The organism is Roseixanthobacter finlandensis (genome assembly GCF_043195105.2).
In the GTDB taxonomy this organism is placed as follows: Bacteria; Pseudomonadota; Alphaproteobacteria; order Rhizobiales; family Xanthobacteraceae; genus NCEH01.
On sequence record NZ_CM195536.1, the window covers coordinates 57672 to 285872 of the forward strand.

Annotated in this window: 205 protein-coding genes, 3 pseudogenes and 1 riboswitch (2 of these 209 running past the window's edge); of the genes and pseudogenes, 86 read left to right on the forward strand and 122 right to left on the reverse strand. The window is 66.8% G+C overall.

Going from position 1 to position 228201, the window contains the following annotated elements:
• The 3 genes in view from V5G24_RS00390 to V5G24_RS00400 are tightly spaced (at most 15 nt apart) and all read left to right on the forward strand, a layout consistent with a single transcriptional unit that may run on beyond the window.
• Positions 1-50, forward strand: partial view of a chorismate mutase gene (locus tag V5G24_RS00390; protein WP_394078474.1) — the final stretch only. 802 nt of this gene lie to the left of the window's left edge; 50 of the gene's 852 nt are visible here — the last part of the coding sequence; its start codon lies off the left edge, out of view; its stop codon occupies positions 48-50.
• Between the two features lie 15 nt (positions 51-65).
• A complete protein-coding gene (locus V5G24_RS00395) occupies positions 66-1196 on the forward strand; it encodes a pyridoxal phosphate-dependent aminotransferase (RefSeq protein ID WP_394078476.1) in 1131 nt (376 codons plus the stop codon).
• Positions 1193-2128: a prephenate/arogenate dehydrogenase family protein gene (locus V5G24_RS00400; RefSeq protein WP_394078478.1), complete on the forward strand. Its 936-nt coding sequence runs from the start codon at positions 1193-1195 to the stop codon at positions 2126-2128. Before V5G24_RS00395 ends, V5G24_RS00400 begins: the two co-directional genes overlap by 4 nt.
• On the opposite strand, the gene V5G24_RS00405 is transcribed toward V5G24_RS00400, so the two are convergent.
• The gene (locus V5G24_RS00405; protein WP_394078480.1) at positions 2122-3186 is read right to left on the reverse strand and encodes a DUF2125 domain-containing protein; all 1065 of its coding nucleotides are present in this window, start codon (positions 3184-3186) and stop codon (positions 2122-2124) included. The genes V5G24_RS00400 and V5G24_RS00405 overlap by 7 nt on opposite strands.
• Positions 3187-3339: 153 nt before the next feature.
• Here V5G24_RS00405 and V5G24_RS00410 point away from each other — a divergent pair, with 153 nt between their 5' ends.
• Positions 3340-3894, forward strand: coding sequence for a gamma-glutamylcyclotransferase (locus V5G24_RS00410; protein ID WP_394078482.1), 555 nt, complete (start codon positions 3340-3342; stop codon positions 3892-3894).
• A gap of 71 nt (positions 3895-3965) precedes the next feature.
• Here V5G24_RS00410 and V5G24_RS00415 read toward each other — a convergent pair whose 3' ends face one another.
• From V5G24_RS00415 to ftsE, 5 genes are all read right to left on the reverse strand, one after another.
• Positions 3966-4421, reverse strand: a complete 456-nt coding sequence (locus V5G24_RS00415; RefSeq protein WP_509292275.1) for a hypothetical protein — start codon at positions 4419-4421, stop codon at positions 3966-3968.
• Positions 4422-4441: 20 nt separating this feature from the next.
• The gene (locus V5G24_RS00420) at positions 4442-5230 is read right to left on the reverse strand and encodes a lysophospholipid acyltransferase family protein (protein ID WP_394078486.1); all 789 of its coding nucleotides are present in this window, start codon (positions 5228-5230) and stop codon (positions 4442-4444) included.
• A gap of 40 nt (positions 5231-5270) precedes the next feature.
• Positions 5271-5906: a YdcF family protein gene (locus tag V5G24_RS00425; protein WP_394078488.1), complete on the reverse strand. Its 636-nt coding sequence runs from the start codon at positions 5904-5906 to the stop codon at positions 5271-5273.
• A gap of 156 nt (positions 5907-6062) precedes the next feature.
• Complete coding sequence (locus tag V5G24_RS00430; RefSeq protein WP_509292276.1) at positions 6063-7025, reverse strand: cell division protein FtsX; 963 nt, start codon at positions 7023-7025, stop codon at positions 6063-6065.
• The gene (ftsE, locus tag V5G24_RS00435; RefSeq protein ID WP_348844549.1) at positions 7018-7677 is read right to left on the reverse strand and encodes a cell division ATP-binding protein FtsE; all 660 of its coding nucleotides are present in this window, start codon (positions 7675-7677) and stop codon (positions 7018-7020) included. Before ftsE ends, V5G24_RS00430 begins: the two co-directional genes overlap by 8 nt.
• Positions 7678-7829: 152 nt before the next feature.
• Here ftsE and hpt point away from each other — a divergent pair, with 152 nt between their 5' ends.
• Positions 7830-8366 carry a hypoxanthine phosphoribosyltransferase gene (gene hpt / locus V5G24_RS00440; RefSeq protein ID WP_394078492.1) on the forward strand — a complete coding sequence of 179 codons (537 nt, stop codon included), beginning with the start codon at positions 7830-7832 and terminating at the stop codon, positions 8364-8366.
• 219 nt (positions 8367-8585) lie between these two features.
• Here hpt and V5G24_RS00445 read toward each other — a convergent pair whose 3' ends face one another.
• From V5G24_RS00445 to V5G24_RS00505, 13 genes are all read right to left on the reverse strand, one after another.
• Positions 8586-11267 (reverse strand): TIGR02302 family protein, encoded by a 2682-nt coding sequence (locus tag V5G24_RS00445; protein ID WP_394078494.1) that lies wholly within the window; start codon positions 11265-11267, stop codon positions 8586-8588.
• A 115-nt stretch (positions 11268-11382) separates the two neighbouring features.
• Positions 11383-11601, reverse strand: coding sequence for a hypothetical protein (locus V5G24_RS00450; RefSeq protein ID WP_394078496.1), 219 nt, complete (start codon positions 11599-11601; stop codon positions 11383-11385).
• Between the two features lie 3 nt (positions 11602-11604).
• Positions 11605-11970, reverse strand: a complete 366-nt coding sequence (locus V5G24_RS00455; protein ID WP_394078498.1) for a PRC-barrel domain-containing protein — start codon at positions 11968-11970, stop codon at positions 11605-11607.
• A 178-nt stretch (positions 11971-12148) separates the two neighbouring features.
• Positions 12149-12526, reverse strand: coding sequence for a PRC-barrel domain-containing protein (locus V5G24_RS00460; protein ID WP_394078500.1), 378 nt, complete (start codon positions 12524-12526; stop codon positions 12149-12151).
• A 60-nt stretch (positions 12527-12586) separates the two neighbouring features.
• Positions 12587-13765 carry a DUF1513 domain-containing protein gene (locus V5G24_RS00465; RefSeq protein WP_394078502.1) on the reverse strand — a complete coding sequence of 393 codons (1179 nt, stop codon included), beginning with the start codon at positions 13763-13765 and terminating at the stop codon, positions 12587-12589.
• 3 nt (positions 13766-13768) lie between these two features.
• Entirely contained in the window at positions 13769-14872 is a 1104-nt protein-coding gene (locus tag V5G24_RS00470; protein ID WP_394078504.1) for an imelysin family protein, read from the reverse strand.
• A gap of 54 nt (positions 14873-14926) precedes the next feature.
• Positions 14927-16150, reverse strand: coding sequence for a di-heme oxidoredictase family protein (locus V5G24_RS00475; protein WP_394078506.1), 1224 nt, complete (start codon positions 16148-16150; stop codon positions 14927-14929).
• Positions 16150-17589: a multicopper oxidase family protein gene (locus tag V5G24_RS00480; protein ID WP_394078508.1), complete on the reverse strand. Its 1440-nt coding sequence runs from the start codon at positions 17587-17589 to the stop codon at positions 16150-16152. Before V5G24_RS00480 ends, V5G24_RS00475 begins: the two co-directional genes overlap by 1 nt.
• 5 nt (positions 17590-17594) lie before the next feature.
• Positions 17595-18878: an imelysin family protein gene (locus tag V5G24_RS00485; RefSeq protein ID WP_394080289.1), complete on the reverse strand. Its 1284-nt coding sequence runs from the start codon at positions 18876-18878 to the stop codon at positions 17595-17597.
• Positions 18879-19033: 155 nt separating this feature from the next.
• Entirely contained in the window at positions 19034-19399 is a 366-nt protein-coding gene (locus tag V5G24_RS00490) for a helix-turn-helix domain-containing protein (protein ID WP_394043958.1), read from the reverse strand.
• 67 nt (positions 19400-19466) lie between these two features.
• Positions 19467-20108, reverse strand: a complete 642-nt coding sequence (locus V5G24_RS00495) for a Smr/MutS family protein (RefSeq protein WP_394078510.1) — start codon at positions 20106-20108, stop codon at positions 19467-19469.
• Positions 20105-21466: a murein transglycosylase A gene (mltA, locus tag V5G24_RS00500; RefSeq protein ID WP_394078512.1), complete on the reverse strand. Its 1362-nt coding sequence runs from the start codon at positions 21464-21466 to the stop codon at positions 20105-20107. Before mltA ends, V5G24_RS00495 begins: the two co-directional genes overlap by 4 nt.
• Before the next feature lie 9 nt (positions 21467-21475).
• Positions 21476-22189, reverse strand: a complete 714-nt coding sequence (locus tag V5G24_RS00505; RefSeq protein WP_394078514.1) for a Tim44/TimA family putative adaptor protein — start codon at positions 22187-22189, stop codon at positions 21476-21478.
• A 460-nt stretch (positions 22190-22649) separates the two neighbouring features.
• On the opposite strand from V5G24_RS00505, the gene V5G24_RS00510 reads away from it, so the two are divergent.
• The 5 genes from V5G24_RS00510 to V5G24_RS00530 all read left to right on the forward strand — a co-directional run bounded on the left by V5G24_RS00510 (position 22650) and on the right by V5G24_RS00530 (position 27322).
• Positions 22650-23618 carry a Bug family tripartite tricarboxylate transporter substrate binding protein gene (locus V5G24_RS00510; protein WP_394078516.1) on the forward strand — a complete coding sequence of 323 codons (969 nt, stop codon included), beginning with the start codon at positions 22650-22652 and terminating at the stop codon, positions 23616-23618.
• Positions 23619-23894: 276 nt separating this feature from the next.
• Entirely contained in the window at positions 23895-24359 is a 465-nt protein-coding gene (locus V5G24_RS00515) for a tripartite tricarboxylate transporter TctB family protein (protein ID WP_394078518.1), read from the forward strand.
• Entirely contained in the window at positions 24359-25855 is a 1497-nt protein-coding gene (locus tag V5G24_RS00520; RefSeq protein ID WP_394078520.1) for a tripartite tricarboxylate transporter permease, read from the forward strand. The genes V5G24_RS00515 and V5G24_RS00520 overlap by 1 nt, the downstream gene beginning before the upstream one ends.
• Before the next feature lie 119 nt (positions 25856-25974).
• Entirely contained in the window at positions 25975-26925 is a 951-nt protein-coding gene (glk, locus tag V5G24_RS00525; RefSeq protein WP_394078522.1) for a glucokinase, read from the forward strand.
• A 190-nt stretch (positions 26926-27115) separates the two neighbouring features.
• Positions 27116-27322, forward strand: coding sequence for a hypothetical protein (locus V5G24_RS00530; protein WP_394078524.1), 207 nt, complete (start codon positions 27116-27118; stop codon positions 27320-27322).
• A 365-nt stretch (positions 27323-27687) separates the two neighbouring features.
• Here V5G24_RS00530 and V5G24_RS00535 read toward each other — a convergent pair.
• A pseudogene (locus tag V5G24_RS00535) lies at positions 27688-28715 on the reverse strand (IS110 family RNA-guided transposase).
• Between the two features lie 180 nt (positions 28716-28895).
• A complete protein-coding gene (mdoH, locus tag V5G24_RS00540) occupies positions 28896-30686 on the reverse strand; it encodes a glucans biosynthesis glucosyltransferase MdoH (protein WP_394078526.1) in 1791 nt (596 codons plus the stop codon).
• Between the two features lie 120 nt (positions 30687-30806).
• On the opposite strand from mdoH, the gene V5G24_RS00545 reads away from it, so the two are divergent.
• From V5G24_RS00545 to V5G24_RS00560, 4 genes are read left to right on the forward strand one after another with little or no spacing between them, the layout of a single operon-like run.
• Complete coding sequence (locus tag V5G24_RS00545) at positions 30807-31820, forward strand: zinc-dependent alcohol dehydrogenase (RefSeq protein ID WP_394078528.1); 1014 nt, start codon at positions 30807-30809, stop codon at positions 31818-31820.
• Positions 31821-31838: 18 nt separating this feature from the next.
• Positions 31839-32243 (forward strand): 6-pyruvoyl trahydropterin synthase family protein, encoded by a 405-nt coding sequence (locus V5G24_RS00550; RefSeq protein ID WP_394078530.1) that lies wholly within the window; start codon positions 31839-31841, stop codon positions 32241-32243.
• Positions 32240-33301, forward strand: coding sequence for a glycosyltransferase family 4 protein (locus V5G24_RS00555; protein WP_394078532.1), 1062 nt, complete (start codon positions 32240-32242; stop codon positions 33299-33301). Before V5G24_RS00550 ends, V5G24_RS00555 begins: the two co-directional genes overlap by 4 nt.
• Positions 33298-34197: an SAM-dependent methyltransferase gene (locus tag V5G24_RS00560; protein ID WP_394078534.1), complete on the forward strand. Its 900-nt coding sequence runs from the start codon at positions 33298-33300 to the stop codon at positions 34195-34197. The genes V5G24_RS00555 and V5G24_RS00560 overlap by 4 nt, the downstream gene beginning before the upstream one ends.
• On the opposite strand, the gene V5G24_RS00565 is transcribed toward V5G24_RS00560, so the two are convergent.
• Positions 34184-34735, reverse strand: a complete 552-nt coding sequence (locus tag V5G24_RS00565; protein WP_394078536.1) for a cytochrome b — start codon at positions 34733-34735, stop codon at positions 34184-34186. The genes V5G24_RS00560 and V5G24_RS00565 overlap by 14 nt on opposite strands.
• Positions 34695-35501 carry a RibD family protein gene (locus V5G24_RS00570; RefSeq protein WP_394078538.1) on the reverse strand — a complete coding sequence of 269 codons (807 nt, stop codon included), beginning with the start codon at positions 35499-35501 and terminating at the stop codon, positions 34695-34697. The genes V5G24_RS00565 and V5G24_RS00570 overlap by 41 nt, the downstream gene beginning before the upstream one ends.
• A 227-nt stretch (positions 35502-35728) precedes the next feature.
• Between V5G24_RS00570 and ribA the strand changes: the two genes are divergently transcribed.
• A complete protein-coding gene (ribA, locus tag V5G24_RS00575) occupies positions 35729-36838 on the forward strand; it encodes a GTP cyclohydrolase II RibA (RefSeq protein WP_394078540.1) in 1110 nt (369 codons plus the stop codon).
• Positions 36839-37011: 173 nt separating this feature from the next.
• Positions 37012-37761 carry an SDR family oxidoreductase gene (locus V5G24_RS00580; RefSeq protein WP_394078542.1) on the forward strand — a complete coding sequence of 250 codons (750 nt, stop codon included), beginning with the start codon at positions 37012-37014 and terminating at the stop codon, positions 37759-37761.
• Positions 37762-37838: 77 nt separating this feature from the next.
• Here V5G24_RS00580 and V5G24_RS00585 read toward each other — a convergent pair whose 3' ends face one another.
• Both V5G24_RS00585 and V5G24_RS00590 read right to left on the reverse strand, forming a co-directional pair.
• Positions 37839-37961, reverse strand: a complete 123-nt coding sequence (locus V5G24_RS00585; protein WP_394078544.1) for a hypothetical protein — start codon at positions 37959-37961, stop codon at positions 37839-37841.
• A gap of 112 nt (positions 37962-38073) precedes the next feature.
• Positions 38074-38595, reverse strand: coding sequence for a MarR family winged helix-turn-helix transcriptional regulator (locus tag V5G24_RS00590; protein WP_394078546.1), 522 nt, complete (start codon positions 38593-38595; stop codon positions 38074-38076).
• A gap of 127 nt (positions 38596-38722) precedes the next feature.
• On the opposite strand from V5G24_RS00590, the gene V5G24_RS00595 reads away from it, so the two are divergent.
• The 6 genes from V5G24_RS00595 to V5G24_RS00620 all read left to right on the forward strand — a co-directional run bounded on the left by V5G24_RS00595 (position 38723) and on the right by V5G24_RS00620 (position 46154).
• Positions 38723-40132 (forward strand): MATE family efflux transporter, encoded by a 1410-nt coding sequence (locus V5G24_RS00595; protein ID WP_394078548.1) that lies wholly within the window; start codon positions 38723-38725, stop codon positions 40130-40132.
• A gap of 63 nt (positions 40133-40195) precedes the next feature.
• Positions 40196-41116, forward strand: a complete 921-nt coding sequence (gene panE / locus V5G24_RS00600) for a 2-dehydropantoate 2-reductase (protein WP_394080291.1) — start codon at positions 40196-40198, stop codon at positions 41114-41116.
• 70 nt (positions 41117-41186) lie between these two features.
• A riboswitch (cobalamin riboswitch) is annotated at positions 41187-41395 on the forward strand.
• Between the two features lie 107 nt (positions 41396-41502).
• The gene (locus V5G24_RS00605; RefSeq protein ID WP_394078550.1) at positions 41503-43506 is read left to right on the forward strand and encodes a TonB-dependent receptor plug domain-containing protein; all 2004 of its coding nucleotides are present in this window, start codon (positions 41503-41505) and stop codon (positions 43504-43506) included.
• A gap of 10 nt (positions 43507-43516) precedes the next feature.
• On the forward strand, positions 43517-44362 hold the full coding sequence (locus V5G24_RS00610; protein WP_394078552.1) for an ABC transporter substrate-binding protein: 846 nt from the start codon (positions 43517-43519) through the stop codon (positions 44360-44362).
• A complete protein-coding gene (locus V5G24_RS00615; protein ID WP_394078554.1) occupies positions 44359-45366 on the forward strand; it encodes a FecCD family ABC transporter permease in 1008 nt (335 codons plus the stop codon). Before V5G24_RS00610 ends, V5G24_RS00615 begins: the two co-directional genes overlap by 4 nt.
• Positions 45363-46154 carry an ABC transporter ATP-binding protein gene (locus V5G24_RS00620; protein WP_394078556.1) on the forward strand — a complete coding sequence of 264 codons (792 nt, stop codon included), beginning with the start codon at positions 45363-45365 and terminating at the stop codon, positions 46152-46154. The genes V5G24_RS00615 and V5G24_RS00620 overlap by 4 nt, the downstream gene beginning before the upstream one ends.
• A 74-nt stretch (positions 46155-46228) precedes the next feature.
• Here V5G24_RS00620 and V5G24_RS00625 read toward each other — a convergent pair whose 3' ends face one another.
• Together V5G24_RS00625 and V5G24_RS00630 are read right to left on the reverse strand one after the other, a co-directional pair.
• Positions 46229-46828: a biliverdin-producing heme oxygenase gene (locus V5G24_RS00625; protein ID WP_394078558.1), complete on the reverse strand. Its 600-nt coding sequence runs from the start codon at positions 46826-46828 to the stop codon at positions 46229-46231.
• Between the two features lie 73 nt (positions 46829-46901).
• The gene (locus tag V5G24_RS00630; RefSeq protein ID WP_394078560.1) at positions 46902-49163 is read right to left on the reverse strand and encodes a TonB-dependent hemoglobin/transferrin/lactoferrin family receptor; all 2262 of its coding nucleotides are present in this window, start codon (positions 49161-49163) and stop codon (positions 46902-46904) included.
• Positions 49164-49447: 284 nt separating this feature from the next.
• Between V5G24_RS00630 and V5G24_RS00635 the strand changes: the two genes are divergently transcribed.
• From V5G24_RS00635 to V5G24_RS00670, 8 genes are all read left to right on the forward strand, one after another.
• Positions 49448-50374, forward strand: coding sequence for a heme/hemin ABC transporter substrate-binding protein (locus V5G24_RS00635; RefSeq protein WP_394078562.1), 927 nt, complete (start codon positions 49448-49450; stop codon positions 50372-50374).
• Complete coding sequence (locus V5G24_RS00640) at positions 50371-51453, forward strand: FecCD family ABC transporter permease (protein WP_394078564.1); 1083 nt, start codon at positions 50371-50373, stop codon at positions 51451-51453. Before V5G24_RS00635 ends, V5G24_RS00640 begins: the two co-directional genes overlap by 4 nt.
• A gap of 3 nt (positions 51454-51456) precedes the next feature.
• Positions 51457-52233 (forward strand): heme ABC transporter ATP-binding protein, encoded by a 777-nt coding sequence (locus tag V5G24_RS00645; protein WP_394078566.1) that lies wholly within the window; start codon positions 51457-51459, stop codon positions 52231-52233.
• A gap of 201 nt (positions 52234-52434) precedes the next feature.
• Positions 52435-53649 carry a TDT family transporter gene (locus V5G24_RS00650; RefSeq protein WP_394078568.1) on the forward strand — a complete coding sequence of 405 codons (1215 nt, stop codon included), beginning with the start codon at positions 52435-52437 and terminating at the stop codon, positions 53647-53649.
• A 326-nt stretch (positions 53650-53975) separates the two neighbouring features.
• Complete coding sequence (locus V5G24_RS00655; protein WP_394078570.1) at positions 53976-55925, forward strand: sigma-54-dependent Fis family transcriptional regulator; 1950 nt, start codon at positions 53976-53978, stop codon at positions 55923-55925.
• 204 nt (positions 55926-56129) lie between these two features.
• The gene (locus V5G24_RS00660) at positions 56130-58283 is read left to right on the forward strand and encodes a hydantoinase/oxoprolinase family protein (RefSeq protein ID WP_394078572.1); all 2154 of its coding nucleotides are present in this window, start codon (positions 56130-56132) and stop codon (positions 58281-58283) included.
• 38 nt (positions 58284-58321) lie between these two features.
• Positions 58322-60652, forward strand: a complete 2331-nt coding sequence (locus tag V5G24_RS00665) for a hydantoinase B/oxoprolinase family protein (RefSeq protein ID WP_394078574.1) — start codon at positions 58322-58324, stop codon at positions 60650-60652.
• 66 nt (positions 60653-60718) lie between these two features.
• The gene (locus tag V5G24_RS00670; RefSeq protein WP_394078576.1) at positions 60719-61225 is read left to right on the forward strand and encodes an acetone carboxylase subunit gamma; all 507 of its coding nucleotides are present in this window, start codon (positions 60719-60721) and stop codon (positions 61223-61225) included.
• A 63-nt stretch (positions 61226-61288) separates the two neighbouring features.
• Here V5G24_RS00670 and V5G24_RS00675 read toward each other — a convergent pair whose 3' ends face one another.
• The 3 genes from V5G24_RS00675 to V5G24_RS00685 all read right to left on the reverse strand — a co-directional run bounded on the left by V5G24_RS00675 (position 61289) and on the right by V5G24_RS00685 (position 65212).
• The gene (locus V5G24_RS00675) at positions 61289-61849 is read right to left on the reverse strand and encodes a GNAT family N-acetyltransferase (protein ID WP_394078578.1); all 561 of its coding nucleotides are present in this window, start codon (positions 61847-61849) and stop codon (positions 61289-61291) included.
• A 24-nt stretch (positions 61850-61873) separates the two neighbouring features.
• The gene (locus V5G24_RS00680) at positions 61874-64231 is read right to left on the reverse strand and encodes an Orn/Lys/Arg family decarboxylase (RefSeq protein WP_394078580.1); all 2358 of its coding nucleotides are present in this window, start codon (positions 64229-64231) and stop codon (positions 61874-61876) included.
• An 84-nt stretch (positions 64232-64315) separates the two neighbouring features.
• Complete coding sequence (locus V5G24_RS00685; RefSeq protein WP_394078582.1) at positions 64316-65212, reverse strand: LysR family transcriptional regulator; 897 nt, start codon at positions 65210-65212, stop codon at positions 64316-64318.
• 87 nt (positions 65213-65299) lie between these two features.
• On the opposite strand from V5G24_RS00685, the gene V5G24_RS00690 reads away from it, so the two are divergent.
• Positions 65300-66313 carry an NAD-dependent epimerase/dehydratase family protein gene (locus V5G24_RS00690; RefSeq protein WP_394078584.1) on the forward strand — a complete coding sequence of 338 codons (1014 nt, stop codon included), beginning with the start codon at positions 65300-65302 and terminating at the stop codon, positions 66311-66313.
• A gap of 36 nt (positions 66314-66349) precedes the next feature.
• Here the strand turns inward: V5G24_RS00690 and V5G24_RS00695 are convergent, their stop codons facing one another.
• Entirely contained in the window at positions 66350-67417 is a 1068-nt protein-coding gene (locus V5G24_RS00695; protein WP_394078586.1) for a hypothetical protein, read from the reverse strand.
• A gap of 293 nt (positions 67418-67710) precedes the next feature.
• On the opposite strand from V5G24_RS00695, the gene htpG reads away from it, so the two are divergent.
• The 4 genes from htpG to V5G24_RS00715 all read left to right on the forward strand — a co-directional run bounded on the left by htpG (position 67711) and on the right by V5G24_RS00715 (position 75255).
• Positions 67711-69627, forward strand: coding sequence for a molecular chaperone HtpG (htpG, locus tag V5G24_RS00700; RefSeq protein WP_394078588.1), 1917 nt, complete (start codon positions 67711-67713; stop codon positions 69625-69627).
• 399 nt (positions 69628-70026) lie between these two features.
• Entirely contained in the window at positions 70027-71523 is a 1497-nt protein-coding gene (locus V5G24_RS00705; RefSeq protein ID WP_394078590.1) for a sensor histidine kinase, read from the forward strand.
• Positions 71520-71900, forward strand: a complete 381-nt coding sequence (locus V5G24_RS00710; RefSeq protein WP_394078592.1) for a response regulator — start codon at positions 71520-71522, stop codon at positions 71898-71900. The genes V5G24_RS00705 and V5G24_RS00710 overlap by 4 nt, the downstream gene beginning before the upstream one ends.
• A gap of 1 nt (position 71901) precedes the next feature.
• On the forward strand, positions 71902-75255 hold the full coding sequence (locus V5G24_RS00715; RefSeq protein WP_394078594.1) for an EAL domain-containing protein: 3354 nt from the start codon (positions 71902-71904) through the stop codon (positions 75253-75255).
• 353 nt (positions 75256-75608) lie between these two features.
• Here V5G24_RS00715 and V5G24_RS00720 read toward each other — a convergent pair whose 3' ends face one another.
• The 6 genes from V5G24_RS00720 to V5G24_RS00745 form a co-directional block, all read right to left on the reverse strand.
• Positions 75609-76373 (reverse strand): aldolase/citrate lyase family protein, encoded by a 765-nt coding sequence (locus V5G24_RS00720; RefSeq protein WP_394078596.1) that lies wholly within the window; start codon positions 76371-76373, stop codon positions 75609-75611.
• Between the two features lie 15 nt (positions 76374-76388).
• Entirely contained in the window at positions 76389-78128 is a 1740-nt protein-coding gene (gene araD, locus V5G24_RS00725; RefSeq protein WP_394078598.1) for an L-arabinonate dehydratase, read from the reverse strand.
• 136 nt (positions 78129-78264) lie between these two features.
• A complete protein-coding gene (locus V5G24_RS00730; RefSeq protein ID WP_394078600.1) occupies positions 78265-79947 on the reverse strand; it encodes a thiamine pyrophosphate-binding protein in 1683 nt (560 codons plus the stop codon).
• 45 nt (positions 79948-79992) lie between these two features.
• Positions 79993-80763: an SDR family NAD(P)-dependent oxidoreductase gene (locus tag V5G24_RS00735; RefSeq protein WP_394078602.1), complete on the reverse strand. Its 771-nt coding sequence runs from the start codon at positions 80761-80763 to the stop codon at positions 79993-79995.
• Positions 80764-80780: 17 nt separating this feature from the next.
• The gene (locus tag V5G24_RS00740; RefSeq protein ID WP_394078603.1) at positions 80781-81557 is read right to left on the reverse strand and encodes an enoyl-CoA hydratase/isomerase family protein; all 777 of its coding nucleotides are present in this window, start codon (positions 81555-81557) and stop codon (positions 80781-80783) included.
• Between the two features lie 13 nt (positions 81558-81570).
• Complete coding sequence (locus V5G24_RS00745; RefSeq protein ID WP_394078604.1) at positions 81571-81987, reverse strand: MaoC family dehydratase; 417 nt, start codon at positions 81985-81987, stop codon at positions 81571-81573.
• Between the two features lie 102 nt (positions 81988-82089).
• Between V5G24_RS00745 and V5G24_RS00750 the strand changes: the two genes are divergently transcribed.
• From V5G24_RS00750 to V5G24_RS00780, 7 genes are all read left to right on the forward strand, one after another.
• Entirely contained in the window at positions 82090-82839 is a 750-nt protein-coding gene (locus V5G24_RS00750; protein ID WP_394078605.1) for a FadR/GntR family transcriptional regulator, read from the forward strand.
• A gap of 290 nt (positions 82840-83129) precedes the next feature.
• Positions 83130-84209, forward strand: a complete 1080-nt coding sequence (locus V5G24_RS00755; protein WP_394078606.1) for an ABC transporter substrate-binding protein — start codon at positions 83130-83132, stop codon at positions 84207-84209.
• Complete coding sequence (locus V5G24_RS00760; protein WP_394078607.1) at positions 84209-85930, forward strand: ABC transporter permease; 1722 nt, start codon at positions 84209-84211, stop codon at positions 85928-85930. The genes V5G24_RS00755 and V5G24_RS00760 overlap by 1 nt, the downstream gene beginning before the upstream one ends.
• A gap of 14 nt (positions 85931-85944) precedes the next feature.
• Positions 85945-87105 carry an ABC transporter ATP-binding protein gene (locus V5G24_RS00765; protein ID WP_394078609.1) on the forward strand — a complete coding sequence of 387 codons (1161 nt, stop codon included), beginning with the start codon at positions 85945-85947 and terminating at the stop codon, positions 87103-87105.
• Positions 87106-87135: 30 nt separating this feature from the next.
• A complete protein-coding gene (locus V5G24_RS00770) occupies positions 87136-88776 on the forward strand; it encodes an FAD-binding protein (protein WP_394078611.1) in 1641 nt (546 codons plus the stop codon).
• A 12-nt stretch (positions 88777-88788) separates the two neighbouring features.
• Positions 88789-89940, forward strand: a complete 1152-nt coding sequence (locus tag V5G24_RS00775; RefSeq protein WP_394078613.1) for a CaiB/BaiF CoA transferase family protein — start codon at positions 88789-88791, stop codon at positions 89938-89940.
• Positions 89941-89951: 11 nt separating this feature from the next.
• Positions 89952-91097, forward strand: coding sequence for an acyl-CoA dehydrogenase family protein (locus tag V5G24_RS00780; protein ID WP_394078615.1), 1146 nt, complete (start codon positions 89952-89954; stop codon positions 91095-91097).
• A 158-nt stretch (positions 91098-91255) separates the two neighbouring features.
• Here V5G24_RS00780 and V5G24_RS00785 read toward each other — a convergent pair whose 3' ends face one another.
• From V5G24_RS00785 to V5G24_RS00795, 3 genes are all read right to left on the reverse strand, one after another.
• Positions 91256-92653, reverse strand: a complete 1398-nt coding sequence (locus V5G24_RS00785) for an MFS transporter (RefSeq protein WP_394078617.1) — start codon at positions 92651-92653, stop codon at positions 91256-91258.
• Between the two features lie 111 nt (positions 92654-92764).
• Positions 92765-94291 carry an aldehyde dehydrogenase gene (locus tag V5G24_RS00790; RefSeq protein WP_394078619.1) on the reverse strand — a complete coding sequence of 509 codons (1527 nt, stop codon included), beginning with the start codon at positions 94289-94291 and terminating at the stop codon, positions 92765-92767.
• Positions 94292-94303: 12 nt separating this feature from the next.
• Positions 94304-94936 carry a GntR family transcriptional regulator gene (locus V5G24_RS00795; RefSeq protein WP_394078621.1) on the reverse strand — a complete coding sequence of 211 codons (633 nt, stop codon included), beginning with the start codon at positions 94934-94936 and terminating at the stop codon, positions 94304-94306.
• Positions 94937-95067: 131 nt separating this feature from the next.
• Between V5G24_RS00795 and V5G24_RS00800 the strand changes: the two genes are divergently transcribed.
• Positions 95068-95874 (forward strand): alpha/beta fold hydrolase, encoded by an 807-nt coding sequence (locus tag V5G24_RS00800; protein ID WP_394078623.1) that lies wholly within the window; start codon positions 95068-95070, stop codon positions 95872-95874.
• 166 nt (positions 95875-96040) lie between these two features.
• Here V5G24_RS00800 and V5G24_RS00805 read toward each other — a convergent pair whose 3' ends face one another.
• From V5G24_RS00805 to V5G24_RS00840, 8 genes are all read right to left on the reverse strand, one after another.
• On the reverse strand, positions 96041-96838 hold the full coding sequence (locus V5G24_RS00805) for an alpha/beta fold hydrolase (protein ID WP_394078625.1): 798 nt from the start codon (positions 96836-96838) through the stop codon (positions 96041-96043).
• Positions 96831-98351 carry an AMP-binding protein gene (locus V5G24_RS00810; protein ID WP_394078627.1) on the reverse strand — a complete coding sequence of 507 codons (1521 nt, stop codon included), beginning with the start codon at positions 98349-98351 and terminating at the stop codon, positions 96831-96833. Before V5G24_RS00810 ends, V5G24_RS00805 begins: the two co-directional genes overlap by 8 nt.
• Positions 98351-99535, reverse strand: a complete 1185-nt coding sequence (locus V5G24_RS00815) for an acyl-CoA dehydrogenase family protein (protein WP_394078629.1) — start codon at positions 99533-99535, stop codon at positions 98351-98353. The genes V5G24_RS00810 and V5G24_RS00815 overlap by 1 nt, the downstream gene beginning before the upstream one ends.
• Positions 99532-100815, reverse strand: coding sequence for a TRAP transporter large permease (locus V5G24_RS00820; RefSeq protein WP_394078631.1), 1284 nt, complete (start codon positions 100813-100815; stop codon positions 99532-99534). Before V5G24_RS00820 ends, V5G24_RS00815 begins: the two co-directional genes overlap by 4 nt.
• A 1-nt stretch (position 100816) precedes the next feature.
• Positions 100817-101362: a TRAP transporter small permease gene (locus tag V5G24_RS00825; RefSeq protein WP_394078633.1), complete on the reverse strand. Its 546-nt coding sequence runs from the start codon at positions 101360-101362 to the stop codon at positions 100817-100819.
• Between the two features lie 7 nt (positions 101363-101369).
• Positions 101370-102368 carry a TRAP transporter substrate-binding protein gene (locus V5G24_RS00830; protein ID WP_394078635.1) on the reverse strand — a complete coding sequence of 333 codons (999 nt, stop codon included), beginning with the start codon at positions 102366-102368 and terminating at the stop codon, positions 101370-101372.
• A 34-nt stretch (positions 102369-102402) separates the two neighbouring features.
• A complete protein-coding gene (locus V5G24_RS00835) occupies positions 102403-102891 on the reverse strand; it encodes a MaoC/PaaZ C-terminal domain-containing protein (protein ID WP_394078637.1) in 489 nt (162 codons plus the stop codon).
• Positions 102892-103033: 142 nt separating this feature from the next.
• Positions 103034-103786 carry an IclR family transcriptional regulator gene (locus V5G24_RS00840; protein ID WP_394078639.1) on the reverse strand — a complete coding sequence of 251 codons (753 nt, stop codon included), beginning with the start codon at positions 103784-103786 and terminating at the stop codon, positions 103034-103036.
• A 387-nt stretch (positions 103787-104173) separates the two neighbouring features.
• Between V5G24_RS00840 and lldD the strand changes: the two genes are divergently transcribed.
• Positions 104174-105310 carry an FMN-dependent L-lactate dehydrogenase LldD gene (gene lldD, locus V5G24_RS00845; RefSeq protein ID WP_394078641.1) on the forward strand — a complete coding sequence of 379 codons (1137 nt, stop codon included), beginning with the start codon at positions 104174-104176 and terminating at the stop codon, positions 105308-105310.
• A gap of 116 nt (positions 105311-105426) precedes the next feature.
• Here the strand turns inward: lldD and V5G24_RS00850 are convergent, their stop codons facing one another.
• The 8 genes from V5G24_RS00850 to V5G24_RS00885 all read right to left on the reverse strand — a co-directional run bounded on the left by V5G24_RS00850 (position 105427) and on the right by V5G24_RS00885 (position 113250).
• Positions 105427-106158, reverse strand: coding sequence for an amino acid ABC transporter ATP-binding protein (locus V5G24_RS00850; protein ID WP_394080293.1), 732 nt, complete (start codon positions 106156-106158; stop codon positions 105427-105429).
• Between the two features lie 26 nt (positions 106159-106184).
• Positions 106185-106877 (reverse strand): amino acid ABC transporter permease, encoded by a 693-nt coding sequence (locus V5G24_RS00855; RefSeq protein WP_394080295.1) that lies wholly within the window; start codon positions 106875-106877, stop codon positions 106185-106187.
• 2 nt (positions 106878-106879) lie between these two features.
• Positions 106880-107611, reverse strand: coding sequence for an amino acid ABC transporter permease (locus V5G24_RS00860; protein ID WP_394080297.1), 732 nt, complete (start codon positions 107609-107611; stop codon positions 106880-106882).
• 104 nt (positions 107612-107715) lie between these two features.
• Complete coding sequence (locus V5G24_RS00865; RefSeq protein WP_394078643.1) at positions 107716-108624, reverse strand: amino acid ABC transporter substrate-binding protein; 909 nt, start codon at positions 108622-108624, stop codon at positions 107716-107718.
• Between the two features lie 449 nt (positions 108625-109073).
• Complete coding sequence (locus V5G24_RS00870) at positions 109074-110570, reverse strand: chlorohydrolase family protein (protein ID WP_394078645.1); 1497 nt, start codon at positions 110568-110570, stop codon at positions 109074-109076.
• Positions 110571-110573: 3 nt separating this feature from the next.
• Positions 110574-111575 (reverse strand): ABC transporter substrate-binding protein, encoded by a 1002-nt coding sequence (locus tag V5G24_RS00875; protein ID WP_394078647.1) that lies wholly within the window; start codon positions 111573-111575, stop codon positions 110574-110576.
• Between the two features lie 18 nt (positions 111576-111593).
• Positions 111594-112466, reverse strand: a complete 873-nt coding sequence (locus V5G24_RS00880; RefSeq protein WP_394078649.1) for an ABC transporter permease — start codon at positions 112464-112466, stop codon at positions 111594-111596.
• A 16-nt stretch (positions 112467-112482) separates the two neighbouring features.
• Entirely contained in the window at positions 112483-113250 is a 768-nt protein-coding gene (locus V5G24_RS00885) for an ABC transporter ATP-binding protein (protein ID WP_394078651.1), read from the reverse strand.
• Positions 113251-113394: 144 nt separating this feature from the next.
• Here V5G24_RS00885 and V5G24_RS00890 point away from each other — a divergent pair, with 144 nt between their 5' ends.
• A complete protein-coding gene (locus V5G24_RS00890) occupies positions 113395-113889 on the forward strand; it encodes a MarR family winged helix-turn-helix transcriptional regulator (RefSeq protein WP_394078653.1) in 495 nt (164 codons plus the stop codon).
• Positions 113890-114072: 183 nt separating this feature from the next.
• Here the strand turns inward: V5G24_RS00890 and V5G24_RS00895 are convergent, their stop codons facing one another.
• The 8 genes from V5G24_RS00895 to cyoA all read right to left on the reverse strand — a co-directional run bounded on the left by V5G24_RS00895 (position 114073) and on the right by cyoA (position 122398).
• Positions 114073-115203 carry a polysaccharide deacetylase family protein gene (locus V5G24_RS00895; protein WP_394078654.1) on the reverse strand — a complete coding sequence of 377 codons (1131 nt, stop codon included), beginning with the start codon at positions 115201-115203 and terminating at the stop codon, positions 114073-114075.
• A 313-nt stretch (positions 115204-115516) separates the two neighbouring features.
• Positions 115517-116050, reverse strand: coding sequence for a response regulator transcription factor (locus V5G24_RS00900; protein WP_394080299.1), 534 nt, complete (start codon positions 116048-116050; stop codon positions 115517-115519).
• Positions 116040-117329 carry an ATP-binding protein gene (locus V5G24_RS00905; protein ID WP_394078655.1) on the reverse strand — a complete coding sequence of 430 codons (1290 nt, stop codon included), beginning with the start codon at positions 117327-117329 and terminating at the stop codon, positions 116040-116042. Before V5G24_RS00905 ends, V5G24_RS00900 begins: the two co-directional genes overlap by 11 nt.
• Before the next feature lie 33 nt (positions 117330-117362).
• On the reverse strand, positions 117363-118049 hold the full coding sequence (locus tag V5G24_RS00910) for an SURF1 family protein (RefSeq protein WP_394078657.1): 687 nt from the start codon (positions 118047-118049) through the stop codon (positions 117363-117365).
• 83 nt (positions 118050-118132) lie between these two features.
• Positions 118133-118531: a cytochrome o ubiquinol oxidase subunit IV gene (cyoD, locus tag V5G24_RS00915; RefSeq protein WP_394078659.1), complete on the reverse strand. Its 399-nt coding sequence runs from the start codon at positions 118529-118531 to the stop codon at positions 118133-118135.
• Positions 118528-119157 carry a cytochrome o ubiquinol oxidase subunit III gene (cyoC, locus tag V5G24_RS00920; protein WP_394078661.1) on the reverse strand — a complete coding sequence of 210 codons (630 nt, stop codon included), beginning with the start codon at positions 119155-119157 and terminating at the stop codon, positions 118528-118530. The genes cyoD and cyoC overlap by 4 nt, the downstream gene beginning before the upstream one ends.
• Entirely contained in the window at positions 119154-121163 is a 2010-nt protein-coding gene (cyoB, locus tag V5G24_RS00925; protein ID WP_394080301.1) for a cytochrome o ubiquinol oxidase subunit I, read from the reverse strand. Before cyoB ends, cyoC begins: the two co-directional genes overlap by 4 nt.
• A gap of 41 nt (positions 121164-121204) precedes the next feature.
• Positions 121205-122398 (reverse strand): ubiquinol oxidase subunit II, encoded by a 1194-nt coding sequence (cyoA, locus tag V5G24_RS00930; protein WP_394078663.1) that lies wholly within the window; start codon positions 122396-122398, stop codon positions 121205-121207.
• Positions 122399-122584: 186 nt separating this feature from the next.
• Here cyoA and V5G24_RS00935 point away from each other — a divergent pair, with 186 nt between their 5' ends.
• The gene (locus V5G24_RS00935; protein ID WP_394078665.1) at positions 122585-123901 is read left to right on the forward strand and encodes an MFS transporter; all 1317 of its coding nucleotides are present in this window, start codon (positions 122585-122587) and stop codon (positions 123899-123901) included.
• Between the two features lie 48 nt (positions 123902-123949).
• Here V5G24_RS00935 and V5G24_RS00940 read toward each other — a convergent pair whose 3' ends face one another.
• The 3 genes from V5G24_RS00940 to V5G24_RS00950 form a co-directional block, all read right to left on the reverse strand.
• Positions 123950-124963: a serine hydrolase gene (locus V5G24_RS00940; RefSeq protein WP_394078667.1), complete on the reverse strand. Its 1014-nt coding sequence runs from the start codon at positions 124961-124963 to the stop codon at positions 123950-123952.
• Between the two features lie 106 nt (positions 124964-125069).
• Positions 125070-126137, reverse strand: coding sequence for a phenylacetaldoxime dehydratase family protein (locus V5G24_RS00945; RefSeq protein WP_394078669.1), 1068 nt, complete (start codon positions 126135-126137; stop codon positions 125070-125072).
• A gap of 94 nt (positions 126138-126231) precedes the next feature.
• Positions 126232-127440: an ABC transporter substrate-binding protein gene (locus V5G24_RS00950; RefSeq protein WP_394078671.1), complete on the reverse strand. Its 1209-nt coding sequence runs from the start codon at positions 127438-127440 to the stop codon at positions 126232-126234.
• Between the two features lie 456 nt (positions 127441-127896).
• Here V5G24_RS00950 and V5G24_RS00955 point away from each other — a divergent pair, with 456 nt between their 5' ends.
• From V5G24_RS00955 to V5G24_RS00985, 7 genes are all read left to right on the forward strand, one after another.
• Positions 127897-129114, forward strand: coding sequence for an ABC transporter substrate-binding protein (locus V5G24_RS00955; protein ID WP_394078673.1), 1218 nt, complete (start codon positions 127897-127899; stop codon positions 129112-129114).
• A 77-nt stretch (positions 129115-129191) separates the two neighbouring features.
• Positions 129192-130043, forward strand: coding sequence for a branched-chain amino acid ABC transporter permease (locus V5G24_RS00960; protein ID WP_394078675.1), 852 nt, complete (start codon positions 129192-129194; stop codon positions 130041-130043).
• 3 nt (positions 130044-130046) lie between these two features.
• On the forward strand, positions 130047-131069 hold the full coding sequence (locus V5G24_RS00965; RefSeq protein WP_394078677.1) for a branched-chain amino acid ABC transporter permease: 1023 nt from the start codon (positions 130047-130049) through the stop codon (positions 131067-131069).
• 1 nt (position 131070) lies between these two features.
• Positions 131071-131847: an ABC transporter ATP-binding protein gene (locus tag V5G24_RS00970; RefSeq protein ID WP_394078679.1), complete on the forward strand. Its 777-nt coding sequence runs from the start codon at positions 131071-131073 to the stop codon at positions 131845-131847.
• A complete protein-coding gene (locus V5G24_RS00975) occupies positions 131840-132544 on the forward strand; it encodes an ABC transporter ATP-binding protein (protein WP_394078681.1) in 705 nt (234 codons plus the stop codon). Before V5G24_RS00970 ends, V5G24_RS00975 begins: the two co-directional genes overlap by 8 nt.
• A gap of 153 nt (positions 132545-132697) precedes the next feature.
• Complete coding sequence (locus V5G24_RS00980) at positions 132698-133624, forward strand: nitrilase-related carbon-nitrogen hydrolase (RefSeq protein ID WP_394078683.1); 927 nt, start codon at positions 132698-132700, stop codon at positions 133622-133624.
• 121 nt (positions 133625-133745) lie between these two features.
• Entirely contained in the window at positions 133746-134528 is a 783-nt protein-coding gene (locus tag V5G24_RS00985; RefSeq protein WP_394078685.1) for a TrmB family transcriptional regulator, read from the forward strand.
• Positions 134529-134558: 30 nt separating this feature from the next.
• Here the strand turns inward: V5G24_RS00985 and V5G24_RS00990 are convergent, their stop codons facing one another.
• On the reverse strand, positions 134559-135044 hold the full coding sequence (locus V5G24_RS00990) for a VOC family protein (protein WP_394078687.1): 486 nt from the start codon (positions 135042-135044) through the stop codon (positions 134559-134561).
• A gap of 40 nt (positions 135045-135084) precedes the next feature.
• A complete protein-coding gene (locus V5G24_RS00995) occupies positions 135085-135522 on the reverse strand; it encodes a VOC family protein (protein ID WP_394078689.1) in 438 nt (145 codons plus the stop codon).
• Positions 135523-135742: 220 nt separating this feature from the next.
• Here V5G24_RS00995 and V5G24_RS01000 point away from each other — a divergent pair, with 220 nt between their 5' ends.
• On the forward strand, positions 135743-135997 hold the full coding sequence (locus tag V5G24_RS01000; RefSeq protein ID WP_394070078.1) for a hypothetical protein: 255 nt from the start codon (positions 135743-135745) through the stop codon (positions 135995-135997).
• Positions 135998-136083: 86 nt separating this feature from the next.
• Here V5G24_RS01000 and V5G24_RS01005 read toward each other — a convergent pair whose 3' ends face one another.
• From V5G24_RS01005 to V5G24_RS01045, 9 genes are all read right to left on the reverse strand, one after another.
• Positions 136084-136935, reverse strand: a complete 852-nt coding sequence (locus V5G24_RS01005; protein ID WP_509292314.1) for an NAD(P)-binding domain-containing protein — start codon at positions 136933-136935, stop codon at positions 136084-136086.
• Between the two features lie 46 nt (positions 136936-136981).
• Entirely contained in the window at positions 136982-137377 is a 396-nt protein-coding gene (locus V5G24_RS01010; RefSeq protein ID WP_394070074.1) for a carboxymuconolactone decarboxylase family protein, read from the reverse strand.
• A 38-nt stretch (positions 137378-137415) separates the two neighbouring features.
• Positions 137416-138162: an SDR family oxidoreductase gene (locus V5G24_RS01015; RefSeq protein ID WP_394078693.1), complete on the reverse strand. Its 747-nt coding sequence runs from the start codon at positions 138160-138162 to the stop codon at positions 137416-137418.
• 54 nt (positions 138163-138216) lie between these two features.
• Complete coding sequence (locus V5G24_RS01020) at positions 138217-138921, reverse strand: ABC transporter ATP-binding protein (protein ID WP_394078695.1); 705 nt, start codon at positions 138919-138921, stop codon at positions 138217-138219.
• Position 138922: 1 nt separating this feature from the next.
• Entirely contained in the window at positions 138923-139666 is a 744-nt protein-coding gene (locus V5G24_RS01025) for an ABC transporter ATP-binding protein (RefSeq protein WP_394078697.1), read from the reverse strand.
• On the reverse strand, positions 139663-140598 hold the full coding sequence (locus V5G24_RS01030) for a branched-chain amino acid ABC transporter permease (RefSeq protein WP_394078699.1): 936 nt from the start codon (positions 140596-140598) through the stop codon (positions 139663-139665). The genes V5G24_RS01025 and V5G24_RS01030 overlap by 4 nt, the downstream gene beginning before the upstream one ends.
• Positions 140598-141503 carry a branched-chain amino acid ABC transporter permease gene (locus V5G24_RS01035; RefSeq protein ID WP_394078701.1) on the reverse strand — a complete coding sequence of 302 codons (906 nt, stop codon included), beginning with the start codon at positions 141501-141503 and terminating at the stop codon, positions 140598-140600. The genes V5G24_RS01030 and V5G24_RS01035 overlap by 1 nt, the downstream gene beginning before the upstream one ends.
• A 22-nt stretch (positions 141504-141525) precedes the next feature.
• On the reverse strand, positions 141526-142827 hold the full coding sequence (locus V5G24_RS01040; RefSeq protein WP_394078703.1) for an ABC transporter substrate-binding protein: 1302 nt from the start codon (positions 142825-142827) through the stop codon (positions 141526-141528).
• A 264-nt stretch (positions 142828-143091) separates the two neighbouring features.
• The gene (locus V5G24_RS01045) at positions 143092-144219 is read right to left on the reverse strand and encodes a zinc-dependent alcohol dehydrogenase family protein (protein ID WP_394078705.1); all 1128 of its coding nucleotides are present in this window, start codon (positions 144217-144219) and stop codon (positions 143092-143094) included.
• Between the two features lie 214 nt (positions 144220-144433).
• Here V5G24_RS01045 and V5G24_RS01050 point away from each other — a divergent pair.
• Positions 144434-145111: pseudogene (locus V5G24_RS01050) on the forward strand (GntR family transcriptional regulator); the annotation flags it as partial.
• Between the two features lie 495 nt (positions 145112-145606).
• On the opposite strand, the gene V5G24_RS01055 reads toward V5G24_RS01050, so the two are convergent.
• The 3 genes from V5G24_RS01055 to fumC form a co-directional block, all read right to left on the reverse strand.
• Entirely contained in the window at positions 145607-146896 is a 1290-nt protein-coding gene (locus V5G24_RS01055) for a threonine/serine exporter family protein (protein WP_394078707.1), read from the reverse strand.
• Positions 146897-146902: 6 nt separating this feature from the next.
• A complete protein-coding gene (locus tag V5G24_RS01060) occupies positions 146903-148543 on the reverse strand; it encodes an NAD-dependent malic enzyme (RefSeq protein WP_394078709.1) in 1641 nt (546 codons plus the stop codon).
• Between the two features lie 158 nt (positions 148544-148701).
• Positions 148702-150105 (reverse strand): class II fumarate hydratase, encoded by a 1404-nt coding sequence (gene fumC / locus V5G24_RS01065; RefSeq protein WP_394080303.1) that lies wholly within the window; start codon positions 150103-150105, stop codon positions 148702-148704.
• Between the two features lie 575 nt (positions 150106-150680).
• On the opposite strand from fumC, the gene V5G24_RS01070 reads away from it, so the two are divergent.
• Complete coding sequence (locus tag V5G24_RS01070; RefSeq protein WP_394078711.1) at positions 150681-154067, forward strand: DNA translocase FtsK; 3387 nt, start codon at positions 150681-150683, stop codon at positions 154065-154067.
• A gap of 253 nt (positions 154068-154320) precedes the next feature.
• Here the strand turns inward: V5G24_RS01070 and V5G24_RS01075 are convergent, their stop codons facing one another.
• Positions 154321-155127, reverse strand: coding sequence for a transglutaminase-like domain-containing protein (locus tag V5G24_RS01075; protein ID WP_394078713.1), 807 nt, complete (start codon positions 155125-155127; stop codon positions 154321-154323).
• A 403-nt stretch (positions 155128-155530) separates the two neighbouring features.
• Between V5G24_RS01075 and V5G24_RS01080 the strand changes: the two genes are divergently transcribed.
• Together V5G24_RS01080 and V5G24_RS01085 are read left to right on the forward strand one after the other, a co-directional pair.
• A complete protein-coding gene (locus V5G24_RS01080; RefSeq protein WP_394078715.1) occupies positions 155531-156325 on the forward strand; it encodes an N-formylglutamate amidohydrolase in 795 nt (264 codons plus the stop codon).
• 143 nt (positions 156326-156468) lie between these two features.
• Positions 156469-156720: a GlsB/YeaQ/YmgE family stress response membrane protein gene (locus V5G24_RS01085; protein WP_394078717.1), complete on the forward strand. Its 252-nt coding sequence runs from the start codon at positions 156469-156471 to the stop codon at positions 156718-156720.
• 3 nt (positions 156721-156723) lie between these two features.
• On the opposite strand, the gene V5G24_RS01090 is transcribed toward V5G24_RS01085, so the two are convergent.
• Positions 156724-157500 (reverse strand): hypothetical protein, encoded by a 777-nt coding sequence (locus tag V5G24_RS01090; protein ID WP_394078719.1) that lies wholly within the window; start codon positions 157498-157500, stop codon positions 156724-156726.
• Between the two features lie 182 nt (positions 157501-157682).
• On the opposite strand from V5G24_RS01090, the gene V5G24_RS01095 reads away from it, so the two are divergent.
• On the forward strand, positions 157683-158369 hold the full coding sequence (locus tag V5G24_RS01095) for a polyamine aminopropyltransferase (protein ID WP_394078721.1): 687 nt from the start codon (positions 157683-157685) through the stop codon (positions 158367-158369).
• A gap of 435 nt (positions 158370-158804) precedes the next feature.
• Here the strand turns inward: V5G24_RS01095 and V5G24_RS01100 are convergent, their stop codons facing one another.
• On the reverse strand, positions 158805-160634 hold the full coding sequence (locus V5G24_RS01100; protein ID WP_394078725.1) for an SLC13 family permease: 1830 nt from the start codon (positions 160632-160634) through the stop codon (positions 158805-158807).
• A 433-nt stretch (positions 160635-161067) separates the two neighbouring features.
• On the opposite strand from V5G24_RS01100, the gene V5G24_RS01105 reads away from it, so the two are divergent.
• The 4 genes from V5G24_RS01105 to V5G24_RS01120 all read left to right on the forward strand — a co-directional run bounded on the left by V5G24_RS01105 (position 161068) and on the right by V5G24_RS01120 (position 166888).
• Positions 161068-161955: a transglutaminase family protein gene (locus V5G24_RS01105; RefSeq protein WP_394078727.1), complete on the forward strand. Its 888-nt coding sequence runs from the start codon at positions 161068-161070 to the stop codon at positions 161953-161955.
• 607 nt (positions 161956-162562) lie between these two features.
• Complete coding sequence (locus V5G24_RS01110) at positions 162563-163525, forward strand: ABC transporter substrate-binding protein (RefSeq protein ID WP_394078729.1); 963 nt, start codon at positions 162563-162565, stop codon at positions 163523-163525.
• Positions 163526-163661: 136 nt separating this feature from the next.
• Positions 163662-165134, forward strand: a complete 1473-nt coding sequence (locus V5G24_RS01115) for an aldehyde dehydrogenase family protein (protein WP_394078731.1) — start codon at positions 163662-163664, stop codon at positions 165132-165134.
• Positions 165135-165163: 29 nt separating this feature from the next.
• Entirely contained in the window at positions 165164-166888 is a 1725-nt protein-coding gene (locus tag V5G24_RS01120) for a thiamine pyrophosphate-binding protein (protein ID WP_394078733.1), read from the forward strand.
• A 238-nt stretch (positions 166889-167126) separates the two neighbouring features.
• Here the strand turns inward: V5G24_RS01120 and V5G24_RS01125 are convergent, their stop codons facing one another.
• The 5 genes from V5G24_RS01125 to V5G24_RS01145 all read right to left on the reverse strand — a co-directional run bounded on the left by V5G24_RS01125 (position 167127) and on the right by V5G24_RS01145 (position 172203).
• Positions 167127-168479 carry a TRAP transporter large permease gene (locus V5G24_RS01125; RefSeq protein ID WP_394078735.1) on the reverse strand — a complete coding sequence of 451 codons (1353 nt, stop codon included), beginning with the start codon at positions 168477-168479 and terminating at the stop codon, positions 167127-167129.
• Entirely contained in the window at positions 168476-169045 is a 570-nt protein-coding gene (locus tag V5G24_RS01130) for a TRAP transporter small permease (protein WP_394080305.1), read from the reverse strand. The genes V5G24_RS01125 and V5G24_RS01130 overlap by 4 nt, the downstream gene beginning before the upstream one ends.
• 5 nt (positions 169046-169050) lie before the next feature.
• Positions 169051-170070, reverse strand: coding sequence for a TRAP transporter substrate-binding protein DctP (gene dctP, locus V5G24_RS01135; RefSeq protein WP_394078737.1), 1020 nt, complete (start codon positions 170068-170070; stop codon positions 169051-169053).
• Positions 170071-170183: 113 nt separating this feature from the next.
• Positions 170184-171401, reverse strand: coding sequence for a CaiB/BaiF CoA transferase family protein (locus V5G24_RS01140; RefSeq protein WP_394078739.1), 1218 nt, complete (start codon positions 171399-171401; stop codon positions 170184-170186).
• A 67-nt stretch (positions 171402-171468) separates the two neighbouring features.
• Positions 171469-172203 carry a GntR family transcriptional regulator gene (locus V5G24_RS01145; protein WP_394078741.1) on the reverse strand — a complete coding sequence of 245 codons (735 nt, stop codon included), beginning with the start codon at positions 172201-172203 and terminating at the stop codon, positions 171469-171471.
• A 245-nt stretch (positions 172204-172448) separates the two neighbouring features.
• Between V5G24_RS01145 and V5G24_RS01150 the strand changes: the two genes are divergently transcribed.
• Positions 172449-173231 carry an enoyl-CoA hydratase/isomerase family protein gene (locus tag V5G24_RS01150; protein ID WP_394078743.1) on the forward strand — a complete coding sequence of 261 codons (783 nt, stop codon included), beginning with the start codon at positions 172449-172451 and terminating at the stop codon, positions 173229-173231.
• Positions 173232-173303: 72 nt separating this feature from the next.
• Here V5G24_RS01150 and efeO (V5G24_RS01155) read toward each other — a convergent pair whose 3' ends face one another.
• From efeO (V5G24_RS01155) to efeU, 4 genes are read right to left on the reverse strand one after another with little or no spacing between them, the layout of a single operon-like run.
• Positions 173304-174131 carry an iron uptake system protein EfeO gene (efeO, locus tag V5G24_RS01155; RefSeq protein ID WP_394078745.1) on the reverse strand — a complete coding sequence of 276 codons (828 nt, stop codon included), beginning with the start codon at positions 174129-174131 and terminating at the stop codon, positions 173304-173306.
• 41 nt (positions 174132-174172) lie between these two features.
• On the reverse strand, positions 174173-175477 hold the full coding sequence (gene efeB / locus V5G24_RS01160; RefSeq protein ID WP_394078747.1) for an iron uptake transporter deferrochelatase/peroxidase subunit: 1305 nt from the start codon (positions 175475-175477) through the stop codon (positions 174173-174175).
• Entirely contained in the window at positions 175474-176706 is a 1233-nt protein-coding gene (gene efeO / locus V5G24_RS01165) for an iron uptake system protein EfeO (RefSeq protein WP_394078749.1), read from the reverse strand. Before efeO (V5G24_RS01165) ends, efeB begins: the two co-directional genes overlap by 4 nt.
• An 8-nt stretch (positions 176707-176714) precedes the next feature.
• Positions 176715-177560 carry an iron uptake transporter permease EfeU gene (efeU, locus tag V5G24_RS01170; protein WP_394078751.1) on the reverse strand — a complete coding sequence of 282 codons (846 nt, stop codon included), beginning with the start codon at positions 177558-177560 and terminating at the stop codon, positions 176715-176717.
• 609 nt (positions 177561-178169) lie between these two features.
• Here efeU and V5G24_RS01175 point away from each other — a divergent pair.
• Positions 178170-179570 (forward strand): carbohydrate porin, encoded by a 1401-nt coding sequence (locus tag V5G24_RS01175; RefSeq protein WP_394078753.1) that lies wholly within the window; start codon positions 178170-178172, stop codon positions 179568-179570.
• 137 nt (positions 179571-179707) lie between these two features.
• Here the strand turns inward: V5G24_RS01175 and V5G24_RS01180 are convergent, their stop codons facing one another.
• The 9 genes from V5G24_RS01180 to V5G24_RS01220 form a co-directional block, all read right to left on the reverse strand.
• A complete protein-coding gene (locus V5G24_RS01180; RefSeq protein WP_394078755.1) occupies positions 179708-180781 on the reverse strand; it encodes a GGDEF domain-containing protein in 1074 nt (357 codons plus the stop codon).
• Between the two features lie 206 nt (positions 180782-180987).
• Positions 180988-182256, reverse strand: coding sequence for a phosphoglycerate dehydrogenase (gene serA / locus V5G24_RS01185; protein ID WP_394078757.1), 1269 nt, complete (start codon positions 182254-182256; stop codon positions 180988-180990).
• Between the two features lie 226 nt (positions 182257-182482).
• Complete coding sequence (locus V5G24_RS01190; protein WP_394078759.1) at positions 182483-184105, reverse strand: ABC-F family ATP-binding cassette domain-containing protein; 1623 nt, start codon at positions 184103-184105, stop codon at positions 182483-182485.
• A 174-nt stretch (positions 184106-184279) separates the two neighbouring features.
• Positions 184280-184411 (reverse strand): cytochrome bd-I oxidase subunit CydX, encoded by a 132-nt coding sequence (gene cydX, locus V5G24_RS01195; protein ID WP_394078761.1) that lies wholly within the window; start codon positions 184409-184411, stop codon positions 184280-184282.
• A gap of 12 nt (positions 184412-184423) precedes the next feature.
• Positions 184424-185578: a cytochrome d ubiquinol oxidase subunit II gene (gene cydB / locus V5G24_RS01200; RefSeq protein ID WP_394078763.1), complete on the reverse strand. Its 1155-nt coding sequence runs from the start codon at positions 185576-185578 to the stop codon at positions 184424-184426.
• A 6-nt stretch (positions 185579-185584) separates the two neighbouring features.
• Positions 185585-187159: a cytochrome ubiquinol oxidase subunit I gene (locus V5G24_RS01205; RefSeq protein WP_394078765.1), complete on the reverse strand. Its 1575-nt coding sequence runs from the start codon at positions 187157-187159 to the stop codon at positions 185585-185587.
• Between the two features lie 79 nt (positions 187160-187238).
• Positions 187239-188972, reverse strand: coding sequence for a thiol reductant ABC exporter subunit CydC (gene cydC, locus V5G24_RS01210; protein ID WP_394078767.1), 1734 nt, complete (start codon positions 188970-188972; stop codon positions 187239-187241).
• A complete protein-coding gene (gene cydD / locus V5G24_RS01215; protein WP_394080307.1) occupies positions 188969-190888 on the reverse strand; it encodes a thiol reductant ABC exporter subunit CydD in 1920 nt (639 codons plus the stop codon). The genes cydC and cydD overlap by 4 nt, the downstream gene beginning before the upstream one ends.
• A 71-nt stretch (positions 190889-190959) precedes the next feature.
• Positions 190960-191541, reverse strand: coding sequence for a GbsR/MarR family transcriptional regulator (locus V5G24_RS01220; RefSeq protein ID WP_394078769.1), 582 nt, complete (start codon positions 191539-191541; stop codon positions 190960-190962).
• On the opposite strand from V5G24_RS01220, the gene V5G24_RS01225 reads away from it, so the two are divergent.
• The gene (locus V5G24_RS01225; RefSeq protein WP_394078771.1) at positions 191525-191791 is read left to right on the forward strand and encodes a hypothetical protein; all 267 of its coding nucleotides are present in this window, start codon (positions 191525-191527) and stop codon (positions 191789-191791) included. The genes V5G24_RS01220 and V5G24_RS01225 overlap by 17 nt on opposite strands.
• Here the strand turns inward: V5G24_RS01225 and V5G24_RS01230 are convergent.
• Positions 191773-192108: an ArsR/SmtB family transcription factor gene (locus V5G24_RS01230; protein WP_394078773.1), complete on the reverse strand. Its 336-nt coding sequence runs from the start codon at positions 192106-192108 to the stop codon at positions 191773-191775. The genes V5G24_RS01225 and V5G24_RS01230 overlap by 19 nt on opposite strands.
• Positions 192109-192158: 50 nt before the next feature.
• On the opposite strand from V5G24_RS01230, the gene V5G24_RS01235 reads away from it, so the two are divergent.
• Complete coding sequence (locus V5G24_RS01235) at positions 192159-192377, forward strand: YgaP family membrane protein (RefSeq protein ID WP_394078775.1); 219 nt, start codon at positions 192159-192161, stop codon at positions 192375-192377.
• Between the two features lie 157 nt (positions 192378-192534).
• Positions 192535-192893, forward strand: a pseudogene (locus V5G24_RS01240) (IS481 family transposase); the annotation flags it as partial.
• On the opposite strand, the gene V5G24_RS01245 reads toward V5G24_RS01240, so the two are convergent.
• Positions 192873-193382 (reverse strand): DinB family protein, encoded by a 510-nt coding sequence (locus V5G24_RS01245; protein WP_394078777.1) that lies wholly within the window; start codon positions 193380-193382, stop codon positions 192873-192875. The pseudogene V5G24_RS01240 and the gene V5G24_RS01245 sit on opposite strands and share 21 nt — an antisense overlap.
• 110 nt (positions 193383-193492) lie before the next feature.
• A complete protein-coding gene (locus tag V5G24_RS01250) occupies positions 193493-195883 on the reverse strand; it encodes a carbohydrate-binding family V/XII (protein ID WP_394078779.1) in 2391 nt (796 codons plus the stop codon).
• Positions 195884-196073: 190 nt separating this feature from the next.
• On the opposite strand from V5G24_RS01250, the gene V5G24_RS01255 reads away from it, so the two are divergent.
• From V5G24_RS01255 to V5G24_RS01270, 4 genes are all read left to right on the forward strand, one after another.
• A complete protein-coding gene (locus tag V5G24_RS01255) occupies positions 196074-196763 on the forward strand; it encodes an MIP family channel protein (RefSeq protein WP_394078781.1) in 690 nt (229 codons plus the stop codon).
• 209 nt (positions 196764-196972) lie between these two features.
• The gene (gene purM / locus V5G24_RS01260; RefSeq protein WP_394078783.1) at positions 196973-198070 is read left to right on the forward strand and encodes a phosphoribosylformylglycinamidine cyclo-ligase; all 1098 of its coding nucleotides are present in this window, start codon (positions 196973-196975) and stop codon (positions 198068-198070) included.
• Entirely contained in the window at positions 198070-198720 is a 651-nt protein-coding gene (gene purN, locus V5G24_RS01265; protein ID WP_394078786.1) for a phosphoribosylglycinamide formyltransferase, read from the forward strand. Before purM ends, purN begins: the two co-directional genes overlap by 1 nt.
• Before the next feature lie 79 nt (positions 198721-198799).
• The gene (locus V5G24_RS01270) at positions 198800-199459 is read left to right on the forward strand and encodes a YoaK family protein (RefSeq protein ID WP_394078788.1); all 660 of its coding nucleotides are present in this window, start codon (positions 198800-198802) and stop codon (positions 199457-199459) included.
• A 122-nt stretch (positions 199460-199581) separates the two neighbouring features.
• Here the strand turns inward: V5G24_RS01270 and V5G24_RS01275 are convergent, their stop codons facing one another.
• From V5G24_RS01275 to V5G24_RS01305, 7 genes are all read right to left on the reverse strand, one after another.
• Positions 199582-200301: an abortive infection family protein gene (locus V5G24_RS01275; RefSeq protein WP_394078790.1), complete on the reverse strand. Its 720-nt coding sequence runs from the start codon at positions 200299-200301 to the stop codon at positions 199582-199584.
• A 448-nt stretch (positions 200302-200749) separates the two neighbouring features.
• Positions 200750-202885 carry a molybdopterin-containing oxidoreductase family protein gene (locus V5G24_RS01280; RefSeq protein ID WP_394078792.1) on the reverse strand — a complete coding sequence of 712 codons (2136 nt, stop codon included), beginning with the start codon at positions 202883-202885 and terminating at the stop codon, positions 200750-200752.
• Positions 202886-203069: 184 nt separating this feature from the next.
• Positions 203070-203810, reverse strand: a complete 741-nt coding sequence (locus V5G24_RS01285) for a TerC family protein (protein ID WP_394078794.1) — start codon at positions 203808-203810, stop codon at positions 203070-203072.
• Positions 203811-203952: 142 nt separating this feature from the next.
• Positions 203953-204654: a TerC family protein gene (locus V5G24_RS01290; RefSeq protein WP_394078796.1), complete on the reverse strand. Its 702-nt coding sequence runs from the start codon at positions 204652-204654 to the stop codon at positions 203953-203955.
• A 175-nt stretch (positions 204655-204829) separates the two neighbouring features.
• Complete coding sequence (gene ndk / locus V5G24_RS01295) at positions 204830-205252, reverse strand: nucleoside-diphosphate kinase (protein WP_394078798.1); 423 nt, start codon at positions 205250-205252, stop codon at positions 204830-204832.
• Between the two features lie 207 nt (positions 205253-205459).
• Positions 205460-205723, reverse strand: a complete 264-nt coding sequence (locus tag V5G24_RS01300; RefSeq protein WP_394078800.1) for a hypothetical protein — start codon at positions 205721-205723, stop codon at positions 205460-205462.
• A gap of 176 nt (positions 205724-205899) precedes the next feature.
• Positions 205900-206610, reverse strand: a complete 711-nt coding sequence (locus tag V5G24_RS01305) for a TetR/AcrR family transcriptional regulator (RefSeq protein ID WP_394078802.1) — start codon at positions 206608-206610, stop codon at positions 205900-205902.
• A gap of 172 nt (positions 206611-206782) precedes the next feature.
• Here V5G24_RS01305 and V5G24_RS01310 point away from each other — a divergent pair, with 172 nt between their 5' ends.
• Complete coding sequence (locus V5G24_RS01310; protein WP_394078804.1) at positions 206783-207766, forward strand: aldo/keto reductase; 984 nt, start codon at positions 206783-206785, stop codon at positions 207764-207766.
• A 33-nt stretch (positions 207767-207799) separates the two neighbouring features.
• Here V5G24_RS01310 and V5G24_RS01315 read toward each other — a convergent pair whose 3' ends face one another.
• From V5G24_RS01315 to V5G24_RS01345, 7 genes are all read right to left on the reverse strand, one after another.
• Entirely contained in the window at positions 207800-208273 is a 474-nt protein-coding gene (locus V5G24_RS01315; RefSeq protein WP_394078806.1) for a MaoC family dehydratase, read from the reverse strand.
• Entirely contained in the window at positions 208270-208734 is a 465-nt protein-coding gene (locus tag V5G24_RS01320; protein WP_394078808.1) for a MaoC family dehydratase, read from the reverse strand. The genes V5G24_RS01315 and V5G24_RS01320 overlap by 4 nt, the downstream gene beginning before the upstream one ends.
• A gap of 104 nt (positions 208735-208838) precedes the next feature.
• On the reverse strand, positions 208839-209939 hold the full coding sequence (gene ychF, locus V5G24_RS01325) for a redox-regulated ATPase YchF (RefSeq protein WP_394078810.1): 1101 nt from the start codon (positions 209937-209939) through the stop codon (positions 208839-208841).
• 3 nt (positions 209940-209942) lie between these two features.
• Positions 209943-210398 (reverse strand): PIN domain-containing protein, encoded by a 456-nt coding sequence (locus tag V5G24_RS01330; protein WP_394078812.1) that lies wholly within the window; start codon positions 210396-210398, stop codon positions 209943-209945.
• Positions 210310-210612, reverse strand: a complete 303-nt coding sequence (locus V5G24_RS01335) for a hypothetical protein (RefSeq protein ID WP_394078814.1) — start codon at positions 210610-210612, stop codon at positions 210310-210312. Before V5G24_RS01335 ends, V5G24_RS01330 begins: the two co-directional genes overlap by 89 nt.
• A gap of 46 nt (positions 210613-210658) precedes the next feature.
• Positions 210659-211270, reverse strand: coding sequence for an aminoacyl-tRNA hydrolase (gene pth / locus V5G24_RS01340; protein WP_394078816.1), 612 nt, complete (start codon positions 211268-211270; stop codon positions 210659-210661).
• A 26-nt stretch (positions 211271-211296) separates the two neighbouring features.
• Positions 211297-211932: a 50S ribosomal protein L25/general stress protein Ctc gene (locus tag V5G24_RS01345; protein ID WP_394078818.1), complete on the reverse strand. Its 636-nt coding sequence runs from the start codon at positions 211930-211932 to the stop codon at positions 211297-211299.
• A 166-nt stretch (positions 211933-212098) separates the two neighbouring features.
• Between V5G24_RS01345 and V5G24_RS01350 the strand changes: the two genes are divergently transcribed.
• A complete protein-coding gene (locus V5G24_RS01350; protein ID WP_394078820.1) occupies positions 212099-213136 on the forward strand; it encodes a c-type cytochrome in 1038 nt (345 codons plus the stop codon).
• Between the two features lies 1 nt (position 213137).
• On the opposite strand, the gene V5G24_RS01355 is transcribed toward V5G24_RS01350, so the two are convergent.
• Positions 213138-213266, reverse strand: a complete 129-nt coding sequence (locus V5G24_RS01355; protein ID WP_394078822.1) for a hypothetical protein — start codon at positions 213264-213266, stop codon at positions 213138-213140.
• 90 nt (positions 213267-213356) lie between these two features.
• The gene (locus V5G24_RS01360) at positions 213357-215531 is read right to left on the reverse strand and encodes a primosomal protein N' (RefSeq protein WP_394078824.1); all 2175 of its coding nucleotides are present in this window, start codon (positions 215529-215531) and stop codon (positions 213357-213359) included.
• Between the two features lie 161 nt (positions 215532-215692).
• Here V5G24_RS01360 and obgE point away from each other — a divergent pair, with 161 nt between their 5' ends.
• From obgE to proB, 3 genes are all read left to right on the forward strand, one after another.
• Positions 215693-216727, forward strand: coding sequence for a GTPase ObgE (obgE, locus tag V5G24_RS01365; protein ID WP_394078826.1), 1035 nt, complete (start codon positions 215693-215695; stop codon positions 216725-216727).
• Between the two features lie 40 nt (positions 216728-216767).
• Positions 216768-216953: a hypothetical protein gene (locus V5G24_RS01370; protein WP_394078828.1), complete on the forward strand. Its 186-nt coding sequence runs from the start codon at positions 216768-216770 to the stop codon at positions 216951-216953.
• 140 nt (positions 216954-217093) lie between these two features.
• Positions 217094-218224, forward strand: coding sequence for a glutamate 5-kinase (gene proB / locus V5G24_RS01375; protein WP_394078830.1), 1131 nt, complete (start codon positions 217094-217096; stop codon positions 218222-218224).
• A 298-nt stretch (positions 218225-218522) separates the two neighbouring features.
• Here the strand turns inward: proB and V5G24_RS01380 are convergent, their stop codons facing one another.
• Positions 218523-219365, reverse strand: coding sequence for an FG-GAP-like repeat-containing protein (locus V5G24_RS01380; RefSeq protein WP_509292277.1), 843 nt, complete (start codon positions 219363-219365; stop codon positions 218523-218525).
• Between the two features lie 313 nt (positions 219366-219678).
• On the opposite strand from V5G24_RS01380, the gene V5G24_RS01385 reads away from it, so the two are divergent.
• The 9 genes from V5G24_RS01385 to V5G24_RS01425 all read left to right on the forward strand — a co-directional run.
• A complete protein-coding gene (locus V5G24_RS01385) occupies positions 219679-220911 on the forward strand; it encodes a glutamate-5-semialdehyde dehydrogenase (protein WP_394080309.1) in 1233 nt (410 codons plus the stop codon).
• A gap of 5 nt (positions 220912-220916) precedes the next feature.
• Positions 220917-221609 carry a nicotinate-nucleotide adenylyltransferase gene (locus V5G24_RS01390; RefSeq protein ID WP_394078834.1) on the forward strand — a complete coding sequence of 231 codons (693 nt, stop codon included), beginning with the start codon at positions 220917-220919 and terminating at the stop codon, positions 221607-221609.
• A gap of 115 nt (positions 221610-221724) precedes the next feature.
• The gene (gene rsfS / locus V5G24_RS01395; RefSeq protein ID WP_394070208.1) at positions 221725-222102 is read left to right on the forward strand and encodes a ribosome silencing factor; all 378 of its coding nucleotides are present in this window, start codon (positions 221725-221727) and stop codon (positions 222100-222102) included.
• Between the two features lie 36 nt (positions 222103-222138).
• Positions 222139-222621, forward strand: coding sequence for a 23S rRNA (pseudouridine(1915)-N(3))-methyltransferase RlmH (gene rlmH, locus V5G24_RS01400; protein ID WP_394078836.1), 483 nt, complete (start codon positions 222139-222141; stop codon positions 222619-222621).
• 206 nt (positions 222622-222827) lie between these two features.
• Entirely contained in the window at positions 222828-224165 is a 1338-nt protein-coding gene (locus V5G24_RS01405; protein WP_394078838.1) for a murein hydrolase activator EnvC family protein, read from the forward strand.
• Entirely contained in the window at positions 224162-225511 is a 1350-nt protein-coding gene (locus V5G24_RS01410; RefSeq protein WP_394078840.1) for a S41 family peptidase, read from the forward strand. Before V5G24_RS01405 ends, V5G24_RS01410 begins: the two co-directional genes overlap by 4 nt.
• Positions 225512-225949: 438 nt before the next feature.
• Positions 225950-226480, forward strand: coding sequence for a F0F1 ATP synthase subunit delta (locus V5G24_RS01415; protein WP_394080311.1), 531 nt, complete (start codon positions 225950-225952; stop codon positions 226478-226480).
• Positions 226480-228009 (forward strand): F0F1 ATP synthase subunit alpha, encoded by a 1530-nt coding sequence (gene atpA / locus V5G24_RS01420; RefSeq protein ID WP_394078842.1) that lies wholly within the window; start codon positions 226480-226482, stop codon positions 228007-228009. The genes V5G24_RS01415 and atpA overlap by 1 nt, the downstream gene beginning before the upstream one ends.
• Before the next feature lie 30 nt (positions 228010-228039).
• Positions 228040-228201: the beginning of a F0F1 ATP synthase subunit gamma gene (locus tag V5G24_RS01425; protein ID WP_394078844.1), read on the forward strand. It continues 708 nt past the right edge of the window; the window shows 162 of its 870 coding nt (coding positions 1-162); it begins with the start codon at positions 228040-228042; the stop codon falls past the right edge of the window.

Here is a 228201-nt window from a genome sequence, read left to right on the forward strand (position 1 = left end):
GCCACGCCGCCCCCTATCGTCTTGGCGCGGACGGCACCCGCCGTTCGTGACCTGTGGAGTCGAGTATGTCCACCCCCGCGCAAAGCCCCCGTCTTCCCGTCCGCCCCGAGCCGCGCCCCGGCGTGCTCGACATCCGCGCCTATGTGCCGGGCAAGAGCCATGCGCACGGCGTCGAGAAGGTGTTCAAGCTCTCGTCCAACGAGACGCCCGTGGGTCCGAGCCCGCAGGCGCTGAAGGCATTCGCGGAAGCCGGCGCGCATCTGCAGGATTATCCCGACGGCACCGCCGGCGTGCTGCGCCGCGCGATCGGCCGCACCTTCGGCATCGATCCCGACCGCATCATCTGCGGCGCCGGCTCGGACGAATTGCTGAGCATGATCGCCAACACCTATATCGGGCCGGGCGACGAGGCGATCTATAGCCAGTATGGCTTCCTGGTCTATCCCATCGCCACGCTGGCGGCGGGCGGCCGGCCGGTTGTGGCGCCGGAACGCGACCATACCGCGAGCGTGGACGCCATTCTCGCGGCCGTGACGCCGCGCACCCGCGTGGTGTTCCTGGCCAATCCCAACAATCCCACCGGCACCTATCTGCCGTTCGAGGAAGTGCGCCGCCTGCATGCCGGCCTGCCGGGCAATGTGCTGCTGGTGCTGGACGCCGCCTATGCGGAATACGTCCGCCGCAATGATTACGAGACCGGGCTCGAACTCGCGCTGACCGCCGAGAACGTCATCATGACCCGCACCTTCTCCAAGATCCACGGGCTTGCGGCCCTGCGGGTCGGCTGGGCGGTGGGGCCGGCGGCGGTGCTCGATGCCATGAACCGCGTGCGCGGCCCGTTCAACATGAATACGCCGGCGCTTCTGGCGGGCGCCGCTGCCGTCGCCGACACCGCCCATGTGGATCTGGCGGTGGCGCATAATGACCGCTGGCTGCCCTGGCTCACCAGCGAGATCGAGAAGCTTGGCCTGAAGGTGACGCCGTCGGTCGCCAATTTCGTGCTGATCCATTTCGACGAGACGCAGGGCCGCACCGCCCACGACGCGGACGCATTCTTGAGCGCGCGCGGGCTGATCCTGCGCTCGGTCGCATCCTACGGCCTGCCGAATGCGCTGCGCATGACGGTCGGCACCGAGGAAGCCAACCGCCTGGTGGTGGAAGCGCTGGCCGCCTTCGTTTCGGGGACGGAGCGTTGAACGCGCCCCTCGTCGGCCGTCTCGCCGTCATCGGCGCGGGCCTGATCGGATCTTCCGTCGCCCGTGCCGCGCGCGAGAAGGGGCTGGCGGGAGAGGTCGTGGTGTTCGACGCCGACGCCGGCGTGCGCGAGCGGGTGCGCGCGCTCGGGTTTGCAGATGCGGTGCCGCAGAGCGTGGCCGAGGCGGTGCGCGGCGCCGATATCGTGATCGCCGCTGTGCCGGTGGGCGCCTCGGGCGCGGTGGCCGAACAGGTCGGGCCGCATCTCAAGCCCGGCGCCATCCTCTCCGACGTCGGTTCGGTGAAGGGGGCGGTGGTGGAGGCCATGGCGCCGTTCGTGCCGGCGCATGCCCATCTCGTCCCCGCCCATCCGGTGGCGGGCACGGAATTTTCCGGCCCCGAGGCGGGGTTCGCCAGCCTGTTCGAGAACCGCTGGTGCATCGTCACCCCGCCCGAGGGCGCCGATCCGGCGGCGGTGGAGACGCTCGCGGCGCTCTGGCGCGGCTTCGGCTCCAACGTGGAGCAGATGTCGGCGCAGCATCACGACCTGGTGCTGGCCATCACCAGCCATGTGCCGCATTTGATCGCCTATAACATCGTCGGCACGGCCGAGCATCTGGAGCAGACGCTGACCTCCGAAGTGATCAAATTCTCGGCCGGCGGGTTTCGCGACTTCACCCGCATCGCGGCGTCCGACCCGACCATGTGGCGCGACGTGTTCCTCTACAATCGCGAGGCGGTGCTGGAGATGCTCGCCCGCTTCAACGAGGATCTCATGTCGCTGCAGCGGGCGATCCGCTATGGCGACGGAGAGGCGCTGTTCCAGCACTTCACCCGCACCCGCGCGATCCGCAAATCGATCATCGAGCAGGGGCAGGAAACCGCCGCCCCGGATTTCGGCCGACGTGGCGGCGAGGGCGGCGCCGCTCAATAGAGCGGCGGAATGATCCCGACCGGGAATTTGCCGAGCTGGAGCACGCCTTCCTTCAGCAGCAGCGAGAAGGTGGCGCCCCGGCGCCCGGCGACGTCGCCGGGCTTTCCCGCTAGCGCCAGCGCGCCGACGATGGGCGCCATTTCCGGGGGAATGACACCGGTGCGCGACAGGTTCCGCGCCACCTCCTCGATGCCGGAAAAGCCCACGTTCACCGCGCCATTGAGGCGGCCGGCGGCATCGAGGGCGAGCGCGCCGGATGCGCTCACGGCGGCCTTCGGGGTGGTGATGGCGAGGGTATCGAGCTTCAGGATGCCGCCCGCGGCGGCCCACGCGCGCAGGCGATCGGTCACGGCCATGGGGCGGAAATCCTCGGCCGCGGTGACCGTGCCCTGCAGCTTCAGGTTCAGCGGGCCGGTGGCGCCGGCGGCGGCCAGCATGGCGCTTTCCCCGCCCTCGATGGAGGCGGCATAGTCGACGCCATCGGGCACGGCGGTGGTGGCCGGGTTGCGGCGGGCGTGGATTTCCAAATGTGTGGCGGAGAGCACCGGCAGCGCGTCGGCGCCGGCCGTGGGCACCCATTTCACATCCGGCTGGTCCACCACCAGGGCGAAGCGCTGGGGCCGGCCGCTTGTGTCGCCGATGCCGCTCATCTGGAGCAGGGTCCAGTTCGCCTCATAGATGCGGCCGGTCTTGGGGTCTTCCACCCGCGCGGGGGAGGCGAATTCTGCGACGATATGGTTCGGCGCCCACACCTGAGCCACCGCATGGGCCTTGGCGGCGCTGATGCGCAGCGGGTCTCCGCCCTTCGTCTCCAGCGTCGGCGACTGGCACAGCAGCTCGAAGCGGAAGGGGAAGCCGCCGAGGCTGCGCTCGCCGCAGTTCCAGATCCGGCCGAGGGTCTTCTCGCGCACGATCCAGGCGTCGATCTCCCGTTCCGCGCGGCTGGCGGCATAGAACCACAGGCCGCACCAGCCGATGGCGAGAATCACCACGAGAGCGAACGGGACGGCGACGATCCAGCTCTTGCGGCGACGCGGCGCGGGCGAAATATCGGTCATGGGCGTTCCTATGAGCAGTCCGGACGAAAATGCCTGCGCGAAGGGCCGGAAATACGGCCTGCCGGGACCCGCGGCGCGGGGGGCCCTTGCAGACGGTGAAAGACGCTGTTAGGCGACGATGAACGTTCCGTGTCAATGCCGGCCGGCGCCGCGATGATCTCCCCTACACAAACGCCCCACGACCATTGGGTGTTCGCCTATGGCTCGCTGATGTGGAATCCCGGCTTCGCATTCGCGGAGAAGGCGGAAGCGCGGCTGCTCGGTGCGCACCGGGCGCTCTGCGTCTATTCCTTCCATCATCGCGGCACGCCGGAACAGCCGGGCCTGGTGCTAGGGCTGGATCTCGGCGGATCCTGCCGGGGCATCGCCTATCGCATCGCCCCTGAGGACTGGGCGCAGACCCATGCCTATCTCACAGCGCGCGAGCAGATTTCAGGCGTTTATCGCGAGCGCGTGCGGCGGGTGCAGATCCTGGAGGGCGCGCGGCGGGATGTGGCGGCAATCGCCTATCTGGTAGATCGCGGGCATGCGCAATATGCGCGGCGGCTGGATCTGGAAGACCAGCTTCACCTGGTGCGGCGCGCGCATGGAAAATCCGGTCCGAACCGCGATTACGTGCTCTTCACCGTCCATGCGCTGGAGGCGATGGGCATCGCCGATTCGGGCTTGGCCTGGATCGCTCGCGGGCTGAATGCGGGCCGGGACTGAACGGCGCTCTGCGCCGTTCACGCGCCATGGGCGCTCCGCGCCGTTCACCCTCCAAAGGCGCTCCGCGCCGTTCAGGCCGCCTGGCGGCTCTGATTCGCGAATACGGGCGCCATCGAGGCGGGCGGGGGCAAGGCAAGGCATTCCTGTGCGGCCTGATGGGGCCGCAGGAAGCGCGCCAGGGTTTCCGGCACCTCTTCGCCGAAGACGTGCACGTGCACTTCCTCCGCCTTCATGCGCCGGGCGGCCCGCCGCGCCGGCTCTCCGGCCGGGCCCGCCCACATGGCGATGGGACCCGCCGGCGTGCGCCGTGCGACGATGGCGAGCGCGTCCGGATAGTCCGGCACCGCATCGGCGTCGTAGATGGAGAAGATGTGGCGTTGCCCGTCCGCGTCGCGCCAGAATCGATAGCGCGGGCCCAAAGGACCACCGGTCAGCCCGGAGAGCCGGCCGGCATCGAACAAGGGGATAAGGAGCGAATCAGTCGCGTTCATGAGAACGAAACTAGAACGGCGCGAATCCGCGATCAAGAGTTTTCCACAGGGCCGAATTATGGGGATAAATCGTCCCCGGCGGCGGCCGCGCTGCGGTCGATTGTCGGTGCGTTCGGGCCAAGCTCCTGCAATCCCTCTTCAAGCAGGCGGTCGGACGCGGTTTCGATGGTGTCCTGCATGCGCCTCAGGAACACCCCGCGCGGCAATCCGATGGGGATAACTGGCATGATCTCCACCCGCACCGTGCCCGGGCGGCGGATCAACTGGTTGCGCGGCCAGAACAGGCCGGAATTGAGCGCGATCGGCAGGCAGGGCGCCTTCAGGGTGGTGTAGAGGTGTGCGACGCCGAACTTATAGGCCGGCGGCGCGCCGGGCGGGCGGCGCGTGCCTTCGGGGAAAATCAGGATCTGGCGGCCCTCGGCGATCTTTTCCATCGCCGCGTCGGTCATGCCCCGCAGCGCCGAGGATCCCGCGCTGCGATCGATCGGGACCATCTCGGCCTTGGCGAGGAACCAGCCGAACAGCGGCATCGACATCAGTTCGCGTTTCAGGATGAACACCGGATCGGCGAACAAGGGCAGCAGCGCGATGGTCTCCCACGCCGACTGGTGCTTGGCGACCACCAGAAGCGGGCCTTCGGGAATATTCTCCCGGCCCGTGATCTCCACCTTCATGCCGACGACGACGCGCAGCTCCAGCATGACGAGGCGTACCCACAGCATGATGAACCGGTCCCACAGCGTGCGCCGGGGGAGAATGGCCATCAGCGGCAGCAGCAGGAGCATGACGAGAATTGTCGTGCTGTAGAACAGCACTTGGAACATAATCGACCGCAGAACAATCACGCTTCGTCCCCTGGCCCCGTCGTGCGTGCCTTTCGGCGGATCAGCGATTGGCCGAAACCTGCGCGGGCGCGGGCGGCGGTGAATCGAGTGGCGCAACCGCCTGGGCCGGGCGGATCTTGGCCTGCGCCATCATGTACTTCAAATATTCCTTCACGAGGAGCTTCACCATCTGCGGATCGCTCCACCATCCCCGTTCGCTCATGCGGTCGCTCACGACGGGATAGGCCACCAGCTCCACATCGGGCAGGGCACGGCCGAGTTCGAACAAAGCGCGCGGCATGTGCCAGGTGGAGGTGACCACCATAAGCGAGCGGAACCGCTTCGCGCGTGCCCATTCCGCCGCCTCGATGGCATTGCCCCAGGTGTTCAGGGCCTTGTGGCCGAGATCGACGCAGCAATCGAGCAGCGCTTCGCTCACCGGCAGGGCGCGGCGCAGCTCGCCGGGAGAGGTGCTGCGGTTGACGCCCGTGATCAGCAGCCGCTTGCCATGCCCCTCGGCCAGCAATTGCACGCCATCCGACACGCGCGACTGGCCGCCGGTCAGCACCACGATGGCGTCCACCGGCTTCAGCGCCACGGGCTCGCGGCCGGCGATGCGGGCGGTGAACAGAAAGAAGCCGCCCGCCAGCGCCAAGGTTGCGCTGCCGATCAGGAGCCCGACCGCGAGCGCCGCCATGCGCCGCCGCGACCGCCGCCGTCGCGCGTGCGAAACCGGGGCCTTCTCGGTGCTGGATCCCTTCTCGGTGCTGGATCCTGGCGCTGCTTCAGAAGCCATCATGGGTGCAGCATGTCGATGGAATAAGGCAGGGGCGAGGAGAAATTTTAAGCCGCCTCACTGGATCGTCCTCAACGTCCGGTAAACGGTCATGCGCGAGGTCAGCGCCGTGACGCCGGCCACCAGCAGCACCAGCACCGCGATGCCGGCGAAACCCAGCAGGCCGGGATACAGCCAGGTCAGGATTGAGGGGTTTTCCGGATCGCCGCCGAAGCCGAGGCGCGGCAGGCTGGCGATGGCCAGGAATATGGCGCAGGCGGACAGCCCGCCGAGCAGCCCGCCCTGCGCGCCGATCTTCAGGAAATGGCGCTGGAACTGGGCGGCGATGAAGCCGTCGCGGGCGCCGACGAAATGCAGCACCTCCACGATCGTGCGGTTGGTCGCGACCGCCGCCCGGGTGGCGAACACCACCGACAGCACGGTGGCGATGGCCACCAGCACCAAAAGTCCGATGCCGGTTGCCATCACGCCTTCTGCCATGGAGCCGAGCCGCCGCGACCAGGAGCGGTGATCATCAAGGCTCGCGGTGGGGATCTTGTCCGTGAGCGTGCGGCGCAGGCGCGCAAGGTCCGGGGTCTGGCTCGGATCGAGCCGCAGCACGATGATGCGCGGCACCGGCAGATCGGAAAAATCGAGCCCGGTCCCGAGCCAGGGCTCCAGCAGCCGCCCGGTCTCGTCCTGGCTCAGCACATGGACTTCGGCGATGCCGGGGGTGGCCTGGGCGATGTCGGTGGCGGCTTTCACCTGGGCATCCACCGCCGCCGGATCGCCGGCGCGGATCTGGATCGTCACTTCGCGCGCCACGTCGGAGCGCCACATGTCGGCGGTCGCCCGCACCGCCAGGACGGTGCCGAGGGTGAGGCTGGCGAGGAAGGTCATGATCGCCACCACGGCCACCAGCGCCCGGCCCGCGACGGTGGCGCGCGGCACGATGGAGCCCTGGGCCTTGCGGCTCGCCTTCTTGCGCGGCGGCGCGGGCGGGGCTTTCGTCTCCGGTCCGGCGGTTGGGAGGCTATTCATAGACATAGAGCCGCCCGTCCGCGATCACGAGGCGCCGCGCGTCGAACTGGTCCATGAGCGCGATGTCGTGGGTGGCCAGCAGCACCGAGGTGCCGGATTTGTTCAATTCCACGAACAGGCGCAGCAGCCTGCGCGCCAAAGTGGGGTCGACGTTGCCGGTCGGTTCGTCTGCCAGCAGGAATTCCGGTCGGCCGATCAGCGCGCGGGCGATGGCGGCGCGCTGCTTCTCGCCGCCCGAGAGCACGGGGGGCAGCACGTTCATACGGTCGCCGAGGCCGACCCAGTGCATCAATTCCGTCACTTCGGCGCGGTAGCTGGTTTCCTCCTTGCCGAGCACGCGCAGCGGCAGGGCGACATTCTCATAGGTGGTGAGATGGTCCAGCAGGCGGAAATCCTGGAACACGATGCCGATGCGCCGGCGCAGCACCGCCACTTCGTCGGGATCGAGCGAGGAGACGTCGCGGCCGAACAGGGTGATGAGCCCCCGCGTCGGCTTGAGCGAGAGGAACAGCAGGCGCATCAAAGTGGTCTTGCCGGCGCCCGACGGCCCGGTGAGGAACTGGAACGAATTGGGCTCGATGCCGAAGGTCACGTCCTTCAGCACCTCGGGACCCATGCCGTATCTCAGGCCGACATTCTCGAAGCGGACCAAAGCCCCCACCTTAAGCGAATCGGACGTCTTGCGCCCGCCAACCATAGACCGTGCCGGAGCGCGAGGCGAAAGGCCCTCGCATCCGGCGCTTGCAGGCCGAGTCTGGACGCTTGGCCGCGCCCGGTCCATGCTCGCACGAAATGAGAGGAACCATGTCGCTCCCTACGGTTAAAGTTCTGTTCGATGAGAACCGCATCGCCGCCCGCAATCGCGAACTGGCGTCCGAAATCGCTGCCCTGGAGCCGGAAAAGCTCCTGGTGGTCGCGGTGCTGAAGGGTTCGTTCATGTTCGCGGCGGACCTGATGCGGGCGTTGCATGGCTCCGGCCTGACGCCGGAAATGGAATTCGTGCACCTGTCCTCCTACCGCGAGGCGACCGTCTCCTCCGGCCAGGTGCAGATTTTGCGCGACGTGGAAAGCGACGTGCGCGACCGTGACGTGCTGCTGGTGGACGATATTCTCGAATCCGGCCGCACGCTCGCGTTCGCCAAGGATCTGCTGGCCGCGCGCGGCGCCCGGCGGGTGCTGGTGTGCGTGCTGCTGGAAAAGCCCGGCAAAAGGGCGGTGCAGATCGAGGCGGACCTCGTCGGCTTCGAGTGCCCGGATCTGTTCGTGGTCGGCTACGGCATGGATGTCGCCCACGCGTTCCGCCAATTGCCGTTCATCGGCCATATCGAGGGGCTGGAATGATGGCGTCCGCCTCGTCCGACCCTCGCGAGGCGGTCCAGAAGCGCGATCCCGCGCGCGCGGGGCACTGCCAAGCCTGGAGCCGGATCGCGCGCACGGATTAAGCTGCGTGAAGTCTTCGCCCGCATGCTGGAAGGCGGCTATCGGGCCCGGCGCGGCGGGGGCCACGGCAGGCGCGGCTTCAGCCCGCGACGTCCGGCCGGGGCCGAACGGGAGGGCGGGTCAGAAATTCTCCAGCAGGCGCTCGATATAATCGAGTTCGAGCTGGGGCCGGTTGGTCTGCTCCAGGCGGCGGCGCAATTCCTCCAGCACCTGGCGGGCGCGCTGGACGTCCACCTCCTCGGGCACCTTGACGGTATAATCGTCGCCATAATCCTGGCTGCGCAGGGGGCGGCCCATGGGGTCGGTGCGCTGGGCACCTTGGCCCGACGGACCGCCGGGACCCTGGCCGTTGGGATTGGACTGCTGGCCTTCCGCCATCGCCTGGGCGCCCTGGCGCAGGGCCTGGAGCGCGCGGCCCTGGGAATCCAGCGCGCCCTGGGCATTGCCCTCACCGAGCGCGCGCTCGGCATCGCGCATGGCCTGTTCGGCGCGGCCGAAGGCGCGGCCCGCGCGGCCGGTGGCACTCTCGCCGCCCTGGCCCTCTCCGCCTTGGCCCTCGCCCGCCTGACCCTGGCCCTGGCCCTGACCTTCGGCCTGATCCTGGCCTTGTCCCTGACCTTGGCCGCGCTGCTGCTGTTCCATGCGGCGCATTTCGTCGAGCATCTCACCGAGGCGGCGGCGCAGGCCCTCCTGGCCTTCCTGGAGCGGACCGAAGGCGCCATTCTCGCCCTCCTGCCCCTGTTCGCCGTCCTGTCCCTGCTGACCCTGTCCCTGCTGCTGGCGCTGCTTGTAGGTGCGGTCGCGCAGGCGCTGCTGCTCCTGGATCATATTGCCCAGCTCGCTCTGCCCCTGCTGCCCCTGTTGGCCGGCCTGGCGATTGCCCGGCTTGAGATTGTCCATCATGGCCTGGAGCTCATCGAGAAGCTGCTTGGCGGCATCCTTGGCGCCGCTGCGGGCGAGATTCTCGATGCGGTCCAGCATGCGCTGGAGGTCCTGCGGGCGGATGACGCGGCTGTTCTGGTCGAGCGGGCGGGCGTCGGCATTGCCGTTGCGCTGCGCCTCCTCGGCGAGCTGGCGCATCATCTTTTCCATGGCGGCGCGCAGATCCTGCGTGAGGCGCTTGATTTCCTCATCGCTGGCGCCGCGCTCCAGGGCATCGCGCAGGGCCTGCTGGGCGGCGCGCAATTCCTTCTGGGCGGCGCTCAGATCGCCGTCCTCGATGGCAAGCGCCATGTCCCACAGATAATCCACCACGCCGCGCAAATCGTCGTCGTTGCGGGCATTGTGCAGGCGCCAATAGGCGCTGCGCAGGCCGAGATACTGCCCCGGCGGGATGCCGAACTGGTCCGGCGCGAGCGCCAGGGCGGACAGCACATCCTGCACCTGCCGGCTCGCACCGGCATCCAGCGCGAGCAGCTGGCGTTCCTCGATCAGGGCGCGGGCGAGCGGCTTGGTGAAGGTGCGGGCGGGCAGGCGGAAGGTCTTGGTCTCGCTCTCGCCCGTATTGCCGGCCTCGTCCTCCACCTTCAGCGTCAGGTGCACCAAGGCGCCGGCCCAGGGATGGGCGACCAGGTCCTTCTGGGTCTGGGCCGCGCCGGTCTTGCTGCCGGCGCCGGGCAAGGCGAGGTCGAAATCGGGCGCCTCCACCAGCGGCTTTGCGGCCACCGGGGCGGGCGCGCCGGGACGCGGGAAGAAAGGCGGGGGCGGCGGTGCGGCCTGGAACACGGCGCGCGCGGACTTCGCGCCGTAATCATCCTCGACCCGATAGGCGAGCACGAGCTGGTTGCGCTGGCCGCCTTGGGGCTCCTTGGCGAAGGCGATGGTCGGCTTGGTGTCCGGCACCGCCGAGAACTTCCACGTTACGCTGCGCCGGTCCGGCCCGGCCAGCGAGATCGTGCCGGCCTGGCTGATCTCGAACCGCCGTTCTAGCGCCGGTGTGGCGGCCGGGGAGGGAGTCTCCGGCGGGTTCTGGGAGGCATCCTCCTGCGGTTTCAGTTCGGCGATCCCGCCTTCGATCTTGAGCGCCGAGGCGTCGAGCCCCACGGCGCGCACCACCAGCACGCTGCCGGCGGGCACCGACAGGGCGGTGGCCTGCAGGGTGGTGGGATCATCCGAACGCAGGCCCGGCAGCACCACCGGCGGACGGCCGGTATAGGCCGGCGGGTCCACCCAGGCATCCAGGCGATAAGGCGTGCGGATGACGGCGCCGGACCAGTCGAACGCGCTCTCGATACGGCTCCAGCGCTCGCCGCCGGCCAGGAAGAAGGTGGCGAACAGCGCCAGCACGGCGAGGGCACGGAAGGCGCGGGGATCGCGCGCGGCAAGCCCCGGCGCGGGCAGGCCAGCCTTTAGATTGCGCGCCGCCGCCAGCGTCTTCGCCACGTGGGCGCGCCACAGCGCGGCGCTGACGGGATCGTCGGCGCGGGTCGCGAGAGCATCGGAAATCGCGGTCGCCGGACGATGGGCGAGATGGCTCTCGCGGTCGAGGCGCGAAAGCGCCTCCTCCCGGCGAGGCCAGCGCATGTGGATGAGGGGAAAGAGGCTGCCCAGCAAGGCAAGGGAGAACAGCGCCACGCCGATCATGCGCGCGAGCGGCGGCATCCACAGCCACAGCCCGGTCCAGGATACGGCGAGGAACGCCGCGAGCACCACCAGGGCAGTCGCGATCACGGGCCATGCCCGCTCCCACGCCAGCACCCTGCGGGCGCGCAGCACCGCGCGATCAAGAAACGCCGTCGCGTTGCCGTCCGCCTCGGCTCGCGCGGGTCCGCGCGGCTTCTTCACTTCCGGTGTCCCGCTCACGCGACCTCCGAACACCAGCCCCAAAGGAAAGAGCTTAGCACGGCTGTCGGTCCTGGCCAGCGTGTGCGCTGCGGTGGGCGCTCACGTCTCGTTCAGAGGGTGCGTCGCGGTCGGGTCAGAGTCCCCAGCGCTCTGGTGGCGCCTGGCGCAACGCCGCGCGCTCGGCGGCGGCGATGTGGCGCACCGCCTGCGCCCGGCTGAGGAACGGGCCTTCTAGCGGCGCGCCTTCGGCGGAGACCACCCACCAGCCGGCATGCGCTTGCGGCGCCTGGCGAAAGCGGGGATGGGAAAAGGCGAGGCTGCCGGCCGGCGGCTGCACAGGGCGGGGGTGCATGGCTCACATCCCCCAATAATAAGGCGCGCGATAATAATCGTGCACGCGGGTTTCATAGTCGCGGTCCCAGGTCGGCTGGTCCTCGACGCCATAGGTCGGGGCGCCTTCCATCTGCGCGCGCGTGAGGCTCACCACATAGCCGCCCTGCGCGGGATCGTAATCCAGCGTCGACCACGGCAGCGGATGGTATTTCTCGCCGATCCCCAGGAAGCCACCGAACGACATCACCGCATAGGCCACCTGGCCCGAGCGCTTGTCGAGCATCAGATCGTGAATCGCGCCGAGATGTTCGCCGGCCGGATTGTAGACGGCGGTGCCAGAGACCTTGTCGCCGGCAATCAGGGACGTGGTTTCATCGCGAATGTCCATGATAGACCTCCTTGAAGGCATTTCTCCTTTATGAAACGTCCCGCGCCCCTCAATGTTCCGCTGCGGTGCCTGTGATGGATTGGGGCCGCACCTAAGAAAAACCCGGCGCGGGGCGCCGGGCTCTTCTCTTCAACGCGAATGGCCGGGCACTCTGCGGGGAGTGCTCAGCTGGGCGCGCTCAGGCGACCCAATAGCCTTGCAGGCCGTAATGGCCGTGCAACCGCTGTTCGGCGGCGCGGCGATTATCGAAATCCTGTTCGTCGGGCCAGGCCGGGGCGTCCTTCAATTGGTCGATGGTCACGCCGGTCACGTAACCGCCTTGCCGGGTGTCGTATTTCAGCGCGGCCCAGGGCAGGGCGTGATGATCACCGCCCAGGCCCAGCACGGCGCCGAAGGTGAGCACCGCATAGGCCACCCGGCCCGAGCGCTTGTCGAGCATTACATCGCTGATGAAGCCGATGTGCTCGCCTTCGGTATTGTAGACGTCGGTGCCGCTCACCTTGCTGGTGGAGATCAGCGACGTGGTTTCTTCAACGGGCACCTGGCGGGTATCCATGGGGTTCTCCTTTGCGGATATCTTCCCCAAGGAACACCGCAGCCGGCGGCGCGGTTCCGCTCATGCGATGCGCGACACGTGGTTGTCGAAGCGCGGGCCGCCGGTATGGCGGGCGAGGATGCGCGGTTCGCGATCCTCCACCGCGATCAAAATCACCTCGCCATAGCCGCTGGTGGCAAGGAAGCGCCCGGCCTCGGCGGTGGGCGCAAGGCCGCAGCCGTCCGGGAACGGCACGAAGCCGAGATAGCGCCCGGTGCGCTCCCAGAATGCCACCCGCCCGCCACGCGGGCTCGCCGCCGCCGCGATCCGCCCCGAGGCGTCGAGCGCCACCGAGCCGATATAGCCACGCAGGCCTATCCAGGCTTCGTCCGGGGCCTCATAGGCGGTGAGGCCGCGCGTTTCGTCGATGGCGAATAGCAGGGGTTTGCTGGACGGCACGAGCGAGATTTCCTGCGCCGCGATCACGGCCCCCGCCCCATCCCGCGCCAGATGGCGCAGGGAGAGCGTGGCGAGATCGCCGCCGGGCGCGAACACGGCGCGCGCACTGCCGTCGGGGCCGAGGATGGCGAGATTGGCGCCGGTCTCCTCGCAGCCCACGGCGGCGGGCGTGCCGGGTTCGACGCCGCCATTGGCAATGATCAGGCTGTCGCCCATGTGCAGCATGTCGTGCGGACCGGGGCCGCGCGTCGGCCATTCGGCGATGATCTCGAAGCGCCCCGCGAGGCTGCGCAGGGCCAGCGTGCCCTTATCGCTCGCGGGGTCGATCTCCACGGTGAGGAAGCCCGTGCCATCGGGCGTGAAGCGGCCGTGGCCGGAGAATACGCGCTCCCCGCCGGGGGCGAAGCGCGCCACTTCCTTGCCGGCGGCGCGGTCGAGCACCAGAGCCACCTTGCCCGGTCGGCGGCCCACGGCCACCGCGAGCGGTCCATGGGCGGCGGGCTCGATGGCATGCAGGCGGGTGGGGCTGAGGGCGAGCGGATCGGCCTCGAAGCCGCTGTCGAGGGCGAGCGGCGCGAAGCCGCCTTCCACTTGCCCGGTGGCGAGCCACCCCTCGGCGAGCGATCCTTGGGCGAGCGATCCTTGGGCGAGCGATCCTTGGGCGAGCGATGCGGCGAGTGTGCGCTCCTGCGCCGGGGAAAGCGCCTGCGCATGGGAGATTTCATGCGCGCGGGCGAGATCCAGGCGGGAGGCGGCGGCGAGGGCGCCGGCGCCCAGCAGCAGAGTACGGCGGGAGATCATGGCTCAATCCCCGTCCAGCGCATTGAAACCGAGCGGCACGCCGAGCTTCGCCGCAAGCGGGTCCACCACCGCCTTTTGCGCCGCCTTCACCTCGGTGACCGCGTTTTCCAACAGCTTGCGGCGCTTCGGATCGGCGGCGGCGGCGCCGAGGTCGGCGGGCAGGCCATCCACCGCCTTCTGCGCGGCGGCGAAGCGGGCGAGCACCTGGCCTTTCGCCGGCTCCGGAAGGTCGGCGGCGAGCTGGGTGCCGAGCGCATTGGCGCTCGTCACCATCTGCTGGAGAACGGCCGCCTCGCGGCCCGCGCGGCGGCCTTCGCCCGACTGGGGCTTGGCCTCCTCCAGCGATTTGCCGAGCACGGCGATGAGCCCCTGGTCCACCACCCGCTGATAGGCGCCGGCGAGATCGGTGAGGATCAGGCTCGGCACCTGGGCGGGATCGGGCAGGAACACCTTGTCGCCGGTGCCGCTCTTCACTTCCGCAAGCAGGCCGGCGGTTTCGGTGCCCCAACCGGTTCGGATCTCCTTGGCGATGGTTGCGAGATTGAGCGCGATGGCCGCGCCGAGCTGGCAGCGCCGGGCGGCCTGCGGCCCGCTGACCAGATCCTGCGCCGCATTGGGCTCGAACAGCACGCGCTCCAGCGCCGGCAGGCCCTGCACGGCAGCGCTGAGACGGGGGAAACGGTCCGCCTGGAGGCGGGCGTCGTCGGGGTCGGCCAGCAGTTCGGGGATCGAGCGGGAGACCGCGTTGCGCTTGTCCGGGAACAGGTTGAAGCGGTCCGCCCGCAGCGCCAGGATCACCGGGCCGAAGGTGACGAAGCTCACCTGCGCCCAGGCATCGCCGGCCGCGCGGAAATCGCGCGTGAGCGTCGCAACGCCCTCGGCGGTGGGTTTGGCGCAGAAGGCGCGCCAATCCTCGTCCTGCCGGGCGGTTAAGGCGGCGAGCGCGTCATAGCGCGGCAGCAGCCAGGTTTCGATCACCGGCACCGCATTGGGCGCCGCGCGGGCGGGAAGGCTGGCGGCGAGCGCGACGCCAAGCACGACCATGCCGGACACGAGCGCGCCGGATACAAGCGCGCGAAGATGGGACGGCTGGGACATTCGGGGCATGGCGCACCTCCGGGAAGCATCGTGCGAGGGGGTCTTGTCCCGGATCAGCGGGGCTTAGAGACCGGAAACATAGCGGATCAGGGCATCGCGGTCGCGGGCGGGCAGCTTGCCATAGCGCGCGAGAGCGCTTGCGGCCTCCCCGCCATGCCAGGCGAGCGCGGCCTTCACGTCTTCCGCGCGCCCGTCGTGCAGCAGGCCAGTGCCACGCGCCAGCGCCTGGGAAATCCCGGCCAGCGGCGCGGTACGCCAGTCCCGGCCGGCGACGGCGGGCGTGTCGAGCCCGTCGTCGAGGCCGGGGCCAAGGTCGTGCAGCAGCACGTCGGTGAACAGGGCCGCCGTGCCGCCGCCTTCCAGCGGCAGGCGCGGGCGGTGGCAGGCGGCGCAGCCGGTGGCGGCGAACAGGCGGGCGCCGGCGGCATCGGCGCGCGCGTCGGGCACGGGAAGATCCGCCACATAGGCCACGAGCGCGCTGAACAAGGCGGGCGAAATCTCGCTCTCGCCCTCCTGCGTCGTGCCGTGGGGTGCATTGCGACAGAGCGTCTGGGCAAGCGTGCAATCGCCCCACGGCTCCGGCAGCAGCGGCGTGGAGAGGCCAAGATCCAGGTGGAACGCCTCGGCGATCTGGCCGGACAGCGTGGGCTGGGCTGCCTTCCAGCCGAACCGGCCGAGGGTTTCGCGGCCATCGGCGCCGACCAGGCGATGGGCGCGGCCGCGCACGCCGTCGCCGTCGCGATCCTGCGGGTCCTCCAGCGCCAGGATGGCGGCCTGCGGCACCCGTTCCAGCAACCCGCGTCCGCGCAGGTCCGGCGCGAGGCGCAGGCGCGGCACCGTGTCGGGCGCGAGCGGACCGTAGGCGAGTGCGCTCAGCACCGGCGTGCGCGTGGTGCGGCCCGTGCTGTCGCGGCTTTCGCGGATTCGCACGATCGCCTCGGCATCGAGCCCCTGGATGGCCTCAGTCTGGAGCCGGGCGCCATAGACGGGATCGGGCGCGCCGCCCGGCCGGGCGAGCGCCACCACCAGCCCATGGCCGAGCGGCGTGCCCTCGGCGTCGAGACGCGCCGTGCCGCGCCCGTCCTTGGGATGGCAGGCACTGCAGGATCTCGCATCGAACAGCGGGCCAAGCCCGTCGTTTCCGCGCGTGGAGGAGGGCGCCGGCACCCAGGGCCGGTCGAACACGGCTTTTCCCACCGCGATGTCGAGCCCGTCGGCAAGGCTCGCCCCGGCGCCGAGCAGGCAGAGCGCGGCCGCGACCAGGAGCCGAGCCGGCACCCGGCCCATCAGGCGATGCTCACATAGCCCATCATCCCCGTCTCCATATGGTCGAGGATGTGGCAATGGAGCACCCAGTTTCCCGGCGCCGCGACGAAGGCGATTTCGGCGCTTTCGCGCGCCGCCAGCAGCACGGTGTCGGCATAATGGCGCGGCCGCTTGGACTTGCTGGCCGAGATCACGTCGAACACATGGCCGTGCAAGTGCACCGGATGCAGATGCTGGGTGGGATTGGTGAGGGTGATCACATAGGAGCGGCCGGCCACCAGTCGCGCGAGCGGCGCCGGCATGGGCTTGGTGCCGCCGGTGGGCCAGGAATTCTGGCTGATGGCCCAGAAGGTGCGCGGGCCGGTGCAATATTGATCCACCAGCGCCTTGGCAAGCGGATCGTCCGGCGGCAGGCCGTCGAGCACGTTGGCGGCATCGTCGGTGGCCTGCTGGAGGCTGAGCGAGAGCCGCTCCGCCTTGCGCAGGTCCGCCTTCGGCACGTTCGGCGGCGGCAGGGCGATGGGCTTGAACGGGCGCTTGCGGAAAGTCGAGGCGGTCGCCGCGATGCGCGCCAGCAGGAAAGGTTCGCCGCCGGTGCGGTAATCATAGATCGAGACGTTCTGCCCTTCGGCGGGCATGCGCACGTGCAGGTCCAGGCGCTGGGAGGAGCCGAGGTCGCAGGTATCGAAATCCGCGGGCGGCACGGCATGGCCGTCATAGGCGATGATATAGCCCTCGGCCTCGGCGGTGCCGACCTGCACGGTGCGGGTGGAATCCAGGTTGAGGATGCGCAGGCGCAGGTCCGCATGGGCGGGCGCCGACAGCCGCGCCGGGCCGACCCCGTTGACGCCGCGCACCGTGCCGAAGGTGCCGGCCTTCGAGGCGCCATCCTCGGTGAGGAAGGGCAGGAAGCTTCCGTCCGGCGCCAGCCGCCAATCCTTGATGACGAGCACATGCTCGGCCTGGAAGGGGAGCTTCTCCTCTTCCTCCACGATCAGCACTCCGGCGAGGCCGCGCCCCACCTGTCCGGTCTCGTCGCAATGGGGATGGAAGAAATAGGTGCCGGCGTCCGGCAGCGGCACTTCATAGGTGAATTGCCCGCCGTTCGCGGGGATCAGCTCCTGCGTCAGGCCGGGCACGCCGTCCTGCGGGTTCGGCAGGCGGATGCCGTGCCAATGGACGGTGGTGCCGACCGGCAGGCGATTGTCCACGGCGACCTTCAGCCGCGTGCCGCGCCGGGCGCGCACGATGGGGAAGATCGTGTCGTTGAAGAGATAGAGATCCTGCGCCTGCGTGCCCGGCCCGAGCAGGGTGCGCGGGCTGACGCGCGGCGTCAAAGCGAGCGGCTGGATCGGCGCGCGCGGATCGGTGGCCGCGGCGGCCTGCCCAAGGCGCTGCGGCAGGAACCCGGTGAGGGCGCCCGCCGCAAGGCCGGTTAAAAGGGTGCGCCGCGTGACCATTTCGCTCAGTTGGTTTTCACCTTGGACGGCGCGTCGAGGCTCTGGGAGCCTTCCACCTTGATCTTCACGCCGAGGGCGGCGACCGCCTGTTCCAGTGCGCGGGTCTGGGCCACCAGGGCGTCGATGCCGGCCTGGACGCGGGCATTGCCCTCGGTATTCCCCTCGCCGATCATCTGGTCATAGGATTCCTTGCCGCTGTCGGCGGTGTCCTTGATCGCGCGCAGGGCGGCGAGCGCGGCGTCCATGCGGCTCTTCACCGCCTCGGCGACCTTCGGGTCCTTGGCGGCCACGAGGTCGGCCACCGAGGGGCCCTGAACCACGTTGCCGTCGAGGCGGGTGTAGCGGCCGGTATAGATCGCGGCCATCCCCACCTCGTCGTAATAATGGGAATTGTGGGTGTTGTCGGAGAAGCAGTCATGCTCCTCCTCGGGATCGTGCAGGATCAGGCCGAGCTTCATGCGCTCGCCCGCCAGCTCGCCATAGGAGAGCGAGCCGAGGCCGGTGAGGATGACACCGAGGCCGGCCTTGTCGGACTTCTTCAGCACGAAGGCGCGCGCCTTGCCCTTGGCGCCCCAGTCCGCAACCATCTCCTGCAGATCGGTGACCAGCAGGTCGGTCGCAGCCTTGAGATACGCCGCGCGGCGGTCGCAATTGCCGTTGGTGCAGGCCTTCAGGTCATAGTCGGTGGCCGGGCGATTGCCGGCGCCGGCCTTGGTGCCGTTGAGGTCCTGGCCCCACAGCAGGAATTCGATGGCGTGATAGCCGGTGGTGACATTGGCTTCCACGCCCGCCGCCTCGGCCAGCGAGGCGATGAGCTTGGGATTGATGGTCGAGGTATCGACCATCTTCTTGCCAACCCGGATCTTAGTATTTGCGATGATGTTCGCCTTATAGAGCGGGTTTTCGTCCGACGTGTCGCCATAGGAGGGCGCCACATAGTCGATCAGGCCCTCATCGAGGGGCCAGGCGTTCACCTTGCCTTCCCAGGCATCCACCACCGCATTCCCGAAGCGGAAGCCCTCGGTCTGCTGGTAGGGCACGCGGGCGGCCTTCCAGGCGTCGCGCGCGGTGGCCAGCGTCGTGTCGGTTGGGGCGGCGAGGAAGGCGTTCACCGCGCCTTGCAGCGTCTTCGCCGCGCTCAGGCTGTCGCCATACATGGCCTCGGCCAGATTGGCGTAAGTGACGAGAACGTCTTTGACCTTGGGCGCCGGCGCGGGATCCGCTTTTGCGACAGTAATTGCGGACAGAGCCGCGCATCCTAAGGCAAAGATGAAAGTCTTGGCGCGTATCACAGCAAATGCTCCCGCGTCGCCAGGCAGAAATCGCCGGGCCACCCCGCATCAGACATAACCGAGGGGGAGATATCCCGCAAGTTGAGCGTAGAAAATTGGAATGACTACAGTCTGGATGCTTGAAGGCTGAGCCCCGGACGCGAGGGAAGGCGTCAGGCGCGGCGGCGCAGGATTTTCAGGCGCCCCAACAGCTCGGCCACGGCCTCCGGCGGTAGGACGGCGATTTCCTTGGCCAGCAGATTGGCGAGTTCGGTCGCCTCCGGCGTCAGTCCGGCGGTGTCCACGGTGACGCGGGGATGGGAGACCTCGGCCAGCCGCTGGAGGTCCTCCGCCTCGTCCCAGATCACGTTGAAATAGGCGATCACCCGCTGCACCAGCGGCCAAGTGGGGCGTCCGCGCTTGCCGTTCTCGAGCGCCGAGAGATAGGTCGGCGTCACGCCCACGGCATGGGCCATTTCGCTGAGTGTCACGCCCTTGCGGGCGCGCAATTCGCGCACCCGGCGCCCGAACGGGGTTATGGGCGCACGCTCCCAGCTCGCAGGCCTTTGGCCCGCCCGCTTGCTGCCCGGGTGCTTCCCTGCGCATTCATGGCAGCGGCTCGCGCGCGCCGCGCCGCCGGCGGATGCGGATATAGAGCGCGCCGTCGCCGCCATGGCGCCGCGCCGCGCTCTCGAAGCCCACCACATAGGGCCGCATGGTCGCATCGGACAGCCATTGCGGCACCGCCCGGCGCAGCACGCCGCGCTCCGGGGTGCCGGTCATGAACACGGTTTCCGGATCGCCCTTGCCGGTGATCACCAGCACCAGGGAATGGCCCGCAGCCTGCGCCTGCACCACGAACAGCAGCAATTGCCGGTGCGCCGCCGCCTGGGTGAGGCCGTGCAGGTCGAGCCGCGCATCCACTTCGCCGCCCCGCGTCAGGCGGCGCCGCACCTTGGGATCCAGCACCGAGAGCGGCGGCGGGGCCGGTGCCTCCAGCGCGCGGCGCGCGGCGGCGCTGCCGGTGGGCTTGAGGATGCGCATCTTCGTGGCGGGTGTTTTCGTGGCGGGCGTTTCGAGAACTGGCGCCGCCGGTTCGCTCGCGGGGGGCTCCGGCGCGGCGATCGGGGCGGGCGGCGGGGCGAGGGGACGCGGGGCGGCGCGCAGCGGGGCGACCGAGCGCACCACATGCTGCCACAGCTCCCGCTCTTCCGCGTTCAGCAGCCGCCTGCGGCCACGCCGACTCATGGCGTTTTCGCCCGCACTGGCTGGAGGCGCGGCACCAGCAGGGTGAAGGCGCCGGGATGGCGGATGCGCCCGGCCACCGCCGCCGCCTGCTCCCCGGCGCCGAAGAACAGATCCGCCCGCGCCGGCCCGACGATGGCGGAGCCGGTATCCTGCGCAATCATCAGCCGGCGGAAGGGATCAGCGCTGGTCGCGCGCGCCAGCGGCAGGGCGGCGTCGATGAAAATGGGCGTGCCATAGGCATGCAGCGCGCGGTCGATGGCGATGGAGCGGCCAGCCGTCAGCGGCACGCCCTGGGCGCCGAGCGCCCCCGCGTCGGCGGCGAGCGGCACCGCCCGGAAGAAGACGAACGACCGGTTTTCCCGCATCAAATCGGCACCGGCCTGCGGGTTCTGCTCGATGAAGCTGCGGATGGCGGCCATGGACATGGCCTCGCGCGGCACCAGCCCGCGCTGGATCAGCAGGCGCCCCACGGGCGTGTAGGGATAGCCGTTATGGCCATCGTAATTGAGCCGCAGCGCTGTGCCGTCCGGCAGGCGGATGCGCGCCGAGCCTTGGATCTGCATGAAGAACAGGTCCACGGGATGGGCGATATACGCAATTTCCAGCCCGCGCCCTGCCAGCGCGCCGTCCTCGATCTGCGCGCGGTCGTAATAGGGCACGAACACATCGCCGGCGCGGCGCACCGCGCCGCCTTTGTTGCTGCCCTGCGGCCCGGTGGGGATGAGGTCGGTCGGTCGGCCGTAGATCGGAACCTTGAAATCGCCCGTGGGGGTGAGCGCGCCGTCCAGCTCGGGTTCGTAATAGCCGGTGAGAAAGCCGGGCGGGCTCTTTTCCGGCACGATCCTATAGGGGCGGAAATTGGCTTCGAAGAACAGCCGCGCCACACCCGCCGAGACGGTTTCGGGCGCGAGCGTGCGCACCAGGCGGCGGGCATTGTCGCAGGTGATGCGCAGCCCTGGCACCAGCGCGGCATTGTCCGGCGGGCCGACCTCCGCCGGGCGGGCGCGCAGCGCGCCGCAGCTGGCGAGGAAGGTGGAGAAAGCCGCGCTTTGGTCGTCCTGCGCCCAGCCGGGCAGGGTGGCATAAGCCGCGCTCTCCAGCCGCGCGCCGGCGATTTCGGGACGGGCAACGGGCGCGACCAGTCCGGCGAGGTTGTTCGCCGTCGCCGGCGTGGCGCCGAGCCATGCCGCCAGGATGAGACCTGAGAGCGCATCGCGCTTTCGGGAGAGAAAAGCGCCTGCCGCGGCATTTTGCTGTGGATTGCGGCGCGCCCTCGATCCCGGCGCGCCCGGCGCCTCTCCGCTCGGGAGAGCGGAGGCGCGGTGCGGCGGAGCGGACGATGGGCGCGCGGGCGCCATGGGTGGGCCTTACTGCGCCGCTTCGGTGGCGACCAGCTTCCAATTGGGGTCGCGGGTGCCGAGGTCGCGCGCGAAGGTCCACACATCGGTCACGTCGGACACGCTGTCCGGGCTGCCGTCCGCCACCGAGCCATCCTTGGCGCGGGTCACCGAAATCAGCTTGGAGACGAAGCGCACCGTGACCTGGGCCGTGCGGCCGCGCACATTGGCGTCCAGCAAATCGGCGGTCTCGATGGAGACGAAGCGCGATTCCATGGTCTCGCCCCGGCTTTCGCGGTCGGCGATGGCGGCGATGAAGCCGTCATAAACGTCCTTGGCCAGCAGGTCCTTCAGCTGGCGGCGGTCGCCGTTCGCGAACGCGAGCACGATCAATTCATAGGCGCCCTTGGCGCCGGAGAGGAATTGCTTCGCGTCGAAATCCGGCTCGATGGCGACGATCTGGTCGAGCGCCTGGGCCACCGGCGAACCCTCGCTCGTCACGCCCTGCCAGCGGAAGCCGGGCGGGGCGTCGTCGTTCACCGGCGCGCGGGCGGGCAGGTCGCCGTTGCGCTCCGGCAAGGTCACCACATTGTCGGCTGGCGCCGGTGGCGGGCGCGTGGCATCGCGCGAATAGGGGTCATAGGGCGGCCGCTCCTTGCCGGTGCGCTGGCCGAGCACCGAGCGCAGGCGAAAGAAGATGAAGACCGCGAGGGCCAGGAAGATGATCGTGTAAATGTCGAGCACTGCGCTTCGCCATGCCTCCGGCCGCGCGGACAAGCCGCCACCGCCTCTGTTGCCGCCGCTTGAGACCCCTTGCCATCCCTAAGGACGCCAAGCGACCCCACCCCTGGGACACGACCGATCCTCGGTTCAGATGGATATCCTAACCGGCCGCATTCCGAAACCCGCCTCATCGACCCATGCCCACCCCGCGCGGGCGATCAGCCGACCTCTTCTATATGTACGTGGTCCGGGCGCCGCCGCCACCCCCCGGAACGGCGCGGACCGCGAATAACCTTAGGGCAGGGACCGCAGGAACGCCACATGCGCCACCGCGCCGCATGCTCCGTTGACCGCTGCCGATGGGTCACATAAGCTGTTTCAAACGATTAAAAGAATTTGCCGCCACCACCCAAAGGCCACGCCAATCAAGGCCGGGGGAGGCGGCAAAGGGGCCGCAAGGGCCTCACAACGGGAGGAACGCATGAAACGATTGCTCGTCGCCGGGCTCAGCCTCGCCATGTCCGCATTGCTGCCGCTGGGTGCCGCGAAGGCGGCCTATCCCGACCGGCCCATCACGCTGATCGTGCCCTGGGGCGCCGGCGGCGGCACGGATGCGGTGGCGCGGATCATCGGATCGCTGATCGAACGCGACCTCGGCCAGCCGGTGGCGGTGGTGAATCGCACCGGCGGCCAGGGCGTGGTGGGCCATCAGGCGATCGCTGACGCGGCGCCGGACGGCTACACCATCGGCCTGCTGACGGTGGAAATCGCCATGATGCACTGGGCCGGCCTCACCAAGCTCGACCCCTCCTCCTATACCCCGATCGCCCTCGTGAACGAGGATGCCGCCGGCCTACAGGTGCGCGCCGACGCACCCTACAAGACCGCGCAGGAGGTCATCGACGACGTCAAGAAGAACCCCGGCAAGTTCAAGGCCTCCGGCACCGGGCAGGGCGGCATCTGGCATCTCGCGCTGGCCGGCATGCTCTCCTCGCTGAAAGTGGACCCGGCGAGCGTGCCGTGGGTGCCGAGCGCGGGCGCCGCCCCCGGATTGCAGGACCTGATGGCCGGCGGCGTGCAGATCGTCACCTGTTCGCTGCCCGAGGCGCGCTCGCTGATCGACGCCGGGCGGGTCAAGAGCCTCGCCATCATGGGCAAGGAGCGCTCCAAGCTGATGCCCAACATCCCGACCCTGAAGGAAGCCACCGGCAGCGACTGGGCCATCGGCGCCTGGCGCGGCATCGCCGGGCCGAAGGGCCTGCCCAAGGAGGTTTCCGACAAGCTCATCGCATCGGTGAAGAAGGCTTACGAAAGCAAGGAATACCAGGAATTCCTGACCAATCGCGGCTTTGGTGGAAAATGGGCGGAAGGGCCGGCGTTCGGCACCTTCATGGCGCAGAGCGACACCGCCCTGGGCGCGGTGATGAAAGAGGTCGGGCTCGCGAAATAGCGTCCTGTTCCTGAGCGGCGAGGTCCTTTCTCTCCTCCCCCTCACCCCGGCTCTCCCCGGCGGAGAGAGAGGGGGCGGTTCCCGCGCGTAGGGGTGGGGATGCGCGATTCACCTCTCCCCGGCGGGGAGAGGTCGGCCGCGCAGCGGACGGGTGAGGGGCGCCGGCTCGCCGGGAAGCGCGAACGCCGCCCTCCGGAGACCGGGCCGGAGTGCCGGGAGCCCCCGCGAGCGGGAATCATCCCAACGATTGTTTCATGCGCACCCAAGGACTGCACCATGCGCGTCAATGATTTGATCCTCGCCATCGCCGTGATGATCGGGGCTGCGGCTCTTGCCGCCGCTGCCTCCACCCTGCCGCCCATACCGGGCCAGAAGTTCGGCGCCGATGTCTTTCCCATGGCCATATCCGGCGGCCTGTTCCTGTGCGGCCTCGTGCTGGCGGCGCAGAGCCTGCGGGCCGGGGCGGGGCCCGCGCTCATGCTCGGCTGGGCGCGGGAGGTGCCCGCTTTGCTGCGTGCCGGCGGCGCGCTGGCGGCGGTGGTGCTCTACATGGTGCTGGCGCCGCTGACCGGCTTCATCATCGCCGCCACCCTGATGCTGCTGGCCCTGTTCCTGATGCTGAAGGTGCCGCCGCTGGCGGCTGTGCCGGCGGCGCTGATCGCGACGTTGTGCGTCTATTATTCCTTCGCCCACGGCCTGCGCGTTCCGCTGCCGCGCGGCCTCATCGAGAGCATGCTGTGATGGGCGCCATCGAAGCCGGCATCGGCCTCGTGCTGCATTGGCACGTCATCCTTACCATCTTCATCGCGGCGGCCTTCGGGCTGGTGGTGGGGGCCATTCCCGGCCTCACCGCCACCATGGCCATTGCGCTGCTGGTGCCCATCACCTTTTTCATGGATCCGATCTCGGCGGTGGGCGCCATGATCTCCTGCTCCGCCATGGCGATCTTCGCCGGCGATATTCCAAGCACGCTGATGCGCATGCCCGGAACGCCGGCCTCCGCCGCCTATACCGACGAATGCTATGCCATGACCCGCAAGGGACAGGCGGAGGTGGCGCTGGGCGCGAACGTGCTGTTCTCCGCCCTTGGCGGCCTGTTCGGCACGGCGGTGCTGATCGTCTCCGCGCCGCTGCTGGCGGAGGTGGCGCTGGGCTTTTCCTCGTTTGAATATTTCTGGCTGGCGCTGCTCGGGCTCACCTGCGCCATCTTCATCGGCTCCGGCTCGCCGGTGAAGGGGCTGATCTCGCTGTTCATCGGCCTGTTCGTGGCGTGCATCGGGCTGGACAATCCCGCTGGCATTCCGCGCTTCACGCTCGGCAATACCGACCTCCTGAGCGGGGTGGATTTCATCCCCGCCATGATCGGCCTGTTCGCGGTGTCCGAGGTGATCCGCGCCATGGCCTCCGGCGCCAAGGACTGGGAGGTGAAGCAGACCTCGCTCGGCAATCCGCTGCGCGGGTGGGGCTCGCTGATCGTCAAATACTGGCCGCAGCAGATACGCGGCAACATCACCGGCACGGCCATCGGCATCCTGCCCGGCGCGGGGGCGGACATCGCGGCCTGGGTCTCCTATGCCATGAGCCGGAAATTCTCCAAGACCCCGGAGAAATTCGGCACCGGGCACGTGGAAGGCATCATCGAGAGCACCTCGTCCAACAATGCCGCGCTCGCCGGGGCCTGGGTGCCGGCGCTGGTGTTCGGCATTCCCGGCGACAGCATCACCGCCATCGTCATCGGCGTGCTGTACCTGAAAGGGCTCAATCCCGGCCCGACGCTGTTCCTGAACAATCCCGAATCCATCTATGCGGTATTCTTCATCTTCATCATCGCCAATCTCGCCATGATCCCGCTCGGGCTCGCGGCGTTGAAGGCGGGCACGGCGCTGCTCAAGGTGCCGCGCCGCATCCTGATGCCGGTGATCCTGCTGTTCTGCGTGGTCGGCGCGTTCGCGGTGAACAATTCGATCTATGGCGTCATCCTCATGCTGGTGTTCGGCGTGCTCGGCTTCTTCATGGAGGAGCACGACGTTCCGATCGCGCCTTGCGTGCTCGGCATCGTGCTCGGCAAGATGCTGGAGGACAGCTTCGTCACCTCCATGATCAAAGCGGATGGCGACCTGCTGGGCTTCTTCTACCGGCCGATCTCGGCGGGTCTGGGCATCGTCACCCTCGCGGTGCTGTTGCTGCCGCTCTGGGGCGTGCTGCGCCGACGGTTTGGGGCGACGCGCGCCGCCTGAGGGGCATCTTGCGGCCAAGAGGGCGGCTATGCGGCCGCCCTTTCCGGTCTTTTGCCTTGATTACACCGGAAAGGCCGCTCAATCCTGAGCGCGCGAACCTTTCCTGCCATGGATGCCTGATGCCCGCGACGCTCCTTCTTGCCGATATCGGCGGCACCTCCACGCGCATCGCGCGCGCCGACCGGGACGGCACCTTGTTCGACCTGCGGGTGGAGGCGAACGATTCCTATGCCAGCCTGGAAGACCTGTTCGGCGTCTATCTGTCCAATATCGGCGGCCCGCGCCCGTGCGCCGGCGTGTTCGCGGTGGCCGGTCCCGTGGACGGCGACGAGGTGAAGATGACCAACCGGGCCTGGCACTTCTCCCGCCCGGAGCTTGCCCGTACCCTCGGGCTCGACGCGCTGACCGTGTTGAACGATTTCGCCGCGTTGGCCCATGGTGTGGTCGGCCTCGGCCCGCAGAACCTCGTGACCGTGGGCACCGGCAAGGCGGTGGAGGGCGCGCCGATGCTGGTCTGCGGTCCCGGAACCGGGCTCGGCACCGCGCTCGTGCTGCCACGCGCCGAAGGCTATGAAGTGCTGCCGGGGGAAGGCGGCCACGTGCGCTTCGGCGCCGTCACCTCCGAGGAAGCGCGGGTGCTGGCCCATCTGGTGCAGGATCTCGGCCCGGTGAGCGTCGAGCACGTGCTCTCCGGAGCCGGGCTGGTGCGGCTGCATCGCATCCTCAGCGGGGAGGTCGCGACTTCCCATTCGATCATCACCGCCGCGCTCTCCGGCCAGCGTAACGAGCGCGAAACCTGCCACGTGTTCCTGCGCCTGCTCGGCCGGGTGGTGGGCGATTTCGCCTTGCTCACCCTGGCGCGGGGCGGCGTGTTCATTTCCGGCGGGGTCGGGGCGGCGATGGCGCAATTGTTCGCCGAATCCCCGTTCCGCGCGGCCTTCGAGGATCATCCGCCCTACCAGGCCCGGCTCGCCGCGATCCCGGTGCGGGTGGTGGTGCATCCCACCCCCGGCCTGGTCGGCGCGGCGGAGGTGGGCCGGCGCCTGCTGGCCGCCCTCGAACCGGCCTGAGGGCAGCCGGCGCGTCCTCTCATTTCATGATAGAGAACGCGGTATCCGTTCGGCTTGCGGTGCAAGCTGAACGGCGCGCGCGGCTTAAGCGCGGCCCGCCATCTGCCGCCAGCGCAGGAATTCATGCACGGTGGGCGACTGCTCGCGCCGCCGGCAGATCATATACACATGCGCCACCAGCGCCGGGGCCATGGGCAAGAACACCACGTTGTCGCTGGTGAAGGAAGCGTCATCGAGGGACCACCAATTTGATTCCGCTCAAATGGTGCCAGCTCAGGACTCATTGATTAAAGCAGAATATGAGTGTCACGGCGATGCGGATGTCAGAGATGGAAAACATGGCTTCCGCAGTGTTGATGTGGGTGCCGCGGGAAGCATACTCTTTGCTGAGAAGTAGACCCGCTTGCGCAACATACGGAGTGCCGACCTAGGTGTAGAATGCGGCGTCTACGCGTATTTATAATGCCGCCTGCCGGCGCAAAAATCATACGATCTCCCATTCCGCACCATTCCGGCCGCCCGCAATGCCGGCCGATGATCTGCTTCTGTATTCGGTCCAGTTTCGTCAACCCCGATGATGGCACGTCGCGGGTTCTTTGCTTCCGTCCGTGGTCGAGGATCGCCACATGATGGTGTTCGATGGAATGACCGGTTCAAGCTCTTCGGCGTGCTCGGCCGCGTCAGCGGCTGCGACGACAGGTCATGCGAACTCAATCATCCCACGCCCCGCGACGGGCGTTCAGGGAACCACAGCCGGGTCGATCACGCCGCGGCCGCAGTCCATCGGACTTCCGTGCCGCTCCGCCACATGCTGTGAAGAACGACCGCCATCTTGTGAGCCAGAGCGACCTTCGCCCGGTTGCTTCCCTGTCGCTGAGCGATACGCACCGCCCAGGCCTTCATCGGTGACCAGCGTGTGCTCGGTCGCAGGATGACGTTGGCGGCCTCGAACAGCGCAGTTCGCGTCTCCCCGTCGCCCACTTTGGTGATCCGTCCGGTCCGATCGATCTCGCCCGATTGATACCGCCGAGGTGTGAGCCCGAGATAGGCTCCCACGGACCGGGAGCGAGCGAAACGCTCTGGCGCATCGACGGTTGCCCTGAATGTCAGGGCGGAAACCGGCCCGATCCCGGGCATGGTCATCAACAGTCGGCAGACCGGATCATTTCTGACAGCCTGGACGACCGGACGGCGAAGGCGCTGGTACTCCTGCATCAATGCGTCCCGGGCTGCCAATAGGGGAGCCATCACCTCAGCCAGGATGGCGTTGTTTCCAACCAGATCTCGGACACGGGAGGCCAATCCGGCACGCGACACGATTCCGACCTTCAAGCCGAAGAGACGGAGCAATCCGCGAAGTGTCTGCTCTGATGCGGCGATGGAGCGGATCAGATGCTTGCGTGCCGCCACCAGCGTTCGGGCATGCTGGCTGCCGATGCTCTTCACGTGCACGACCTTGTACCAGCCAGCCCTGACCACCTGGGCAATGCCGCGCGCGTCGTTCCGATCGGTCTTGACAGGCATTGCCGACAACGCCGCCTTCACCTGCCGCTGCCGCGCCTCAAGACTGATGGCGGGAAAACCAAGCTCGGCCAAGCCCGCAGTCAGCCATTCCGACATCGGCCCAGCCTCAAGCCCAATCTTCGCAATCCGGCGCCCCAGGGCTGAAGACACTGCGAGATGGCGGACGCCTCCGACGCCACGCTCGCCTCCTTCAGGATTTGACCTTCCCGGTCGATGACACTGACGGCTACGGAGTTCAGAGAGACATCAAGGCCGCCGTACACCAGGGGGACCTCCCGGCGCTGGGTTCAGGCCCCGATTGTCCTCTTCGCCGCGGAAAGCCGCAAATGGGTCAAGAGATCAGCACCGAATACCCCATCTCTTCCGTAAACCGTAAGGGGCGCATCGTCTCCTTCAGTGACGGACTCTATAAAAATCTGGAGGAGGATCAGGGTCTCAGGGCGACCTCATGCCGCCGCGCGGCGCCGCACGGCGGCAGGCGGGACAAGGGCGCAGAAGATCTCGGGCGGCGCGGCTTCCTCCGGCGTTGCGCACAACCGCCGGGCCGCGAGCCAGGCGCCGAAACGCGGATCGGCGGTGAATACCGCGAATGGAATCGCCAGCCAGCATCCGGCGATCAGCGGCGCGGTCCAGAGCAGCAGCACCGGCGCCGTCAGCGCCATGGCGAGCGCCACCACAAGGCCGAACGCAGTCGGCAGCCACAGCGCCCGCGCGGCAACCCGCCAGGACAGGGCATGGGCATCGCGCGCCTGCCCGTTCCACACCCCATGCACATGGCCGAAGGCGAGCAGCGCCAGGAAGCGGGTGGTGGACAGCGCCATGATGGGCCCGAGCAGGAAGGCGAAGACGAGTTCCGCCAGCGCCGAAAGCGTAAAGCGCCGCGCCCCGCCGTAGCGCGCCGCGCCCCCGGTCGTGAGGGCCACGTCCAGCAGCCCGGCAAGCTTCGGCGAGAGGGAGAGGAACAGCAGGCCGAGATAGAGACCCGCGGTTCCGGCCCCGACCTCCGGAGAGGCATCCATCGCCGCGAACGGCAGTAGCAACAGCGCCAGCGGCACCGCCGGCATGGCGGCGAACATCAGGATCGCCCACAAGAGCTGAAACCGGCTCATGGGCAGCAGGCCGGGCAAGGAGAGCAGGCGGGTATATTGCAGATTGCCGAGGCACCAGCGCAGGTCGCGGGCCATGAAATCCAGCAGCGTGGGGGGATTTTCCTCGAAGCTCTCCCCCTCCACCGGCACCACCCGCACCTCATAGCCGGCGCGGCGCATGAGCACCGCCTCCACCTGGTCGTGGGAGAGGATCGGGCCGCCCAGCGGCGGTTCTCCCGGCAGGAGCGGCAGGTCGCAATGGAGCGTGAAGGGCTGCACCCGGATCAGCGCATTATGCCCCCAGAACGGCCCGCAATCGCCCGCCCACCACGTGGCGCCGAGCGTGTAGCAGCGCATGCCGTGGCGCATGCCGAACTGGAACAGGCGGGCGAACCCGCTGGCGCTGGGCAGGCCCACCACCAGGCTCTGAAGGATGCCGAAGCGCGGGTTCGCCTCCATGATCTTCACCAGATCCAGCACCGCCGGCGCGCCCATCAGGCTGTCCGCGTCGAGCGGCAGCATGAAATCATAGGCGCCGCCCCAGGTGAGGCAGAAGTCCCGCACATTGCCGGCCTTGAACCCGGTGTTCACCGGACGGCGGCGATAGAGGATGCGCCCGCCCGCCTCGGCCTGCCAGCCGGCCACCGCCTCTTCCTCCGCCCGCGCCACGTCCGCGCGATTGGTATCGCTGAGCAGGAAATAATCGAACTGCCCGCCGAAGCCGGTGGCGTCGAGCCCGGCCTTTACCGCACGCAAACGTGACAGCGCCCGTTCGGGATCTTCGTTGCGGAGCGTCATAAGAATGGCGGTGCGCGTCGAGACCGGGGCATCGCGCATGCGGCCCAGGAACGGCGCCGCCTGCATCACACCGTCACGGCGCGCGTGCAGAAGAAAAAGACCGACCGACGCATTCCAGAAACCAATCGCATTCCAGGGCGTTGCGACCAGCACGCAGGCCAGCAGCACCAGATCGACCGCCCGCCCGCCGTTCTGCGCCGCGAGCCGCGCCGCGAACAGGGCGACCAGCGCGAGGGTGGCGAGATTGAGGGCCAGCATCGCCAGGCGGCGGCGGCGCATCGCCCGCAGACAGGCGGCGGTTGCGGGCAGGAGATCGGCGAGCAAGGCGGAAGGCTCAGGCCGGACGTTCATGAAGGCTCCGGTGGGTGGGATGGATCAATGCGGGAGGTCGGCGGAATAGCGATGATGGAACAACGTGCTGCGCGCCAAAGCCAGGAACAAGCGCGCGAGCGGATCGGAGATGCCAGGGACGTGAAACCTCTCGACCACACCGAATGTGCGGCCCCGGACCCGGTCCAGGCCGAGGCGCTCTGGTATGTCGCCCCGCGCTGCGCCCGCCTCAAGAGCGAAACGCTGCGCCCGCGCGAACGTGACGAGCTTCTGATCGCAACCTCCTGGAGCGCGGTGAGCCGGGGCACCGAACGCCTGATCTATGACGGCCTTACCGATCCGGTGCATCGCGGCTGCATGCGCGCGCCCATGCAGTGCGGCGAGTTCCCTTTCCCGGTCAAATACGGCTATTGCGCGGTCGGCCGCGTCGCCGCCGGCCCGGCCCCATTGCTCGGCCGCGACGTGTTCGCGCTGCATCCCCACCAGAACCGCTTCCTGATCGCCGCCGACCAGGCGATGCTGGTGCCGCGCGATGTGCCAGCCCGCCGCGCCACCCTCGCCGCCAATATGGAAACCGCGCTGAACGCGCTGTGGGACAGCGGCGCGGGCGCCGGCGACCGCATCGTGGTGGTGGGCGCGGGGCTGGTGGGATTGCTGATCGTCTATCTCGCCGCCCAACTGCCGGGCGCGGACGTGACCGCCCTCGACCCGTGCGCCCAGCGCCGGGCGATCGTCGAATCGTTCGGGGCGCGGTTTGCCGCCTCCCCCGGTCCGATCGCCGAGGCGGACGTGGTGTTCCATGCCAGCGCCACCTCCGAAGGGCTCGCCGCCGCCATCGGCTGCTGCGGCCATTCCGCCACCCTGGTGGAAGTGAGCTGGTATGGCGACAAGCCGGTGACGGTGGAGCTGGGCGGCCCGTTCCATGCGAAAAGGCTGCGCCTGCTGTCCTCGCAGGTCGGCGCCGTGCCGCCGGAGCGCCAGCCGCGCTGGACCTTGAAGCGCCGGCTCGCCAAGGCGCTGGACCTGCTGGCCGATCCCCGGCTCGACGCCCTGATCACCGACGAGGTGGCCTTCGCCGACCTGCCCCAATCGCTCGACCGCATCCTCGGCGCCCGCCCCGATGCGGTGGCGACCGTGGTGCGCTATACCGCCTGAACGGCAAGGATCTCTCCCATGTATGCAGTGGAAGTGCGCGACCACATCATGATCGCCCATAGCTTCAAGGGCGATCTGTTCGGCCCGGCCCAGGCGCTGCACGGCGCCACCTTCGTGGTGGATGTCACCTTTTTCGCGCGCGAATTGACCACCGAAGGCGTGGTGGTGGACATCGGCCGCGCCCTCGACGCGCTCAAGGCGGTGCTCGGCCCTCTGACCTATCGCAATCTCGACGATCTGCCAGAATTCGCCGGGCGCAACACCACGACCGAGGTGCTGTGCCGCCACATCTTCGACCGCATGACGGACGCCGCGCGCACCGGCGCCCTGGGCGCGGGCGGCGACGCGCTCGCCAAGCTGCGGGTGACGCTGCATGAATCCCATGTGGCGCGGGCCTGGTACGAGGGCGATATCGCCGCATGAGGGCGGCCGCCTTCGCGATCCCCGGCGACCTCAACCTGCCGACCGGCGGCTATGCCTATGACCGCGAAGTGCTGAAGCGCTTTCCACGGGACGGCCTGTCGCTGACCCATCTCGCCTTGCCGGCCGGCTTTCCCGCCCCGACCGGCGCGCAGGTGGGCGAAGCCTTGGACACCCTCGCCACCACGGCGCCGCAGACCCTGCTGCTGGTGGACGGCCTCGCCCTCGGCGCCCTGCCGGCGGAGGGGCTCGCGGCGCTGAACCGGCGCATCGTCGCGCTCATCCACCATCCGCTCGCGCTGGAAGAGGCACTATCGGCTGGGGACCAGGCCCGCCTGGCGGTCAGCGAACGCGCGGCGCTGGCCCGGTGCGCCCATGTCATTGCCACCAGCCCGGCGACCGGCCGCACCCTGTGCCGCGATTTCGGCGTCGATCCCGCGCGCCTCACCATCGCGATGCCGGGCTCCGCGCAGGTCGCGCGGGCCCCGGCGGACGGGAGCCCGGCGCGCCTGCTGGCCGTGGGCTCGCTCATCCCGCGCAAGGGATATGACGTGCTGCTTGAGGCGCTTGGCCGGCTGAAGGGCTTCGCCTGGAGCCTCACCATCATCGGCAGCCTCGACCTCAATCCCGCGACGGTGGCGCAGATGCGCGCCCTCATCGCCGCTTATGGCCTGGAGGAGCGCATCGCTCTCGCGGGCGCGCGGCCGGCGCAGGAGCTGGCGCAGGCGTTCGCCGGCTGCGACCTGTTCGTCCACCCCTCCCTGTTCGAGGGCTATGGCATGGTGCTGGCGGAAGCGATGCGCCATGGCCTGCCCATGATCTGCACCACCGGCGGCGCGGCGAACGAGACCGTGCCGGACCGTGCCGCGCTGAAGGTGCCGCCGGGCGATGTGGAGGCGCTCGCCGGCGCCTTGCGCATCTGCCTGCTTTCCGAAAAGGAGCGCCGGCGCCTCGCCGATGCCGCCTTCGCCGCCGGGCGGATGCTGCCCGATTGGGACGATACCGCGCAGCTTATCGCCGGCGCACTCGCGCGTGCCGCAGCGCTGGAGACCTTGCCATGACAGGATTTTCCGCCCAATGGCTCGCTTTGCGCGAGCCTGCGGACGTGGCCGCGCGCCATGCCGCCCTTGTCGCCGACCTCGCGCAGCGCATCGCCGTGCACGCCGGCGGGGCGGACCGCGAACAGCGTATCGTCGATCTCGGCGCCGGCACCGGCTCAAATCTGCGCGCCACCGCGCCTTTGCTCGGCCCGCGCCAGAGCTGGCGGCTGCTGGATCATGACCCCGCCTTGCTGGAGGAGGCCCGCGCCGCGCTGGCGGCCTGGGGCGGCGAACAGGGCATGGCGGCCCATGACGCGGGCGCCCGGCTGGTTCTGAAAGGGCCGGAGCGGCGCATCGCCATCGCCTTCGCCCAGGCCGACCTCGCCGCCGATCCCGCCGCCGGCCTCGATTCCATCGGGCAGGACGCGCCGCACCTCGTGACCGCCTCGGCCTTCTTCGACCTCGTCTCCGCCGACTGGATCGCCCGGTTCGCGGCGCAGGTCGCGCAGCGCGGCGCGCTGTTCTACACGGTGCTGACCTGCGACGGCCGCGACACCTGGCAGCCCGGCCATGCGGCCGATGACGAGATCGCCCGCGCCTTCCAGGCCCATCAGGCCCGCGACAAGGGCTTCGGCCCGGCCGCCGGGCCGCACGCCAGCGCCTTGCTGGCTCAAGCCTTCCAGGCACAAGGGTATGGTACGCGGGAGGAGGGCAGCCCCTGGCGCCTCGGCCCGGATCATGGCCCCCTGATCGCCGCTTTGGCGGAGGGCACGGCCGGCGCGGCGGCGCAGACCGGGCTGCTGGCGGAAGAGACCATCTCCGCCTGGCTGACCGCCCGCCGGCACGCGACGTGCGAGATCGGCCACGCCGATCTGCTCGCCTGGCCGCACCCTGCGCCGCCGCTCAGCCCCGGCTGAGCTGCGGCAGCATGCGCGACAGCACCCCGTCGCGCCGGATGATGCCGTGGTAGAGGCCGGCGAGAATGTGCAGCGCCACCAGGGCCGCCGTGAGATAGCCGAGATATTGGTGTGCGCCGTTCAACAGGTCGGACAGGGCTTCATTCTTCGGCGCGATGGCCGGCAGCGTGAACAGGCCGAACACGCTCACCGCCGAGCCATAGGCGGACGAGCCCGCCCAGCCGAGCAACGGCATCACGAAGATCAGCACATACAGCAGGTGATGCACGCCGTTGGAGGCCGCCCATTGCCAATCCGGCAGGCCGAGCGGGCGGGGCGGCTTGCCCTTCACCACCCGCACCGCCACCCGCAACACAGCAAGGCACAGGATGGTGAAGCCGATGGAGCGGTGCAGGTCGAACAGCTGGTTCTGCGCCGGCCCGTCCGGCAGGCGCAGCATGATGAAGCCGAACGGAATCACCAGCAGCACCGCCGCCGCCGTGATCCAGTGAATCCACCTAGCCGGCGGAGAATAAGGAATGACCTGCGGCTCGCTCATGGTCGCGCGTCCCGTCCTCATGGGGGGGGCGGCCATCCCCCGTGCCGGTGTCCGAAACGTGAACGCCCCCGGCCGCGGGCAGGCGCAGATCGCACGCAAACAGCACATCGCCGTCGGGAAAAACCTCGACCCGGCTCGCCGGCCGTAGCGCATCCTTTAGCGCGGCGATGGGCGCAAGCTCAAGACCGGCGCGGCCGGAGCCGAGAATGACCGGAGATACCAGCACATGGAAGCCGTCCATGCAGCCGGCATCGAGAAATGACGACAATGTGCGCGTCCCGCCCTCCACCAGGATGCGGAACAGGCCCTGCGCCCGCAACGCTTCAAGGATGGCCTGTGGCGTCATGCGCCCCGCGCCGTCGGCGGCCACCGTCACCGCCTCGACGCCGGGGGGAAGCGCGCCCATGACATCCGGACGCCGCAGCACCAGCCGGCGGGCCCCGTCCGCGCCAAGGCAGCGGGCGGCGGGATCGAGCCGGCCGGACGGATCGATGATGACACGGGCGGGGTTTTTGCCCGGAACGCGGCGCACGTTCAGCAGCGGGTCATCGGCGACGATCGTGCCCACCCCCACCAGCACCGCATCGGCGCTCGCGCGCAGCCGGTGCAGATGGTCCAGCGCATACCCGCCGCTGATGTATTTGGATTCGCCTGAAACCGTGGCGATACGCCCGTCCAGCGATTGGCCGAGCTGGCCGATCACGAGGGAGCGATCCGCGCATTGCGCACTCGCGCTCAAGCTCAGGAATGGGTCATAGTTCTGCATCGCCCTCGACTTAGCATAAACGGGCGCCGCCGGATGCAGGGGCCGGCGTATCGCGCGATAATGATTGCGCCAGGTCGGGGGGCTGGGAACGCAACGGCAATGGCACCGTTTGGTGACGACGGCCGCGCACGCACCCGCCGGATGCGGCGAGGTGCACGGGGCCAGAAGGTAGCACGGGGCTTGCAGAAACGCGGCCGTGGCACATGTTAGTGGGTGAAGAGGCTGTAATGTCCCCAAGTGTGAATATTCTCGGTCGCGCGGATCCACGTATCACCGCTGTGGAGCGCGCGATTTCCGAACTGCGGTCCGGCCGGCCGGTCCTGTTGTCGCAGGGCGAGGATCGCGCGCTTGTGATCGGCGCCGAAGCGTTCGACGCGTCCTTGGCGAACGCCTTCGCCGAACAGGTCCAGGGCATCGGGCGACTCGTGCTGCCGGGTCCGCGCCTGGTCCGCCTCGGCTGCCCGCGCGACGAGGACGGCTCGATCGCCCTGCCCCAGATGGATCCGGAACGGGTGGGCATGCTCACCCTCAAGGTGGATGCGCGGGTCGACGCCCCGGTCGCCCCCGCGACCGCGCTCGATGTTGCCGCGCTCGACCTGCTCGGCCTTGCGCTGGTGCTGCCCGCCGCGGTGCTCGCGCCCAGCGACGGCGCCGGGCTCGAACAGGTGCTGCGGGTGGATGGCGCCGATATCGCCGCCTTCCGCGCCGACCAGGCCGCGCGCCTCACCATCGTCGGCCGCGCGCCGGTGCCGCTGGAAGGCGCGCCGGAAACCGAATTCGTGGTGTTTCGCGGCGGCGAGGGCCTGCGCGACCAGGTGGCGATCATCGTCGGCAAGCCGGATCTCTCCCAGGCGGTGCCGGTGCGGCTGCATTCGGCCTGCCTCACGGGCGATCTGTTCGGCAGCCTGAAATGCGATTGCGGCGACCAATTGCGCGATACGGTCCAGCGCATGGCGCGCGGCGCTGGCGGGGTGTTGCTCTATCTCGACCAGGAAGGGCGCGGCAACGGCATCGCCAACAAGATGCGCGCCTACAAGCTTCAGTCCGAAGGCTATGATACCTATGACGCCGATGCCGTGCTCGGCTTCGGGCTCGATCAGCGGCGCTTCGACTTTGCCGCCGAAATGCTGCGGCAGCTCGGGGTGACAGCAGTGCAGCTCATCACCAATAATCCGCAGAAGATTGCCGCCCTGAAGGCCGCTGGGCTGGACGTGGTGGCGGAACAGCGGGTGCTCGGGCGACCGACGCTGGAGAATGTGCGCTACCTCGCCTCCAAGCGCGACCGCGCCGGCCATTATATTGATTTCGAAGTGCTCGCCGCCCGCGCGCCGGACTGAGCGCGGGCGCGGGGCACCCTGCGTCAGGTCAAATCAAAACGATTGAAATCTCTCCCCGCTTGGGCTTTCCATGGCGGGCCACTCTTTGCGCGGCATAAGGTCCGCGCCGCCGTGCCATGGGTCTGACCTGGGGCGGCGGGAAGAGAATCGAGAACACTCGGGAGAGAGACTTCATGACCGCCACCAAGATCGCCCTCGTCACCGGCGCCGGCTCCGGCGTCGGCCGCGCCGTCGCGCAAGCCCTTGCTGGCGCCGGCTATAGCGTGGCCCTCGCCGGCCGCCGGCGCGAGGCGCTGGAGGCCACCGCCTCTTCGCTCGGCGACGCGCCCGCTCTGGTGGTGCCGACGGACGTGACCGATCCGGCTTCCGTCGCCGCCTTGTTCGCGGCGGTGAAGGAAGCCTACGGCCGGCTCGACCTGCTGTTCAACAATGCCGGCACCGGGGCGCCCGGCGTTCCCATGGAAGATCTCACCTACGAGCAATGGCGCATGGTGGTGGACACCAACCTCACCGGCCCGTTCCTGTGCACCCAGCAGGCGATCCGCATCATGAAGGCGCAGACCCCCATGGGCGGGCGCATCATCAACAACGGCTCGATCTCGGCCCACACGCCCCGGCCCAATTCGGCGCCCTACACCTCCACCAAGCACGCGATCGCCGGCCTCACGAAATCCACCTCCCTGGATTGCCGCGCCTATGACATCGCCTGCGGCCAGATCGACATCGGCAATGCCGATACGGAAATGGCCCAGCGCATCAAGAACGGCATCATCCAGGCGGACGGCTCTATGAAGCCGGAGCCGATGATCGACGCCAAACACGTGGCCGACGCGGTGCTCTACATGGCAAGCCTGCCCCTGAGCGCGAACGTGCAGACCATCACCGTGATGGCCACCAAGATGCCGTTCGTCGGGCGCGGCTGAGCCCAGACGCCTTCCGCCACGCTGGAACGTCCCCTTCTCCACGGGCGGGGAGGGGACGTGCCGCAGGCCGGCTCTTCCTATTCGCGGAAATCCGTATCGGCCGCGACGCGGGCAAGCTTGGTGCGGATGTTGCGATGGGCGTCGGGCCCGAGCGCGAGCCGCAGCGGCGGCTTTTCCGCATCCACCGCCTGGAGGATCACGGCGACGCTCCGGCTGGGAGCGTCCTCCTTAGAAGAACGCGCACGCCGCCGCATCAAATCACGTTGCCATGTCCGACGCGCCGACAAAACGCGAAAGCTGCCGGCGCGAATGTCAGACCGGCGCCTCGGTGCGGGAGAACGCCTCGGCGAATTCCGGTGAGGCGATGCGCTCCAGCGATGCGCGCAATGCCGCCGCCTCGGCGTGTCCGAACACCGCCTCGAATCGCGCCTGCGCCTGCGCCCACAGCGCCATGGAGGCATCGAGCTTTGCCTTGCCGAGCGGCGTCAGCACCACCCGGCGGCTGCGCTTGTCCTGTTCATCCGGCACGAGCGCCACGAGGCCGTCGCGCTCCAGCGGCTTGAGATTATGCCCGAGAGCCGAGCGGTCGAGCACCAGGGCGGCGGACAGCTCGCCCATGGTCGGCGTTCCGGCCCGCGCGATATGGATCAGCAGCGAGCGCTGGGTGCCCTTCAGGCCGCACGGCGCCAGGACCGAATCATACAGCTGCGACACGCGCCGCGTGGCCTTGCGTAAAGCCGTGCCGTTGCACCGCCCGGCGTTGGGATAAGCACCGGCGGGAGCGGCATCCGGCTCGCATCCTACCCCGGCCGACGAGTTCTTGCGCCCTGCCATGTCCCTGCTCCTCACGGGGCCGTCAATTGACGAATACTCGCATATGCCACTATTTTCAAATTTATGGGTATATGCCCGTAAATCAGGGCGACGCGCGGTCTCCGCCACCGGCGCATCGGAAAGCGACATGCTCGACACCTTGTCCAAGCCGACCCGCGCCGCGTCCCCCACGCCGGCCCCGATCACCGGGGCGGCGGCCCTGTCGTCCCGCACCCGCGCCTTGCTGGAAGCCCCGGTGGCCCCGCTGCTCGCGCGCCTTGCCTGGCCGAACATCCTGGTGATGCTCGCCCAATCGAGCACCGGCCTGATCGAAATGGCCTTCATCGCCCGTCTCGGCATCGATGCCCTCACCGGCATGGCGCTGGTGCTGCCGGTGCTGATCTTGATGCAGAACATGTCCCAGGGCGCCATGGGCGGCGGCATCTCCTCCGCCATCGCCCGCGCCCTCGGCGGCCAGCGGCGGGCCGAGGCGGACAGCCTCGTGCTGCATGCGCTGGTCATCAATATCGGCTTCGGCCTCACCTTCTCCGCTCTGGTCCTGCTGTTCGGCCGGCACCTGTTCGCCTTGCTCGGCGGCAGCGGTGCGTCGCTGGACGCCGCGATCACCTATTCGCGCATCCTGTTCGCGGGCATGGTGCTGCTTTGGGTGTTCAATGCGCTGGCGAGCATCATCCGCGGCACCGGCAACATGCTGGTGCCCGGCATCGTGATCTGCGCCGGCGCGGTGCTGCTGGCGCCGCTGTCCTGTGCGCTGATCCTGGGATTCGGCCCGATTCCCTCCTACGGCATCGCCGGCGGGGCGATCGCCATGCTGCTTTATTACGCGGTGGGCACCGCGATCCTGGCCTGGTACGTGGCGAGCGGGCGCAATGTGGCGCGCTTCGCCTGGACCCGCCTGCACCTGCCCTATGCCTGGAACATCCTGAAGGTGGGCGCGGTCGCGGCGGTGAATACCATCCAGATCAATGTGACCATCGCGGCCACCATGGGCCTGGTCGCCGCCCATGCGGGGCCGGGCGCGGTGGCCGGCTTCGCCACCGGCACCCGGCTCGAATATCTGCTGCCGCCGCTCGCTTTCGGGCTCGGCGCGCCGCTGGTGGCGCTGGTGGGCACCAATATCGGCGCCGGACAGAACCGGCGCGCGCTGCGGATCGCACTGATCGGCGGCGCCTTTGCCTTTGTGCTCACGGAAACGGTGGGCATTGCCGCCGCGATCTGGCCCGCCGCATGGCTGGGCCTGTTCGACGCGACGCCCGAGATGCTGGCGGTGGGCACCCTCTATCTGCGCACGGTCGGGCCGTTCTTCGGCTTCTTCGGGCTCGGCATGACGCTTTATTTCGCCTCCCAGGGCGCCGGCCGCCTCGGCTGGCCCCTCGTCGCCGGCCTGCTGCGCATGGCCATTGCCGTGGGCGGCGGCGCGCTCGCGCTTTCGGTCACGGGCTCGCTGCATTGGCTGTTCGCGGTCTATGCCTGCGGACTGTTGTCCTATGGGGCTGTGGTGGGCGTTTCGGTCGCCTCGGGTTCCTGGTTTCGCTAAAGGCGTTATCTTGACGGTTTCACCCTGATCGCGCCCCTTATGGGCGGTTCATCGGAGCACATGATGCGCATTCTCGTGGTTGGGGCCGGCGCGACCGGCGGCTATTTCGGCGGACGCCTTGCCCAGGCGGGGCGCGACGTGACCTTCCTCGTGCGTGCCAAGCGCGCCGAGCGCCTGCGCGCACGCGGCCTCCAGATCGTCAGCCCCACCGGCGATGCGACGCTTCACCCCTCCATCGTCACCGCGGATCAGATCGCGGGGCCCTATGATCTCGTGCTGCTGTCGGTGAAGGCGTTCGCCCTGGACGCAGCGCTCGCCGACGTCGCCCCGGCGATCGGCCCCGACACCATGATCCTGCCGGTGCTCAACGGCATGCGGCACATGGATCTGCTGGCCGCCCGCTTCGGGGCCGGGCGGCTGCTTGGCGGCGTCTGCAAAATCATGGGCCGCATCGACGAAGAGGGGCGCATCGTGCAGATGAGCCCGCTGCATCAACTGACCTATGGCGAAACCGACGGCACGCGCTCGGCGCGCATCCTCGCCCTCGACGGGGTGATGCAAGGCGTCGGATTCGACGCCCGCCTCTCGGACGCCATCCTGCTCGACATGTGGGAGAAATGGGTGTTCCTCGCGAGCCTCGGCGCCATCACCTGCCTGATGCGCGGCAGCATTGGCGAAGTGGCAGCGGCGGGCGGCAAGGCTATCGCGCTCGCCATCGTGGCCGAGTGCGCCGCGATCGCCCACGCGGCGGGATACGCCCCGCGCCCGGCGTTTCTCACCGAGACCCGGGCGCAGCTGACGGCGGATGGCTCGCCCATGACCTCGTCCTTGTATCGCGATCTCAACCAGGGCCATGCGGTGGAGGCCGACCAGATCATCGGCGATCTCATCGCCCGTGCCCGCGCCAGCGCAACGCCGACGCCGCTGCTGGAGGCAGTCGGTGTCGCGCTGAAACTGTACGAGAACCGGCGCGCGCAGGCCTGAGGAGGACCACCCGAAGGATGGATCACGCCGCTTGGCACCCCGTCCGGCTTGACGGTCCGATCGCCCTGCGTCTACCGTTACGACGACGGTTCCCCTTGGGGATCAAAAGGGAACGCGGTGAGTCGGCACCTGGCAGCGGGGGTTGGCGAAGCCGCGGCTGCCCCCGCAACTGTAAGCGGCGAGTCCATCGTCATCAGCCACTGGGCCCTGGGCCTGGGAAGGCGACGAGTTGGGCACTGACCCGCGAGCCAGGAGACCTGCCGTCAGCCGTGGTCACGCGCGTGCACATTGGGCGGGGTGTCCTGATGGTGGTTGTTCCCTGCGGCATCCTCGCCGCATGGAGGCCTCGTTCGCGGTGACGGACCACTCGTCCCGCTGAGGCCCAAATGCCGTCCGCCGTAATTTTTCCCGTTCGCCGCGCCGCGCGCGCCGCCCGCCGCCCCATGCTCGCCGCCCTGATTCTCTCCTCCGCCTCCTGCGCCGCCTACGCCCAGTCGGCGCCCCCCGCCGATGGCGCATCGCAATCCATCGACCTGCCCGAGGTGGTGGTGAGCGCGACAGGCATGCCGACGCCGGCGGACCAGGTGGCCTCCTCCGTCAGCGTCGTCACCGCCGAGGATATCGAGCGCCAGCAATTGCGCACCGTTCCCCAAGTGCTTCAGTCCCTTCCGGGGCTCAATGTGGTGCAGACCGGCGGGCCGGGCGGGCAGACCTCGGTGTTCATCCGCGGCACCAATTCCAACCATGTGAAGGTGCTGGTGGATGGCATCGACGCGGGCAATCCCTCGACCCCCAACGGCGCCTTCGATTTCGGCCAATTGCTCGCCACCGATCTTGCCCGCATCGAGGTGCTGCGCGGCCCCCAGAGCGGCCTCTACGGCTCGGACGCGATCGGCGGCGTGATCTCGATCACCACCAAGAAAGGCGAGGGCCCGGCGAAGGTGTTCGGCTTCGTGGAAGGCGGCGCGCTCGGCACCTTCAACCAGGCGGCGGGGCTGAGCGGCTCGACGGAGAAGGTGGGCTATTCCTTCAACGTCACCCATTTTTCCTCGACTGAAATCCCGGTGACTCCGCCCGGCATCGTGCCGCCGGGCTATCCGATCAATGCGAACGCCTACGACAACTGGACCTATTCGACCCGCCTCGATTTCCAGATGAGCGATGCGTTCGCGGTCAATTTCGTCGCCCGCTACATCGACAGCCGGCTCGCCTATACGCCGGATGTCTATCCGCCCCCGCTCTACGAGGGCCTTCCCGCCGCCGAGCGCTCCACCAGCCTCGCCAGCATGTTCTTCACCAAGGGCGAGGGCGTGTGGACCGCGCTCGACGGCGCGCTTAACACCACGTTCGGCGTCAGCGCCATGACCTCGTCCAACCCCACCACCGGGCCGAACACCTCGGTGAACGGCCAGTATGACGGCGACCGGCAGACCTATTATCTGCGCTCGAACCTCGCCTTCGCGCCGGGGCAGAACCTGCTGGTGGGCGTGGAGCGGCGCAACGAAGCGATGACCTCGTCCACCCAATATACCGACCTTTCCGCGAGCACCGGTGACACCGGCGCCTATGCGGAACTCCAGGGCAAGCTGGGGGATCGCTTCTTCGGCGCCGCCAACATCCGCTTCGACAGCGACGACACGTTCGGCGATCATTCCACCTATCGCCTTGCGCCCGGCTTCCTCATTCCCGAGACGGGAACCACGCTGAAAGGCAGCTACGGCACCGGCTTCAAGGCGCCCTCGCTGTACCAGCTCTATGCCCCCAATTACGGCAATGCGGAGCTGAAGCCGGAGGAGAGCACGGGCTATGACATCGGCTTCGAGCAGGAGGTGTTCGGCGGGCGGGTGACGTTCGGCGCCACCTATTTCCACAACGACATCACCAATCTCATCAGCTACGACCCGGTGACCTACCAGAACGTCAACATCTCCAGCGCCACGACCCAGGGCGCGGAAACCTTCGTCGCCTTCGCGGTGACTGACCGGCTGAAGCTGCGGGTGGACTACACCTATACCGAGGCCGTGGGCTACATGCCGCCCGACACCTCGTTCGGCGCCGCCTGCGCGCCGCTGACCGACACCTCCTGCACCCCGTTGCGGCGGCCGAACAACAAGGTCAGCGTCACCGCGGACTGGAACCCCACGGACGAGCTCAATCTCTCCGCCACGCTGATCTATGCTTCCGCCTGGTGGGATATCGTGCGCCTCACCAGCGATTATATCGACCAGCCGGGCTACACCGTGGTGAACGTGGCGGCGAATTACGCCCTGACAAAGCAGGCCACCCTGTTCGGGCGCATCGACAATCTGTTCGACCAGACCTACCAGAACCCGAACGGCTTCCTTGCCCCCGGTTTCGGGGCCTATGGCGGCCTCAAATTCACCTATTGAGGCGGACGGAATGAAACGCGCTGCGGGCCTGCTCGCTTTTCTGCTGCTCTGCGCGCCCGCCTTCGCGGGGGAGCAGAAGCCCGCGCGGATCGCGTCGCTCAATCTGTGCGCCGATGAACTGGTGCTGCGCCTCGCCGATCCGGACAAGGTCGCCTCGGTGACCTATCTGGCGCGCGACCCGCGCAGCTCCAATGTCGCCGATCTCGCAAAACGGGTCCCGGTGAACCGGGGCCTCGCCGAGGAAATCGTGCCGCTCGCGCCCGATCTCGTCATCGTCGGCGCCTTCACCACCCGCACCACCACCGCCATGCTGAAGCATCTCGGCGTCCCGATCCTGGAACTGGGCGTGCCGGCCAGCCTGGAAGAGGCCTATGCCCAGATCCGAACCGTCGCGGACCACATCGGCGAACCGGCGCGGGGGGAAGCGATGATCGCCGCCATGCAAAAGGATTTCGCCAGCCTGCCGCCGGTGCCCGCGCATCGCGCCTCCGCGATCGTGCTGCGGCCGAACGGCTTCACCGCCGGGCGCGGCTCCATCGTCGACGAAATCCTCGGGCGCGCCGGCTACGAGAATCTCGCCGCGCGGCTCTCCACCGACCGCCTCGGCCAGCTCAATCTGGAGGAGATCGTCGAGGCTCAGCCGGACCTGCTGGTGATCAACGGCGGCGCGGATGCCCCGCCCTCGCTGGCCGACGACCTCCTGCACCATCCCGCCCTCGCGCCGTTCGCGGCGCAGGGGCGCACGCTGTCCCTGCCCATCCGACTTTGGACCTGCGCGGGTCCCGAACTCGCGCAAGCGGCGCAGCGCCTCGCGGCCAATCGCCTGGCGGGCACGCGCATCGGCATGGCGCGATGACGGCGCGCGCGCATCCCGGCCACGCCGCGCTTGTGGCCGCCCTCGCCGTCCTGGTCCTGGCGCTGTTCGCGGCCTCGGCGGCGATCGGCTATTCGACCCTCGATATCTCCGCCGCCCTCGCCGACCTGATCGCCGGACGTGCAAGCCTGCCGGCGCTCGTGCTGTCGGAACTGCGGCTGCCGCGCGCCATCCTCGGCGCCACGGTGGGCTTCAGCCTCGGCATCACCGGCGCCGCGCTCCAGGGGCTCATGCGCAATCCCTTGGCCGACCCCGGCGTGGTCGGCGTATCGGGCGCGGCGGCGCTCGGCGCGGTGGTGGCGTTTTATTTCGGCCTGTCGGCCAGCTTCGCCCTCGCGCTTCCGCTCGGCGGCCTCATCGGCGCGGGCATCGCCACCGCCTTCCTGCTGATGCTGGCGCGCCGGGGGGTGGCCACGGCGACCCTGATCCTCGCCGGCGTCGCGCTCAACAGCCTGACCGGGGCCCTCACCGCGCTCGCCCTCAATCTCGCGCCCAGCCCCTATGCGGCGCTGGAAGTGGTGTTCTGGCTCATGGGCTCCTTGTCCGACCGCAGCCTTGTGCATGTGGCGCTGGCACTGCCCTTCATGATGGTGGGATGGGGCCTCGTGCTCGCCACCGGCCCCGCTTTGGATGCGCTGACACTGGGCGAGGACACGGCGACCAGCCTCGGCTTCTCCCTGTCGCGCACGCGGCTGCTGGTGGTGGGGGGCGCCGCGGCGGCGGTGGGCGCGAGCGTCGCGGTGGCTGGCGCGATCGGCTTCGTCGGGCTGGTGGTGCCCCATCTGATGCGGCCGCTGGCGGGGAACCGGCCGGGCCGCCTGCTTCTGCTGAGCGGGCTTGCCGGCGCGGCGCTGACCCTTGGCGCCGACATCGCCGTGCGGCTTATCCCGACCCGGCCTGAGCTGAAGCTCGGCGTGGTCACGGCCATCATCGGCGCGCCCTTCTTTCTGGCCATGCTGCGGCGCCTGAAAGTGGAGGGCGAATGATCCTCGACGTGCTCCAGGTCAGCGTCGCGCGCGGCAAGGCCCGCGTGGTGCGCGATTTCTCCCTGAAGGCGCAGCCGGGCGAGCTGCTGGGACTCATCGGCCCCAACGGCGCTGGGAAAACCTCGCTGCTGCGCGCGCTGTGCGGGCTCGAACCGCTCGCGTGCGGCCGCGTGACCTATGGCGGCCGCACCCTGGCCGAGATCGGCCGACGCGCCGGCGGCCGCACCCTCGCTTATCTCGCGCAAGGGGGGCGGATCCACTGGCCGGTGCGGGTCGACCAGGTGGTGGCGCTCGGCCGCCTGCCGCATGGCGCGGCGCAGGTGGATGCCGCCGTGCTCCGCGCCATGGCGGCGGCGGACGTGATGCATCTGCGGGACCGGACGGCGGGCGCTCTCTCCGGCGGCGAGCGCGCCCGCGTGCTGCTTGCGCGCGCGCTGGCGGTGGAAGCGCCGGTGTTGCTGGCCGACGAGCCGGTCGCCGCGCTCGACCCCTATCACCAACTCCAGGCGATGGAGCTGCTGCGCGGCCTTGCCCGGGCCGGCACCAATGTGGTCGTGGTGCTGCACGACCTGACCCTCGCCGCGCGCTTCTGCGACCGCCTGGCGCTGATGACCGACGGCACGCTCTTGGCGGCCGGGCCGCCCGCCGAGGTGCTCACGCCTGAACGGGTGGCAAAGGCCTATAACGTCACGGTGGAAACCGGCGTGCGCGACGGCGAGCTGTTCGTCCTGCCCTGGCGGCGCTGCGCTGCCACACCGCCCGTTCCGCAAGAGGCCCCGCGCAGCTGACCGGCACCGCCCCGCGTGCGAACCCCACCCGCGCGCGGGTCGTGCTCCCGGACGGCGCCCGCGCCTGGACCCGATCAGGTAAGCTCTTCGCCCACCAGATCCAGCACATGAGAGAATGCGCTTATGGTGGCCGCTTCCGCGCGGCGGTCCTCCTCGGGAGTCAGCGCGATGGCGTCGAGCGCTTCGGTGAAGCGGCGCCAGTTGAGGCCCCGCCCCTCCGGGTGGGCGGCAAGATGGCGGGCGCCGAAGCGCTCGGAGAGATCAAGCTTGATCGCCGCCTTCAGCAGGAACGCCGCCCCCATGTTGGAGCCCTCCACCACATAGAGCCAGCCGAGCGCTTCCGGCAGCGGCAGGGCTGCCGCCGGCTCGGCGACGTCCGGGCGGGCGATCTCTGGGCGAGCGAGCCCGAGATCCAGAAGGTCGCTCTCCACCCGCGACAGCCGCTCGCGGCTGGCGAGGTCCGGCAGCAGCGCCTGGAATGCCGGCGCCGCATAGAGCGGCGCGACCCGGCGATGCAGGCGATATTGGAACCGCAGAAAGCGGGCGTAATTCTGCCGGCTGGCGAAGGGCGCCGCCTGCATCACGCTGTCGTCCACGCGCTGGTGGAAGGCGCTGGAAGTCGCGCGAAACCGCAAGATCCGGCTGGGCGCCAGCACATCCCCATCGACGCTCATCGTCCGCACTCCGTGACCTTGCGCTGGTTCAAGACCCACGCGGCCGCCCGCCCGCGCGATCGGGAAAAGGCGTTCATTTCACGATCCTCGCAGGTGTGTTCGCCGCGACGGCGCCCCCGCCGAAGCGGATCGTGAGCCCGCCCTTCACCGTGAGCCCGGCGCTCGGCAGGAAGCTTTCGAACTGGGTGTATTGCTCGTTCAGCAGATTCTCGACCGAGAGCTGCATCAGCACGTTTTCCGAGGGCTGATAGCCGAGATAGGCGCTGACCAGATTGAAGCTCGGGGACGGGTCGTAGACCGAATTGGTCGGCAAATCCTCGGCCGTCTTGGCGGCGACAGCGGTCCAGCGCAGGGCGAGGCTGAGCTTGCGCTCCATGAACCGCAGGCCGACGGTGGAGGTGATCTGGTCCGGCGGCACCGAAGCCAGCGGCTGCCCGGAGGTGGGGCCGGCGGTCGCCTTGCCGCTGCTGGTCTGGCCCGACAGGCCCGCGAACCAGCCGCCCGCATCATAATTGCCCTCGAACTCGAAGCCTTCCAGCTGCGCCTCGGCGACATTCTGGTATTGCGCGAGCGAATAGGGATTTTGAAGCGCCGCCGGGCATCGCACAAAGGAGGGCAGCGTGACCAGGCAGGAAGTCGGGCCATAGGTCACGAGGTCGATATAGTTCTCGACATCGTTACGATAGATATTCGCCTTGATGCGAACCTTGTCACCCTTGGTGAACAAGTCGTCATACTTGATATTGACGCCAAGTTCCTTGTTCTTTCCGATTTCCGCCTGGAGGTTCGGATTCGGCACGAAGCTGAACGGCGCGGCGCCGCCGGGGAATACGGCGGGATGCGGCCCGGCGACCAGCGCTTCGGTCACGCTCGGGGCGCGGTAACCCTCGGCATAGGTACCATAGAAGGTGAACCAGGGCAGCGGCGTGAGGCCGATGGTCAGCTTTGGCGAGAGATGATCGCCGCTGTTAGTGGTGCCGTCGCCGCTCAGCTCGTAGCTGTCATAGCGTAGGCCGGCGATCGCCTGGAACCAAGTGGAATAGTTCGCCTGCCATTGCACGAACCCGCCGCCGACGCCGCGCTCGCCCGACGGGTTGTAGCCGTCGCCGAAGCCGTAATTGTCGATGTTGCTGACGTCGTCGTGGAAGTAATCGCCGCCGATGGTGACGGCATTGCGCACCACGCCCCAGTCGAAGCGGGACGTATTGTTCACGTCGAAGCCCACGGTATCGATGGTGAAGCTGCGCGGGTTCCCCACGGCGCCGGTGATGAGATTGGAACTACCGGCGACCTTGGTCTGGTCGAGGGCGACCTGGTTCCAATAGACGCTGCTGCGCCAGTCGAACAGATTGTCGTCGGGGTTCGAATATTTCCAGCTCCCCGTCACGGTCCGGTTCGTCACGTCGGTGGCATATTGCGTCGAGGTGGGCGTAACGACACCGTCGCTGGTGGTGTAGCTGCTGTCGTAATTGAGGGCGGTCACCTTCACTTCATGGAAATCGGCGGGGCGCACCGTGACCTTCGCGATCCCGGTCCAGGTGTCGTAGCCGGAATTCTGCACCACATCGCCATTGCCGTCCTTGTAGTCGGACTGGCTGCGATAGGTGCCGCCGGCGAAGACATCGACGTTCTGCCCGATGTGCGTGGCCGCGAACAAAGAGCCGAAGCCCATGGGGCCGTTGGAGCCGAATTCGGAATTGGCCTCCACGCCCCAAGTGTTGCCGGGAAGGATGATGTCGTTGGCATCCTTGGTGCGCAGCGTCACCACGCCGCCGATGGCGCCCGAGCCGAAGATGTTCGAGACCGGCCCGCGCACCACGTCCACGCCGGCGACAAGACCCGGCTCCAAGAAGAAGCTGCCGGCCTGATTGGCATGGCCGAGCTGGGTGAAATCCTGCCGCGCGCCATCCACGATCACGGCGACACGGCCGAAATCCTGCAAGCCGCGGATATTGATGGAAGTGCCGGAGGAATTGGCGTTCTGGAGCGCCGTCGTGCCGGGCATGCCGGTGAACAGCTCCGACATCCGGCTGGCCATGAGCGGCTCAAGCTGGTCTTCGCGCAGCACGCTGACGCCGGCGAGCGTGTCGATGGCCAGTTGCTCGGTCTTGGTCGCGACCACCGTGATGGTGTCGAGCGCGAGGGCATCGTCCGGACCGGGCTGCACGATCTGCACGGGAATGCCCTGCGGGGCGACCTGGGGAACGGCTTGCGCCAGGGCACCGCTCGACCAGCCAAGGCCGGCGCAGGTGGACATCGCCGCGACCGCGACGCTGGACAACCAGGCGCGGCGCAAAACGGCGCGCTTCCGCTCTCCCGCAAGGGTGCGAGTCATTTCGTGGCTCCTGAAAAATGGCTGCTGGCTACCACCCAAGAGGGCTTTGCGGGCTCCGGTGCGCAATCGGGCGCTTTCCTCCCGCCTAAGGACTCGCTTCCATATGGTCAAGTGGATTAGCTCTAATATTGCAATGTATATAAACATGTAGCATGAGATTATCGGAATCTTGATGCGCTTCAGTCGCTCCATTTTTGAATAATTCAAAATCGAATTCAGCTGAACGCATCTTCATCGAAGGCCTGATTGCGATGGATCGAATCAATTCACACGCCGAAAATCGAATGCGAGAAGCGAGAACTATATTTATACTAGCTATAATTCTAAGTCTCGCACCATTCGGACGAGGGGCTGCCGGTGCCGAAGCGCGATCGCCGGGGGAGGCGCAGGCGCGTCGCATCGTCTCCATCGGCGGGGCCGTCACCGAGATCCTGTTCGCCCTCGAGCTCGGCGACCGGGTGATCGCCGTCGACCAGACCAGCACATATCCCGCCGCCGCCCGCGCCCGGCCAAACGTCGGCTATGCACGCACCCTCACCCCGGAAGGTGTGCTCTCCGTCGGTCCGGACCTGATCCTCGCCATCGAAGGGTCGGGCCCGCCCGAGGCGCTCGCGGTGCTGAAGAGCGCCGCGGTGCCGGTGGTGATGATCCCGGACGGGCATGATGCGGCGGGTGTGATCCGCAAGGTGGAGGCGGTCGCTGAGGCGGTGGGAGCGGGCGAGGCCGGCGCCCGGCTCGCCGCTGCCCTCAAGGCTGATTTCGCGCAGGTCGCGGACGGCGTGGCGCGCCTGCCCGGCCGGCCGCGCGCCGCCTTCGTGCTCTCCGCCTCCGGCGGGACCGCCGTGGTGGGCGGGGCGGAGACCAGCGCGGACGCCATGTTGCGGCTGGCCGGCGCGCAGAACGCTCTGTCCGCCATCAGAGGCTATAAACCCGCCGTCGACGAGGCCGCCTTTGCGGCCGATCCGCAGGCCGTGGTGGTGATGAGCGGCGCCGGCCAGGTGCTCACGGCGTCCATGATCTTCGCGCTTCCGGCCTTCGCCGGCACCACGGCGGCGCGGGAGAACCGCTTCATCGCCCTGCCGGGCTCCTATCTGCTGGGCTTCGGCCCGCGCACGCCGCAGGCGGTGCGCGATCTGGCCCTCGCATTGCGGCCCGGTGCAACGCTCGCCCCCCTCCCGCCGCGCCCCTGGGCGGACGAGGCGATGCCATGAGCGCGCAAATGCGCCACGCGCGGGCGTCCGGTTCCGGTCTGTGGCCTACGGGCGCGGGCCTTGCCGGCTTCGCGGCCCTGGCCCTTCTCGCCTTTTTCGCCGCGCTCGCGCTCGGGCCGGTGACCTTGCCCCTCGGGCGGGTCGCCCAGGTGCTGCTTGAGGGCATCGGCGGCCATCGCGAACAGGTTGGAACGGGCCTGCGCGACACCGTGATCGTGCTGGATGTGCGCCTGCCGCGCGCGGTCCTGGGCGCGCTGGTGGGGGCCGGAACGGCTGCGGCGGGCGCCATCATGCAGGGCGTGTTCCGCAATCCCCTGGCCGATCCCGGCCTGATCGGCGTCTCTCCGGGCGCGGCCTTGTCCGCCGTGGCCTGGATCGTGCTCGGCGGTTCGGTGGCCGGCCTGCTTTCCCCGGAAGCGCGCATGCTCGGCCTGCCTTTGGCCGCTTTCGCCGGCGGGCTCGTCACCACGCTGCTGATTGCGCGCCTCGCCATGCGGGAGGGCTACACCTCCATGGCGACGCTGCTGTTCGCCGGGCTCGCGCTCGGCGCGCTGGCGAGCGCCGGCACCGGCGTCCTGGTGTTCATGGCGAGCGAGCAGCAATCGCGCGAATTCCTGTTCTGGACTCTCGGCAGCCTCGGCGGCGCGACCTGGATGAAGGTGGGGCTGACGGCCCCGTTCGTGATCCTGCTGCTCGGCGCCGGGCCGTTTCTCGCGCGCGGGCTCGATGCGCTGGCCTTGGGTGAGGCGGAGGCTTTTCACCTCGGCCTGCGGGTGGAACGCCTCAAACGCATCGCCCTCCTTCTGGTGGCGGCGGGCGTCGGGGCTTCGGTGGCGTCCGCCGGTGTGGTCGGCTTCGTTGGCTTGGTGGTGCCGCATCTGGTGCGCCTGTCCATCGGGCCGGGCCATCGCGCCTTGCTGCCGGCCTGCGCGCTACTCGGCGCCGCCGTCCTGCTCGGCGCCGACATCCTGGCGCGGCTGATCGCGGCGCCGGCGGAACTCCCGCTCGGTGTGGTGACGGCATTGGTCGGCGCGCCGTTCTTTCTGTGGCTGCTGCGCCGCCGTGCGGCGATCGGGTGAAGCATGTACCAAGCGCACGATCTGGGCCTGACCCTCCAGGGCAAGACCTTGCTCCACGGCATCCATCTCGCGGTCAAACCCGGCGCGGTGACGGTGGTGGTCGGCCCCAACGGAGCGGGCAAATCCAGCCTGCTGAAACTGCTCGCCGGCGAGCGGCGCCCGACGTCCGGCTGCGTGACCCTGGACGGCACCGACATCGGCACCCTCGCTCCCGCCGTTCTCGCGCGTCGGCGCGCGGTGCTGCCGCAGGCCGCCGAGGTGGCGTTTGCCTTCAGCGTCGCCGAAGTGGTGGGCATCGGGCTCGGCGCTTCCGGCACGGCGCGGGCGGCGGCGGCGATCGAAGACCTGCTGGCGCGGGTGGACCTGCCGGGCTTCGGCCATCGGCGCTATGAGTCTCTCTCCGGTGGCGAGCGCCAGCGGGTCCATCTCGCGCGGGTGCTCGGCCAGCTGGCCGTGGGAAGCACCGGCGCGCCGCGCTATCTGCTGCTGGACGAACCCACCTCCAGCCTGGACCTGTCGCATCAATTGCTGGTGCTGCGGCTCGCCCGCGCCCATGCGGCCGAAGGCGGCGGCGTGCTCGCGGTGCTGCACGACCTCAACCTCGCCGCCATGGTCGCCGACCATCTCGTCCTGCTCGCGGCGGGGCGCCTCCTGGCGGAGGGGCCACCGGCGCAGGTGCTCACCGATGCCGTGCTGGCGCGGGGGTTTGGCGTGAACGTGCGGGTCAACACGGTGCCCGCCGGCCCGTTCATCCTGCCGCAAAGCGTTGATGGCGCGTGATGCGCGGCACCGGCGGCCGATCCCGCCCGATCCCGGATCCGGCCGCGATGGTGGCGCGAGAGGCGGCGACGGTGCGCAACCCAGCCCTCCCGCCCGGTGCGGCGCGATGACAGTCATTCTCCCGTTACGGGCACCGGGGTACGCATGGTATGAATATCAAGGCTTTGCGACGGCCTCCCGGCCGGGGCGAACGTCCAATCCATGCAGCACGAGATCCAGCCGGAGTCGGATTTGGCCCATTCCCTTTCCCCCGCCGCCGTGGCCGGCAGCGACCCGAAGAAGATGCCCGGCACGCTCCGCGAGGTGGTGCGCCAGTTCACGCCCAATTGGTTCACCGCGACCATGGGCACAGGCATCCTGGCGCTCGCGGTCAATCAGTTTCCGCTTTCCTTTCCCGGCCAGCATGAAATCGCAACACTGATCTGGCTGGCGAACATCGTGCTCTTCGCCACCTTCACCGCGCTCTATACGGCGCGCTGGATCCTGTACCCGGCGGAAGCCCGGCGCATCTTTGGTCATTCGGTGATGTCGATGTTCTTCGGCGCCATCCCGATGGGGCTCGCCACCATCATCAACGGCTTCCTGGCCTTCGGGGTGCCGATGTGGGGGCCGGTCGCGATCGATATCGCGCTGGCGCTGTGGTGGATCGACGCCGCCATGGCGATCGCCTGCGGCGTGCTGATCCCGTTCCTGATGTTCACCTGGCAGAACCACAGCATCGAGAAGATGACCGCGGTCTGGCTGCTGCCGATCGTCGCCGCGGAAGTCGCCGCCGCCACCGCCGCCCTGATCGTGCCCCAGCTTACAGATCCCGAGGCGGCCTGGCGGCTGCTGATCCTCGCTTATGCGCTATGGGCCTATTCGGTGCCGCTGGCGATGAGCATCCTCGTCATCCTGGTGCTGCGCCTGGTGCTTCACAAACTGCCGCCGAAGGACATGGCGGCCTCCGGCTGGCTGTCGCTGGGTCCCATCGGCACCGGCGCGCTTGGGCTCCTGCTGCTGGGCGCGGCCGCGCCGCAGGTGTTCGCGGCCGCCGGCATGGCCGGCATGGGCGATGTCGCGGCGGGCATCGGCCTCGTCGGTGGCGCCATCCTGTGGGGGTATGGTGCCTGGTGGTTCCTGCTCGCCGTTTTGACGACCATGCGCTATCTCGCCCAGGGATTGCCGTTCAACATCGGCTGGTGGGGCTTCACCTTCCCGCTCGGCGTTTATGCGGTCGCAACCCTGGCGCTCGCCCGGCAGACGCATCTGAGCTTCCTGCTGGTGATCGGCGGCGCGTTGGTGATCTGCCTCGTGATCCTGTGGGCGATCATCGCCTATCGCACGCTGCGTGGCGCCATCGACCGCAGCCTGTTCTTCGCGCCGTGCCTGCTGTCCGGGGCCATCCCCGCCGATTTCGAGGCCGACGTGGTCTGACGGGCCGGCGCGCCGCTCGCTTTTGATAGACCCCCACGCCGGCCCGACAAAGCCTCCGTTCTGCCCGCCTACGCGGCGCGGGCGCGCGCGCCGCTTGCAGAGGTGCGCGATAACGCCTTAACTGCACGCCACGTGCGGGCCACAGAAGCCCGCCGAGAGGAAACGCAGGCGGAGTTAAGGCGCGCGCGGGCATCGCCCGCCGTTGCGGTCGGCACCTCCTTGCAGCGAACCCCTTCGTGGCGAGGAATACCGCGCACCGCTCAAGCCCTCCGCACCACCGGACGCAACGCATCGCGCGCCGTCCGGGCGACGCCGGGGAGGACGATATGGAACAGGGCGAGATTCGCGCAGCCTGGGAGACCTTCCAGGTCGAAGGCCGCAAGCCGCGCGGCGTTCCGGCGGCCGTGGCGGCATCGTGGGAGCGCTCCCAGGTGGCCGGCGTCGGGGCGGGGCGCACCGAGGCGCCGCTGGCCGGCGAACCCGAGATCTTCCGCCGTCGCAGCAGCAGCGCCGGCCTTCTCGCCGCCGCCCGCCCCGCGCTCCAGCGCTCCGGCGTGTTCCTCGCCGAAGCCGCTTCCATGATGATCCTGGCCGACCCGAGCGGCTTCATCGTCGAGACCGCCGGGGATCCGCGCGTGGTCGACACCGGCCGCCGCAACCATCTGCAGACCGGCGGCAGCTGGGAAGAAGGCACCATCGGCACCAATGCCATCGGCACCGCCCTCGCCGACGGGCGCGCAATCCAGATCTGCGGGGCGGAGCATTATTGCGAGGACGTGCAGCGCTGGACCTGCGCGGCGGTGCCGGTCCGCCATCCCATCGACGGCGCGCTGCTGGGGGTGGTGGACATCTCCGGCCCGGCCGCATCCTTCCATCCCCAGAGCCTCGCGCTCGCCGTCGCCATCGGCCAGGAGATCGAGGCCTCGCTCGGCAAGACCGCCAAGATGGAGCACGAAATCCTGCTCCGTCATTTCGTCTCCAAGCGGTCCATCTGGCTCACCGAGCAGATGCTGGTGGTGGACCGTCACGGCTTTCTCGTGCACGCGGCGCAAAAGACCCTCGACGCCATCGGCCCGGAGAGCCTTGCCGCGGACATGCGCCGGATGATCGGGGGCGCCGGCCTGGAGGCGTGGGAGGAGAATTGCCGGCGGCGCTTCCCCAATGCCAGCCTGGAACTGGTGAAGCACGACGATGCGGTGGTCGGCTGCCTGCTCGTGATGCATGGCGGGCGCCGCCGCGCCCTCCCCGCGCCTTCCCTAGCCCCATCGGGCGCCGCCGAGGCGGTGGTGGGCTTCGACCAGATCATCGGCGAGGGCCCGGCGATCCGCGCGGTGCGCGAGCGCGCCCGCAAGCTGGCGGCGAACGCCCTGCCCATCCTCATCGAGGGCGAGACCGGGGTCGGCAAGGAATTGTTCGCCCGCGCCATCAAGGGCGCAAGCCCGGTGGCGCACGGCCCGTTCATGCCGGTGAATTGCGGCGGGATGGCCCGCGACCTCATCGCCAGCGAATTGTTCGGCTATGCGAAGGGCGCCTTCACCGGCGCCGACGAGCACGGCCGCGCCGGCAAGATCGAGAAGGCCGACGGGGGCACATTGTGCCTGGACGAGATCGGCGAAATGCCGCTCGACCTGCAATCCTACCTGCTGCGGGTGCTGGAGGACGGCGTCGTCTATCGCGTGGGCGAGCACGAGGGACGCCGCGTTTCTATCCGCATCCTCGCCATGACCAATCGCGACCTGCTGGCGGAAGTGGAGGCGGGGCGGTTCCGCCGCGACCTGTATTATCGCATCGCCGCCGCGCGCCTGCGCATCCCGCCGCTGCGCGAGCGCGCCGAGGACATCGCCCCGCTGGCGGAGAAATTCGCGGCCGCCGCCGCCCGCCGCCTCGACCGCCCGGCGCCCGCCTTCTCCCAGGCCGCGCTTCAGGTGATGCGGGCCTATGGCTGGCCCGGCAACATCCGCGAATTGCGCAATGTGGTGGATACCATGGTGGCGCTCGCGGAATCGGACCACCTGGAGGAAGACGACCTGCCGCTGGAATTGCGCACACCTGCCCCCGCAGGCACGACGCCCGTCATGGCCGAGGACGGCCCGCGCCTGCTTGCGCCCGCGATCCCCGCCGCCGACCTCAAGGCCGCCGAGCGCGCGGCGATCCTCGCCCAGGTGCAGGCGTGCGGCGGCAATCTCACGGAGGCGGCGCGCCGGCTCGGCATCGCCCGCTCCACCCTTTATGTGCGCCTCGCGGAATATGGCGACGGCCGTGCGCCGAAGGGCTGAGGTGGGCGAAGTGTTCGATGCCCGTGCGGCGCGGGCGGACGACAGTCCGGCTTTCGGACGCTCGCAGACGCAACACATCGTCTGAGCGACCGCGGTAAGACCCTGGCAGATTTCAATCTGCCCCCTGCAAGTAAAACTGGCACGTCTCCTGCGACCTGTTCGATGCCCGGCTCACCAGAAGCCGGCTCGGACAGGAGGACACGCGTGAACATCCAGGCACGGCACGTCAGAAGCGTCCAGGTGCTCGGCATTGATGCCGGCGGCACCATGACCGACACTTTCTTCGTCGATTCCGATGGCGATTTCGTCGTCGGCAAGGCGCAGAGCACCCCGCAGAACGAGGCGCTCGGCCTCATCGCCTCGAGCGAGGACGGCCTCGGCAGCTGGGGCCTCTCGCTGGCCGAGGGCCTCCAGGGCCTCCAGACCGGCGTCTATTCCGGCACCGCCATGCTGAACCGCGTGGTGCAGCGCAAGGGGCTGAAATGCGGCCTCATCGTCAATGCGGGGATGGAGGACTTCCACCGCATGGGCCGAGCGATCCAATGCTATCTCGGCTATGCCTATGAGGATCGCATCCACCTCAACACCCATCGCTACGATCCCCCGCTGGTGCCGCGCAACCTGACGCGCGGCGTCGCCGAGCGCATCGACATGTTCGGCAAGGTGGTGATCCCGCTGCGCGAGGAAACCGCCCGCGCCGCCGCCCGCGACCTGATCGCGGCGGACGTGGAAGGCATCGTCATCAGCCTGCTGCATTCCTACAAGAACCCGGCGCACGAGCGGCGCGTCCGCGATATCGTCACCGAGGAAATCGCCAAGAGCGGAAAGAACATCCCGGTATTCGCCTCGGCCGATTATTATCCGGTGCGCAAGGAAACCCATCGCACCAACACCACCATCCTGGAAGGCTATGCGGCCGAGCCCTCGCGCCAGACGCTGAAGAAGATCTCCGACGCCTTCAAGGATCACGGCACCAAGTTCGACTTCCGCGTCATGGCGACCCATGGCGGGACCATCTCCTGGAAGGCCAAGGAACTGGCGCGGACCATCGTCTCCGGCCCCATCGGCGGGGTGATCGGAGCGAAATATCTCGGCGAAGTGCTGGGCTACAACAATATCGCATGTTCCGACATCGGCGGCACCTCGTTCGACGTGGCGTTGATCACCCAGGGCGAATTGACCATCAAGAACGACCCGGACATGGCGCGCCTCGTGCTGTCGCTGCCGCTGGTGGCCATGGATAGCGTGGGCGCGGGCGCCGGCTCCTTCATCCGCCTCGATCCCTACACCAAGGCCATCAAGCTGGGGCCGGATTCGGCCGGCTACAGGGTCGGCGTGTGCTGGAAGGAGAGCGGCATCGAGACCGTCACCATCTCCGACTGCCACATGGTGCTGGGCTATCTGAACCCCGACAATTTCCTCGGCGGCGCAGTGAAGCTGGACCGCCAGCGTTCGGTGGACGCCATCAAGGCGCAGGTCGCCGATCCGCTCGGCCTCTCGGTGGAGGATGCGGCGGCGGGCGTGATCGAACTGCTCGATTCCGACCTGCGCGATTACTTGCGCTCCATGATTTCCGCCAAGGGCTACAGCCCGGCGAGCTTCGTCTGCTTCTCCTATGGCGGCGCCGGACCGGTGCACACCTATGGCTATACGGAAGGGCTCGGCTTCGAGGATGTGATCGTGCCCGCCTGGGCCGCCGGCTTCTCCGCCTTCGGCTGCGCGGCGGCGGACTTCGAATATCGCTACGACAAGTCGCTCGACATCAACCTTGCGCCCGATGCTCCGGACGCCTTGTGCGAGGCCGCGTCCAAGACGCTCCAGGGGGCGTGGGACGAACTCACCCACAATGTGCTGGAGGAGTTCAAGCTCAATGGCTACGACGCCGACCAGGTGGCGCTCCAGCCCGGCTACCGCATGCAGTATCGCGGTCAGCTCAATGATCTGGAGATTGAATCGCCCCTGCCTGCCGCCAGCAGCGCCGAAGATTGGGCCCAGCTGGTCGCGGCCTTCAACGCCACTTACGGGCGCGTCTACGCCGCCTCCGCCCGCTCGCCGGAACTCGGCTATTCGGTCACCGGCGCCATCATGCGCGGGTCGGTTCCGATCCAGAAGCCGAAGATCCCCAAGGAGCCGCTGGAGGGCGAAACCGCGCCCGCCGACGCGTTCCTCGGCACCCGCAAATTCTATCGCAAGAAGCGCTGGGTGGATGCGCAGCTGTATCGCATGGAGAGCCTGCGCCCCGGCAATCGCATCGCCGGCCCCGCCATCATCGAATCCGACGCGACCACCTTCGTGGTGCCGGACGGCTTCGAAACCTTCCTCGACGGCCACCGCCTCTTCCACCTCAAGGAAGTCTGAGCCCGGCCTCGCCCTCTCAATTACAAGGAAACGCCAAGATGAACATCAATGTTCGGCCCCAGGGCGCGCAAGGCGCCACACGCGGCATCGTGCGCGGCGGGGAGACCCTGAAGGAACATCGCGACCGCCTGATGGAAGCGACCAAGCGCACCAAGCATTACGCAGGCCTTGAGAAGATGGAGCTGCGCGACAGCCAGCCCATCCATTACAACAAATTGTTCTCCCGCCTGCGCGCCGGCGTGGTGGATGCGCGCGAGACCGCCAAGAAAATCGCCGCCTCGCCCATCGTCGAGCAGGAGGGTGAACTGTGCTTCACCCTCTATAATGCGGCGGGCGACAGCATTCTCACCTCAACCGGCATCATCATCCATGTGGGAACCATGGGTGCGGCGATTAAATACATGATCGAGAACGACTGGGAGAGCAATCCCGGCATCAAGGACAAGGATATCTTCTGCAACAACGACTGCCTGATCGGGAACGTCCATCCCTGCGACATCCACACCATCGTGCCGATCTTCTGGGAGGGCGAGCTGATCGGCTGGGTCGGCGGCGTCACGCACGTCATCGATACCGGTTCGGTGGGGCCGGGCTCCATGTCCACCGGACAGGTGCAGCGCTTCGGCGACGGCTATCAGATCACCTGCCGCAAGGTGGGCGCAGACGACACGCTGTTCCGCGACTGGCTGCACGAAAGCCAGCGCATGGTGCGCACCACCCGCTATTGGATGCTGGACGAGCGCACCCGCATCGCCGGCTGCCACATGATCCGCAAGCTGGTGGAAGAGGTGGTCGCGGAAGAGGGCATCGAGGCCTATTGGAAGTTCGCCTATGAGGCAGTCGAGCATGGCCGGCAGGGCCTGCAAAACCGCATCAAGGCCATGACCATTCCCGGCACCTACCGGCAGGTGGGCTTCGTGGACGTTCCTTATGCCCATGAGGACGTGCGGGTGCCGTCCGACTTCGCCAAGATCGACACCATCATGCATTCGCCCTCGGAAATCACCATCCGCGGCGACGGCACGTGGCGGCTCGATTTCGAAGGCTCCAGCCGCTGGGGCTGGCACACCTACAATGCCCATCAGGTGAGCTTCACCTCGGGCATCTGGGTGATGATGACCCAGACCCTGATCCCCTCCGAAATGATCAATGACGGGGCGGCCTACGGCACCGAATTCCGCCTGCCCAAGGGCACCTGGATGAACCCGGACGACCGCCGCGTCGCATTCTCCTATTCCTGGCACTTCCTGGTCTCGACCTGGACGGCGCTCTGGCGCGGCCTGTCGCGCTCCTATTTCGGGCGCGGCTATCTGGAGGAGGTGAATGCCGGCAACGCCAACACTTCCAACTGGCTGCAGGGCGGCGGCTTCAACCAATATGACGAGATCCATGCGGTGAACTCGTTCGAATGCGCCGCCAACGGCACCGGCGCCACCGCCGTGCATGACGGCCTTTCCCATGCCGCCGCCATCTGGAACCCGGAAGGCGACATGGGCGACATGGAGATCTGGGAACTGGCCGAGCCGCTGGTCTATCTCGGCCGCCAGATCAAGGCCTCCTCCGGCGGCGCCGGCAAGTATCGCGGCGGCTGCGGCTTCGAAAGCCTGCGCATGGTCTGGAACGCCAAGGACTGGACCATGTTCTTCATGGGCAACGGCCACATGTCCTCGGACTGGGGGTTGATGGGCGGCTATCCCGCCGCCTCCGGCTATCGCTTCGCCGCCCATGACACCGGGTTGAAGGAGCTGATCGCCTCCGGCGCGCCGCTGCCGTTCGGCGGCGATACCGATCCGCAGAACCCGGTGTGGGACGCGATGATGCCCGACGCCAAGATCAAGCGCGACAAGCAGGCCATCACCACCGAGGAGATGTTCAAGGATTACGACCTCTATCTCAATTACATGCGCGGCGGCCCCGGCTTCGGCGATCCGATCGACCGGGATCCGCAGAGCGTGGTGGACGACATCAACGGCGGCTATCTGGTGGAGCGCTTCGCCCTTCAGGTCTATGGCGTCGTGGCGGAAAAGGGCGCGGACGGCACCTATGCCGTGGATGCTCCCGCCACCGCCGCGCGGCGCAAGGAGATCCGCGCCGAGCGGCTCGCCAAGTCTGTTCCCACCCGCGACTGGATGAAGGGCGAGCGCGAGAAGATTCTCGCCAAGGACGCGGGCGACCACGTCAAGCAGATGTTCGCCTCGTCCTTCAAGCTCGGGCCTAAGTTCTTCAAGGACTTCCAGACGTTCTGGGATCTTCCGGCGGAGTGGACGCTGTTGGAGGAAGAGATCGGCATCCCCCATTACGGCTCGCATTACCACATGGACGTGTCCGAGCTGCCCGACGTGAAGACCGTGCAATTCGTCGAACAATAAGCGCGCCGGGCACCGGCCGCGCGCCGGTGCCCTTCGTCTCAATCAGCAAAATTCAGGAGGACACCCATGGCCTACACACGCGCCAAGATCGCCGACCTCGTCGATGGCAAGATCGACCACGACACGCTGCACCAGATGCTCGCCACACCGAAGGACCCGGAGCGCTTCTCCATCTATATGGAGATCCTTCAGCAACGCATGCCCTGGGATGACAAGATCATCCTGCCGCTCGGCCCGAAATTGTTCATGGTCCAGCTCAAGGATACCAAGCAATGGAAGATCCGCTGCGAATGCGGCCATGATTTCTGCGACTGGCGCGAAAACTGGAAGCTGTTCGCCCGCGTGCATGTCCGCGACACGGCGGAAAAGATGGAGGAGATCTATCCGCGCCTGATGACGCCGACCTCCTCCTGGCAGGTGCTGCGGGAATTTTATTGCCCGGAATGCGGCACCTTGCACGACGTCGAAGCGCCCACCCCCTGGTATCCGGTGATCCGCGATTTCGAGCCGGACATCGACACCTTCTACAAGGACTGGCTCGGCCTGCCGGTGCCCGAGCGCGTCGACGCCTGATGGCCCTGCCCGGAGAGCGCCCGCGCTCTCCGGGTTTGGCTTTGGGGCCGGCGGCCGTGTTTCTCAGCGGGTGGAGAGCGGCAAAGGCGGCGGCGGGGCGGTGGCGCCGGCGCCAAGAGAGCGCTGCACCATCACGCTGTCAGACCACCGGCCGTAGCGATAGGCCACCCCCGGCAGCAGGCCCACGCGCACGAAGCCGAACCGCTCGTGCAGGGTGAGCGAGGCGATATTGTCGGCATCGATATAGCCGATCATCTGCCGGAAGCCGGCGGCCGCGCAGGCATCGATCAGCCCGCGCATGAGCACGCGGCCGATGCCCTGGCCGACATGCTCGTGGTGCACATAGATTGAGTGCTTGACGCTGTAGCGATAGGCCGGACGTTTGCGGAACAGCACCACATAGGCATAGCCCACCACCACGCCGCCCCGCAGCGCGACAATGTGGGGGAAGCGGCGGCTCTTCAGATTCTTGCGCCGCTCGCGCAGATCGTCCGGCTGCGGCATCTCGCCGTCGTCCACCCCTTCCTCGACGCCGCGGCGGATGTGGCGGCGATAGATCGCCAGCATGGCATCCACATCCGAATCCCGCGACGGGCGGACGACGACAGCTTGCTCCTGCTCCATGGGCGACCCTGAAACTCCTTCGGCCTATTCGGCGACCACATATGTGTAGAGCCGCACGCGGCCCGCTGCATCCAATTCGCGATAGACGCCCTGGATCTCCACGTCAAAGCCCGGGAAGGTGTTGAAGCAGGCTTCGAACATCTTGAGATAATCGATCATCGGTTGCGCCCGCTCGGTCAATCGCTCGCCCGGCACGATGGTGGCGATGCCCGGCGGGTAGACCACGAACGGCGTCGTCGCGATGCGGCCGGAAATGGCGTCGATGGGCAGGAAATCCACATCGTTGCGCACCAAAGCGCGCGCCGCATCGTGGGGCGACATCGCGATCTGCGGCAGGTGCGCGGCGGAAAACTGCATCGCCTGGAGCGCGCTGACATTGGCGCCGCGGAAGAAGCGGTGCATCTCCCCGCACAGGTCACGCAGCCGCACCCCGGCATAGCGGGCGGGGCGGCGGCGGAAGAATTCCGGGATTGCTTCTTCCAACAGCGCATTCTCGTCATGCAGCTTCTTGAAGGCGACGAGGCCGCTGATCAGCGTCCCCGCCTTGCTGGCCTCCACCCCTGGCGTCAGCAGGAAGAGCAGCGAATTCAGGTCGTTCTTCTCGGCGACGATGCGGTTCTCGCGCAGATATTGCGCCACCACCGGCGCCGGGATGCCGTGCTCGGCATAGGCGCCGGTGACGCGGTCGAAGCCGGGAGTGAGGAGGGTCAGCTTGTTGGGGTCGGTCATGGCGAAGCCCGCCGCCATGCCGGCGAACCCGTGCCAGGCGGCGCCAGGGGTTAGATGCCAGAAGGCCGGGTTGGTGGCGAGCTGGTCGGTGGCGACGCTCTCCCACGGCACGTCATGCACCGCGCCGGGGCTCGACACGTCCGGGATCGCCACCCGATCGGGGACGAACGGCTCGAAGAACCAGCGCCGCTCGGGGCGCTGCTCCTTCTCCTCGAACTCGCGCCGCACCGCGCGGATCTTCTTGCGCAGCTCGATGCCGAGGCGGATCGTGTCGTCCCACAGCACTTCGCCCGAGCGGCCCTTCATCATCTGCGCACCCACGTCGAGGGAGGCGAACAAGGGATAAAACGGCGAGGTGGAGGCGTGCTGCATGAAGCTCTCGTTGAAGCGGCGATGCTCCACGCGCCGCTTCTGGCCGGTGATGTGCCGGTCCTTCATGTGGATCTGGGAGGCCTGCGAGAAGCTCGCGAGCTGCTTGTGGGTGGATTGGGTGGCGATGATGCCCGGCGCATCGGGGCCGAGGTCCGCGAGGCCCATGGCGAAGCGTCCGGCATAGAGCGGGTGGAACTTCATGAAGCCCGCCCATGCCTCGTCGAACAAAATGTAGTCGCACAGATGGCCGATCGTTTTCAGGATCATCTCGGCATTGTGGATCGTGCCGTCATAGGTGCACTGCTCCACCACGGCGACGCGGAACGGGCGCGGCTTCTTCCACGCCTCCGGATCCTTCACCAGCGGATGGGTGCGGATGCGCTCGCGCAGGGCCGCTTCGTCCAGCGCCGCGAAATCCATCGGGCCGATGAGACCCCAGGCATTGCGCACGGTGGGCACATAGACCGGGATGCCGCCGGCGATCAACAGCGCGCCATGGTGGGCGGCCTTGTGGTTGTTGCGGTCGAACAGCACGAGATCGCCGTCGGTGACCAAAGCGGTCAGCGCCACCTTGTTGGAGGTGGAGGTCCCGTTCAGCACGAAATAGGTCTTCTCCGCGCCGAAGATCTTCGCCGCTTCCTTCTGCGCCTGGAGCGCGGGACCCTCGTGGGTCAAGAGGTCGCCGAGGTCGAGCACGGAATTGTCGAGGTCGTCGCGGAACACAGCCTCGCCCAGATGCTCCATGAACACGCGGCCGATGGGGCTTCTGGAATAGAACACCCCGCCATTATGCCCGGGGCAGGTCCAGAGCTGGTTGCCCTCTTCCGCATAATCCACCAGGGCGCCGAAGAACGGGGTCTTCAGCGTCTCGGCATATTGCTTCAGCCGGCTGATGAGATTCTTGGCGATGAAAGCGGGGGTCTCCTCGGAGAGGAAGACATAGCCGTCGATGAAGTCCAGCACCTCCACCGGCACATCCTCGAAGCGCTTGCGGCGGATCAGCAGGATGATCGGGAAATCGAGGCCGCGCCGGCGCATGAGGTTGATGAGAGAGGCGGTCTTGCCCTCCAGGCCCTTCTTGCCCCAATCCACCAGCATGCAGCCGATGGCGGCATCGGTCTGCACGGCGATTTCCGCGTCTTCCAGATTGCGCGCCTTCACCACCTCGAAGCCGGAGCTTTCGATCTCTTTGACGATCTGGTTGTAACGGGCGCCTTCCAGGTCTTCCGCGTCAAAGACCGGTGTCGCGAACAGGAAGTTGAAGCGCTTGAAATAGTCCATCTGGGCACCCGCTTTGATCCGAACCGGAGGTGTCGACGCGTTTCATGACAATGCCGTGACGGCGCGGCTCACAACCGCGCCGCCTCACGCCAGAGCGCAATAGGCCCGGAGGCGGGACACCAAATGGTCGAACGTGGCGCGCACCCGGCGCACCTGCCGCAGGTCCTCATGCATGACGACGAAGGTCTCCAGCCGCAGATCGAACAGATCGGGCAAAAGGCGCGTCAGCACCGGCGCGCGCGCCGCCAACGCCACCTGGCAGACGCCGATGCCGGCCCCGGCGCGGATCGCCTCCAACTGCGCGAAATGGCTGTCGGTGCGATAGGCCAGCGCGTCGGGCACCACGCCGTCGCCCAGCGTGGCGAGGGCGCGCAGGAAATCCACGTCGCGATCCGGGCCGACGAGGGCGAAGCGGGCGAGATCGGCGAGGTCACGCGGCACGCCGGCGCGCGCGAGACAGACCGGCGCGGCGAACAGGCCGAGCTTCACCGCGCCCACGGGCTTCACCACCAGCGCGCTCTGCACCGGCCGCACCATGCGCACGGCGATGTCCGCCTCCTGGTGCAGCAGATCTTCGGTCCGGTTGCTGAGATGGCTCTCGAACCGCAGGCGCGGATGGCGCTCCAGCAGTTCGGCCAGGATGGCGGGCAGCACATGGGCGCCCACCATCTCACTCGCCGTGATGCGCACCGTGCCGGCGAGCGCGCCCACGTCCGCCGAGGCGGTGCGGGCGAAGGCGGCGGCGGCGGTCGCCATGGCCCGTGCGTGCGGTCCAAGCGCCCGCGCCGCCGCGGTCGGCATAAGGCCGGAGGGCGAACGCGTGAACAGCGCCTGCCCGAGCCCACGTTCCAGCGCCTCCAGTCGCCGCCGGACGGTTGCCTGCGCCACGGCCAGCTCCCGTGCCGCGGCAGACAGGCTGCCATGCTCCAGCACCGCGAGAAAGGCGCGCTGATTCTCCCAGTCGGCGGCGGTCAGGCTCATACATTTCATACTAGCTGCTGCGCCAGCTTTGGCAATTCCATATGAGGGCGAAACCCCGTTCTATCCTCGCAAGACCGGGAGACGGATATGACGGACACATTGGAAAAGACGGCGCTGGTGCTGGGCGCGACAGGCGGCATCGGCGGCGAGGTGACGGCGGAACTGCTGCGCCGGGGGTGGCAGGTGAATGCCCTGGCGCGCGATCCGCAATCCGCCGCCGCGCGCTGGCGCCGGCCGGAGCGTGGGATCCATTGGCTCAAGGGCGATGCCATGGATGCCAACGCGGTGGTGGCGGCGGCGAAAGGGGCAAGGCTGATCGTCCATGCCGTCAACCCGCCCGGCTATCGCAACTGGGATAAGCTGGTGCTGCCCATGCTTGAGAACACCATCGCGGCGGCGCGGGTCAGCGGCGCCCGCATCCTGCTGCCGGGCACGGTCTATAATTTCGGCCCGGATGCCTTCGCGGGTCCGGACGAAGACGCCCCGCAGAATCCGACCACCCGCAAGGGCGCGATCCGCGTTGCCATGGAACGCCGGCTGCGCGCGGTCTCAGCCGAAGGGGTGCGGGCGCTGATCGTGCGGGCGGGCGATTTCTTTGGTCCCCATGCCGGCAACAATTGGTTCTCGCAGGGCCTGGTGCGGCCCGGCCGGCCGGTGCGCGCCATCAGCACGCCCGGACTGCCCGGCATCGGCCACCAATGGGCCTATCTGCCGGACGTGGCGCGGACCATGGTGCAACTTGCGGAACGCGCCGACGCGCTCGATGCCTTCGCGGTGTTTCACATGGACGGCCATTGGGATGCCGACGGAACCGAGATGAGCGCGGCCATCCGTGCCGCATCGGGCCGGCCGGATCTCAAGGCCCGGCCCTTTCCCTGGTGGCTGGTCACGCTCGCCGCGCCGTTCGTGACCACATTCCGGGAGATGGGGGAGATGCGTTATCTCTGGCGGGTGCCGCTGCGCATGAACAATGCACGCCTCGTGGCATTCCTCGGCGCCGAGCCCCACACGCCGCTCTTCAGCGCCGTGCGCGAGACCCTCGCGGGCCTCGGCTGCCTGCCCGATCAAGCGGGCGCCCCTCAAGGCCAGCCGGCGCCGTGAGGATACGGACACTCGGCGAGGCCGCCCGTGCGGCGCTCAGGGCATGGGCGGGCGGAGCGCGGGGGTTTGGATGTTGTCGCGCACCGCCTTCAATTGCTGGGTGAGGGACTTGATCGTCTCGGCATCGCCCGCGGCGGCGGCGATATCCTGGGCCAGCCCTTCGGCCAGTTGCCGATATTTCAGATCGGAGGCGAGCCGCATGCCCTCGATCAGCGTATCGATGGCGGCCTGCTGCCCCTCCTTCACCTGAAAGAAGCGCTCCAACACGGCGGCGCTGGCGAGCGTGGGGGCGAACTTGGCGTATTTGTCGTTCCTGCGCCCGTCGAGGCTCACCACCACATAAGGCTGCTCGCCCCGATAGGCCTGATCGTCGAGGTCGACGAGGCCTTTGCCCTCCTTGTATGCGAAAAGATGCGCGGGGAATTCCGATCTGGAGATCACGCGAAAATCCGCGATCGCCATTGTCGCGCCCGGCAGCTCGAAATCGAGCCGCTCGGTCTGCGTGAACACCGGCCCGTCCATCAGGGCGTGGCCGATGTCGCCGGCCAGCTTCGTGATCTGCCCGCTGCCGAGGAGCCAGCCCGCATAGGGCATCAGCATCGGAATCCCCGCGAGGGCGGTGAAGGCGCCGGACAAGGATTTGACGAAGCCCTGCGGAAACCGCGCGGCCGCAAGCTCGATGGTCAGCGTGATGGAATCCGCGAGCACCGCGGGCGAATAGGCAACCAGCGGCGTGCCGTTGGTGAAGGCGCTGGGTGCGTTCAAATGCGAGTTGGGCGGCACCGATTCCTGAATGAAATTGAGCGCGCGCGCCGCGGCGTTGAACACGTCGAAGTCCCGCACACCTGACACCACGGCGATATCGCCGTTATGGCCAAGGAAATTCGGGTCGGGATGCTGCCCGGTATAGACGTGGCGGATCAGCACGGTCAGCGGGAGGCCCTTGCCGATGGGCATATAGGGGGTCGTGGCGCCGAGGGCCCTGATCTGCCCGCCAAGGGCCGGCGGCCGCTGACTTTGCATGATTTCCGCGATCCTGGACGGGTTGTTGCGCAATTCCTCTTCAGAAATGATGTGTTTCCCGATGATCCGATGGACGGCCATGGTCCCTTCCCCCCTGCGGCGCTCCCAATCGCGCATCGAAGACTGAGACGCATTTGTAGGTTGAATAATATATGTAAGCATCTCAGAGATGCAATTTTATACAGCTCTCGCTCTCTCATGGCGACGAAAACCAGCAATAACAAAGAAGATGGCTAAGGATGAAAGCGCAGAGGATGCACCTTTAAGGAGAACAGCCCGGTGCGCCCGGCTGGCGCCTCCTGTCCGGGCCGCCCCTTGAAATCGGCGGGGGCATCCGCCATCTGGTCGTCGCCTTCAACCGGAGAGCTGCCGCCATGACCCCCGAGAGCGCTGCCACCGAGAGCGCCGCCCCAAGCGCCCCCGCCCCCGAGACCCACGCCTTCGAGGCCGATGTGGCCAAGCTGCTGCACCTGATGGTGCACGCGGTCTATTCGGACAAGGACGTATTCCTGCGTGAGCTGATCTCCAATGCCGCCGATGCCTGCGAGAAGCTGCGCTACGAGGCCATCGGCGAACCCGCCCTTCTCGGCGACGATCCGAAGCTGCGCATTACCCTGCGTCCCGATGCGGAAGCGCGCCGCCTCGTCATTGAGGACAATGGCATCGGCATGAGCGCCATCGACATGGCGGAAGCGCTCGGCACCATCGCGCGCTCGGGCACCAAGGCGTTCATGGACCGCATCGCCGCCAATGCGGGCGGGGAGGGCACGCAGCTCATCGGCCAGTTCGGCGTCGGCTTCTATTCCGCCTTCATGGTGGCGGAGAAAGTGGACGTGATCTCGCGTCGCGCCGGCAGCGAACAGGCTTCGCTCTGGTCCTCCGACGGCAAGGGCACCTACACCATCGCCCCGGTCAATCTGGCGGAAGCCCCCGCGCGCGGCACCCGCGTGGTGTTGCATCTGATGGAAGATGCAGTGGCCTATTGCGAGCGCTACAATCTGGAGCGCATCGTTAAGGCCCAGTCCGGCCATGTTCCGGTGCCGATCGTACTCATCGGCACGGGCGAGGAGGAGCCTTCCGAGATCGCCGACGGCGCCGCGCTCTGGACCAAGCCCAGATCCGAGGTCAGCGAAGAGGAATATGCCGATTTCTATCGCAGCGTCGCCGGCCAGTTCGACGATCCGGCGCTGACACTGCACTATCGAGCGGAAGGGCGGCACGAATATGCGGTGCTCGCCTTCGTGCCCGGCGCCAAGCCGTTCGACTTGTTCGATCCCGACCGCCACGGGCGCATGAAGCTCTATGTGAAGCGGGTGTTCATCACCGACGAGGCGGAATTGCTGCCGCGCTATCTGCGCTTCGTGCGCGGGCTGGTGGATTCCGCCGACCTGCCGCTGAACATGTCGCGCGAGATGATCCAGGAAAGCCCGATCCTCGCCGCCATCAAAAAAGGCGTCTCCAATCGCATCCTCGGCGAATTGGAAAAGCTCGCGGCCAACGATGCCGACGCCTATGACGCCATCTGGGAAAATTTCGGGCCGGTGCTGAAGGAAGGGCTCTATGAGGATTACGAGCGCCGCACCGCGCTTTTGAACCTCGCCCGCTTCAAGACCACGGCCTCCGGAGGCGCCTGGCGCGCGCTGAAGGATTATGTCGCGGCGCTGAAGGAGAACCAGACCGCGATCTATTATTCCACCGGCAGCGACCTGGAGCGCATCGCCGCCTCCCCGCAGCTCGAAGGGTTCCGCGCCCGCGGCATCGAAGTGCTGCTGCTGCCGGACCAGGTGGATAGCTTCTGGGTGACGGCGGGCCTGGATTACGAGGGCAAGCCCTTCAAGTCAGTCACCCAAGGCTCGGCGGACCTGAAGCTGATCCCGCTGCTGGAGGGCGCCGACCAGCCCGCCGCCGAGGCCAGCGAAGCGGTCTCGGCCTTCATCGCCTATCTCAAGACGGCGCTGGACGAGGCGGTCTCCGACGTGCGCGCGTCCGACCGGCTCACGGAAAGCCCGGTGTGCCTGGTTGCCGCCGACACCGGGATGGACCGGCAATTGGAGAAGCTGCTGGCCAGTGCGGGGCGCGCCGGCGCCGGGGCCAAGCCGGTGCTGGAGATAAATCCGCGCCACGATCTGGTCCTCAAGCTGGCGGACCTGGGCGAGGACGAAGCCGCCTTCCGCGAGGACGCCGCGCGGTTGCTGCTCGACGAGGCGCAGATCGCCGATGGCGAACGCCCGAGCGATCCTCGCGCCTTTTCCGCCCGGCTCGGCCGGCTGATCGCCCGCGCGCTACGCTGAGCCTCAGGCCGATCGGGCAGAACCGGCCCGATCGACGCGCGCTCCAGGGCCCGGCGCCTGCCGGGCCGATGTGCTGCCCCTTGACCGCGCTCGAAAGGCCCTCCCGCTACAATAGTCGCCCGCAATCGCAGCTGCTCGGTCCCGCTGATCAAACCGCACGGCGGAACATTCCCGTGCCGCACCACATTGATTTCGCAATGGCGAACAAATTGGCGGCGCGCCCCAATAATAGGAAAGTGATTTCCGCCTGTGGCACCTATCGCAAGTTGTGCGGCATAATTATAATGATAACTGATACGCGCTGACGAAACGTGCCGGCATGGTCAGTGAAAAGGCCCCGTTAGTTAGCTGCATGCAAACTTCGGATCGTATACGCGCCTCAGCGGAGAACCTCGCACGATGGACAGCGACCGCGGCTACGATGCCTTGATCCTCGAAGAGGCACCCGACGCGGTGATCGCCATCGACGCCGAGCATCGCGTCCTGGTGTGGAATCGCGGCGCCGAGCGGCTCTATGGCTATGCCCCGCGCGAGGCGATCGGCGGTCGGCTGCGTGAACTGGTTCTGCCCAGCGATGCGCCGAACGGGGCCGCCGACCCCCTCAACGACCTGCCGGCCAGCGGCCCCAGCACCTATGAAGCGCTGCGCCGGCGCAAGGACGGGGTGCTGATGTATGTGGACGTCACCGCCAAGCGTATCACCCATACCAATGGCGGCGGTGCCCCGCTGATCGTGCTGGGCGAGAAGGACGTGACGCAATTGCGGGTGCAGCGCGATGCCAAGCTGCTGGAAACCCGTTTCCGCGACCTGTTCGAACTGATGCCGGACGCGATCGTCGTACTCAACGCGACCGGCCGCATCGTGCTGATCAACAGCCAGGCCGAGGCGCTGTTCGGCTATGCAGCGGGCAGCCTGATCGGCGAGCCGGTGGAACGCCTGCTGCCGGAGCGCCTGCGCGGGGCCCATCTGCATCACCGGGCGGGCTATGTGGCCCAGCCGCGCGTCCGCGCCATGGGCGTGGGGCTTGAGCTGCACGGACGGCGCGCCGACGGCTCGGAATTTCCGGTCGATATCAGCCTGAGTCCACTCCAGACGCCGGAAGGCACGCTGGTGCTCAGCGCCATCCGCGACGCCACCGAGCGCAAGCGCTTCGAAGCGGCGCTGCGGGAGAAGAACGAGCAGCTCGCCAGCGCCATGCAAGCCAAGGATCGTTTTCTGGCCACCATGAGCCATGAATTGCGCACGCCGCTGAATGCCGTCATCGGCTTCACGGGCACTTTGCTGATGCGCCTGCCCGGTCCCCTCAACGACGATCAGGAGCGCCAGCTGAAGACCATTCAGAGCAGCGGGCGCCACCTGCTGTCGCTGATCAACGACCTGCTGGACCTTGCCCGCATCGAGGCCGACAAGTTCGAACTCAGCATGGAGCCGGTGGTGTGCCAGGAGGTGCTGCGCGGCGTGTTCGGCGCGCTGCTGCACCAGGTCGAGCAGAAGGGGCTTCGCTTCAGCCTCGACATGCCCGAGGCGAACCTGATCGCCCGCACCGACCGCCGCGCCCTGACGCAGATCCTCACCAATCTGTGCGCCAATGCGGTGAAATTCTGCGACTATGGCAGCATCCATGTCGGACTCGGCCCGGCGCTGGACGGCGCGGCGGGCGAGGTGCAATTCACCGTGGCCGACACCGGCGTCGGCATCCGCGCCGAGCATATGCCGACCGTATTCGACGCCTTCGCGCGCTTCGAATCCGAAACCGGGCCGCGCGAGGGCAGCGGACTCGGCCTGCACATCAGCCGCCGGCTGGCGGAACACCTGGGAGGACGCATCGCGCTGGAAAGCGAATATGGCAAGGGCTCGACCTTTACATTGACCTTGCCGGCGGGGTCCGTTTCATGACCAGGATCCTCGTCATCGAAGACCATCCCACTAGCCGCGAGCTCATGACCTACATTCTCAAATGCACGGGCTATGAGGTGATCGAAACCGGCGACGGCCGCGCGGGGTTTGAGCTGGTGCGCACGCACCGGCCGGACCTCGTCATCAGTGACGTGCAACTGCCCGGCATGAACGGCTTTGAGATCGTCGCCGCGATCAAGCGGGATCCCGCCCTCGCCGGGATCCCGGTCGTGGCGGTGACGGCCTCGGCCATGTCGGGCGATCGCGAAAACATCATCGCCGCGGGGTTCGACGACTATCTGTCCAAGCCCATCGACCCGGAAATCTTCGTCCATCAGATCGCCCGTCACCTGCCGCCCCAGCGATCGAGCCGATGACATGGCGACCATCCTCATCGTCGATGATCACGCCATCAACCGCGAATTCCTGGTGACGCTGCTGAAGTATGGCGATCACCGGCTGATCGAGGCCTCCGACGGCACGACCGCATTGGCCATCGCGCAGGCGGAATTTCCCGATCTCGTCATCTCCGACATCCTGATGCCGTCGGGCGACGGTTACGAGCTTGTGCGCGCCTTGCGGCAGGCGGGCGGGCTCGCCGATATACCGGTCATCTTCTACACCGCCCATTACAATGAGCGCGAGGCGCTCACCCTCGCCCAGGCGTGCGGCGTTCAATATGTGCTGACCAAGCCGGCCGACCCCGCGCTCATCCTGGAAGTGGTCAACGACGTGCTGACGCGCAAGCGCACGATCGTTTCTTCCGAACCGCACGAACAACCGGGCTTCGACCGCAAGCACCTGCGCCTGGTCTCCAACAAGCTGGTGCAGGCCACGGAAGAGCTGGAATGGACCACCAGCCGCCTGATGGCCCTGATCGAAATGAGCCTCCAAATCGCGGCCGAGCGGGAGCCCCTGCAGATCGCGCGGGTGTTCTGCCGCTGGACCCGCGACCTCGTCGCCGCGCGCCATGCGGTGGTCGGGCTGTGGGAACCGGACCAGCCGGGGGCCGGCTATGCGGCGGCGAGCGGACTACCGGAGGATCTGATCGGCGAGGTGGAAAGCCAGCTCCTGCGGAACGGGCCGCAGCCCATCCCGATCGGCGTCAACGGCGTGGCGCGCCATCTCGGCGACCCCACGGACGCGGTCAACCTCGGCCTGCCGGTGGCCTTCCCCCGGGTGCGCTCGCTGCTGTTCGTGCCCGTGCGCTCGGCCACCCGCGCATTCGGCTGGGTCTGCGCGTCGAACAAGATCGGGCGGAACGGGTTCTCGCCGGACGACGAGCGCCTGCTCTCCATTTTCGCCTCCTATGTCGGGCGCATTTTTGAGAATCATTGCCTGTTCAGCGAGCTGGCCGAACGCTCCAGCCAGCTCGAGGGGGAAGTCGCGGAGCGCGCGGCGGCGCAATGGCGGCTGGAGACCCAATATGCCCTCGCCGGCGTGCTGGCGGAGACCTCCACCATCGATCAGGCGGCCCCGGAGATCCTGCGCACCATCTGCGCCCTCGCCGGCTTCCAACTCGGCGAGCTCTGGGAGGTGGACGCCGATGCGGCCCACCTGCGCCATGTCGCCACCTGGCACGCCGACGGCGCCGTCGCCGCCGATTTTCTCGCCCAAACCCGCGCCTTCGACTTTCCCAAGGGCTCGGGCCTGCTGGGCCGGGCCTGGGAGAGCGGCGCCCCGGTCTGGCTCGACGAGACCAATCTCGACATGGTGTGCCGCCGTGCGAGCGATGTGCGCGCCCTCGGCCTGGATTCGGCGCTGGCGTTTCCCGTCATCACCGGCGGCAAGGTGATCGGCGTGCTCGGCTTTTTCGGCACGGATCCGCACGCATCCGACCCGGCGCTCAGTGCCCTGTTCACGGCCATGGGCAGCCAGGTGGGCCAGTTCATCGACCGGCGCGGGCAGGAGTTGCGGCTCGTGCGGCTCTCCCGCATCCGGGCGGTGCTCAGCGGCATCAATTCCCTGATCGTGCGTGTGGGCGATCGCGCCGCTTTGCTGGAGGGCGCGTGCCAGATCGCGGTGGAGGAAGGCGAGTTCGCCAAGGCCGAAGTGGTCCTGCTGGACGGCGGAGCGCCGGACGGCGGGCCGCGGGTACGCCGCGTCGCCGCCTGCGCCGAGGGCGAGCGGCCGGCGCACCCCGGCACGAGCGATGCACCAGGCCTCGCGCCGATCGATACCGCCCAGCTGGTCGCCGAGGCGATCGCCACCTCCGCGCCCGCCATCGACAATGATGCGCTGGGGGGCAAGGCCTCCTGCGTCGCCCTCCCTTTGGCGGAAGGCCCGCGGCTGATTGCGGTGCTGGTGCTCCGGGCGCGGGTCTGCGGCTTCTTCACCGCCGAGGAAATGCTCCTGCTCAAGCAATTGGTGGCGGACATCTCCTTCGCGCTGACCCATCTTTCGACCCAGAATCGGCTGATGCAGCTGAACCAATATGACGGCCTCACGGGGCTGCCCAACCGCGCCCTGTTCCTCGAACGCCTGCACCAAGCGATGCACAATGCCCAGGAGGAAGGAGAACAGCTACTGGTCGTGGTGGGCAACCTGCGCAATTTCGTCTCGATCAACACCACGCTGGGCCGCGCCGCTGGCGACGATGTGCTGCGCCAGGTGGCGCACCGGCTGAAGGCGGCCTCGCGCTTTCCGGATCGGGTGGCGCGCATCTCCGGCAATCTGTTCGCAAGCTTCCTGCCGAACAAGACGAGCGCGAGCGAGCCGACCTTGCGCATGGACCATTCGCTGGACGAAGCCTTCTCCAAGCCGTTCCAGGTGGGCACGCACGAGGTCACCCTGACCATCCAGACCGGCGTCGCCATCTATCCCGACGATGCGGACGACGCCGACACTTTGCTGGTCAATGCGGAGACCGCCTTGCGCCGCGCGCGCAATTCGGGCGCCCGCATCTCCTTCTTCGAGCCGCGCATGCACGAGGAGATGGCCCGGCGCATGCAGGTGGAAATGCGCCTCGCCCAGGCCATTTCAGGCGACGAGTTCCAGCTCCATTATCAACCGAAGCTGGAAATCTCCACCGGCAACATCATCGGCCTGGAAGCCCTGCTGCGCTGGAAGGACAGCGAAAACACCATGGTTCAACCGAGCCAGTTCGTGCCTCTGCTGGAAGAAAGCGGCATGATCGTGGATGTCGGCCTGTGGGTGATCCGCCGCGCCATGGAGGATCAATCCTCGTGGCTCGCGGCGGGGCTGCCCTATCTTCCGGTGGCGGTGAATGTGTCGTCGGTGCAGATGCGCGAGCCGAACTTCGTCGAGGAGGTGCTCGCCATCCTCGACAAGATGGCGCCCCCGCCCGCATCCGGCTGGCCCGCGCCCTGGCTCGAAATCGAGCTGACGGAAAGCGCGGCCATGGAGGACATCGAGCGCACGGTGGCGCAGCTTCAGCAATTGCGGGCGCGCGAGGTTCAGGTGGCCATCGACGATTTCGGCACCGGCCATTCCTCTCTGGGATATCTGGCGCAGCTCCCGGTCTCCGCGCTCAAGATTGATCGCTCCTTCATCTCCGGCATGACGCCCCGGCGCGACACGATGATGATCGTGGACGCCATCATCTCGCTCGCCCATTCGCTCGGGCTGAAGGTGATCGCCGAAGGGGTGGAGACCCGCCAGCAGATGGACCTGCTGAGCAAATTGCGCTGCGACGAGATCCAGGGGTATCTGCTCAGCCCGCCGCTGGATGCGAGGAGCCTTGCGAGCTTCCTCACCGACTATCGGCGCTAAAGCCGGATCCGCCCCAGGTTGACTGAACCTGATCGATTGCCGCTCCAGCTGTTTGATCCCGGCCCTTGATGGGGTGGATCGAGCTTGAATCTCTCGGGCTCGATCCTCCACTGTTTGCAGATGAATTCGTAGGGGGGAGCTCCTTCAGGGCCTTGCGGCCGGTTGATCCTCTACGGACAGGCAGCTGAGCGTGGGGCCGCATTCGCGCGGCCTGCGGCGCGTATTGCCGTCGCGGCGTCAATATTGGTGCCTGCCGGCGCTGCGGTGCGCCGGCGCACATTCTGGTCAGGGCGCCCCTGAAGCCTTCTCGAGGCCCCGCTTCAAGGGGACGGCGCGCCCGCAGCGCGGCGCCGTCAGGCCTTGAACGACTTCGCCAGCGCTTCCGATCCACGGGCGAGAATGCCTGCGTCGGAGCCGACGGCGGTGAACACGCACCCGGCCTTGATGTAGCGCCGCGCCAGATTCAGATCGCTGGTGAGAATGCCGGCCCGGTTTCCCGCGGCGCCGATCCGCCCGACGAGGTCCTCGATCATGGTGACCACGGCCTCGTTGTTCTGGTCGCCCAGATAGCCGGTGGCGGCGGAGAGATCACCGGGCCCGACGAACAGCCCGTCCACACCCGGCACGGCAGCGATGGCTTCGAGATTGCGCATGCCCTCTTCCGATTCGATCTGCACCAGCACGCAGATTTCCTCATGGGCGTGCTTGTAATAATCCTTCACTCTTCCGAAACGCGAGGCGCGCGAGGCGGCCGCGAAGCCGCGCACGCCGTGGGGCGGATAGCGCGTATAGGCCACCGCCGCCGCCGCTTGCTCGGCGGTATCGATCATCGGAATGAGGAAGGTCTGAACGCCGGCGTCGAGATAGCGCTTGATCAGCGTTTGGTCGCTCACCGGCGGGCGCACGATGGGGTGGGCGGAATTCTCCATGCAGGCCTGGAGCTGGGAGAACACCATGGGGAGCTCGTTCGGCGAATGCTCGGTGTCGAGCAAAAGCCAGTCGAACCCCGATCCGGCGATGATCTCGACCGTGATGTGGCTCGCAAGGCTGCTCCAGAGGCCGATCTGTTGCTGGCCGGCATAGATGCCGCGCTTGAACGTATTGATGGGCAGTTCCACGGTTTTATCCTCGGGTCAGAAGATGTCGGGCTCGCCGGCGGGACTGCCGAACGAGGTTTCCAGGAAATCGAAGTCGCAGCCCACATGGGCCTGGCCGATGTGGCGGGAGAACATCCAGCCATAGCCGCGCTCGAAACGCGGTGGCGGGGGCACGAAGCCGGCCCGGCGGCGCGCCAGTTCCTCCAGGGGCACCAGCATGTCGATGGACCGCGCCGCGACGTCGACGCGGACCTCATCGCCCGTGCGCAGCAAGGCGAGCGGGCCGCCGACAAAGCTCTCGGGCGAGACGTGCAGGATGCAGGCGCCGTAGCTGGTGCCGCTCATGCGCGCATCCGAGATGCGGATCATGTCGCGCACCCCTTGCCGCACGAGCTTCTTCGGGATCGGCAGCATGCCCCATTCCGGCATTCCGGGGCCGCCCTGCGGGCCGGCATTGCGCAGCACCAGCACATGGTCCGCCGTGACGTCGAGCGCCTCGTCGTCGAGCGCCGCCTTCATGGCGGGGTAATCGTCGAACACCAGGGCGGGGCCGGTATGCTTCAGCAGATGCGGCGCGCAGGCGCTCGGCTTGATGACGCAGCCTTCCGGCGCCAGATTGCCCCGAAGCACGGCCAGCGCGCCTTCGCGATAGATGGGATTGTCCAGGGTGCGGATGACGCCGTCGTCATAGACCTCGGCGTCCGCGATGTTCTCGCCAACGCTCGCCCCGGTCACGGTGAGCGCATCGAGATGCAGCAGGTCGCCGAGCCGCTTCATGAGCGCGCGCAGGCCCCCGGCTAGATAGAAATCCTCCATCAGATAGGTGCTGCCGCTCGGCCGCACATTGGCGATGACGGCGACGCGGCGGCTGGCGCGGTCGAAATCCTCAAGCCCGATGTCGCAGCCGGCCCGGCGCGCCTGGGCGATGAGGTGGATGATGGCGTTGGTGGAACATCCCATGGCCATGGCCACGGTGATGGCATTCTCGAACGCCGCCCGCGTCTGGATGCGCGGGGGCGTCAGATCCTCCCACACCATGTCGACGATGCGCCGCCCGGTCTTCGTGCTCATGCGCATGTGGTTGGCGTCCGCCGCCGGGATCGAGGAGGCGCCGGGCAAGGTCATGCCGATGGCTTCCGCGATGGCGGTCATGGTGCTGGCGGTGCCCATGGTCATGCAATGGCCATAGCTGCGGGCGATGCCGCCCTCGATCTCTTGCCATTGCGCCGCGTCGATATTCCCTGCGCGCCGCTCGTCCCAGAACTTCCAGGCGTCCGAGCCGGAGCCGAGCACCTTGCCCTTCCAATTGCCCGGCAGCATCGGGCCGGCGGGGAGATAGATGGCGGGAACGCCTGCGCTGGTGGCGCCCATCAGCAGGGCGGGCGTGCTCTTGTCGCAGCCGCCGAGCAGCACCACCCCGTCCACCGGATGCGAGCGGATCACCTCCTCCGTCTCCATCGCCAGCATGTTGCGATAGAGCATGGAGGAGGGCTTGAGGAAGGTTTCCGAGACCGAATGGACCGGCAGTTCCAGCGGAAAGCCGCCGGCCTGCAACACCCCGCGCTTCACATCCTCCACCCGGTGCTTGAAATGGGCGTGGCAGGGATTGAAGTCGGACCAGGTATTGAGAAGGGCGATCACCGGCTTTCCGACCCAGTCCTGCGGGTCGTATCCCATCTGCATCGCGCGGGAGCGATGGCCGAAGCCGCGCAGATCATCGGGCGCCAGCCAGCGGGCGCTGCGGAGGGTTTCAGGGGACTTGCGGTGCGGCGTCATGGGGCCAGCCTTGTGTGGAAGGGTGGTGGCGCGATTTGCCGGCGCGCGAGGGGCGCACCGGGAACGGAGCGCCGGGTCGGATATGCCTCCGCCCGGCGGGCCTAATGGCCGCGTGGTGTGTATCCCGCGGCGCCGCTCATCCCCGGTTGAGGGCTTTCTCGCGCAGCGCCGAAATCGTCGTGCCGGGAGAGATCGCCTCGGTGTCGAGCTTCACGTGGATGACCGCGGCGTTGCGCGAAGCAAAGGCGGCCTCCATGACCGGGATCGCATCCCGGTCGTCTGCGATGGTGAAGCCATCGGCGCCGAACGCGCGGGCATAAGCGGCGAAATCGGGATTTCTCAGGTCTGTGCCGAACACCCGGCCGGGGAATTCGCGCTCCTGGTGCATGCGAATGGTGCCGTAGGTGCCGTTGTCGATCACGAACACCTTCGGCGCGAGGCCGTATTGCATGGCGGTCGCCAGTTCCTGCCCGGTCATCAGGAAATCGCCGTCGCCCGCGAAGCACAAAGCGGTGCGGCCGGGATTGAGCTTCGCCGCCGCGATCGCGGCCGGAAAGCCATAGCCCATGGTTCCGGAAATCGGGGCGAGCTGGGTGCCGAAGGCGGGGTGCCGGTAGAAGCGATGCAGCCAGATGGAGAAATTCCCGGCGCCGCTGCACATCACCGTGTCGGCGGGAAGATTCTGCCGCAGCCAGTGCATGATCGTGCTCATCTGCACGGGCCCGGGCACTTGAGGCAGCGGCTCGGACCAGGCGAGATAATCCGCATGCACCGCCTCCCGCCAGGCTCGCCGGCGGGTGTCGGCCGGCGGCTCCAGATCGTCCAGCGCCGCCGCGAAGGCCATTGGGGTGGCGTTGATCGCAAGGGTGGGCTGGAACACGCGGCCCAGTTCCTCGACGCCGGCATGGACATGCACGAAGGGGACGCCAGGGTTGGGAATGGGGATCAGGCTATAGCCCTGGGTCGGCATTTCGGAGAGGCGGGCGCCGAAGGCGAGGAGCAGATCGGCATCCTTGACGCGCTGCACGAGCGTGGGATTGGCGCCCGGCCCAAGGTCCCCGGCATAGGCCGCATGATGGTTTGGAAACAGCATCTGCCGGCGGAAGCTGGCGGCGACGGGAATATCGAAGCGTTCGGCGAAACGCACCAGCGCGGCCACCGCCTCCTCGTTCCAGCGCGAGCCGCCGACGATCGCGAACGGCCGCTCCGCCGCCGCGATGAGCGCGCCAAGCTGTGCCATGTCGCTTCGCCCCGGAGCAATCTCCAGGGGCACGAAGGCGGGAACGTCCTCGACCATCACCTGGTCGTCGAGCATGTCGTCGGGCAGCGTCAGCACCACCGGACCCGGACGCCCCTGCGTTGCCACCCGCACCGCGCGGGCGACGAATTCCGGGATGCGGGCGGCATCGTCGATTTCAATCACCAGCTTGGCCATGGTGCCGAACACGGCGCGCGGGTCGATCTCCTGGAACGCCTCGCGATGGCGGAAGCCGCGCGAGATCTGTCCCGAGATCAGGATCATCGGCGTCGAATCCTGCTGCGCCACATGGACGCCCGCACTGGCATTGGTCATGCCCGGGCCGCGCGTGACGAAGCACAGGCCGGGCAGGCCCGTGAGCTTGCCCGCCGCCTCGGCCATGAAGGCGGCCCCGCTTTCCTGGCGGCAGACCACGAAATCGATGCCAGAATCCGCCAGCGCGTCGAGCACGGGCAGATAGCTTTCCCCCGGCACGCCAAAGGCGAGGCGCAGCCCGTGACCTTCGAGCGCATCGACGAGAATTTGAGATGCCGCACGCGCGCGGCTGGAAGGCTTGTGCATGATATGCCTCTGCACTCCGAATGGGCCCGCCCTGGACGGGTGGTGTTAATAAAGATGCCGGCCAGAATCCGTTTGCATGAGTTCTCCCGTCATGGTGGTCGCGTCTGCGACGAGAAAGACGACCTGACGCGCCACATCGGAAGGCCACACGCCCCGCTTCAGGGGAAAACCTGTCTCGGCTTCGTGCAACTTGCTCTGGTACTGGTCTTCGGACATGAGCTTTTTGGTCCAATTGCCAAACAGCCCGCCCGGGCAGATGGCATTGACGCGCACCTGCGGCGCCAGCACGCGGGCCAGGGAGAGCGTCAAGGTGTTCAACGCGCCCTTGGACGCGGCATAGGCGATCGAGCTTCCGTTTCCGGTGATGCCCGCCACGGAGGAGATGTTGACGATCGCGGCATTGCCCGTGGCCCGCAGGTGCGGGGCGGCCGCGCGCGCCATCTGGAACGGACCGATGAGATTCACGTCATAGAGGCGGTGGAACTCCGCGGCGTCGAGATCCTCCAACGCGCCGAGCGCGATGGGGCGTGTGACGGCGGCATTGTTGATGAGAATATCGAGGCGCCCCCAGCGCGCGTGCACGGCATCCGCGAGCAGGCGGCAATCGGCGTCGCGCGCGACATCCGCCTCGAAAGCAAAGGCTTCGACCCCATGCGCGGCGCAGGCCGCGACCACCGCATCGGCCCCCGCGCGATTGCTGGCATAGTTCACGGCCACATTGCAGCCGCGCGCCGCAAGCGCCTTGGCGGTCTCGCCGCCGACCCCATCCGGTGAGCTTGCGCCGGTTACGATGGCTGTCTTGCCCTGAAGGTTCATCTCTCACCTGCCACGTGTCACCTGCCGATAAATCGAGCGGGGCGCTTCTCGAAAAAGGCGGTGATCCCTTCGAGATAATCCTGGGTGCCCTCAAGCGGGCGTCGCAATGCGTCGTTCAGCTCGTTGGCCTGCGCGAACGGCAGGTCAGCGCCGAAATTCATCATCTGCTTGATGCCCGCGAGTCCGAGCGGGCTCGATTTCTTGATCGCGTCGGCGATCTCATGCGCCTTGGCGAGCAGCCGGTCGGGCGGAACCACATGCTCGACGATGCCGAGGCAGAGGGCTTCATCCGCCTTCACCCGCCGGGCGGTGAAGAAAATTTCCTTGGCGCGGCCCCGGCCGATGAGACGCGGCAGCACCACCGCCGCGCCGGCGCCGGGATAGGCGCCGAGGGTCATTTCGGGAAAGGAGAACACGGCATCCTCCGCCGCGATGCGCAGATCGCAGTAAAGCGCCAGCTCGAAGCCGCCGCCGAGGCAATAGCCGTGGACCGCGGCGATCACCGGCTGCGGCATCCGCCAGATGGCCTCGTTCACTTCCCAGCCGCGCGTGCGCTGCTCCCATTTCTCGTCGGCATCGAGGGTGCGCCGCTCCTTGAGGTCCGCCCCGGCGCAGAAGGCGCGCGGACCGGCGCCGGCGATGATGACGACCCGCACCTCCGGCCGCTGCGCGAGCTCGCCGATCGCCGCGCGCAGCTCGCGCGACAATTCGCTCGAAAGCGCATTCATAGCTTCCGGCCGGTTGAGTGTGAGGGTGACGACGCCGTCGGTCTCGTCCTGAAGCAGAATGCTCATGCCGCGCTCCCGATCATCCGACATAGGTGCGAATATTGGTGGCGACCGCGACAATCTCGCCACGCTGATTCGTGCAGGTCACGTCGGCGAAGACGCGCTTTTTCTCCATGTCGTAGCGCGCGATCTTGTATTCGGTGCGGATGGTATCGCCGAAGAACACGGGATTGATGAAGCGCACCCGGTCATAGCCGAGAGAAACGGTGCGCCCCAGATAGAGGTTGGCGGAACTCGCCGACATGAAGCCGAGCAGCAGGGTGCCGTGGGCGACGCGCCGGCCGTATTTGCCGCCGCTCATATATTCCTCGTCGATATGGTTCGGCGAGAAGTCGCCGGAGATGCCGGCATAGAGATAAACATCCGATTCCGAGACGGTCTTGGTGAAAACGGACGACGTGCCAAGCGGCACCTCCTTGAACGCGGTATCCTCCATGGTCCACCTTTGTGCTGGGAGGCCCGGTGGGCCCCGCTGCTCTGTCTTGCCACATTGGTATGACAAGTGGACTTTTCCCGCAAGCTGTTCCATGATGGATCCATGACCGAAAGCGCACAGACCGCCATCCCCATGTCGACCGAAACCTTGACCCTCCTCGCGCCGAAGCCGGTGAAGCTCAGCGACCAGATCTATGACCGGATCTTCGAACTGATCGTCAGTGGGGAATTCCCCGAGAAGAGCAAGCTGCCGACCGAGGTGGAATTGTCCGACCGGCTGAACGTGTCGCGGACCATCGTGCGCGAGGCCTTGGCGCGGCTGCGCGACGACGGGATCGTGGTCTCCCGGCAAGGGGCGGGCACCTTCGTCCAGCGCCAGCCGAGCAAGGCGATCCTGGGGTTCGCCCCGGTGGGCAGCATCGCCGACGTGCAGCGGTGCTTCGAGTTTCGCGTCGCGCTTGAGGGCGAGGCGGCCCATGTCGCCGCCACTCGCCGCGATGCCGACAGGATCGTCGAAATTGCGCGGGCGCTGGAGGTGCTTGAGGAAATCGTGAAGACCGGCAGCCTTGGGGCTGCGGCGGATTACGACTTTCATCTCGCAGTGGCGCGGGCCACCGGCAACCAATTCTTTGCCTCCGCGATGGAATTGCTGCGGCCGCACATTGATTTCGGCATGAATCTGGCGCGCAGCCTGTCGCTTCAGAAGCCGAAATCGCGCGTTCGCCAAGTCCAGGACGAGCATAAGCTGGTCTATGAGGCGATCGTGAAGGGGGATGCCCCTGGCGCGCGGGACGCCATGCGCGCCCATATCGAGAACGCCCGTCGGCGCATGTTCGAGGGCATTTCCGCTTAAGGTATCGCCCATCCCACGCCTGGGGAAACGACTTAATTTATTGAATTAACTGTATTTCTGAAGTCCATCCGGTTCGCCTCGCTCAAAGGTGGTCTTGGACCTGTTCGGCAAGCGTCAATGCGCCGAATGGCCCCAAGTCTTTGTCCTGTCAGGATTTCGCATGCCGAGCCGGGATGCATTTTCCCGGAAATTGCGCCCGGAGCGTCGAAAAGGTGTTGAAGTTGTCTAATCATTAGACAACTATGTCCGAAGAGATGCGCACAAGCGCACAACATCGGGGAGGAGAGAAGATGAAGCTCACAGCCGGGTTTCGTCGCAATGGCCTGACGCGTCGCCAGTTGCTCGTTACGGGCGCAGGCGGCGTTCTATGGTCCGCGATGCCGCATCTGGTGTCTCGTGCGCATGCCGAGGCCAGCCAGCCCCCAAGCGTGGAGGCGGCCAAGGCCGAGGGGCCGGTGGTGGTCTGGCACGCGGACCAGGAAGCCGACGTCGTCGAATTCCTGCGGATCTTCAAGGAAAAGACCGGCGTCGATGCAGTGCAGCAGCGCCTGCTGCCGGGCGCCGCTCTGCCCAAGCTGGAAGCGGAATTCCGCGCCGGTCAGACCACCGGAGATGTCTATATCACCTCCGATTCCGGCATCATGGAGAATTTGCGGCTCCAGAATCGCCTGTTGCGCTATATCCCTAAGGATATCGACGCCTATGCGCCCGAATATCGCAGCGCGGAGCCCGGCTATTGGACGACCTATTACGTCAATGTCGGGCCGATGATGTATGATCCGCGCTATGTGAAAAAGGAAATCGCGCCGAAGACATGGACGGACCTGCTCGATCCGCAATGGAAGGGGCAGATCGGCTTCCAGAATTCCGCCGCGGGAACCTCCTATGGCTTCTGGTTCGCCATGAAGGATGTGCTGCCCAAGGACTTCTGGGACAATCTCGGCAAGAACAACCCGCGCGCCTATGCCTCGTCCACCCAGATCTCCCAGGACATCGAGCGGGGTGATCTCAAGATCGGCGGCCGCGTCAGCATCTTCCAATATGTGAAATCTGTGCGGAAAAAGCAGTCGGTCGAGGCCGTCTTCCCCGAAATCGGCGTTCCCGCCGTGAACCAGGTCATCGGCATCTTCGGAACGACGAAGCGGCCGAACGCCTCCAAGATTTTCACCGAATTCATGCTGTCGAAGGAAGGCCAGTATCTTTGGAACAATATCCAGGGCTCCTATTCGGCGCGCAAGGATATCCATATCGAACACCTGCCCGACATCAATACGTTGCGCCTGCGTCTTCCCGTAGACTTCCAGGATTACATGCGGCCCGAACGGCGGCGTGAATTCGTGGCGATCTGGAACAAGATGACGGGCCTGTAATGTCGGTGATGTCCGAACAGGAAGCGCAGCGCGCGGCGTTCGCCCGCGCGTCTGCCTTCGATCTTCGCCCGGAGGTGTGGATTCCGATGGTCCTGCTCGCAGGAACCCTCGGCTTCCCCTTCTTCCTGCTCGTCACGAGCGCGTTCAACGTGGGAGACCCGGAGGCATTTCCTGCCACGGTCTACGGAATCGACAATTTCATCGCGCTGTCCGGCCATCTCGACTGGATCCGCAACACGCTGGTCATCGCCGGCGGCGGCACGGCGCTCGGGCTGGTCATCGGCGTGGTGCTGGCCTGGATCATCCACCGCACCACCATGCCCGGGCGAAAGCTGTTCGAACTGCTGATCGCCATACCCTATCCGCTGGGGCCGCTGGTCGGCGCGCTCGCCTGGAGCCAACTCGGCGCGCCACGCGACGGCCTCATCAACCGGATGTTTGGCGCGATCACCGGCATCGAGACGCATCTGATCAACATCTATACCCCGATGGGGATCATCTTCGTCGAGGCGATCTTCGAGGCGCCGGTTGCTGTCCTGATCATCGGCGCGGCGATGCAGCGGATGGATCCCTCGCTCGAGGAATGCTCGTCGATCTTCGGGTCGGGGAAGCTGCGAACGGCGTGGAAGGTCACGCTGCCGCTGATGCTGCCGGCGGTCGCGAGCGCGGCCCTGTTCATGTTCACCTCGATGATCGGGTCGTTCGCGATCCCGACCATGCTCGGCACCTCCTCGCGCTTTTACGTCGCCACCAATGCGATGTACGTGCTGCTGCAAGGTTATCCGCCGAACTATCCGCTCGCCGCAGCGCTCGGCCTGGTGCTGATCTGCATGACGGCGCTCGCGGTCTGGCTGGTTCAGCGCGTGCTGCGCGGAAAATCCTACGCGGTCATCTCGGGCAAAAACTATCGTCCCCGGCAGGTGGACATGGGATGGATGACAGGGGTGCTGTTCGCGATTGCGGCCCTCTATGTCCTGCTGTCGCTGATCTTGCCCATGGTCACGCTTCTTCTGGCGTCGTTCCAGTCGAGCAACGCCATCAGCTTTAATTTCCCGGCCTGGACGCTGGGGAATTACAAATATGTGATGTTCGATTTTCCCACGACCCAGCAGGCGATCATCAACAGCCTGTTGCTGGGGGTAGGCACGGGCGTCATCGGCGTGCTTCTGGCGACCTTCATTGCCCTTGCCACGCACCGGTCGCGCAGCGACGGGCGCCGGCTCCTCGAACAGATGACGATGCTGCCCCAGGCCTTTCCGCGCCTCATTTTCGCGATCGGGTTTCTCTGGATGATCCTGGCGCTGCCGCTGAAGCTCTACGGCACCTTGTTCGCCGTGCTGCTGGCGTATGTCATCGTCTTCCTGCCCCTGGCTTATCGCGGCATGAGCGGCGTGGTGGTGCAGATCGACATCGCCTTGGAGGAGGCGGCCCGCATCAGCGGGGCGGGGGTGTTCCGGATCCTGCGGACGGTGACCTTGCCCCTGTTGCGGCCGGGCCTGCTCGCCACCTGGGCGCTTCTGTTCATGGTGTCGGTGCGCGAGATCAGCGCCTCGCTGTTCCTCTCCGGGCCCGGCACGCAGGTGCTGGGGCCGGCCATCTTCAGCTTCTGGGATTCCGGTGGCATGCCGCGCGTCAGCGCGCTCGCTGTGGTGCAGGCCTTGATCATCCTGATCGCGCTCACCCTTGTGCGCTCCCTGGCAAATCGCGGCGCTAACGTCTGACTGGAGAGAGCATCATGCTTGCCTTACATAGATCCGCGCAGACTCTCTCCTTCGGCGAGACGCAGCCGCGCAATACACAGGCACCTGCTTACATCGAGGTCCGCGATCTCGTCGCCGCGTTCGGCGCGAAGATCGTCGTCAAGGGGGTCTCGTTTGCCGTCGGACGCGGCGAACATCTATCCCTTCTCGGCCCGTCGGGCTGCGGGAAATCCACCACCCTGCGCTGTATCGCGGGGCTTGAAACGCCGGTCTCCGGCGAAATCGTCATCGACGGCAATCTGGTCTTCTCTTCCTCGAAGCGGGTCAACGTGCCGACTGAGAAGCGCAAGCTGTCGATGGTGTTCCAAAGCTACGCGATCTGGCCGCATATGACGGTGTTCGAGAATGTCGCCTATGGTTTGCGTGTTCAACGGGTGGCCGAAAGCGAGATCAAGCAGCGGGTTGTGGAGATGCTGCGGATGGTGGGCATCGAGGATTATATCCATCGCCCCGCGACCGATCTGAGCGGCGGCCAGCAGCAGCGCGTGGCGCTCGCGCGCAGCTATGCCTCGCGGCCGAAAGCGATCCTGCTCGACGAGCCGCTGTCGAACCTGGATGCGCGGCTGCGGGTGCGCATGCGCGACGAGATCAAGGAATTCCAGCACAAGTTCGACCTGTCGACGATCTATGTGACGCACGACCAGGAAGAGGCGATGGCGATTTCCGATCGCATCATCGTCATGCGCGACGGCCATATCGAGCAATGCGGCAAGCCGCTCGACATCTACGACACCCCATGCACCCGTTTCGTGGCGGACTTCATCGGCGCTGCGAACATCCTCGCCGGCACGGCCGCCGGCGAAGCCCCTTCGGGGGCGCCGGTGCTGAAGGTCGGCGAGGCCCTGGTGGAGTGCGCGGAGGGCTCGCAGCTGTTCCCGGTGGATGCGGGCGGCCTGCATCTCGCGGCCCTGCGTACCGTCTATCCGGAAATGCGCCGGGATGCGCCGCCGCGTCCCAACCAATGGCCCGCCATTGTCACCCGCCGCGTCCTGCTCGGCGATATCGTCAATTACACCCTCGCCTGGCCGGGCGGCGACCTGCGCGTGCACGCATTTCCCAATGCCCTGTTCGAGGAAGGCGAGCGCATCCAGCTCCACATCCCGCCGCATCGCACGGTTCCGGTCCGGGCCGATTGAGTGCGATCGCGAACAGCAAAAGGGTGGATCGTGGACATTTCCAAGCTTCAAACGGACGTGCTCGTCCTGGGCGGCGGGCTTGCCGGCTATCGGGCGGCGGTGGCCGCGCGCGCACAGGGCGCCTCGGTCACCATGGCCTATTTCGCCCGTGGCGCTTCGCCTTATGTGATCGGCTGCAATGCGCCGATCGCCCATGCCGATGCCCGCGACAGCCCGGATATGTTCTTCGCGGACATGGTGCGCGGCGGATACGGGCTGAACGACCGGCGGCTGGTGCGCGCGCTGGCGCACGGCGCGGTGGAGGCGCAGCGCGAGCTTTCCGCGCTGGGTGTGCCGTTCCCGGTGGAACAGGACCGCATCATCCAGCGCCATTTGTCCGGCAACACCTATCCCCGGTCCCTTTTCATTCCCGAGGGCACGGGGCGCATCGTGCTTGAACGTCTCGCCGCCCACGCGGCGGCTATCGGCGTGCGCATCCTGACCGGCCAGAAGGTGGTCGATCTTCTCAACGCGGACGGCGAGGTGGCGGGCGCGCTACTGTGGGACCGGCGGGCGGGGACCTTCTCCGCCGCCTGCGCCCGCGCGGTGGTGCTCGCCACCGGCGGCATCGGGCGCATCTATGCCGACAGCACCTATCCGGCCGATGTCGGGAGCGATTCCTACGGCCTCGCGCTGAAGCATGGAGCGCATCTGATCGACATGGAATTCGTGCAGTTCGAGCCGGTGGTCACCGTCTGGCCCGAGGCATGCCGTGGCATTGAGATGCCCACCGCCATGCTCGGCGACGGTGCGCATCTGCTGAACGCGCAGGGGGAGCGGTTCATGTTTCGCTACAACCCGGTGCACGGCGAAAAGCAGATCGAAAAGGCGAAGATGGCGCTCTGCGTCCAGACCGAGATCGACGAGGGGCGCGGAATGCCCGACGACACGGTCGTGTTCGACACCACGGTGCTCCCGCCCGAGCGGCTTGAGAGCTACAAGATCCACGTGCGGCGCCTGCGCAATGCGGGCGTCGATCCGCTGACCACGCCGCCGCGCGTGCGCCCCGCGTCCCACAGCCAGATGGGCGGCATCCTGATCGACGATCAGGGATGGACCGGCGTGCCGGGCCTCTATGCCGGTGGGGAAAGTGCCGGCGGCGTGCATGGCGCGAGCCGGCTTGCCGGCAATGGCTGCGCGGACACGCTGGTGTTCGGCGCGCTCGCGGGTCGTGGCGCCGCAAGCGGCCTGCTGTCCGCGCCCGCCCGGGACTGGGATGCCGTCATCGCGGCCTCGGTTGAGGCGGTCACCGGCCATGCCAATGAAACCGGGCAGGCCCGCGCCTCGGACATCAAGGATGCGGTGCGGCACCTGATGCTGCGCCATGCCGGATTGTGGCGGCGGGAGGAGGGCTTGCGCGAGGGGCAGGAGGGCCTGCGCGATCTTGCCCGCACCGCCGCCGCCAACACCCTCGCGCGCGATGTCGACGAGATGATCGAGGCGCTCGAACTCGACCACATGCTCGCGACCGCGCGCATGATCATGGATGCCTCCCTGTTGCGCACGGAAAGCCGGGGCGCGCACCAGCGCCGGGATTTTCCCGCCCAGGACGATGCCAATTGGCTGAAGCACATCGGCTTTCGCACCGACCACGCGGGCGGGTTCGTGCGTGCGGACGCCCCCATTCAATAGACGGGTGAAGACATGCCAGCTCAAAAGCCGCTCGCCGGCATCAAGGTTCTTGATTTCACGCGCCTTTTCGCGGGCCCGTTCTGCACCATGCTGCTCGGGGACCTGGGCGCCGATGTGGTGAAGGTGGAAGCGCCGGAAGGCGATCCGATCCGTTATCAGGGTCCCCCCTTCCACAAGGACCACGCCTTCAGCTTTCTCGCGGCCAACCGCAACAAGCGCTCCATCCTCATCGACATGAAGACGCAGGACGGGCGGGCGCTGGCGCGTCGGCTCGCGCTCGCCGCCGACGTGATCGTGGAGAATTTCCGGCCCGACGTGATGGATCGGCTCGGGCTCGATTACGAAACCCTCGCGGCGGAAAATCCCCGGCTGATTTTCGTGTCCATGTCCGGGTTCGGCGCGAATGGGCCTTACAGCGAGAAGGGCGCGTTCGATCTCACGATCCAGGCCGAGGGCGGCTATATGAGCCTCACCGGCGAGCGCGACGGCGCGCCGATCAAGCTCGGCACGTCGGCGTTCGATCTCGTGTGCGGCCAATATGCCATGGGGGCGGTGGCGACCGCGCTGTTCGATCGCGCGCGCACCGGCAAGGGCCAGCGCATCGAGACCAGCCTGTTCGAAAGCGAGATAAGCTTCCTCGTGGACGCGGGCATCGAGTATCTCACCACCGGGGTGAGCAAGGGCAAATGGGGCTCCGAGCATGCCCAGCAGGTGCCCTATAAAGCGTTCGAAGCCGCCGATGGCTGGGTGGTGATCGGCGCCGGCGTGCAGAACCTGTTCGAGCGCTTTCTCAAGGTGATCGGCCGCACCGATCTGCTGGCGGACCCGCGCTTTGCCGAATTGTCCGGCCGGGTCGCGAACCGCGATGCGCTCCACGCCATTCTGGATGCCGAGGTCCGCCGCTTCACGGTCGACGAACTGGTCGCGCAATTGAATGCGGCGAAGGTGCCGTGCTCGCCGATCAACAACATGGAGCAGGTCTTCAACCACCCGCAGGCTTTGCACCGCGCCATGGTGCAGCAGGTGGAGCATCCCCAATACGGTCCGCTGTCGGTGATCGGGCCGGCGGTGAAATACAGCGGCTTCGACGTGGCGGCCGGCTGGACCGCGCCGCCACTGCTGGGCGAGCACACGCAGGCCGTAACGGCCGACTGGCTGAGCTGACAGGACACCCCATGGATTTCGATCTTTCCGAAGACCAGCGCCTGTTGCTGGGGGAATGGCGCAAGGCCATCGACCGCGACATCGCCCCGGTGACGCGCCAGCATGCCGACAGCTTCATTCCCAAGGCGGCCGCCCATGCGCTGCTGCGCAAGACCGGGGATTTCGGCGTCGGAAACGGCTGGGTGCCGGAGGAGGGAGGGGGGCTCGGCCTCGATTTTCTCACCAGCGGCCTGCTCTATGAGGAGCTGTCGCGCACCTCCCCGGACCTCGCGGGATTGGCGTTCGTGGCGGAGGGCGCGGCGCTGAAGCTGTTCCGCACCGGGTCCGAACCGCTCAAGGCGCGGTATCTGTCGCAACTGCTGTCCGGGGAGCTGATCGGCTGCTCCGCCATCAGCGAGCCGGGGATCGGTTCGAGTGTGCGCGAGATGCGGACGCGCGCCGTGCGCGACGGGAAGTATTTTCGCATCTCGGGCGAAAAGCTCTGGATCTCAAACGCCAGTATCGCCGATCTCGTCATTCTCGTCGCCAAGACGGGGGAGGATGAATTCACCATGTTCCTCGCGGATCGCGCGGAGCACGGGTTCAAGACCGCCGAGATTTCCAAGCTGGGCTTGAATGGCTGGTCGCTGGGCCAAGTCAGCTTCGAGGACATGGTGGTGTCCGAGGACAATATCCTCGGCGGCGTGGGCGGCGGGCTGCGCGAGACCATGAAGGGCTTCGAACGCTCGCGTTGCTTCATCTCGACGCTCGCGCTCGGCATCGCCCAGGCGGCGCTCGACGACAGCCTGGTTTATGTGAAGGAGCGGCAATCCTTCGGCAAGCCGATCGGCGCGCATCAATTGGTGCAGGGGCTGCTGGCGGAGATGGTCAGCGACATCGAGGCGTCCCGCCTGCTGCTCTATCGGGCCTTATGGATGCTCTCCAAGGGCGGGCGCTGCGCGACGGAGGCGGCGATCGCCAAATCCTTCGTGACCGAGGCGGCGCAGCGGGTGACCTCAAAGGCGATCCAGATTCACGGCGCCTTCGGCATCAGCCGCGAATTCCCGCTGGAACGGCATTTCCGCAATGCCCGCATGCTCACCATTCCCGACGGAACGACCCAGATCAATCACTTGATCATCGGGCGAAACCTGACCGGCTTCGATGCCTTCAAATAGCCGGATGGCTGTCCGCTGGGAGTGAGGCGCCGGCCCGGCTTTCGCCAGTCCGCCACCCCTTCAGAGCGTTTCCCCGTTTCGGGGAATCGGGAAAACGCTCTATCTCTTTGGGGCGGCGCGTTTTCTTTACGCGAACCGGTATCCATTTCGCTCAAAAACTAGGACGGCTTTCCCGAGCCGGCCTCGACCGCGCCGAGGCTGGGTGCGCCTGACGCGCCGCCCAGATTGCCTTCCAGCTCCTCCAGCCGCCGATTGCGCGGCTCGATGCCCAGCAGTGCGACGACCGCGATCTGCAGGATTAGCAGGCTGATCATCAGCACCATCACGCCGGAGATCCCGTGCGTCTCGAACAGGGCCACCACGACGAACGGCGTGACGATGGTGGCGCCGCGGCCGAAGGTGTTGCAGATGCCGCTGGCGCGCAGCCGGACTTCGGTCGGGAACAGTTCCGGGATGTAGATGCCGAACAGCAGCGCCACGAGGACATAGATCGGAACCGTCAGGGCAAAGCCGATCACGGGCAGCAGGGTCGGGTCGGAGACGTTCGGATAGATCAGCCCGAACAGCACGGCCAGCGCCGAGGAGACGATGATGGTCGGCTTGCGGCCCCAGCGGTCGGCGGTGAGCGCGCCGATGGCTGAACCGACGGGCGCTCCCAGCCCCATCATCAGCGAGTAGCCGAAGGAGGTTGCGATGCTCAAACCTTGCTTGATGAAGAAGGTCGGCAGCCAGGTGATGAAGCCGTAGAGCAGCGTGTTGATGACGATCAGGCAGATGCAGCCGACGATCATTCGGGAGAGCAGCGGCGGGCGGAACAGGGCGGCGAGCCCCAGCCGGGCCGGGGCCGGCGCGGGCGCCGCCGGGGGCGGCAGGGGCTTGCCGCGCGACGCCTCGGCCTCGATCTGCTTCAGCAGGTGCTCGGCTTCCTCGGTGCGGCCGACGGATTCAAGCCAGCGTGGCGATTCCGGCAGCTTCTTGCGCATGTACCAGACGACGAGGCCGCCGAGGCCGCCGACGATGAACATGGCGCGCCAGCCGAACTCGGGGATGATCAGATAGCCCAGCAGGGAGGCTGCGGGCAGGCCGGTCACCACGAACACCGCCATCAAGCCGAGCCAGCGGCCCCGCGAGTGCGCGGGCACGAACTCGGTGAGGGTGGAATAACCCACAACATTCTCGGCTCCGAGGCCCACGCCGATCAGGAAGCGCAGGCCGATCAGCACCTCCATGTTCGGCGCGAAGGCCGCCGCCAGCGAGGCGAGACCGAACAGGAGGAGATTGGCCTGGTAGGTGAAGCGCCGCCCATAGCGATCGCCCAGGAATCCGGTGAGGAACGATCCCACCATCATGCCGACGAAGGTGGCGGAGACGAACAGGGCATTCTGCCCGAAGGTCGAGAAGCCGCTTTTCAGCGTCGCCCCCAACACGGTGGCCGCGATGTAGATATCGAAGCCGTCAAAGAACATGCCGATGCCGATGAGCCACATGATCCGGTAATGAAACGGGCCGATCGGGAGCCGGTCCAGGCGCGGACCGGCATTGACGAGGGATGACATGGCGCTTCCTCCAAGGAGCGGTGAGACGTTGGCACGCGCCCGGTCGACGGCGCCCGAGGGGCGCCGGCTCTAGGTTCTTGTTGACGTGCCGGTTGGGTCAGGCGGTCGGTGTCAGTTCAATCGGGTCTGGGTGGACGTGTCGCGGTACCAGTCGAAGCGGCGGTCGACGGTGGGGAGCATCACGCTCTTGACGTCGAAATGGTCGTTGAAGCTTTCCACCCCGAACTCGCGGCCGATGCCGCTGTCGCCGACGCCGCCCCAGGGCGAGGCCGGATCGAGGCGGTGATGGTCGTTGATCCAGACCAGGCCGGCTTTCACCTTGGCGGCGACGCGATGGGCGCGCGTCACGTCCCGCGTGCGGATGGCCGCGGCCAGACCGAAGGGCGAATCATTGGCGAGGCGCAGCGCCTCCGCCTCGTCGCTGAACGGTGTGATGCTCGTGAAGGGGCCGAACACCTCTTCCTGGAAGATGCGCATGTCGGCGCGCACGTCCGCGAAGACGGTGGGCTGAACGAAGAAGCCGCCTTCGAGGCCAGGAAGCACGGCGGCCTCGCCGCCCGCCACATTGCGCGCGCCCTCCTGTCGTCCATAGCCGGCATAGGTGAGGACGCGATCTCGCTGCTTGGCCGAGATCACGGGGCCGAGCTGGGTCGCCGGGTCGAAGGGATCGCCCATGCGGATGGCGCGCGCCTTGGCGCCGAGCTTCTCCACGAATTCGTCATAGACGGAAGCCTGCACCAAATGGCGGCTGCCGCACACGCAGGTCTGGCCGGCGCCGATGAAGGCGCCGAAGGCGGCAAGGTCCACCGCTTGGTCCACGTCGAAATCCTCGAACACCATCACCGGGGTCTTGCCCCCCAGTTCAAGGGTCTGATGGGCGAAGACCTTGGCCGCGGCGCTGCCGGCGATACGCCCGGCCTCGGTCCCGCCGGTGAGCACCAGCTTGTTGATGTCGGGGTGTTCCGCGAGGAATTTGCCTGCGCCCGGGCCGTAGCCGTTGACGACATTGAACACGCCGTCCGGCAGGCCGGCCTCGGTGAAGATCTGCGCCAGCTTCAGCGTGGTGAGGGGCGTGTATTCGGAGGGCTTCACCACCGTAGTGCATCCGCTGGCGAGCACGGCGGCCAGCGATTTGCACATGATCATGAGCGGGTGGTTGAACGGCGTGCAATTGGCGACGACCCCGATGGGCGTGCGCAGGGTATAGTTCAGATAGGCACCCTCGACCGGGATGACGTCGTCCCGGCGCGCGAGGGCAAGGCCGGCGAAATAGCGAAAGAAATCCGGCAGGCGGGAGAGCTGCGCCCGGGTCTCGTTGATGGGGCGGCCGTTGTTCAGCGTTTCGAGACGGTAGAGCAGTTCGAGATTGTCCTCGAACGCATCGGCGAGACGGTTGACCAGCCGCGCCCGCGGGCGCACGTCCATGCCGCCCCATTCCTTGCTCTCGAAGGCGGCGCGGGCGCTTTTCATGGCGCGGTCCACGTCCGCCTGCGTGGAATTGGGGATGCGGGCGATCACCATGCCGGTTGCCGGATTGCGCACGTCGATGAGCGTGCCGTCGCCCGCTTCGATTTCGCGGCCGCCCACATAATTGCCGCGCGTCTCGATCTCGAGCGTCGGCTTTTCATAAGAATTCATCGGAAGGCTCCTTCAAAGTCTGACAGCGCTGCGGCTGAGTGCGGACAGCACGCGCTTCTCGGCGCTGGCGACGTGGGTCTTGATGAGGCGGCGGGCGGTGCGGACATCGCGCCGTTGGATGGCGTCGATGATCGCGATGTGCTCGGCCACGAGCTGCCTCGGATCCCGCCCCTTGATCGCGCCGATGGACACGCGCACGAGGCGGTCCGCCTGCTCGATGAGATCGCAGGCGGTGGTCGACATGCGCGCATTGCCCGAGGCGCGTGCAAGCGCGCAATGGAAGGCACGATTGTATTCGATGAACGGCTGTTCGGGGTCGAAGGCGCGGAACGCGTCGAGGGCCTGGAGCACATCGTCGGGCGCGTTCTCGATCGCCTCCGCCGCGCAGGCGGGTTCGAGGGCGAGGCGGAAGCGAAACAGGTCTCGAGCGTCGCTCACGGATATGGGATTGACCTGATATCCCTGGCGCGGATTGACGATGATGAGCCGCTCGCGCTCCAGCCGCAGAAGCGCTTCCCGCACCGGCTGGCGGCTCACCTCATAGCGCGAGGCCAGCTCCTGTTCCCGCACTTCCTCGCCCGGCATCAGCCGGCAGGTGAGGATTTCGTCGCGGATGGTCTCGTAGAGATTGTCGCGTAGGAGCATTTTTTGATCGACCTTTTATCCATGGATTCCATATCGTGATATTTCACGCAATCAGAATCTTTGACCTTTGAGCAGGATTGCCGCACATATTGGTGACGCATATAACGGTTTTGAATGCGGGGAGAGGAAGTATGAATTTGGCGCTTTCGGATGGGCGGGTGAACGCATCGGTGACGGGCACCGGGCGCACGCTGGTGCTGTTTCATTCGCTCCTGGCGGATGGTGCGAGCTTCGACCGGATCGTGCCAAAGCTGGCGACCCGCTTTCGCGTGCTGGTGCCGGAACTGCCCGGCTTCGGCGGTTCTGCGGCCGTGGGCGGCGGCCTTCCGGCGGTGGCGGACCGCATGGCGGACGCGCTGCGCGATCTCGACGACCCGGACGGCCCCATCGTGCTCGGCAATGGCTATGGGGGTTTCGTCGCCCTGCAGATGGCCGTGCGCCACCCACGCCTCGCGAGCCGGCTGATCCTCGCCGGGTGCGGGGCGCGTTTCTCCGAGCCTGGGCGCGAGGCGTTCCGCGCCATGGCCCGCGCGGCAGCCGCGAACGGCCTCTCCGCGATCGTCGACGTCGCCATGCGCCGGCTGTTCGCGCCCGAGTTCCAGGCGGCCAATCCCGGCCTCATGGCGGAGCGTCGGGCGGCATTCCTGCGCACCGATCCGCAGGTCTTCCAAGACGCCTGCCAGGCGCTCGCCGCGCTGGACCTCACCGCCGAACTGGCGCTACTCGAAACACCCACGCTCGCGCTGGTGGGCGAGCATGACGAGGCGACGCCGCCCCCGATGTCGGTCGAGCTGGCCGGGATCCTGCCGAACGTCCGGCTCAGGGTGCTGCCCAATTGCGCGCACGTGCCGCAATTGCAGAGCCCGGACCTGTTCCTCGATGCGATGTCCGACTTCCTGGCGGATGCCGCGCCCGCCCTTGCCGGCCAGCGGGCCTAAGGCGGATCAACATTCAGAGGCGGGTGCATCGTCGAGGCGCCTGACCGCAGGTGCGCCATTGTCTTTTTCCGACCGGTCGTCACGGCCGGGCGTGTCCCGGCCATCTACGCCGGGCCGAACGCGCGGGCCTTGATAAGCCAGCGCCCGCCCGGCGCGCGCACCAGGATTAAGCTTCCACCTGCTCCAGCCAGTCCGCGAGCAGCGCGGCTTCTTCGGCGGCATGGGAGAAGGGAAGGCCATGGCCCACGCCAGGCACGACGCGCAGCCGTGCATTCGGCAGGATCTGCTGCAGTTCGGCGCCGTGCAAAGCGGGAACGAAGGGGCTTGAATCCGGCAGCACGATCGACACCGGGAACGGCGCCGATCGCAGCGCCGCGCTGAGGTCCGACAGGGCGAGCACGCCGCCGAGCCCGAGCGCCACATGGGCTGGGGTCTTCGCCTGTTCCTTCTGGAACCACGCGAGCGCGTCAGGGTCCCCGGCACCCGGCAGGAAGCGGTTCGCCATCATGCGTTCGCTCCATCCGGACGGACCTCCGGCGGCGAACTGGTCGCGCCAATAGCCAAGCTCGCCGATGCCCTTGCCTTTGTAGGAGGCGTTGGAAATCGTAACCGAGGCGACTCGCGCGGGGCATGCGGCGGCGGCGGCCAGCACGATGGTGCCGCCCATGGATTCGCCCACCAGATGAACCCTCTCGGCGCCCGCCTGTCCGGCGACCTCCCAGAAATCCTCGATCAGCTCCGCCATCGACCAGACATGGTCTTCCGGCGGGATCACGGATCGGCCGAAGCCGCGCATGTCGAAGCGCACCATGGGGCGGCGCGCGGCGATGGTGGGCACCCATCCTGCCCAGATGTCGTGCGTGGTGCCGATGCCGTGGTTGAACACCACCGGACTGCCGCCCCGTACCCAGGGCGGGCGAATGTCGTCGATCACATAATGCAGGCCTCGGGCGGTTTCAGGCATGTTCGCGCGCCTCCAGATCGACCACGTCCCGCGTATCCTCCTGCAGGGCGCGGCGTTGAATTTTCTGGGTTTCCGTGCGCGGGATCGCATCGACGAACTGCACGTAGCGCGGCAGCATGAAATCGGCCACGCGGCCCTTCAGGAAACCGCGCACCTCGTCCGCCGCGAACGGCCGGCGGGCGACGATCACCGCCTTGATCTCCTCGCCGAAGATCGGATCCGGCACCGCCACCACCGCCGCATCCTCGATCTCCGCGTGGTGCAGCAAGGCGGTCTCGATCTCGAACGGCGAGATATTCTCGCCGCCCCGGCGGATGATCTCCTTCAACCGGCCGAGGAAATAGAGATAACCGTCCTCGTCCATCAGGCCGGAATCCCCGGTGTGGAACCAAAAATTGCGCGAGGCGTCCCATGTCGCCGTCGGGTTGCCCCAATAGCCGAGGAGCAAGGTGAACGGCGCCTTCGGCCGCACGACGATCTCGCCGGCGGTGCCGACAGGAAGCGGATTGTCCTGCGCGTCCACCACGGCCACCTCCACGTCGGGGCGCGCCTTGCCGCACGAGCCGAACCGATAGGCGGCCGCGCTGTTGCCGGTCACCCAGCCGCCGACTTCGGTCATGCCATAGAGTTCGTGCGGCTTGATGCCGAACCGATCCTCGACGGCCCGCCAGACCTCTTGGGGACAGCCGCCGCCCACGCACCGGGTCAAAGGATGGTCGAAATCCGGCTCGGTGCGCCGCGCCATGATCATCGCGAGCACCGTGCCCACATAGGTGAACATGGTGCAGCCGAAGCGTCGCGCGTCGTCGAAGAAGGTGCTGACCGAGAATTTCGGGCGGATGACGAGCGTGCAGCCCACTTCCAGCGCCGACATGACCGCATACATCTGCGGATTGGTGTGAAACAGCGGCAGGAACACCATGATGCGATCGCTCTCGACGATGTCAAGAAAGCGCGTCATCCACAGGCCGCTGGCCAGGAATGCCTCGTGGCAGTTCAGCACGCCCTTGGGCAGGCCGGTGGTGCCTGAGGTATAGATGATGCTCATGGGATCGGAACCGAGCCCGTCATAGGGCGCGTCGGGCGCGTGGGCGCCTGCGGCGGCGAACAGGTCCTCTTCGCCGCCGAAGACGATCAGGGTGCGGCCGTCCAGCGCCGGTTCGAGGTCCGTGCGCTTGGCCTCGAGGATGGATCGCTCCACCAGCACCGCCTTGGCCTCGCATTGCCGCACCGAATAGCGCAGGCCCTCGCCTACGAGCCCGGTGTTGAGCGAGACCGTGACGGCGCCGATGTTCGCAAGAGCGAACCAGGCGACGAGAAACGCCGGACGATTGCCGCACAGCAGGGCGACATGATCGCCCTTCTCGATGCCGTGCCCGCGCAGGAAGGAGGATGTGCGCAGCGACAGGTCGCACAGCTCCGCCCATGTCAACGAGACCGTGTCGGACACCACGGCCGGAGCGTCGGGGCGCGTCTGTGCCTGGTGGATCAGCTTATCGGTCAGGGTGGTCATCACGCGGACTTCTTCAAGCTTTCCGCACCGGAGGCAGGAATCAGGAATTTGGCGATGGTGTTCTTCAGGATTTCGTTGGAGCCGCCGGCGATCTCATAGGCCTTGGCATCGCGCAGATAGCGGCCGAAGGGGGCGTTTTCCATGATGCCGTAGGCGCCGCAGATCTGCGCCGCCGTGGCGGCCACCTGGGTTGCGACGGTGCCGGCCTTCAGCTTCGCCTCGCTGCCCCAGCGCGGCACCTGCTGCTTGCTCTCAAGGGCCTCGGTGGCGCGGTAGATCAGCAGCCGCGCCGCGTCGATCTCCGTCAGCATGTCGGCGAAATACCATTGGATGCCCTGGAAATCGAGCACGCGCTGGTCGAAGGCGATGCGGTCGCGGGCGAACTGGAGCGCGCCCTCGAACGCCGCGCGGGCAATGCCGAGGCTGATGGCGCCGGCGAGGGTGCGGGAATGGTTCAGCACGCTCGCCGCCTGGCGTACGCCCTTGCCTTCCTCGCCGATCATATGGTCCGCCGGCAGCCGCACATCGTCCAGCACCACATTCATGTGCGGCCCGTTGCGCAGCCCGAAGGTCGCGGAATTCTTCCCCTCGTAAATGGAGAGTCCTTTCGCATCGCGCGGCACGGCGAACACCGAAACGCCCTTATCGGTTTCCGCCAGGATGACGAACAGCTCGGCGGCCGAGCCGGAGGTGATGAAGTGCTTTTCGCCCTTGATGACCCATTCGCTTCCCTCGCGCCGCGCCTTGGTGTCGAGCTTGCGGATGTCGCTGCCGTGGCTCGCCTCCGTCAGGGCATAGGAAGAGAGCAGGCCCTGCGCGAACGCCGGCAGATAGCGCTGCTTCAGGCTCGCCTCGCCGAACTGGCGGATCATGGTCTGGGCCTGGAAGATAGTGATCAGCGAGACCCCAACCGCGGCGCTTCCCACCGCAACCTCCTCGCAGATGGCGGCGGCATGGAGATAGGTGAGCCCTTGTCCGCCGAACTCCTTCGGCAGCACGACCGTGCAGTACCCCTGGCGGGCGAGATCGCGCATGATCTCCACCGGATAGACATCGTCGCGGTCGATGGCGTCGCCTGCGGGAAGGATCATACGGGCGACGTAGGAGCGAAGGCCCTGCACATAGGCTTCGTCCACATAGGCGGGCCACAGGGCGCCGCTATCCACGGGAAGCACCTGGTTCATTTGCCGTATTCCATCGTATGGGGAAGCCAAGTCGCAAGCTCTTGCCAGTAGACCACCAGGTACATCATCGCGATCATCAAGACGACGTAAGGAATGATCGACCGCGCCATGTGCTCGAACGGGATCTTGCCGATCTGCGAGACCGTGAACAGGTTGATGCCCACGGGTGGCGTGATCTGCGCCACCTCGATGGCCAGGACCACGAAAATGCCGAAGGCGAGCGGATTGATGCCCGCCGCCTGCGCCACCGGGTACAGGATCGGGATGGTGATCAGCATCATCGACAAGGCTTCGAGGAACATGCCGAGGATCAGGTAGAAGACCACCATCACCGTGACGATGCCGAAGAAGCTGAGGCCGGAGCCGGCGATCAGCTCCGTCAGCATCTGGGGCACGCGGGTGACCGTGAAGAAATTGGTCATCAGCGCGCCGAACCCCACCAGCATGAATATCATCACTGAGGCATGGGTGGCACTCAGGCCCGCCTGATAGAATTGCTTCCATCCGAGCGTCCGGGTGATCAGGCCGACGATCACCGTATAGGCCACGGCGAGCGCCGCGACTTCTGTGGCGGTGGCGACGCCCGAATAGATGCCGGCGAAGATGAGGATCGGCAGAAGCAGGATCGGCCCTGCGTCGAGCGTCGCGCGCACCACTTCGCGCGCGCTGACCGGCCGCGCGTCGGGGTCCTTGGGATTGACCACGATGGCATAGATCGCCATCAGGCTGGCGAGCAGAAGGCCGGGGATCACGCCCGCGACGAACAGCGCGCCGATCGACTGATCGGTCAGCACGCCATAGAGCAGCAACGCGATGGAGGGCGGAATGAGGATGCCGAGCGTGCCGCCGCCGGCGATCAGGCCGCCGGCGCGCGCCAGGGGATAGCCGTTGCGCGTCAGCGCCGGGATGGCCACGAGACCGATGGTGGCGGCAGTGGCGACGCTCGAGCCGGAGATCGCGGCGAAGATCGCGCAGGCGATGATTGTCGCAACGCCGAGCCCGCCCCGGATGCCCGACACCAGAGACGCGGCAAAAGCGAACAGGCGGTCGGAAAGACCCGTCTGCTGCAGCAGCGTGCCGGCGAGGATATAGAGCGGCACCGCCAGGAGAACGAAGCTGCTGAGCGCATTGTAGGCGGTCAGCGCCGCTTCCTGGAACAGGTCGCTGCCGCCCAGCAGGTAATTGCCGGCAAGCGCGCTCACCGCCATGGCCACGAACACGGGCACGCTGGTGGCGAGCAGCGCCAGGAACAGCCCGATGATTCCGAGCGTGATCACCATGTCAGATCACCTCGCCCGAGCCGGACTGGTCGCGGAAGGACGCGCCGAGCGCGAACACCATCAGCAGGTCCCGCAAGACCGCCAAGATCAGAAGCACGCCCCCGAGAAGCAGGAGTCCCTGGAGGAACCACATGGGGACATGAAGGATGGTGGACGTGGTGAAGTTCAGCATCCACGAGAACGAGACGAGCTGCCACGCGCCCCAGGTGAAGGCGAGCGCAAACCCAAGCGAGACCAGCAGCGCGAAGATGTCCAAGGCCTTGCGCACGGCCGGCGGGCACAGGTCCCGCACGAAGGTGACGCGGAAATGCCCATCCACCTGCTGGGTCGCCCCAATGCCGACGAAGGCCATGGCGATCATCAGGTAGATGCTCACCTCGGAGGCCCACAGGGTCGGCACGCCGAACGTGCGCAGGACCACATCATAGGTCACCGTGATCGCAAGCAGCCAGACGATCAGCGTGGATAGATACCCGCCGAGGTCGCCGAGGCGATCAAGGGCCCACCCCACGGCGCCAGGCGCCGCGGTTCGATTCGCTTCGGGCATGGGACGGTCAGTCCTTCGGCTGCACGAGCTTGGCGATGTCGGGGCTCAGCTTCGCAATCGTCGTCTTCAGCAGCGGAGCGGTGGCCTTTTGCCATGCCGCGAAATCAGGCGTCCCGGGCTCCAGGAAGGTCACCTCCAGACCGCGGTCGCGGTAGGCCTTCGTGAGTTCGTCGATCTCCGCGATGATGGCCTTCCGGTTGGAATGGCTGGCCTCGTCGACCGCCGTGACCAGGGCCTTGCGGTCATCCGGCGGCAGCTTGTCCAGCCAGGGCTTGTTGGCGGCCCAACCCATCATCGTCGTGCCGAGGAATGACGCCGGTACCAGGACGTATTTGGAGACCTCGTACATGCGCTGGCTGTCCACGCCCTGGAAGCCGAGGATCGCGGCGTCGACCGTACCGTACTGCATGGCCGAATAGACGTCGGCGAACGGAATGGTGACGGGCGACCCGCCGAAGGCGCGCACCGCTTCCGCCTGTCCTTCGGAGAAGACGCGCACCTTCTTGCCGGCGAAGTCGGAGGGCACCTTGAGCGGCACCTTCGAAACCACGGCCGGCGGCCCGAGATCGGCGAGGCCGAGCAGAACCGAATTCTTTTCCTGGAACTTCTTCTGCAGTGCAGACATCAGTCCGTTCGGCTGATCGATCAAGGTGTCGAGCTGGGTCATGGTCAGGCCGGTCGGCGCATCCATCACCTTGGTGTCCGGCACCGTGCCGGACCAGCCGTTCACCGTGATCCAGGCGAACTTCACCTGGCCGGTGGGAATGCCGACCGGCATGTCCTTGTCCTGGCCGAGCTGGCCTCCGGGGAAATGCTGGAGCGTAATCGTGTTCGGCTGCGCTTTCTTGAGCGCCGCTTCCAAAGCCGGGACGAACTGGCGGACGCAGATGTGGTTGGCGCCACCCCATGTGGCGAGCGGCACCACGGTTTGCGCGACCGCGCCCTGCGCCGCCAGCGCCGCACCGAGGGCAATGCCGGACAGACCGATTTTGCGTAAAAAGCCCATGTATTTCCTCCTTGAATTCTTCATTTGACGAAGATTATTGATTGGCTTCTTCGAAGCTTTTGACCATTCGCGTGGCCGTATAGGCAAGAACGATCTCGTTTCTCTGATTTACGACGTTGTTGAGCGCAGTCACGATGCCGCGACCCGGTTTCGAGGTGGGACGCGCCGCCGTCACCTCGCATTCCACATGGATCGTGTCGCCGGCGCACACCGGCTTGTTGACCTTCAATTCCATGCCGAGAAAGGCGAGTCCGGTGTGCTGCATCACCGACTGCATCAGGAGCCCTTCGGCAAAGGCATAGACCAGCGCGCCCGGCGCCAGCCGACCTTTGATCAGGGATTCCTTCTCGAGATAATCGACATTGGTGAAGAGGACCTCGAGCATGCCGGTCACGCACACGAAATTGGTGATGTCGGCTTCCGTTACGGTTCGTCCGACGGTGCGAAAGCGACGTCCCAGCGTCCATCCCTCATAGGGAATTCCGAGCCCGACATACGGCAGCTCACGCTCTGAAGCACCCATACCCGCCTTCGCTCCCTACATTTTTTGTTCAGCTAATTGAATATAAAACACACATACATGAATATGACAATCGAGACAATGGGGCCGCGTCGCCCGCCTGCTGTGCGCAGCCAAATCGAATAAAATGTTTTTTCAGAAGGAGTTATCCGCGCTGCGACGCGGCTTCGGCCTGGAGAAAGGCGTCGATTTCCGTGCGCATCACGGTGGCAAGCTCCTCGGCGCGGTCGGCGAGGCGATAAGCGGGGCCGGCGATCAGGAGGCAGACTTGCCGGTCGTTCAGATCCAGGGGAATGGCGATGCCGAGCAGCCCCGGCGAATAGCCGTCATTGTTCAGGAACCAGCCGCGTGCGGCGGACGCCTGGATTTCCTTTTCCACGGATTCCGGGGTCATCAGCGTGGCGGATGCGTAACGCTCGAACTGCGTTTTTTCGTAGATCGCCCCCCGCTCCTTGCGCGACAAGAGCGAGAGCAGGGCGCGGCCGGAGGCGGTGGTATAGAGCGGGACGCGCTGGCCGACCTGGGCGAAATAGCGGATCGGATTTGTCGATTCGACGACGTCGATGAAGACGGCGCTGGTGCCCGAGAGGGCGGCGAGGATCGCGGTTTCGCCCGTGAGCACCGCCAGGCGGGCCACCAGGTCGCGCTGCGCCTCCGATACCGGACCGTCGGTGACGATCGCCTGGGCGAGCTTGAGCAGGCGCGGGGTGGGATAATAGCCGGAGCGATGCCGCAATTCGTAGAGAAAGCCCGCCTTGCTCAGGGTCTCGATCAGGTTGAAGGTGCTGGAGCGCGGCCAGCCGAAATGGTCGGATAATTCCGACAGTGTGGCAGGGGCCTTACGCTCGGCGAAAAGCTCAAGAATCTGCAGCGCATAGGCAACCTGCTTTACAATCATCGCTTACGTCCCACCAGGCCCGGGTCCACTTGACGCGAGACCATAGCCTATGGTTTCCATCTTTTTCAATCTTGGGAAAATGGTATTTTAAGCAATTCGTTTTCATGTAGTATCGAAGAAAATAGTTTATATATACTTGCGTGATTTCTCATATATACTATAAATAATTCAAAATCGTTTGACGTCCCGCCGATCCGGGGCGTGGCGAACGGGTCGGGTCTCGGCCTGCCAGATCCAGGATCCACTGTGCCGTCCGCCGCCACCCCGGAATTGCCAGCCGTCCAGCAAGGCGACGCGCCGTCGCCGACGCGCTTCGATATATGTGGCCAGGGCGAGGCATAGCGTTTAAACCGTGGACCGATTTCGTCTCAGGCGCGTCCCTTGCCCATGATCATCGCATCCCCTAACGACTATCGCGCCGCCGCAAGGCGCAAGCTTCCGCGCTTCCTGTTCGATTATGTCGATGGCGGCGCCTATGCCGAGCGGACTTTGGCCAACAACGTCTTGGACCTCCAGGACATCAGCCTGCGGCAACGCGTGCTCAAGAATGTCGAGAAGCTCAGCCTGGAAGCCGAGCTGTTCGGACAGTCGTGCGCCATGCCGGTCATCCTGGCTCCCGTCGGGCTGGCGGGCATGCTCGCCCGTCGCGGTGAACTGCAGGCGGTCCGGGCGGCGGCGGCCAAGGGCATCCCCATGACCCTTTCCACCGTCTCGGTCTGCCCGCTCGAGGACGTGGTGCCGGCGAGCCCCAGGGTGCCGTGGTTCCAGCTCTATGTGCTGAAGGACCGTGGCTTCATGCGCAATGCGCTGGAGCGGGCGCAGGCGCTCGGGGTCACCACTCTGGTCTTCACCGTCGACATGCCGACGCCGGGGGCGCGCTATCGCGATGCGCATTCCGGCATGTCGGGCCGGTTCGGCCCGCAGCGGCGCATGCTCCAGGCCATGTTCAAGCCGAGCTGGGCTTATGACGTCGGCCTGAGGGGCACGCCCCACGATCTCGGCAACGTGTCGAAATATCTCGGCAAGCCGACCGGCCTTGCCGATTATATGGGCTGGATTGGGGCGAATTTCGATCCCTCCATCAGCTGGTCGGATCTCGAATGGATCCGCGATTTCTGGCGCGGCCCCATCATCATCAAGGGGATTCTCGACCCCGAGGATGCGCGCGATGCGGTGACGTTCGGCGCGAGCGGCATCGTGGTGTCGAACCATGGCGGCCGGCAGCTCGACGGGGCGCTCTCGACCGCCCGGGCGCTGCCTCCCATCGCCGATGCGGTGGGCGGCGAACTCACCGTTCTTGCCGATGGCGGCATCCGCTCGGGGCTCGATGTGGTCCGCATGCTGGCGCTGGGCGCGAAGGGCGTGCTGCTTGGCCGCGCCTTCGCCTATGCCTTGGCGAGCGGCGGGCAGGCGGGTGTGGAGAATCTGCTCGATATCGTCGCGAAGGAAATGCGCGTGGCAATGTCCTTGACGGGCGTGGAGCGCGTATCGCAGATCGACGGCTCGATCCTGGTCAAGCTCTGAGGCCGGCGCCGGCGCGCCTGCCTGGCGCGCCGGATCGGCCCCTGCGGGAATCGGCCCCTGCGGGAGATAGGAACCTGCCTCCAGGGTTCGGGGGAGCGTGCCGCAGGCTGCGTCCTTCAGTGCTGAAGGATCTTTGACAGGAACAGGCGGGCGCGCTCGCTGCGGGGATGGGCGAAGAACTCCTCCTTGAGAGCGTCCTCCACGATCTCCCCGCTGTCCATGAAGATCACCCGGTGCGCCACTTTTCGCGCGAAGCCCATCTCGTGCGTGACCACCATCATGGTCATGCCCTCCTTCGCCAGCTCCACCATCACGTCGAGCACTTCATTGATCATTTCCGGGTCGAGCGCGGAGGTCGGCTCGTCGAACAGCATGCACACCGGGTCCATCACCAGCGCGCGGGCGATGGCGACGCGCTGCTGCTGGCCGCCGGAGAGCTGGCCGGGATATTTCTCCGCATGATCCTTCAGCCCCACCCGCTCCAGCAGCGCCATGGCCTTCGCCATGGCCTCCTCGCGCGAGCGCCCCAGCACCTTCTGTTGGCCGAGGCACAGATTGTCGGTGATGCGCAGATGGGGAAACAGCTCGAAATGCTGGAACACCATGCCCACCCGCGCCCGCAGCTTGGGCAGGTTGGTCTTGGGCGAGGTGACCTCGACCCCGTCCACGACGATTTCCCCGCCCTGGATCGGCTCCAGCGCATTGATGGTCTTGATCAGCGTCGACTTGCCGGAGCCCGACGGCCCGCAGACCACCACCACCTCGCCGGCCTCCACGCTGGTGGTGCAGTCCTTCAAGGCCTGGAAGTGCGCGCCGTACCATTTGTTGATGTTGCGGATGGAGATCATGGGCATGGGACGAACCTGCAATGGGCTCAGCGCGCGATGGCGATGCGGGCCTGGAGCCGCTTCACGAGCGTGGAGGCGGTGAGCGATATGATGAAATAGACCACGGCGGCGAACACGTACATTTCCGTCAAGCGGCCATCGCGCTGGCCCACCTTGGAGGCCGCGCCGAGAAAATCGGTGATGGAGAGCACGTAGACGAGCGATGTATCCTGAAACAATACGATCATTTGCGTGAAGATGACCGGAAGCATGTTTCTAAAGGCCTGCGGCAGAACCACATATCGCATCATCTGCGAATAGGTGAGGCCGATGGCATAGCCCGCCGCCACCTGTCCGCGCGGGATAGACTGGATGCCGGCGCGCATGATCTCGGAGAAATAGGCGGCTTCGAAGAGCGTGAAGGTGATGATGGTGGAGGAGAGCGCCCCTACCGTGATCGGCCGGTCCGTATGCAGGATCCATTGGCCGATATAGGGCATCAGGAAATAGAACAGGAAGATCACCAGCACCAGCGGCAGCGCCCGCATGACGTTCACATAGCTGGCCGCGATCGCCGGAAGGACCGGCAGGGAGGACAGGCGCGCCATGGCGATGAGCGTGCCGAGCAGCACCCCGCCGATGGTGGCGATCGCCGTCAGCGTCAGGGTGAAGGTCATGCCCTCCCGGAACAGATAGGGCAGGGAGCGGGCGATGATGTTGAAGTCGAAATCGCTGAACACGCTCATTTCCCCGCGTTGAAGCCGGGAACCGACACGCGCCGCTCCAGCATCCGCATGCCGATGGTCACCACCGCGTTCAGCAGCAGATAGATCACGGTTGCCGCCGTGAAGGCCTCGAACACCTGGAATGAGAATTCCTGCATGGCGCGCGCGCTGCCGGTGAGTTCCATGAGGCCGATGGTCAGCGCGACCGAGGTGTTCTTGATGGTGTTCAGGAATTCGGAGGTGAGCGGCGGCAGCATGATCCGGTACGCCATGGGCAGGAGAATATAGCGATAGGTCTGCGCCGTCGTGAGGCCGATGGCGGTTCCCGCCATGCGCTGGCCGCGCGGCAAGGTATTGATGCCAGCGCTGACCTGCATCGCGACGCGCGAGGACATGTAGAAGCCGATTCCCACCACGGCGGTGAGGAATGGGCCGTAGCGCAATTGCTTCACCCACGTGCCCCAATCGTGGGGGAGCAATTCGGGAATGACGAAGAACCACAGGAATAGCTGGACCAGAAGCGGAATGTTGCGGAACAGCTCGACATAGGCATCGCTCAGGCGCACCAGCCATTTGAAGGGCAAGGTGCGCGCCACGCCCACCAGGGAGCCGAACACCAGCGCCATCAGCCACGCGCAGACCGAGGTGGCGATGGTCCATTTGAGGCCGCCCATCAGCATGTCGAAATAGGTGCCGCTGCCGTCCGGCGACGGTGCCCAGAGGATGGCCCAGTTCCAGTGGTAATCCACGCGCACCTCGCTTGAGCAGGTCTTGAACGGCACGGCGAAAATGCCGGCGCCGCGCGGCCGGCGGGGATTGAGCCATCCCGGCCGGCCGGGGGTAATACGCGCCCTCAGTAAACGGCGGGATCGCCGCTGTCGGTGGGATTGGCGAACGCCTTCTTCAACGGCGCGCTGATGGTCACGTTCAGGTTGAGGTTCTTCGGCGGGATCGGCGACTGGAACCACTTGGCGTAGATTTTCATGATGTCCGGGCTCTTGTAGAGCGCGGCCGTGGCGCCATCCACCACGGTCTTGAACGCCGGATCGTCGCGGCGCAGCATGATGGCGTAGGGCTCCGGCTTGGAGAAGGCATCCTCCGAAATCACATAGGCGGAGGGGTCCTTCGAGCCAGCGACGAGGCTGGAGAGCAGAATGTCGTCCATCACGAACGCCACTGCGCGGTCAGTCTCCACCATCAGGAAGGCTTCCGCATGGTCCTTGGCGGGCACGATATTGATGTTGAGCTTGCGCTCGGTGTTCGCCTCATTGAGCTGCTTGATATTGGTGGTGCCGGAGGTGGACACCACGGTCTTGCCCGCCAGATCGGCGATCGACTTGATGTTGCTGGATTTTTTCGAGACGAACCGGCTCGCGGTCAAATAATGTGTGTTGGTGAAGGCCACCTGCTTCTGGCGGTCGGCATTGTTGGTGGTGGAGCCACATTCCAGATCGACGGTGCCGTTGGCGATCAGCGGGATGCGGGTGGCCGAGGTGACGGGCGTATAGGCAACGTCCAGCTTGTCGAGCTTCAGCTCCTTCTTCACCGCGGCGACCACCTGGGCGCAGATGTCCATGGCGAAGCCGACCGGCTTCTGATTGTCGTCGAGATAGGAGAAGGGGATGGAGGATTCACGATAGCCGATCGTGATCGTCCCCGTATCCTTGATCTTCTTGAGGGTCCCCGTGAGCTCCTGCGCCCCGGCGGGCAACGACAGGCACGCGGTGAAACAGCCGGCTATCAAGATTTTGCTGACGTTCATGTCGTTCTCCTTTGGTGGTGGGAACCGGGCGCCCGGCGAAAACATGGACGCGCTTGCCCGATAAAAGGGCACGCTGATCGAATGAGCGCAATCGCGGCGTGCCGCACGCAGGCTGTTCCCCTATTTGTATGCGACCCCGGCGGGCACGCGCGATGCTACCGCAGTCTTTGCGGAAATCGAGTGCCTTCCCATGCACGCCCCGTGCCGGACACCGGCACGCATCGCCAGGGCGGATCGCACCAGGCGGTTCTGGACATTCGGGGAAAAGGCCGGGGATGGGTTTGCGCCGGCGTACGTCCGGTCAATCGCGGCGCGGGCGTAGTGCCGCCGGCTGACGGCCCGTTGAGGGAAAAGAATGGCGACGCGGGATCCCGCGTCGCCTGCTCCGATCGGGGTGGCTTGGTCGAGGCCGCGGCTCGGCGTCACCCTGCCTGCGGCTCCGCGCGCCTTCAGTTTCTTGCCGGGAAGCTCAGGGGGCTCATTTCCTCGGCGGTGCGGCCGTGCGGGTCCCACTCCTGCCAGCCCGCCCACACCCGTTCGCCGGCGGCCTGAGCGCCCGCGCGCAATTCGGCGAAGGAGATTCCGGGAATCTTCCCGCCCTCCATGCGCACGATGCCGTCGACGATCACCGTGTCCACATCGTCGCCGATGCCGCAATCCACCAGGCTCTTGATGGGATCGCGCACCGGCCCGTAGCGCAGGCTGTCGCGGCCGGTGAGGTCGATGGTGACGATGTCGGCCTTCGCGCCGGGCGCCAGGCGTCCAAGATCCCCACGTCCCACCGAATGGGCACCGCCCAACGTTGCGGCCGAGAACACCTCAGCGGCGGTGGCCGCCTTCAGGTTATGGCTGGCGATCTTGCCCATGTAGGAGGCGTTGCGCATTTGCAGGATCATGTCGCGCGGATAGGTATCGGTGCCGAGCGCGATGTTCACGCCGGCCTTGCGATAGGATTGCCAGGAATTGAGGAAGCGCCCGCGCCGCGCCACGTTCACCGGGCAATGGGAAATGGAGCATTGGTGGCGGCCCATGATTTCCAGATCGTGCGATCCGGAATAATTGGCCAGCGGATTATCGGCCGTGAAATTGCCGTGGCCGATGTTCAGTGTGGACGACATCAGCCCCACATGCTCCAGAAGCTCAACCGAGGTCATCTGGTGCTCGCGGATGATGTCGAACACTTCGTGGATATTGTAGGCGGCGTGGATCGCGACCGGCAGGTTGCGTTCGCGCGCCGCGATCGCCGCCTTGCGCATGAGGTCGACGGTGCAGGTCTCGATCTCGCGCGGCACGAGAATGCCGCGCACCCGTCCATCATGCGCGCCGTCATTGCGGGCGATGAAGTCGAGGGCGAGCGCGAATTCCCGCTCTCCGGCCGCTTCATCGATGACGCGGACGAGCTTTCCATTCTCCCCGCCGATCCAGCGGCCGCTGTCGAAGCCGGGGCCGAGATAGGCGCGGTTGCCGATCGCGCCGATCTCCTCGAGCAGGGCTTCCTGCACCTTCAGCTGGCTGCCGAACTCGACAAAGGTGGTGATGCCGTTGCGCAGCAGCTCGGCGGCGGTGAAGCGGGCGTTCAGCGTCAGGGCCTCGGACGCGGCCTTGTCGTCGGGCCGCACATAGCGCACGTCGCCGCCGACGCGGGTGCCGTCCCGCGCCACGCTGATTTCCAGGAACGGCTGGCCGAAATAATCCGGCCGGCCCACATCGCTGATCAGCCGGTGCGAGGCGCGATGGCCCGAATGCACGTGCGTATCGATGAAGCCGGGCACCACCAGGCGATCCCTGGCGTCCATCTCCACATCGACGGTGCCCTCGAAACGCGCGCCGACGAACAGGATGGTGTTGCCTTCCCAGACCAGTTCGCCGTTCCGCCACAGCGTATGGCCCGTGCCGTCGTGACCCACGAGCCAGCCGCAGGTCATGCGGGACCGTTTCTCACCCATTGATCAGCTTCCTTGTTCGCTGGTGACTTCCGGAAAAAACAGGTCCTTCCAGCTCGCGGGGCGCTGCTTCAGCGTGCCGATGCGGGCGAGGAAGTCCGAGAGCGCGCCGCTGTTCTGGGGGGCCGTGTTGTAGGCCATCGACGGGTCCTTGATGCATTCGACGATGAGGTCGAGCGGCAATTTGGACTGCTCCGCCTTCAGATAGATCGCGGCCGCCTGGTCGGGATGCGCGGCGATGAAGCGGTTGGCTTCGTGCATGGCGGCGAAGAAGGCGGCATAGGTTTTCGGGTTCTGGGCGCGGAAGCGCTCCGTGGTCCAGGTGGCGAGCGCCGTGGTCGGCGTGCCGAACACGTCGGTGCTGGACCAGACCTTGTGGATGCCGGGCTTGCCGCGCAATTGCTGGATGAAGGGCGCAGCGAACGTATAGCCGTCCACGACGCCGTTATTGGTGAGCAGCGCGGTTGCGCCTTCGGGTCCGGCGAGGCCGACCGTCATGGCATTGAGCCGATCATGCTTGCCGACGCCGAATTCCCGCTCGGCGGCGATCTGGAGCATCACCGCCGGGAACGAGACCTTCACGGCGGGGAGGCCGATGCGGTCCTTGTCGGTGATGTCGGCCAGCGTCTTCATGGCGGGATTATTGGTCAAAAGCTCGTACGGCATGGCGGAGAGCGCGACGATGCCGCGCATGGACCGCTCGCCGGCGCTCTTGGTCTTGTCCCAGGCCACCATCATGGCGGTGATGCCGCCGCCGCCGATGTCCAGCGAGCCGGAGAGCAGGCCGTCGCCGATATCGGGCGCACCGGTGAAATTATGGATGTCCACCGGAACCGGGGGCAGGCCGGCCTTCTTCAGCTCCGCATCCAGCAGGCCCGCGTCGCGCATGACGTAGACCGGCAGATAGCCGAGGCCGAATTGCACGCCGATGCGCAGCGTCTGCACCTCGGCACGGGCCGGCAGCACCATGGCGGCTACCAGCAATGCACTCGCCAATACTCGCTTCATCAGCTTTCCCCTTTGCGTTTACATGCCCCAGCGGCGGATGGTGAGGTTTTCTGCGGTGCGGAACACCACGCCCTCGAAGAACAGGCCGATCAGGATGATGGTCATCAGGCCGGCAAAGACGTTGGCCGTGTCCATCTCGGCGCGGCTCTGGTAGATGAACCAGCCGAGCCCGCCGGAATGGGAGGAGACCCCGAACACCAGTTCGGCGGCGATCAGCGTGCGCCAGGCGAACGCCCAGCCGATGCGCAGGCCGGTGAGGATGGACGGCACCGCCGACGGCACGAGGATGTGCGCGACCAGACCCACCCCGTGCAGGCCGAGATTACGGCCCGCCATGCGCTGGGTCTGCGGCACGGCGAGGAAGCCGGTGTGGGTGTTGAGCGCCACCGCCCACAGCACCGAATGGGTGATCACGAACACCAGGCTGAAATTGCCGATGCCGAACCAGATCAAGGCGAGTGGCAGCAAGGCGATGGCGGGCAGGGGGTTGAACATGACGGTCATGGTGCCGAGCACGTCGCCGCCGCCGGGCACCGTCACGGCCAGCGTCGTCAGCACCGCCGCGCAGGCGACGCCGAGCGCATAGCCGCTCGCCAGAACCCGCAGGCTGGACCACACCCGCGCCGGCAATTCGCCGCTGAGGCAGGAATCGATCAGCGCCTCCAGGGTCCGCGAAAACGTCGGCACGAGCAGCGAATCGTTGAGATAGCGCGCATACACCTCCCAGATCACCGCGAACGCGATCACCACCAGCAGGCGGCGGACCGGCGCATGATCGAGCGCGCGCCGCCACCAGGGCAGGGCGCGGGCCACCGGCATGTCGTCCGGCAGCGGCGCCTGCACCTCGTTCAGGATATCCGGCCGGGCCGGGGGCTCGAGGGGGTGCTGCATTTGGGGGTGCCGCATTTCATGCATGGGTGCGTTCCCCGAACAGGAGGGTGTCGATGCGCCGGCGCATGGCTTCGAAGCGCTCGCCGCCGCGGTCCGCTTCCGTGATGTCGCGGCAGTCGATTTCCGCGCGCACGCGGCCGGGATGGGGGGAGAGGACAATGATGCGGCTGCCCACCAGGATCGCCTCGTCGATGGAATGGGTGACGAACAGCAGGCTGAAGCCGATCTCGCGCCACAGGCGGATCAATTCCTCCTGCATCTGCTGGCGGGTGAGGGCGTCGAGGGCGGCGAAGGGCTCGTCCATGAGCAGCAGTTCGGGCTGCATCGCCATGGCGCGGGCGATGGCGACGCGCTGCTTCATGCCGCCGGAAAGCTCATGGGGATAGGCATCGCGAAATCCGGTGAGCCGCACGGCGTCGATCGCCTCCAGCGCGCGCGCCTTCGCCTCCTCGGCGGCAAGGCCGGCGCCCTTGCGCAGGGCGAAGGCGACATTGCCCAGCACCGATTTCCAGGGGAGCAATTGGTCGAATTCCTGAAACACCGTCATGCGGTCAGGTCCTGGCCCGGTGATGGCGTGGCCGTTCAGGCGGATGGCGCCGGACAAAGGGCGGATGAAGCCGCCGACCGCTTTCAGCAGGCTCGACTTTCCACAGCCGGACGGGCCGAGCAGAACCGTGCGTTCGCCGCGATAGACGTCGAAACTGATCCGGTAGGCGGCCGTCACCTCGCTGCGGCGGGTCCGGTATCGGATGGTGACGTCATCGATCTGGAGCTGCGCTTGCATGAGGGTCAGCCCCTATTAGTAAGTGCACTTATCATATGCTGACATAAAGCAACATTTGTGCCAAAACCGGAATGGCGGAGCGTGGGGGATTCGATGACGACGAGCGTGCGGAACGGAGCGATGCAGGCGGACGCAAGTGCGAAGATGGACGCCGCCGCCGACGTGAGCGCGGACACGGAACTGACGGAACGGCCGGGATTTCTCATCCGCCGCCTGCATCAGATTCATCTCGCGATGTTCTATGAGGCCTGCGCCGGCCTGAACATCACGCCGGTGCAATCCAGTATTCTCACCGTTCTGGCCCGCCGGCAGGGCCTGGACCAAGCCGGGCTCGCCGCCATGATCGGGGTTGATCGCGCCACCGTGGGCCAGGTGATCCGCAGGCTCGCCGCGCGCGGCTTGGTGGAGCGGGGAAACAGCAGTGAAGACAAGCGATTGAAGCTTGTTCAACTGACCGAGGAGGGGCGGGCGCTGCTGGATCGCATCGCGCCTCTAACGGCCGCCGCGCATCGGCGCACCCTTGCCGCGCTCTCGGACGAGGAGCGCAAGCATTTCATGGGCTATCTGAAAAAACTGGTCGAGGCCGACAACGCCCACGGGCGCGCGCCGCTGCGCTGGGGGCCGGCTCTGCCTGAATAATGGGCGAATGCTGGCCGATTTTCAGCCTTTAATCACCCGCGCTCCGGCGAGACGAGGCCCGCCGGAAACGCGGCGTGCGGGCGGCTCACCGAGGAGGGGCCGCCCCGTGCGCCTCAATAGAGGGGCACGTTCATTATATCCGTGCGCCTCAACCGAGGCGCACGTCTACAGTGTCCTCGCGCCTCAATAGAGGCCCACGTTCACATTGTTCGCGGGACGGGTCGCGTTCGCGGGTGTCGCGCCGGGCTTGGGGGCGGGCCGCGTCTTCTTCTTCGGTGTCGCGGGCGCAAGGGCGGCCACCACCTTCGGCGCCCCCGGCTTGTTCATCGCGATCAGTTCCGAGACGGTGACGAACTTGTAGCCCTTCGCGATCAGCGCATCGAGCACGCGCGGCATCGCGGCCACCGTTGTCGCGTGGATGTCGTGCGCCAGGATAATGGCGCCGGGGCGCACCTGCTTCATGACCTGATCATAGATGCTCTGGGCGTCGCGGATCTTCCAGTCCAGCGGGTCCACGGACCAGAAGATCATGGTGATTCCGTACTTCTGCACCAGATGCTGCTGGAGCGTGGGCGTCATGGCGCCGTAGGGCGGGCGCAGATACAAAGGCTTCTTGCCGGTCGATGCCTCGATTGCCGCCGATGTATCCTCGATCTGCTTGTCGGCGGCGGCGAGGGTCAGCTTCGGCAGTTGGGGATGGTTCCACGAATGGTTGCCAATCTCGTTGCCGCCCGCCGCGACGGCGCGCACCACGTCCGGATAGGCCGCAGCATTGGTGCCGAGCATGAAGAACGTGGCCTTGATGTTCCTCGCCTCGAGTATTTTCAGCAGCTTCGGCGTCGTCTCGGGATTGGGGCCGTCGTCGAACGTGATGGCGATATAGGGGCCGTCCACGTCCATGGAGCGGTAGGAGGAGGGGAGCGGCACCGGCGCGGCGGGCGCGAAAACCGGGGTGGCGGCCAAAGGCGTCGCACCATTTTGCATCGCGCCACCTGGTAAAGCGTGCGCGGCTTGCGAGACGCCAGCAGCAGGGGGAGTAGTGGCACCGACCGGCGGGATCGGCGGCAGGGCCGGCAGCGACGCGCGCGTCTGCGCCACCACAATCGCCGGGGCGGGCGCATTGGCCTGCGGTAGCGGGGGAAGCGTCGGCGTCGTGGTGGTCGCGATCGAGCCCGTGGTGACGGGCGCTGAGGCAGCCGCCAAGGACGTCGCCGCCTGCGCCGCTGGCGCGGGCTTGAGCATCTGATTGGCGGCGAACCCGAGACAGAGCGCGCCAGAAGCCACGAGGGCGGACAATGCCAAAAGCCGTTTCACGGCGCCGACTTTCTAAGTTGGAAGTTCTTTATACTAGCTCAGTGTCGCTCTTCTTGTGTGGATAAATCGTGAAGCGCAAGGGGCAGCGGTGCGTCGGCATTTGGTCAGGCCTGGGCGACGGCCTGGAAATTCAGCGGGCGTGCGGCCTCGGCGGGAAGAATGGCCTTCATTGCAAAGCCTCGCTTTTCCAATGCTCCGTGCCGTCGGCGCGCGGTCGGCCACGCTTTTGGGGCGCACCGGACGCTGCGTCATGGTGCCGCTACGGCATGCAAGGGGCGTGGGTCTCTTACGCGTCTGGATCGGGCGTGCCCCGTTAAGGCACGCGCTTTTTCTCGAGCTTCCGCGCCAGGGTCCGGCGGTGCATGCCCAGCCGCCGCGCGGCCTCGGAGATGTTGAAATCGGTCTCGACCAGGGTTTCGTGGATGCGCTCCCATTCGAGATTTTTCAAGGATGTAGGGCGCGCGCTGACGGCGATGGAGGCATCGCCATCCACCTTGTCGAACGCGGCCTCGATATCGTCCGTGTTCGCGGGCTTCGCCAGATAATGGCAGGCCCCGAGTTTGATCGCCTCCACCGCCGTCGCGATGCTGGCGAAACCGGTGAGCACGACGATCTTCATTCCGCAATCGTGGTGATGCAGCGCCTTCACGCATTCAAGGCCGGACCCGCCCGCGAGCTTCAGATCGACCACCGCATAGCCGGGCGATTGGGTCGCCAGGAGCGCCTGCACGCCCTCCAGGCGGTCGCTGACATGGACCTCATAATCCCGGCGCTCGAAGGAGCGGCGCAGCGCCTTCGCGAAGGCGGCGTCGTCCTCCACGATCAGCAAGACGCGCTTATCGTCCATCATTCACTCCAAGCGAGAGCGCGGCCAGCGGCAGCGTGACGGTGACGGCCGCGCCCCCTTCCGGATCGTTCTGCGCGGTGACGCTCCCTCCGAGCTTGCGGACCACATTGACCACCAGGAACAGGCCGAGCCCGCCGCCCGGCCGGTTCTTGCTAGACCGGTAGGGTTTGCCGAACGCGGCCAGCATGTCCGCGCCGAACCCCGGTCCGGCATCGCGCACCGTTATGAGGAATTCGTTCGCCCGCTGAAGCACCGTGACGCCGACCCAGTTCGGCGAGGCCTCCAGCGCATTGTCGAAAATATTGAAGATCACCTGCTTCAGCGCCGGGTCGGAAATGATCGCGGCATCTGACACGATGGCGTTGCGGTATTCGAGGAGCGGTGGGGAGCGGCTGGAGCGCCATTCGTCCACCAATTCGTCGAAGAAGGCGCTGGCCGTGGTGCGCACCGTGCCTTCCCCGCGCGCCTCGCCCGACGACATCAGGATATCGGAAACGATGGTCTTGCAGCGATCCAGCTGGCTTTGCATCTCGTCGAGTTCGTCGGCAAGATCCGGGTCGGCCTTGAACGCCTCGATCCGACGCCAGTCGTTCAAGATCACGGACAGCGTGGCGAGCGGCGTGCCGAGCTCATGGGCGGCGCCGGAGGCGAGCAGGCTCAGCCGCACGATGTGGTCCTCCTCCGCCGATCTCTGGCGCAGGTCCGCAAGGTGGGCGTCCTGCGCGCGCAGATTGAAATTGATGCGGGTGATGAACAGCACCAGCAGGCATGCGGCCAACAAGAAGCAGACGAACATGCCCTGAATATGAAGCTCGAACAGGCGAAGATGCGGTTCGTGGGTTGCCAGCTCCAGCTTGCGATAGGTGGTGGTCAGCCAGAGATAGCCGCCGCAGGCCATCGCCACAAGGATCCAGGCGGTCCACGCCTCAAGCAGCACCGCGCCTAGGGTGATCTGCAACAGATACAGGGAAATGAAGGGATTGGCGGCACCCCCGCTCAGATAGAGTTGCGCCGTGAGGGCCGCGACGTCGAGCACCAGTTCGAGAAACAGCTCGGTATTCGTCACCGCCCCCGATTGGAGATGGCGCAGCACGCTGACCAGGTTGAGCCCGATCAAAAACAGCATCACCGCCGTCAGGTCCGCCAGGGGCAGGTGAATGTTGAACCAGAATTTGACGATGAGGATCGTCACCACCTGCCCGATCACGGCAAGCCAGCGCAATTGGATCAGCAGCAACAGGTTTTGCTTGTTGGCCGTATCGCGGATGGAGGCCGTCATGGTCCTGACCGAATGCCCTTCGTTCCGGGGTCTTCAGATGAAGACGAGCCCGGCCGTCACCATCACCGCCAAACCGAACCAGGTCAGCGCGTAGATCAGGTGATTGTTCGGAAAGTCGATGATCGTCAACCCACCCTGCGGCCCGGTACCGCCGCTGGCTTCGGCATCGATGAAATAAGGTGCGGCATCCGGCACCCCGCGTTTGGCGGCGATTGCCGGAACATCGCGCGAGTACCAGCGATCGGTGGCCGGGTCGTTGGCGCGCAGGAAGCCGCCCTTGGGCTCGCTCATGCGCATGAGGCCGACCACCACGGCGGGATCCTCGGTCCGCCGTGCGGCCCGCGCCTCATCCGCCGGCACGAAACCCCGGTTCACCAGCACGGTGAACCCCTCGACGGTTTTCAGGGGCGTGACCACCCAGAAGCCGCCGCCACGCTCGGTCACGGCTTTCACCAGGGTCTCGCGCTCGTTGAGGAAGGTGCCGGTGGCGCGCACGCGGCGATATTCATCGCGCGCCGCCGAGATCGCGCTCCAGTCCGGTGGCCCGGGCGCGGCGACCGGCGGCGCGTGGACGCGCGCATCGATGCGCGCGATCAGCTCGAGCTTCCAGGCCCGCCGCTCCAATTGCCAGATCCCGAGCCCCACCAGAAGCGCGCTGAGCGCCACCGCCAGGAGCCGCAACACGAGGCGCACGCTCTGGGAGCGTGGGGGCTGGGGCACGGCTGTCGTTCCGTAACCCGGATCCCGTTGGCCAACCTCTCGCCCCTGCACAGCCGATCGCTCCTTCGCGCCGGCCCGCAGGGTCACGGCATCTGACGCATGTCGTGGACCGGCATCATGTTCGCATTGAGATGATACATGACCCACAAGGAACCGCTGAGGGCGATGACCACGATGATGATCGTGAACATCAGCGCCATCATGCTCCAGCCGCCTTCCACCCGCGTGTTCATGTGCAGGAAGAAGATCATGTGCACGACGATCTGCACAGCCGCGAAGGCGGTGATGACGATCGCGGTCAATTGGTTGTTGCCGAGCGTGCCGGTCATCACCAGCCAGAACGGGATGGCGGTGAGGATGACGGACAGGCCGAAGCCGATCCCGTAGCTCCGCAGCGAGCCGTGCGCGTGATCGTCCTGGTGATCCGCGCCGTGGCCGTGATCTGCGGCGGCGCCCGGTTCGTGGTGCGCTTGCGCGGTCATCGCAGCATTCCCATCAGATAGACAAAGGTGAAGACGCCGATCCAGACCACGTCCAGGAAGTGCCAGAACATGCTGAGGCACATGAGGCGGCGGCGGTTGGCGGGGATGAGGCCGCGCTGGCCCACCTGCACCATGAGCGTCACCAGCCAGATCAGGCCGAACGTCACGTGCAGCCCGTGGGTGCCGACGAGGGTGAAGAAGGCGGACAGGAAGGCGCTGCGCTGCGGCGTCGCGCCCTCGTGGATCATGTGCGCGAACTCGAACAGCTCGATGGACAGGAACGCCAGGCCGAACAAAGCGGTGACCGCCAGCCAGACCTGCACCTGCCCGATCCGTCCGCGCGCCATCGCCAGCATGGCGAAGCCATAGGTGATGGAGGAGAACAGCAGCATCGTGGTGTTGAGCGCGACGAGATTGAGGTCGAAGAGATCCTTCGGCGCCGGTCCTGCCGCGTAATTTCCGCCCAGCACGCCATAGGTGGCGAACAGCATCGCGAAGATGAGGCAATCGCTCATCAGGTAGATCCAGAAGCCGAGGGACGTGCTGCCCCCGTCCGGATGGGCGTGCTCGTCGACTTCGTAGAAGATCGGCGCGGCGGCGCTGTCCGAAGTTACTGCGATCGTCATGGCGTCACCTGCGCGGCGAGGACACGGGTGCGCGCGTCCTCGGCCCGGATCACGTCTTCAGCGGGAATGGAGAAGTCGCGATTATAGTTGAAGGTGTGGGTGATGGCGATGCCGAGCAGCGCCACGAAGCTGACCGCCGCCAGCCACCAGATGTACCAGATCAAGGCGAAGCCCAGCGCCACCGCGCATGCGGCGAGCAGGATGCCAGTCGGCGTGTTGCGCGGCATGTGGATGGGCTTGAACCCCTCCAGCGGGCGCTTATAGCCGCGCTGCTTCATGTCCCACCAGGCATCGCCGTCGTGGATCACCGGGGTGAAGGCAAAATTATAGTCCGGCGGCGGGGAGGAGGTCGCCCATTCCAGGGTGCGCCCGTTCCACGGGTCGCCGGTGACGTCGCGCAGCTGTTCGCGGTTCTTGATGCTGACGGCGATCTGCACCAGGAAGGAGAGGATGCCAAGCAGGATCAGGAACGCCCCGAAGGCAGCGATGATGAACCAGATCTGCAACGAGGGATCGTCGAACACCCGCAGGCGGCGGGTCACGCCCATCAGGCCCAGCACATAGAGCGGCATGAAGGCGAAATAGAAGCCCACCACCCAGAACCAGAACGACATCTTGCCCCAGAACGGATCGAGCCGGAAGCCGAACGCCTTCGGCCACCAATAGGCGATGCCGGCGAACATGCCGAACACCACGCCGCCGATGATCACGTTATGGAAATGCGCGATCAGGAACAGCGAGTTGTGCAGCACGAAGTCGGCCGGCGGCACGGCGAGCAGCACGCCGGTCATGCCGCCGATCACGAAGGTGAGCATGAAGGCCACCGTGTACATCATGGGCAGCTCGAACTTGATGCGCCCGCGGTACATGGTGAACAGCCAGTTGAAGATCTTCGCGCCGGTCGGGATCGAGATGATCATGGTCGTGATTCCGAAGAAGGAATTCACGCTCGCACCCGAGCCCATGGTGAAGAAGTGATGCAGCCACACGAGGTAGGACAGGATCGTGATGACCACCGTCGCATAGACCATGGAGGTGTAGCCGAACAGGCGCTTGCCCGAGAAGGTGGAGGCCACTTCCGAGAACACGCCGAACGCCGGCAGGATCAGGATGTACACCTCCGGGTGACCCCAGATCCAGATCAGGTTCACGTACAACATCGGGCTGCCGCCGAAGTCGTTGGTGAAGAAGTTCATGCCGAAATACCGGTCCAGCGCCAGCAGCGCCAGAACCGCGGTGAGGATCGGGAAGGAGGCGACGATCAGCGCATTGGTGCACAGCGAGGTCCAGGTGAAGATGGGCATCTTCATCAAGGTCATGCCCGGGGCGCGCATCTTCACGATGGTGCAGATCAGGTTGATGCCGGACAATGTTGTGCCGACGCCCGCCACCTGTAGCGCCCAGATGTAATAATCCACGCCCACGTCCGGACTGTAGGAAATGCCGGAGAGCGGGGGATAGGCGAGCCAGCCGGTCTTCGCGAATTCGCCGACGAACAGCGACATCATCACGAGGATCGCGCCGCCCACCGTCATCCAGAAGCTGAAATTGTTCAGGAACGGAAACGAGACGTCGCGCGCGCCGATCTGCAGCGGCACCACATAATTCATCAGCCCGGTCACCAGCGGCATGGCGACGAAGAAAATCATGATGACGCCGTGGGCGGTGAACACCTGGTCGTAATGGTGCGCGGGCAGATAGCCGTCCGATCCGCCGAAGGCCAGCGCTTGCTGGAGGCGCATCATGATCGCGTCGGCGAAGCCGCGCAGCAGCATGATGATGCCCAGCACCATGTACATGATGCCGATCTTCTTATGGTCCACGCTGGTGAACCATTCCTTCCAGAGATAACCCCAGAGGCGGAAATAGGTCAGCGCGCCGAACACCACGAGGCCGCCCAAGGCCACCACGGCGAAGGTGGCCACCAGGATCGGCTCGTGGAACGGAAAGCTCTCCAGCGTCAGCCGCCCGAAGATCGGACTTACGGGCGTCGAGAATGCGGACATGGCGGATTGAGACACGGCGGATGCAGACATGGCGTCTCGCGTCAGGAGTTTGAGGGCCGGCGGGCGGCGGGCGCGAGAAGGTCCGCCGGGGCGCTGATGGGCGTGAAGGAGGGTGCGGGAAGTCCCGCGCCGAGGATGCGCGCAGGGCCGGCGCCTTCGCGCGGCGCCAATTGGCGGGGCGCGAATGCGCCGACGCTGGCGGCGGGCGTGACCAGATCTTCCGGCGCGCAGATGCCGACCACCATTGCCGGGGAGCCGCCGAACACGGTGCCGCGGCGGGCGAACTTGTCATAGGTTAGCGGCAGCACATTGTTGATGCCCGCCATGCCCAGCCCGCCCTTCGCGTCGATGGCCATCATTTCGCTCATGCACATCTTGCCGGGCTCGACGCACATGTTGAGGATCGCGTTGTAGAGGGCCGGATCCACCTGAGCGAAGCGGGTCACGGGCACGTTCTGGCTCGGCTTCTCAAGCTCCAGATAGGCCGCGCGCGTCAGATCGCCGCCGCCGGCCTTGGCGCTGGCCAGCCACGCATCGAAATCGGCGGGAGATTGGCCAAGGAAGCGGAAATGCATGCCGGAGAAGCCGGCACCGCTGTAATTGGCGGAAAAGCCGCGATAGGACCCGGCCTCGTTGATCACCGCGTGCAGCTTGGTCTGCATGCCCGGCATGGCGTAGATCTGCCCGGCCAGGGCGGGAATATAGAATGAATTCATCACCGAGGACGCGGTGATGCGGAAGGAGATCGGGCGATCCACCGGCGCCGCCAGCTCGTTCACCGTCGCGATGCCATATTGCGGATAAATGAACAGCCACTTCCAGTCGAGCGCCACCACTTCCACCTCAAGCGGCTGCGCGTTCGCGGGAACCGGCTGGTTCTCCGAGATGCGCTCTATGGGCCGGTAGGGATCGAGCAGGTGGGTGCCCATCCACGTCAGCGCGCCGAGGCAGATGATGATGAGCAGCGGCGCCGCCCAGATCACCAGCTCCAGATGCGTGGAATGATGCCATTCCGGCTCATACCGCGCCTCGGTATTGGACTGGCGGTAGCGCCAGGCGAACAGGACGGTGAGGGCCATCACCGGAATGATGATGATCAGCATCAGCACGGTCGAGATGATGACCAGGTCGCGCTGCTGCCAGGCCACATCGCCCGCCGGATGCAGCACGGTAAAGTTACACCCGCTCAGGAAGGCCATGAGCGGCAGCAAGGCGAGGACGCGGAAGCGACTCAATACAGCACCTGTCACGCACGTGGTGGGCTCGGCGCATCGCTAGCTGCACCGCAACACGAGGGACATTGGACAATTTGCCCAATGCCGCAACGCACACTCGCGAGGGAATAAGGAGCCTGCGGCAGGCGGCTTCCCAGCGGGGCGGGACTGGCGTATGAAAAGCAACTCCATATTGGTGCGAAGATCATGGCGAATGCGTCATCGACGATGGAACGGGACGCGAGGCAGATCAATGCCGGCCATGGCGACGTGGACCCCGGCGAGATCGCCATCGGGGTCATCATTGGCCGGACCTCAGAGTTCTTTGATTTCTTTGTTTACGCAACGGCGGCCGTGCTGGTCTTTCCGAAGCTGGTGTTTCCCTATGTGGATGCCCTGACGGGAACGCTCTATTCCTTCGCCATTTTCGCCCTCGCATTCATCGCGCGGCCCTTCGGCACTGCACTCTTCATGGCCATCGACCGGGCCCACGGGCGCGGCGCGAAGCTGACCTTGGCCCTGCTTCTGCTCGGCACCTCCACCGTCGCCATCGCCTTTCTGCCGGGCTATGAGCATATCGGCTCGGCCTCCGCTTTCGTGCTCGCGGCGTGCCGCATCGGCCAGGGCCTGTCCTGGGGCGGCACCTGGGACGGGCTGGCGCCGCTGCTGGCGATGAACGCCCCGGCGGAGCGCCGCGGCTGGTATGCGATGATCCCGCAATTGGGCGCGCCGCTGGGCCTGATCGTCGCGAACGGGCTGTTCGCCTTCTTCGTCGCCAATCTCTCCCCGGAGGATTTTTTCACCTGGGGCTGGCGCTATCCGTTCTTCGTCGCCTTCGCGATCAATGTGGTGGCGCTGTTCGCCCGCCTGCGCATGGCGGTGACGCCGGAATATACCGAGCTGTTCAAGCGCGGCGAGCTTCGTCCGGCGACGGTGACGGAGACGGTGCGGGCGGAAAAGCGGGGCATCATCGTGGGCGCCTTCGCCCCGCTCGCCACGTTCGCACTGTTCCACATGGTCACGGTGTTCCCGCTCTCCTGGGTGTATCTGTTCACGAGCGAGGGGCCGGCGCGCTTCCTGGTGATCGAGATCGTCGGCGCGGTGTTCGGCATCGGCGCGATCGTCGCGTCCGGCTTCGTGGCGGATCGCGTGGGGCGCCGCAACCTGCTCGGCGCCACCGCCGCCGCCATCGCGGTGTTCAGCGGCTTCGCGCCGCAATTGCTGAATGGCGGCGTGGTCGGAGAAACCGCCTTCATGGTGCTCGGCTTCGTGCTGCTCGGCCTGTCGTTCGGCCAGGCGTCGGGCGCGGTGGCGTCCAATTTCGCGCGCAATTATCGCTATACGGCCTCCGCCTTGACCAATGATTTGGCCTGGCTGTTCGGCGCCGGCTTCGCGCCGCTGGTGGCGTTGTCGCTGTCCAGCAATTTCGGCCTGATCTCGGCCGGCGCCTATCTGCTGTCCGGCGCCATCTGCACGCTTTTGGCGCTGCACTGGAACAAGAAGCTGGAACTCGGCGGCGGCTGAGCCCGCCCCCCGCCGGCGCTTATTCTGCCCCTTTCCGGCGGATGCGGCTCAGGCCCTGAGCGCGTCCGCCGCGCCTTTCAGGGTCGCCGCCACGGCGTCGCGGAATGGCGGAAACACCGCCGCGACGCTGTCGTCGGGCCCGGTCCAGTTGACCGTGAAGCAGAAGGTGACGCGCGCGGCGTTGACCACCATCTGGCCCGGCAGGCAGAAACAGTGGAAATCGCCCCAGTCGATGCTGCCGCCCTTGGCATAGGCGGCGATGCCCGGCGGCACCACCTGGGCGATGGCGTCGGCCATGGCCTGGATGCGCATGAATTCGGTGAGGGTTGCCGGCTTTGAGAAGAAGGCGCCGGTGAGCGCCGCCTGATACCATTTCACCAGTTCGTCGGCGCTGCTGACCATGGTCTCCTGATCATTGACAGGCGGGCGCTGTGGGCCGGGCATCCAGCCGGTCTCCAGCTTCTTCACGCCCTCCCAGCCGATATCCGTGCCGAGCGGCGCGCCGGCGATGTAGGAGAACAGGCGGCGGGTCGAATCGGGAATGCGGGTGTTTTTAAGCCCGGCTTCGGCGATCAGGGCGCGCACCTTGTCGGGTCCCACTTTCGCCAGCGCGATGTCGGTGGCGGTATTATCGCTGTGGGCGATCATGGCTTCGAGAATGCTGCGGGCCTGGGTGGTTCCGGTCAGGTTCAAAAGCACCGGGCTGCTGGCGGAGCGCACCTTATCGTCCACCGCCCATTGGTCGGTCTCGGACAACAGGCCGGCTTCAGCCGCGCGCAGGGCCTGGGCGAGAATGAAGGTCTTCACCGCGCTGCCGATGAACAGCGGGACCTGCGGGTCGCGTTCGTCGCGCCAGCTCTGGCCCGGTCCCTCGCACACGATGAGGGCGCTCTTCGTGGCCGGGATCTTCTCGAGCTGCCGCAATCCGGCGCGCACGCCCTCGGGCACGGCACCCTTGGGTGTTGCGGGGGTGGCAGAGGCGGACGAGGAGAGCGCCGGCGTGGCGAGGGCCATCGGCGCGACCGCCGCGCCGGAAAGAAACAGCCGACGATTCAAGCTCATGACGCAACCCTCCGCGAACCTGGGGACGATACATGAGCCGGACGACCTTCCCAAGACGCCGATCCGAAGACGCCGATCCCGTTTGGCGGCTCCAAGGTCCGTACCGTCAGGCGGCGGCGGGGCCGAGGTCCACGGCCTCGAAATAGGGCAGCAGGCCGGTGGCGGGATGGCAGTTCACATATTCCATGTGCGCGCCCTCCAGCAGGGCGAACACCTCGTGCCAGGTGACGACCTCCCGCTTCTCCTTGTGGAGGCGGTTCATCGCGATGGCGTGGCGATAGATGTCGAGATGGGTCTCGTGGGATTTCGCCCAGCGCTCCAGATGCTCCAGCGAGATGAAATAGCCGTGCACGGAGGTTTCCTTGCGCGCCATCCCTTCCGGATCGAGATTGGTCATCACCCGCAGCGACAGGGTGCCGGTCTCGACCGGATTGGCCACGAGATGGCCCATGCCGCGCATCAGCTTGGGCTGGAGATTGTCGTGATAATCGGCGGTCTGTTCGTTGCCCGCGCCTTCCCAATATTGGCCGGAGCGGATGGCGATCATATTGTGGGATGAGGTCACCCGCAGGCGGCGGCCGAGGCTCGCCGGCGTGCGGCGCGCCGGCATGCCCTCCCCAAAGGGGCTGTCCAGCGGATCGATGGCGGACACCGGCATGCGGTCGCGCGCGGCGCCGAAATAGCCGTTCATGGTGATGGGCTGGATCGTGGCGCCCGGCGTGCGGGCAAGGCCGATGGGATAGTTCGGGGCCGAATAGATGGTCTCGTGCCGGTCATAGGGCACGCGGATGGTCTCGCGCCACAGGCCGCGCGGCCCGGCGCGCCGGGCGGGATCGCGGAACCAGGCCATGAAGGGCGAATTCGCGCTCCAGCGCGCATGGGCCGTCGCGTCCAGCCAATAGGCGACCAGGATGGCATTGACCGCGCCGGTCTCGTCGGTGGTGCGCATGATTTCGTGCGCGCATGGGCCGTCCACGTCGAAGGTGGCGGTGAGGCGGGCGAAGAAGTCCGCCTGCTCCGCCCAACTGAGCTCTTCACCCTGGAGCGCGAAATAATCGCTCACCATCAGCCCGACGGGTTCGCTCCAGCGCAGGGAATAGCGCGGCGCCGCCGGCTCGTGGCCGGGCGGGCGGCGTTCCGGGACGATGCGCGGATAGGTGATGTGGAAAACCATGGCGGGCTCGCGGGACGGGGCAAGTACGGGCAAAGGCTGCGACCGCGGCGCCTCGACGCGTCGCGGTCGCAAGGTATCAGTCGAGAGGAGGGTATCAGTTAAGCGTTTTGCCGTTCCAGCGCGCGGCCGCCTTGGCGGTCTCGAAGGGATAGACCGTCACGAGATCGGCGCCCCGCCATTCCACGAAGATGGGATAGGCGGTCGAGGAAAGGCCGGTGGCATCGAAGGCGGTGCAGCCGCCGGGAATGCCCTTGGCGAAGCCCTCGCCGCACAGCTTCAAGGCAGCGATGGCATCGCGGATCTTGTCGGGATCGCGTGACCTGGCGGTGTCGATGGCTTTGGCCATGTGTTCGAGCGCGGCGCCATACATGATGACTTCGTGGGTCATGAAGGTCCCGTACTTTTCCTTGTATTTGGCGGCGAGCGCCGGGGCGAGATCGTAATTCGCCGGGGCGATGGAGAACACGCCGTCGGCATATTCGCCGAGGCCCTTGGCGAAGTCGGGGATGATGTATCCGGCGGCGCCGCCGACGATGGGCATCTCGATTTTCTGCTGGCGCATGGCGCGGATGATCTGGAGCGCATCGTTGAAATAGGAGACGGGGAAGACGATGTCCGCCCCTGATGCGCGCAGCTTGTTGATCAGCGGGGAGACATCCGTGATGCCGAGGGGATAGGCCTCGTCCACCACGAGCGGGATGCCGGCCTTGTTCGCGGCCTCGCGCAGGCCCTTGGCCTGGGCGGTGCCATAGGCGGTGTCCTCATAGAAAATGGCGACCTTGGTCACCGGCGCGCCCGCCTTCTTCGCCAGCGCGGCGGCATAATCGAATTGCGCCTGTCCGTAGGTGGTCGCCTTGGCCGAGACCTGGAAGATGTATTTGTAGCCGCGCGACGTGATCTGGTCGGCGAAGGAATGGGTAATCATGGGGATGCCGGCGCGCTCCGTGACCTCCGAGGCGGCGAGCGTCACCGATGAGACGAAGGCGCCGAGCATGCCCACTACCTTGTCCTGGCTGAGCAGGCGCTGGGTGGCCGCGGCCGCAGACGCCGGGCTCGGCACGTCGGCATAGACCAGTTCGATCTTCGCGCCGCCCAGCCCCTTGAGGCCGCCGGCGGCATTGATGGCGTCGGCCGCCATTTCGATGCCGTTGCGGCTGTTGACCCCGAACTGGGCGTTCGGACCGCTGAGCGGCAGGACGACGCCGATCTTCACGCTTTCCTGTGCGGCGGCGGGGGTGAGCAAGGCCAGGGAGACGCCGGCGGCGAACGCTGCCGCCCGGCTCCCGCTCCAGATGTCGCGCATGTGCATGGTTCCCGTCTTTTTTGAAGGCGGGCATAGAATGAAAACGAAGTCTGGTAGTTGTCAATTTTTTCCGACAAAAAATGCGGTGAAATGCCAGATAGGCACTCGTAATAGGCAACTGCACTGAATCTTCAGCGAAAAATTTAAGTCGAAAAAATACGACATGATCTGCCATGACGCCGCGGATGGGCGCTTTGGCGAGAATTTGGCGATATATCGCGCCCATCGATATTGGTCGAAAAACTTCGACACGTAATATCGGGTCTAAAAATGGGCCGTATGATAATTTTATAGGCATATTAAAACATTAAAAATCAATAACTTATTATCGTTTGATAGATTCTTGAGCAGGTGTGCCGCATTTTCGACGGGTTATCTAGATTGACGAAAAATCCCGACATGACATACGGTCACCGATATCGGGACCGTCTCGGCCCCTCCTGGGAGGTGAACATCATGTTCCAAGCGATCGTTGGTCGGCGCATCGTCCTTGCCGGCGTCATGGGGCTGGCAGTGTGTGGCGCAGCCGCGGTGCAGCGGGCGGCAGCTGCGGAAGACGTGGTGATCGGCGTCATCCAGCCGCTCAGCGGTCCCAATGCGCAATTCGGCATCGGCTCGCAGCGGGGCACCGAGCTGGCCGCCGAAATGATCAATGCGGCGGGTGGCATCAAGGCGCTGGGCGGGGCGAAGATCAGCCTCGTTACGGCCGATGTGCCGACCCCCGCGACGGCGGCCGCCGCAACGCAGCGCCTGATTTCCCAGAACAATGTCAGCGCGGTGATCGGGGCTTTCGTCTCCTCCACCACGCTTGCGGCGTCCGAGGTAACCGAGCGCGCCGGCATCCCGCTCGTGACCTTCGCCTTCGCCGACCAGATCACCGGACGCGGTTATAAATACGTCTTCCAGGTGTCGCCCAAGGGCACGGTTTTCGGTGCGGCACAGTTTGATTACGCGACCGCGATCGCCAAGGCGGCGGGCGAGAAGATCGACAAGGTCGCCATCCTCTATGAGGACACCGCCTATGGCACCGCCCAGGCCAAGGGCCTGCGTGAAGCGGCCAAGCAGGCGGGCGTTCAGGTGGTGCTGGACGAGGCCTATCCCCTCGGCATCACCGATGTATCCCCACTGGTGAACAAGCTGCGGGCATCCGGCGCGCAGATGGCCTTCCCGGTCTCCTATCTCAATGACGGCCTGCAGATCATCCGCGCGCTGCGGCAGCAGCAGATCGACATCCCGGTGGTGGGCGGCGCGGCCGGCTACATCATTCCCGACTTCAAGAAGGGCCTCGGTGAATATGCCGAAGGCGTGCTGTCGGTGGCTGCCGCCTCGGGCGACCTGATCCCGGAGCTGGCCGCCAAGTACAAGGAAAAATACGGCACCTTCATCACCCATGAGGCGCTGATCCATGCGGCGGCTTTGGATGCGGTGGTGCAGGCCATCGAGAAGGCCAAGTCCAAGGACCCCGAGAAGATCCGCGATGCGCTCGCCACCCTGGATTATTGCGCCGGCTTCGCGCGCGGTGTGCCGGGCGGCTGCGTGAAGTTCGACGCCAACGGCCTCAATGCCTCGGCCTTCCCCATCATGGTGCAATGGCGCGGCGATGAGCCGGTCACCGTCTATCCCCCGAAGGCGGCGAAGCAGAAGCCGGTGTGGGCCGGCAAGCCGGTGCCCTGAGTCGCAGTCGCACCGCTGCGCCTCCTCCCGCTGGAGGGGGCGTTCCCTTCCCCTCCAGCCTTCCCTTCAGGTGCATCATGCTGCAAGCCTTGATCGACGGCATCCTTCTGGGCGGGGTCTATGGCGTCATCGCCACGGGCCTGTCCCTCGTGTTCGGCGTGCTGGGCGTCGTCAATTTCGCCCAGGCCGAATTTTTGATGCTCGGCATGTATGTGGCGTGGTTCGCCTGGCGCTATCTGGGGCTCGACCCGCTGCTCGGCTCGGTCCTGTCCTTCATCGTGGTGTTCGGCATCGGCTATCTGGTCCAGCGCCTGCTGATCGCCCGCGTGCTGAAGGCGCCGCCGGCGGCCCAGGTGTTCCTCACGGTCGGCCTGCTGATCGTGCTGGAGAATGCCGCGCTCATGCTGTTCGGCTCGGATTTCCGCTCGGTCAGCGTGCCCTATCAGGTGCAGGGCTTCCGCCTCGGCGACATTTTCGTGGGCGCGCCCTATCTCTATGCGTTCGCCGCCGCGCTGTTTCTCTCCGCCGCCCTGTGGCTGTTCCTCGATCGCTCTTGGACCGGGCGCGCGATCCGCGCGGTGGCGCAGGATCCCATGGCGGCGACGCTGACCGGGGTGGATACCCGCCTTACCTATGGGGTGGCGTTCGGCCTCGGGGTCGCGCTCACCGCGTTCGGCGGCGCGGTGATCCTGCCCTACATCACGGTCAGCCCCACCATCGGCGGCCAGTTCGTGGTGGTCATGTTCACGGTCGTGGTGCTGGGCGGGCTCGGCAGCGTCGCGGGCGCCCTGGCCGGCGGGCTGGTGGTGGGGATCGTGCAGTCGGTCTCCACCCTGTTCTTCCCGATCCAGCTTCAGAACCTGTGCCTGTTCGTCATCTTCATCGCCGTTCTCGCCCTGCGCCCGCAGGGCCTCATCAAGGGCGCCTGAGCCATGCGCGCGAAACTCACGCCGGGGCTGGTGCTCCTCCTCCTGTTCTTCCTCGCGGCGGCCCTGCTGCCGTTCTATGTGGACCCGCGCGGCCATGTGCTGCGCATCGCCGCCATGGCCCTGCTGTTCGCGGCGCTGGCGCAATCCTGGAACATCGTCGGCGGGCTCGCGAACCAGGTCTCGCTCGGCCATGCCGCCTTTTTCGGGATTGGCGCCTATACGTCCAGCCTGCTTTATCTGCGGCTCGGCATCTCGCCCTGGCTCGGGCTGGTGGCGGGCGCGGCGCTGGCGGGATTGGCGGCGGCGCTGCTGTCGCTGCCGACCTTCCGCCTGAAGGGGCATTATTTCGCCCTCGCCACCCTCGCCTTCGCCGAGGTGATGCGGGTGATCGCCAATTCCTGGGCCTCCCTCACGGGCGGGCCGGTGGGCGTCTCCATCCCCTTCGTGGGTAGCCAGCCGCTGAACTTCGCGTTCCGGGCGGTCTCCTCTTATTACTGGATCATCCTCGGCCTGCTGGCCCTGGTGTGCCTGGTGTTCGGCCTGCTGGCGCGCGGCGCCATCGGCTATCGGCTGCGGGCGGTGCGCGAGAACGAGGCGGCGGCGGAAGTGGCGGGCGTCGATACGTTCCGCGTCAAGCTCACCGCCAGCGTGATCTCGGCGGCGCTCACCGCCGTGTGCGGCTCGGTGTTCGCCCAGTTCACCTTCTTTTTCGATCCGGATTCCATTTTCTCGCTGGCCGGGGTCTCGGTGCGCATGGCGATGATCGCCATCGTCGGCGGGCTCGGCACGCTTGCCGGGCCGATCATCGGCGCGCTGTTCCTGATCCCGCTGGAGGAGACGGCGAACGCGTTCCTCTCCTCCAAGGCGGCGGGCCTGTCCCAGCTCGTGTTCGGCGCCATCCTGATCGCCGCCATTCTCATCCAGCCGCGCGGCATCATGGCCTATTGGCCGAAGCGCTGGAGCCGCAGGGTCCCGCCTGCGGTCGCATCGCGTGCCGAGCCGGCGCTCGCCAAGGGAGGCCAGTGAGATGAACGCGCACACTCCCGTGCTGGAGGCCCAGGCCATCGCCGTGACCTTCGGCGGGCTGAAGGCGGTGGACGGCATTTCCTTCACCCTGAAGGCGGGCGAGATCGTCGGGCTGATCGGCCCCAACGGCGCCGGCAAGACCACTTTGTTCAATGCGCTGGTGGGGCTTCAGCGCCTCACCTCGGGCCAGGTGCTGCTGGGCGGCGATAAGGTCTCCGGCCTCAAGCCGCACCGGGTCGCCGGCAAGGGCATGACCAAGACGTTCCAGAACGCGGCGCTGTTTCCCGACATGAGCGTGCTGGAGAATGTGCTGACCGCCGCATTGCTGCGCCATGATCTTGCAAGCGCCCGCGACCGGGCCGGCGCGGTGCTTCACCGGCTCGGCCTCGGGGCGATCGCGCAGACCGATGTCGCCGACCTCACCTTCCCCCAGAAGGCGCTGGTGGAGATGGCGCGCGCGCTTGCCACCGAGCCCAAGGTCCTGCTGCTGGACGAGGTGATGGCGGCGCTCACCCCGAGCGAGATGGACGAGGTGATGGCGGTCATTCGCTCCCTGCGGGACGAGGGGCTGACCTTCCTGGTGGTGGAGCATCACATGCGGGCTATCATGGCATTGTGCGACCGCCTGCTGGTGGTGAATTTCGGCCGGCTGATCGCGCAAGGCACACCGGCCGAGGTTGCGAATGATCCGGTGGTGATCGAGGCCTATCTCGGCCAGGGCGCGGCGCACGGCGCCGCAACTGGCGGCACGACTGTGGCTGGAGGCGCCCATGCTTGAGATCCGGGGCCTCAGCGCCTCCTATGGCGGACCGAACGTGCTGGAGGATGTCGCGCTTCATGTCGCGCGCGGCGAGACGGTGGCGGTGCTCGGCGCCAACACCGCCGGCAAGACCACGCTTCTGCGAAGCATCTCCGGGCTGGTCGCGAAGGCGCGCGGCAGCATCGTGTTCGAGGGCGAGAGCCTGCTGGGCCGGCTCGCGCACACCATTCCCGCGCTCGGCATCGGCCATGTGCCGGAAGGGCGGCATGTGTTCCCGCGCATGTCCACGTCCGACAATCTCATGATGGGCGCCTATGGCGACCGGCGCAGCGGCGAGCTTGCCGCGCGCATGGACCGGGTGTTCGCCTTGTTCCCGCGCCTCGCCGAGCGGCGCACGCAGATGGCCGGCTCCATGTCCGGCGGTGAGCAGCAGATGGTTTCCATCGGCCGCGCGCTGATGGGCAATCCCAAGCTGATGCTGCTGGACGAGCCGAGCCACGGCCTCGCGCCCATCGTGGTGGAGGAACTGCACGCCGCCATCGCCGCCATCAACAGGCAGGGCGTCTCGGTGCTGCTGGTGGAGCAGAACGCGGTGCTCGCCTTGTCCGTCGCCCATCGCGGCTATGTGCTGGAAGCCGGCCATGTGGTGCTGAGCGGCAGCGCGCAGGATCTTCAGGCGGACCCCGGCGTGCGGCGCGCCTATCTCGGCGTCTAGAGCCGGATCTGCCCATATGGGAACGCCTTGGGCGATTCCATATGGGCAGTGAATCCGTCTCTATTCAATAAGTTAGAGGGCGATTCACCGCCATATGGGCGGATCGCCCTCTAGCAGCCAGTCCGCCGCCCAATCTTTCAAACGGAGCGTGTCATGATTGTAAAAGCCGGCGTCGCCCAGGTGGGCGCGGTGCCCTTCGATGTCGAAGCCTCGATCGCCAAGGCCGAGGACTGGATCGCCAAGGCGGGCGCGGCGGGATGCCAGATCGTGGTGTTCCCCGAGGCCTTCATCTCGGTCTATCCCAAGGGCTCGGACTTCGACATTTCCATCGGCGTGCGCACGGTGCGCGGGCGCGATGAATTCCGCCGCTATCTCGATGCCGCGATCACCGTGCCGGGGCCTGAGACGGCGCGGCTCGGCAAGGCGGCGGCGGCGGCCAATTGCTTCGTGGTGATCGGCGTGATGGAACGCGAGCTCGGCACCATGTATTGCACCGTGCTCTATTTCGGCCCGGACGGCGCGCTGATGGGCAAGCATAGGAAGCTGATGCCCACCGCCGGCGAGCGGCTCGCCTGGGGCTTCGGCGATGGGTCCACCTTGCCCGTGTTCGATACCCCCATCGGCAAGATCGGCGCCGTCATCTGCTGGGAAAACTACATGCCCATGCTGCGCATGACCATGTATGCCAAGGGCGTCTCGCTCTATTGCGCGCCCACCGCCGACGACCGCGAGACCTGGCTTCCCACCATCCGCCATATCGCGCTGGAGGGCCGCTGTTTCGTGCTCTCCACCTGCCAGGTGGTGAAGCGGGGCGATTTCCCGGCGGATTATCGCTGCACCATCGACGCAGAACCCGAGGCCTATGTGATGCATGGCGGGGCGGCGATCATCGGTCCGCTGGGCAATGTGCTGGCCGGCCCGGTGTTCGACGAGGAATGCCTGTTGACGGCGGACCTGGACACGGACGAACTCGGCCGCGCCAAGTTCGATTTCGACGTCGCTGGCAATTATGCCCGGCCCGACGTGTTCACCCTCACCGTGAACGAGGCGCCGCAGCAGGCCGTGGCCCTGAAGGGCTGAGCTTCGGGTTCGTTTCCATCGCGCAATCCGCGATATTTTGCCGGCGCCGGCCGCGCCGGCCGCGCCGGCCGCGGCGGATTGCGGTACGGTGCCGGCAAGCACCTGAGTCGCATAGGGCACCATGGATATCGAGGAAAAGCTCGCCAAGATCGGCATCACCGGCAAGCTGTTCAAGCTGTATATGGCGGCGGTGGAACTGGGCGAGGCGCCGGTCCAGGAGGTGGCGACCCGCGCGGGGCTGGCGCGCACCACCGCCTATGACGTGCTCGCCCGCCTGGAACAGGAAGAACTGATCCGCGTGGAGGAGCGGCAGGGCCGCCGCTTCATCGTCGCGGAGGATCCGGTCGGCATGTTGCAGCGCCTCGAGCTGCGCCGGCAGGTGCTGGGCGATCTGATGCCGCAGATCCGCTCGCTCTACAATCGGGCCAAGGGCAAGCCGCAGATCCGCTTCTACGAAGGGGAAGAGGGCGTGCGCACCGTGCTGTGGGAGACTCTCTCCTGCCAGAGCAAGGTGCTGCGCGGCATCCTCTCCATGGACGAGCTGATCGAGACGCCCGGCCTTGAGGAAATGGATAGCTACATCGCCGAGCGGCTGAATAAGGGCATCAAGCTCCAGGTCCTGCGCTCGCGCCACAAGGACACCGAGCGCATCTGGCCGTCCACGCCGCAGGAGCTGCGCGAACTGCGCTATGCGCCCGAGAACATCACCTTGTCGGTGACGCAATATGTCTATGACGACAAGGTCGCCATCATCTCGTCCAAGCGCGAGAATTACGGCCTGGTGATCGAGAGCGAGGATTTCGCGCGGCTCCAGACGGCGCTGTTCGAAACCCTCTGGTCGCTGAGCGCGCCGGCCGACGAGCCGCCGCCGCGCCCCGCCGCCCGGCGCCGCAAGGGCACCTGAGCGATCCCGGCGTGAGCGATCCCGAAACGCTCACGCGGGCGGGGTGCCCGCGTGCGCGGCCTTCAGCGCGGCGATATCGAGCTTCACCATGCCGAGCACGGCGGCCATGACGCGCTGGGCTTTCGCGGGATCGGGATCGCCCAGCAGCTGCGGCAGCACGCTCGGCACGATCTGCCAGGGAACGCCGTAGCGATCCCTGAGCCAGCCGCATTGCTCGATCCGCCCACCGGCACCGAGCGCGTCCCACAGGCGGTCGACTTCCCCCTGGTCCGCGCAATCGATCTTGAACGAGACCGCATGGCTGTATTCCATGCGCATGCCGCCGTTCAGGGCCATGAAGCGCTGGCCCGCAAGGGTGAAGTCCACCACCAGCACGGTGCCGGACTTGCCGCTTGGCGAATCGCCGACGTTGCGCTGGACATGCTCGATGCGCGAATCGGGCAGCAGGGAGACGTAGAAATTCGCGGCTTCCTCGGCCTCGCGCTCAAACCAGAGGCAGGGGGAAATCTTGGACATGGCTCATCCTTTCGCTCACATGCGGGCGAGGCCCGCGCGTTCAGCCCTGCGCGAGCTGGTCGGCGGCCATGGCGGCGGTAGCGGCTTGCATGTCCATCCACATGATTTCCCAGATATGGCCGTCCGGGTCCTCGAAGCTGCGGCCATACATGAAGCCGTAATCCTGGGTCGGGGTGGGATCGGCGGTGCCGCCGGCGGCCTGCGCCTTGCCGACGATGGCGTCCACCTCGTCGCGGCTGTCGGCGGAGATGCAGATCAGCACCTCGCAGCTGGTCTTCGCATCGACGATGGGCTTGGTGCAGAACATGCGGAATTTGTCATGGGTCAGCAGCATGACGTGGATGGTTTCGGAGAACACCATGCAGGTCGCGGTGTCGTCGGAGAATTGCGGGTTCTTCTGCGCGCCTACCGCCTCGTAGAAGGCGTTCGCGCGCGGCAGGTCGGAAACCGGCAGGTTCACGAAAATCATTTTCGGCATGGCGTTCTCCCTTCATCGTCGCCCAAGGACGATGCGGGAAAACGCCGGCCGACAACAGGGGCGAAAAAATTTCGCCGGCCCGGCGGCGCGTGCCGCGCTTCCCTCGCGCTGGGGAAACGTGGGCGCGGCGCGCGCAAGGCGCTGTACGGCGAGCCGGGAGTGTGACCACCTCATGCCACAGCGAACAGATCGCCCCAGGCGCGGGGCACAAGGAGAAGCCATGGCGCGCGAGACGGTTTACATCGTCCAGGGATTCAAGGCCGGCAAGGGCAAGCGCCTGATCGCCGAGGCCCCCATTTCCTGCAAGTCCGCCGGCGCCGCCGAACGTCTGGCCGAGCGGCTGGCGGAGACGCGTGCCGGCGTGGTCGCATTCTCTTCCTCGGGCGATGCCGAGATGGGCGATTATGACGACGAGCCGACGATCCTGTTCAAGACCGGCCAGCTGCCGCCGCAATTCGCCGGCCAGGACGGCTGAGCAACCATGGCTGACGCAGGCGGCTGACGCAGACGGCTGAGCCCGCCGGGCGCGCGGCAGGCGCCCGGCATCGCGGATGCGCGGCGTCAGCCCTTGTCGGCAGCAAGCTGCGCGAGATAGCGATAGATCTCGGTATGGTCCGCGCCGCGCTCCAGCGCCGCCTTCGCCGCGTCCCACAGGTCGGCGGTGGACTGGATGACTGGAACGGGAAGATCAAGCTGGTCCGCCAGCTCCGCGGCCGTGCGCAGGTCCTTCGCCATCAAGGCGAGCGAGAAGCCCGAGCCGAAGGTTTCGGAGAGGATGAAGGGCTTCATCTTCACTTCGGTCGAGTTGTTCTTGCCGGTGGAGGCATTGAGCACGTCCACCGCCACGTTCGGGTCCAGCCCGAAGCGCTTGGCGACGATCACGGCTTCGGCGGCGGCGACGAGGCCAGCCGCGGAGACGTAATTGTTCAGCGCCTTCATGGCGTGGCCGGACCCCAGCGGGCCGGTGGCGAAGATCGACTGGCCCATGGCCGCGAGCACCGGGCGGGCCCGTTCCACATCCTCCAGCGGTCCGCCCGCCATGATGGCGAGCGTGCCGTTCACGGCCCGGCGCACGCCGCCGGAGACGGGGGCATCGATGAAGCGCAGGCCCTTGGCGGCCAGCTCTTGGCCCAGCTTCGCCGTGCCGAGGGGCGCGGAGGAACTCATGTCGATGATGAGCGTGCCGGGTGCGAGATGGTCCGCCAGGGCGTTCGCGCCCACCAGCAGCTCGCGCACGATCCGGCCGTCGGGCAGCATGGTGATCACCATGTCCGCGCCTTGAACCGCCGCGCGCGCGTCGGCGAAGGCCGCTCCGCCGATGGCGGCGAAGGCGTCGCGCGCGGCGGGCGAGAGGTCGGCGCCGCGCGTCTCGAACCCGGCCTTGACGAGGCACGCCGCCATGGGCAGCCCCATCATGCCGAGGCCGATGACCGCGACCACCGGTCGTGGGGTCGTAGGATCAGTCAAGGCCCATCTCCTTGAGCACCTCATTGGCGGTGCGGAAGCCGTCGATGGCGGCGGGAATGCCGCAATAGACGCCCACCTGAAGCAGGATCTCGACGATTTCTTCCTTGGTCAGCCCGTTGTTGAGGGCGCCGCGCACGTGCAGCTTCAGTTCGTGCGGACGGTTCAGGGCGCAGATCATGCCGAGGTTCAGGATGGAGCGCGATCGGCGGTCGAGGCCGGGGCGGTTCCAGATATTGTCCCAGCAATATTCGGTGGTCAGCACCTGCATCGGCCAGTTGAAGTCGGTGGCGTTGTCGACCGAGCGGTTGACATACTCCTCGCCCAGCACCTCGCGGCGAGTCTTGAGGCCTTTTTCGAATTTTTCGGAACGCGGACGCGTGTTGGCCATGGAAAGAGCTCCTTGAAAAAGCGCGTGCGAACCCGCCATCACCAGATGGAGGTGCCGCCGTCGATGGTGAGGGTGGATCCGGTGGCGAATGCCGATTTGTCGGACGCGAGCCAGAGAATGGCTTCGGCGATCTCCTCCGGCCGGCCCATGCGATGCATGGGGGCGCGGTCGTCGAGCGCCTTCTTCATCCCGGCGGGATCGGCGGATTGCGCGAACATGCGGTCGAAATAGGGGGAATGGACGGTGCCCGGCGCCACCGCGTTCACCCGGATGTTCTGGTCCACATGGTCGAGCGCCATGGCGCGCGTGAGCGCCACCACCCCGCCCTTGGAGGCCACATAGGCCGCGCGATCCGCGATCCCGACGCCGGCGGTATAGGAACCGGTGTTGACGATCGCGCCGCCACCCTGGGCGGCCATGACCGGAATGACGTGCTTGGAGCACAGGAACACGCCCTTCAGATTGACCGACATCAGCCGGTCCCAATCCGCTTCGGGGATGCTCACCACGGTGCCGGTGAAGCCGAACCCGGCATTGTTCACCAGCACATCGATGCGGCCGAACTGGTCCAGGGTGAAGGCCACGAGCGCGCGCACGTCGGCATCCTTGCTGACGTCGGTGCGGAGCGCGCGGGCGTTCGGGCCGAGGGCGGCGGCGGTCTCGCGCGCGGCCTCTTCATTGCTGTCGGCGATCACCACCTGCGCGCCCTCGCGCACGAACAGCGTGGCGGCGGCCCGCCCGATGCCGCTCGCCGACCCGGTGACGATGACGATTTTTCCGTCCATTGACATAGGTTTGTCCTTACGGTTCGTGGAGGCGCGGGGCGGCCGCGCACAGGCTCAGTGCTTGCCCAGCCCGGCATCGTCGAGCGAGGAGGCGGGCAGGCTGTCGAGGGGGGAGACCTCGCCGCGCTCGATCACATAGATCCGGTCGGCGAACGCGCGCAGCAGGCTGGGATTGGATTCGGTGATCAGCAAGGTGATGTCGCGATCGGCGTCGCGCAGCGCCCGCAGCGCGGTGCCGTAGCGGATCGCCAGCACCGGCGCGAGGCCCTGGAACGGCTCGTCCAGCAGGATGATGCGATCGCCGGCCATGAGCGCCCGGCCGAGCGCCACCATCTTGCCTTGCCCGCCGGAAAGGCCGGCGGCGGGCCGCTCGCGCATGTCCTTCAATTCCGGCAGCACGCCATAGACCCGCTCCAGGCGGCGCGCGATCTCGGTTTCCGGCAGGCGCATCACCTCGGCGGGAAAGCGCAAATTCTGTTCCAGCGTGAACGCCCCATAGAGCCTTCGGTCCTCCGGCGCATAGCCGATGCCGAGATAGGGCCGGCGATGGGGCGGCACCTGCGCCAGGCTGTTGCCGTCGAGCGTGACCTGCCCGGCGGTGATCTTCATGAAGCCCATGATGGACCGCAGGAGGCTGGTCTTGCCCGCGCCGTTGCGGCCGATGAGGGCGATGGTGGAGCCCTGGGGCATCTCAAGGTCCGCATGGCGCAGCACCTCGATGCCTTCGATCTGGGCGGAGAGCCGTTCGATCTTCAGCATGTCAGACCCCGATCACGTTCTTGCGCACGTCGGGATCGTTGAGCACATGCTCGGGCGTTCCCTTCAAGGCGATCTTGCCGCCGGTCCACACCGCCACGCGATCGGCGTAGCGGGAGACCACATCCATGTCGTGCTCGACGAAGATGGCGGTGGTGGCGCTGTGATCCAGCGCGCGGACCAGGGTATCCATGATGGAGAATTTCTCCCGGCTGGAGACGCCGCTGGTCGGCTCGTCCATGAACACGAGGCGCGGCTTGAGGGCGAGCGCGAGTGCGATGTCGATCAGCTTGCGCATGCCCTCGGGCAGTTCGCGCACCGGGCGGTCTCCCACGCCGCTGAGGCCGATCACCTCCAGCATGTCGCGCATCTCGTCGGCCTTGGGATGGCGGTCGAGCCGCATCCAGGGCCGCCACGTGCCCTCGCGGGCGGCGAGCGCGAGCAGCAGGTTTTCGAACACCGTATTGTCCAGGAACAGCTGCGGCAGCTGGAACGAGCGCCCGATGCCGCCACGCGCGATGGTGCGCGGGGCCAGCTGGGTGATGTCCTTGCCCTCGAAGATCACCGCCCCCGACTGCGGCTTGAGATAGCCGGTGCAGATATTGACGAAGGTGGTCTTGCCGGCCCCGTTGGGGCCGATGATGGCGATGCGCTCGCCCGCATGGGCGGTCAGCGAGGCGCCGTCGGCGGCCACCACGCCGCCGAAGCGCAGGCGCAGGTTCTCGGCCTTCAGAACGATCTGCCTCATGCCCCGCCCCTCTTCTTGCCGAAGCGCATCTGGGTCAGGCCCTGCGGCGCGAACATGATGATGGCGATGAGCGAGACGCCGAGAATGGTCTGCCAGTAATCGGCGGCGAACGCGGCGGCGTAATTGCGGACGACCTCATAGACGATCGAGCCGGCGAACGCGCCGACCACATTGCCCGCGCCGCCGAGGATGGCGATGAAGACGAATTCGCCCGAGCGCACCCAATAGGCGAATTCCGGCGCCACATGGCCCGTAACGATGGCGATGACGCCGCCGCCGAGGCCTGCGAGGCAGGCCGACACCGCATAGGCGATGTGCAGGATGCGGGCGCTGGAGACGCCGAGATATTCAAGCCGCGTCTCGTTGGACTTGATGGCCTCCAGCCCCTTGCCGAGCGGTGAGGCGAGATAGCGTCCGACCACCAGCGCCACCACGACGACGAGGGCGAGCGTGGTGTAGAACATCCAGAATTCGAACGAAACGCGCCCGAGCTTGAGGCCCGCCAGCGTCGGCCGCGCCACGTTGAGCCCGTCGCCGCCGCCGGTGATGGAATAGAGCTTCTCCAGCAGCGAGAAGGCGACCATGGACACCGCGAGGTTGATCATGGCGAAGAAGATGTCGCGATAGCGCACGGCGAAGAAGCCGAACGCCACCGCGATCACGCTCGCCACCAGTGCGCCGGCCGGCAGCAGCAGCAGCGTATCGAGCCCCAGGCGCGCCTGCACCAGGAACGCGACCGTATAGGCGCCGGCGGCATAATACAGGCCATGGCCGAATGAGATCTGCCCCGCCCGCAGCAGGACCACGACGCCGAGCACCGCAAGCCCCACGCCGAGCGCGATGGTGAGCATCACCGTGGCCCAGGGAATGAAGAAGGGCACGCCCGCGACCGCGCAGAAGGCGATCGCGCCGAACAGGAGGTCGAAGCGCATTACACCTTCCTCGTCTGGAGGGTGCTGAACAGGCCCTGCGGCTTGAACAGGAGCACCACGAACATGATCAGATACGGCATCAGCACGTCGAATTCCGGGGCGAGATAGACCGCGATGGAGCGCCCGAGCCCGATCATGAGCGCCGCCACCGCCGCGCCCTCGATCTGGCCGAGGCCCGCCGTTGCGGCCACCGCGAAGGAGAGGATGATCATGCCCGAGCCCATGCCGGGAACGAGCGAGGTCGAGCCCGAGGCCAGCGCTCCGCCGAATGCCGCGAGCGCGGCGCCGGCCATGAAGGTGAAGAGATAGACGCGGCTGGAATCCACGCCCATGGCCATGGAGGCCTCGCGGTCCTCGGTCACGGCCGTGACGATGCGGCCGATGCGGGTATAGCGCAGGATGAAGCGCAGCCCGAGCAGCACGCACAGCGCCACCAGCGGGATGACCGCAAGCTGATAGACCGAATAATTGATGCCGAGCACGTTCACCGTGCCGAGCAGGCTCAGCGGCGTATTCACGAAATACGGCTTCACGCCCCACGTGACCTTCTGCACGTCTTCCAGAATCATGAAGACGGCGAACGTCACCAGCAGCTGGAGCACCTGCTCCTTGCCGTAGATGCGGCGCAGAAGCGTCGCCTCCAAGAGGCCGCCCACCACCACGCCCACCAGGATCGCGGCGACCAGCATGGCCGGGTAGGAGAGCCAGGGGCTCCAGCCGGCGGTGGCGATCCAGATGCCCAGCGAGGCCGCCACATAGGCGCCGATGGCATAGAAACTCCCATGGGCCACGTTGACGATCCGCAGGACGCCGAAGATCAGGGAAAGTCCTACAGCGACCAGGAACACCTGGGCGCCGTAGGAGAGGCCATCGAGCATGGCCAGAAGGATGATGTCCAAGGACATGCGGACGGCCTCTCCGATCCCTTTACTTCGCCGCGGCGAAGGTTTCGATGGACGGGTTGTTTGCCATCGCGGGCTTGATCTTGCTCAGCCAGTCGGCCGACTTATCGCCGATGGGCGTGGTCACGAGCGCACCGGGATAGATCGAGATGTTGTCGAGCACCGCGAAGGGATATTGCGGCACGCGGATGGTGGTGCCGATGAGCTGGTCTTCCAGGCCCTGGTGATCGGCGCGGATGGTCACGTCGCTGGTGAGTCCGTGGAACTTCAGGTTCTGGAACGCGGCGAGCAGCTGATCCTTGGAAGGCCACTGGCCGTTATTGTCCTTGGCGGCCTTCACATAGGCGTCCTGGAGCGCGGCCATCGCCTGCGCCATGTGGAACACGGGATAGATCGGATAGGCGCCGGTCTTGTCATGATAGCGCTTCACGAAGTCCTGGAACGCCGCGTCCTTGAGATGCTTGGGGTGCAGGAAGTAATGATCGCCGCGTCCGCCGATGATGACGCCGGGGGGCACCGCGTCGCCCAGGCGCTCCAGCGAGCTTTCGCCGAGCGGCAGCACGAAGGTGCTCTGGGTCATGAAGCCGCGCGCCGCCGCCTGCTGGACGAAGGTGTCGAGATCGCCGCCCCACGAGGTGTTCACCACCACGTCCGGCTTCAGCGCCTGGAGGCGGGAAATCTCGGTGGAATAATCCGGCGCGCCGAACTTCGGGAACAGCTCCGCCACCACCTGGATATCGGGCTTCAGCGCCTTGAGCGCGGTGAGGAACAGGCCCCACTGGTCGCGCCCGGCGGCGTAGTCCTGGTTCACGCCGGCGATGGTCTTGAAGTTCGGCTTATTCTTTACGAGATACAGCGCCGCCGCCAGCATTTCCGCGCCGGTATGCGCCTGGGTGCGCACCGAATATTTGTATTTATTGTCCTCGAAGATGCGGGGCGAGCTGCAATCCCACAGGATGTTCGGGACTTCCAGATCCTCGGCCACCGGGCTGAGTGCGAGGCAATTGGCGCTCGAGACCGAGGCCAGCATGACCTGCGCGCCCTCGTTCAGCACCACGCGGCGATATTCCGACATGAGCTGGTTGGCGCCGGCGCCTTCGTCGATGACGATGGCCCGAACCGGCACGCCGAGGATGCCGCCCTTGGCGTTGATATCGGCGATCAGCATGTCCGCCGCATTCTTTCCCGGAACCCCGAACACCGAGGCGGGACCGGACAGGAAGGTGGTGATTCCGATCACCAGCTCCTTGGGTTTTTCAACCGCGGATGCCGGCGTAATCGCGAGTACGGCAGCGCTGAGCGCAGCCATGGCGGCCTTTGCAATCATGAACGTCTCCTCCAAGAAACCTGCAGCTTGTCGCTGATCTTGCGGGAAGATTGCCTGCTATCAGACAATCCGTCAACATGACAAAACGGGTTTCTTGAGCGGCAAGGCGCCGCCGCGCGGGAGGCTGTGGGAAACGGCGCGAAACCGGGGGGGAAATCGGCGCCGGCGAGCGCCTGCAAGGGCGCGCAAACGCAGGGATGCCCGGCGCGCGGCCGGGCATTTCGGGCGATGTCGGTCCGCTGCGAGTGAAGCCTTCAGGCCATCTCAGAAGGTGATCACGTGGCGCACCACCTTGCCCTGGTCGAGCAGGTCGAAGGCCGCGTTGATCTCCTCCAGCGGGCCAGTGCCGGAGAGCAGGCGGTTCACCGGCAGCTTGCCGCGCTCATAGAGGGCGATGAAGCGGGGGATGTCGCGCGACGGCACGCAGCTGCCCATGTAGCTGCCGTGGATCGTGCGCTCCTCGCCCACCAGGTTGACCGGCGGCAAGGTGATCTGGGAATTGGGATTGGCGAGCCCCGCCGTCGCCGTCTTGCCGCCGCGCCGGGTGATCTTGTAGGCAAGATCGAACGCGCGCACCGAGCCGGCCATCTCGATGGCATGGTCCACGCCGCCCTTGGTCGCCGCCTTCACCTTTTCCACGATGTCCGGATCGGTGGCGAGGAAGGCGTCGGTGGCGCCGAGCTCCAGGGCGAGGTCCAGCTTGTCCTGGGCAAGATCGATGGCGACGATGCGCGTCGCGCCGCACGCCACGGCCCCGAGCACCGAGGACAGGCCGACGCCGCCGAGGCCGACCACGGCCACGCTGTCGCCGGGGCGCACCTTGCAGGTGTTCACCACGGTGCCCACCCCGGTCATCACCGCGCAGCCGAACAGCGCCGCTTCCACCAGCGAAATGTCCGAATCGATCTTCACCACCGAGCGGCGCGAGACCACGGCATATTCCGCGAAGGCGGAAACGCCGCTGTGATGATAGGGCTGCGCGCCGTCGTCGCAATGGAATCGCCGCGCGCCGGACAGCAGCGTGCCGCGCCCGTTGGCGGCGTGGCCCGGCTCGCACAATTGGGCGCGCCCCTCCATGCACGGCATGCAATGGCCGCAGGTGGGCAGGAAGCTCATCACCACCTTGTCGCCGCGCTTCAGGTCGCTGACGCCCGCGCCGACCTCCTCCACCACGCCGGCGCATTCATGGCCGATGACCATGGGGGTCGGCCGCAGGCGGTCGCCGTTGATCACGGAAAGGTCGGAATGGCAAAGGCCGGCGGCGGCGATCTTGACCAGGACTTCGTCCGCGCCGGGCGGGTCCAGCTCGATGATCTCGATGCTCAGGGGCTTGTTCACGGCATAGGGGCGCTCGACGGGCGAGGCGCGCAGGACGGCGGCGCGAATACGCATGGCTTCCTCGATGAGTGTTTCCAGCACAAGGCTGCCCCGGCATTTTGATCTGGCTTGCTCGCCGGCTTGGTGCCGCCGCGGGTGGCCGGTGCGGGAAAATTATCGGCGCCAAATCTATCAGTCAATCAGACAATATTTTCCGGTGCGATTGACAGCGGTTTGAAGGCCATGCCTGTTATGGCAAAACGGGACCGCACGTTTGTCAGGCCGGGCGATGGACAATCAGGATCTACACATCACACGCCAAGCGGCAACATTGCGCCTCATGGTGGAAGAAAAGCTGCGCGCCGCCATCGCAAAAGGCCTGTTCAAACCCGGCCAGAGGCTGGTCGAGCGCGAGCTGTGCGAATTGATCGGCGTCGGGCGCACCTCCATTCGCGAGGCGTTGCGCCAGCTCGAGGCGGAAGGGCTGGTGCAGACCATCCCCCATCGCGGGCCCATCGTCAGCAGCATTTCGGCGCAGGAGGCACGCCAGCTCTATGAGATTCGCGCCCTGCTGGAAGGCTATGCCGGCCGGCAGTTCGCCGAGCGCAAAGATCCGCAGGCGGTGAAGGCGCTCGACAAGACCGTCAAGGCGCTGGTGAAGGCGGTGAAGGGCAACGAGCAATTGGCGCTTATCGAGGCGAAGAGCCAGTTCTACAAGGTGCTGATGGGCGGCGCCGAAAATGTCTTCGTCACGCAGATGCTCACCGGCCTGCACAATCGCATCACGTTGCTGCGCTTGACCTCCATGACCCAGCCCGGCAGGCTGGCGCGCAGCATCGCTGAAATCCGCGATATCTATGACGCCATCGCGGCCGGCGACGGGGATGCGGCGGAGAAAGCCTGCCGTTTGCATATCCAGGAAGCCGCGAAGGTCGCCCTCGCGGTGCTGGACGGCAGCCTTGCGTCAACGCCCGCCGCCCCGCCGAAATCCCCGCGCCGGCCGGTGACGGGCACGGCGCTCAAGGATCAGCCGCTCACGGCCGCACTGCTGATGGCGAGCCCGCTCACGGCCCCAGCGCTGAAGGATAAGCCGGCCAAGAACGCGCCGGTCAAGAACGCGCCGATCAAGGATCAGCCGGCGGCCGTCAAGGCCGGCGCGGCGCGGGCGGCTCGCCGCTAAGGCTCTGTCGCGGGAAGGGTGCGGCGCACCACCCCTAGGGCCGATCGACATTCATGGCGTGACGCTGTTCAGGAGAGATCGTCATGCACGGGCTTGTCCCGTGCATCCACGCGGCACCGTTGGTGCCAGCCGTTCAAGACCGGTGGGGTCGGCCCGGCGTGGGTGGCCGGGACGCGCCCGGCCATGACGCGTAAAGATGACGCCCGGTGAAAGAAAGACAATCGCGCGCACCCGACGTCAGGCGCCTCGACGATGCGCCACGCCGCTGAATGTCGATCGGTCCTAAGCCTGGTGCGCCGGCATGCCCGCCCATTTGGGGAACAGGCGTTCCAGCAGCATTTTTGGCAGGATCAGGCCGAACGCCATGGCCAGCAGGATCGCCGCCGCCGTGGTGCCGTCCTGGATCGGCGGCAGCAGCAGGGCGGGCGCGGCCGCGGGGCCGGTATTGAGCAGGGCGACCATGCCCGCCGCCATGCGGAACAGGAACACGCCGGGAATGAGCGAGACCACCGAGGCGAAGGCGAAGGCGGCGAACGGCAGGTGCAGGCGGTTCGCGATCGGCGTCACCAGGGTCGCCGCGATCAGGCACGCCACCAGCGCCCCGCCCGCAAGGCTCGCGCCGTCGGCGATGGCGAGCCAGCGGCTCGCATGGGCGATCATGCCGATGGCGACGGGGATGGGCAGCGTGCGCCACGGCATGGAAAAGAACGTGCCGAAGGCGGAGACGGCGATGCCGGCGGCGATCACGTCATAGGCGAGGGGAACCGGCGCCGATGACCCCGGCGCGGGCAGGCCCGCCTCGCCGAGCGCGAGCCCGGCGATCAGCCCCACGGAAATCAGCAATATGATCAGGCCGGCGAAGCCGAAGCGGGCGCCGCCGAGGCCGATGCGCATATGGGCGAGATCCAGCGCGCCGTTCAGCAGATGCGGGCCCGGCACCAGCACCATGCACGGGCACAGGGCGACCAGATAGAGATTGGCGCCCGGCAGCAGGTGGGAGGCCGCGGCCGCGACGCCGCCCGCGAGCAAGGCGGCGCACAGGGGCTGCGCCAGGAAATTCTTCGCGATGTGCGCGAGAAAGCGCCGCAGCGCCGCGCCCGCTCCGGCGCTGAGCGCGACCAGCGCCAGGGTGGTAAGATCGGCCGCGCCGAAGATGACGGAAAGCGCCGCCGCCCCGGCCGCCGCCAGCACCACGAAGCGCAGCGTCGAGGCCGGGGGAAGGTCGGCGATGGCTTCCAGCTCTGCGCGGACCCCCGTCGCGTCCAGGCGGGCGTCACACACCCGGTCGATGACGCCGAGCGTCAGCGTCACCTTGTTCATGTCCACCCCCGCCGGCGCGGCGGCGATGGCCTCCACGCGCGAGAGGCCGGAGGCGGTCGGCGCCTCCATGCGAATCACCAGCTCGCCCCAGGTGGGAAAGACCGTGACGCGAAGGCCGAGCGCGCGGGCGAACCGCTCCGCGTTCTGGACCGTCCGCTCGGTGGTCTGTCCGTTGGCATAGAGGAGTTTCGCGGCCGCACAGACGAGCGCGAAGGCGTCATCGGGGGAGGACGCCGGAGCAGGTAGCATCATGGCGCCTCAGACCGGAGGATAGGCGGGAAGATAGGCGAGCGCCGCGATATGGGCCGCGATATCGGCCGGGCGCGGAACCTGCGCGAGACCGTTGTCGAAGACATATTCGGCGATGCGCACCGCCACATGGAGCGAGGCTTTGCGGATGTCGCTCTGCGGCGGATAGATCAGGCCCTTGTCGAGATCCGCGTCGGTGACCTGCTCGGCCACCGCCTTGGCGGCGACGATGAACATGGCCTCGGTGACGCGGGTGGCCTCGGTGGCCAGCACCGCCATGCCCATGGCGGGGAAGATATAGACATTGTTGCCCTGGCCCGGCACGAACGTGCGCCCGGCGAGCTCCACCGGCGCGAACGGGCTGCCGCTGGCGAAGATCGCCTGCCCCTCCGACCAGCGATAGGCCTCGTCCGCCGTGCATTCCGAGCGCGACGTGGGATTGGAATAGGGGAAGATGATCGGCCGCGCGTTGATTTTCGACATGGCCTGGATGACGGCCTGGTTGAACAGCTTCGGCACCGTGCTCACCCCGACGATGCCGGTGGGCCGGATCGCCTCGATCGCCTCCACGAACGAACTCACCGGTGCATGGTCGTGGGCGAACGGCTTCTGGAAGCCGGCGATGTCGGTGCGGGAATTCACCATCAGGCCGTTGACGTCGAACAGCCAGTTGCGCGCCCGCGCTTCCTCGATCGTCGCACCCTCCAGCACCATGGCCTGGCTGATCAATTCGGCGATGCCGGTGGCCGCCGAGCCGCCGCCGAGGAACAGGAAGGTCTGGTCGGTCAGCTTCTGCTTCGAGATGCGCAGCGCGCCATAGATGCCCGCGACCGCGACCGCCGCCGTGCCCTGGATGTCGTCATTATAGGTGCAGATCTTGTCCCGGTAGCGCTCCAGGATCGGAACCGCGTTGATATTGGCGAAATCTTCCCATTGCAGGCAGCAGCGGGGATAAAGCTCGGTGACTGCCGTGACGAATTCTTCGATGAAGGCGTCATATTCGGCGCCGCGCACGCGGTTCTGCCGCAGGCCGAGATAGAGCGGGTCTTCCAGCAGCGCCGCATTATTGGTGCCGACGTCGAGCGTGATCGGCAAGGTCAGCTCCGGCGGCACGCCGGCGCACACGGTATAGAGCGAGAGCTTGCCCACTGGGATGCCCATGCCGCCGACGCCGAGATCGCCGAGCCCAAGAATGCGCTCGCCGTCGGTCACCACGATGAAGCGCACGTCCGCCTGCGGCCAATGGGAGAGCACTTCCTTCAGGCGGCCCTTCAGCGTGATCGGCAGGTACATGCCGCGCGTGGCGCGCAGCACGTGGTCGAACTTCTGGCACGCCTCGCCCACCGTCGGAGTATAGACCAGCGGCATGAACACCGCCGGATCGGACATCAGCACCGCATAGAACAAGGTTTCGTTGCGCGCCTGGAGGTCGCTCAGCAGCAGGTATTTCTGGAGGTCATTGTCGAGCTGCGCCAATTGCAGGTGGACGCGGGCGACCTGGGTTTCCAGCGTATCCGCGACCGGCGGCAGGAAGCCTTCCAGGCCGAGCCGCGCCCGGTCTTCCACGGCAAAGGCGCTGCCGCGATTGAGGATGGGGTTGTGAAGCAGCGCGGCCCCTTGCGGGGCGGTCTGGTTGCTCGGCGCGGGCATGGGGAACCTCCGGAAAGCGGTTGATCTTGCTGCGTTTAGTCGAAGCAGGGGGCGCTGGATGGCGCCGCCGCCTGGCGAAGGTTTGCGGCGCGGCCCTCGGCTGCACCGCCTGATGACTCTTCGCGGCGCCGCCTGCGGCTGGGCCGTTTCGGGAAGGCTCAGTGGCCTTCCTCCTGCGCGACATAGGGCTTCACCATCTTGGCCGGATCCACCACGCGCAGGAATTCTTCCTCGGTGACGAATTCGAGCGCCAGCGCCGCTTCCTTCAGGGTGAGATCGTTGTCCATGGCGTGGTGCGCGATCTTGGAGGCCTTGTCGTAGCCGATGACCGGGGCGAGCGCGGTTACCAGCATCAGCGAGCGGTCGACATATTCCTGGATCTTCCGGCGGTTGGGCTTGGTGCCCTCCACCAGGAACTTGCGGAAATTGGTGCAGCCGTCGGAAGCGATGGTGATGGAATGGGCGATGTTGAAGATGATCAACGGCTTATAGACGTTCATCTCCAGATAGCCGCTGGCGCCGCCGAAGCCGACGCTGACATCGTTGCCCATCATCTGCACGGCGATCATGGTGAGCGCTTCGGCCTGGGTCGGGTTGACCTTGCCGGGCATGATGGAGGAGCCGGGCTCGTTCTCCGGGATGATCAGCTCGGCAAAGCCGGCGCGCGGGCCGCACGACATGAGGCGGACGTCGTTGCCGATCTTGTAGAGCGAGGCGGCGAGCGTGCGCAGCGTGCCGGAGAATTGCACCAGAGCGTCATGGGCGCCCTGGACCGTGAACTTGTTCGGCGCGGTGACATAGGGCAGGCCGGTGAGGGTCGCGATTTCGTCCGCCACCGCCTCGGCAAAGCCCGGCGCCGCATTGATACCGGTGCCGACCGCCGTACCGCCGAGGGCGAGGCGGTAGACGCCCTTCAGCGCGTCCTGAAGGCGCTCGATATCGTCCGCCAGCATGCCGGCATAGCCGGACCATTCCTGGCCGAGCGTGAGCGGGGTCGCATCCTGCATGTGGGTGCGGCCGATCTTGACGATGTCCGCCCATTCCTCGGCCTTGGCCGAGATCGCGTCGTGCAGCGCCTGCACTGCCGGGATCAGGCGCTGGGTGGCGTTCACGCCCACCGCGATGTGCATGGCCGAGGGAAAGCTGTCGTTCGACGACTGCGACATGTTCACATGGTCGTTCGGGTGCACCGGCGCCTTGCTGGCGAGCGGCGTGCCCGCGAGCTGGCAGCAGCGGTTGGAGATCACCTCATTGACGTTCATGTTGAACTGGGTGCCGCTGCCGGTCATCCACACGTGCAGCGGGAACATGTCCCGGTGCTCGCCGGCGAGCAATTCGTCGCACACCTGCACGATCAGATTGTAGGGCTCTTCCGGGAGGCGCCCGCCCGCATGGTTCGCCCGCGCCGCCGCCTTCTTGAGAATGGCATAGGCGGCGATCATCTCGCGCGGCATCAGATCCGTGCCGATGCTGAAATGCTCGAGCGAGCGCTGGGTCTGTGCGCCCCACAGCTTGTCCGCCGGGACATCGACTTCACCGAGGCTGTCGGTTTCCTTGCGCATGTCAGTCACGTGAGGACCTCTGAGGTGGGATTGCGAGGGGCATCGGCCTTCGAGACGAGCACGCCGGCGCGGCGGTCAGGTGTCCCGGAGGGCGGTTGGACAGGCGGGTCTTGAAGGGGAAAATGCAGCGCGGATGGCCGGCACGGCACGCCGGGCGCGTGCATCTCTGGTTTGCGCATTGCCCGCGCACGCGGCCGTCCACGCGCCCGTCGCAGCGGCGGCGAGGCCGTGGATTTCGGCGGCTGCAATGGGCGCGCGTCTCATGAGGCGATAATCCGAACGGGAGAGAAAAGCCGAACAAAAGACGTTATAATGGACGCTATCTGCACCGCTGTTGTTTTTCAACACGGTCCGTGAAAAAGCTTATGGTTAATAAGTTGGGTGCGGCCGAAAATAGTCGTTGCTTCGATGCGTGGTGGAAAAATTCGACATTTGTGCGCCGCCAAACAAATCCGGCTTTCCCGCTCTTCCGCCTGTGGGCGAAGCGGCCTCCTAAAACCTCCTGTTAACGCCGCACTCCGTATCCCTGGAGACAACGCGGCCGGCTCGGCCGGCCCTCCGGGTCATGGACGATCATGCCTTCTTCAAACCGCCCTCCCAGAACCTACGAGCCATCCTTTTTCAACCCCGCGCCGGCCGGCGCCGCGCTGCCGGCGGGCCGTCCGCTGCTGCCCAAGGAGGCCCGAGAGGCCGCCTTTTCGCCCTGGGTCGCGCTGGAACTGGTGCCGAGCTGGCTGCGCCCGTTCACGCTGGATGAGAACACCCGCTTCACCCGCACGCCGGACCATTTCCTGCGCACCCGCCACGGCATGGGCGAATCGCCCAAGGTGACGTCCGCCCCTCCCGTGCAGGCACCGCCGGTCGCCCGCGAGGCGATGGCGCCCGAGGCGCCCGTTTCCGCCCCCGCAGCACCGAGCCCCGGCGCGATTTCCGGCCCCACCTCTGGCCCTACTTGGCGCTTTCTGGTGGAGGAAACCGAGCCCGAGACTCAGACCGCCAGCATGGCGTGGAGCGATGCGGCGGAACCGGCGGTGGCCTTGGAAACCCTGCGCGCGGCCGTCGGGGACGTCTCCGCCGTCGCGTTAACGGAGCTCGCGGAGACCACCGCGTCGGCGCCGGCGGAGCGCAGCGAGATCGCGTTGGCGCCGGCCGAGGATGCGCACGGTATCGATACGCCGGCCGAGACGGTGGGCGCTGAAGTGGCCGCGAGCCAGGAGAGGGAAGGCCAAAGCCGCGACATCCAAGAGGGCAAGGCACTGGCGGGCGACGTCCTGGGAGGCGAAGTCCTGGGAGCCGAAGTCCAGGTCGGAGACGTCCAAGGCCCTGACCTCCCGGTGAGCGCCGTCCCGGACATGGACGCTCCGGACCGCGCGGCGCACGCCATCGAAGGGCACGCAGGCGAGGCCGCCGGGAGCGGAAGCGACGAGATCGCCGCGCCGCTGGATGCGATGCCGCAGGATTCGATGCCGCAAAATGCAGCGCCGGAAGAGGCCGCGCTGCAAGAACAGATCCTCGCTGCCGCCGTGTGCGAGGTCCCGGCCGCGCGTGCACCCGAAGATGGCGTGTCCCCGCATGCGTCCGCCTCTGCCGTGCGCGATGACGTCGTGGACGGTACCACCGGGCAGGAGTTGACGCCGGAAGCGGTGGACGCGATGCACGTCGCCGCGCCGGCAGACGCTCTCTTTCAGGAGGTGCCTTTGCAGGACGCTCTCTTGCAAGATGCTCCTTTACCGGAGGGTCCCGAGGCGCCGTCCGAACCGCGCCCCGCGCGCGCCCTGCCGCAGACGCTGCTGAAGCTCGGCCGGCTCTTCTGCCTCGGCGAAGGGTTCAGCCTGCGCCCCGCTACGGAACAGGATCTGCTGCCCGTGCTCACGCCGCGCGACGCGACGGCGGACACAATGGCGGACGAAGAAACAAGCGGATTCGACGAAGCAACCGGGCGCAAAGAAACAGCGCGCGAAGAGACCGCGCACGAAGGGCCAGCCGATACGGCTCCGGTCGCGGCGATGATGGCGGACGAAGCCTCGACGAACGAGGCTTTGGCGAACGAGCAGCGCACGCACGAAGCGCAGGCGGACGAAGCGCGGATGGACGAAGCCTTCCCACCCCTCGCGCTCTCGCCCCTCGCACTTCCCCCAGCCGCGGCCCCGGTCCCGTCCACCATCGCCGAGCCGGCGATTGCGCCTGTGGACGTCGCCGCCGAACTTCCGGCCCCGGCGACCGCGCCGCTTCCCCTGGAACCGCTGTCCGCCATCGTCGGGGCGTCGTTCCATTGGGCGTTCCAGGGCCTGAATTTCCGGTCCGATATGGCCATGCCCCTGTCGCCCGCGCCGTCGCCCGCCGCTCCCCTCGCGAACCCTCCCTCAGTGCCGGTCGCATCGTCCGCCGCGCCGGTCCCCGCCGTGCCGTCGCGCGCGCTGGATGCCGGGGAGGAGGACGAGGCCTATGAATTGCCCGCGCTCGCGCTGCTGCGCGAACCGCCGGTGCAGGAGCCGGATTTCGAGCTTTCGGAAGAATTCCTCGACCAGAGCTCGGCCATCCTCCAGCAGACCCTGCGGGATTTCGGCGTGCGCGGCGAGGTGATCGACGCCAATCCCGGCCCGGTGGTGACGCTCTACGAGTTCGAGCCCGCGCCGGGCACCAAGTCCAGCCGCGTCATCGGCCTCGCGGCGGATATTGCACGGTCCATGAGCGCGGTGTCGGTGCGCGTGGCGGTGGTGGAGGGGCGCAACGTCATCGGCATCGAACTGCCGAACCGGCGGCGCGGCACCGTATGGCTGCGCGAATTGTTGGAGGGACCGCATCTCGACGAGGCCCATGCCAAGCTCGCCATCGCGCTCGGCAAGACCATCGGCGGCGCGCCGGTGATCGTCGATCTTGCCCGCATGCCGCATCTGCTGGTGGCCGGAACCACGGGGTCCGGCAAGTCGGTCGCCATCAATACCATGATCCTTTCGCTGCTCTACCGGCATTCGCCGCAGGCCTGCCGGCTGATCATGATCGACCCGAAGATGCTGGAGCTTTCGGTCTATGAGGGCATTCCGCACCTGCTGACGCCGGTCGTCACCGATCCGAAGAAGGCCATCATCGCGCTCAAATGGGCGGTGCGCGAGATGGAGGACCGCTATCGCAAGATGTCGCGGCTCGGCGTGCGCAACATCGACGGCTTCAACGCCCGCATGGCGGAAGCGCGGGCGAAGGGCGAGATCATCAAGCGCCAGGTCCAGGTGGGCTTCGACAAGGAGACCGGGGAGGCCCTGTTCGAGGAACAGGACATGGACCTCACCGCCCTGCCGTTCATCGTCATCATCGTCGACGAGATGGCCGACCTGATGCTGACCGCCGGCAAGGAAATCGAAGGCGCCATCCAGCGCCTCGCGCAAATGGCGCGGGCCGCGGGCATCCATCTGGTGATGGCGACCCAGCGTCCCTCGGTGGATGTGATCACCGGCACCATCAAGGCCAATTTCCCGACCCGCATCTCGTTCCAGGTGACCAGCAAGATCGACAGCCGCACCATTCTCGGCGAGATGGGCGCCGAGCAGTTGCTCGGCCAGGGCGACATGCTCTATATGGCGAGCGGCGGGCGCATCACCCGCGTGCACGGGCCGTTCGTGTCCGACGGCGAGGTGGAAAAGGTGGTGGCCCACCTGAAAGCCCAGGGCGGGCCGGAATATCTCGACGCCGTCACCAGCGAGGATGACGCGGAGGGGATCGGCGAGGGCGACGACGCGGTGTTCGACAAGGGCGCGCTCGGGGAAGCCAGCGGCGATCTCTATGAGCAGGCGGTGGCCATCGTCCTGCGCGACCGCAAGGCTTCGACCTCTTATATCCAGCGCCGGCTCCAGGTTGGCTACAACAAGGCGGCGAGCCTCATGGAGCGGATGGAGACCGAGGGCATCGTCGGCCCCGCCAATCACGCCGGCAAGCGCGAGATCCTCACCGGCGCCCGCACGCTCTGAGCCGGCTTGAAAGCAGGGGCCGCCGCCGGGCGGTCCCTGAGGCGGCTCAGGACCGAGGCACAGTCGGCTTGGCGCGCTTGCAGCAGAGCATCGTCATGCACGGGCTTGTCCCGTGCATCCACGCGGCACCGCTGGTGCCAGCCGTTCAAGACCGGTGGGGTCGGCGTCGGCGTGGATGGCCGGGACAGGCCCGGCCATGACGCGCAAAAGACGACGGCTGGTGAAAGAATGACATTCGCGCCGCTGAATCTCCTCAGGCCACCTCGTCGGCGGTCACCTGGAAGCTCGCGAGCGTGCACGGGCCGAACGAGGTGACGATGGCGACGTCGGTGGCGTCGCGCCCGCGCGCCATCAGGATGCGGCCGACGCGCGGCTTGTTGTGCCGGGCATCGAACGTATACCAGCGATCGCCGAGATAGACCTCGAACCAGGCGCTGAAATCCATCGCCGAGCCGTCCGGCGGCACGCCGATGTCGCCGAGATAGCCGGTGCAATAGCGCGCCGGCAGGTTCATGCAGCGGCACAGGGCGACGGCGAGATGGGCGAAGTCGCGGCACACGCCGCATTGCTCATTATAGGCGTCGAACGCGGTCTTGGTCGGGCGCGCATGGACATAGCCGAAGGTGATGCGCTGGTGCACGAAATCGCAGATGGCGCTGACCAGCGGCCAGCCCTTGGGCACATGCCCGAACAGCGACCATGCGATGTCGGACAAGCGGTCGGTCTCGCAATAGCGGCTGCCGAGCAGATAGAGCAGCACATCCACCGGCAGGTCGGAAAGCGCATGCTGCTGGGCATGCGGCGCGCAGATGTCCGCCTCGCCTGCGTCCAGAATCGTGAAATCGGTGTACATGGTCAGCCGGCCGGCCGGCGCATTGATGACGTGACAGAAATTGCCGAAGATGTCGTGATAGGTGTTGGCCGGGATCGGCGGATCGAACATCGCCCGGTCGGGATTCAGCAGGTCGCCGACCCGCGAGGGATGCACGCTCAGCGTCAGGATCATCGGGGTCGGCTGGGGGCAGTCATAAGCGATCCGATAGCCGGCGTGAATCTTCATCGAAAATCTCCGGCACCGGCGCGCGCAGGGCTGTGAGAGCCGCTGCCCGGCGCGCCGGCAAGGTGAACGTGATCTTGCAAGGTGAACGCGATCTTGTCTGAACGGGATCTTGTCTGAACGGGATGCCGTTGCGGCGCGATCCTGGGCGCGTGCCAGCATGTCGCCTGCCGGTTCGTCACCCCGTATCTTGCGATGCAAGACTAGCATCATCCGGCGCAAATGTTCGACGATTGTCGCGCTCGGCAGGAAAATGGCTGGTTAAATATAGGGCAGCTCCGCATGTGGATTGAAAACACGCCCGCAGAGCTGCCGATGCGCGCGACAATAGTCTATAGCTGGAGCGCAGCACCTCGCGGGACGCACGCTTCTCTTTAATTAGCCACCAGAAGAGCCCGGAAAAAAGATGGCGGACACTCTATTGGCAGCCGACGAGCCGTCGCCGGTCACGGTGCACAACGCGCAGGCGCCGTCCTCGTTCCTGATCGTCGCCGATCATGCGGGAAATCGCCTGCCGCGCGCGCTCGGGCAGCTCGGGCTTTCGGACGCGGACTGCGCGCGCCACATCGCCATCGATATCGGCATTGCCAGGGTCTGCCGGCACCTGGCCGATGCGCTGGGCGCGACGCTGATCCAGCAGGATTATTCCCGCCTGGTGATCGATTGCAACCGCCAGCCGGGAACGCCGACCTCCACCCCCATCCTCAGCGAGAGCACTAAGATACCGGGAAACATCGACCTCGGGTCCGAGGATGCGGCGCGGCGCGAGGGCGAGATCTTCCGCCCCTATCATGATCGCATCGCCGCCGAGCTGGATGCGCGAGCGGCCGCCGGCCGCCCGGCGATCCTGATCGCCATGCACAGCTTCACGCCGGTCTATCTCGGCATCGCGCGGCCGTGGCACGCGGGCGTGCTCTACAATCGCGACCCGCGCCTCGCCCGCGCCCTGTTCGCCATGCTGGAGCGCGAGCCGGGGCTGGTGGTTGGCGACAACGAGCCCTATTCGGTCAGCGATGCGTCCGACTACACGATCCCGATCCATGGCGAGCGGCGCGGCCTGCTCCATGTGGCGGTGGAAATCCGCCAGGATCTGATCGCAGAAGCGGCCGGGCAGGCGGCCTGGGGCGCGCGCATGGCGCACCTGCTGGTGTCCGCCCTTGCGGCCCTCGGCGAACCCGAGCCGGTGGCCGCCGCCTCCTGACGCGCGATGGGCGCCGGCTCGGACTTGACTGTAAGCCGGCGCGCCTGCGCAGATGTGGTGCGGAGCACACGCGCGGGACGTGGCGGGGGAACCCAAGCACGATCTTCACCGTTGGTGGCGTGTTTCCCAGCCTGGAGGGCAGCATGGGCATCTTGTGGACCATCATCATCGGCTTTATCGCCGGCATCGTCGCAAAGCTGATCTATTCCGGCCCCAACGAGCCGCAGGGCTTCATCCTGACCACCGTGCTCGGCATCGTCGGCGCCCTGGTGGCGACCTATCTCGGCCAGGCCATCGGCTGGTATCAGGCGGGCGAGGGGGCGGGCTTCATCGGCGCGGTGGTCGGTGCGCTGATCGTCCTGCTGGCCTGGGGCCAATTGGCGCGTCGGGCCTGAGCCTCACTCCTCCGGCAGGCGCCGCAGCGGACGGTCCGCGAACGAGGGCGGTGCCGGGGGTGCCGCCCACGAACGGATTCCAAGGTCGCTGACAGGATCCGCCGGGCGCGCCGGCGCCGGCTGGGGCGTGACCGCGGGGGTGGCATTTTCCGGCGGCGCATTTTGCGATGCGGTATTTTTGGACGCGGCATTTTCCGATGCCCCCTGCGCGGGCGCGGCACTCGGCGTCTGAGGCCGGGCGGTGGCGTGCACGCACCGGGCCGCGAAGCGGGCGCGCACGCCATTCATGTCCCGATAGGCGAAGCGCGCCTCGAACGCGGTACGCCCGCGGCCCTGGGCGCGGATGAACAAGGTGCCCTGGTCCGGCAAGGTCCGCAGCAGCCGTTCCGGATCGGGGGCGAACAAATCCTGCCGGTTGGCAGCCACGTGCCATGTGCCCGTGACCGGCGCCGCGCCCTCGATGCGGTAGGTCACCCGTGCCGTCGCATCCGGCAGCACGAGGGCGGGGGACGAGACCATCATATCCAGCTGGCCGTCGAAACAGCGCAGCGCGAGGATGGACTGGTCCTTCTCGACCCAGATGGAGGCCGAGATCTGCGGGCGATCATCGGCCGGGGATCGCGATTCGATGATGGTCCAGTTTTGCGGAACGGGCGGTAGCGGCCGGGTGGCTTCGGGGCAGGCCTGTCCCGCGCCCGGGCTCGCAACCGGCGCGCACGGGGCCTGAATGCCCGTGCCGGTGGGCTGGGCCAGCGCACCCGTGCTAGCGAGTGCGGCCACGAGGATGGCGCTCCAGACGCGGGACAGTGACGCTCTCCGACTTGCTCGCGATGATGTGGCAAGGCACTCATAGAGCGAACCGCGCGCGTTTCCAATCCAAGGGTGCTCCAATCGGGGGTGCTCCAATCGGGCACTCCAATCCGGGGGCGCGGCGCGCGCCGCGTCGGTCGAAGAGAAAAAACGTGATTCCCTGGCTTCTGCTCGACACCGCTGAAGTGCCCGATGGCGGCGGAACCTTGCGCCTGATGCGGCGCGGCACCGAATTCTCCATCATGGCCGGCGCCACCGAGCTGATGAACAGCCGCCTCAGCGGATCGGAGGAGGCGCTTGCCGCCCTCGCCAGCGCGCGGCTGCTCGCGTCGCCGGCGCCGCGTGTCCTGATCGGCGGGCTCGGCATGGGGTTCACCTTGCGGGCCGCGCTCGCCGCGTTCGGCCCCGAGGCGCGGATCGTGGTCGCCGAGCTGGTGCCGGCGGTGGTCGGCTGGGCGCGCGGCCCGATGGCCGCCCTCTATGGCGATTGCCTCGCCGATCCCCGGCTCGAACTGTGGACCGGCGACGTCGCCGCGCTGATCCGCGCGGAGGTGGACGCGTTCGACGCCATCCTGCTCGATGTGGACAATGGGCCGGACGGCCTGACGCGGGCCGCCAACGACAGCCTGTATGACGCCGCCGGCCTGCGCGCGGCGCTGCGGGCGCTGCGGCCCGGCGGGCTGCTCGCGGTCTGGTCTTCCGGGCCGGATGCGGGCTTCACCCAGCGCCTCAAGCGCAGCGGATTTGCCGTCGAGGAGGTCCGGGTCCGGGCGAACGGAAAGCGCGGCGGCGCCCGCCATGTGATCTGGGTCGCCACCAAGGCCGCGCGCCGCGCCTGAGCACGGCGCGTGCCCGGGTCTCGCCCCTTCGTCGGCTCCGCACGCGGCCCGGATTCATGTTGGGCGAACGTTCGCGCGAAATGGCGGTTTCATCGGCCGGAAAGCCGCGGAGGAGCCCCACCGAACCCCTGTTCGTCCGCGCTAAGTCCATGTTTCACGTGAAACATTTTCAAAAAAGCGGCCGTTCCACGCGCTTCGGCGGGTAACAAATCGCGCGGCGGAACCTGCATCAGGGCGCCTTGATCACCCGCAGCAGCACCCACAGCAAGGCGCCGCAGCTGGACAAGGTGATCCCGATCACCGCCACCAGCATGAGGAAATCCAGGTTCGTCATGCCAAAGAGGCTGAGGCCGATGCGCCGGCGTTTCAACCGAGGCAGCGGCATCGGTCAAAAATTCACACGCCTCATGTGCCGGCGATCATGGGCGCCGGTTCTCAGAGCGGCAGGAAGATGGGGATCAGGATCACGGTGACGATCATCGCCACGATGGTGAAGGGCACCCCCACCTTCACGAAATCGCCGAACCCATATTGGCCCGGACCCACCACCAAAGTGTTCACCGGCGAGGAAATGGGTGTCATGAAGGCCGCGGAGGCAGCGATCGCCACCACCATGGCGAACGGATAGGGCGAGGCGCCGAGATCCTTGGCGATCGCCAGCGCCACCGGCGCCATCAGCACCGCCGTCGCGGTGTTGGAAATGAACAGGCCCAGCAGCGCCGTGATGACGAAGATGGTGCCGAGCACGAGGTGGGGCGCCGCCTGTCCCACCAGCGCCAGCACCGCGTCGGCGGCAAGATCGACCCCGCCAGTGCGTTGCAGGGCGATGGAGAAGGGCAGCATGCCGACGATCAGGATCAGGCTCTTCCAGCTGATCGAGCGATAGGCGCTGTTGAAATCCACGCAATGCAGCAGGCCCATGAGCAGGCAGCCGATGATCGCGGCCTGCACATTGGGAATGACGCCGCTGACCATCAGCGCGACCACCAGGGCGAGCACGCCCAGCGCCTGCGGCGCCCGGCTCGCGGCCGGAAGCACCTCCTCCAGTTCCGCCGGCATGTTGAGCACGACGAGGTCTTCCATATAGTCCTGCAAGGCCCGGATATCGGACCAGAAGCCCACCATCAGCAGCGTGTCGCCCAGCTTGAGGCGTTCATGCAGCAGATCGGCGGACGCGACCTTGGCGCCATGCCGCAGGCCGATGACCGTGAGGCCGTATTCCGAGCGCACCCGCGCCTCCAGCACCGTGCCGCCGATGAGGCGGGAGTCGGCCGGCAGCATCACTTCCACCATGCCCAGCTCCTGCGAGCGGTCGGAGAAATAATCCCCGTGGGCGAGCGGAATGCGCTCCACCTTCCAGGTGGCGCGCAGCGCCTCGAGCTGCTCGGGGGTGGCGTGCGCATCCACCAGCAGCACGTCGCCGGGCTCGATGCGGGTGCGCGCGCCCGGCCGGATGACTTCAAGGGTCCGGCCTATTCCGCGCTCGATGGCCAGCAGGTTAACGCCCGAGGCGCGCAGCGATATTTCCTCCAGCCGCCGCCCGGCCAGCGGCGAGCCGAGCGCGACCCGCACCCGCTGCGCCCGGTCGGCGAGCCCATAGCGCTGCACCCAGTCGCGCAGGCTCGGCCGCCGGTTCATGCCGGCGCTGGGTTTGCTTTTGCCGCCCAGCATCCGGCGCGCGAACAGCATGTAGAGAATGCCCAGGACCAGCAGCGGCAGGCCGAACGGCGTGAAGCTGAAGAAGCCGAACCCGGCAAACCCCTGCCGGATGAGCTCGGCGTTCACCACCAGATTGGGCGCCGTCGCAACCAGGGTCAGCATGCCGCTGATGAGGGCCGCGAAGCTGAGGGGCATCATCAGCCGGCTGGGCGAAGTGCCCCGGTTCTGCGAGATCCGCAGCACCACGGGGATGAAGATCGCCACCACCGCTGTAGAACTCATCAGCGCTCCAAGGCCACCCACCGCCGCCATGAGCAGGACCAGCAGGCGCGTGTCGCTGCCGCCCGCCTTGGTGTCCAGCCAATCGCCCAGCCGCCGCGCGACGCCGGTGCGCACCAACCCTTCGCCGATCACGAACAAGGCGGCGATAAGCACGATCGAGGGATCGCTGAAGCCGGCCAGGGCCTCGCTCATGGTGACGATGCCGGTCAGCGGTATGGCGACGATGACCAGCAGCGCCACCGCATCCATGCGCGGCCGGTTGACGATGAACATCACCACGGCGGCGGCGAGCATGGTCAGGACAATGGCGAGTTCAGCGTTCATCAAACTTCCTCAGACCCGGTCCTGGCCGAAGGCGACGGTGCGGCACCCTGGTGCGCTCCAAGGCTTCCGGCCGAGCTTTGTCCTCTGTTCCCCGGATCGGTGCGGATTGCAACCTTGACGGCGCGCCACCTGCACGACACAGATTCGGTAAAGGTGCATTCTGCGGCGGTCGAGCTTTTCCGGAGGCTCCACGGGGACACGGCGAATGCCGGGGGCAGGGCACTTCGGCGCGACAGGCGTGGCGCGACAGGGATGGCGTGGGAGGCGTGGGGGCAGGGCGATGATGCGACACGAGATCGAGGCGGTGCGCCTTTCGCCGCGACTTCTGGCCGGCGGCGCGCAGGCCACCGGCGCCTGACCCAGTGTCAGCCGAGCGCAGTTTTCCCATTCGGATTGTTCGGAACAGGCGGCACACGCGGCCGCACGAGGGCTCATGGCACGGATCAGCATCGTCCATACGACTGAGTATACCTACCGCAATCCCGTCGGCCTGACCCGCCACCGCATGATGCTGCGGCCGGACGACAGCCACGACCTGCGCCTCCACAGCGCGACCCTGAAGGTGGAGCCGGAGCCCGCCAGCATCCGCTGGGCGCATGACGTGTTCAACAATTCCATCTGCTTTCTGGAATGGCCGCAGGATCTGCGTACCGAACGCCTCAGCATCGTCTCCACGCTCGACCTGACGCACCATCCCGAAGGACCGCCCTTGCCGGTATACAGCCTGGAGCCGGCGGCGGAATTGTTTCCCTTCTCTTATGCCGCGTCGGAAATCGCCGATGTCGCGCGCCTCGCGGAACGCCAGCAGCCGGATCCAAACAACATCGTCGACCAATGGGCCCGCCGCTTCCTGGGCGATGGCGGAAAGGGCCGCACGCTGGAGGTGATGGAGGCGATCACCCACGCCATCAAGGCCGAGTTCCGCTATGGCGCGCGCCACGAGGCGGGCACTCAGACAGCGGCCGAGACGCTGACGCTCCGATCCGGCACGTGCCGCGATTTCGCGGTGCTGATGATGGAAGCGCTCCGCAGCTTCGGTCTCGCCGCCCGGTTCGTCACGGGGTATCTTTATCCCGACAGCTTCGGCGAGACAGTGGGCGGCGGCAGCACCCATGCTTGGTGCAGCGTCTATCTGCCGGGGGCTGGATGGGTCGAATACGACCCCACCAACGGACTTGTGGCCGGTGCCAATCTGATCCGGGTCGGCGTGACGCGCGCGTCCGAACAGGCGATCCCGATTTCAGGCGGCTTCATCGGCGATGCGAGCGATCCGCTTGCCATGCACGTGGATGTGGCGGTGCGCGCGGTGGCTGCAACCTAGCGGGCGTCTGCAACCGCAAATGCGGAGCATCCGCCGGGGCCGGACGATCGCATCTTTTTAAGGCGCCCCCACCGTCCGCGACACGTCGCATTCGGCCGAACCGGATCGGCGGGCGCCGTCCGCTTTGGCGACGGCGGGTCCTCGGGAGTCAAGGCGACACCCGGATCTCGCCCGATCCGGGTGGGAGCGCAGCCACGCCTCCCTTTGGGAGGCCGATGGCGCGAACCGCGGCAAATCTCGTCCGTGCGTAAATTATGGGCAGAAGAAGCTGAAAAATTCACGTTGACGAGCGGGCGAACTGTCAGCACGCTGATCATCGACGATCTAGGAGGTCAAGGCATATCCATATGATCAGTATGCTGATTATATGGTGCTGCGCCTTGAAGGTCCCGTCACCGACTGAAAATCCGCGCACGCTTAGGCGTAAAGAAAAGCAATAATCCAGAGTTATTCACGTTTCCTGGCGAGATTATTTCGGTGCCAAGGATATTCGTGGCTTGAGATATGGACGTCAGTTCCGGCGAGACTCATATTTATCAGAGGGGATATGGCGATGTTGAAGCGCATCGTGCAGACAGGCATAACGCTTGCTGCTCTTTTAGTGGGAATGCAGGCTGCGAATGCACAGACGAAGATCAGGTTCGCGCTTGACTGGATTCCCGGCTCCGCCCATGCGCCTTTCCTGATCGCGCTCCAGAAGGGCTATTATAAGGCCGAGGGCCTTGATGTGACGGTGGATCCCGGCAAGGGGTCCACCGAGGTGGTCCGCCAGCTCGCGGCTGGCGTCTACGACATGGGCTTTCCGGACATCAACGTCCTCGCCGAGTTCAATGCCCGCAATCCCGAGCAAGCCTTCCCGGTCGTCATGAGCGGCTATGAGCAGGCGCCGGCAGCGATCTTTTTCCTGAAGTCGAAGGGGATCAAGGAGCCCAAGCAGCTCGACGGCAAGAAGCTCGGCTCCGCCGCGCACGATTCCACCTTCAAGCTGTTCCCGATCTTCGCCCAGATCAACGGCATCGATCTGCCCTCGGTGCAGATCCAATACATCGAACCCAACCTGCGCGAGGCGATGCTGGCGCGCGGCGAAGTGGATGCCACGCCGGGCCAGCTTTTCAACGCGGTGATGCAGTTGAAGTCCAAGGGCGTGCCAGAAAGCGACATTGGCTACTTCATGTACAGCAAGTACGGCCTGCCGCTGTACAGCAATTCCATTGCCGCCAACAAGGCGTTCCTGGAGAAGAACCCGGAAGCGGTGCGCGCCTTCCTGCGCGCCACCATGAAGGGCGTGCGCGACATGGTGAAGGACCCCGAGGAAGGCGTGAAGGCGGCCCTCATCTACCAGCCGCTGCTGAATGCCGACATCGAGCGGGAGCGTCTCAAGCTGGCGATGGATTGCTGCATCATCACCGCTAATGTCCTGAAGGACGGGTTCGGCGTGATGGATACCGAGCGGCTGCAGAAGGACATCGAGCTGATCGCCAAGGTCAACAAGCTGCCGCGCGTGCCGACCATCAAGGAGGTCTATGACCCCTCCTACCTGCCGTCCAAGGCGGACCTGATGGTCAAGTGAGGCCGACCGGCCGGTCTCGGCCGGATTGAACCAGGATGCCGGGACGGCAGGCGCCTCCCGGCATCTCGGCGTGCAGGGCCCCCGCCCCGATGGCACCGCGAGCCGACGCTCCAACGAAAATGCCCACGAGGCCGTCATGACAAATATCGTCCAGGTTCCCTGCTTCATCGCGGGTCGCGAAATCCTCGGCGCGCGCTTCTTCGAGAAGCATGATCCCGCCACCGGCCGCCTCGCCGCCCATGTGGTGGAAACCGACGCGGACATGGTGGACCAGGCGGTGGGCGCCGCCCGCGCCGCCCTCTCCGGCCCGTGGAAGCACACCACGCTGGAGGATCGCCTCGCGCTCCTGGAGCGGATCGCCGAGCGGATGGACGCGCGGCACGCCGAGATCGTCGCGGCGGAAATCGCCGATACCGGCAAGCCCGTCACCATCACCACCAATGTCGAGATCAGGCGCGCCACCGCCAATTTCCGCGCCTTCGCCGACATCGCGCGCGCCTCCGCCGAGAGCGGCTTCGAGACCGTGCTGGCGAACGGCGGGCGCGCCCGCAACCGCATCATCCGCAATCCGATCGGCGTGGTGGGCATCGTCGCGCCCTGGAACCTGCCGCTGCTGCTGCTGACGTGGAAGGTCGCGCCGGCGCTGGCGTGCGGCAACACCATCGTGGTCAAGCCGTCCGAGCATTCGCCGCGCACGGCGGTGCTGCTGGCGAAGATCGCGCAGGAAGCCGGCCTGCCGGACGGGGTGCTGAACATCGTCCATGGCCACGGCGCCGGCGCGGCCGGCAGCTTCCTCGTGTCCCATCCCGGCGTGAATGCGCTGGCCTTCACCGGCGAGACGCGCACGGGCGAAGCCATCATGCAGGCGGCGGCGCAGGGTCCGCGCCCGGTTTCGCTGGAGCTGGGCGGCAAGAACCCGGCGCTGATCTTCGGCGATTGCGATCTTCAAGCCGCCATCGCCGGCACCGCCCGTTCCATGTTCGACAATTGCGGGCAGGTCTGCCTGACCACCGAGCGCATCTTCGTCCATCGCTCGGTGTTCGAACCGTTCGTGGACGGCATCGCGGCGGCCGCGCGGGCGCTGAGGCCGGGCGATCCCATGGCTGCCGAAACCACCCTCGGCCCGGCCATCAGCGCCGCGCAGCGCGACAAGGTGCTGGGCTATTACACCCGCGCGAAACAGGCCGGCGCAAGCGTGATCGCTGGCGGCGGCGGGCTCGACATGCCGGCGCCGTTCGAGAACGGTTACTGGGTCGCGCCCAGCATTTTCAGCGGCTTGCCGGACGATGCCGAGATCTGCCGCCGGGAAGTGTTCGGCCCATGTGGCCACGTGTCCGTGTTCGACGACGAGGACGAGGTGATCGCCCGCGCCAACGCCACCGACTACGGCCTCGCCGCAACCGTATGGACCCGCGACGAAGCCCGCCAGGACCGGGTCGCGACCCAGCTCCAGAGCGGCACGGTGTGGGTCAATTGCTGGCGGGTGCGGGACGAGCGCGCGGCCTTCGGCGGCTTCAAGCGCTCCGGCGTGGGGCGCGAAGGCGGCGCCTGGTCGCTGGACTTTTATTCCGAGCTGAAGACCATCTGCGCCCTGGAGCCGGCCCGCTGAGCCGCAGGCTTGATGAGGAAACACCGCCCATGAACACCCATAGCCCGGCGCCCACGACCCAAGCTGCGTCAGCTGCTGCGTCTCCTGCAGCGCCCCCTGCCACGGCCCCAGCCCCAACGGCGACCCGCAACGGCGGCCAGATCCTGGTGGATGCGCTGCGCATCCATGGGGCCGACCGCATCTTCGGCGTGCCCGGCGAAAGCGCGCTGCCGATCTTCGATGCCATGCACGAAGGCGAGAAGGGCGTTCGCTTCATCGTCTGCCGGCACGAGGCCAACGCTTCCCACATGGCGGAAGCCGACGGAAAGCTGACCGGACTGCCGGGTCTCTGCCTGGTCAGCCGGGGGCCGGGCGCCATGCATGCCACCGTGGGGGTGCATACTGCCTGGCAGGATTCCACGCCGATGATCCTCATCGTCGGGCAGGTGCCCCGCACCACGCGGGGCCGCGAGGGCTTCCAGGAAATCAATTACACCCGCGTGTTCGCGGACATGGCGAAATGGGTCGGCGAGATCGAAAGCGCCGACCTGATCCCGGAATATGTCAGCCGCGCCTATCACATCGCGACCCAGGGGCGGCCGGGGCCGGTGGTGCTCTCCATCCCCGAGGACGTGCTCAGCAGCTTAAGCGCGGTGGCCGATGCGCCGGCCTTCCACCGCGCCGCCCCCGCCCCGGCGGCGAGCGACATGGCGCGGCTGCGGGACCTTCTGCAGGGCGCACAGCGCCCGCTGGTGATCATCGGCGGCAGCACCTGGACCGCCGAGGCCGCGGGCAAGGTGAGCGCCTTCTGCGCCGCCAGCGGGCTGCCGGTTGCGGCCGGGTTCCGCTCGCAGGACCTCGTGAACAACGACCTGCCGCACTATGTCGGCCATCTCACGCTGGGCTCCAGCCCGGCCCTGACGGAGCGGGTGAATGCGGCCGACGTGGTGGTGGCGATCGGCGACCGGCTCGGCGAAATCACCAGCAAGGCCTATTCCGCGCTCGATGTTCCCGCGCCCAAACAGACGCTCATCCACGTGCACCCCGGCGCGGAGGAATTGGGCCGGGTCTATAATGCCGATTTGCCGATCCTCTCGGGCATGGAGCGGTTCGCCGACGCCCTTGCGGAACTGGAGCCGCTCGAACCCAGCCCCTGGACCGACTGGGCGCAGGCGGCCCGCGCCGAGTTCGAGGCCTACCAGCAGCCGCCGACCCGTACCGCCGGCTTCGACCTCGGCAAGATGATCCTGCATCTGCGCGAGGTCCTGCCGGACGACGCGATCATCGCCAATGGCGCCGGTAATTACACGGTGTGGCTGCACCGGTTTTTCCGCTATCGCACCTTCGGCACCCAGATGGCGCCGAAATCCGGCAGCATGGGCTATGGCCTGCCGGGGGCGATTGCCGCGCAGTTGCGCCATCCCGCGCGCACCGTGGTGGCGCTGGCGGGCGACGGCTGTTTCCAGATGGCCTCGCCGGAATTCGCCACCGCCGTCCACCATAAGCTGCCGATCGTGGTGATCGTGGTGAACAATGCGATCTATGGTTCGATCCGCATGCACCAGGAGCGGCATTTCCCCGGCCGGCCGAGCGGCACCTTCCTCACCAACCCCGATTTTGCCGCGCTGGCGCAAAGCTATGGCGCGCATGGCGAGGTGGTGACGCAGGATAGCGAATTCCCCGCCGCCTTCGCCCGCGCGCTGGCGGCCGGCGGCCCCGCCATCGTGGAAGTGCGGGTGCCCTCCAATCAATTGACCCCGGACATGATTATTTGAGATTTTGAATTTCCGGGTGAAAGCCCGGCAATCTCGGTCTCTGTAGGCCAAAAAGCCGTGTGTTTGCAGCGGATGTTTCACGTGAAACATTCAATACTGGCGGACGAACAGGGGTTTACTGGCGGTTCACCGCGACTTTCCCGCGGATGAAACCATCCATTCGGGCGAATGTTTCTCGAACATGAATCCGGTCCGGCCGATGTCGCGCGACACCGGCCGGAAACCCCGCGCCGCCCCCCTATCTTCCCTTGCCCATGACCATATCCGGCAGGCCGGTGGCGATCTGGGGGAACAGGCAGAGCAGGACCACGGCGAGCATCATCAGCAGCACGAACGGAACCGTGCCCCAGATCACGTCCTTCAGCGGGATGTCGGGGGCGATGTTCTTGATGACGAAGATGTTCAGCCCCACCGGCGGGTGGATCAGCCCCATCTCCATGACGATGGTCATCACCACGCCAAACCAGATCAGGTCGAACCCGGCGGCCTTCAGCGGCGGCAGGATGATCGGCGCGGTCATCAGGATGATCGACACCGGCGGCAGGAAGAAGCCCAGCACCACCACCAGTATGAGAATGGTCGCCAGCAGCAGCCATTTGGACAAATGCAGCGCCACGATCGCCTGCGCCGCCGCCTGGGAGATGTGCAGATAGCTCATCACATAGGAATACAGCAGCGACATGCCGATGATCAGCATCAGCATGGTGGCCTCGCGCAAGGTGGAGGTCAGGATCGGCTCCAGATCCTTCGGCGTCCACACCTGGTAGATGAGCGCGATCAGCACCAAAGCCAGGATCCCGCCGAGGCCGGCGGTTTCGGAGGGCGTGGCATAGCCGCCATAGAGCGCCACCATGACGCCGGTGAGCAGCACCACGAAGGGCAGCACCCGCGGCAGCGCGGCGAAGCGGTCGCGCATGGTGAGGTGCTCTTCGTGCAGGATCGCGGAGCCGGTGCCGGTCTGCTCGTAGAGCAGCTTGGCGCGGGCGAATTCCTGGCGGAAGCGCACCATGGCATAGGCGGCGAACAGCATCACCAGCAGCAGGCCCGGCCCGAGCCCGGCGAGGAATAGGCGGCCGAGCGATTGCTCGGCGGCGACCGCATAGAGGATCATGGTGATGGAGGGCGGCAAAAGAATGCCGAGCGTTCCCCCGGCGGCGATCAGGCCGGCGGCAAAGCCGCCCGAATAGCCGCGCTTGCGCATTTCCGGAATGCCGGCCGAGCCGATGGCCGAGCAGGTGGCGGGCGAGGACCCGGCCATGGCGGCGAACAAGGCGCAGGCGAACACATTGGCGATGCCGAGCCCGCCGGGGATCTTGTGCATCCAGGCATGGAGCGCGGAATAAAGATCCTGCCCGGCCTTGGACTTGCCGATGGCGGCGCCCTTGAGGATGAACAGGGGAATGGAGAGGAGGGTGATGGAGGCCATCTCCTCATAGACATTCTGGGTGACCGTATCGAGGGATGCGGCGGGCATGAAGCCGAGCATGAACAGCACCGCCACCGCTCCGAGCGCGAAGGCGATGGGCATGCCGATGAACATGGTCAGCAGGGTCGCCCCGCCATACATCAGGCCGACGACGAGCGTGCTCATGGGCGATCTCCGTTCCGGCGCGGCCCCGGAGCCATGGCGCAGGCGATTTGCAGCGCGATCTGGAGCGACAGCAGCGCCATTCCAAGGGCCATGGTCGCATAGGGAATCCAGAGCGGCGGCGCCCAGGAGGAGGAGGACACATGCCCCTCGATCCAGGCCTCTTCCAGCAATGTGAACGACTTCCACGTGAAGAAGGCGCAGAAGGCAAAGCTGGCGATATCCACCAGCAGCAGCCGCGCGGCATTCACGCGCGGCGGCAGGAGCGTGCTCAAGGCCTCGATGGCCACATGGCCACGCCGGCCCTGCACATAGGCGGCGGTCATGAAGGTCGCCCCCACCAGCAGGAAGACGGATGCCTCGTCCTGCCAATAGCTCATGGCGCCGAAGGCGAGCCGCGAGGCGACGCTATAGGACAGGATCAGCCCCGCAAGCACGAGCACGAACGCGGCCAGCAGCACGATGGTGCGATTGACCAGGGCCATTGCGCGGACAAGGACCGCGAGGCCCCCGCCGCCTTGCGTGTGCGCCGCGATGCCGGCTGTGGCCTCCGGCGCGGTGTCCAGCATCTGGCTCATGCCGCAGCCGCCAGTGCGAGCAGCTTGGCGCAATTCTCGCTCTTGCCGGCGAAGTCCTTCCAGGCGGTTTCCTTGGAAATGGCGACCCATTTGGCGATGATGTCCGGCGTCAGCATATGCACGTCGGCGCCCGCCTTCTTGTAGGTCTCCTCGACGCGCACATCGTCGGCGAGCGCGCCCTTCAGGCCGAATTCCTGCATCTCAAGGCCGACCGTGGTGAGGATCTGCTTCTCCTTGTCCGAGAGGCTGTCGAAGATGAGCTTGGAAATCAGCAAAGGCTGGAAGGTGAATTGATAGGACTTGCCGCGCCCGGTCGCGAGATGGCGCGCGACTTCCTCGGTGCGGAAGGAAATCATGCTGGTGGAGGAGGTGACGGCCGCTTCGCAGATGCCGGTCTGCATGGCCACATAGAGTTCGTTGGAGGGGAAAGAGACAACGGTGCTGCCGATGCGCTGGAACACGATGTCCATCTCGCGCGAGCCGCCGCGCACCTTCACGCCCTTGGCATCCTCCGGCGCGACCACCGGCTGCGCCTTGCTCACGCAGCCCGCCGCCTGCCACACCCAGGTCAGGATCATCACACCTTTGGCGGCCAGCGCGCTTTCCAGCACCTCGCCCGCCGCCTTGGTGCGCCAGGACAGGCCGCTCTCATAGCTGGTCACGATGCCCGGCAATTGCGCGATGTTGCATTCGGGGATTTCGCCGCCCGCATAGGCGATCGGGAACAGCGACATATCGAGCGCGCCCTTCCGCAAGGCGGAGAATTGCGCATTGGTCTTCATCAGCGAGGAGCCGGGATAGACGTTGAACTTCAAGGCGCCGTCCGAGCGCTTCTCCACCTCGGCGGCGAACTTGTTCACCAATTGGTCGCGGAAATCGCCGTCCGTTCCCGTCGAGCCGGGGAACTGGTGCGAGATCTTCAGCGTGCGGGCATCCGCCCGTGCCGCTCCGGTGCCGCGGATGACAAACGGCGCGGCAAGAGCGCCGGACACAAATAGCCTGCGACTGATCTTCATGGCGTTTCTCCCAGTATTTCCGACATTGCGGAGCGGGCGGGATTTTTCCGCGCCCGGTTCTTTCGCGCGCGCGGCTGTGGCTCAGCCCCGCGCCTGATCTTCTCGTGCGATGCTCAGGCGGCGTCCTCGCTGGTCGCGGGCGCCACCTGCGCCACCACGCCGCGCGCTTCCAGCTCCTGGATCGCGGCGGGCGCGAAGCCGTAGTTTTCCAGCACCTCGCGGGTGTGCTGGCCGAGCAGCGGCGGGCTGCGGCGGATCCAGCCCTCCTCGGCGCCGGCCATCTTCAACGGGCTGGAAAGCTGCGCGAGGGGGCCGAGGGTGGGATGGGGCAAGGTCTCCACCAGGCCGAGATGGGCCACCTGCGCGTCATTGAGCGCATCCGCGACGGTGTTGATGGGCCCGGCGGGGATTTCCGCCGCCACCAGAAGGGCGGTCCAGTGGGCGCGGGTGTCGCGCGCCAGCTCCGCCTCGATGATCTCGCGCAGCAGCTGGCGATGGCCCATGCGGCTCGCATTGTCGAGGAAGCGCGGGTCGCTCTTCAGGTCCGGCCGCTCCAGGATGTCGCACAGCTTCAGCCACATATCCTGGGTGGCGGCGCCGATGTTCATGTCGCCGTCGCCGGCGCGGAACACGCCATAGGGGGTGATCACCGGATGCACGTTTCCGGTCGGCTCCGCCACCTCGCCGAGGCTGAGATAGCGCTGGCCCTGCACGCTGAGCAGGCTGACCAGGCTGGAGAGCAGCGAGGTTTCCACATGATCGCCGCGGCCCGTGTCCTGGCGCGCGATCCAGGCGCCGAGCACGCCGATGGCGAGCCACATGCCGGAAGTGAGGTCGCCGATGGCGACGCCGACGCGGGTCGGCTCGGTGGTGCCGGTCACGCTCATGAAGCCGGAATAGCCCTGGGCGATCTGGTCGAAGCCGGGGCGCGCGCTCAGCGGACCGGAGGAGCCGAAGCCGCTGATGCTGGCGATGATCAGCTCCGGCTTGAGGGCGCGCAGCTCCTGCGGATCGAGGCCGAGCTTTGCCAGGGTGCCGGGCTTGAAATTCTCGATCATGACGTCCGACTTCAGCGCCATCTCGCGCAGCAGCGCCAACCCCTCGGGGGAGCGGAAATTGAGCGCGATGCTGCGCTTGTTGCGGTTGCCGGAGAGATAATAGGCGCTCTGATCGCGGTCGAACGGTCCCCAGGTGCGGATCATGTCGCCGCCGCCCACCGGCTCGACCTTGACCACGTCGGCGCCGAGGTCCGCCAGGATCATGCTGCAAAACGGGCCGGACAGGGCGCGGGTCAGATCCAGGACGCGCATTTTCTCAAGGGGCAAAGGCATGGTCGCAGGTCATCTTGCTTGTGGGTGTCGGGCTTGGACTGCCGGTTCGGTTCGCGGGATCGCGGCGCTATTTCACGACCGCGAGATAAGACGCGGGCAGGTGATCGAGCAGCACCGACACCAGTTCGGTTTGCAGCGTCAGGTGCTGCTTCATCAGCGCGTGGGCGGCCTCCTCGCGGCATTCGAGAATGGCGTGCGCCACCTGCTCGTGCTCGCGGCTGGATTTGCGCAGGCGCGCGGGCGTGGTGAGCCAATAGCGGCGATAGGGCGCGAGGCGCTTGCGCAGCAAGCTCGTCTGCTCGTGGAGGAAATCATTGTGGCTGCCGCGATAGACGATCTCGTGGAAGCTGAAATTGGCCTCCGCATAATCCTTGCCGGCGTCCGGCCCCTCTTTCTGCGCGAGGTCGAGGCAGCGCGTCATGGCATGGGCGAGGGCGTCGCGCTCCACCGTGGTCATGCGCGCGGCGGCAAGGGCCGCGCACATGCCCTCCAGCTCCGCCATCACCTCGAACATCTGCACCATGCGCTGAAGCGAGAGGGGGGAGACCACGGCGCCGACCCGCTGGCGGATCTGGACGAAATCGATCGCGGCCAGTTGCAGGAAGGCTTCGCGGATGGGGGTCTTCGACACGCCGAAGCGCTTGGCGAGGCTGACGTCGTCGAGCTTCTCGCCCGGCTCCAGCCGCCCGGAGACGATCTCCTGCTCGAGATAGCGGTAGATGGCGTCGGCATGGGTGCCGGAGCCCCGCAGGAGGCCTTCTTCCTTGCCGTCTGTCGGCGTGGCCGCGGTCTCTTTGCGCACGTGCTGCCCTCTCGTTTGAGGTGATCTTGTCTAAAAAAATATTATTTGCAATTTAAAAAATAATGATCGGCGGATGGGACTGAAAATTGGCCCGCGCGGGGCAAGGCGGCCGGTCTTATCTTGCGATGCAGCATATCCAGATCACCATCTCGCATTAAAATATTTTCTAAATCAGTTTACGCATATTATAAATGCGAAACATCGGGCCGCGCGGGCCGCGTGGGGTGAAGGGCGAGACGGAGCATATGAGCGGCGAAATCACATTCGAGATGCAGGGGGCCATCGGGGTGGTCACCATCGCCAATCCCGGCAAGCGCAACGCGCTGAGCGTGGCCATGTGGACCAGCTTGCGCGATCTGTTCCTGCGGCTCGATGCGGAGCGCGGCTGCCGCTGCGTGCTTGTGACCGGCGCCGGCGGCGCATTCGCGGCCGGGGCGGATATCAGCGAGTTCGAGCAGGAGCGCTCAACCCGCGCCCAGGTCACGCACTATCATGAGGTGCATGTGGGGCCGGCGCTGGACGCCATTCTCGCCTGCGGCATTCCCACGGTGGCGAAGATCCGCGAGGCCTGCATGGGCGGCGGGCTGGAGATCGCCGCGCTCTGCGACCTGCGCATCGCCAGCACCGACGCGAAATTCGGCATTCCCATCAACCGGATGGGCTTTCCCCTGGCGTTCGGCGAGACCGAGCTTCTGTTCAAGCTGTTCGGGCGCGGCGTGCTGGCCGAACTGGTGCTGGAGGGGCGCGTCTTCGAGGCCGGCGAGGCGCTCCAGAAGGGCATCGTGCAGCGGGTTGTCGCCCCTGAGGCGCTCGACGACGAAGCGATGGCGACCGCGCTGCGCATCGCCGGCGGTTCCCCGCTCGCCCATCGCAGCAGCAAGGCGCAATTGCTGCGGCTGTTGCGCGACTGGACCCCGGTCTCGGTCGAGGAGCGCGCGGCCTTCTATGATTTCGCGGAAACGCAGGATTATAAGGCGGGCTACGCGGCGTTCCTGAACAAGCAGCGCGCCGTCTTCACCGGAACCTGACCGGTTCTTCTTGGACAGTTTCAGATGCGCGCGGAGAGCCCCCGCGCGCGTCGTCTCACCGGTGGCGCCGGTTCATTTCAGGCCGAGCAGGCCGCGCATCTTGGAGAGATCCTCCGCCAGCGTATTGACCGGGCCGGCCAAAGCCTTGCGATCCTTCTTGCTGAGCTTGTCATAGCTCTCGAAGCCGTCGGCGGTCTTGTACTTGACCAGGATGGCATCCACGGACGCGAAGTTCGCATCCACCTTCTTCAGGAAGGCCTCGTTCTTCGCATCCTTCGCCAGCAGCGGCTTGAACAGGGTATAGACCTCCTGCGCGCCGTCGATATTGGCCTGGAAATCCATCAGGTCGGTGTGACTGTAGCGGTCTTCCTCGCCGGAAATCTTGGTGGCCGCCACTTCCTCCAGCAAAGCGGCGGCGCCGCCCACCACCTTTTCGGGCGGGAAGGTGAGGCCCTTCACGCGCGCCTGGAGATCGTTCACGTCGGTCATCAATTTGTCGGCGAAGGGGGCAAGGCCGTCGGTGCTGTTGGTGACGAACAGGCCATATTCGATGCGGTGATAGCCGGTGAAGGTCGGGTCCTTCTCCTTCTTGGCATGATCGTCGGCGCGCGAATCGATGGCGCCGTCGAGATCGCTGAACAATTCGGCGATCGGCTCGATGCGCTCGTAATGGGCGCGGGCCGAGGCATAGAGCGCCTTGGCCTTGGCGAGATCGCCCGCCTTCACCGCGTCGGTGAACTCCTTGGTGGCGGTGACGAAGGCATCCAGCTCCTTGGTCACATAGACCTTGTACTGGGCGATCGGCGCGACCAGGTCGAGCGGGGAAACCGCCGCCTGCGCCTGGACCGCGCCGAGGGTCAGCGACAGCGCGGTCGCGAGCATGAGAACAGAGCGCTTCATGGGAAGAAATCTCCAGGAGAAAACAGGATCGTTCGGGATGTTCAGGTGGGCTCGCCCGGCGCGAGCAGGGCGCTGCCGAGAAAATCGGAGGGACCGGACACACCGGGCAGGGCGAAGAAATAGCCGCCGCCGATGGGCTTGATGTATTCCTCGAGCGGTTCGCCGTTCAGACGCTTTTGAACCGTGATGAAACCTTTTTCGAGGTCCGCCTGATAGGCGATGAACAGCAAGCCCATCTCCAACTGGCCGGATTTGGAGATGCCGTTGGAATAATTGAACGGCCGCCGCAAGATCAGGTTCGCCTGCGCGGCGCTGGTGCGGGGATTGGCGAGGCGGATATGGGCGTCGAGCCGGGTCAACCGCCCCTTCGGATCGGCGGCGTAATTGGGCACGTCCTGTTCGGTGTGCCCGCCGAACGGCGCGCCGCTCGCCTTCTTCCGTCCGAAAATCTCCTCCTGCTCCAGCAAGGGCGTGCGGTCCCACCGCTCGACGAAATTGCGGATGATCCGCACCACCTGATAGGAGCCGTTCGCCGCCCAGTCCGGCTCCTCCCCGCGCTTCACCCACACGATGCGCTCCATCATCGCGGCATCGGCGGAATCGGGATTGGCCGAGCCGTCGCGAAAGCCGAGGAAATTGCGCGCGCTCTCCGCCTTGGCACCGGGCCGCGCGGGGATCAGCGGGACCGAGCCCTCCTGCTTCCAGCGCACCAGCAGCAGGTCCGGCAGGTTCTTCACGATGTCCCGCAGCGCGTGGATGTTGGTGTCCGCCGTATTGGAGCAGAACTGAATCAACAGATCGCCGTGGCACAGGTCCGGGTCGAGGGCATCGTTGGGAAACTGCTCCATCGCGGTCAGATGGCGCGGCTTCTTGGGCGCGAGCCCGAAGCGCTCGTCGAACAGCGAGGCGCCCACGGAGACCGTGACCGTGAGATTGTCGGGCACCACCACCGGACCGAGAATGCCGGAATCCGCCGGCGGCAGCTTGGGGTCGAGCTTGGGCGGGGCGCCGCCCTGCATCAGGAAGGCGATGCGTTCCGTCAGCGTGCGGAACAGGCGTTCCAGCTCGGGCCGGGTGGTGGCCAGCACGTCGAACGCCACCACCATTCCAGTGGCCGGCCGGGGCGTGACGATGCCGCTCTGGTGGACGCCGTAGAAGTCCACGCGCTCGGCGGTGCGGTTGCTTTCCGGCGCCGTGGTGACGGGGCTCGAAATGTCGTCGGCGCGGGCGACGGCGGCGGTGCCGAGTATGCCGGCCGCCGCGCCGCCGAGGGCGCCGAACCCCTTGAGCAGGCTGCGGCGGTCGAGCGATGAAGTGCGATGCGGGGAAGAGGGATGAGATGTCATGGTGCCGAACGTCCCGAAATGGTCAGGCCAAGCGCTGCCCCCAGCGTGTCCATGTCGTCGCCGAGCGTGGTGAGCGCGGCGGCGATCGCGGCGCGCTGGTCCGCCGCGACGGTTTCGAAGGATGAAAAGCCCGCGCCATCGCGCTGCGCGGCAAGCAAGGCGGTGAGCGCGGCGCCGTCGGCATCGATGCGGGCGGGCAGGCCCGGCGATGCCTTTTGCGCGAGCGGGCGCAGCAGATTGGCGATGCCCAGCACGGCGTCCGCCTCGGCCTGGATGTCGGCGAGGTCGGAATGGGCATATTTCTCCGCGCCGCCCGTAGCTTCCAGCCCGGCGGCCCGGCGCATCAGGCGGGCCGCGCCGGACACCATACGGTCCGGCTGGAGCTGGAGCGTCGCCATGCGCTGGTCGAGTTCGCCGGCATCGGCGGCGAGCGCCTCGGCCGGGGCGCGCAGGCCCGCGGTGGTGTTCTGCGCGAACAGGCCATATTCCACGCGGTGCAGGCCTTTGAACAAGGGATCCTGCTCGCGCCCGCCGAAATCGTCGGCGCGGGCATCGAGGCGGGTGTCGAGATCGGCGAACAAGTCCGCCGCCGGCGCAAGGCGGGCATAGGAGAGCCGCGCCGCCCCATAAAGCGCGCGGGCCTGCTCCAGGTCGCCCGCCTGCACGGCCTGCGCGAGGGCGGACGTGGCCTTGGCGAAATCCCCGGCATGGGTGAGCAATTGCACCTGGTATTCCGCCAGCGGGCCGATGAAGGCCAGCAAGGCGGGCGCCGCCGGCTCCGCATCCGCCGCCTGCGCGGGCGTCACATGCAGCTTGCCGCGCGGATTGCTGAGCAGGCCGCAAGTGATGTCATAGGTGCCGGCGGCGAGCCGCGTGGCGAGGGTCTGGGTGATGCCGGGCGCGATGTTCTCGCGCTCCTCCACCACCATGACGCCGTCCAGGATCTCCCATTCCATTGCCCGGTTGGAGCGATTGGTGATGGCGAAGGTGGTGCGGCCGGCGGGCACGGTGAGGTCCATGGGCTCGCAGGCGCTGTCCGTGACGATGACCGCCACCGCGTCCCCGGCCTCCGCGGCCTTGCGCCGGCTGGCGAGGCTGGTCGCCCAATAGAAGGCGGCGAACGCGATCACCAGCAGCAGGCCGGACCCCGCGATGGCGAGGCGCATGGCCTTGCGCGACGGCGCGTGCGGCCCGCCGGCGGGCGATGCCGCTTTCGGGGCTGTGTCCATGGTGCCGCTCATCGCGCGCCCCCGCGCTGGGCCAGGGAATGGGACGCCGGCGGCTTTGCGTGCGGCGCGAGGAACAAGGCGAGCGTGATCCCGAGGAAGGCCACATAAGCAATGACGGCGGTGAGGCTCGGCGTATCCTGATAGCCGAGCAGGCCGGCGATGACGGTGCCGAGCGGCCCGTCGGCGGGCAGGATGGCGGACAGATCGAAGGCGGTCTGCTGGAGATGGTTCCACACGCCCGCTTCATGCAGCGACCGCACGGCGCCCGCGAGGATGCCGGCGGCGACGATGAGAATGAACACGCCGGTCCAGCGGAAGAAGCGCCGCAGATCGAGATGCACACCGCCGGCATAGATGCCGTAACCGAGCGCGAAGGCGAGGCTGAGGCCGAGCACCGCGCCGGCCGGCGCGCCCATGCCGCTGCTCTGCTGGAAGGTGGCGAGCAGGAAGAACACCGATTCAACGCCCTCGCGCGCCACCGCGAAGAACACCATCGCGATCAGTGCAAGGGTCTGGTTGCGCTCGCTGAAGGCGGCGTCGATGGAGGCCTGCAGCTCGCCCTTGATGGAGCGGCCCATGCGGCGCATCCAGAACACCATGGAGGTGAGCACGAACACCGCCACGAGGCCGACGCCGGCCTCGAACGCTTCCTGCAGCTTCTGGGGGAACTCGGCGCTGGCGAGCTGAAGCCCGGCGCCGACGAACAGCGACAGAGCCGCCGCAAGCAGAATGCCGACCCAGATCGCCGGCATCCAGGCGTCGCGGCCGGTCTTTTTCAGATAGCCAGCAATAATGCCGACAATGAGAGCCGCTTCGATGCCCTCGCGCAGCATTATCAAGAAAGAAACGAGCATGCTCTTCGGATCCGGATCCAGCTAACCTAGCGTAATATTCGTCATTGATATTCGCTTAGGAATACTGTTAGCTCGTCTCAACAAGCGGTGCCATGGATCGTGAAAACTTAATAACTCGAATAATTCCAATGTTTATACATGACCTTACGGAAGGTATTTGACTTTCAACGGCTAAGTCGCGGATGATCGAGCGCGGCGGGAATCGGTTCAGCCAAAGGCGATTGTGTGCGCAAGGTGCGGTGATTTGAGGTCCGTCGAGACAAGAGTGAGTAAATTCGCCGCGCGGACCGTGAATACGCAGGTTTGTTGGCGATTTGTTGCTGGTTTTGTTTCTGTCATTTGCAGGTGACAGGGTGGGCGACACGGCGCGTTTCAAATTTGCAACAGTCGGAGCCGATCGGCGACCTGCGTGCAGATAGGGCGCGACACCGTTTTGGGGCCCTGATAAGACGAGTCAACTTGAAATGTGATATTATCACATCTGGCCTGCGGCGAGGTTTGGGGACCTTGCCGCCAGGGGCGGATGGTGGTTTTGGGGAAGGGAAAAAGATGACCGGTTCGGTTGCAGATCGTCTCGCCGCGCGTGGATCACGGAACGGCGCGCTCCTGATGAGATCGCTCCTCGCCGGCGTCGCGGCGGTGGCCTTGCTGGGCGCGCCGGCCCTGGCCGCCGATATGTCGACCAAGGCCCCGGCTGCCGCAGAGCCCGCCGCCGAGGAAGCGGAGCCCTCCATCGCCTCCCAGCTCGGCTGGCTCGGCGATTGGGGCGGCGCCCGCACCAAGCTTGCGGACGCGGGCATCCAGTTCGGCGTCAATTATATCGGCGAGGTGTGGAGCAACACCCGCGGCGGGCTCGGAACCGGCACCGCCTATAACGGCCGCTTTCAGTTCACCATGGACGCGGACCTGAACAAGCTGTTCCACTGGAACAACGCGACCTTCCACGTCAGCGCGCTTCAGATCCAGGGCTCGGATTTTTCCGGCCGGTTTCTCGGCAACATCATGGGCGTCAGCAATGTCGACGCCCTGTCCTCGACCCGCCTGTTCGAACTCTACATCGAGCAGGGCTTCGCCGACGGCAAGGCGAGCCTGCGGTTCGGCCAGCTTTCCGCGGATTCCGAATTCGCCATCAGCGACAATGGCAGCCTGTTCCTGAACTCCACCTTCGGCTGGCCGGCCCTGTTCGCCGCCGATTTGCCGAGCGGCGGCCCGGCCTATCCCCTCGCCACCCCGGGCGTGCGCCTGAAGCTGATGCCGAACGACAATTTCTCCGTCATGCTCGGCCTGTTCAACGGCAATCCGGCACCCTGCTGCGGCGATCCGCAGGAGGAGAACAAGAACGGCCTGAACTTCCTGGTGGATGAGGGCGTGTTCGTGATCGGCGAAGCCGCCTATAGCTACAATAAGGATGCCGATGCCAAATGGCTGCCGGGTACCTTGAAGGTGGGCGGCTGGTATAATTCCAACTCCATGCCCAACCAGCGCTATGACATCTTCGGTCTTTCGCTGGCGAATCCGGACACGCTCGGCATCGCCCAGCAGAGCAATGGCGATTATTCCTTCTATGCGATCCTCGATCAGATGATCTATCGCAAGCCCGGCACCAAGGACCAGGGCATCGGCATCTTCGGCCGGGTGAGCGCGGCGCCGAATGCGCAGAATTCCATCAGCTTCTATGCCGATGGCGGCATCAATTTCAAAGGCATGGTGCCCGGCCGCGAAGCCGATTCCTTCGGCGTTGCCTTCGGCACCTCGCGCGTTTCCTCCTATGCGCGTGGCCTGGATCAGGATATCGCCCTCTATACCGCATCCTATTATCCTGTGCGCGGCAGCGAAACGGTGCTGGAAGCCACCTATTCGTTCGAGGTCACGCCCGGCTTCACCATCCAGCCGGACTTCCAATACATCTGGAACCCCGGCGGCGGCGTGCTTGATCCCAACGATCCGAACGGCCTGACCACGATCAAGAATGCCGCCGTGTTCGGCGTGCGCACCACCATCAATTATTGAGCGCATCACTTATTGAGCGCATCAATGCTTGAATGACAGGGGCGGCCCGCGCCGCCTCTGTTTTCATGCGGCGCGATCCTGCCTTCGTTGCAGTCTTGGGCGCACACGCGGTGCGTCCATTTCGCTGGAAAAACACTTTACGATAAACCCGCAGCCCCCTTCGGCGCGGCGACCACCCGGTTGCGGCCTTCCGCCTTGGCGGCGTACATGGCCATGTCCGCCGCTTGCAGCATGGCATCCACCGTGCAGCGCGGCGCGCGCGATACCGTCACCCCCACCGAAACGGTGACGGTGAGAGCCTCGGCGGCGCCCGCGAACGCCTGGTCCTGGATTTCCGTCCGCACCCGTTCGGCGACACCGAGCGCATCCGGCAGTTCGGTTCGCGGCATCAGGATCGCGAATTCCTCGCCGCCAATGCGGGCGACCACATCCGCCCCACGCACCGCCGCCTTCAGCGTATGGGCGACGGCGATCAGAATGGTGTCGCCGCCGGCGTGCCCGTAGCGATCATTGATGGACTTGAATTCGTCCACGTCCACGAAGGCGAGCGCGAACGGATCGCCTGCGCGCGCGCCGGCGAAATGGCCGTTCATGGCCTCCCGGAACGCGCGCAGATTGAGCAGGCCGGTCAGCGTATCCTGCCGCGCCGCCACATCCAGCGCGGCATTCTGCTGGTACACGGTCGCCAGCGCGCGGCGGGCCTGGACGCTGAAGACGTGGAAGCAGACGCCGGTGAAGCCGAGCGTGATCGCGAATGTGCTGGCCGCAAGCGGGGTGACCACCACATGGTTCGTCACCGCCGCGACGGCGAAGATCGCGAGCGCGGCGGCAATTGCGATCCAGGCGGCGATGCCGCCAAAGATGAGGAAGATCGCGCCGACGCAGGGAAAGAAAAGCAGCATCCGCAACGAATCCCGCGGCACCAGAAACTGCGCCGCGCCGATATAGCAAAACGCCGCGAGGAAGAAGAACGCGGCGATCGGCGTGAACCGCCCCGGCCAGCATCGCACCGCGAACAGCAGCACCGCGACGAGGAGAAGGAACGCGAAGGTGTTGCCCTCCTGCACCCGTCCCAGCGACAGCCAGCCCGCGAATGAGCTGAAAATCATCCCTCCGGCCCACAGCAGGGAGGCCGCCATGATCGTCATGAGGAACCGGCGCCGCAGCGCGAGGTCCTGAAGCGTGCCGTTGGACGAGCTGGGTGCGGGCAATGGCGGCATCGCGACGGGGGCTCTCCGGCCAAGGCTGAGGCAAAAGCGGTGGCGTGCTCGGCGCAAGAGTGTCGCACGTCTCGTTCCGCTTTGAACCTGCGGACGTATCATCGCGGCCGCGTCGGGCGGCGCGCGAACACCGCGCCGCCCGACGCGGCCTCCCGACGAGGCCGCCCCTTTGGGGCGGCGCCGTCCGGCGGTGCGGCTCAGATCTTGTATTCGTATAGCAGCCGCGCCCGGATGGTGCCGTCCAGCGCGCGGATGTCTTCCAGAACGCTCTGGCTGTCGGTGGCGGACGCGTCGGCATCCAGCACCACATAGCCGACGTCGGCATGGGTCTCGTAATATTGCGCGGCGATGTTGACCGAATGGCGCGCGAGCACTTCGTTCAGCCGCCCGAGCATGCCCGGCACGTTGCGCTGAACCTGGATGAACCGCGTGCCAAGGGGACGTGCCGGCAGCTGCACCTGGGGGAAATTCACCGCCCCCATGGTGGAGCCGGAATCGCTGTAATCCACCAGCTTGCGCGCCACCTCGGCGCCGATCCGCTCCTGCGCCTCTTCCGTCGAGCCGCCGATGTGCGGCGTCAGGATGACATTATCCAGGCCCTGGAGCGGGGAGACGAAGCGCTCGTTGTTGGAGCCGGGTTCGACCGGGAACACGTCCACCGCCGCCCCGCGCAGCTTGCCGGCGCGCACCGCGTCGGCGAGTGCGTCGAGATCGACCACGGTGCCGCGGCTGTTGTTGATGAAATAGCCGCCGTCCTTGATCGCCGCGATTTCCGCGCGGCCGATCATGCCGTGGGTCGCCGGGGTTTCCGGCACGTGCAGGCTCACCACATCGCTCTGCGCCAGCAGGTCCTGCAGGCTCGCCGTGGATTCCGTATTGCCGTGGCGCAGCTTGTCGGTGTGATCGTAGAACAGCACCCGCATTCCCATGGCTTCGGCGAGGTTCGACAGCTGCGAGCCGATATTGCCATAGCCGATGATGCCGAGGGTCTTGCCGCGCACTTCGTGGCTGTCGTTGGCGGACTTGTCCCAGCGGCCTTCGTGCGCGGCGTGGGAGCGCGCCGGAATGCGGCGCAGCAGCATGACGATCTCGCCGATCACCAGCTCCGCGACGCTGCGGGTATTGGAGAACGGCGCGTTGAACACCGGGATGCCGTGCGCGCGGACCGCATCCACGTCCACCTGATTGGTGCCGACGCTGAAGCAGCCGATGGCGATCAGCCGGTCGGCGGCTTCCACGATATCGGCGGTGATCTGCGTGCGCGAGCGGATGCCGAGCAGGTGAACGCCCTTGATGGCCTCCTTCAGCGCATCGCCATCGAGCGCCTTCGGCAGGCGCGTCACGTTGGAATAGCCGGCGGCGGTCAGCATCTCGACGGCGCTGTCGTTCACGCCTTCGAGAAGCAGTATCCGGATCTTGTCCTTGGCCAGCGAGAGTTGCGGCGAATGGGAAAGGCTAGCGTCCACGATCTCGACGTCCTTCAACGATGAATGAGCGGCCAGCTGGAAACCGTGTCGGCAAAAGGGTTCGGCAAAAGGGTTCGGCTTGGCCGGCTGGTCCGTGTCCGGGGGGCGGGAGCCTCTCGGGCGGCGCGAACTTAACCCTTTTGCTGCCCGCGTCCAGGCTCTGGACGGCGCCCCGGGAAATCGTCGCACCCCGGTGTTGGATGATGCGCAGGCCCAGTTGGCAGGCTCAGCTGCGCAGGCCCGGCGCCTCCTGCCCGGTGCGGGCGACATATTCGCTATAGCCGCCGCCATATTGGTGCACGCCCTCCGGCGTCAGCTCCAGCACGCGGTTGGACAGCGCGGCGAGGAAATGCCGGTCATGGGAGACGAACAGCATGGTGCCCTCGTAATCTGCCAGCGCGGCGATCAGCATCTCCTTGGTGGCGATGTCGAGATGGTTGGTCGGCTCGTCCAGCACCAGGAAGTTGGGCGGGTCGAACAGCATCCGCGCCATCACGAGGCGCGCCTTTTCCCCGCCCGAGAGCACGCGGCAGCGCTTTTCCACATCGTCGCCGGAAAAGCCGAAGCAGCCGGCAAGCGCGCGCAGGCTGCCCTGCGCCGCCTGCGGGAAGGCATCCTCCAGCGATTGGAACACGGTGCGCTCGCCCTCCAGCACCTCCATGGCATGCTGGGCGAAATAGGCCATCTTCACGCTGCCGCCGACGGAGACCGTGCCTTCGTCCGGCTTCGTGGCGCCGGCCACCAGCTTCAGCAGCGTGGATTTTCCAGCCCCGTTGACGCCCATGATCGCCCAGCGGTCGCGCCGGGCGACGTGGAAGTCCAGCCCTTCATAGATGCGGCGGGCGCCGTAGCTCTTGTGCACGTTCTTGAGATTCACCACGTCGTCGCCGGAGCGCGGCGGCGCCTGGAATTCGAACGCGACGGTCTGGCGGCGGCGCGGCGGCTCCACGCGCTCGATCTTGTCGAGCTTCTTCACCCGGCTCTGCACCTGCGCGGCATGGGAGGCGCGGGCCTTGAACCGCTCGATGAAGGCGATTTCCTTGGCCAGCATGGCCTGCTGGCGCTCGAATTGGGCCTGCTGCTGCTTTTCCGCCAGCGCCTGCTGCTGGGCGTAGAATTCATAATCGCCCGAATAGCTGTTCAGCGCGCCGGCGTCGATTTCGACGATCTTGGTGACGACGCGGTTCATGAAGGCGCGATCATGTGAGGTCATCATCAGCGCGCCGTCGAAATTCTTCAGGAACGCCTCAAGCCAGATCAGGCTTTCCAGGTCGAGATGGTTGCTCGGCTCGTCGAGCAGCATCACGTCGGGGCGCATGAGCAGGATGCGGGCCAGCGCCACGCGCATCTTCCAGCCGCCCGACAGGCGGCCGACATCGCCCTCGATCATCTCCTGGGTGAAGCCGAGGCCGGCGAGCACCTCGCTGGCGCGGCCCTCCAGCGCATAGCCGTCCAGCTCCTCGAAGCGTCCCTGCACCTCGCCATAGCGCTCAATGACCGCGTCCATCTCGTCGGCGCGGTCGGGATCGACCATGGCCGCTTCCAGCGTCCGCAGCTCGGCGGCGATGGTGCTGACCGGGCCGGCGCCGTCCATCACCTCGGCGAGCACGCTCTGTCCGGCCATGTCGCCCACGTCCTGGCTGAAATAGCCGATGGTGGTGCCGCGATCGATGGAGACCTGCCCCTCGTCGGGCGCCTCCTGCCCGTTGATGAGGCGGAACAAGGTGGTCTTTCCGGCGCCGTTGGGGCCGACGAGGCCGATCTTTTCCCCCTTGAGAAGGGTCGCGGAGGCCTCGATGAAGACGATCTGCTTGCCGTTCTGTTTGCCGATGGAGTCGAGCCGGATCATGCGCGCTGGGAACCCTGGAATGAAGCTGCTGCGCGCTTAGGCCATTTGGCCGGCCGGGGGAAGGCCGCAAACGGGACAAGGCTGCAAACGTGAAAAGGCCCCGTCGTCGGAACGGCGGGGCCGGCGCGCTCATAATAAGCGCGGGGATGGGACGTCAGGAATGGGGACGCGGCGTCACCGGCCGGGCGCCTCGCCCTGCGCCTTCCGGCGCTGGGTGTCGTCCTCCATCAATTCGAACCACATGGCGTTGAGCACCGCGAAGGCCGCCGCCAGCGGCAGCCCCAGCATCCAGGCGAAGTACCACATCGTGCATTCTCCTCAGTATGCGTGGCCGTTTTTGTCGGTGACCATGGCTTCGTCCACCTTGCCCCACAGCACGCTGTAGACCCAGGTGGTATAGGCCAGGATGATCGGCAGGAAGATCACCGTCACCACCAGCATGATGAACAAGGTGAGGTGGCTCGACGAGGCATCCCACACCGTCAGGCTCGATTGGGGATGGATCGAGGACGGCAGGATGAACGGGAACATGGACACGCCCACGGTGGAGATGATGCCGAAGATTCCCAGCGCCGAGGCCAGGAACGTCGGCACTTCCCGCCGCGCGCGCAGGCCGAGGAAGGCGCCGGCCGCGCCGAGGACGCCCAGGGCGGGCGCCAGCAGCAGCACCGGATAGGACGCGTAATTGACGAACCATGCGCCGCGCTCCATCGCCACCGACTTCAGCAGCGGATTGGACGGGCCGAAGGGGTCCATGGGGGCGGTCAGGCGATAGCCCTGAATGAACAGGTACAGGGCGACGCCGGCGAGGACGAACAAGGCGATGGTGGCCAAGGCGGCCACGCTGCCGATCGCCCGCGCCCGGGCGGCCACCGGGCCGTCCGCCTTCACCATCAGCCAGGCCGATCCGTGGGTCACCAGCATGGCGACCGAGAGCAGCCCGCACAGCAGGGCGAAGGGATTGAGCAGGCCGAAGAACGTGCCCTCATAGAAGATGTGCAGTTCGCTGTCGAAGCGGAACGGCACGCCCTGAAGCACATTGCCCACCGCGACGCCGAAGATCAGCGCCGGCACGAAGCCGCCGATGAACAGCGCCCAATCCCAGCAGGTGCGCCACACGACGCTGTCGCGCTTGCTGCGATACTTGAAGCCCACCGGCCTCAGGATCAGCGCCGCGAGAATGGCGAACATGGCAAGGTAGAAGCCGGAAAAGGACACCGCATAGAGCGGGGGCCAGGCGGCGAAGATCGCGCCGCCGCCGAGGATCAGCCACACCTGGTTGCCTTCCCACACCGGGCCGATGGTGTTGATGACCACCCGCCGCTCCACGTCGGTGCGGGCGACGAACGGCAGCAGCGTGGTCACGCCCAGGTCAAACCCGTCCATGATGGCGAAGCCGATGAGCAGCACGCCCAGCAGCACCCACCAGATGAGCCGCAGGATTTCGTAATTGATCAGGTCGCTAAGGATCATGGCGCATCACTCCGCAGGGGCCAGGCGGGCTTCGAGCAGCCCCGCTTCGGGCTTGGTGTCCGGCGCGGGACCCTTGCGGATCGCGCCGATCATGAGGCCCATTTCGATGATGATGAGGGTGGTATAGATCAGGGCGAAGCCGCAGATGGTCATCAGCACCGTCGTCGCGCCGAGGTTTGAAACGCCGGCGGCGGTGGGCAGCATGCCTTCGATCATCCAGGGCTGGCGGCCGAATTCCGCCACCACCCAGCCGAATTCCGCCGCGATCCAGGGCAGCGGGATCGACAGCACCGCGAGCCGCAGCAGCATCGGATAGCGGTCCAGCATGCGGCGCGCCGAGAGGATGAACATCAGCGTCATGAAGGCGATGAAGTAGAAGCCGAGGCCCACCATGATGCGGAACGACCAGAACATGGGCGCGACGCCGGGCACGGTGTCCCAGGCGGCCTTGCTGATCTGCTCCGGCGTCGCCTGCCGGGGGTCATCCACATAGCGCTTCAGGAGCAGCGCATAGCCGAGGTTGCGGCCGTTGTCCTCGAACGCCTTCTGCACGTCGGGGGCAACCGCGGTGCTGCCCGCGGCGCGGATCTTCTGGAGTGCGTCATAGGCGATGATGCCTTGCTGGATGCGGTCCTTGGCATGGCCGACCAGTTCCTCGATGCCGGGGATGACGGTGGTCAGCGAGCGGGTGCCGATCAGGCCCATCACCCAGGGGATGCGCACCGCATAATGGGTCTCGCGCGCTTCCTGGTCGGGAAAGCCGAACAAGGTGAAGGAGGCCGGCGCCGGCTCGGTCTCCCACATGGCCTCGATGGCGGCGAGCTTCATCTTCTGGTGCTCGGTGTCGAGATAGCCGCTCTCGTCGCCCAGCACGACCACGGAGAGCGCGGCCGCGAGCCCGAACGAGGCCGCAACCGTCATGGAGCGCTTGGCGAGCTCCACGTGCCGCCCCTTCAGCAGATACCAGGCCGCGACGCCGAGCACGAAGAAGGACGCCGTCACATAGCCGGCGGACACGGTGTGCACGAACTTCGCCTGGGCGACCGGATTGAACAGCACCGCGTAGAAGTCGGTCACCTCCATGCGCATGGTCTGCGGGTTGAAGGCCGATCCGGTCGGGTTCTGCATCCAGCCATTGGCGATCAGGATCCAGAGTGCGGAGAAATTGGAGCCGATCGCCACCGCCCAGGTGGTGACGAGGTGCCCCACCTTCGAGAGCTTGTCCCAGCCGAAGAAGAACAGGCCGACGAAGGTCGCCTCCAGGAAGAAGGCCATCAGCCCTTCGATGGCCAGCGGCGCGCCGAAGATGTCGCCGACATAATGGCTGTAATAGCTCCAGTTCATGCCGAACTGGAACTCCATGACGATGCCGGTGGCCACCCCGAGCACGAAATTGATGCCGAACAGGGTGCCCCAGAACTTGGTCATCTGGCGCCAGATCTGGCGTCCGGTCATCACGTAGACCGTCTCCATGATCGCCAGGAGCACGGAGAGGCCGAGCGTGAGCGGCACGAAGAGGAAATGGTAGAGCGCCGTCATCGCGAATTGCAGGCGCGATAAGCTTACGATGTCGAATTCCATGTCATCGCTCCGGGCAGGCCCGGCCTCCAGTCGCAAGGGTCAGGCGCGGGGGCGCCGTCGGGGTGTTGGGCGGGCACGTTCAGTCCGGGCGCAGCGCGGCAAGGGCGGCCTCGAAGGCCGGCGTGCCGCGTTCCGTCCGGGCGAGAATGCGCCCGCCGTCGAGGATGATCAGGTGGTCGGCGATCTCAGCCTCCCGCCGGATATGGGTGGCGATCACAAGGGTGCGTGCGCCCACATGGTCGGCGACGCGGGTCAGCACGTCCCTGCCGGTGGCCGCGTCGAGCCCCTCGGTGGGTTCGTCGAGCAGCCAGAGCGGAGCGGCGCGCAGCAGCAGCCGCGCCAGCGCCAGGCGCCGGCTCTCGCCGCCGGACAGGCCGAGCCCGCCTTCGCCCAGCAGGGTGTCGAGCCCGCGCGGCAGGGCGCGGATGGGGGCCGCGAGCCCCGCCGCCGCCAGCGCATCCCAGAGCCGCGCGTCCGTGGCATCGGGGGCGGCGAGGCGCAGATTGTCGCGCACGCTGTCCTGGAACAGTTCGGTGCGCTGGGTCAGCAGCGTGGCGGGGCAGGCTTCCAGCGTGCCGGCGGCCGGGGCCATCTCCCCGCTGAGCAGGGCCAGCAATGTGGATTTGCCTGCGCCGCTGGCACCGATGATCGCGAGGCGCGCGCCGCGCGGAATGTCGAGAGTGAGGTCGTGCACGGCGTCCCGCTGCGCACCCTCGTGGCGCGCCGAGACGCCATGAAGCCGCGCCGCATGGTCGGCGTGCGGAAGGCTGGGCCGGAGCGCCGGCGGCTGGGGCCGCAGGCGCGGCGCGATGCGGCGGGCGGCCAGCAGGGTGCGGCCGAGTTCCAGGGCGCCGCGCCTAAGGCCGGCGAAGGGTTCGGTGGCCGCCAAAGCCACCAGCAGGCCGAGCACCGCCACCGGCGTGCCGATCACCCCGTCCCGCGCCAGCAGGCCGACCGCGAGCAGCGTGCCCGCCAGCACCACCGTGCCGGCGAGGGCGAAGCCGGCGCCGACGGCGGTCTCGATCCAGTCCAGGGCGTCGTCCGCCTTGGCCGCGTCGGCATCGGCGCGGGCGATGGCGGCGCGCTGGCCGGCGAGGCGCCCGGCCAGGATCAGCTCGGTCTGGCCCGCCACGAGATCAATGGCGCGGGCGCGCAGCGCCTCCAGGGCATAAGCGCGGCGCCGGGCCGGCTGCCGGGCGGCGCGTGCGGCGAGGATCGGCAGGCCGAACCCGGTAAGGAGCAGCCCGCCCGCCACGGCGAGGCCAAGGCCGGCATGCAGGGTTCCGAGCGTGATCCCCGCGACCAGCGCCGCCGCCAGCATCGCCCCGGCCGGCACCAGGATGCGCAGATAGAGCGAATCCAGTGCGTCGATGTCGGCGGTGAGGCGGAACAGCAGCTTCGCCGGCCGCGCCAGCAGGCCGCGCGCCGCGCCCGGCTGGGCAAAGCCGCGGAACAACCGCTCACGCAGCACCGCGAGAATGGAGAGGGCGCCGTCATGGGTGGTCAGCCGCTCGCCATAGCGCGCGGCGGTCCGCGCCAAGGCGAGAAAGCGGATGGCGGCGGCCGGCGCGAATACGTCGAAGGCGAGCGCGGTCGCGGCGGAGAGGCCGGCGAATGCGGTCGCGGAAATGAACCAGCCAGACAAGCCCAGCAAGGCGATGCCCGCGAGCACCGTGGTGGCGGCGAGCGCCAGGCCCGCCATCAGCATGGCGCGTCGGGTGGTGAAGAATAAGGCCAGGACGGTGCCGAGATCGCCCATGCGGGAGGCCGGCGCGGGGGTGTCCGCGGGGTGCGGAAGGGTGCGGCGGGTCATGGGCGCGGCTCCAGGATCATCGCACCGTCCAGGAGGATCGTGCGGTCCAAGACGATCGTGCGGTCCATGCGGGCGATCAGCGCGGGATCGTGGGTGGCGAGGATCAGCGTGCGTCCCTCGGCCAGCCGCAGCAGGCCGTCGGTGACATCGCGGGCCGTCGCGGCATCGAGATGGGCGGTGGGTTCGTCGGCGAGGATCAGCGACGCGTGCGGGTTCGCCGCCGCGCGGGCAAGGGCGAGGCGCAGCGCTTCGCCGCCGGAGAGGCCCGACCCGCCTTCGCCGATCTGCCCGGCATGGTCGCTGGCGACGCGCTCCAGTGCTGCGAAGGCGAGGGCGTGCCCGACCTCGGCGGCGCCGATGCCCGCACGCCCGAGCGCGATGTTGGCGCGCAGCGAGCCGGCGAAGAAATGCGGCGTCTGGCCGATCCAGGCCATGCGGCGGCGCAGCTCCGCCGCCGTCTCGGCGCCCAGGGGAATGTCGGCTATGGCGATTTCGCCGGCTTCCGGCGGCGCGAGGCCGGCAATCAGCGCCAGCAATGTGGACTTGCCCGCGCCGCTGGCGCCGATGAGGGCGACCCGCTCGCCCGGCGCCACCGCGAAGCTGAAATCCTGGAGAATGGGGGTCTCGCCACCGGCATGGCGGAAGCACAGGCCGGTTCCGCGCACCGCAGGCGGAGGGCAGGGGGCGGCGGCGGGCGGATTTGCCGGAGCGGTGTCGGCGACGGCCGCGTCCGGCAGGGCAAGCCCCTGGTGCGCCAGGCGGTCGAGCGCCTCCAGCGCGGCTTCGCCCGCCGCCCGGTCGTGCCAGACCGCGGAAAGATCGCGCAGCGGCTGGAAGAAGGCCGGGGCGAGCAGCAGGATGAACAGGCCCTCGCCGAGCGAGAGCCGCCCGCCCCAAGCGCCGAAGTCGAGCGGGCCGAGGAAATGAAAGCCGATATAGACCGCCAACATGGCGACGCCGAGGGCCGAGAACAGTTCCAGCACCGCCGAGGAGAGGAAGGCGATGCGCAGCACCGCCATGGTGCGCGTCTTCACCGAAAGGGCATTGGCCAGCAGGCGTTGCGCCGTGAGGTCGACGGCGTCCAGCGCGCGGATGGTGGCAAGCCCGCGCAGGCGATCCAGCAGGAAGGCATTCATGCCGCCGGTCTCGATCATCTGGGCGGCGCTGGCTTCCTTGGCGCGCCAGCCCACCAGCGCCATGAACAGGGGGATGAGCGGCGCCGCGACCAGCAGCACCAAAGCGGCCACCCAGGACAGGGGCAGCACCACGCCGAGGATGGCGAGCGGCACGAGGGTTGCCCGCTGGCGGGCCGGCGTATAGCGCGCCAGATACGGCACCACCGCTTCGGCCTGCTCGGCGATGGCGCTCGCGGCGGCGCCCGAGGCGGGCCGGTTGCGATCCAGCGGCGAACGGGTGGACAGGGCCATGGCCGCGCGGGCCCGCATCTGCGACAGCGCCGCGCGGGCGGAACGGAAGGCGAGCCGGGAGCCGCAGGCCTCAAGCCCCGCGCGCGCCACCCCCAGCACCAGCACGAGCAGCGCGGCCCATGCCACCCGAGTCATATCCACGGGCGTTATGCCCACGGGCATTATGTCCAGGTGGTCCACGCCCGCGCCTGCGGCGATGGTTTGCACCGCATAGGCGAGGGCGGCGGCCTGCGGAAGCCACACCAGCGCGGCCGCGGTCTGCATCAGGCTGCCGCGCCGGATTCCCGGAGCAGGCGGCACCTTCGCCGGCCGGGAGCGGCCGGACGCGGCCGCGCGTTCCGGTGTCGCGGAGACCTGCCGCGCCGCGTCGCAGTCTCGTGCGGCGTCCCGCGCAACGGAGCCTTGTGTGCCGGATTCTTGGGCGTCGGATTCTTGGGCGTCGGATTCTTGCGTGTCAGGTGATTGTGCGCCCGCATCCCGTGCGCCCACTCCTTGCGGGGTCGGGTCGTCAGGCAGGGCGGGGCGCGCGGCTGGGACGGGGGCGAGGGCGATGTACATGGTCATCCCCCCGGCTTTTCCGTGCGCGGCCGCCGGGGCCGCCCGAGGGCCACCACCTTGTCGGTCGCTTCCAGCAGGCGGGTCACCTTGGCGCCCATGGCGAGCAAAGTCGCCAGCCGCGCGGTGTCCAGCCCCTTCACGTCCTCGTACCAATTGGTGAGCTGTTCGATGAGGGCGTGCATCTCGCCGAGCCGCGCCTGGGCGTGGCGCTCCTCCTCGGTGGCGGGCTCCTGCATCAGGAGTTCGCGCAGCACCGACAAGGTGGGGTCCACCTCGCGCTTCTTACGCTCCTCGGCCAGGGTTCGCAGAATCTGCCAGGTGTCGTCGGGGGTGACGAAGAAATCCCTGCGATCGCCGGGCAGGTGCTTGAGCACGACGAGATTCCAGGCCTGGAGTTCACGCAGGCTCATGGACACGTTGGACCGGGAGATGCCCAGCGCCTCGACGATCTCGTCGGCGCACAGCGGCCGGGGCGAGACGAACAGCAGGGCATAAATCTGGCCGACGGTGCGATTGATACCCCAGCGGCTGCCCATTTCACCGAAATGCAGCACGAAGGCCTGGACCATGGCGGGCAGCTTCATTTTGTTTCTCGGCAAACTGAATTTTCAGAAACTTCTGAAAATTGCATACTGCAACCCGCGAATGGCAGCAAGAGCCACGCTGCCGCCTGGGGTTCCAAGCCGGCATTTCGGACTGAAATCAGTGGTGCTCAATCCCGCCGGCATCCCGCAACAGGGGACCGACGCCGGCTTTATCCGCCGTTGGAAACCGGGCGTCCTTGATCCGTCGCAACTGGCTTTGAATGCGGACCCTCAGGTCGGCGCGCAATAGAGCCCGTAGAGGGTCTCCAGCACCGCGCGCACCTCGCGGCTGGCGAGCCTGTAATAAATCGTCTGGGCCTCGCGCCGGGTGGTCACGAGTCCTTGAAGGCGCATCTTGCCCAGATGCTGGGACAAGGCGGACTGGCTGAGCCCGGCCAGCATCGCAAGATCGCCCACCGATCGCTCGCCCTCCATCAAATGGCACAGCACCAGAAGCCGCTTGGCATTGGCCATGGAGGACAAAAGCGCAGCCGCTTCCTCCGCGCGCGTCTCAAGCACGGGAAGGGGCGGTTTTGAGGATGTGGCCGGCGACGGGACGATTGACATATTATAACATTCGAATATACGTATTAAATAACTTATATGAGGAGGCTGCCATGGTCAATGTCGGAACTTTCGATCGGGCCGTGCGTGCGCTCGCCGGCATCATATTGCTTGTTCTTCCCTTTGTGCCGGCGGGCGCCGGCGCGCTCGCGGGGATGGGCGCCTGGATCTGGATCCTGCCCGCGATCGGCGTGGTGCTTCTGCTCACGGCGCTGTTCCGCTTCTGCCCGGCCTACACCCTGCTCGGCATCCGGACTTGCGCGACCAAGTAAAGAGGCTGGACGACCATGACTCCCTTCACCACTCTCGCTTCGGCAGGATGCTGATCGGCGTGCCCGCCTTGCTGCTGCAGGTGCCTCATCAACGGCCTGTCGCTGTTTGATCCCGAGCTTTGATGGTGCACTCTTTTCAGGAATGGAAGGATGCGCCGTGGGCCAGGTTCTCCATGGATGCACCACGACGGCAGAGGCCGTCCGCCGGGCGATACAGCATAGTCAAGAAAGCCTGAGGGCACTGGCAAAGCGCTGCGGGATCAACCAGAAGACAGTCACCAAACGCAAGAAGCAGACCTCTTGCGCGGATCTTCCGATCGACCGGAAGGACGCCAGGTCGACGATCCTGTCCGTGGGGGAGGCGGCGATCGTCGTCGCCTTCCGCAAGCACACCCCGTGCCGCTCGACGACTGCCTACGCCCGAAAGGCGAGAAATTTCATCTGTATGTGGGCATCGACCGCACCTCGCAGTTCGCCTTTGCCCCGCTCGAACATCTAGCCGGCGAGCCGCTCGCGCTGGTAGGCGAGCAGGTCCAGTGAGGGCGCCGCGTCCCGGCCGCCGATCAGCGTGAGCAGGCAATGCACCTGCCCGCGATGGTGGGTCTGGTGGTTGAACACATGATCCAGCGCTTCGCTCAGAACCTGGGTGAACCGCCGGCCGGAACTGTTCGCATAGCTGAATTCGGCCGCAAGCCGCGCTTCATCCAGCCCGGCGATGAAGGCGTGGATGCGGGCATCCTCGGCGATCCGCGCCGCGCGCAGATCGGCCAGCGCCTCGTGGAGGATGGTATCCAGCGCCGGCTGCGGCCGGTCCGCCTGCGTGAAGCGATCGAGCCAGATGCGATCCGCCACCAGCAGGTGATTCAGCGTGCCGTGCACCGAACCGAAAAAGGCGCCACGGCCGGCGCGGAAATCCGCATCGTCGAGCCGGGCGGCGGCATCATACAGGCGCAGATTGGCCCAGGAATTATAGCCGGCGAATTCCAGATAGGGGCGCAGGGTCATGGCAGGCTCGCATCGCAGTCGGCGCCAGCCTCGGCCGGTCGCCCGGACATGAAACGGGCGCCCCGAGGGGCACCCGCAATCATCTCAAGCGGTCATTTTACGTGCACAGCTCAGCGCCGGAAGCCGCCGCCCCCGAAGCGCGCGCCGCCTCCGAAGCCGCCGCCGCCGAAGCGGTCCGCGCCGGCATTGATGCGCTGGTCGCTCCACTGGCGCGCCTGGCGCTCCTGGTCGAGACCGGCCGGCGCCGCATTATGGTCCACCGACTGCCAGCCGGAGGAGGTGGCCTTGTTCCAGCCGGTGTCCGAGTGCTGGTAGACGTTGCCGTCATGGTCGGCATAGACGTTGCCATTGTTCCAGCCCACCGTATTGCCGGTGCGCTGGTTGGTGGCGACGCCCTTGCTGTCCACGTCCACATGCCCGTCTTCGCGGCTGACCGAGGTGGTGGAGGCGTGGGCGGTGCCGGCAGTGGGATTGACGCCGGTGGATTCGCGCGTCGCTTCCTTGTTGCCGGTATAGGCATTGCCGGTCACCGACGCGCTCGATTGGCCGCGCGCCCCGGTGGCGGGGTTGTAGCGGGAATTGTCGCGGGCAGCGCCATAATTGCCGGTATACGGATTGAACGCCGCCGCCGAGCGGCCGGCGAAATCGGTGCCGCGGGCCGTGGTGCCGGACCAGGCGCGCGAGGACCAGCCAGTGCCGTTGGCGGTCACGCCCCAGGAATGGGCCACCACCGCATCGCCGCCCCAGCGGCCATACATGTTGGTATAGTTGAGATTGGAATAGCCCCAATGGCCGCCCCAGGGGCCGGCGCCCCAATAGGGCCCCCAATAGGGGTTCACGGCGGCGCCCCAGGCCCAGCCGGCGGCGAAGCCGAAGCCGAAGCCCACGGTGGCGCCGAGCGCGAAGCCGGCGCCATAGCCATAGGTCGCCGGGCAGCCATACCACCAGGTGGCCCCGGCATAGCCGGTGCAATAATAGCCGCTGCCATAGACCACGGTGCCGCCGGGCGCGACCATCACGCCCATATAGCCGGGGGTGTAGCCGACCACGACGGTCTCGGGCTGCACCGAATAGATCCGCACATAGGTCACATAATGCACGGGCGAGGAGACCGGGATCGTATAGATCACGTCCGGCACCGCGTCAGCGACCCGCCAGGGACCCGTGGGCGAGGCGGAGACGAACCACACGCCCTGCGAGACCATGTAGAAGCGGTTCGAGCTGACCTGGATCACCGGCAGCGGCGTGTTGACGGCATATTGCAGGCTGGTGCCGGTGATCGCCACGAATTGCGGCGCGCCCTGATAGGTGACGCTGCCGGCGGTGGAGCGCTTGACGGTCGCGGTCTGGGGAATGGTGGCGGCGATGGCCGCTTCCTTGGCCTGCGGCGTTCCCGCCACCGAAACCAGCACATTGGCCTTGGGATCATGGGGCGAGATCTTGGCGAAATCCGCCGGCAAGGCGTCGGAGGCGACGAAGGCCCAGGGTCCGCGCAGGTCGGTGGCGCGGAACCAGCGGCCCGAGATCAGTACATAATAGGCGTTGTTGGTGGGATCCATGAACACCGCATGGTCGGCATTGCTCATGGAGAGCAGGCCGGTGCCGGCGACCGGGAGCATCTGCGGCTGGCCGTTGGTCTGCACCAGCTCGGTCGGGGTTGCCGAGACATAGATCGCCGGGGGCGGGGTGATCGGCTTGCCGTCCTGCGCCAGCAGCGGGTCGGGCGCATTCTGCTTGGCGGCGATCTTGGCCGCGTTCTGGAGCGCGGTCGCGGGCTGGGGCGTCACCACCCAGGTGCTGTCGAGGCTGCTGGTCTCATACCAGGTGCCGGCAGCCTGGAGATGATAGGCGCCCTTCTCGTCGCGCAGCATCAAGGGCCGCGTGTTGATGACGCGCTGGAAGCCCTTCGCCCCGTCAACGGGCTTGAGGTCGGGATCGCCGGAGATCAGCACCAGCACGGTGAGCGTATCCGTGAAGACGATGTGCGGCGGGGTGTTCTCTACCGGCTGAGTCTTCAGAGCGGCGATCTTCTGGTTGACCGCATAGCTCGCCTGGAGACGGTCCAGCGCCACGGTGATGCCGTTCGGCGGCAGGCGCTTGGTGAGCGCTTCGCTGATGGAGGCCGCCTTTTCGGGCGCGGTGGGCACTTCCACCTTGGTGATGGCGATAGTGTCGAGATGGACCAGGCCCTCGGCCTTGTCGACCGTGGTGATGGCGGTGAAATCGGCGAAGCCATAGGTCGGCGCGCCATCCTTCGGGCCGATGGCGACGGCGGCGCGGCCGCCGATCTTGTTGCCGTCCCAGCTGTTGATCTGCGGCTGGTAGAGTTCGAGCCGGCTGTCGCCCACGTCGAAATCGCGCGGCCACGCGAGCCCCGCGCCCGGCGCCGGGGTCTGCTGCTGGGCCGGCGGCTGCTGCCCGTACGCGAAGGGCGCTGCGAGCATGGACGCGATGGTCAGCGCGGTGATCGCGCTGGTGCCCTTAAGCCGCACTTTCAGCATTAGCGTTTCCTCTTCCCTCATTGCCCGCCCTATGGCGAAGACCTAGCATTTCCGATTGCTTTCGTCAGCCGCGCCACGCGATGCGCGTAAGCTTGACGGGAGTGTAAAAACGGCTCGCTAATAAGGTGCGTCGCCAGGTCTCAGGCGATGGTGCGGGGATGCGGCTGCATCCGGGCAGGGAGAAGACAACGTGAAGAAATACGTTGCGGAATGTCTTGGCACGGCAACGCTCGTGCTGTTCGGCTGCGGCGCCGCCGTGCTGACGGGCGTAGGGGGCGGCCATCTGGGAATCCTGCCGATCGCCTTCGCGTTCGGCCTCGCCGTGACCTCCATGGCCTATGGCATCGGCCATGTGTCCGGCTGCCACATCAATCCCGCCGTCACGCTGGGCGTGTGGGCGGCCGGGCGGCTGCCCCTGTCGCAGGTGCCGAAATACATCCTCGCCCAGATCATCGGCGGCATTCTCGGCGCCGGGATCCTTTATCTGATCGTCTCGGAAAGGCTCTCCGGCTTCAATGTCGCCACCGAGGGCCTGGGGCAGAACGGCTGGGGCGAGGGCTATCTGGGCGGCTACGGGCTGGGCGCTGCGGTGATGGCCGAGCTGGTGGGAACCTTCGTCTTCCTCGTGGTCATCCTCGGCTCGACCTCGCGGGCCGGCATCACCCAGGCGGCGGGCCTCGCCATCGGCCTGTCGCTGGTGATGATCCACATCGTGTTCATCCCGGTGACCGGCGTGTCGGTCAATCCCGCGCGCAGCATCGGCCCGGCGCTGTTCGCCGGCGGCAAGGCGCTGGCGCAATTGTGGCTGTTCATCATCGTGCCGCCCATCGGCGCGATCCTGGCGGGATTGCTGTTCCGCTTCCGCGTGCTGGAAGACTGAGGCGCGCGCCGAGACGGGAGGGGGCGCTCCCCGCCCGCTTTGGTGCCCGCTTTCGCGCGCCTTTCGCCGTCCGCCTTGCACCCTTGCGGCAGCTCCGTGCGGCGCGCAGGGGTGCGGTGGGCGTCCACATGCCATGCACCGCCGCGCGGCGCCTGAGCCTTGCCACCCGCGCGGTTCGCGGCTAAGCCCGCAGAAAGCGTGAGGATAGAATGGCTCAGGACGGTCTCAATTATCGCGACGCCGGGGTCGACATCGATGCCGGGAACCGGCTCGTCGATCTCATCAAGCCGCTGGTGAAGGCGACCGCCCGGCCCGGCGCCGATGCCGATATCGGCGGCTTCGGCGGCCTGTTCGATCTCAAGCGCGCCGGTTTCCTCGATCCGCTGCTGGTCGCCACCACCGACGGCGTGGGCACCAAGCTGAAGATCGCCATCGAGACCGGCAAGCACGACACCATCGGCATCGACCTCGTCGCCATGTGCGTGAACGATCTGGTGGTTCAGGGCGCCGAGCCCTTGTTCTTCCTGGATTATTTCGCGACCGGCCACCTGACCCCGGATGTCGGCGCGCAGATCGTCGCCGGCGTCGCGCGCGCCTGCAAGGAGGCGGGATGCGCGCTCATCGGCGGGGAGACCGCCGAGATGCCGGGCATGTATTCGGAAGGCGACTACGACCTCGCCGGCTTCTCCGTGGGCGCGGTGGAGCGCTCCGCCGTGCTGCCCCGCCCCGATGTGGGGCCGAACGATGTGATTCTCGGCCTTGCCTCCTCCGGCATCCATTCCAACGGCTATTCGCTGGTGCGCCGGATCGTCGAGCGCGCGGGCCTCGCCTGGGACGTGGAGGCGCCATTCGCGCCCGGCGTGCATCTCGGCGTGGCCTTGCTGGAGCCCACCCGGCTCTATGTGCGCAGCGTGCTGGGTGTCATCCGCCAGACCCATGCGGTGAAGGCGCTCGCCCATATCACCGGCGGCGGCATCACCGAGAATCTGCCGCGCGTGCTGCCGCAGGGCATGATCGCGCGCATCGACCTTTCCAATCTCATCGTGCCGCCGGTGTTCCGCTGGCTCGCCCAGGCGGGCGGGGTGGCGCCGGAGGAAATGCTCCGCGCGTTCAATTGCGGGGTCGGCATGGCGGTGGTGGTGGCGGCCGAGGACGCGGAGCGGGTCGCCGACGCGTTCGCCGACATGGGCGAAAGCGTGATCCGCCTCGGCGTCATCGAGCCCGGCGAAGGGGCTGCCCACGTGGTCTATGACGGCACGCTGGGGCTGGATGCGCCGGGGCGTGGTGCACCGGAGGCTGGCGCCTGATGCACAAGAAGCGCGTCGCCATCCTGATTTCCGGCCGGGGCTCCAACATGGCGGCCCTGGTGAAGGCCGCCGAGGCGCCCGATTTCCCGGCCGAGATCGCCCTCGTCGTCTCCAACCGGGCGGATGCGGCGGGCCTTCAATTCGCCGAGGAAGCCGGCATCCGCACCATGGTGCTGAGCCATCGCGATTTTTCCGACCGGATCGCCTTCGATGCCGCGCTCGATGCCCATCTGCGGATCGAGGGCATCGAGATCATCTGCCTTGCCGGCTTCATGCGCATTCTCACCCCCTGGCTGGTGGAGCGCTGGCGCGACCGCATGATCAATGTGCATCCCTCGCTGCTGCCGAGCTTCAAGGGCCTCGACACCCATGCCCGCGCGCTGGAGGCCGGCGTGCGCTTCCACGGCTGCACGGTCCATCTGGTGCGGCCCGAGATGGACGACGGGCCGATCGTGCTCCAGGCGGTGGTGCCGGTGCGGCCCGACGATACGCCCGACACCTTGGCGGAGCGCGTGCTGACGCAGGAGCACATCATCTATCCGCGCGGGCTGGCGCTTTTGGCCGGCGGGCGGATCCAGGTGAAGGACGAGCGCGCCCTCATTTCCGGCGCGCGCACCCCCCTCGACGTGCTGATCGCGCCGCGGGTGTAACGCAGCCTGGCCGGCGGCGCGGTCCGGCGGCGCCTCGGCCTTTTTCGTGATGTGACCCGCCGCGAAGGAACAGGTGGGCATGACCTCCTCGCCGTCGAAGCCGGGCGCCGCGCGCCATCCCCTGGTGCTCGCAACCCTGATGACCGCGGCGGCGGGCTATGTGGACGCCGTCGGCTATGCCCAGGCGGGCGGGCTCTATCTCTCCTTCATGAGCGGCAATACCACCCGCCTCGGCACCGCGCTCGCGGCGCTGAACCTGCATGTGCTCCTCGGCACGGCCATGGTGATCTGCGCGTTCGTGATCGGCGCGGTGGCGGGCACGCTGGTGGTGGAAGCGCCGGTGCGCCGGCCGATGCTGGCGGTGCTCGGGGTTGAAATCGCTCTGCTGTGCGGCGCGCTGGCTTTGGTGGCGGCGGGCAGCCTGATGCCGCCGCTGTTCCTGATCTCCATCGCCATGGGCATGCAGAATTCCGCGCACCAGGTGGTGCTGGGTGCGGATGTGGGCAAGAGCTTCGTGACCGGGGCCCTGTTCAGCTTCGGCCAATCCCTGGTTGCGGCGGCCAAGGGCCGCGTGCGGCCGATGGAATGCGCGATCTACGGCCTCTCCTGGCTCACCTTCATCGCCGGCGTGGCGCTGGGCGCCCTCACCGTCACCGCCTTCGGCCTGTTCTTCGCCTTGCTGATCCTGGTGGGGGCGCTGGGGGTGGCGATGATGGGGATTTGGATGGGGTGGGTTTAGGGGGGGGCTTTCTGCGGGTTCTTTGTGGGCGGATCTGCGGTTTGGGGCGAATTTTGGCGAGAATCTTCGTGCACTTTTGTGCGCTGTCTAAGTATTTCCAACTGCAATTATCTAAATTTCACTTAAGAATTGCGTGCTTGCCACGTTTCCAAAATAAAAATTGCCATTGTATGTGCGGCGTGAACAGCAAGCCGAGCGTGCCGTCCATCTATCTTGTATAGTTTCGCAACATGTCCGTGTGCGGACCCCTCGTGAGTCCGGAGGGCGCCAATGCCATCCGTAATGCTATAAAGGCCTGTCAGAATGCGTTTCAAATCATCGTCAGCCACTGACGCGGGTGACAAGCCTAGGTGTTTCGCAACTTCGGTCCAGAGAGGGGAGAGAGTTTGCTTATTGGGTAGCGTCCCAACCTCACTTTGTAGATAATGCTTGCAAACTGCCTCCAAAATAGCGCTCGCAGCTGTTATGGCGGCGGGGGGGTCAATTGAGATTCTGTCGTAGGCTCGCTTGTACTCGGCTTCGACGGCCGATAATCCGTCTGCATTTAATAGCTCCGCAAGTGACTTAGACGGCCCCGTCAGCTCAGCGCCGACGACATAACCGCCACGTTGGTACGTCAGCCCCTCTTTCGCCAAGGCGCTTTTGATCTGCTCACGCGGATCGCCTTCCGCTATATACGATTCCAGTCTGAAGGAGCTTGGCTCGACATCCATGAGATCGGAAATTAGTGAGCCTAAAAGTGCAACCGAATTTTTCGTCTCGTTATTTGCGATCTTAAGCCAGGTTAGGCATTTGTGAGTTTTATTGCCTACAGGAGGGCTTCCAGGAAATCCTGCTTTCATGAACATAGCATCCAACTCGCTGTGAGTATAATGCTTGTCGAGAATTGGTGCGAGAAGGCCGATTATCGACTGTGGAATAAGAGGCATCGGTTGATGTATCCGCATCGACTAATTTGGAGATTTTAAGGTTTTATTTTTTGGCGGTGACCACATTCTTCGTCGACGCAACCGGCAGTCATCCGGTTCCCACGGAGGCTTGGGTATGGCGCGCTACCATTCACCAATGATTTACCTCTCTGGAACCACCGGCATGATCTAAAATGATTTTACGACGATATTTTCTGATTCGCTCGTGGAATTTGACGGGTACGACTGTAAATGCGCGACCGTCCACTAATTCAATGGCGTGACTCTACTGCACATCCTCGCTAATTTTCTAATACATCTTCCATCTGAGTTGTTCCGAGCGGAGCGTTGATAAATGGGCACTCAGCCCACTCAGCCCCCCTCACACCTTCCCCACCCCCACCCGATTATCATGAAACGCCGCCCCGCCCACCGGGGCCACCGGGTCGGCGCTGGTGAGGGTGTTGATGCCGCGGCCGCCCGCATGCGCGTCGTTGGGGTGGATCTGCTCGGCCACCACCACGCCGCGCCGCACGCCGTCGAACAGGCGGGCGGTGAGCCGCACGCGGCCGCGCGGGTTGGAAACCTCCACGCTGTCGTCGGTTGAAATGCCGAGCGCGGCGGCATCGGCGGGGTGGAGCAGCAGGGTCGGCCCGCCCTCCTTCTTCGCCGAGGTCGCCGTCTCGTTGAAGGTGGAATTCAGGAAATTGCGCGCCGGCGCGGTCACGAGGCGGAACGGGTGCTCCGCCGTCGCCTCCTCGATCACCGCCCAATGGTCGGGAAATTCCGGCATCTCGGCGATGCCGAATTTCTCCGGCGCGGCGAACGGCACCTTGTCCCAGCGCGGCTTCAGGCGGAACCGCCCGTCGCGATGGCCGAAGCCCTTGAGAAAATGGGCGGTTTCGAAATCCGGCTGCACATCGGTGAAGCGCGCGGCCTCCAGCTCCTCCAGCGTGCCGCGCTCGGACGCGCGCAAGGTCCAGTCCACCAGCTCCCGGTCGCTCATCTCGAAGCCTGGATGCCGCGCGCCCACGCGCGGGGCGAGCGCGCACAGCAAGGCGTGGTTGGAGCGGCATTCGCCGGGTGGCTCCACCAGCTTCGGGCCCAACTGAATGTGCTGGTGCCCGCCGCTGAGATAGAGATCGTCATGCTCGGTGAACATGGTGGCGGGGAAGACGATATCCGCCTGCCGCGCGGTCTCGGTCAGGAATTGCTCGTGCACCGCGACGAACAGATCCTCGCGCGCGAACCCGCGCTTCACCGCCTCCTGGTCCGGCGCGACGCTCAGGGGATTGGTGCTCTGGATCAGCAGCGCGTGCACCTGAGGGCCGTCATGCAGCGCCGCGCGGTCGCCGGTGAGGATGGCGCCGATGCGGGACTGGTCGAGTTCGCGGGTCGTGGGATCGAGCACGTCCAGCCCCTCGATCAGCGTCTTCTTCAGCCGGTAGATGCCGGAATTGGAATGAAACGCGCCGCCGCCCTCATGCTGCCAGGCGCCGGACACCACGGGAATGCAGGAGGCGGCATGCATGTTCACCGCGCCATTGCGGCTGCGCGACATGCCATAGCCGAGGCGGAAATAGCTTTTCGGCGTCGCCCCCACCAGCGCCGCGAACGCCTCGATCTCCTCCACGCTCAGGCCGGTGATGGCGGCCGCCCAGGCGGGCGTGCGGGTTTTGAGATGGGCTTCCAGCTCTTCCGCATCATTGGCATAGCGCGCGAGATAGGCGCGGTCGGCAAGGTTATCGCGGAACAGCACGTGCATCACTGCGCAGGCGAGCGCGCCGTCGGTGCCGGGGCGGATCAAGAGAGGAATGTCCGCCTGCTCCATGGTGGGGGTGCGATAGACATCCACCACCGCGATCTTGGCGCCGCGCTCCTTGCGCGCGCGGATGGCGTGGGTCATCACATTCACCTGCGTCGCCACCGCATTGGTGCCCCAGATGACGATGAGATCCGCCGCGCGGCTGATCTCGCGCGGATCGGCGCCCGCGAGCCGCCCGGTGCCGGCCATATAGCCGCTCCAGGCTGGGTTCACGCAGATGGAGGAGAAGAAGCGCGAATAGCCCTTGGCATGGGTCAGGCGGTTGATGCCGTCGCGCATCACCATCCCCATGGTGCCGGCATAATAATAAGGCCACACGCTCTGCGCGCCATGGGTGTGCTCGGCGGCCAGCAAAGCGTCGGCGGTGCGGTCCAGCGCCTCGTCCCAGGAGATGGGGACGAACTGGGTGGAGCCCTTGGGGCCGGTACGCCTCAGCGGCGTCATCAGCCGGTCGGGATGGTGGGCGCGCTCGGCATAGCGGGCGACCTTCGCGCAGATCACGCCGGCGGTATAGGAATTGTCCGCCGCCCCGCGCACCCGGCCGATCCGGTTGTCCGCCAGCACTTCCACTTCCAGCGCGCAGGTGGAGGGGCAATCGTGCGGGCAGACCGAAGCGCGCATCCCGGTGGCGCGCATCGGGGCGGCGCGGTCTTGCGGCGCGGGCACGGCCTGCGGGCGGACATGATCATTCATGGGCGAAGCAACTCCTCCGCCTCCTTATAGCCGCTCCAGCCAAGCGTATCGAGCCGGCGCGGCATCGTGGGGCGCCAAACGAAATCGCCCCCGGCGGGGCGGCCGGGGGCGAAAGGCGTGGGGCGATGGCGCCGCGCATCACGCGGCGGGTTTAAGTCAGGCGATGCGCGTCAGGTGGCGCGCATCAGGTGGCGTGGGCCTTTTCCTTGCCGCGCCCGCGCAGCAGCAAGCCGAGCGCCACCACCAGGGCCGCGCCGACGGCGCTGGCGAGATAATGCGGCAGATCGGCGGGCTTGAGCCCGTTGGGCGCCTCGGAATCCGGCTTCACCCATTCGGGATTGACGCTCTGCATATATTGCAGGGACATCACGTCGCCGACCACCATTTCCCCGGCGATCCAGCCGAGCAGCGCCGCACCCGCCCACACCAGAACCGGCATGCGGGTGAGGATCGCCATCACCAATTGCGAGCCGGCGATGATCAGCGGAATGGTGAGCAGCAGGCCGAAGATGAACAATTCGGGATGGCCGCGCGAGGCGGCGGCGATCGCCACCACATTGTCGAGGCTCATGACCGCATCGGCGATAGCGATGGTGCGCACCGCCTTCCACAGGCTGTCGGAGGCGGCGACCTCGTGCGCCTCGCCCTCATTGTCGGTGACGAGCTTCACCGCGATCCAGATCAGCAGCAGGCCGCCGGCGACCTTCAGCAGCGGAATGCCGAGCACGTAGGAGACGGCGAGGGCGAAGATGATGCGCAGGCCGACCGCCGCGCCGGCGCCGAGCAATATGCCCCACCGGCGCTGGCCGGGCGGAAGCGAGCGGCACGCGAGCGCGATCACCACCGCATTGTCGCCCGACAGCAGCAGGTCGATCCAGATGATCTGAAGAAGCGAGACCCAAAAGGTCGGGTTGGAGAAATCCATGCGACAGCCCTTCTGTCTTGATCGGATGCGCTATCGCGCGATCCGCGAAATCGGTCGGAGCGCGCCGTATTTTGTGACGTTACGGCAGGTATGGGGCGCAAAAAAGGGGGCGGATGCCCCCTTCGTCGCCGGTCGGCAAGGCTCAGTTGTGCGATGCCTGCTGCTTGGCGTGGCGCACGCGGCCAATGACCCATGCGATCGCGACCACCAGCACGGCGCCCGCGGCGGCGGCGGGCAGGTGCCAGCTTTCGCTGACATCGTGGCCGCCGATGCGATCCATGATTGCGACGTCGCTGAGCAGCATCTCGCCGGCAACCCAGCCCAGCAAAGCGGCGCCGAACCACACCAGGAGCGGGAAACGGTCGAGCAGCGCCATCACCAGCGAACTGCCGGCGACGATCAGCGGGATGGAGATGGCGAGGCCGAGGATCAGCAAAGTCCAATTACCGTCCGCCACGGCGGCGACGGCCACCACATTGTCGAGGCTCATGACGATATCGGCGATCGCGACCGTGCCGACCGCTTTCCAGAGATTGTCGCTGGCGGCAACCGCATCCTCGGTGTCCTCATTGGGGAGGGCGAGGTCGACGGCGATATACATGAGGGCCAGCGAGCCGACCACCTTCAGCCAGGGCAGCGCGAGCAGGGTGGCGACGATGCCGGTGAAGATGATGCGCAGGCCGACAGCGACGCCGGCGCCCATGACGATGCCCCAGCGGCGGGCCTTCTCCGGCAAGGAGCGGCAGGCCATGGCGATCACCACGGCATTGTCGCCGGACAACAGGATATTAATCCAAATGATCTGCAGCAGCGCGAGCCACAGCACCGGAGAGTCTAGCGACATCGTAACCCCACCCCATCCTGGATTCAGCGTTCCCTGCGGGTATGCTGCGTCTGGTGCGCCGTATTATGCATTCCCTAAAGGGAGGCTAATGGAGACGCGCAGGGTCCACAACCAAAACCGGACGCCGCGCCGCGCAAAAAGCATTGTGCGCCGCGGCGTCCGTAGAGGAAACGCCTCAGCCGACGATTTCGTTGCCGGAGAAGAACTGGGCGATCTCGATGGCGGCATTCTCGGCGCTGTCGGAGCCGTGCACGGAATTCGCCTCGATGGATTCGGCGAACAGCTTGCGCAGGGTGCCTTCCGCCGCATTGGCGGGGTTGGTGGCGCCCATGACTTCGCGATACTTGAGAACCGCATTGTCGGCCTGGAGCACCTGCACGACCACCGGGCCGGAGGTCATGAAGGCCACCAGCTCGCCGAAGAACGGACGTTCGCGGTGGACGCCGTAGAAGGTTTCGGCCTGTTCGCGCGTGAGCTGGATGCGCTTCTGGGCGACGATGCGCAGACCCGCAGTCTCGATCACGGCGTTGACCGCACCGGTAATGTTGCGACGCGTCGCGTCGGGCTTGATGATCGAGAAAGTGCGCTCGATCGCCATGGTGACCGTCCTGTCGTTATGAATGAAAATGGCTCCGCGACTGCCGCGGACCGGCGGGCTTTAGCAGCGATGCCGCTCTGCGGCAAGGGAAGGGGCTGCGATGCCGACGCAAACGGCCGGCGCGATCCCACTCGGGGACCGGCCGGCCGGATGGCGCGCAGGGGATCTCGGCGCCGGCGCGCGGTGCGGGGCGCCGGCGTGCGGCGATCAGCCCGCGGTGGCGCGGGTTCCGCGCACCTCATGGCTGGCACTGCGGATGGCGTGCGATGCCCGTGCGTGCTGCTGATGCAGCACCACAGGGGCGGCCATCGGGGCGGCCACCGGCGCATGTCTCATCTCATAATCGCGCTCGTTCACCGCATATTGGTCTCGGTTTTCCTGGGACACGTATTCATCCGCCCAAGCCGCGCTGGCGAGACCCGTCACGCTCATCGCTGCGCCGAGGCTGAAAGCAAGAATCTTTGTATTCATGGCAAAGCTCCACGCCGCCCAGCGATGGAAAAGGGATATTGCGCTGCGATATCTGAAGCAAATCTCGATTTCGTGAGTCCTGTGCAAAGTAAAAAATTAAATTTATTCCATTTACGAAACGTCATTTCTCGGGAATGTGTCGTTACCTAGCGGAGTCGTCTGGTCGCATTCGCGCTTCAATTGCGCAGGATTTCCGCGATGGCGCGGTCCGTGACCGCTTCGATGGAAAAGCGGATCGGGCTTGCGAGCACGCGCGGCCAGAACAGCGGCTCCTTGATGGCGCCCAGGAATTGCGCGGCGGCAAGGGAGGTATCGAGCCCCGCCGGCAGTTTTCCGGCATCGCGCAGCATCTCCAGATAAGCGGTGAGCTTGCGCAGCGTGGGTTCCTTGCCGGTGCGCGCGAAGGCCTCCGACAGTTCGGGAAAGCGCGGTGCCTCGGCGATGATCAGGCGCAGGATGGGAATGACGTCCGGCTGGTCCCAATGCACGCACATGCGCGCGACGAACTCGCGCAGCACGAAGCGCGGGTCCTCCTCGGCCGTGTCCGGCAGGTCCGGGCCGCGGATGAAATGCGCCCAGACCTCGGCGATGACCGCGCCGAACAGCTCCGCCTTGCTGGGATAGTGCTGATACAGCGTGCGCTTGGAGGCGGGCGCGGCGGCGGCGACGGCATCCATGCTGGTGTTGCCATAGCCGCGTTCGAGAAACAGGCGCCGCGCGGCGGCGCGGATGCGCCGGCCGGTGCCGCGCGGATCGCGCGCCGCGAGCTTCGTGTCGGGCGCGTCGCGGGCCTGCGGTGTGCGGGCATCCTGGGGCGCGTCGCCTGGTTGCGTCGCGGAGCTTGCAGTCGCGCCGAGGGGAGCAGGGGGCGGTTTGCCGGAGTTCATGATTGACAATGTAAACTAAACGGTGTAGTTTACATATGGTGATTGAGAGCGCGCCCCGCCAGACCCGTGTCTGCGGCCGGCCTCTCGCAGCCCCGACGCCGCGTCCTCTCCCGGCACGCCCGCGCCGCTTTTCTTCTGTCCATCGACCACTCTCTCGTCCGCGAGGTCTTTCATGAACCGCCGCTTTCTAGGCCGTTCCGGCCTGTCCGTGTCCGCCATCGGCCTCGGCTGCATGGGCATGTCCGAATTCTATGGCACCAGCAATGATGCGCAATCGCTCGAAACCCTCGACGCCGCATTCGAACTTGGCGTGACCTTCTTCGACACCGCCGACATGTACGGTGTCGGGCATAATGAGCGCCTTCTGGGCCAATTTTTGAAGGGCAAGCGCGAAAAGGTCGTGCTGGCCACCAAATTCGGCCATATGCGCGGTCCCAATGGCGAGCGGCTCGGCGTCAACGGCAAGCCGGATTATGTCCGCGCCGCCTGCGATGCCAGCCTCGCCCGCCTCGGCACTGATGTGATCGACCTCTATTATCTCCACCGGGTCGATCCCGCGACCCCCATCGAGGACACGGTCGGCGCCATGAAGGGGCTGGTGGAAGCCGGCAAGGTGCGCTTCATCGGCCTCTCCGAATGTTCGGTTTCGACCCTGAAGCGCGCGTCACTGGTTCACCCCATCACCGCCGTGCAGAGCGAATATTCCCTGTGGAGCCGCGAGCCCGAGGACGGCATGCTCGAGGTCTGCCGCGACCTCGGCACCGCCTTCGTCGCCTACAGCCCCCTCGGCCGCGCCTTCCTCACCGGCACGGTGGCGACCGGCGCGCTGGAGGCGGGCGACTTCCGCAATCACAATCCGCGCTTCCAGGGCGAGGCGGCGGCGCAGAACGGGCGTCTCGTCGCGGCCCTGGCGCAGATCGCCACCGGTCTCGGCATCACCTCCGCCCAGCTGGCGCTGGCCTGGATCCTCAACAAGCAGGACAATGTGGTGCCGATCCCCGGCACCCGCCGCGTCAAATATCTCAAGGAGAATATCGCGGCCACCGAAGTGGTGCTCTCGCCCGCGCAGATCGCCGAGCTGGACGCCCTGTTCGCGCCCGAGGCGATCGCCGGCACGCGCTATCCGGAAGCGGCCATGGCGGGCCTCAATCTGTGATGCAAACGGGCGGGCCGCGGCCCGCCCAGCTCCTCAGGCATGGCGCTGCACGAACACCCGGCTTTCGAAATCGAACACCAGCACGCCGTCCTGGTTGGTGCCGGTGTTGTAGGCAATCAGCATGCCCCAGTCCGGCCGGCTCTTGGGCAGGATCTTTTCCCGCGCCTCGGTGGCATAGGTGATGACGTCGCCGGCATAGACCGGCTTCAGCCAGCGCAGATCCTTGAAACCGGGCGAGGGGCCGGTGACCGGCACCGCAATGCCCTTGGCCACGCGCTCGGCGGCGGTGCGCTGCTGGTAGGCAACGAAATATTTCATCCAGGTGGCGGCGGTGTGCCAGCCGGAGGCGCACAGGGCGCCGAAAATGCTGCGCTTGGCCGCCTCGTCGTCGGTATGGAAGGGCTGCGGATCGTATTTGCGGGCGAACGCCACGATCTCGTCGCGGGTGAAGGTGTGGGTGCCGAGGATTTCGCGGTCGCCCACCTGGATCTCGTCGAAAAAGTTCATGCGAGGCGCGCTCCCGGATTGCGGCGGCTGAACAGGACCACGCATTCCTGTTCCAGCGCCACGCTGCCCGCCGGCTTCAGCAGTTCCAGCTTCAAGGTCACCAGCCCGAGCTCGGGGCGCGACTTGGAACTGCGGCTCTGGAGCACCGTGCGGCGCAAGGTGACGACGTCGCCGGGAAAGATCGGCTCGCGCCATTTGGTCTCGGTCACGCCCGGCGAGCCCTGGCCGGCGGCGCGCAGCAGGAAGCCGTCGCACATCAGCCGCATCATGATGGCGCAGGTGTGCCAGCCGGAGGCGGCAAGCCCGCCCAGCATGGACGCCTTGCCCGCCGCCGCATCGAGATGCATGGGCTGGGCGTCGAACTCGCTGGCGAAGGCGATGATCTCGTCTTCGGTGACTTCGTAGGAGCCGAAGGTCTTCACCTCCCCCTCGACGAAGTCCTCCCAAAAGATGTCGGGCATCCCACCTCCTCCTGCTGTTTTTCCAGATGAGAGGGGAGGCGCGGGGCGCGGTCAAGCCACACTGCGGTCAAGCCACGCTTGCGCCATCCTCTCTGAGCCGCACGCTAGTTGGCGAAGCGGAAGTGCAGCACGTCGCCGTCCTGCACCACATATTCCTTGCCTTCCAGCCGCAGCCGTCCGGCATCGCGCGCGCCGGATTCGCCTTTGTATTGGACATAGTCCCCATAGGCGATGGTTTCCGAGCGAATGAAGCCCTTCTCGAAATCGGAATGGATCACGCCCGCCGCCGCAGGCGCCTTGGTGCCCCTGGTGATGGTCCAGGCGCGTGCTTCCTTCGGACCCACGGTGAAATAGGTCACGAGGTGCAGCAAATCGTAGCCGGCGCGGATCACGCGGTTGAGGCCGGGTTCGTCGAGGCCGATGGCGTCGAGATAATCCTTCTGGTCCTCCGCGGGCAGCACGGCGATTTCGCTCTCGATCTTGGCCGAGACCACCACCGCCTTGGCGCCCTCTTCGGCCGCGCGCTTGAACACTTCGGCGGAGAGCGCATTGCCCTCCAGCGCGGAGGCCTCCTCGACATTGCAGACATAGAGCACGGGCTTTGCCGTCATCAGGCCGAGCATGCCGAACGCCTGCTCCTCCTCGGGCTTGCGCTCCACCAGGCGCGCCGGCTTGCCCTCGCGCAGCAGCACCAGGGCGCGGTTCATCAGGTCAAGGATTTCCTTGGCCTCTTTGTCGGCGCCGTTCTTGGTCTTCTTCTCCAGCGCGGCGGCGCGCTTTTCCAGGCTTTCGAGATCGGCCAGCATCAGCTCGGTCTCGATGGTCTCGATATCGTCCACGGGGGCGATCTTGCCTTCCACATGGGTGACGTCGCCATCCTCGAAGCAGCGCACCACATGGGCGATGGCGTCGCACTCGCGGATATTGGCCAGGAACTGGTTGCCGAGCCCCTCGCCCTTGGAGGCGCCGCGCACCAGGCCGGCGATGTCCACGAAGGTGAGGCGGGTGGGGATGATCTGGCCCGAGCCGGCGATGGAGGCCAGGGTATCGAGGCGCGGATCGGGCACCGCCACTTCACCCACATTGGGCTCGATGGTGCAGAAGGGATAATTGGCCGCCTGCGCCGCGGCGGTCTGGGTGAGCGCGTTGAAGAGAGTCGACTTGCCCACGTTCGGCAGGCCGACGATGCCGCATTTGAAGCCCATAGCTCAGCGATCTTTCAGCGAAGAGAAGACGGTCTCGATGTCCGTCGTGAAGGGATTGATCACGGTGGTGCGCTCGATGGCGAGGCCGTCTTGCAGGTCCTCGCTCAGCAGCAGCCGGCAATCCGCAAGGAGCGCGGATGCAATCATCAGGCAGTCCCACCATTCGAACTTGAAGCGATCCTCGATGTGGAAGGCCCGCCCCATCAGCTCGCTGGGCGAGGCGGAGTGGCAGGCCGGCATCAGATCGCCGAGGAAGTCCCGTATGGCATGGCGCGGCACGAAGGGAAACCGGTCGATGGCCGCCGCATAGAACTCGCTCGCCACCTGGGGCGTGATCACCAGCTCGCCGTGGCGGCGGATGGAGCGCAGGCTATGCCTCGTCAGCGCCCGCTTGCGCGCGTCGCTGCGGTCCTGGAGATAGATCAGCATCCGCGCGTCCACGAAGCATCGCAGGCTCATGGCTGTCCTCACGCATCGGGGGTGGGGGTCCCTCCGGGTCCCAGCCGGGGCCGGAGAGCCAGCGGTCGAACGGGGCAAGCGGATCGGAATGGCCGCCGAGCGCCCGGCTCAGGCGGTCGGCGATGAATTTGGACAGGCTCTTGCCCTCGCGCGCGGCGGCCAGGCGCACCTGGACCGTCAGCTCGTCGGACAAGGTGATGGTGATGTTCTTCATGGGCGGCCCCCGCATGCGCCGGCCGGCATGGCGCCCCACAGTGCGGTCAGGCGCGGGGATCGCCAATGGTTTTCTTGTCGCCGAAGCCTTGGGCATCCAGGAACAGGTGCGCCCGGTTCTGGAATTCCTCGGGCTTTCCGGCGACCAGCTGTTCGGCGAAGTCCGCGCATGCCCCGCACACCCCCTCGACCCACGGCTTCTCGCTCTTGGCGAAATCGCCCAGGACGTAAGGGTGCACCAGCGTCTTGTCGCCCGGATGACCGATGCCGAGCCGCACCCGCCAATACTCGTTGCCGCAATGTGCGGTAATCGAGCGCAGGCCGTTGTGGCCGGCGTTTCCGCCGCCCTTCTTGGTGCGGATCTTGGCCGGTGGCAGGTCGAGTTCGTCGTGAAACACGAAAACCCGCTCCAGCGGGATCTTGTAGAAGCGCATGGCTTCGGCGACCGCGCGGCCGCTTTCGTTCATGAAGGTCTCGGGCAGCAAGGCGAGCACCTTCTCGCCGGCGATCTCGCCCTCGGCCACCGCACCTTGAAAGCGGCGGCGCCAGGGGGAAAGCCGATGGCGGCGGGCCAGGGCCTCCACCGCCATGAAGCCGATATTATGCCGGTTGCCGACATATTTCGGGCCGGGATTGCCGAGGCCTGCGAACAGGATCACGGTTCAACTCCGGCCCGAGAGGACGATCAGGACTTGGAGGAGGTCGCGGCGGCGGAGGCGGCGGCGGCAGCCGCGTCGTCCGCTTGCGCGTCCTTCAGGCCCGACGGCGCCACGACGGTGGCCAGGGTGTCGTCGCCCGTGAGCGCCGAGACCACGCCTTCCGGCAGGGTGATCGACGACAGATGCAGCGACGCGCCGAGCTGAACGCCCGTCATGTCGACCGAAACGTGGTCGGGGATGGATTCGGCCGGGCAATCCAGCTCCACCGCATGGTGGACGATGTTGAGCGTGCCGCCTGCCTTCAGGCCGGGAGAGGCTTCCTGCTTCACAAAGTGCACCGGCACTTCCACCGTGACGCGCGCACCGGCGGACACCCGCAGGAAGTCCACGTGCAGCGGCAGATCCTTCACCGGATCGAGCTGGTAGTCGCGGGGAATGACGCGGTGCTTCTTGCCGTCCACTTCGATGAGGAAGAGGGTGGTCAGGAAGTGGCCGGCGTAGATGGTCCGGGTGATCTCCTTGTGTTCCAGGGAGATGGTGATCGGATCCTGCTTCTCGCCGTAGATCACGGCGGGCACGCGTCCGGCGCGGCGCTCTTCACGGGCGGCCCCCTTGCCGGCCCGTTCGCGCGCCACAGCCTTCAATTCTTTGATGGCGGTCATGGCACTTCATCCTAATGTAGACTGGTTCCAGAAAGGCCAACGGCCGCTCGCGCGGCCGTCCGGCTTTCGCCTGGGCACGCCTCCAGGGGGGCGCATGCCGAAACGAAGGCGGGCTTATAGCCGCGTTGGCCCGCAAACGCAATAAAGACGGGCACGGGAGGGGAAAATGGGGCAGCGCAGGGCGTATGTGGGTCTTCTGGCGGCGGTCTGCCTCTGGGCAGGCGGCGCGGCGGCATGGGCGCAGGGCGCGCCGGCGTCGCCTACCCCGCCGCCGGGGAGCGGGGAGCGCATCGTCGAATGGGATATTCCGCAGATCAGCACTTTGCCGGACGATGAATTCGGCCGGCTGGTGCGGTTCGGCCGCTCGGTGCTGGAGGCGACCTATGCCCATGTGGGCCCCGCCGTCGCCGATCCGGCCATGCGCTTTGCCGGCAACAATCTGGCCTGCGGGAATTGCCATCTCAATGACGGGCGCAAGAAGTTAGGCCTGCCGTTGGTGGCGGCCGATGCCGATTATCCCACCTATTCCGCCCGCACCGCCCGCGACCTCACCCTCGCCGACCGGGTGAACCAGTGCATGATCCGCTCCATGAACGGGCGTCCCATGCCGGCGGATGCGCGGCCCATGCAGGCCTTGCTGGCCTATCTCGCGGTGCTTTCCGCCAATATTCCCGACGATGCGAAGGTTTCGGGCGCCGGTGCCGGGCAGATGCCGGAGCTGGATCGCGCCGCCGATCCGGTGCGCGGCGCCGGCATTTTCCGCGCCCAATGCGCCGATTGCCACGGCGTCGAAGGGCAGGGCGTGCGGCGCAATCCGGTGGACGCGGCGCTCGGCTATGGCGTGCCGCCGCTCTGGGGGCCGGACAGCTTCAATGACGGCGCGGGTATGAGTCGGCTCATGACCTTGGCCAATTTCGCCCACAACAACATGCCCAACGGCACCGATTGGCTCATGCCGTTGCTGAGCCCGGAGGATGCCTGGGACGTGGCGGCGTTCGTCGAATCCCAATCCCGCCCGGCGCTGGCCGGCCTGGAGCGCGACTTTCCGGACCTGCTGCGAAAGCCGATCGACGCGCCATACGGGCCTTATGCGGACGGCTTTTCCGCCGCCCAGCACAAATACGGCCCCTATGGACCGATCCGGGCGGAGATCGCCCGGCTGAAGGCGGAAAAGGGCAGCGTGCCCAATCCCAACCTCAAATAGCTCATTTGGGCAGAGGCTCGGCGGAGCAGCTCTTCAGCGGGCTGCCCTTGAACCAGTCGCCGCACTTGTCGCAGCCGGCGACGCCGAGGCCGAAGCCCACCACGAGGGCGATCTGAAGAAAACGGCGCATGTCGCGCTCCTTAATCCTGCATCGCGGCGCACCATAAAGCAGGGCGCGCCGCTTTCAACCGGCGCGTTGGGGCAGCGGCGGCGCAGGCGATCACAGAAAGCTCAGCGGGTCCACGTCGATGGCCACCCGCACATTGCCCGTGGGCTTCGGCGCGCTTGCGCGCCAGCCCCTGAGATAGGCGGAAAGATCGAACCCGCGCGGCGAACGCACCAGCAGCCGCCAGCGATGGCGCCCCCGCAGCAAGGCGAGCGGCGCCTCGGCGGGGCCGAGCACGCGGACGTCGGCATGCAAGGGCGCGCTCGCGGCCAGCCGCCGGGCATGGCCCTCGGCGGCATGGGCCTCGCTCGCCGAAACGATCAGGCTGGCCATGCGGCCGAACGGCGGCAGATGCGCCTCTTCGCGCGAGGCAATCTCGCTTTCGTAGAAGGCCGCCCGGTCGCCCAGCATCAGCGCCTTCATCACCGGATGCTCGGGCATATGGGTCTGGATAAAGCCGCGCCCCTCGGTGGAGCCGCGCCCGGCGCGCCCCGCCACCTGATGCACCAGCTGGAAGGTGCGCTCGGCCGCGCGCGGGTCGCCATGGCCGAGGCCGACATCGGCATCCACCACCCCCACCAAGGCAAGGCCGGGGAAATTGTGCCCCTTCGCCACCAATTGGGTGCCGACGATGATGTCCACCTCGCCCTTGGCCACCGCGTCCAGTTCCGCCCGCATGCGCTCGACGCCGCCGGACAGATCGCTGGAAAGCACGAGGCTGCGGGCGGCGGGAAACAGGGTCTGCACCTCCTCCTGCAAGCGCTCGACGCCGGGGCCGCAGGGGATCAGGCTGTCCTTGGCACCGCAGGCGGGGCAGGTATCGGGGATCGGCGCCTGATAGCCGCAATGATGGCAGGCGAGGCGGCGGCGGAAGCGATGTTCCACCAGCCAGGCCGAGCAGGAGGGGCAGCGCATGCGATGCCCGCACGACCGGCACATGGTGAGCGGGGCATAGCCGCGCCGGTTGAGAAACAGCAGCGCCTGGCCGCCCGCCGCCATGGTGTCGTTGATCTCAGCTTCCAGGCGCGGGGCGATCCAGCGGCCGCGCGGCGGGCCCTCCTTGCGCAGATCGATGGGTGAGAGCCCCGGCACCTTGGCGCCGCCGAACCGCTCCGGCAGCGCAAGCCGCTTGTAGCGGCTGCGCCGGGCGTTCACCTCGGTCTCGATGGAGGGGGTCGCCGAGGCGAGGACGATCGGGGCTTTCGCGAGCCGCGCGCGCACCACCGCCATGTCGCGGGCATGATAGGCGACGCCGTCATCCTGCTTATAGGCCGGGTCGTGCTCCTCATCGACGATGGTGAGGCCGAGATCGCGGAACGGCAGGAACAAAGCCGAGCGCGCGCCCGCGACCACGGAAACCTCGCCGCTCGCCACCCCGCGCAGCACCCGTGCGCGGCGCTTGGTGGAGACGCCGGAATGCCATTCCGCCGGCTTCACGCCGAACCTCTTGGTGAACCGGTCCATGAACGCCTGGGTGAGGGCGATTTCCGGCAGCAGGATCAGCGATTGCCGGCCTTCCATGATCGCCTGCGCCACCGCCTCGAAATAGACTTCCGTCTTGCCAGAGCCGGTGACGCCGTCCAGCAGATGCACGCTGAAGGCGCGGGCGGCGACGGCGGCGCGCAATGCTTGGGCGGCCGTTCCCTGCTCGGGCGAAAGCTCCGGCACGGCATAAGAAGCATCGGGCGGATAGGCGGCGGGCTCGGGGGGGAGGACGAGGGTTTCCAGCGCCCCGTCATCCACGAGGCCATCCACCACGGAAGGGGAGACGCCCGCCTCGCGCGCCGCCTCGCCCTTGCCGCGCACGAAGCCGTCGGCGAGGAAAGCGAGCAGCCGCGCGCGGGCGGCGGTCATGCGCTCCGGGGTGCGGCCGGTGGCGCGCACGCCCACCCGCTCGCGGCCGGGACCGGGGCTTTCGTCATGGCGCAGCGCCATGCGCAGGACCATGCCACGCGGGGCGAGGGTGTAATCGGCGATCCAATCCACCAGCCGGCGCAATTCCTCCGGCAAGGGGGTGTGGTCGAGCCTCGCCTTGACGCTTTTCAGCTTGGCTTCGTTCACGCCCGCCGCATCGGTGCGGATCGCCCACACGCACCCCACCATGCCGCGCGTGCCAAGCGGCACCTGCACGAGATCGCCCGGCGCGAGCGTGAGCCCATCCGGCACGGCATAGGAATAGGGGACGTCGAGGCCGAGGGGGAGCAGGACATCGACGAGGCGTGCGGTCATGTTGGTTTTTTGGTCCGAGCGGGCGCAAAGGTCAAAGGGGGAGGGGAGAATGGCCGCCGGGTGGTAGCGAACCCGCTCCCGTGTCCACGGAAACCACGAAAACGTAGCGTCCACGCCGTTCCGGCCTTGCCTTCGCCATCACGCGCGGCTACCTGCAAGCCATGAAATTCCTCGATCTAGCCAAGATATATGTGCGCTCCGGTGATGGCGGGGCGGGGTGCGTCTCGTTCCGGCGCGAAAAGTTCATCGAATTCGGCGGTCCCAACGGCGGCGACGGCGGGCGCGGCGGCGACGTGTGGGTGGAGTGCGTGGACGGGCTCAACACCCTGATCGACTATCGCTACCAGCAGCATTTCAAGGCCAAGAAGGGCGAGCACGGCATGGGCGCCAACCGCACCGGCGCCAAGGGCGCCGACGTGGTGCTCAAGGTGCCGGCCGGAACCGAGATCCTGGACGACGACGAGGAAACCGTCCTCGCCGACCTCACCGAGGTGGGCCAGCGCATCCGCTTGCTTGCCGGCGGCAATGGCGGGTTCGGCAATGCCCAGTTCAAGACCTCCACCAACCAGGCGCCGCGCCGCGCCAATCCGGGCCTGGAAGGCCAGGAAAAGTGGATCTGGCTGCGCCTGAAGCTGATCGCCGACGCCGGCCTCATCGGCCTGCCCAATGCCGGCAAGTCCACGTTTCTGGCCGCGACCACCGCCGCCAAGCCGAAGATCGCCGATTATCCCTTCACCACTTTGCATCCCGGCCTCGGCGTGGTGCGGGTGGATGACCGCGAATTCGTGCTCGCCGACATTCCCGGCCTGATCGAGGGCGCCCACGAGGGGCACGGCATCGGCGACCGGTTCCTCGCCCATATCGAGCGTTGCCGCGCCTTGCTGCATCTGGTGGACGGCACGTGCGAGCATGCCGGCAAGGCCTATAAGACCGTGCGCGCCGAACTTGCCGCCTATGGCGCCGGGCTCGACGAGAAGCCGGAGATTGTCGCGCTCTCCAAGATCGACGCGCTCTCGCCCGAACTGCTGAAGCAGCAGAAGGAACGCCTCCAGCGCGCGGCGAAGAAGAAGCCGCTCCTGCTCTCCGCCCAGTCCGGCCAGGGCATGCAGGATGCGCTGCGCACCTTGTTCCAAGTGGTGACGGACGGTCGCCTGGAAGAGGCCGAGGCCCTGCCCAAGCCCGAGTGGCGGCCGTGAGCGGCGCCCGGGCCTTCGCGGGCACAATGCAGGGGAGCCGATGATGGCGGGGGAACGCTTCGAACGCCATCGCCAGCCCTGGACCTCGGACGAGATCCAGAAGCTGCACGCCTGCGCCAAGAAGGGCATGTCGCTGAAGGGCATCGCCCAGGCGCTCACGCGCAGCGAGGAATCGGTGAAGATCCGCGCCAAAGCCGACGGCCTCACCATCGCCAAGCTGCGCTGAACGCTCACGGCGTTTGGCGCGGGGCAGCGTCGCCGTTCCGCCTCTGGCCCGAAGAGCCGGCTTGGGATATCTCAGGCGGCTCCCGCCCCTGCGCCGCCGACGGGGATGCCCGGCCTGCGGCTGAAGTGAAGACCCGACCCGTGAGCTCTGCCGTTCCCTCCCTCGCCGATTTTCGCCGCATCGTCATCAAGGTGGGCTCGGCCCTGCTGGTGGATTCCGCGCGCGGAAAAGTCCGCCTGCCGTGGCTCACCTCGCTCGCCGAGGACATCGGCGCGCTGCATGCCGAGGGCAAGGACGTGCTGGTGGTCTCCTCGGGCGCCATCGCGCTCGGGCGCACGGTGCTGGGCCTGCCGCGCGGCGCCTTGAAGCTGGAGGACAGCCAGGCCGCCGCCGCGGTGGGACAGATCGCGCTCGCCCGCACCTGGTCGGAAATCCTCGCCCATGAGAATGTCACCGCCGGCCAGATCCTGCTGACGCTGGGCGACACCGAGGAGCGCCGGCGGTATTTGAATGCCCGTTCCACCTTGGGGCGGCTGCTGGAGTATCGCGCGGTGCCGGTCATCAACGAGAACGACACGGTGGCCACCAGCGAAATCCGCTATGGCGACAACGACCGCCTCGCCGCCCGCGTCGCCACCATGGCCAGCGCCGATCTGCTGGTGCTGCTCTCCGACATCGACGGGCTCTATACCGCCCCGCCCGCCACCAATCCCGACGCGCGCCATATCCCCGTCGTGCCGCGCATCACCGCCGAGATCGAGGGCATGGCCGGCGCCGCCGGCTCGGAACTCTCGCGCGGCGGCATGCGCACCAAGATCGAAGCCGGCAAGATCGCCACTTCCGCCGGAACGCACATGGTGATCGCGTCCGGCCATGTGAAAAACCCGCTGCGGGCGATCCTGGACGGTGGGCGCTGCACCTGGTTCCTCAGCGGCGCCACCCCTGCGCGCGCCCGCAAGGCCTGGATCGGTGGGACATTGGAGCCGCGCGGCATCCTCCATCTGGACGAGGGCGCGGTCGCGGCCCTGCGGCGCGGCGCGAGCCTCCTGCCCGCCGGGGTGACGCAGGTGGAAGGCCTGTTCGAACGGGGCGACGCGGTGCTGCTGCGCGGCCCGGACGGCGGCGAGATCGGCCGCGGGCTGGTGGCCTATGACAGCGACCATGCCGAGCGCATCATCGGCCGCGCCAGTGCCGAGATCGAAACCATCCTCGGCTTCCAGGGCCGCCTGGAACTGATCCACCGCGACGACATGGCCGTGGGCGCGGAATAAGGTGCCCGCTCGCCGCTCCGGCGGCTCTATGGAACCACCAAGTGGTTCCATATGGGTGGATCGCGCTCTAGCGCGGATCGACATTCATGGCTTTACGCCGTTGCAGGAGACGTCATGCACGGGCTTGTCCCGTGCATCCACGCGGCATCGCTGGTACCGGCTTTTCAAGGCCCGCGCGGTCGGCCCGGCGTGGGTGGCCGGGACAGGCCCGGCCATGACGGCTGGTGAACGAAAGACAATGGCGCACCCGCCGTCAGGCGCCTCGACGATGCACCTCGCCGCTGAATGTCGATCCGCCCTAGCGCGGGTAGGGCACCGTCACATGGCGCCCGCCCGGCAGGCCCACGACGACGGCCGGGCCGCCGGCATCCTGCGCCAGCTTGAAATTGGTGGTGGCGGGATCGGCCAGGGGCACGCGCTTCAGCACGTGCGGCCCGCCGGAAAAGGACACGAACAGCAGGCTGCGGCGATCGAAGGACGGGAGCGCGAGATCGGCGATGCCGTCGCCGTCGAAGTCCGCGACCGCCGACATGCCCTGCTGGTTCGATCCCGCCGCATGATTGGACACGCCCGCAAATGCGGCGATTTCCTTCAGCGCGCCGCCCGAAAGGGTGAACACCCGCAACTGGCCCACCGCGTGAGGCTGCTGCACATAAGCGACATCGAGTCGGCCATCGCCATTGAAATCCGCGATCCCGGCCGGGTTCAGCCAGCGGTGGGGGCCGCCAGTGCTCGGCGATTGGGCGATGATGGCGAGTTGCCCGCCCCGCGGCGCGATCACCACCAGGGATGTGCCGTGCCGCGCGGAGGTGCGCACCAGCACGATCTCGTCGCTGCCATCGCCGTCGAGGTCGGCGAGGCGGGGGATCCGGTCCTCGAACACCTCGTCCTCCGGCAGGACCAGCTTGAGGGTGCGCCCGTCCGTGAGGCGCACCACGAGGCTTGCGGCCTCATATTCCGCACCCAGGACGAAATGGCGATAGCGCCCGGTCGGATCGGCCAGATGGGCGGCGGCGATGTTTTTCACCCCGTGCGCCACCTGGCCGACCACGGCGGGCGCGTTCGACGGCGTGCCCGGAGTTGCGGCATGGGTTGGGCCGGCTGCGGCCAGGAGGGCAAGAAGCGGGATCAAGGAACGCAAGCTTTTCATGCGGAGCAAGACCCGATGGGAGCCACGAAGCGCGCGACATGGCCAAGGCCTAGCATGGCGGCGGCCGGCGTTAGCTCACATCTGCGGGAGGCCGGCGCGCCGGGAGCCCTTGCGTTAGGGGCTGTCGCCACGCACATAGGGCATGCTAATGAAATGCTGTCCCATGCCACGTGTGAGGCCGGGATATTGCGTGTTCCGTCCGTGAGTTGAAGCCATGTCCACGTCCAGCGCCGCCCGAGTGAACGCCCTCGCGATCGCCGATCGTGCGGTGCCGCCGGTGGATATCGCCGGCACTTTGCTGGACATGGGCAAGCGCTCCCGCGCCGCCGCGCGCATTCTCGCGGTGGCGGACGCGGAGACGAAATCCCAGGCGCTCCTGGCCGCTGCCCGCGCCATCCGTGCCGCCACGCCCGAGATCCTCGCCGCCAATGCCGATGATCTGGTCCGCGCGCGCGCCGATGGCATGTCCGCCGCGTTCCAGGACCGGCTGGCCCTTACCGAAGCGCGGATCGAGGCGATCGCCGCCGGCATCGAGGCGGTGGCCGCCTTGCCCGATCCTGTCGGCAAGGTCACCGAACGCTGGACCCGCCCCAACGGCCTGATCATCGAGCGCGTGCGCACGCCGCTCGGGGTCATCGGCGTGATCTATGAGAGCCGGCCCAATGTGACCGCCGATGCAGCGGCGCTGTGCGTGCGCGCCGGCAATGCCGTGGTGCTGCGCGGCGGCTCCGACAGCCTGGGGTCGAGTGGCGCCATTCATAAGGCATTCGTCGCCGGGCTCGTGGACGCCGGCCTGCCGGCGGATGCGGTGCAGTTCGTGCCGTTCGCCGATCGCGGTGCGGTGGGCGAGATGCTCAAGGGCCTCGGCGGAAATCTGGACGTGATCGTGCCGCGCGGCGGCAAGGGCCTGGTGGCGCGGGTGCAGAGCGAGGCGCGGGTTCCCGTGTTCGCCCATCTCGACGGCATCGTCCATGTCTATGTCCACGCGCCCGCCGATCTCGCCATGGCGAAAACCGTGCTGCTGAACGCCAAGATGCGCCGCACCGGCATTTGCGGCGCCGCCGAGACGCTGCTGGTGGACGAAGCGAGCGCGCCGACCCATCTCAAGCCGCTGATCCAGATGCTGCTCGACGCCGGCTGCGAAGTGCGCGGGGATGCGGCGGCGCAGGCGGCCGATGCGCGCGTTTTGCCGGCAAATGATGCCGATTGGGACACGGAATATGAAGATGCCATCATCTCCGTGAAGGTGGTGGCGGGGCTGGACGATGCCATCGCCCATATCGAGGGGCACGGCTCGCACCACACGGATTCCATCATCACCCAGGACGAAGACGCCGCCCGGCGGTTCCTGGCCGAGGTGGATTCGGCGATCGTGATGCACAATGCCTCCACCCAGTTCGCCGACGGCGGCGAGTTCGGCTTCGGCGCCGAAATCGGCATCGCCACGGGGCGCATGCATGCGCGCGGCCCGGTGGGGGCGGAGCAGCTGACTTCGTTCAAATACCGCGTTCACGGGGCCGGGCAGACCCGTCCGTGACCTGCATGACACGCGCGCGCGCCCCGGAAGCATCGCCGGCCGCGCCGCTCGGCGAGCGCGCCGCGACGCGCCTGCCGCTGGCCACGGCGGGCATGCGCATCGGCCTGTTCGGCGGCAGCTTCAATCCCGCCCACGGCGCGCATCGCGCCGCCAGCCTGCTGGCGCTGCGACGGCTGGGGCTAGACCGCGTATGGTGGCTGGTGACGCCCGGCAATCCCTTGAAAGATAATCGTAATCTTCCCTCGCTCGCGGCGCGGGTGGGCTATGCTCGCACGGTCGCGCACCATCCGCTGATCGATGTCACGGGTATCGAGGCGCGGCTCGGCACGCGCTACAGCTACGAGACGGTGGCGGCGCTGCGCGCGCGCCTGCCGCAGGTGCGATTCGTGTGGCTGATGGGGGCGGACAATCTCGCCCATTTCAGCCGCTGGCAGCGCTGGCGCGATCTTGCGAACCTCTTGCCCATCGCCGTGGTGGATCGCATGGGCGACAGCCTTGCCGCCACGGCCTCGCTGGGGGCGCAGGCGCTGGGGCGTTTCCGCATCGACGAGAGCGACGCGGCCATTCTGCCGACCCTCGATCCGCCCGCCTGGGTCTTTCTCCACGGGATGAAATCTCCTGTTTCCTCAACGGGAATTCGCGCCGCACAACAGGTCGCCGAGTGGCCGGCGCGCGGGGCGCTCGGCCACAAGTCTTGATTTTCCCTTGATTTGAGCGCATTTTGACTATGTGGCCTCAGGGTTCGGCATCGCCTGCCCCAGGAGTCCACGTTAATTTTCGAGAGGATTTGGACCACTGTCCACGACGGCTCTCATGGCGGCCGCCCCCAACCCGGCGCCCGCATCGATTTCCGAAGCGCCTGACGCTGAGGAAGTCCTCGCCCTCGTTACCGCCCAGCTGGACGACGACAAGTCGGAAGACATCGTCTCCATCGACCTGCGGGGCAAAACATCGATCGCCGATTATATGGTGGTGGCGTCCGGCCGCTCGCAGCGGCATGTCGGCGGCATCTCCGAGCACCTCATCGAGGCGCTGAAGGCAGCCGGTGTGCGCGACGTGCGGGTCGAAGGCCAGCCGGCCTGCGACTGGGTGCTCATCGACGCTGGGGATGTGATCATTCACGTCTTCCAGCCCGAGGTTCGCAGCTTCTATTCCATCGAGAAGATGTGGTCCGGGACCGCGCGCGCCTGATGACGCGCGGCGTTTCCCGCTCGGGCTGAACGCGCGGTGCGCATTTCGCTGGTATGCATCGGCCGGCTGAAAGCCGGGGCCGAACGGGATCTTGTGACACGTTATGTCGAGCGGGCGCGGGCCAGCGGCCGCGCGCTCGGGCTCGCCGGCTTCGAGACCCTGGAATTTTCCGAATCCGCCGCGCGCCGCGCGGAGGACCGCATGAATGAGGAAGGCGCGGCCTTGCTCGCCGCGATCCCGCACGGGGCGATGGCGGTGGTGCTCGATCCGCGCGGCCGCTCGCTCACCAGCGAGGATTTCGCCACCCGCATCCAGACCGCCCGCGACAGCGGCACCGCCGCTTTGTGCCTCATCATCGGCGGGGCGGACGGGCTGGCCGAATCGCTGCGCGCGCGGGCCCAGCTGATGCTGGCGTTCGGCGCCGCCACCTTTCCCCACCAATTGGTGCGGGTGATGCTGGCCGAGCAGCTCTATCGCGCGACCACGATCCTCTCCGGCCACCCCTACCACCGCGCCTGAGCCTGGTGTCTGAGCTTCGTGCCTGAGCCTGGCGCGCCTGCGCCTCGCACGCGTGAGCTTGCCGTGTTTGCCCGCCTGTGTCGGCGTGCGATTTCTGGCGCGCGGGGGCCGGCATGGCCCTGCCGCGCCCGCGATTGCGCTATGTCCGGGGCGAAGCTGTGCGATGGTTTACACATCCTCAACTTCGCGTGCTTAAGTCTACGTTCATGATCTTTCGCGCCGGGCCCTTCTTCTGCATGGTGGCGGTCGGCTTTGCGCTGGCGCAGGCCGGGTCCGCGCATGGCCAGCCGTCATCCCCCGGAGCCGGCGCGCCGGTGCCGGTGCCGCGCGCCGTGAAGCCCGTGCCGCGCCCGCCGTCGGTCGATACCGAGGCGCTCCAGAACGATGTGCGCCGCAACGCCGCCTTTCAGGCCCAGCTCCAGGCCGATCTTGCCAGCGCCACCGGCGACCGGGGCAAGCTCTCCCAGATGCTGGTGGACACCACCACCCATATCCGCGAGGTCGAGCAGAAGCTGACCGATGTGGAAAGCCGCATGGCCGAGCTGGACCGCAGCCGCTCCACGCTCGCCGCATCGCTGATGAGCCGGCGCGAGGTTCTGGCCGACGTGCTCGCCGCCCTGGTGCGCATGGGCCGCAATCCGCCGCCGGCGCTGCTGATGCGGCCCGACGACGCGCTCGATGCGGTGCGCTCGGCGATCCTGCTCGGCGCCCTGCTGCCGGAAATGCGGGTGGAGGCGGAAACGCTCGCCGCGGACCTCGCCGAAATGAACCGGGTACGAACCGAATTGACCCGCGCGCGCGACACGCTCGCCACCTTGCGCGGCGCGCTCGGCGAGGATCGCGCCCGTATCGCCGCGCTGGTGACGGAGCGCCAGCGGCGCCAGGCGGAGAGCGGTACCGCCCAGCCGGGCGACAAGGCCCAGGCGGAGTCCCTCGCCAAGGCCAGCGGCGACGTGCACGATCTCGTGACCCGCCTGGAAACCGAAGTGGCGCCTGCCGCCCGCGCTGCCGATGCGGCCCGCACCGCCCCGCCGGATGCCGCAGCGGCAGGAGGGGCGGGGAAGGCCCAGGTCGCGGCGCTCACCAACCCGGCCCGGCTCGCGCCCGCGATCGCCTTCACCGAGGCCAAAGGCTTGCTGCCATTGCCGGTTGCCGGGGTGCGGCTGCGCGAATTTGGCGCGCCGGACGGGCTCGGCAGCACGGAAAAGGGGCTGACCATGGCCACGCGGGCGGGCGCGCAAGTCGCGGCCCCGAGCGACGGCTGGGTGGTGTATGCTGGGCCGTTCCGCTCCTACGGCCAACTCTTGATCATAAATGCCGGCGGAGGCTACCATATTCTCATGGCGGGAATGGAACGCATCACCGTGGACCTCGGGCAGTTCGTTCTGACCGGAGAACCCGTGGCGGTGATGGGAAACGGTCCCCGGGCGGCGAATTCGGCCTCGGGACAGCCCCATTTATATGTCGAATTCCGTAAGGACGGAATTTCAATCGATCCCGCCCCGTGGTGGGCGGCAACGGACAGTCAGAAGGTGCGCGGATGATGCGTCGTACGTCTCTATTTCTCTTTGGCGTTGCGGCCGGCGCCCTTGTGGCCGTCGCGGCAACCCAGCCAGGTATGCTTTCGAGCATGACCGCGCAGGCGGCGGCTTCCGACACCTACCGCCAGCTCAACCTGTTCGGTGACGTGTTCGAGCGCGTGCGCTCCGATTATGTCGAGAAGCCCGACGACGCCAAGCTCGTGGAAAGCGCCATCAACGGCATGCTCCAGGGCCTGGATCCGCACTCGTCCTACATGGACGCGAAGAGCTTCCGCGACATGCAGGTGCAGACCCGCGGCGAGTTCGGCGGCCTCGGCATCGAGGTCACCATGGAAGACGGCCTCGTGAAGGTCATCGCCCCCATCGACGACACCCCGGCGGCCAAGGCGGGCGTGCAGGCCGGCGACATCATCACCAAGCTCGACGACGACCAGGTGCAGGGCCTCACCCTGAACCAGGCGGTGGAGAAGATGCGCGGCGCGGTCAACACGCCGATTCGCCTCACCATCGCCCGCAAGGGCCAGGACAAGCCGATCGAGATCAAGGTGGTGCGTGACACCATCAAGATCCGCGCGGTGCGTTCGCGCATCGAGAATGGCGACATCGCCTATCTGCGCATCACCTCGTTCAACGAGCAGACCTTCGACAATCTGAAGAAGGCGATCGAGGACACCACCGCCCAGATCGGCCCCGACAAGATCAAGGGCTATATCGTCGACCTGCGCAACAATCCCGGCGGCCTGCTCGACCAGGCGATCGCCGTGTCGGACGCGTTCCTGGAGAAGGGCGAGATCGTCTCCACCCGCGGCCGCAATGCCGACGAGACCCAGCGTTTCAACGCGCGCGGCGGTGATCTGACCAAGGGCAAGCCGGTGATCGTGCTGACCAATGGCGGTTCCGCCTCAGCCTCGGAAATCGTCGCCGGCGCCCTCCAGGACCACAAGCGCGCGACCATTCTCGGCTCGCGCTCGTTCGGCAAGGGTTCGGTGCAGACCATCATCCCGCTCGGCGGAAACGGCGCGCTGCGGCTCACCACGGCGCGCTATTACACGCCGTCGGGCCGCTCGATCCAGGCCAAGGGCATCGAGCCGGACATCATCCTGATCCAGGATCTGCCGGACGACCAGAAAGCCAAGCTCGGCGCCGCCGCCGGCGACACAACGCGCGGGGAAGCCTCGCTGAAGGGGCATCTGAAGAACGGCGACGACGAGCAGGCGGGTTCGCCCTCCTACGTCCCCGCCGATCCGAAGGATGATACCCAGCTGAAGATGGCGGTGGAACTCCTGGAAGGCACCATCAAGAACGCCGCCTTCCCGCCGAATCCCAACAAGACCACCTCCGCCAACTGAGGCGATTCCGGGCGGTCCGCCCTCACGGCCCGCTCGAAGGTTCAGGACCCGCCGGTTGTGCCGGCGGGTCTTTTTTTGCCGGAAAAAGAGTGTTTCCTTTTTGCATCGCACGCGCGGCGCGATGGCTTGCCGGCAGTGCATTTTGTGGGCAAAGCTGCAGTATAAAAGGAAAATTTCTGCCCTAAGGGCAGGGAATTGCGGGCCTTGCGGGGCCGCGGTGCGTCAATGCGGCACTGTGCCCTTCACTCGGTCGTGTTGCCGCTTCGCAAAGCCTGTGTTAGGCAACCCCGACTTCCGGAGACCGGCCTTGCCGGCGTTTCGGGGGTGAGCATCGATATTCCCAACAGATCAAGGGTTTGGGTCTCCAATCGCGCGGATCGCGCGGCGGAGGTTGCGGACCCGAGAGAGGCGCGGGTGGCGGAGACGATCGTGTCAGGCATGGCGGGGCGCTATGCGACCGCACTGTTCGAATTGGCGAACGAGGCGGGAACCCTCGACGCCGTGAAGGCAGACCTCGGCACGTTGTCGGGCCTGATCGCGGAGAATGCCGACCTCGGCCGTCTCGTGCGCAGCCCGGTCTTCGGCGCCGAGGAGCAATCCCGCGCGATGGCCGCCGTGATGCAGAGCATCGGCATCACCGGCATCACCGCGAATTTCGTGAAGCTGGTCGCCAGCAACCGCCGTCTGTTCGCGCTGCCGACCATGATTTCCGGTTTCAACGCTCTCGTCGCCGCCCATCGCGGCGAGGTGACGGCGCAGGTGACTGCCGCCGAGCCGCTGAGCGACACCCACATTGCCGCGCTGAAAGAAGCGCTGGCTCAAAAGACCGGCAAGGACGTGAGCCTCGACGTGACCGTCGATCCGTCCATCATCGGTGGTCTGATCGTGAAGCTCGGCTCGCGCATGGTCGATGCTTCTTTGAAGACCAAACTCAATTCTATCCGGCATGCGATGAAAGAGGTCCGCTGATGGACATTCGAGCCGCTGAAATCTCTGCCATCCTGAAAGAGCAGATCCAGAATTTCGGCCAGGAGGCGGAAGTCTCGGAGGTCGGTCAGGTTCTCTCCGTGGGCGACGGCATTGCGCGCGCTTATGGTCTCGACAACGTCCAGGCGGGCGAGATGGTCGAGTTCGAGAACGGCACCCGCGGCATGGCGCTGAACCTCGAGATCGACAATGTCGGTATCGTGATCTTCGGCTCCGACCGCGAGATCAAGGAAGGCCAGACGGTCAAGCGCACCGGCGCCATCGTGGACGTGCCGGTCGGCAAGGGTCTGCTGGGCCGCGTGGTGGACGCGCTGGGCAATCCGATCGACGGCAAGGGCCCGATCGAATACACCGAGCGCCGCCGCGTCGACGTGAAGGCGCCGGGCATCATCCCCCGCAAGTCGGTGCATGAGCCCATGCAGACCGGCCTGAAGGCCATCGACGCGCTGATCCCGGTCGGCCGCGGCCAGCGCGAGCTGATCATCGGCGATCGCCAGACCGGCAAGACCGCCGTCGCGCTCGACACCATTCTCAACCAGAAGCCCATCAACATGGGCACGGACGAGAAGGCCAAGCTCTATTGCGTCTATGTGGCGGTGGGCCAGAAGCGCTCCACGGTCGCCCAGTTCGTGAAGGTGCTGGAAGAGCAGGGCGCGCTGGAATATTCCATCATCGTCGCCGCCACAGCTTCCGACCCGGCGCCCATGCAGTTCCTGGCGCCGTTCTCCGGCACCGCCATGGGCGAGTTCTTCCGCGACAACGGCATGCACGCCTTGATCGTCCATGACGATCTGTCCAAGCAGGCGGTCGCCTATCGCCAGATGTCGCTGCTGCTGCGCCGCCCGCCGGGCCGCGAAGCCTATCCCGGCGACGTGTTCTATCTCCACTCGCGCCTGCTGGAGCGCGCGGCCAAGCTGAACGACGCCAATGGCGCCGGCTCGCTGACCGCTCTCCCGGTGATCGAGACCCAGGCCAACGACGTGTCGGCCTATATCCCGACCAATGTGATCTCCATCACCGACGGCCAGATCTTCCTGGAATCCGACCTGTTCTACCAGGGCATCCGCCCGGCGGTGAACGTCGGCCTCTCGGTGTCGCGCGTCGGCTCCTCCGCCCAGATCAAGGCGATGAAGCAGGTGGCGGGCAAGATCAAGGGCGAGCTCGCCCAGTATCGCGAGCTGGCGGCCTTCGCCCAGTTCGGCTCCGACCTCGACGCCTCCACCCAGAAGCTGCTGAACCGCGGCGCGCGCCTGACGGAACTGCTGAAGCAGGGCCAGTTCTCGCCGCTGAAGGTCGAGGAGCAGGTGGTGGTGATCTTCGCCGGCACCAACGGCTATCTCGACCCGCTGCCGGTCTCCAAGGTCCGCGAGTTCGAGGCCGGCCTGCTGCTGGCGCTGCGCTCGCAGCACCAGGACATCCTCGACACCATTCGCACCTCCAAGGAAATGTCCAAGGAGACCCAGGAGAAGCTCACGAAGGCCATCGAGGCCTTTTCCAAGAGCTTTTCCTGAGCCTTTCCTCGAGATTGATGGACGGGCGCAATGGCGAGCCTGAAAGAACTTAGAAACCGGATCGCCTCGGTCAAGGCGACGCAGAAAATCACCAAGGCGATGCAGATGGTCGCCGCGGCGAAGCTGCGTCGCGCCCAGACCATGGCGGAGGCCGCGCGCCCGTTCGCCGAGCGCATGGATGCCGTGCTCGGC

Excerpts from the sequence above, each read along its gene's own strand:
- V5G24_RS00395 (WP_394078476.1), top strand. The coding sequence starts at position 66 with ATGTCCACCCCCGCGCAAAGCCCCCGTCTTCCCGTCCGCCCCGAGCCG.
- V5G24_RS00405 (WP_394078480.1), bottom strand. The coding sequence starts at position 3,186 with ATGACCGATATTTCGCCCGCGCCGCGTCGCCGCAAGAGCTGGATCGTC.
- V5G24_RS00410 (WP_394078482.1), top strand. The coding sequence starts at position 3,340 with ATGATCTCCCCTACACAAACGCCCCACGACCATTGGGTGTTCGCCTAT.
- V5G24_RS00425 (WP_394078488.1), bottom strand. The coding sequence starts at position 5,906 with ATGGCGGCGCTCGCGGTCGGGCTCCTGATCGGCAGCGCAACCTTGGCG.
- V5G24_RS00430 (WP_509292276.1), bottom strand. The coding sequence starts at position 7,025 with ATGAATAGCCTCCCAACCGCCGGACCGGAGACGAAAGCCCCGCCCGCG.
- hpt (WP_394078492.1), top strand. The coding sequence starts at position 7,830 with ATGTCGCTCCCTACGGTTAAAGTTCTGTTCGATGAGAACCGCATCGCC.
- V5G24_RS00450 (WP_394078496.1), bottom strand. The coding sequence starts at position 11,601 with ATGCACCCCCGCCCTGTGCAGCCGCCGGCCGGCAGCCTCGCCTTTTCC.
- V5G24_RS00455 (WP_394078498.1), bottom strand. The coding sequence starts at position 11,970 with ATGGACATTCGCGATGAAACCACGTCCCTGATTGCCGGCGACAAGGTC.
- V5G24_RS00460 (WP_394078500.1), bottom strand. The coding sequence starts at position 12,526 with ATGGATACCCGCCAGGTGCCCGTTGAAGAAACCACGTCGCTGATCTCC.
- V5G24_RS00465 (WP_394078502.1), bottom strand. The coding sequence starts at position 13,765 with ATGATCTCCCGCCGTACTCTGCTGCTGGGCGCCGGCGCCCTCGCCGCC.
- V5G24_RS00470 (WP_394078504.1), bottom strand. The coding sequence starts at position 14,872 with ATGCCCCGAATGTCCCAGCCGTCCCATCTTCGCGCGCTTGTATCCGGC.
- V5G24_RS00475 (WP_394078506.1), bottom strand. The coding sequence starts at position 16,150 with ATGGGCCGGGTGCCGGCTCGGCTCCTGGTCGCGGCCGCGCTCTGCCTG.
- V5G24_RS00480 (WP_394078508.1), bottom strand. The coding sequence starts at position 17,589 with ATGGTCACGCGGCGCACCCTTTTAACCGGCCTTGCGGCGGGCGCCCTC.
- V5G24_RS00495 (WP_394078510.1), bottom strand. The coding sequence starts at position 20,108 with ATGAGTCGGCGTGGCCGCAGGCGGCTGCTGAACGCGGAAGAGCGGGAG.
- mltA (WP_394078512.1), bottom strand. The coding sequence starts at position 21,466 with ATGGCGCCCGCGCGCCCATCGTCCGCTCCGCCGCACCGCGCCTCCGCT.
- V5G24_RS00510 (WP_394078516.1), top strand. The coding sequence starts at position 22,650 with ATGAAACGATTGCTCGTCGCCGGGCTCAGCCTCGCCATGTCCGCATTG.
- V5G24_RS00515 (WP_394078518.1), top strand. The coding sequence starts at position 23,895 with ATGCGCGTCAATGATTTGATCCTCGCCATCGCCGTGATGATCGGGGCT.
- V5G24_RS00520 (WP_394078520.1), top strand. The coding sequence starts at position 24,359 with ATGGGCGCCATCGAAGCCGGCATCGGCCTCGTGCTGCATTGGCACGTC.
- glk (WP_394078522.1), top strand. The coding sequence starts at position 25,975 with ATGCCCGCGACGCTCCTTCTTGCCGATATCGGCGGCACCTCCACGCGC.
- V5G24_RS00530 (WP_394078524.1), top strand. The coding sequence starts at position 27,116 with ATGGGCAAGAACACCACGTTGTCGCTGGTGAAGGAAGCGTCATCGAGG.
- mdoH (WP_394078526.1), bottom strand. The coding sequence starts at position 30,686 with ATGAACGTCCGGCCTGAGCCTTCCGCCTTGCTCGCCGATCTCCTGCCC.
- V5G24_RS00550 (WP_394078530.1), top strand. The coding sequence starts at position 31,839 with ATGTATGCAGTGGAAGTGCGCGACCACATCATGATCGCCCATAGCTTC.
- V5G24_RS00555 (WP_394078532.1), top strand. The coding sequence starts at position 32,240 with ATGAGGGCGGCCGCCTTCGCGATCCCCGGCGACCTCAACCTGCCGACC.
- V5G24_RS00560 (WP_394078534.1), top strand. The coding sequence starts at position 33,298 with ATGACAGGATTTTCCGCCCAATGGCTCGCTTTGCGCGAGCCTGCGGAC.
- V5G24_RS00565 (WP_394078536.1), bottom strand. The coding sequence starts at position 34,735 with ATGAGCGAGCCGCAGGTCATTCCTTATTCTCCGCCGGCTAGGTGGATT.
- V5G24_RS00570 (WP_394078538.1), bottom strand. The coding sequence starts at position 35,501 with ATGCAGAACTATGACCCATTCCTGAGCTTGAGCGCGAGTGCGCAATGC.
- ribA (WP_394078540.1), top strand. The coding sequence starts at position 35,729 with ATGTCCCCAAGTGTGAATATTCTCGGTCGCGCGGATCCACGTATCACC.
- V5G24_RS00580 (WP_394078542.1), top strand. The coding sequence starts at position 37,012 with ATGACCGCCACCAAGATCGCCCTCGTCACCGGCGCCGGCTCCGGCGTC.
- V5G24_RS00590 (WP_394078546.1), bottom strand. The coding sequence starts at position 38,595 with ATGGCAGGGCGCAAGAACTCGTCGGCCGGGGTAGGATGCGAGCCGGAT.
- V5G24_RS00595 (WP_394078548.1), top strand. The coding sequence starts at position 38,723 with ATGCTCGACACCTTGTCCAAGCCGACCCGCGCCGCGTCCCCCACGCCG.
- panE (WP_394080291.1), top strand. The coding sequence starts at position 40,196 with ATGCGCATTCTCGTGGTTGGGGCCGGCGCGACCGGCGGCTATTTCGGC.
- V5G24_RS00605 (WP_394078550.1), top strand. The coding sequence starts at position 41,503 with ATGCCGTCCGCCGTAATTTTTCCCGTTCGCCGCGCCGCGCGCGCCGCC.
- V5G24_RS00610 (WP_394078552.1), top strand. The coding sequence starts at position 43,517 with ATGAAACGCGCTGCGGGCCTGCTCGCTTTTCTGCTGCTCTGCGCGCCC.
- V5G24_RS00615 (WP_394078554.1), top strand. The coding sequence starts at position 44,359 with ATGACGGCGCGCGCGCATCCCGGCCACGCCGCGCTTGTGGCCGCCCTC.
- V5G24_RS00620 (WP_394078556.1), top strand. The coding sequence starts at position 45,363 with ATGATCCTCGACGTGCTCCAGGTCAGCGTCGCGCGCGGCAAGGCCCGC.
- V5G24_RS00625 (WP_394078558.1), bottom strand. The coding sequence starts at position 46,828 with ATGAGCGTCGATGGGGATGTGCTGGCGCCCAGCCGGATCTTGCGGTTT.
- V5G24_RS00630 (WP_394078560.1), bottom strand. The coding sequence starts at position 49,163 with ATGACTCGCACCCTTGCGGGAGAGCGGAAGCGCGCCGTTTTGCGCCGC.
- V5G24_RS00635 (WP_394078562.1), top strand. The coding sequence starts at position 49,448 with ATGCGAGAAGCGAGAACTATATTTATACTAGCTATAATTCTAAGTCTC.
- V5G24_RS00640 (WP_394078564.1), top strand. The coding sequence starts at position 50,371 with ATGAGCGCGCAAATGCGCCACGCGCGGGCGTCCGGTTCCGGTCTGTGG.
- V5G24_RS00645 (WP_394078566.1), top strand. The coding sequence starts at position 51,457 with ATGTACCAAGCGCACGATCTGGGCCTGACCCTCCAGGGCAAGACCTTG.
- V5G24_RS00650 (WP_394078568.1), top strand. The coding sequence starts at position 52,435 with ATGCAGCACGAGATCCAGCCGGAGTCGGATTTGGCCCATTCCCTTTCC.
- V5G24_RS00655 (WP_394078570.1), top strand. The coding sequence starts at position 53,976 with ATGGAACAGGGCGAGATTCGCGCAGCCTGGGAGACCTTCCAGGTCGAA.
- V5G24_RS00665 (WP_394078574.1), top strand. The coding sequence starts at position 58,322 with ATGAACATCAATGTTCGGCCCCAGGGCGCGCAAGGCGCCACACGCGGC.
- V5G24_RS00670 (WP_394078576.1), top strand. The coding sequence starts at position 60,719 with ATGGCCTACACACGCGCCAAGATCGCCGACCTCGTCGATGGCAAGATC.
- V5G24_RS00675 (WP_394078578.1), bottom strand. The coding sequence starts at position 61,849 with ATGGAGCAGGAGCAAGCTGTCGTCGTCCGCCCGTCGCGGGATTCGGAT.
- V5G24_RS00680 (WP_394078580.1), bottom strand. The coding sequence starts at position 64,231 with ATGGACTATTTCAAGCGCTTCAACTTCCTGTTCGCGACACCGGTCTTT.
- V5G24_RS00685 (WP_394078582.1), bottom strand. The coding sequence starts at position 65,212 with ATGAGCCTGACCGCCGCCGACTGGGAGAATCAGCGCGCCTTTCTCGCG.
- V5G24_RS00690 (WP_394078584.1), top strand. The coding sequence starts at position 65,300 with ATGACGGACACATTGGAAAAGACGGCGCTGGTGCTGGGCGCGACAGGC.
- V5G24_RS00695 (WP_394078586.1), bottom strand. The coding sequence starts at position 67,417 with ATGGCCGTCCATCGGATCATCGGGAAACACATCATTTCTGAAGAGGAA.
- htpG (WP_394078588.1), top strand. The coding sequence starts at position 67,711 with ATGACCCCCGAGAGCGCTGCCACCGAGAGCGCCGCCCCAAGCGCCCCC.
- V5G24_RS00705 (WP_394078590.1), top strand. The coding sequence starts at position 70,027 with ATGGACAGCGACCGCGGCTACGATGCCTTGATCCTCGAAGAGGCACCC.
- V5G24_RS00710 (WP_394078592.1), top strand. The coding sequence starts at position 71,520 with ATGACCAGGATCCTCGTCATCGAAGACCATCCCACTAGCCGCGAGCTC.
- V5G24_RS00715 (WP_394078594.1), top strand. The coding sequence starts at position 71,902 with ATGGCGACCATCCTCATCGTCGATGATCACGCCATCAACCGCGAATTC.
- araD (WP_394078598.1), bottom strand. The coding sequence starts at position 78,128 with ATGACGCCGCACCGCAAGTCCCCTGAAACCCTCCGCAGCGCCCGCTGG.
- V5G24_RS00730 (WP_394078600.1), bottom strand. The coding sequence starts at position 79,947 with ATGCACAAGCCTTCCAGCCGCGCGCGTGCGGCATCTCAAATTCTCGTC.
- V5G24_RS00735 (WP_394078602.1), bottom strand. The coding sequence starts at position 80,763 with ATGAACCTTCAGGGCAAGACAGCCATCGTAACCGGCGCAAGCTCACCG.
- V5G24_RS00740 (WP_394078603.1), bottom strand. The coding sequence starts at position 81,557 with ATGAGCATTCTGCTTCAGGACGAGACCGACGGCGTCGTCACCCTCACA.
- V5G24_RS00745 (WP_394078604.1), bottom strand. The coding sequence starts at position 81,987 with ATGGAGGATACCGCGTTCAAGGAGGTGCCGCTTGGCACGTCGTCCGTT.
- V5G24_RS00750 (WP_394078605.1), top strand. The coding sequence starts at position 82,090 with ATGACCGAAAGCGCACAGACCGCCATCCCCATGTCGACCGAAACCTTG.
- V5G24_RS00755 (WP_394078606.1), top strand. The coding sequence starts at position 83,130 with ATGAAGCTCACAGCCGGGTTTCGTCGCAATGGCCTGACGCGTCGCCAG.
- V5G24_RS00760 (WP_394078607.1), top strand. The coding sequence starts at position 84,209 with ATGTCGGTGATGTCCGAACAGGAAGCGCAGCGCGCGGCGTTCGCCCGC.
- V5G24_RS00765 (WP_394078609.1), top strand. The coding sequence starts at position 85,945 with ATGCTTGCCTTACATAGATCCGCGCAGACTCTCTCCTTCGGCGAGACG.
- V5G24_RS00775 (WP_394078613.1), top strand. The coding sequence starts at position 88,789 with ATGCCAGCTCAAAAGCCGCTCGCCGGCATCAAGGTTCTTGATTTCACG.
- V5G24_RS00780 (WP_394078615.1), top strand. The coding sequence starts at position 89,952 with ATGGATTTCGATCTTTCCGAAGACCAGCGCCTGTTGCTGGGGGAATGG.
- V5G24_RS00785 (WP_394078617.1), bottom strand. The coding sequence starts at position 92,653 with ATGTCATCCCTCGTCAATGCCGGTCCGCGCCTGGACCGGCTCCCGATC.
- V5G24_RS00790 (WP_394078619.1), bottom strand. The coding sequence starts at position 94,291 with ATGAATTCTTATGAAAAGCCGACGCTCGAGATCGAGACGCGCGGCAAT.
- V5G24_RS00795 (WP_394078621.1), bottom strand. The coding sequence starts at position 94,936 with ATGCTCCTACGCGACAATCTCTACGAGACCATCCGCGACGAAATCCTC.
- V5G24_RS00800 (WP_394078623.1), top strand. The coding sequence starts at position 95,068 with ATGAATTTGGCGCTTTCGGATGGGCGGGTGAACGCATCGGTGACGGGC.
- V5G24_RS00805 (WP_394078625.1), bottom strand. The coding sequence starts at position 96,838 with ATGCCTGAAACCGCCCGAGGCCTGCATTATGTGATCGACGACATTCGC.
- V5G24_RS00810 (WP_394078627.1), bottom strand. The coding sequence starts at position 98,351 with ATGACCACCCTGACCGATAAGCTGATCCACCAGGCACAGACGCGCCCC.
- V5G24_RS00815 (WP_394078629.1), bottom strand. The coding sequence starts at position 99,535 with ATGAACCAGGTGCTTCCCGTGGATAGCGGCGCCCTGTGGCCCGCCTAT.
- V5G24_RS00820 (WP_394078631.1), bottom strand. The coding sequence starts at position 100,815 with ATGGTGATCACGCTCGGAATCATCGGGCTGTTCCTGGCGCTGCTCGCC.
- V5G24_RS00825 (WP_394078633.1), bottom strand. The coding sequence starts at position 101,362 with ATGCCCGAAGCGAATCGAACCGCGGCGCCTGGCGCCGTGGGGTGGGCC.
- V5G24_RS00830 (WP_394078635.1), bottom strand. The coding sequence starts at position 102,368 with ATGGGCTTTTTACGCAAAATCGGTCTGTCCGGCATTGCCCTCGGTGCG.
- V5G24_RS00835 (WP_394078637.1), bottom strand. The coding sequence starts at position 102,891 with ATGGGTGCTTCAGAGCGTGAGCTGCCGTATGTCGGGCTCGGAATTCCC.
- V5G24_RS00840 (WP_394078639.1), bottom strand. The coding sequence starts at position 103,786 with ATGATTGTAAAGCAGGTTGCCTATGCGCTGCAGATTCTTGAGCTTTTC.
- lldD (WP_394078641.1), top strand. The coding sequence starts at position 104,174 with ATGATCATCGCATCCCCTAACGACTATCGCGCCGCCGCAAGGCGCAAG.
- V5G24_RS00850 (WP_394080293.1), bottom strand. The coding sequence starts at position 106,158 with ATGATCTCCATCCGCAACATCAACAAATGGTACGGCGCGCACTTCCAG.
- V5G24_RS00865 (WP_394078643.1), bottom strand. The coding sequence starts at position 108,624 with ATGAACGTCAGCAAAATCTTGATAGCCGGCTGTTTCACCGCGTGCCTG.
- V5G24_RS00870 (WP_394078645.1), bottom strand. The coding sequence starts at position 110,570 with ATGGGTGAGAAACGGTCCCGCATGACCTGCGGCTGGCTCGTGGGTCAC.
- V5G24_RS00875 (WP_394078647.1), bottom strand. The coding sequence starts at position 111,575 with ATGAAGCGAGTATTGGCGAGTGCATTGCTGGTAGCCGCCATGGTGCTG.
- V5G24_RS00880 (WP_394078649.1), bottom strand. The coding sequence starts at position 112,466 with ATGCAGCACCCCCTCGAGCCCCCGGCCCGGCCGGATATCCTGAACGAG.
- V5G24_RS00885 (WP_394078651.1), bottom strand. The coding sequence starts at position 113,250 with ATGCAAGCGCAGCTCCAGATCGATGACGTCACCATCCGATACCGGACC.
- V5G24_RS00890 (WP_394078653.1), top strand. The coding sequence starts at position 113,395 with ATGGACGCCGCCGCCGACGTGAGCGCGGACACGGAACTGACGGAACGG.
- V5G24_RS00900 (WP_394080299.1), bottom strand. The coding sequence starts at position 116,050 with ATGGACGATAAGCGCGTCTTGCTGATCGTGGAGGACGACGCCGCCTTC.
- V5G24_RS00905 (WP_394078655.1), bottom strand. The coding sequence starts at position 117,329 with ATGACGGCCTCCATCCGCGATACGGCCAACAAGCAAAACCTGTTGCTG.
- cyoD (WP_394078659.1), bottom strand. The coding sequence starts at position 118,531 with ATGACCGCGCAAGCGCACCACGAACCGGGCGCCGCCGCAGATCACGGC.
- cyoC (WP_394078661.1), bottom strand. The coding sequence starts at position 119,157 with ATGACGATCGCAGTAACTTCGGACAGCGCCGCCGCGCCGATCTTCTAC.
- cyoB (WP_394080301.1), bottom strand. The coding sequence starts at position 121,163 with ATGTCCGCATTCTCGACGCCCGTAAGTCCGATCTTCGGGCGGCTGACG.
- V5G24_RS00935 (WP_394078665.1), top strand. The coding sequence starts at position 122,585 with ATGGCGAATGCGTCATCGACGATGGAACGGGACGCGAGGCAGATCAAT.
- V5G24_RS00940 (WP_394078667.1), bottom strand. The coding sequence starts at position 124,963 with ATGAGCTTGAATCGTCGGCTGTTTCTTTCCGGCGCGGCGGTCGCGCCG.
- V5G24_RS00945 (WP_394078669.1), bottom strand. The coding sequence starts at position 126,137 with ATGGTTTTCCACATCACCTATCCGCGCATCGTCCCGGAACGCCGCCCG.
- V5G24_RS00950 (WP_394078671.1), bottom strand. The coding sequence starts at position 127,440 with ATGCGCGACATCTGGAGCGGGAGCCGGGCGGCAGCGTTCGCCGCCGGC.
- V5G24_RS00955 (WP_394078673.1), top strand. The coding sequence starts at position 127,897 with ATGTTCCAAGCGATCGTTGGTCGGCGCATCGTCCTTGCCGGCGTCATG.
- V5G24_RS00960 (WP_394078675.1), top strand. The coding sequence starts at position 129,192 with ATGCTGCAAGCCTTGATCGACGGCATCCTTCTGGGCGGGGTCTATGGC.
- V5G24_RS00965 (WP_394078677.1), top strand. The coding sequence starts at position 130,047 with ATGCGCGCGAAACTCACGCCGGGGCTGGTGCTCCTCCTCCTGTTCTTC.
- V5G24_RS00970 (WP_394078679.1), top strand. The coding sequence starts at position 131,071 with ATGAACGCGCACACTCCCGTGCTGGAGGCCCAGGCCATCGCCGTGACC.
- V5G24_RS00975 (WP_394078681.1), top strand. The coding sequence starts at position 131,840 with ATGCTTGAGATCCGGGGCCTCAGCGCCTCCTATGGCGGACCGAACGTG.
- V5G24_RS00980 (WP_394078683.1), top strand. The coding sequence starts at position 132,698 with ATGATTGTAAAAGCCGGCGTCGCCCAGGTGGGCGCGGTGCCCTTCGAT.
- V5G24_RS00985 (WP_394078685.1), top strand. The coding sequence starts at position 133,746 with ATGGATATCGAGGAAAAGCTCGCCAAGATCGGCATCACCGGCAAGCTG.
- V5G24_RS00990 (WP_394078687.1), bottom strand. The coding sequence starts at position 135,044 with ATGTCCAAGATTTCCCCCTGCCTCTGGTTTGAGCGCGAGGCCGAGGAA.
- V5G24_RS00995 (WP_394078689.1), bottom strand. The coding sequence starts at position 135,522 with ATGCCGAAAATGATTTTCGTGAACCTGCCGGTTTCCGACCTGCCGCGC.
- V5G24_RS01000 (WP_394070078.1), top strand. The coding sequence starts at position 135,743 with ATGGCGCGCGAGACGGTTTACATCGTCCAGGGATTCAAGGCCGGCAAG.
- V5G24_RS01005 (WP_509292314.1), bottom strand. The coding sequence starts at position 136,935 with ATGGGGCTGCCCATGGCGGCGTGCCTCGTCAAGGCCGGGTTCGAGACG.
- V5G24_RS01010 (WP_394070074.1), bottom strand. The coding sequence starts at position 137,377 with ATGGCCAACACGCGTCCGCGTTCCGAAAAATTCGAAAAAGGCCTCAAG.
- V5G24_RS01015 (WP_394078693.1), bottom strand. The coding sequence starts at position 138,162 with ATGGACGGAAAAATCGTCATCGTCACCGGGTCGGCGAGCGGCATCGGG.
- V5G24_RS01020 (WP_394078695.1), bottom strand. The coding sequence starts at position 138,921 with ATGCTGAAGATCGAACGGCTCTCCGCCCAGATCGAAGGCATCGAGGTG.
- V5G24_RS01025 (WP_394078697.1), bottom strand. The coding sequence starts at position 139,666 with ATGAGGCAGATCGTTCTGAAGGCCGAGAACCTGCGCCTGCGCTTCGGC.
- V5G24_RS01030 (WP_394078699.1), bottom strand. The coding sequence starts at position 140,598 with ATGCGCTTCGACCTCCTGTTCGGCGCGATCGCCTTCTGCGCGGTCGCG.
- V5G24_RS01035 (WP_394078701.1), bottom strand. The coding sequence starts at position 141,503 with ATGTCCTTGGACATCATCCTTCTGGCCATGCTCGATGGCCTCTCCTAC.
- V5G24_RS01040 (WP_394078703.1), bottom strand. The coding sequence starts at position 142,827 with ATGATTGCAAAGGCCGCCATGGCTGCGCTCAGCGCTGCCGTACTCGCG.
- V5G24_RS01045 (WP_394078705.1), bottom strand. The coding sequence starts at position 144,219 with ATGCGTATTCGCGCCGCCGTCCTGCGCGCCTCGCCCGTCGAGCGCCCC.
- V5G24_RS01055 (WP_394078707.1), bottom strand. The coding sequence starts at position 146,896 with ATGATGCTACCTGCTCCGGCGTCCTCCCCCGATGACGCCTTCGCGCTC.
- V5G24_RS01060 (WP_394078709.1), bottom strand. The coding sequence starts at position 148,543 with ATGCCCGCGCCGAGCAACCAGACCGCCCCGCAAGGGGCCGCGCTGCTT.
- fumC (WP_394080303.1), bottom strand. The coding sequence starts at position 150,105 with ATGCGCAAGGAAACCGACAGCCTCGGTGAAGTCGATGTCCCGGCGGAC.
- V5G24_RS01070 (WP_394078711.1), top strand. The coding sequence starts at position 150,681 with ATGCCTTCTTCAAACCGCCCTCCCAGAACCTACGAGCCATCCTTTTTC.
- V5G24_RS01075 (WP_394078713.1), bottom strand. The coding sequence starts at position 155,127 with ATGAAGATTCACGCCGGCTATCGGATCGCTTATGACTGCCCCCAGCCG.
- V5G24_RS01080 (WP_394078715.1), top strand. The coding sequence starts at position 155,531 with ATGGCGGACACTCTATTGGCAGCCGACGAGCCGTCGCCGGTCACGGTG.
- V5G24_RS01085 (WP_394078717.1), top strand. The coding sequence starts at position 156,469 with ATGGGCATCTTGTGGACCATCATCATCGGCTTTATCGCCGGCATCGTC.
- V5G24_RS01100 (WP_394078725.1), bottom strand. The coding sequence starts at position 160,634 with ATGAACGCTGAACTCGCCATTGTCCTGACCATGCTCGCCGCCGCCGTG.
- V5G24_RS01105 (WP_394078727.1), top strand. The coding sequence starts at position 161,068 with ATGGCACGGATCAGCATCGTCCATACGACTGAGTATACCTACCGCAAT.
- V5G24_RS01110 (WP_394078729.1), top strand. The coding sequence starts at position 162,563 with ATGCAGGCTGCGAATGCACAGACGAAGATCAGGTTCGCGCTTGACTGG.
- V5G24_RS01115 (WP_394078731.1), top strand. The coding sequence starts at position 163,662 with ATGACAAATATCGTCCAGGTTCCCTGCTTCATCGCGGGTCGCGAAATC.
- V5G24_RS01120 (WP_394078733.1), top strand. The coding sequence starts at position 165,164 with ATGAACACCCATAGCCCGGCGCCCACGACCCAAGCTGCGTCAGCTGCT.
- V5G24_RS01125 (WP_394078735.1), bottom strand. The coding sequence starts at position 168,479 with ATGAGCACGCTCGTCGTCGGCCTGATGTATGGCGGGGCGACCCTGCTG.
- V5G24_RS01130 (WP_394080305.1), bottom strand. The coding sequence starts at position 169,045 with ATGCTGGACACCGCGCCGGAGGCCACAGCCGGCATCGCGGCGCACACG.
- dctP (WP_394078737.1), bottom strand. The coding sequence starts at position 170,070 with ATGAAGATCAGTCGCAGGCTATTTGTGTCCGGCGCTCTTGCCGCGCCG.
- V5G24_RS01140 (WP_394078739.1), bottom strand. The coding sequence starts at position 171,401 with ATGCCTTTGCCCCTTGAGAAAATGCGCGTCCTGGATCTGACCCGCGCC.
- V5G24_RS01150 (WP_394078743.1), top strand. The coding sequence starts at position 172,449 with ATGAGCGGCGAAATCACATTCGAGATGCAGGGGGCCATCGGGGTGGTC.
- efeO (WP_394078745.1), bottom strand. The coding sequence starts at position 174,131 with ATGAAGCGCTCTGTTCTCATGCTCGCGACCGCGCTGTCGCTGACCCTC.
- efeB (WP_394078747.1), bottom strand. The coding sequence starts at position 175,477 with ATGACATCTCATCCCTCTTCCCCGCATCGCACTTCATCGCTCGACCGC.
- efeO (WP_394078749.1), bottom strand. The coding sequence starts at position 176,706 with ATGGACACAGCCCCGAAAGCGGCATCGCCCGCCGGCGGGCCGCACGCG.
- efeU (WP_394078751.1), bottom strand. The coding sequence starts at position 177,560 with ATGCTCGTTTCTTTCTTGATAATGCTGCGCGAGGGCATCGAAGCGGCT.
- V5G24_RS01175 (WP_394078753.1), top strand. The coding sequence starts at position 178,170 with ATGAGATCGCTCCTCGCCGGCGTCGCGGCGGTGGCCTTGCTGGGCGCG.
- V5G24_RS01190 (WP_394078759.1), bottom strand. The coding sequence starts at position 184,105 with ATGATCCGGCTCGACTCCATCGGCAAACAGAACGGCAAGCAGATCGTC.
- cydX (WP_394078761.1), bottom strand. The coding sequence starts at position 184,411 with ATGTGGTACTTCGCCTGGATGCTGGGGCTGCCGCTGGCGGCGGCCTTC.
- cydB (WP_394078763.1), bottom strand. The coding sequence starts at position 185,578 with ATGATCCTTAGCGACCTGATCAATTACGAAATCCTGCGGCTCATCTGG.
- V5G24_RS01205 (WP_394078765.1), bottom strand. The coding sequence starts at position 187,159 with ATGGAATTCGACATCGTAAGCTTATCGCGCCTGCAATTCGCGATGACG.
- cydC (WP_394078767.1), bottom strand. The coding sequence starts at position 188,972 with ATGACCCGCCGCACCCTTCCGCACCCCGCGGACACCCCCGCGCCGGCC.
- V5G24_RS01225 (WP_394078771.1), top strand. The coding sequence starts at position 191,525 with ATGGCGGGCAGCTTCATTTTGTTTCTCGGCAAACTGAATTTTCAGAAA.
- V5G24_RS01220 (WP_394078769.1), bottom strand. The coding sequence starts at position 191,541 with ATGAAGCTGCCCGCCATGGTCCAGGCCTTCGTGCTGCATTTCGGTGAA.
- V5G24_RS01230 (WP_394078773.1), bottom strand. The coding sequence starts at position 192,108 with ATGTCAATCGTCCCGTCGCCGGCCACATCCTCAAAACCGCCCCTTCCC.
- V5G24_RS01235 (WP_394078775.1), top strand. The coding sequence starts at position 192,159 with ATGGTCAATGTCGGAACTTTCGATCGGGCCGTGCGTGCGCTCGCCGGC.
- V5G24_RS01245 (WP_394078777.1), bottom strand. The coding sequence starts at position 193,382 with ATGACCCTGCGCCCCTATCTGGAATTCGCCGGCTATAATTCCTGGGCC.
- V5G24_RS01250 (WP_394078779.1), bottom strand. The coding sequence starts at position 195,883 with ATGCTGAAAGTGCGGCTTAAGGGCACCAGCGCGATCACCGCGCTGACC.
- purM (WP_394078783.1), top strand. The coding sequence starts at position 196,973 with ATGGCTCAGGACGGTCTCAATTATCGCGACGCCGGGGTCGACATCGAT.
- purN (WP_394078786.1), top strand. The coding sequence starts at position 198,070 with ATGCACAAGAAGCGCGTCGCCATCCTGATTTCCGGCCGGGGCTCCAAC.
- V5G24_RS01270 (WP_394078788.1), top strand. The coding sequence starts at position 198,800 with ATGACCTCCTCGCCGTCGAAGCCGGGCGCCGCGCGCCATCCCCTGGTG.
- V5G24_RS01275 (WP_394078790.1), bottom strand. The coding sequence starts at position 200,301 with ATGAAAGCAGGATTTCCTGGAAGCCCTCCTGTAGGCAATAAAACTCAC.
- V5G24_RS01280 (WP_394078792.1), bottom strand. The coding sequence starts at position 202,885 with ATGAATGATCATGTCCGCCCGCAGGCCGTGCCCGCGCCGCAAGACCGC.
- V5G24_RS01285 (WP_394078794.1), bottom strand. The coding sequence starts at position 203,810 with ATGGATTTCTCCAACCCGACCTTTTGGGTCTCGCTTCTTCAGATCATC.
- V5G24_RS01290 (WP_394078796.1), bottom strand. The coding sequence starts at position 204,654 with ATGTCGCTAGACTCTCCGGTGCTGTGGCTCGCGCTGCTGCAGATCATT.
- ndk (WP_394078798.1), bottom strand. The coding sequence starts at position 205,252 with ATGGCGATCGAGCGCACTTTCTCGATCATCAAGCCCGACGCGACGCGT.
- V5G24_RS01300 (WP_394078800.1), bottom strand. The coding sequence starts at position 205,723 with ATGAATACAAAGATTCTTGCTTTCAGCCTCGGCGCAGCGATGAGCGTG.
- V5G24_RS01305 (WP_394078802.1), bottom strand. The coding sequence starts at position 206,610 with ATGAACTCCGGCAAACCGCCCCCTGCTCCCCTCGGCGCGACTGCAAGC.
- V5G24_RS01310 (WP_394078804.1), top strand. The coding sequence starts at position 206,783 with ATGAACCGCCGCTTTCTAGGCCGTTCCGGCCTGTCCGTGTCCGCCATC.
- V5G24_RS01315 (WP_394078806.1), bottom strand. The coding sequence starts at position 208,273 with ATGAACTTTTTCGACGAGATCCAGGTGGGCGACCGCGAAATCCTCGGC.
- V5G24_RS01320 (WP_394078808.1), bottom strand. The coding sequence starts at position 208,734 with ATGCCCGACATCTTTTGGGAGGACTTCGTCGAGGGGGAGGTGAAGACC.
- ychF (WP_394078810.1), bottom strand. The coding sequence starts at position 209,939 with ATGGGCTTCAAATGCGGCATCGTCGGCCTGCCGAACGTGGGCAAGTCG.
- V5G24_RS01330 (WP_394078812.1), bottom strand. The coding sequence starts at position 210,398 with ATGAGCCTGCGATGCTTCGTGGACGCGCGGATGCTGATCTATCTCCAG.
- V5G24_RS01335 (WP_394078814.1), bottom strand. The coding sequence starts at position 210,612 with ATGAAGAACATCACCATCACCTTGTCCGACGAGCTGACGGTCCAGGTG.
- V5G24_RS01345 (WP_394078818.1), bottom strand. The coding sequence starts at position 211,932 with ATGACCGCCATCAAAGAATTGAAGGCTGTGGCGCGCGAACGGGCCGGC.
- V5G24_RS01350 (WP_394078820.1), top strand. The coding sequence starts at position 212,099 with ATGGGGCAGCGCAGGGCGTATGTGGGTCTTCTGGCGGCGGTCTGCCTC.
- V5G24_RS01355 (WP_394078822.1), bottom strand. The coding sequence starts at position 213,266 with ATGCGCCGTTTTCTTCAGATCGCCCTCGTGGTGGGCTTCGGCCTCGGC.
- V5G24_RS01360 (WP_394078824.1), bottom strand. The coding sequence starts at position 215,531 with ATGACCGCACGCCTCGTCGATGTCCTGCTCCCCCTCGGCCTCGACGTC.
- obgE (WP_394078826.1), top strand. The coding sequence starts at position 215,693 with ATGAAATTCCTCGATCTAGCCAAGATATATGTGCGCTCCGGTGATGGC.
- V5G24_RS01370 (WP_394078828.1), top strand. The coding sequence starts at position 216,768 with ATGATGGCGGGGGAACGCTTCGAACGCCATCGCCAGCCCTGGACCTCG.
- V5G24_RS01385 (WP_394080309.1), top strand. The coding sequence starts at position 219,679 with ATGGGCAAGCGCTCCCGCGCCGCCGCGCGCATTCTCGCGGTGGCGGAC.
- V5G24_RS01390 (WP_394078834.1), top strand. The coding sequence starts at position 220,917 with ATGACACGCGCGCGCGCCCCGGAAGCATCGCCGGCCGCGCCGCTCGGC.
- rsfS (WP_394070208.1), top strand. The coding sequence starts at position 221,725 with ATGGCGGCCGCCCCCAACCCGGCGCCCGCATCGATTTCCGAAGCGCCT.
- V5G24_RS01405 (WP_394078838.1), top strand. The coding sequence starts at position 222,828 with ATGATCTTTCGCGCCGGGCCCTTCTTCTGCATGGTGGCGGTCGGCTTT.
- V5G24_RS01410 (WP_394078840.1), top strand. The coding sequence starts at position 224,162 with ATGATGCGTCGTACGTCTCTATTTCTCTTTGGCGTTGCGGCCGGCGCC.
- V5G24_RS01415 (WP_394080311.1), top strand. The coding sequence starts at position 225,950 with ATGGCGGGGCGCTATGCGACCGCACTGTTCGAATTGGCGAACGAGGCG.
- atpA (WP_394078842.1), top strand. The coding sequence starts at position 226,480 with ATGGACATTCGAGCCGCTGAAATCTCTGCCATCCTGAAAGAGCAGATC.